The organism is Algoriphagus lacus, assembly GCF_003583985.1.
GTDB classification, from domain to species: Bacteria; Bacteroidota; Bacteroidia; order Cytophagales; family Cyclobacteriaceae; genus Algoriphagus; species Algoriphagus lacus.
Map to the genome: position 1 here is coordinate 1 of NZ_QXML01000006.1, position 230,686 is coordinate 230,686.

Consider the following 230,686-nt stretch of genomic DNA (forward strand, 5'->3'; position numbering starts at 1 on the left):
ACAAGCTGTTATTCAACCTAGCCTTTTTGAAGGTTGGAGTACGGTTATAGAAGATGCTAAATCCTTAAATGTTCAAGTAATTTGTTCAAATTTACCTGTTCATATTGAGCAATTGAGTTTAAATGGGATTTATTTTAATCCATATAATGAAATGGAATTAGCTTTGATTATTAAAGGTTTCATGAAGTCCTCAGACTATTTAATTTATGAGGATTATGATGAAAGAGTTAGGAGATTTGCTTTGAATTTTTTATCAATTTTTTCCTCCTAAATAGGGGATAGTTATTACTTTACCTTATATTCTTTTGAAAGTTAGCATCATTACCGTTACTTTTAATTCATCAGAAACCCTACAGGATACTATCAATAGTATTTCCTTTCAGGATTATCCTGATTTGGAATATATAATAGTAGATGGAAAGTCTAAAGATGGGACGGTTGATATCATAAAAAATAATTTGGATGTGGTATCCAAGTGGATTTCTGAACCGGATAAAGGACTTTACGATGCCATGAATAAGGGTATCCGAATGGCTACGGGTGATATCGTGGGAATTATCAATTCTGATGATTTTTACCATCGCCCGGATGCCATTTCTCAACTTGTGAATACCTTTCAGGAATTTGGTGCTCAGTGTGTCTATGCGGACGTGCGTTTTGTAAAACCTGAAAATTTGGAGAAGACGGTTCGTTACTATCATTCGAGCCGCTTTGCACCACACAAGTTTAAACGGGGATTAATGCCTGCCCACCCTACTTTTTTCACTTATCGGAAGAACTTTGAAAAGTTTGGATATTATAAAACAGACTATAAAATCGCTGCCGATTTTGAATTGCTGGTCCGTTTCCTGCATAAGCACAAGTTGAGCTACCAATACCTTCCTTTGGATTTGATGAAAATGCGTACCGGAGGACTCAGTACCAAATCCTGGAAGAGCAATATCATCATCAATCAGGAAGATCTTCGTGCTTGCCGTGAAAATGGATTGGAAACCAATTATTTTTGGCTGTATTCCCGCTATTTTAAGAAAGCATTGGAAGTTTTACCCCATCTGTTTTGAGAAACTGTTTATTTCTTTTTCTTTTTTTTCTCATTCATCAGCTTCCCGCCCAGGTCATCCCGGCGGGATTTCCTGTTTTAGAGGAATTGATGCGAAGAAATCAGATTTTGAACCCTGATTCTATTTCCAATTCGTTCTTTTTGAAACCCAGTTTATCGGATCCCCAACAATACGGATTTACCCAGTACATTCAAGTGCCTGTGGATTCTTTGAAAATTGGAATCCTTCCGCTGTTAAACACCACTCGAATTACCACCAAGCGCCCCTATGGTTGGGGAGACTATGGGCTGATTCCCAATCCTGGACTTCAGGCCTATTTTTCAGGAGGAATTCAAGCCAGTTATAAATTCATCAATTTTACTTTTCGTCCCGAACTGGTCGTAGCTCAAAACAAGGGGTTTGAAACCAATTTGAATGAAATGAGCCCCGGACAAATTCGCAGTAAATTCTTTTTTTGGAACTATGGGGATTTTCCGGAACGTTTTGGCAATGGAATTTATGCGGATTTAGGATGGGGGCAATCCAAGCTTACTTTTCAGTATGGAGCCTTTGAACTCGGCGGAAGTACACAAAATATTTGGTGGGGACCAGGGCAGTTTAATGCATTGACTTTTTCAAGCAATGCCGAAGGATTTCCTCATTTTACCCTGAATACCACTAAACCTGCAAGGACATTTCTGGGAAATTTTGAAACCCAGTTGATCGTTGGACGGCTTCAGAATTCAGGATTGGATCCTTCCCAGGATCAGGAATTAAACGAAGTGTATTTTGTTCCCTTTTCAGGGGATTGGAGGTATTTGAATGCCTTGATGGTTTCCTATAATCCCAAATGGATTCCTGGCTTGTTTTTAGGGTTTACCCGAACTTTTCATCAATACAGTGAATCAATGGAATCTGGTTTCTTGGCCTATTTTCCGGTTTTTGAACCCGTCACAAAATCGAATTATGGTTTTGACCGGGATGGAAACGGGCAGTCCCAGCAAATCTCAATTTTTGGAAGATGGTTATTTCCAAAAGTTCAGAATGAAATTTATTTCGAATATGGCAGGAGAGACCATTCCGTTAACTGGAGGGAGTTTGCTTTGAATCCTGAGCATGCTCGAGCATATATTTTGGGTTTTATTCAGCTTTTTGATTTACCACTTAACAATAAAAAGATTCAGGTTAGAGGAGAATTGACCCATCAACAGGAATCCGTAAACCGATACATCAGGTATTCAGGTCTAACCGGTGGATTAACTTGGCATACACATACCCCTGCTCGTGGTTTTGTACAAAATGGTCAGCCATTGGGTGTGGGGCTGGGTGTTGGTTCAAATGTCCAGACTCTTGAAGTGGCTAGGGTGGATGGGATTTCAAAAGTTGGGATCTTTTTCGAACGGCTGGCCAATAATCAGGATTTTTATTACAAAGCTTTACTTCAAAACACCGAGCGCAAACCCTGGATTGACCTGTCCCTAGGTTTTTTGTATGACAAGCAATGGAATAACCTCCTTCTGAGTTCTAAGCTTCAGCTGATCCATGCCCGCAATTACCAATGGCAACTGGACCCGGCAAGCACTCCGGAATTCCCGAAAGGGGAGAACTTGACAAGTATGATGGGGCAGGTGTCCCTGGTTTATTTTTGGGAGAAAAAGTAGTTTCCTCGCTTGGGTTTGAAAAACTTTTTGAAGAAAAGCAATGATTTTGATTTACTTCATGTAGCGGTTTATAAGATTCCCTCGTATTAGGTGTTGAGTTTCTTGCTGAAACCGCCAGTTCCCGTGATATTTAAAAATTTCTTAAACTCCCAAAAACGTACTTCAAACTTTGAAATGCACGCTTCAAACTCAAATTGACTCGATTTTGTATTTTTCAAATAGAGTGGGGGTAAATTATTTATTCATTAAAAACTAGGTACGATAATTGTTGAATTGTAACTTAGTGATTGTAATTACGGCTTTTTAAACCAACCAGTTATGTATTTTCTTTTAGCTTTCCTGACCTCTTTTTCCGTAGGTTTTTTGGTTACTCCAATTGTGATTTCGGTTCTCCGAAAGGCAAACATCGGTGACGTCCCCGGAGGACGTAAAATCCACAAGAAATTCACTCCATCAATGGGAGGAATTGGCTTTGTGTTGGCCACATTTGTAGCCCTTGGTATTTGGGGCTGGCAGTTTCCTCTGCCCGATATTCGCTACATGTTAGGCGCAATTGCCTTGATGTTTTTTGTGGGATTACGGGATGATATGGTGGAACTCAAGGCCAATCATAAGCTATTGGGCCAATTGGTGGCTGTTCTTTTGGTAGTCGTGGCTGGTGATATCCGGATTAAGGATTTCCATGGATTTCTTGGAGTTGAAGAATTACCACTTTTGGTTAGTTATGCTTTCAGTTCCTTTGTACTCTTGGCCCTGACCAATGCTTTTAACCTGATTGATGGGTTGGACGGTTTGGCGGGCACAGTGGCTTCCATTTCCTTATCCTTTTTAGGTGTATGGTTTTATGTACAGGGTTTGGAGAGTTTGGCGGTATTGAGTCTAACCTTGCTTGGTGGAGTATTGGCTTTTATGATTTTCAACTGGCATCCTGCGAAAATTTTCATGGGGGATACGGGTTCCCTGACTTTGGGATTTGCTTTGGGAAGCTTGGTAGTGGCATTTATGGGTTATAATTCAGCCTTGCCACAGGGCGCATTCCTCAGACTGGAGCCAGCTTTTACCGCCGGAATTGTGTTGATGATTTACCCGCTATACGACATGGCTAGGGTTTTTGCGAAGCGGATTTCACAGGGCAAACACCCTATGACAGCCGATAAAAGCCATGTGCATCATTTTCTGATGAGAATGGGTATGAAGCACAACGAAGTTGCAGTTACATTGGGTCTTTTACAGTTATGCTTGATATTACTGGTATTCATATTAAGTGATTATTCGGATAACATCATTTTGCCGGTACTTTCAGCGATTGTACTTACACTTGGAATTTCCATGGATTCGATAACTGTTAGATTTGTCAAGAAGAAAGTCCGAAAAGCTCCTAAGATATTGGAATTGAGAGATTTGACAATTAGCCAGAAGATTAAAATCAAACTGGATAAGCAGACTGTAAATTCCGGTAATATGAATTTAAATTGATCCGGATTTAGGATAAGCCATTTTAAAAGCCCTTTCAGGGCTTTTTTTATTTCATCGCTTTAAAGTTTGGTTGGCTTTTTGTGATAAATCGATTAAGTTTAGAAGGATATTATTCTCACCAAAGATTCAATGTCATACTTGCTACCTCTTTCTTTTCCGGTGTTTGATGGAAATGAAAGTTTGTATGTTCAGCAGGCAATTGGTGCCGGTCAACTGGCTACCAATGGGGCTTTTATCTCCAAGTTTGAATATAAACTCACTAAACGAATAAGAACACATCAGGCTGTTGCACTCAATTCAGGGACTTCAGCTTTGCATTTAGCGCTGATTTTATTGGGTGTGGGCGCCGGTGATGAAGTAATCTGTCAGTCTTTTACTTTTTGTGCTTCTGCCAATCCTATCGTATATCTTGGTGCGCATCCGATTTTTGTAGACAGTGAGGAAGATACGTGGAATATTTCCCCGGAATTGTTGGAAGATGCCATCCTGAGTAGGATCGCCCTCGGAAAAAAGCCCAAGGCGATCATTGTTGTTCATCTTTTTGGCATGCCGGCGAAAATGAAGGAAATCATGGAGATTTCCACAAAATATCGGATACCGGTTTTGGAAGATGCTGCTGAAGCGGTGGGAAGTTATTATGAAGGTAAGGCTTGTGGGACTTTTGGGAAGGCCGGAATCTATTCATTCAACGGGAATAAAATCATTACAACAGGAGGCGGCGGGGCTGTTATCTCGGATGATGCCTCCTTAATTGAAAAAGCTAAATACCTTTCCACTCAGGCCAGGGAGGATTTGCCATATTATCAGCACCTGGAAATCGGATTCAATTACCGAATGAACAATATGGCTGCTGCCGTGGGTCTGGCCCAATTGGAAAAACTTGAACTTTGGGTGTCCAAGAGAAGGCAGATAAATGAGCAGTATCGGAATCTGTTTGAAGATTTTCCTGGAATCAGTTTTCAGACCGAATCAGATGAATCCATGTCCAATTATTGGTTGACTACGATTCTGATCGATGAGGAACTCACAGGATTTTCCAATGACAGACTTAGGATATTACTTTTTAAAAATGGAATTGAATCGCGCTTCCTTTGGAAGCCTTTGCATCTCCAACCTGTTTACAAAGGGCTGCCTTTCTATGGTGGGGATTGTTCTGAAAACCTGTTTTTAAAAGGCTTATGTCTCCCTAGTTCCGTTACGCTGACTTTGGAAGACCAAAAGAAAATTGCTGGAATCATTGAGAAAGAACTGAGTAAAATTTCCTAAGGTGAATTACAGAGAATTCGGAAAAAGAGTTTTGGATCTGATACTAGCCTCTTTGATGTTTCTGATTCTTTTGCCGGTTTTTCTGATTCTCTTTTTTTTGTTGCTGATTCATTTTAAGGGATCTCCGTTTTTTTATCAGGATCGACCGGGTAAAAACTCGAAAATTTTCAGGATTGTAAAATTCAAAACCATGAGGGACCTGACAAACTCCAAAGGTGAATTGCTTTCTGATGACCAAAGACTCACGCGGGTAGGCAAGATCATCCGAAAAAGCTCTCTCGATGAAATCCCTCAATTGATCAATGTGTTAAAAGGGGATATGAGTTTGGTTGGGCCTCGCCCGCTTCTTGTGGAGTATCTTGAATTGTATGATGCAGATCAGGCCAGGAGACATGAGGAAAGGCCAGGAGTAACCGGATGGGCTCAAATCAACGGGAGAAATACCATCAGCTGGCAGCAGAAATTCGAATATGATATTTGGTATGTGGAAAACCTTTCTTTAGCGCTTGATCTAAAAATATTGTTTCGGACTCTTTGGAATGTGATCAGAGGAAAGGGAATCAGTCAGCAAGGGCATGTTACTGTAGGGAAATTTACCGGAAATCAAGGTGAAAGAATGGGGGCAGAAAGGTCAACAATGGAGGGTGTTTTGGAAAAATAAAAGTCAGACAATTTTTTTAATCAAATAGGATTGAAAAAAAAATACCATTTTGTGTTTTTCAAATACTTAATATGAATGTTCCTTTTTAATCAGGCCATAATAACAGTTTAAGGCTTTAAATATTAAAAAAAATGAAAAATTTGGTTTACTTTGCCGAAAGTTTGTGAATAAATAGTTGGTTTACTTTACCTTTTAACTATTTGAAAATAACTCTACTATGAATTTTTTATCAAGGCTAAAAATCCTTCCTAGATGGATAATTGCCAGCTTGGATTCCTTTATACTTTTCTACTGTGCCTTATTTGGCTACCTGGTTAGATTCAACTTCGAACTGGAGGTCATCGAGCAATATGATGCCTTTGCAGGTAGCTTTACTTTTATGGTTGGTGGGCTGTTGGTGATGCAGAATACCCGAAGCTATGAGGGGATCGTAAGGCACACCGGATTCAGAGACGGATCCAATATTTTCAAAACGGTTCTCATCAATTTTATTCTGTTCCTTTTTCTGAATTTTTTCCATGGGAATTTTCTGAATGACCGATTTCTTCTTCCAACCTCCGTATTGATCATCGCCAGCTTATCGGCTTTATTCATGCTGATTTTTTACAGGCTTTTGGTTAAGGAGCTTTTCGTATATCTGAAAAACGGGATTGCAGAAAAAGACCTCCGGAACGGGGTGATTTTTGGAGCCGGTGAAGCAGGAATTATTGCACAGGAGGCCATAAAGCGAGACAGTATCACCAAGATGAACATCGTGGCATTTTTGGATGATGATTCCAAAAAGGACGGGAAAAACATTGACGGAAAGCGGATTTACCGAGGATTGGAAGATTTGGAGAAGCTTGTTAATCAATACGCTGTTACGGATTTGATCATCGCTGTTAGAGACCTTTCGGTTCAACGGAAAAATGAAATTATCGATGAATGCCTGAGGTTGAATGTGTCTGTATCTATGGTTCCACCGGTGGATCAATGGATAAACGGAGGACTAACAGCAGGTGCGATTCGTGAAATAAAGATTGAAGATCTCTTGAGTCGGGAACAGATTCTTTTGGATAATCCGAGGATAGAAGAGGACCTGAAGGGGAAAATTGTGTTGGTTACTGGGGCAGCAGGTTCCATTGGATCCGAGCTTTGTCGGCAGATTAACCACTATCATCCGAAGCTTATTGTCATGTTGGATATCGCAGAGTCTCCTTTGTATGACATTGAACAGGAATTCAAAGAATACTATCCCGGTTGTCCGATAAAAATAATTCTCGGGGACGTCAGGAACAAAAAGAAGATGAAGGAAGTCTTCAAGGAATTCAAACCTCAGGTGGTGTTCCATGCTGCTGCATACAAGCATGTCCCCATGATGGAGAACTATCCGGAAGAAGCCATTCATGCGAATGTCATTGGTACCAAGATTTTGGCTGATTTGGCAGTATTGGCTCAGGTGGAAAAGTTTGTGTTTGTTTCCACCGATAAAGCTGTAAATCCAACCAACGTGATGGGTGCCAGCAAACGTGCAGCAGAAATGTATGTACAAGCGCTTAATGAATACCTGGATACAAACCATAAAAAATATCACACCAAGTTTATTACCACGAGATTTGGAAATGTACTTGGATCCAACGGCTCTGTGATTCCGCTGTTCAAAAAACAAATAATGAATGGAGGCCCCCTTACCGTTACCCATCCGGAAATCACCCGTTACTTTATGACGATTCCGGAAGCATGTCAGTTGGTGTTGGAAGCTGGTATCATGGGCGAAGGCGGAGAAATTTATGTTTTCGATATGGGTGAACCTGTCAAAATCCTGGATTTGGCTAAGAAGATGATTCAACTCTCCGGAAAAAAGGTGGACACCGATATTAAAATTCAGTTTACGGGATTAAGGGAGGGTGAGAAGCTTTTTGAAGAATTGTTAAACGATTTTGAAACAGTCAAAATTACCCACCATCCAAAAATCAAAATCGCTCAGGTGCAACCATCGTCTTACCATAGAATTGACGGACAGATTGAGTTTTTCCAGGAACTGATCGGGAAAAACAACGAGACAGATTTGGTGAGGCATTTGAAATCACTTGTACCGGAATACATTTCCAATTCTTCCCGTTTTGAGGTGTTGGACAGGATGAATTAAATCAAAGAACCTAGTCCTAAGAACCAAAAGACAAAATACCCAAAGCCGCTTTCAATGAGCGGCTTTTTCTTTGTGTTCAGATCTTGGTTCTTTTCAGTCGATACTTCCATCCCGATACTAAAATCTTACTTCCCCTTCCTACCTTTGTCCTGATTTAAGGATAAATACCTTACGATGAACAAGACATTTTCTCTCCAACTGAGCCCGGAAGAGGCTTATGATCCTGAAGTTTTTCAGCAGACTGTTTTAAAAAAAGCAGGACTTAGTCCGGAAACTCCTCAAGCTTTTGCCCGACAAACCCGCAGATCAATAGACGCAAGGGGTAGAAAAATAATTGTCAATGTTGAAGCTGAACTTTTTGTAAATGAAAATCCGGGTTCACTTCTTGACCATTTTCCGGAATATCAGAATGTTAGAAATTCTGAACCCATTCTGATTGTGGGAGCCGGACCGGCAGGGCTGTTTGGGGCATTGAGAGCCATTGAGTTGGGGGTAAAACCGATTGTCATCGAGCGAGGTAAGGATGTCCGGGCCCGCCGACGTGATCTGGCAGCGATCAACAAAGAGGGAATCGTCAATCCTGACTCGAATTATTGCTTTGGAGAAGGAGGCGCCGGAACTTATTCGGATGGCAAACTATACACACGCTCCAAAAAACGGGGAGATATCCGTAGGATCATGGAGATTTTGGTGGCCCATGGTGCTACGGAAGAAATCCTTGTAGACGCTCATCCCCATATCGGAACCAACAAATTGCCCGTTTTGGTAGCCAAACTTCGGGAGAGTATTCTTGAATCAGGAGGCGAGATTCATTTCGAAACGAGGGTGGAGGACTTGATTTTGGATGAGAATGAGATCAAAGGAATAATCACCAATCATGGAGAAAAAATCAAAGGTTTGGGAGTAATCCTAGCTACAGGCCATTCTGCACGCGATATTTTTCAGTTGTTAGACCGTCGAAAAGTCCTGATTGAAGCCAAACCTTTTGCCTTGGGAGTTCGGATAGAACACAGCCAAAACCTGATCGACCGGATTCAGTATCACTGCGAAGTGGATCGAGGACCTTACTTGCCGGCCTCTGCTTATTCCTTGGTTCAGCAAACCGAATACCGGGGAAAGCAGCGTGGTGTATTCAGCTTTTGCATGTGTCCGGGAGGATTTATCGTCCCTGCTGCCACGGCTCCGGGAGAATTGGTGGTCAATGGGATGAGCCCTAGCCGAAGGGACAGTAAATTTGCCAATTCCGGTATGGTGGTTTCCGTGGAATTGGAAGATCTTCCGGAGTACCAAAAATACGGAGCATTAGCGGCCATGCATTTTCAGGCTGAAGTGGAAAAGCGAGCGTGGGAATTTGGTGGCAAAACACAAGTTGCTCCGGCCCAGCGGATGATGGATTTTGTGAATCGAAAGGTGAGTTCGACCCTGCTGGACACTTCCTATCAGCCAGGTCTTGAATCGGTGGAAATGCGTGAGGTGCTGCCGGAATTTATTTCCGCAAGAATGGCAATGGCTTTCAAGGCTTTTGGTCAGAAAATGAAAGGTTACCTGACCAATGATGCCCAAATTATAGGGGTGGAAAGCCGAACTTCCTCTCCAGTTCGGATTCCTAGGGACAAGGAATCCTTTGAACACCCTCAGATTAAGCGACTGTATCCTTGCGGTGAAGGTGCCGGATATGCCGGGGGAATCGTGTCAGCAGCGATGGATGGCGAGCGCTGTGCGGAAAAGCTGATTGCCATGTATGTTAACAGGTAGTTTTTAGTTCAAAGTTCTCTGTTCACCATTGAACCCCGAACATCGAACTAGTAATATAGAACCCGCCAACTGTTGTCAAAATCCACCATTGTACGTCCAAAGACTTTACCTTTAGCCGATGGAGTTTGCCATAGTCGATATTGAAACCACGGGTGGAGCACCTTCCGGGGGAGGAATCACCGAGATTGCTGTCCTCATTCACGATGGGGAGCAAATTGTTCGGGAATTTCAGACTTTGATCAATCCCCAACAGGGAATTCCAAGCTACATCACCGGACTTACCGGCATCGACAACAGCATGGTGCGTGATGCACCTACTTTCCCCGAGATTGCTGAGGAACTGTGGGATTTGTTGGAAAACCGAATTTTTGTGGCCCATTCAGTCAATTTCGATTTTGGGTTTATCCGGGAAGCTTTTTTGAGAACTGGAAGGGAACTTAATGCACAAAAACTTTGCACTGTACGCCTATCACGAAAGGTTTTTCCAGGGCTGGGTTCCTACAGTTTGGGTAGGCTTTGTGAAAGCCAAAAAATCCCGATTCTGGCTAGACACCGAGCTATGGGCGATGCCCGGGCCACCGCCTTGCTTTTTGACCGGATGATCAAGGAAAGGCAGGATGTGATTCTAGGCTCGTTGAAGAAGAACTCCGGGGAGGCATTTCTTCCGCCTAATTTTCCTTTGTCAAAGTTTCGGCAGATTCCCGAATCCTGTGGGGTGTACTACATGCTTAACAGCAAAGGAAAAGTGATCTACGTGGGCAAAGCCCTGAATATTCGGGAGCGGTTCAAGGGGCATTTTTCCGGTCAGGTTTTGCCACAACTGAAACAGCACCTGAAAGCTGAAGTAGTGGATCTTCAGTGGCAGTTGACCGGTTCGGAGTTGATGGCTTTGCTGCTCGAGACCTTGGAAATCAAGCGACTGTGGCCACCTTATAACTCAGCCTTGAAAATGCCCAAGACGCTTTGGGGCTTGTTTCACTACCAGGATGGCTCGGGTTATCATCGGTTTCAGATTGCCAAAGTAACCAAAAACCTGAGGCCTTTGGAGACCTTCTTTTCGTCCGAAGAAGCCAATCAATTTTTGAAACAGGGAATTGAGACCTATCAGCTTTGTCAGAAGCTCAGCGGCCTTAGAAAGGTTATCTGCGAGGTAGTTCAGGACCAAAGCTGTCTTGGAGCATGCAAATCAGCAGAGCTTCCAGTTGATTACAATGAGCGAGTGGAAGAATTCGTCCGCGTGATTCGGGAATCAAAAAAGGATTTGATGCTGGCTTTACCCGGTAGGGAAACGGAGGAAAAGGCATATTGCTATTTTGAGGCAGGGATGTTCAGTCGCTATGCTTTTTTGAAAGAGGAAGAATGGCCAGAGCCGGAAAAGCTGGAACCAGTGATTAAAGTTCCGGAGACTTTTTACCTGTTAAGGCAATTTATCCATCAGCTGGAAGCCAATCAAATCCGGGTTTTTTCTGTCAGCTGAAAAATCGGGATTTTTGGTTCTCTGGATATCCATCTTTTCTAAAATGGCTAATTTTCCTTCAAGTGCTGTGGTCTGTCGACCGTCGACCGTTGACTAAGAATTAATCACTTTTTCCACTCTCCCTCAAGCACACTGTAATATATCGTATCTCGCCTTCTACCTTTCGTCATCAGGGTATGACTTCTCAAAACACCTTCCTCCACGGCTCCAAATTTCAACAATGCCTTGCGTGCAGGCAGGTTAAGGACATCTGTTTTGATCTCCACCCGCTTGAGTTTTAACTCTGAAAAGCAATAATCCAGCATCAGTTTTTTCATCTGTTGGTTGATGCCTGTTCCTTGAAAGTCCTTACCTAGCCAAGTCCAGCCGATTTCCAGGCGCTGATCTCTGGGGGAAAAACTCCCAAAGGCCGTCGCCCCGGCCAAGGTTCTTTTTTCCTTGTCAAAAACTGCAAACTGCAATCGTTCTCCTGCAAAATGTGGGGCGGCCCAAAGCTCAAACTCCTCAGGAATACTCAGGTCATGGGTGAAATAGATCCACATGGAGGGATCCGAAGACAATGTTTGCAACAAAGGAAAGTCCTGCCGAGTCATAGGTCTCAGCAGGACTTTTTCATTTTCAAGAATCAGATTCCGATCGACCATCAGCCCAGGACTTCCTTGATGGCCTGATTGAATAGCGCAACTTCCTCCAAGGTTCCGGTCGAAATTCTGCACCAATCATTCAAAGGAGGGAAAGGCCGGCCGATGATAATCCCTTTTTGAGCCATAGTTTTGCCAAGTTCGGTAATGTCTCTTCCCGCTTGGAAAAAGACAAAGTTGGCGTGGGACTCCAAATAGGGCAACTTCAGTTCATTCAGGGTGTCAATAATCATAGCCTTAGCTTCCTTATTTTTCTGAAGCGAAAAGCGGTAGAAATCTTTGTCAGCCAAAGCTGCCTTTCCGGCCTCAATAGCCATGATATTGGTATTGGCGACCACCCGGTCAGACAGTTTTTTTGCCAATTCGGGTTTGGCTACCAAATATCCCATTCGTATTCCGGCCAGACCGTACACTTTTGAAAGCGTTCGTGAGACGACTACGTCATGCCCTTTTTTTACCAGTTCGACCATGGAAGGGTAGTTGGGTTCGGTGATGTAATCGTAATAAGCCTCATCGCTAAACACGACGGTTCGCTTGCTTACCGTTTCGCAGAAGTCCATGACCCGATCCGCAGGAAGCAGCTTCCCTGTTGGGTTATTCGGATTGCAAAGGAACACGAGCCGTGTTTCGTGAGTTACGCGTTTCTCAATTTCATCCAGGTCAAAATCCAGGTCTTTGGTCAATGGAACCCAGTTGATCTCCGTTCCCCAGAGTTCGGCATATTCCATCATGGAAAGAAAGGTTGGCGCGCAGGTGATGATTTCTCCTCCTTTTCCGAAGGTAATCCCAGCTACTTTCAGTCCTTCCGTAGAGCCTGCCACCAATACGATATGATCCTCGGTCACGCCTTCTTTTTCGGCAATCATTTTGACCAAAGAGGCATTGGAACCCCAAGGATATCGGCACCCGATGTCGAAGGCTGCAGTCATGGCCTTTCTCATGGATTCGGATGGACCATAAGGATTTTCATTGGATCCCAGACGGATCGGACCGGCCATGGGTCGTGGATTGTATTTTCTGATTTCTTCAGCGCTAAGCGAAGGCACAATCCCTGCACCTCCCAATAGGGCCAAACCACTTCCCAGGGAGGTAGTTTTTAGCCAGTCTCTTCTTGATAGTCCCTTCATTGGATTTCTGTTTTGATTGTTAAAATACTAAGGTTTTGCCAAGTGTGTTAGAAAAATTGCATTTTTGACAACAGTTTATTTAAAAGAATATTTATATACAAAATATGACAATAAAAATTTTTTATTCTGAAAATTGATTTTTTACAGAATATATTTTTAAATTATTCCAAGTGCAATTTACCCTAAACCCAAGATTCTATGAAAAAGCTTTTAATGCTCTTGATTTGTGGGTTGTTATGGGCAGGCGTTCTTAATGCCCAGCAAACTCAGTACATGGTATTCGAGTTCATCAAGGTGGAAAAAGACCATCTTTTTGATTACATCGAGTTTAAAGACCTCATGGAAAAAGTCTATCGTCAGGCCTTAAATGATAAGATTATTAACGGTTGGGATATTTGGAGACTGCAAAACGGTGCAGATCAGGGGAATTTCCAGTATGTTATGGTTACTTATTTCAATGATCCGGTTAAAATGATGAATGGAATGGAGGACGAGACGATGATAGAGTATACAAAAATCGCCTATCCTCATCTTTCAGATTCACAGGTAAGAACTTTATTTCAGCAAGCCTTGGCCTTAAAAGATGCTCCCATGAGACTATACATGAGACAATTGGCTTCGACAAACGATAATTTTCAATTCAGGCCAGGCGTTTTGGCGTCGTTTGATTTGATGAAGGCAGTGGAAGGGAAATTCGGTGATTACGAAAAGGCGGAAATCGAAGTCTTTATGCCTATCCACCAAAACCGAATCAACCAAGGGATGATGGGCCATTGGAGTTTTTTGAGAGCAGCTTTGCCTCAGGGATCAGAAGCGAAATCCACGCACTTGACTGTAAACCTTTTTAAGGATTACATGCAGTTTTTCAATGCTCAGGCTTATGAGGACATGAATCAGACGGCAGAACAACGCGAAGCAGTTAACGCCGGATTGAATTCAAGAGACCAAAAATGGGTATATTTGGCAACCTTAGAAAACGTAGTTAGATAGTAGTCCGGTTTGACTATTACGTAGAGAGGCTCTCGAAAGAGGCCTCTTTTTTTATTTCCGGATAGGTGCTTTTTGAAAAAGCGACAGGGAATCGGATGCTAAGTTGAGATTGGATTCAAATCAGGAACGGAAAAATCGATACATCAACAATCCGGAAATCGGTCCAAGCACCAACAATCCCAAGTATAAGCTTGGTGCAAGCATTCCGGATAAATAGTTGGCTAGCTGGATACTCAGGATCGTCAGGCCAAAACCGATACAATTGACCAAAGTCAATGCAGTGCCCCGATGCTCAGGAAGAATACTTTGAGCTACCAAGGTGGAAAACTGGGGCGAATCTGCCACTACCAAGATTCCCCAAACCATCAAAAATGCAAACAATGCCCAAGCCGGCATCTCAGGCGAGATAAGCAAAACCAAACAACAGATTCCTGAACCAAACAAACTCACCAAGGCTACTTTTTCGCTTCCTTTTTTCAATGAAATCAAGCCTCCCAGTGCACAGGAAACGGCTCCGGCTGAAATAATCAGAAATGTCCATAGTGAATTTGTTGAATCAATAGCCGATTCATTTTTCAGACTTTGGATTAAAAAAGGCAAAAATGCCCAAAATGTGTAGAGCTCCCACATGTGCCCGAAATATCCGGCAGCAGCTCCTTTTAAGGGATTATTTCGGGCCAAAGCAGGAATGATTCCTGGATCGAATTTGGGACTGGCCTTGCGAAATGGACCGTCCGGCACTCCAAATCCGATTAGCATTCCTCCCAGGATGGCAAAGGCCGAAGTGCTCCAGAAGATCAGTTTCCAGGAAATACTGATTTCAAGTGCTTTCAAAAGAAAGGGTGAGGCTGTGCCAAGTACCAAGGCACCTACCAGAAAACCCAAAGCAGAGCCCAGGCCTTTTTCGAAATAATCGGAGGCAATTTTCATCCCGACGGGATAGATTCCTGCTAAAAAAAATCCAACAAGAAATCTCAGGATCAGGATGGTTGAGAGGGAAGTAGGCAGGATTGTAATTGAAAAATTGCATACGGAAGCCAGGACAGCGCTTACAAAAAACACCCGGGATGGAGAAAAGCGGTCTGGAATCGATAAAAATGCAAAAAACAAAGTCCCAGTGATGAAGCCTAACTGAACCGCTGAGGTGATGATCGACACCAAGCCCGTTTGGCCCAAAAGTGCTTCCAAAGCGGGAGCTGCTGCATTGCCTGCAAACCAAAGCGAAGTGCCCAGAAATTGAGCAATGACGATCAAAATCAGGGCACTTCGTGAGGGAATTGTTTTTGGCATCAGGCCCTCAGAATAGTTTTTATCTGGGTGATCTCCTCCGAACTGAAGGCAGAGTTCTTTACAGAAGCCACATTGTCATCCAATTGTTCTGGTCTGGAAACCCCAATCAGTACAGAGGTGATTCTTGGATCTTTCAGGAGCCAGGCAATGGCCATCTGAGCTAATGTCTGACCGCGTTTCAAGGCAATTTCATTCAATTTCCCGATCATTTCGAGTTTCTCCGGCGCTAGTTGCTCGGGCTTAAGGTAGCGTCCGTCTTTTGCAGCACGGGAATCAGCAGGGATTCCTTTCAGGTATTTGTCAGTGAGCATTCCCTGCTCGAGGGGAGAAAATGCGATACTTCCAATTCCTTTTTCACCCAGCACGTCCATGAGTCCATTTTCCACCCAACGGTCGATCATGCTGTATCGAGGCTGATGGATGAGGAGAGGAGTTCCTAAAGATTTCAGGATTTCATAGGCTCTGGCTGTATCCTCGGCGCTGTATTGGGAGATTCCAACGTAGAGGGTTTTTCCTTGACGGACCAATTGATCTAAAGCGCCCATCGTTTCTTCCAGAGGGGTATTGGGATCAGGTCGGTGGTGGTAGAAAATGTCCACATAATCCAAACCCATTCGCTTAAGGCTTTGGTCGCAGCTGGCGATCAGGTATTTTCTGGAGCCAAAATTTCCATAAGGTCCCGGCCACATATCCCAGCCAGCCTTGGAAGAGATCAGCAATTCATCCCGATAAGGAAGAAAATCTTTGTTCAGGATTCTCCCGAAGTTTTCTTCTGCTGAACCAAAAGGAGGCCCATAGTTATTAGCCAGGTCAAAATGACAAATGCCCAAATCAAAAGCCCTCCTGAGGATTTTTCTTCCCAAAGTCAGGTCAGCATTATGGCCGAAGTTGTGCCAAAGGCCAAGGCTGATTTCGGGAAGTTGAAGTCCGTTTTTTCCGCAGTACCGGTACTTCATCCGATCGTATCGATCGGCTGCCGGAACATAAGGGAGTAGGGGATTGTGATCGTTGATATGCATAGTTAGGAAGGTTGAGATTTTTTAAGCAAACCAAAGTAAGGCAAGAATGGAAGATATCAAACCGATTCCCAGCAGGAGGAGCCAGCTTTTCCAGATGTAGCGAATCCAGTCATTGTAGGCAATGCCTGCAGCGGCGATGACAGCCATCATTCCTCCGTTGTTTGGGATGATCAAATCCATCAATCCTGCCGGATACTGATAAGTCAAAACAGCGATTTGTCGGGAAATCCCCATAAGATCTACCAAAGGACTGGCCAGCGGGATGGTCAAAACTGCCTGCCCTGAGGTACTGGGAACGACCCCATGGATAATTCCCTGGCTAAAAAATATCCCGATGGTAGCAAGAGTGGTTGGTAGTGCCTCCAAAGGCTGAAACATGGCTTGTATCAGGGTGTCTATGATCTGGGATTTTTCCAGAATCAAATACACGCTGCGCGCTAAGCCCACGAGGACTCCTGCAAAAATCATTTCACTGAACCCCTGAGAAAATGCTCTTGCCGTTCCGTTTAGTCCCATTTTTCCGATCAGCCCACAGCTTAATCCGATCACAAAAAACAAGGCGGACATTTCGTTATACCCCCATTCCTGCTGAATAATTCCCCAAGGCATCAGGATCATTCCGGCTAGAGTAAGGGTAAGGATGATGGCATGGGTGCCGGAGATTTTTGCAGGCTTAAAGTCTACTTTGTCAAGCTGAATCAGCTTGGATTTGCCCCAACGAACATGAAATCCTGTCCAAATCACGAAGACCAGTGCAGTGAAAATCAGACGGTAAAAAAGGCCTTCTGCAAAATCAACCTCGGCGATTTTCTGGGCCAATAAAGACCCAAACGGATTAATCGGAGAAAAAGAAGCTCCTGCTAATGCTGAACCCAAGGATAAAGCAACAGTGGCACGTACATCGTAATTGATTTTTTTTGCCAACAAAACAAGGATTGGACCCATGGCAATGATCTCTTCCTGCATGCCAAAACTTGCCCCACCCAGGAAGAAAAACAGGCTTAATATCACCAAAAGCAAGTATTGGGTATTGCGAAAGCGATATACCAAGGCCTCCATTCCGACCTGAAGAGCTCCGGTTTTTTCAATCACATAAAATGCTCCGCCAATCAGCAAAATCAAAACCAGGATATCTGCGCCCAGAATAATCCCTTCTGGAATCGCCAACCCTGTATCAAATATGGAAGCGTTTTTGTCCTCGGTGAGTTGGTAGCTGCCCGGAACCACTATTTCCCTTCCGGTTTCCTCATCCAGCACCCGGTCATAGCTTCCTGATGGAACTATGAGAGTGGCTAAGGCCGCCAGAATGATAAAAACCAGGAGGATGATCAATGGATGTGGAAAAGAAAGCTTCATGAAAAAAAGAGTTAGGGGTTCAAAATTTTTAAAATTTCAATGGAAATCCGGTTTCTAAAATCGTCCTGATCTCGTCCATTTGAAATTATAAAAAAGGCAATGTCCAAGTCTGGGGAATAGGCGAGCACTGAGCTAAATCCGCCCTGCGCTCCAAGGTGTCCGATAAATTTGGATTGGTTGAATGTAATTTCATGGAAACCGGCAGGGGTTTCAGATCCGTTTTTTAGCCAAGCCAGTTCGTCCGAAAATGTTCCCATTTCACCCCGGCTTAAATGCAGCAAGGCTTTGGAGAGATCTTCCGCTGTCACGAAAAGTCCTGAAGAGGGGGAAGGGAGATGCTGAAAATTCATTTTTCTGGGTTCAAGCCTTTTCCATAGAAAGGTCCTTTGGTAGCCAACCGGGAAATTTTCCTTTGGCCATTCGGTGACGAAAAAACTTTTTTTCATGCCTCCTTGGGTAAGGATTCTTTCTTGGGAGTTCATTTCAAATGGAATCCCTGAAGCACTTTCCAGCAGATACCCAATCAAATCAAAATTGATGTCGGCGTAGTGAAACTCTTTTTTCCTTTGGTCAGGAGTTTTCAGGGATTCGGGCAATAGCTCCAAAGGTTTGTTTCTTCCACTGGGTAAAAGATGGTTTATATCCAATCCTACTTTTAGACCAGAGGTGTGTCGGAGCAGGTCCAGGAGCGTAATTTGAGAAAATTCTGAGCCAAGTTTCCGCTCATCTGGAAGTAGGGAATTGACTGATTGATCAATGGAGATCTGTTTTTCCAAGGCATAATTGGCCAGGTTTAAAGCCGTGAAAATCTTGGATACGGAAGCCACAGGAATCCTGCTTTTCAGGGTAAGCGAATCCTTGGTCTCCAGATTTTCAAAACCGAAAGCTTTCAGGTAGGTAACTCTTTCCTCCTCAATTATTCCAACCGCCAATCCTGGTATCAAAAACTGATTGAGGCTTTGGACAAGTAGCGAATCGATTTTTTCCTCTGGAGTTTCAGGAAAGGAAAGAGGCATAATCCTGACTCTCGGATGGCTTTTCCACCATTCCCAACCCAGGAACATCAAGAACCAAAAAACAAGTCCCAGGAGGAGATATTTGATTTTTTGGTTCATGTTTAATCAGCTCGAAACGGTCTCAGGAAGAGGCTTTCGTACAGGATTTTTAGAGAGGTAATTTTTCGGAAGTTCCTTTTTCAGGGCTTTTACAAACAAATGAAAATCCACAGTGATGGTATGTCTTGGCGTGTTGACCTGCTTGTAATGCGGATGGGTTACTTCACGTTCGCAAAGCTCCTTGATGTTGGATGGTCTTTTCCAGTTGCCTACCAGTTCCTGCGCCATGAGTTTACTTTGCAGTTCGGCGCCTGGCCAGATGCAGCCCAAGGGCTGAAACATCCCAATAAAGTATAGATTGCTGTACTCGGGATGGAACATTTTGAGGTAAAGTGGTACCTGCCCGCTAGAGTAGTCGATGAAGTTTTTATCAAAGAAAGGATGGCTCAGCCAGTAGCCTGTACAGGCGATCACGGTATCGTACTCTTCCGTTTTTCCATCCTCGAAAACCACCTTTTTTCCCTCAAACCGCTTGATGTCCAGCCTTGGCTTTACTTTTCCGTGCCTGATTTTATGAAGCAATTCGTCGTTGATGGTGGGATGTGTGGAGCCAAAGGGCTCGGTCACAGGTCTAAGTCCATAGGCTTTGTTGTCCCCAAGCATCACTTTGAGTAAGAGTTGATTTAAGAAGCCCCGGACTTTTACAGGAAGCCACTTGGTCTGTTCGGCAACTTTATCCGAAGGTTTTCCAAAAAAGAACTTGGGAACGATCCGATAGCCCCTTCTCCAACTGATGGCAGTCATGGCCGATACCCGACTGGTTTCTACCGCAACATCACAGGCAGAATTTCCCCCGCCGATAACCAAAACCCGCTTTCCAGCGAATGGAGCAGCTTTTTTGAAATGGTGGGAATGGATATACTCACCCTCGAAAGTGCCAGGATATTCCGGATATCGCGGCTTCCAGTGGTGACCGTTGGATACTACCAAATGGGTGAAAGTTTCGGTGACCTCAATTCCGTCTTTTTCAGTTGTAATATGCCAGGTGTGCTGATCCACCCACTCACAATGCTTGACCAGTGTACCAAATCGGATATGAGGATACAATTCAAACTTGGCCGCATATGCCTGAAAGTACCTTCTTAGTTCGTCATGGGAAGGATAATCAGCTGCCTCCGGATCAAAATCATCGAAAGTGAAATCCTCGTATTGGGAAAGGGTCTTGGAGGAAATGATGTGGGTGGTCTCAAAAACACTGGAATGGCTCTCCTTTTCAGAGTAGATCCAGTTTCCTCCGACTTCCGTATTTCGGTCAAAGGCTACGGCATCCAATCCCTGATCCAATAAATTTTTTAAAGCAGTAATTCCGGAAGGGCCGACTCCTATGACTGCAATCTTATAGTTCATGAGGTTATTTTAGCTTTTGGGTTTATCGAGATCGGGTAAGTTTTAAACCTGCCTAATCAATTTCTTAAGGTAAAATAAAAATTGATTATCCGCTACTTTGTCGGGAGGGCTAAAAATTGGAAAAAGCAGTAAACATCGGATTATTACCTAACCCACATCTCAACAGATTTGAATTTCCGGGATTTGAATTCTTTCTTCCGGGATTAGTTTAAATCCTTTAGAAGGATTTCCTCCAGAATTTTCATGCCCACCGTTGCTTTTTCCTGAATCAGGTTGACATCCTTGGGTAGTGGTGAATCGGGGATTTTAGGGTCGATCAGGTATTTTTTGGCTTGGCGCGGAGCGTAGTCAATCAGGCCGGCAGCTGGATAGACTTTAAGGGAAGTCCCCAAAACCAGAAAGATATCTGCTGTCCTGGCAAGGTTAATCGCGGGAACCATCATTGGCACTGCCTCTCCAAACCACACAATGAAAGGCCGAAGCTGACTTCCTTTTTCGCATTTGTCCCCTTCCTTGATTTCCCAATGATCCAAAGTATAGATCAACTTGGGATCCAGCGTGCTTTGAGCTTTGGAAAGTTCTCCGTGAAGGTGAAGGACCTGCGAAGACCCAGCCCGTTCATGAAGGTCGTCGACGTTTTGGGTGATGATTTGGACATCAAAGTACACTTCCAGACGTGCGAGGGTAAGGTGAGCCTCATTGGGCACACATTCCCTAGCTTGTTTTCTTCGTTGATTATAGAAATCAAGTACCAAAGCCAGGTTTTCCCTCCAGCCTTCCGGTGAGGCAACGTCCCGGATATCATGGTTTTCCCAAAGTCCGTTGCTGTCCCGAAAAGTGCTGATACCGCTTTCGGCAGATACACCGGCTCCCGTGAGGACGATTAATTTCTTTCTTGTCATGAAATGAACCGATTTTCTTACTGTTCTTCGATGGAGATATGAATACTATCGAATAAGGTTTTTATAAATTATTCCGTTCTTCATTACCAGAACCATTTTTTCCGGCTCGGAGATTAATTCGAGATTTTGAATCAAATTGCCATCCATCAGGATCAAATCCGCCAAGGCCCCTTCCTCTATCACCCCGACTTTTCCGGTATATGGGCTCTTTTTTCCTGATAGAGCCAGGAGTTCTCCGTTATTTCCGGTAACCATTTTTAGGATTTCGACATTAGAAAACCATCGCTTCATTTTCAGTAGCTGCAGGTCAGGACGGGAAGCTTTTTGTGCATCAAACAGGACATCAGTCCCGTAGGCAATTTTCATCTTGTATTTTTTGGCAAGTTCAAATGCTGTGTCAGTTCCTTGGTACATTTCCAGCTGTTTGGCACGGCTTTCTGGACTGAGCACCCCTTTGTCCCCTTCGTCGACAAATGGTTGAAGGCTCCAAAAGACATTTCTTTCCACCATTAGCTTGACAGTTTCCTCATCGATCAACTGACCGTGATCAATGCATTTGACTCCTGCACGGATTGCCTGCTGAATTGCCCGAGGTGTGTAAGCATGAACCGTTACATAGGTTCCCCAATTTTCGGCTGCTTCAACTGCTGCCCTAATTTCCTGTTCGGTGTACTGAGTCACATCCAGTGGATCATAAATGGATGAAACACCACCTCCAGCCATTAACTTGATCTGACTTGCCCCGAGCATGAGTTGTTCCCTGGCTTTGAGTCGCACTGCATCCGGGCTGTCCGCAATAGCGGCAGCATTAATCCGTTCGGCATAGCTCAGTCCATTTGAGGCATCAGAGGGGATGTCATTTGGCAGGCGAAAATCTCCATGTCCTCCAGTTTGGGAAATGAATGAGCCGGATGGCCATATCCGGGGCCCGGCTACCACACCTGCATCGATGGCTTGCTTCAATCCAAAAACCGGCCCTCCCAAATCCCGTAGGCTGGTATAGCCTTTTTGCAGGAGCGCTTCTGCATTTTTTCCGGCGACCAGGTTAACAAATCCCAGATTACTGGTCAGCAAAGCAATCTGAGAAAGGTTGGCAAACATCGAATGGTAGTGTGCATCGATCAGTCCAGGCATCAGGAATCGCCCTTTTCCGTCGATAATCTCCACATTGGCGCTTTTGTTGGTCGGAATGGGACTGGTTGAAATTTTGGAAATCTTGTTCCCAGTGATTAGCACATTGCCTTGGATGGTCTGATCATCTTTACCATTGAAAATTTCAACATTGGAGATCAAAATGATTTTTTCCTGGGAGTAAACTGGTCTTGATAGAAAATGACTAAATAAAATAAGTCCTAAAAAGAGTGGTCTAAAAGTTTGCATTGAGTTGAAAATTGATTTGAGAAGAAATTTACCCGAAAACACGGAATGATTTAATCCTATAACAGAAAAAAACCGACCCTGATGGATCGGTTTGGTTTTACTTTTTCTTCGCCGGGAACCTTCCTTTTTTCTTGGCAGCATCCGGCTGGGCTTCTATAATCTCAATGGTTTCTGCGTAGGTAAGTTGTTCCGCTTCTTTTCCCTTTGGAATTTTGAAGTTGTTTTTGCCAAACTTGATGTAAGGCCCCCAGCGTCCATTGAGGATCTGGATTTCCGTATTTTCATCAAATGACTTGATATGCTTGTTGGCGTCTGCTTCCCGCTTGGCTTGGATCAGTTGGATGGCTTCTTCTTCGGTGATGAACAGGGGATCCTGATCTTTTTGAAGCGAGTAAAATGCGTTGTCATGGCGGATGTATGGCCCAAACCGACCCACAGCAGCGGTCATCTTTTTATCCTCAAAGTAGCCGACCTCACGGGGTAGTTTGAACAGTTCCATTGCATCATCCATGGTCACGTTTTCGATAAACTGACCTTTTTTCATGCTTGCGTACTGCTTGTCCTCGTCTTCATTTTCTCCGATCTGTACCAGTGGTCCAAATCTTCCCAAACGGGCATAGACATTCTTACCTGACACAGGATGCTGTCCAATGAGTCGGCTGGAATTGATGTCCTGTCGGGATACTTGCTCGGTTTCTTCCACACTGTGGTGGAATTTGCCGTAGAATCCATCGATCATATCCTGCCAATCCTGTCCTCCTGCGGCAATTTCATCGAATTCCTTTTCCACTTTGGCCGTAAAATGAAAGTCGATGACATTGGGGAAATGCTCTACCAGAAAGTCATTGACCACCATCGCAATATTGGTCGGGAAGAGTTTGTTTTTCTCTGCCCCGGTATTTTCGGTTTTGGTGGCATCTGAAAACTTGCCTTTGGCAATTTTCATTTCAACATAGCTTCGTGGAGTTCCCTCTCTGGATTCTTTGACCACATATTCCCGCTTCTGAATCGTAGAGATCGTAGGAGCGTAGGTAGAGGGTCGGCCAATTCCGAGTTCTTCCAGTTTTTTAACCAATGAAGCTTCAGTGTATCGAGGTGCAGGTCTGCTGAATGTTTCCCGGCCTTTCATTTCCTGAAGATTCAGATTTTGTCCGACAGACATTGGAGGCAAAAGTGACTTGTTGCCATCTTCATCCTCTTCGGGTTCGTCGTCGGTATCTTCGAGGTATACTTTCAAAAAGCCGTCAAACTTGATCACCTCTCCGGTGGCTACCAGATTTTGGGTCGAGTTGGAAATGGCAATGGTTATTGTGGTTTTCTCCAGTTCGGCATCAGCCATCTGAGACGCAATGGCTCTCTTCCAGATGAGTTCATAAAGGCGCTGCTCGTTACGCTCCCCGGAAACTTGGCTTTGAGAAAAATCAGTTGGGCGGATAGCCTCGTGAGCTTCCTGTGCGCTTTCCGATTTGGTTGTAAACTGTCTTGATTTATGGTACTGGGAACCAAATGAATTTTCAATGGCACTTTTTGCGGCACTCATGGCATCCTGGGATAGGTTGGTGCTGTCAGTACGCATGTAGGTGATTTTACCTGCTTCGTAAAGTTTCTGTGCCACAGACATGGTTTGTGCTACAGAAAAGTAAAGCTTTCGCGAAGCTTCCTGCTGGAGGGTTGATGTGGTAAATGGTGCTGCTGGAGTCTTTTTGGTTGGCTTTTTCTCCAGATTGGCTACAGAAAAAGAAGCCTCCATACATTTCTTGAGAAACTCCTCGGCCTCGGATTTGGAGTCAAACTTCTTAGGAAGTTCGGCTTGGAAGGTTTTGCCACCCACTTCAAAAATGGCCGTTATCCGATATGAAGACTTGGATTTGTGGGCTTCGATTTCGCGCTCCCGCTCTACAATCAGGCGAACTGCAACTGACTGAACCCTACCTGCTGAGAGACCGGTTTTGATTTTTTTCCAAAGAATCGGAGAAAGCTCAAAACCTACCAATCGATCGAGGATTCTTCGGGCTTGCTGTGCATTGACCAAGTCATAATCAATTCCACGTGGGTTTTCGATGGCTTTGGTAATGGCGTTTTTGGTGATTTCCCGGAATACTATCCGCTTGGTATGGCTGTCATCCAGTTTAAGAACTTCCTTTAAATGCCAGGAAATAGCCTCTCCCTCTCGGTCATCGTCACTTGCCAGGTAAACCATATCAGCGTCTTTGGCTAAAGCCTTGAGATTTTTGATGACTTCCTTTTTATCAGCAGTGACTTCGTAAGTGGGCTTGAAGCGATTTTTGATATCTATAGCTTTATCGCCTTTGGGCAGGTCCCGCACGTGACCGTAGCTGGAAACTACTTTATAATCCTTACCAAGGTAGCCTTCGATAGTCTTGGCTTTGGCTGGGGATTCGACGATTACTAGATTTTTTGACATATTAAAAGAGAAAATTCCTGACCGACCGGTCATTTTTTAAAAGCTAAAAATAGAGGGCATAGTTTTCTCCTCCAAATAATAAAAAAACGAGGCCGTTGCTTTTGGATGGATTTTTGAGGCATTTCCAGTTGGATTCGCGGCAAAAATGATTATTAAATGAAGCAATTGATTCTTTTAAGGCACGGGGAGGCAGGGTTTTCGGATGGAGTGGATTTTCAGCGGCAACTCACACCAAGGGGAAAAGAAAACCTAAACCGACTTGGTGAAACCCTTATCAAGTCGGGTCTAAAGGTGGATTTTTTACATTGCTCATCGGCCACCCGTACCCGGGAGACTTCAGAAATCATCAAAAAATATATTAAGGTGGAGGAGGAGCAGCTGACCCGTGACATTTATCAGGGAAATTTGGAAACGCTACTGAAAATACTGGAGAATACGCCTAAATCAGCCGAAACCTGTCTTTTAATAGGGCATAATCCGACCATCAGCCTGCTGCTTTCCCATATTACCCACGGGAATTACATCGGTTTGCAACCCGGAATGATGGCTGTCATTGATCTGGAAATCAATGAATGGTATATGATTGGATTGGGAATGGGGATTTTGAAGGAAGTTATTCAGTGATCAGTGACCAGTAAACAGTAGGCAGTAGGCAGTAGGCAGTCATCAGTTTACAGCCCTGCCAACTGGAAACTGATTACTGTAAACTGCCAACTGATCACTGAATTCTATGAATATCCGATTCAGTGTATTTCGGGGTTCCTCCTTTTTGAGTAGCCACAAACGCTCCAATTTTGCAGGCAAAATCCAAAATTTCCTCTGGTGACTTTTCATCCAGATAAGTTTTGATAAAACCGCTCAGAAACGCATCTCCAGCACCAATGGAATCCTGAACCTGCACTTTGTACCCTGGATGTTGGGTGATTTTCCCTTTTTGGTAGATGATTGCACCTTTGGATCCCCGGGTTATACAAATGATTTCCATAGGAAAATGCTGATCCAAATGGAAGCAAAGCCCCTCGATAGTGGGTTCGGTTTTGAAGTAATCCGCAAAGATTTCCAATTCGTCTTCATTGATCTTGAGTACATCAGCAAATCCAAGAAGAGTTTCGATCACTTCAAAATCATAAAACGGAGGCCGGAGATTGGCATCGAATATCCTCAGCGTTGGGTGGCGAAGGAGTTTGATCAGGGTTTTGAGACTTTCTGTATTGCGCACACCGAGGGTACCAAAGACGAAAGCATCTGCTTCCTCGACGACTTGATCCAGCGTTTCATTCCATTCGATAAAATCCCAGGCAACCGGAGAGACAATGCTGTACTTGATGTTTTCCGGATCGGTGGTGTCCACTAAAACTCTGGAAGTTTCATGCTCCGGGTTGATTTGGATCAGATCAAGGGGAAGGTCAAATTCCCTGAGGAAACTCAGCAATTTGAATCCGTCTTCATCCTTACCCACAGCTGAAATCAGGCGGGAATTCAACCCTAATTGGTGAAGATTGAGAGCGACATTCATGGGAGCGCCACCGGCCACCGGTCCGGTTGGCAAGCAATCCCAAAGCATTTCTCCAAATATTACGACGTTATCCCGCATTGCTTTTTTGTAAGTCTTGTTGAATTTCCTCCAGTGATCTTCCTCTGGTTTCCGGCATTTTAAACATCACCCAAAGCAGTTGACAGATCATCATGGCGCAAAAGAAGGCGAAGATATACCCCGGTCCAAAACTGTTGGCAAAGAAAGGAAAAACGTTTGCGATCACGGCTGCAAGAATCCAATGGGTAAAGGATCCCAAGGATTGCCCATAGGCCCGAAGTTCATTGGGGAACATTTCGGAAATAAACACCCAAATTACGGCGCCTTGTCCCACGGCGTGAGAGGCAATGAATCCGAAGACAAAAATCGGCAGCCAAAATGGAGAAATCCCCGGACCAAGAAAATTGTAAGCCATCAGGGTCAGGGAAATGATGTATCCAAAAGAACCGATGTACATGAGTTTTTTCCTCCCCAATCGGTCAATCAGATAGAGTCCAAGAAAGGTGGCGACCAAGTTTACCAAGCCGATTCCGATAGTGGAAATCAGGGCATTTTCAGTGGATATGCCTGCCATTTCGAATATTCTCGGAGCAAAATAAATGATTGCATTGATGCCTGACACCTGATTGAAAAAGGCGATCAGGATCGCAAGCAAGGTGCTGGAGAAGAATCTCGGGCTAAACAGGACTCCGAATCCTGCTTTTTGTTTGATGCTTTTTTCTTCTTCGATCGCCATTCGGATGGCTTCATCCACTCCGTCAGGATCGGTTCGAGTCAATATCTCACGTGCTTTGACGTGATCCTTGAATTTGGCTATCAGCCATCTTGGACTTTCCGGGATGCTGAAAATCATCACACTGTATATCAAGGCCGGGACTCCTTCCACGCCCAGCATCCATCTCCAGTCTTCCGGTATTTCAGCTGTTCCGATGATATAGTTGGAGACGTAGGCCATCACGATTCCAAAGACAATGTTGAATTGGTATAAGGCAACCAATAAACCTCTGTTTTTAGCGGGTGCAATTTCAGAAATGTACATCGGGGCTACCACAGATGAAGCTCCTACACCCAATCCTCCCAAAAATCTAAAAAACGTGAAGGAGGTGAAATCCCAGGCTATTCCCGAACCTATCGCTGAAACAAAGTAGAAAACCCCTATCCAAAGCAAGCTTTTCTTTCTACCCCATCGGTCGGCAGGAATTCCTCCCAACAGCGCTCCAATTACTGTTCCGTAAAGTGCTGAGGCAATGGCCAGTCCATGCATCCAGTCACTGAGTTGCCAAACTTCCTGAATTGCTCGCTCTGCACCGGAAATTACGGCAGTATCAAAGCCAAATAAAAAGCCGCCCAAAGCGGCCGTGAGGGAGACAAAAAAGGCGTATCGGTTGGTTGCCATGAACTATTTAGGGTCGATTGATTCACTAAACTAAGGAGAAGGATCACAATTCAAAACCCTGCAAGGGTTAATTTTCTTATATTCGCGGGCACAAAAAACCAGGCTTTACCTGCCTAATTTTTGTTTAAACTGAACCTACTAAGAAAATATAAACCCAAAAGTCATGACTACCACGACTGAGATTTACAAACCAAAAAACCACATCCGAATCGTCACGGCGGCTTCGCTGTTTGACGGACATGATGCGGCGATCAACATCATGCGACGGATCATACAGTCGACCGGATGTGAGGTGATTCACTTGGGCCACAACCGATCGGTTCAGGAAATTGTGGACTGCGCCATTCAGGAAGATGTTCAGGCCATCGCAATTACTTCTTATCAGGGAGGACACGTCGAGTTTTTTAAATACATGCATGATTTGCTTCGCGAAAGGGGAGCAGGTCACATTAAAATTTTCGGAGGGGGAGGAGGAACTATCCTTCCTGAGGAAATCAAGGAACTTCATGGCTACGGCATCACCAGAATTTATGCCCCGGATGATGGACGCGCCATGGGCCTTCAAGGCATGATCAATGATTTGGTGAGGAAGTGTGATTTTCCGATCGGAGATGAATTGCCCGAGGGTTTTGCTTTGTCAAAAGAAAACAATGAACATGTCGCCCGAGCCATTTCGGCGTTTGAGAATTTCCCCGAAAAGTCTACGGCTTTGTTGGAGACGGTAAGAAAGCAAAGCAAATCTTCCCAAACTCCCGTCCTTGGGATAACCGGAACGGGCGGGGCAGGAAAGTCTTCCTTGGTCGACGAATTGGTGCGAAGATTCATTATTGATTTTGAAGATAAAACACTGGCAATCATATCCGTAGATCCTTCCAAGCGTAAAACAGGTGGAGCTCTTTTGGGCGACCGAATCCGAATGAATGCCATCCATCATCCACGGGTTTTCATGCGCTCCTTGGCTACACGACAGTCCAATTTGGCACTTTCCAAATACGTTCAGGATGCTGTGGACACCGTAAAAGCAGCTGGATTTGATCTGGTGATCCTTGAAACCTCCGGTATTGGACAGTCCGACACGGAGATCATTGAGCATTCCGATTTATCGCTTTACGTGATGACTCCGGAGTATGGAGCAGCTTCCCAGTTGGAGAAAATCGACATGCTGGACTTTGCGGATGTGATTGCCCTCAACAAATTTGACAAGCGGGGTGCACTCGATGCCATCCGTGATGTGAAAAAACAATACAAGCGCAATCACAACCTGTGGGATATCGAGGACGAGCAAATTCCGGTTTTTGGAACCATCGCTTCCCAGTTTAATGATCCCGGAATGAATCAGCTTTACCGGGCGATCATTGCCAAAGTAAATGAGAAATTCAACGGTTGGGAAAGCAGTTTTGAGCTGACCGCAGGGACTTCCGAAAAGATTTACATCATTCCTCCCGCCCGTACGCGCTACCTAAGCGAAATCACAGAAAACAACCGAAACTACGACCGTTGGGTAGAGGAGCAGAAGGAGATCGCTCAGCAACTCTACAGCATTCAAAAATCCATGGAAGCGGTCAAAGCAACGAAAGTGGCCGACCAAGATCGACTGATCAAAGAACTACAGGAGGTTTATGCTCAGGTTGAACTCAATCTTGATCCCAAAAACAAAAAATGGCTGGAAGAATGGCCCACAGAAGCTGCCAAATACGGAGATGATTTCTATGTGTTCAAAGTCAGAGACAAGGAAATCAAAATCCAAACCTATACTGCCTCACTTTCCAATTCCAGAATTCCAAAAGTAGCCCTTCCTAAATATGAGGCCTGGGGCGAGCTGTTGAAGTGGGGCTTGAGAGAAAATGTCCCCGGTCAATTCCCTTACACTGCCGGGGTGTTTCCGTTCAAACGGGAAGGGGAAGATCCTACCCGAATGTTTGCAGGGGAAGGAGGACCGGAGCGTACCAACAAACGATTCCACTACGTGTCCAAGGATATGCCGGCAAAGCGACTATCCACTGCATTTGACTCGGTGACTTTATACGGTGAGGACCCCGATTACCGTCCGGATATTTATGGAAAAATCGGAAACTCAGGTGTAAACGTCTGCTGTCTGGATGATGCCAAAAAGCTGTATTCAGGTTTTAACTTGGTTGATCCGATGACTTCGGTATCCATGACGATCAATGGTCCTGCTGCGACGATGACGGCATTTTTTATGAATGCTGCGATTGATCAGCAGTGTGAGGTTTACATTAAAGCAAACGGTCTCGAGGCTGAAGTTCAAGCAAGAATTGAAGCAATCTATAAGCAAAAAGGCCTTCCTAGACCAACTTATAACGGTGTCATTCCTGACGGAAACGATGGCTTGGGCTTAATGCTATTGGGTGTCACAGGAGATCAGGTTCTGCCAAAAGAGATCTATGAAAAAATAAAAGCCGATACGCTTTCCAAAGTTCGGGGTACAGTACAGGCAGATATCCTGAAAGAAGATCAGGCACAGAATACCTGTATTTTCTCCACTGAATTTTCCCTTCGACTGATGGGAGATGTTCAGCAGTATTTTATTGATCAGAAAGTCCGCAATTTCTATTCGGTTTCCATTTCGGGTTACCACATCGCCGAGGCAGGTGCCAATCCGATCACTCAACTGGCATTGACCCTTTCCAATGGATTTACCTACGTGGAGTATTACGTTTCCAGAGGGATGAATGTCAACGATTTTGCACCCAACCTTTCATTCTTTTTTTCCAACGGAATTGATCCGGAGTATGCGGTTATCGGCCGCGTAGCCAGAAGGATTTGGGCCAAAGCCATGAAACTGAAGTATGGTGCCAATGAGCGCTCCCAGATGCTGAAGTACCACATCCAGACTTCCGGTCGATCCCTTCACGCACAGGAAATCGACTTCAATGACATCCGAACTACGTTACAAGCTTTGTATGCGATCTATGACAATTGCAACTCCCTGCATACCAATGCCTACGATGAAGCGATCACCACTCCAACTGAAGCATCGGTTCGTCGGGCGATGGCTATTCAGTTGATTATCAATAAGGAATTGGGTTTGGCTAAAAACGAAAATCCACTACAGGGAGCGTTCATCATCGAGGAATTGACCGACTTGGTGGAGGAGGCTGTTTATACTGAGTTTGATCGAATCACGGAAAGAGGCGGGGTACTTGGGGCGATGGAAACCATGTATCAACGTGGGAAAATCCAGGAAGAGAGTCTTCACTATGAGATGCTTAAGCATACCGGGGAATATCCAATCATCGGAGTAAACACCTTCCTTTCTTCTGACGGTTCGCCTACGATCACACCGGGTGAGGTAATTCGCGCTACTCAGGAGGAAAAAGAAGCTCAGATTCAAACATTGAGGAACTTACACCGAACTTATGAAGGTTTGGAGAACGAGCAACTGATGACTTTGAGAAAAGCAGCGGTGAACAATGAGAACGTTTTTGCCCGATTGATGGAAGCCGCGAAGTATTGTTCTTTGGGACAGATTACCCATGCACTTTATGAGGTTGGCGGTCAGTATCGAAGGAATATGTGATCAAGATGGGAAGAGTCCGATTTTGGATTTTGATTTAAATATCAAAGTGATTGGATATAATGTGATGGTTTAAAATAAGCCGCATGGACTTGTTTAAGCATCGCTATAAATAAAAACATAATTAGAAAATGGCAAATAAGCGAAACGTCACGGTCCGCATGAAGGCGGATTTGGAATATGAGGCCCGGAATGCCCAGGGCAATCTCGTCAATATCGATATGTATGATCCTGAGCACAAGCATGCTCAATCTCCCATGGATTTGCTCCTATCTGCATTGGGTGGTTGTGCTTCGGTCGATGCAGTTTTGATGATGAAGAAAAAGCGACGGGATATCGTGGACTTCTTTTTGGAGGTGGAAGGGACCCGAAACGATGGAGTTCCGGCATTCTACACAGATATCGAGCTGAAGTTTATTTTGGTATCTCCCAATGCAACGGAGGAGGAATTTGCGAAAGTAGTGGCCCTTTCCGTGGAGAAATATTGCTCGGTGGCGTCTTCGTTAAAGTCAACTATTACCTTCAAATCAGAGGTGAGAAAACCCGAATGAGAGTCGTAAAAGAATTGATCCGGGAGGAAGTACGCATCAGTATTTTCTCCTGGAACAATAAATATATCATCAAATTTGAGCTTGGGCCGATGGAGCAGACTTTCAAGCTTAGCGAGACCGACGTTTTGGAAGAATCGGATTTGGATTCCTTTTTGGACGGTGAATTTTTTGAAAAAGTGAAAGGTCGCTTTGAGGAAATGGGGAAAACTTTTCGTTCACAGCTGGAAAATCTTTAATTTCCCTGAAACCAAGATTACGCATGAATCTTTTTAGGGTCACGACCATTGTTTTTTTAGCCATGTTGATTACTGTCGGCTGCACTACTCAACAGGAAAAAAGTCCGGAGGAGAAGCTTCAAAAAATTAAATCTTTGATTCAGGAAATGGAATTGGAGGGCCAAGAGATGAGCAATAGATTGGATTCTGTAGCCCATTTTTATCAAGATCTCCTGGCAAAAAAGGATTCCTTGTTAAAAAATCCGGCTCCCAATCCGTACAATTTTGAAGGACCTTTTTCTACTAATTTACCCGGTCAGGATTCTTCACTCAGCTCGATCATCATTCTTAATACCACTCCGGATCGGCAAAAGGCCATGCAAGAGGTGCAGATGACTAATTCACTTGATAGTGTTTTTAGGGATTTTATTCAGAAAAATCCCATTGCAGTTCAGATTTACTCCAATTCATCGATGCAGGTCAGCCGGGTTTATCCCTCTTATGACGCCAAAAATATTGTTGACCCAAACATTGATGTGAAGGAATTCAACTTTTATTATGAGGCTGACCTTGCCCATAATCCTGGAAAGGGAGTCGTATGGATTCCGGATGCTTACATAGATCCAGCCGGAAAAGGATGGATTTTATCTTTGGTTCATCCTGTTTATGACGGGCAAAACCTTTTTGCGGTAGTAGGTGTGGATTTTACCGTAAGCGATATCATCCAAAACTACCTCGAGTCCATGGAGGGAGAGTTTATTTTGGTCAATGAAAAAGGGGATATTGTTGCAGGAAAGGCTAATGCGATTGAGGCGTTTAGTATGCCGCCACTGAAAAACCATGTGTACCGGGAAACTGTGCAATCGGATAATTTTAGAATCTCTGACTTTAATATTTTCAACAGTAAGAGCAGAGAGGTGAGAAAAATGGCTCAGTCCTTTCTTTTGGACAAAAGAAATCATTTTGATTTCATTGAGGAACCCAATCTGAATGAAGCTGTTTGTATGCGGTTTTCTCAAATCGGATGGTTTTTGATTGAACTATTCCCCAATATCTGATGGTGCCCAATTTCATAGACCGATCCAATTTCTGGCTGACCACAGTGGTCGGATCAGTTTTGGTGGTGTTGGTGATTGCTTTGGGGTTTAGTTTTTTCAAGGCAATATTCAACGCGCAAATAGATTCGAGAAAAGAGTTTTTAACCAAACAAACCGAATTGGCTGCCAGAGGACTGGAAACCGAACTTAATCGATTTGAAGAGGAATCCCGGTTTTTATTGATCTATCTGGAGGAACCCGGGTTGGACGAGGAGGATTATCGGGATGAGTTCACCATCGCCACGAGACGGACATTTACTAATTTTCCCCAATTGATTGATACCATTTGGGTGGATTTAAAAGATTCCGTCTTGGTTTTCACGCTGACAGATCGAAATGATTTTTTAAGGATGAGATCGGTTTCCGGATTTCCTTCTGATTTGAAAGAAAATCGGGTTTTGGTTGAGGGTAATTCAGGTTTTAGAGTCTTGTATTCCACTGATTTTCAAAATTTTTCCAGGGAATATGTGGCAAATTTTTATCTCAATCCAGGAGGTGAAAAATTCCTGTTTTACAACTCTGAATTATTGAGCCTGAATCCCCGTGAAAACAGACCATTGATCCAATTGGCGGAAGCAGACCTAAAGGAAATTAATAATGACATTGGGCTTGGGTTAAAAGGTTTTTATGAAGTAAGCTGGAAAGAAGGCGATAAGGAGGTAAGTGGGATATTGGCCCAGTATCCGTTTTCTTACGGCGATTCCAGCTTCCCCACTTCGCTGGTTTTTATGTTCCCTGTTGAGGGGCTCACTACGGGAATTTACAGTGCTTATTTGTTTTTATTCTTGGGAATTGCCGTTCTAATGGTTGGTACGGTGACTTTCTTTATCATTTCACTAAAAGGAAACCTGGATTCAGTTAAAATCCAAGAGGAAAACCTGAAGGAGATTTCACGGCTTTTTGAGCAACAGAATCTGTTGCTCAAGGAATTGAGAGGCTTTGTTTTTTTCCATGATTTCAGAGGAGAAATTACTAAAGTCAGTGATGAAGTGGAGGTTGTGCTGGGACATTCCAAAACGGATTTTATTAATGCCTTTAAAGCCGAATCAACCCATTCCGATGCCAACAAAGTCAAGGAACAAACCATTCAAGCCCTCATGGGGAAAAAGGAGTTCGTTGATTTTGAACATGATTTTACCAAGCCCAATGGTGAAAAGATCAGGGTTCGAATTTTTGAAAAATTGATTTTTGATGAGAACGGTAGATTTTCAGGCGGGATGGGGATATGCACAGACATTACCGATCAATACCTTTCCCGGCAGGAAACGATACAAAGCGAAAACCGGCTAAGGACACTGATCAACAATATTCCGGACACCATTTTCATTTATGACAACGAGGGAAGAGTCCTTGATTTTCATGTTCAGGACAAGAAGAACCTCCTTGAGCCTGCTAAAAACACGTTGGGAAAATCCCTCAAAGAATTTGTTCCCCATGGCCAGACTGATGAAGTAGTTCGGGTCTTCCAGCTTGCCAGAAACACCAAGAAAATCCAGACAACTGACGTGGTCTGGCATAGCCCGATAGGAGAAAAGCACTTTGAGATGCGGTTTTTTCCCTTGGATGAAAATAAGGTCATGTCCATTTCTAAAGACATTACCAGCCAAAAAATCTGGGAAAGGGGTTTGGTAGAAGCAATGAATGCCTCCGACCAAGCAAGCAGGGCAAAGTCGGAATTCCTTGCCAATATGAGTCATGAAATCAGGACTCCAATGAACGGATTATTGGGGATTATTGACTTGTTGGAAAGTACCAACCTCAACAAGATTCAAAAGCAGTATGTGGATATTATTAAGAATTCAGGCAATTCGCTGCTAAATATTATTCGGGATATTCTAGACTATTCAAAAATAGAATCCGGGAAAATTGAAATTCAGACTTCCGTTTTCGATCCGATTAGTGAACTGAAAAATCAGATTGAGATTCTGTCTGGGATTGCAAAAAAGAAGGAGATTAAGTTGGAGGTGGACTATGGGGGAGTTGAAAGGATAAATCTGGAAGCGGATAAGGGGAAGATCAATCAGGTACTACTTAACCTGATTGGAAATGCGGTAAAATTCACCCCGGAAAAAGGATCCGTAAAGGTGGAAATGGAGTTAAATCTGGTGGATGAGCACTTTTATTTTCTATCCTACACGATATCGGATACCGGAATTGGGATTCCAAAAGAGCATCTCGACCACCTAACAGATCCTTTCTATCAGGTGGAAAGCTCCAATACACGAACCTATCAGGGTACTGGACTGGGATTGGCAATTGCCAAAAAGATTATTGAATTGCTTGGCGGAGAATTGGAAATCAGCAGTGAGGCTGGAAAAGGATCTGTTTTTAGCTTTTCGGTATTGGTAAGAAAGGCAGAGCAATCAAACCAAACTCAGGAGAAAGAGGAGTTGACTTGGAGGGACATTAAAGAAATGGGGACTGTTTTCCCTTTGAGAATATTATTGGCAGAGGACAATGATTTGAACCTCCAGCTTATGACCTTGATGTTTCAGCAGCTTGGATTCCAGTTTGAGGTTGCGAAAAATGGAGCAGAAGTGTTGGATAAGATTAAAAGCCAGGATTTTGATGTGGTACTGATGGATGTTCAGATGCCAATTATGAATGGGCTGGAGGCTACCCGGGCGATCCGTTCGATGGAAGGGAAGGACCATGTTATCATTATTGGTCTTTCGGCAAATGTTTTCGAAGAGGACCAGAAGAAAGCATTGGATTCAGGAATGAATGATTACCTCACCAAACCTATCCGGCTCGCGGCATTGGCTGATAAGCTTGAATTTTATTATCGAAAAGTGAGGGAACGGGAGGGATAGAAATTAAAATGGCTCCGAATTTTCGGAGCCATTTGCATTTAGAGTGTGGTGTGAAGGTCAAATTCTTCCAGATAATCAGCCACTCTTCGGACAAACATTCCACCTAGTGCTCCATCCACAACTCTGTGATCGTAAGAGTGAGAAAGGAACATTTTGTGTCTGATGGCAATCACATCACCGGTTGGTGTTTCCACCACAGCTGGTTTTTTCACAATGGCACCTACTGCCATTATCGCAACCTGTGGTTGGGGTATGATTGGAGTACCCATCACGTTGCCAAAGGAGCCGACATTGGATACGGTGTAAGTTCCGCCAGCCAAATCATCCGCAGTGAGTTTGTTGTTTCGAGCCCGATTAGCCAGATCATTTACCTTTTTGGAAATGCCAACCAGATTCAGTTGGTCTGCATTTCGGATCACCGGAACAATCAGATTACCGGAGGGTAGAGCCACCGCCATTCCAACGTTGATGTCTTTTTTCCTGATGATTCGTTCTCCATCTACCGAAATATTGATCATCGGAAAGTCTCGGATTGCCCTGGCAATTGCTTCGATGAAAAATGGGGTATACGTGATTCCTTCTCCGTATTTTGCCCGGTAGGCATCCTTATTTTTCTCTCTCCACAACACGATATTAGTCATGTCAGCCTCTACAAATGAGGTAACGTGAGCAGAGATCCGCTTAGATTCCACCATTCGCTGAGCAATCATTTTTCTCATGCGGTCCATCTCGATGATCTCATCGGCACCGGAAACACTGATTGGTGCTTTTGGTTCGGGAAGAGATGGTTTGACTGGAGAAGTTGGAGCCTGGCTTTTGGTTTTGATGTAAAGCAACATGTCTTCTTTAGTGACACGACCTTCTTTTCCTGAGCCAGGTATTTTGGAAAGTTCAGCTGCCGAAATCCCTTCCTCCTTTGCTATGCTTTTCACCAACGGAGAGTAAAACCGACCGTCTTCAGATGGAGTTTCACTGCTTAGTTCTGGTTGGGCAAGGATAGCAGCGGTATTTGCGGGTGCTGCAGCTACCAATTCCTCTTTTGCAGGTTCGGCCTCTTTTTTAGGAGTAGCAGGAGCCACTCCATTTTCAGATGCAGTTTCGATTATCGCGATTGGCGAACCCACAGCTACCACGTCTCCTTCTTTGGCCAGAATCTTTTTCAGAATTCCACCGTGGGTTGCAGGCACTTCGGTGTCCACTTTGTCTGTGGCTACTTCGAGAACAGATTCATCCTGCTCAATGGAATCTCCTTCTTTCTTCAGCCAGGTGAGGATGGTGCCTTCTATGATACTTTCACCCATTTTGGGCATCAGCATTTCTACACTTGCCATAGCGATTGAGGTAATTAAATTGGGTTTAAATTCAAGTTTTAAAATTAAATTTTCTGGAACTCCTACCCAAACCTTACGGATAAAATTTTATTTGTTATTCTGATTGATGCAAATTCTTAACAAATTCAAAACGGCAACCCCTGTTAATTGAATATTTAGCATTCGATCCTGGGTTAATTGAAGTTTTTTGGCTTCAGTAAATCCCTCTCCCGAACAGGAAATCCAAACAGTTCCCACCGGTTTTTCGGCTGATCCCCCGTCTGGGCCGGCAATTCCGCTGCTCGAAAGTCCAAAATCTGCACCAAAGAGTTTTCGCACTCCTTCTGCCATTTCCTTCACAGTTTCCTCACTCACAGCCCCGTGTGAATTTAACGTTTCAGCTTTTACTCCCAGGAGATTTTGCTTGAACTGATTGTGATAGGGTACCACGGATCCGTTGAAGTAATTCGAACTTCCTGGGATGCTTGTGACTAAATGCGAAATGTAGCCTCCCGAGCAGCTTTCGGCCAAAGCTAAAGTTTTCCCTGCGCTCTTCAAAAGCTTTCCAATTGCTGACTCCAGGGTTTCCTCATCATACCCGTAGACATAGTTGTTAATCAGGGGCATCACCAATTCGATTTGTTGGGCGACTTGCTGCTCCAATTCCGATCTATCAGTTCCAAAGGCAGTCAGCCTCAGCTTGACATGACCGGGAGAGGGCAGATAGGCCAGACGGATATGCTCCGGAAGGGCATTTTCCCAGTCTTTGATCAGATCGGCCAGCCAGCTTTCGCCGATTCCTACTGTTTTGATCACCTTATGGTAAATCACCGGAAGCTGGAAAATGTGAGGAAGCTTGGGGAGGACGAAGTCCTTCATCAGCTTTTTCATCTCATAAGGAACTCCAGGCATGGACATCCAATAGGCCCCGTACTGTTCAAACCACATTCCAGGTGCCGTTCCGACTTCATTGGGAACGTAAGTACAGCAAGTCGGAAGATGACCTTGAAGGATGTTTAGCGGGGTGATTTCCCGTCCCCTTCGTCTGAAAAAATCGGTCACAGCCTCGACAGCTTCCGGTACTTCCCGGATTTCGCATCCGAAATATTCTGCCAGAAGGGGCTTGGTTAGGTCGTCTTGGGTTGGTCCAAGTCCACCCGTGATCAGAATCAGCTTGGCACGTTTTTCTGCCTCGGCAAAGGCCGTTAATATATCAGTCCGATTGTCTCCGACGGTGGTTTTTCGTACCACTTTGACACCGACCAGATCGAGTTCCTGACTGATCCAGTGGGAGTTGGTGTCCATGATTTGTCCATAGAGTAGTTCGTCTCCAATGGCTATGATTTCTGCTTTTACGAGTTGCATTCGTTGATTTGGGTTTATCTAACTTTTGCTTTGGTGAGCAATTTGGCAAACAAGTCAGGGAAAAGGCGCTTCACCAAAACGTAGTATTTTTCTTTTCCACCAATGTAGACTTCCAGTTTTTTCCGGGTGATGGCATCGTAAATGTCTTCAGCACATCGTTCCGGACTCATCCCATGAGCCTGTGCCTGGTCCATTTCTCCCAATACCGAACCGTCACCTGTCAAGGCGTTTACAGAAACTTGGGTTCGAATGAACCCTGGACAGATCATGGTTACGGCTATATTTTCCTTGAAGTGCTCAGCCCTTAATGTCTCAAAAAAGCCGTGCAACGCATGCTTGGAGGCAGAATAGGAGGATCGAAAAGGTGTTCCAAACTTGCCTACCAAGGACGTGACAACCGCAAACTGCCCTGACTTTTTCTTAAGAAAGTGAGGAAGAAGCGCTTTGGTCAAGGCAACTGTTCCAAAGAAATTCACCTCCATCAGTTTCCGATCAACTTCCAAACTGGTTTCCTTAATCAGGGATCGTTGACTGATTCCTCCATTGTGCAACATGACGTCCACCTGGCCAAAAAATCCCAAGGCAGTTTTTACTTTCTCCTCAAAGGTGTCAATCGCAACCAAATCCAGGGGTAGAATCCTGCAATCCTCAGGTGATGCGCATTCGCCTTGTACCCGGCTGAGTTCATTTTCCTTTCGGGCTGAAAGGATGACCCGATATCCTTCTTTGGAAAACTTCTTGGCTGCGGCTTCCCCAATTCCTGATGAGGCCCCTGTGATCCAAATTACTGATTTTGACATGGTTAGATTTTTTTGTAAGTCACGAAGGAATACGGATACTCATTTTTTTCATCAGCAGGAAAGCTTTCTCTTTCGGTTTCTTTCCAAACTTTAGGGTTGATTTCGGGGAAAAACGTATCGCCATCCGGTTCACACTCCACTTCGGTAATTTCCAGCACGTCGCAGAGGTCGATGGACTCCTGGTAGATCTGCCCGCCACCGATGATGAAAAGTTCATCTACCCCCATTTTGTTGCAAAAAATGAAGGCATTTACCAATGAGGTGAAAGAAAAGTGCCCGTCAGGTGCCTGAAAATCCGGATTTCTGGTGATAATCAGGTGGGTACGATTGGGTAGTGGTTTACCCAAGGATTCGAAAGTGTTTCGCCCCATCAGGATGTGGTGGCCGGTTGTCAGGTTTTTAAATCTCCTAAGGTCGGCAGAGAGCTTCCAGATCAATTGGTTGTCTTTGCCAATGACATTGTTTTTCGCTTTCGCGACGATGAGCGTGATTTTCAAGTGCCTTTAATGTTTGGCCTGAAGTTACCAGTCTTTGGAAAGTAAAAAATAAAAAGGAGCAGGTTTTCTGCTCCTTTTGACGTTTGTTTTTTTATTGCTTCATCAAATTGGGGTAATCTGCCATGGAGAAATTGCGTGGTTGATTTGTGTTCAGTTCAACGACTTTCATGTCAGTTACATTTCCTTCTTTATCCGAAAAGATCATTTCCATGAAGCTGCCTTTTGGAGCATTTGAAAACAGTTCGGAGTAGCGTTCCATGGTTTTGTTGGAAACCATCGGATTGCTCTGGGGAGAAAAGACAGACAAACCATCGATTGGTTTTTCAGTAACCCAGTACCGGCCTTCACCATCTTCGGTTGTCACCAAATATTCCTCGCAGGAATAGCCTAAGATGTCCTTTTTGTTTCCGGTCTTTTCAAGTTTATAGTTCGGATTGCTCAATTGTTCCTGAGATTCTTTGTCAACTTCCTCCTGTATTTTATTGTAATCGGCCTTGATCGCCATGCTGGACTTGTCTTTTCCATCATCAATAAGAATGACCATCGCGGAGTTTTTGGAATCCATGATTGTGGTTGTCACAGCGGTGGAATTTTCCGGATCTTCATAGGCCATACCCATGAATTCAGGTGTCTTGGACAAGAGGTATTGCATTTTCACTGGCTTCTCGGTTTTTCCTTTTTTGTCAGTGGTTACAATTTCCATGACCATGTATCCGGAAAATGAATAGGAGGATTCGGTGGGTGCCGGTTCCATCATATTTCCAAGCATCCCTTCCATGGCCTCATTTCCCGCTTTGTTGGCCTCCTGGTTGGCTTTTTGATTTGCTGCGTTTTGGACGCCCTGAGCCGCTGCATTCTGGATTTTTTTCAAAAGCTGAGCCTCGGCCTGAAAACTTAAGATTGCTCCTGCAAAAATCAGGAGGCTTAAAACAGATTTTTTCATAGTAGTAGAGTTAAAAATTTTATTCAATTTCCTAAAAATGAGAGACTTGAAAAAGTTTTAACCAACAAAAAGGGGCTTAAAGTTTAAGCCCCCGGAGTAGTTCGTCAATTTTCATCCGTTTTTTCCCTTCCAGTTGGAGTTCCAAAAGTTCGAGGGAACCCGATCCGGTCTGGAATTTCAGGTAGTTTTTTCCATCTGATTCCCACTGTCCCGGTTGTTTACCCGGAAGGTTTTTTTCAGAAAAGGCAGTCTTGTAAACTTTGCAGGTTTTGTCCTGAAACTCGGTCCAAGCCGCTGGGTAAGGAGAAAGTCCACGAACCAGATTGTGAATGGATTCAGCAGATTGGTTCCAATCGATTTTGCAGGTTTCCTTGAAAATCTTCGGTGCGTGGTGTAGGGCTTTGGATTCATCCTGGACTGTAGGATGGACATTCTGTGTGGCGATTGCTTCCACCGTTTTCAAAACCAGTTCAGATCCGATGGTCATCAATTTTTCATAAACCGCTCCCAAGTCATCTTCAGGAAGGATGGGGACTTTTTCCTGGAAAATAATGCTTCCCGTATCGATCTCATGCTTGAGAAAAAATGTAGTCACACCGGTTTCTTTTTCTCCGTTGATAATAGCCCAGTTGATCGGAGCAGCGCCACGGTAGTCAGGCAGGAGAGAAGCGTGAAGGTTAAATGTGCCCAATGTTGGCATATTCCAAACTGCCTCAGGAAGCATGCGGAAAGCCACTACGATTTGAAGGTCTGCCTTGAGGCTTTTTAATTCCTGCTGAAATTCCGGGTTTTTGAGATTGGTTGGTTGGAGGATGTGAAGCCCGAGTCGCTCTGCAGCCTGCTTGACAGGTGAACCCTCAAGTTTTTGGCCACGGCCCTGTGGCTTGTCCGGAGCAGTGATGACCCCGACTACATTCCAGCCGGCTTTGACCAGTTTTTCCAATGCAGGCACAGCAAACTCCGGCGTGCCCATGTAGATGATTCGGAGATTCTTTGTTGGTACTTCGTTATTCGACATTCGTTATTTGAAGCTCTATATTAATTCGTAATTCGAAATTTGATTTTACGTCAAATCAAATCTCGAATATCAAATTTCAAATCATTTGTAAATGAGATACTTCTCTCTTTTCATTTTGTAATCCTCCAGTCCGGCTTTCCAGCTTTCCCGAATTTCCCCCTCGGTTTTTCCAGCAAGAATCTGCTTTTTCAATTCATCTGTGCCTACTAAAGTGTTGAAGTAGTTGTTGAAAAATTTCTCTTTCATTCCGGATTTGTTGTAGGCTTCAAGCAGGTATTCCAAGGTGAAATGATGGTCCATCGATTCTCCTCTGAGGTCTCTGCCATAACAAAGTTTGTCCTGATGGGGAGGCGTTTTGGACATGCCGTCTATACTGACAGGAGTAAATTGAAACTCCCCAAATTTTGGATCGGGATAGCCATAGACCTGAAAAGGAAAATAAGTTCCCCTACCAAGCGAAACGACCGTTCCTTCGAAAAGACAAGTGCTTGGATAAAGTTTGATTGCGAGGTCAGTCGGAAGGTTGGGTGAGGGTTTTACCGGAAGGCTATAAGCCATCTGATGGTTCCAGTTGGCGACAGGAATCACTTCCAAATCAACCTTCAGTCCGCCTTTCAGCCACTTTTCCCCATTGATCATCTTCGCCAATTCTCCAACTGTCAAACCATGAACGATTGGGATATTATGCATTCCGACAAAAGACTCGAAGCCGGGTTTGAGCATTGGGCCGTCGATGTAGCTCGCGTTTGGATTGGGCCGATCGAAAATAATGACCTTTTTACCCTGCTCCGCACAGGCTTCCATCACATAATGCATCGTGCTGATGTAGGTAAAAAATCGGGTGCCTACATCCTGCAAATCAAAAATGACAATATCCAAATCAGCAATCTGAGAAGCGGTTGGCTTTTTGTTGTTTCCGTAAAGCGAAATGATCGGAAGTCCGGTTTTTTGATCAACCGTGTTGTCTACTTTTTCACCAGCATCTGCGGTGCCCCGAAATCCATGTTCGGGAACAAATACTTTTTTCACCTGCACCCCCTTTTCCAGGAGGAAATCCACCACATGCTTGTTGGCAGATTGAGGCATGATGCTGGTCTGATTTCCCACAAATCCTACTTTTTTCCCCTGCAGCAGAGGAAGGTAAAGTTCGGATCTCTCGGCTCCAGTCAAGATGCGCTCCTGCCCAAAAACCGGTTGAGTCAGGTAATGGCTGAGAGAAAAAGCCAAAAAGAAAACCAGAAATGAAAATTTCGTTTGCTTCATGCTATTTTGCGGTGAATTCAGGACAAATTAAACCAAGCCCTTGAACCTTTCCTATTTCATTGCCAAAAGAATCAGTTTCAAGCAGGCCGGAGGATTTTCGGGGACAATTCACCGCATTGCGGTGGGAAGTCTGGCCTTAGGCCTTGGAGTTTCCATCCTGGCGTTTATGGTACTGGGGGGATTTCAGAGTACCGTTTCGGAGCGTGTTTATGGGTTTACTGGCCATTTTCAGGTTCAGCGATTTCAGATGAGCAATGCCTTTGAGGAGGCGCCTTTTTCGCTTAATGCAGACTTTGTCAAAAACTCAAAAAGTCTCCTTTTTCTGAATCGAATACAGTCTTTCGCCCATAAAGCAGCCCTGATCAAAGGAGATCAGGAAGTCGAGGGTATTCTCATGAAAGGTGTGGGAAGGGATTTTGACACCCTTTCTTTTGCTAAATACCTGACGGATGGGCGGATGCTTCACTTGCCTGATTCGGGAGTAAGTAATGAAATCCTGCTCAGCAAGTTTGTGGCAAACAAACTTTTGCTTAAAGTCGGCGATAAGGTTACGCTCTATTTTGTGCAGGATCCTCCACGGTTTAGACGAGTGGAAGTGGTCGGGATTTTCGAAACCTATCTGGAAAATTTCGATGAAAAAATCGTCATCGGCGAACTTCAGACCATCCGAAATCTCAATGGCTGGACAGCAGATCAGGTGGGAGGATTGGAGGTTTTTGTGGATGATCCCAAAAAGGCCAGCACCTATTTTCCTCTGATCGAAGAAGTGATGGATTTGGATTTGAAACTGATCGACAGTCGGGACCGGTTTCTGGAGATTTTTGACTGGTTGACTTTGTTGGATACCAATGTGGTGGTGTTTATCTCCCTGATCGGCTTTGTGGCGATCTTCAACATGGGAGCGATCCTGTTTATTCTGATTATGGAGCGAACCCAAATGATCGGATTACTCAAAGCACTTGGGGCCAGAAACACTCAAATCCGGAGAATTTTCTTTTGGAACGGTATGAAGATTTTGGGTAGGGGACTTCTTATCGGTAACCTGATCGGATTGGGAATCGGATTTCTGCAGGATCAGTTTCGCCTCATTCCCTTGGATTCGGCCAGCTATTACATGAGTTATGTTCCAATCGAATGGAATTGGCCGATATTCATTTGGCTTAATGTTGGGATTACCATTCTGACTGCCTTGGTACTTTGGATACCTGTGCTGGTCATCTCCAGAATCGATCCGATCAAATCGATCCGATTCGATTGAGTTTGTAAGGGGAAAAAATACTTTTGATCTTCATCCAGATTACCCCCAAAACAGCCTCTTTGAATATTTTTGGACTCATCTTGGAAGTTCCTTTGGTACGGTCGGTAAATATGATCGGAACCTCAATCAGCTTAAAGCCAAGTTTCCAGGCCGTGAATTTCATTTCAATCTGGAACGCATAGCCGATGAATTGAATTTCGTCAAGTTTGATGCCCTCCAGCACACTTCGGTGATAGCATTTGAACCCTGCTGTGGCATCTTTTATGGGTAATCCGGTGATAAATTTTACATAAACGCTGGCGAAATAAGACATCAGTACCCTTCCTATCGGCCAGTTGACCACATTTACTCCGGTGATATAGCGGGACCCTATCGCCAGGTCAAATTCCCGGTCTTTTACGGCATTGTAAAGTCGGATCAAGTCCTTTGGATCATGCGAAAAGTCACAGTCCATTTCAAAAATGAAATCATAGGTTCGCTCCAAAGCCCATTTAAAACCGGCGATGTAGGCTGTTCCCAACCCGAGTTTACCACTTCGCTCCATCAGGTGAAGTCGGTCTGGAAAAGCAATTTGAAGTGATTTGACGACTGCTCCTGTACCGTCGGGCGACCCATCATCGATGATCAAAAGGTCGAAGTTTCCACCCAATCCCATAACCGTATGTATCATGTCGCTGATGTTCTCCAGCTCATTGTAGGTCGGGATGATGACGAGTTTTCGGTGGGTCATAGTGCTTTCAAAGGTCAAAAGTAAGATATCGTTGGGATTTTTGAAGAGTGGTCTCGGTGAAAAAAGCTTAAACCCTAGTTTTGCGCAGAAATTATCCCCTATGCCCATGCATATTGCCATAGTCAGCTACTTCTCCACCGGAGCTTACGATACCAATACCATTGATGAAGATAAGATTCTTTCTGCGATCTTGACCGAACTCGGTATTTCGCACGAAATTCAAGCTTGGTCCGATCCGCAAGTGGACTGGAGCAATTATTCCCATTTGCTGATCAAATCAACCTGGGATTATTTCGATTACTATCCGGAGTTTCTGCAATGGATTGAAAAGATTCAACAGTTGGGTATTCCCGTATTGAATGATCTCAAAACGGTTAAGTGGAATTCAAGTAAGAACTACCTGTTGGAAATTGAGGAGAAGGGATACCCGGTCATTGCCGGAATGATTCTCCCAAAAGGTATTCGGCCCAATCTTGAACTGATCAAGCAAAAAGTAACTTCTGAAATTTTTGTCGTGAAGCCCTTAGTCAGCGGGGGAGCCAAAAACACCTTGAAAATCCCGGTGAAGGATTGGGCGGAATACGAAGAGAAAGTATTTCAGCTGGTTCAAAATGAAGATTTTCTTGTTCAGCCTTTTGTTTCAGAAGTGGCAGAAGTAGGGGAGTATTCCATGATTTTCTTCAACCGGACCTTTTCCCATGGTGTCCTGAAAACTCCCGCCAAATCCGATTTCCGGGTTCAACACTACTTTGGAGGTACAATCCAGGAAATACATCCGAGTGCTACCATGCTGGAATCCGGGCAAAAACTGATCGATACATTTGGAGCCGATACCTTGTACAGCAGAGTGGATGGAGTGGAGATTGACGGGGTTTTCCACTTGATGGAGCTTGAACTGATCGAGCCGTATTTGTTTTTAGGTCTGTCTGAGAAAGCTATTCCAAACTATCGGGATGCATTGAAAAAGCGGCTTCTTGGGTAGAAGTTTTGGGAATAGGGAAATTGTAAGGCTATTCTGATAAAATAGGCGTGAACCAGTGTGTTGCCCTGAGCATCCTGACTGAGTAAGGTCAGGATGCTCAGGGGATTCAAAGACAAAACTCTTCCATTTTGCTCAAGGCATAATCGCTTCCTTTGTTTGCGGCTTCCTGGATAAGTTGACAGCCTTCCGGATTGCCCATTTTCGCCAAGCAGATTCCTTTTTTTCCAAGGGCTTCAAAATGATTGGGATTGTTTTTCAGGACGAAATCAAAATCCTCCAAGGCCCATGGCAAATATCCGATTTTGAGCAAGACAAAGCCTCGGTTATACCTTGCCGTTAAGTTGTCAGGTTCTTTTTGAAGGTAACTGTTTAAGGACGCCGCAGCGCCGTAGATGTCTCCGCGACTTGCCCGTGCCATGCCTGTGTAATAGTAAACTGGGGCAAACTCCGGATTCATTTGCTGCACTTGATTCAAAAAAATCTCAGCCCGTTCCCAATTTTTTACCATCAGTTGCACCCTGCCTGCCAAAAAGAGGATTTCAAAATCATCAGGTTCCAAACTTGCAGCCTTCAAAATCGGAAGTTCTGCCTGTCGGTAATACTCTTTTTCAAAAAGGATTTTCCCAATTCCTGCATGGGCATGGGCGTAATTGGGGTCATAATGGATGATCTCTTCGTAATCTTTTATGGCTTCATCCGTTTTTCCCAATTCTTCATAACACCTTGCCCGGATGTGGAGCATTTTGAGTTCTCCAACATGAAAAAACATCCGCCGATTGATGGCAGAGATGGCTTGCTCATAGTTGCCTGCCTGATAAAGCGCTTCGATTTCCTCAGGAGCTGCTGCACAGGAAATTAATAAATAAATCGATGAAATAATCGTAATAATATGAATAAATCGTATCATAACGAAAAAGTAAAAATAAATCCAAAAAGGAAAAAGTACCTAGGCCAGAATTTTAATTTTTTTTCCAGCTATAAAAAAAGCTGCCTCTTAAGAAGCAGCTTTAGGATCTTAAATCCGGTCTAAATGAAATTGGGTAAGGTTGCTTTCTGCGTCTCCGGTATTCAAGGTGGAAGAGGGCTCAAACAACATCACCCAAACTTCTTCCTCAGCAACGGGCCGGTGTTCTGTCCCTTTTGGAACGATTAAGAATTCACCTTGATTGATAAAAACCGTTTTGTCCCGGAATTCCATCTGAAGTATTCCTTTTACGACAAAAAAGAGTTCGTCCTCCTCATCATGCTTGTGCCAAACAAATTCGCCTTTAAGTTTGGCAAGCTTTACCTGTTGACCGTTGAGTTCTCCGGCAATTTTTGGTGTCCAGTATTCGTTGAAAAGACCGAATTTCTCAGAAAGGTTTACTTTTTCCATTATCCATTAATAAATGCTTAAGAATATCGTCTTTATCAATTCACACCAATAGGTTAGCCAAGTTGTCGACTGGTAAAGGAGGTCTGTTGATAATTTTAAAGCACCCCTTTAGTGCTGGGAAGTTGGTTGATATTTCTGGGATCACGCATCACGGCCATTTTGATAGCTCGGGCAAGCCCTTTGAAAGTTGCCTCGATTTTGTGGTGCTCGTTTTCACCTTTCACCTTGATGTTGAGGTTGCACTTGGCGGTGTCTGAGAAGGATTTGAAGAAATGGTAGAACATTTCGGTAGGCATATCGCCAACCTTTTCACGGGTGAATTTGGCATCCCAAACCAACCAAGGTCGCCCACCAAAATCGATGGCAACCTGCGCCAGAGCATCGTCCATGGCCAACAGGAATCCATAGCGGTAGATGCCCTTCTTGTCGCCCAAGGCTTTGAGATAGGCTTCGCCCAAGGCCAAGGCCGTATCCTCGATGGTGTGATGCTCATCGATGTGAAGATCTCCCTTTACCTGGATTTCCAGATCGGTGCTGCCGTGCTTACCCAACTGCTCCAGCATGTGGTCAAAGAAATGCAATCCGGTGGAAATCTTGCACTGCCCGGTTCCGTCCAGATTCAGTTTGATGTAGATGTCTGTCTCGGAGGTTTTTCGGTGTATCTCTGCAGCGCGGGGAGGCATCTTCAGGAAGTTGTAGATTTCATCCCAATCCTTGGTGGAAAGCGCTGCATCCGGATTTGGATCTCCGAGGAAAATGGCCTTTGAACCAAGATTTTTTGCCAACTGAACATCCGTGAACCGATCTCCGATTACATAGGAATTTCCCAGGTCGTACTCTTCGGAGAAATATTGGGTCAATAGACCGGTTCTTGGTTTGCGAGTAGGTGCATTTTCATGTTCAAAAGTCTTATCCACGTGAATGGCCTTAAAAAAGACATTCTCCTGTTCCAGGGTTTTGAGCATTTTGTATTGAGCCGGCCAAAAGTCCTTTTCCGGAAAAGAATCCGTACCAAGTCCATCCTGATTGGTTACCAAGACTAGCTCATAATCTGTTTCCTCTGCGATTTTGCGAAGGTTGGAAATGGCTTTGGGTACAAATTCCAACTTTTCAAGGCTGTCAACCTGAAAATCTGTAGGTGGTTCTTTGATGATCGTGCCGTCTCGATCTATGAAGAGTACTTTTTTCATTTACGATTTAAGAATTACGTTTGACGGCCTAGTCTTAAAAAACAGGCCTCTTTCTTATTGTTTTAAATTTATCACAGGTAAAAGAATGAACTTTTAATTTTTCCATCTTTCAATTTTCCAATCTTTCAATTCAGGAACACACCTTATTCAATGCCTTCAACAATGCTTCATTTTCTTCTCGGGTTCCAACAGTAATTCTCAGGCAATCTTCACAAAGCAGGACTTTGGCCCGGTTTCTTACGATTACCTTCTCTGCGATCAGATCGTCATAAACCTGGTTGGCATGTGGGACTTTGACCAACAGAAAATTGGCGTGTGAAGGATGAATTTTTTGCACAAAGGGAAATTTTTTCAGTTCGCTGAGCAAAAATTCCCGCTCTTCCAGAATCTCCCGGATCATGGTTTCCACCTTGGGTTTATTGGCAATTGCTGCCAAAACAGTCTCTTGCGTCAAGCCGGATATGTTGTAGGGAGGCTTGATTTTGTTGAGGATCCGGATGATTTCTTCCGATGCAAAAGCCATCCCCAAACGTAAGGAAGCCAATCCCCAAGCTTTGGAGAAGGTCTGCATGACCAGCAGGTTTGGAAAATTGTCCAACTCGGTAGTAAAGCTTGGCTCATCACTGAAGTCTATGTAAGCTTCATCCACTACGACCAATCCTTTGAAATTTTTTAGCAGGAAAAGCACATCCTCACGCTTGACTTTATTGGCCGAAGGGTTATTGGGAGAGCAGATGAACAAAATCTTGGAGTTGGAGTCTGCCGCAGCCAAAATCTTTTCAGGTTGAAGTTGGAAGTCCGATGTCAGCGACACTTTGCGAATCTCCACATCATTGATATTGGCACTCACCTCGTACATTCCGTAAGTCGGAGGCAGCAAAATCACGTTGTCTTTTCCAGGATTGCAGAAGGCCCGATACAACAAATCGATGGCTTCATCGGAACCATTTCCCATGAAAATCTGTGACGGACGAACGCCCTTAATTTTGGAAATTTCCCCTTTTAATTCACTTTGGTATGGATCAGGATAGCGGTTGAAATCCTGCTCGGTGATTGAACCAAACGGGTTTTCATTGGCGTCCAAAAAGACTCCTTCTTTGCCGGTATACTCGTCACGAGCTGAGGTGTAGGGTTGAAGTTTTGCGATGTGAGGACGCAAAAGTGAGTTTAGATCAAAGCTCATTTCTTTTTGCCTTTCAGGTAGTTAAGACGAATCGTTACTGCGTTTTTGTGGGCTTCCAAAAGCTCATTGGCTGCCATTTCCTCGACCACAGGCCCGAGTTTTTTCAAACCCTCGGGAGAGATTTTCTGATAGGTGATTTTTTTCACAAAGCTATCGAGCGATACCCCACTGTAATTTCTGGCGTATCCATAAGTAGGCAGGGTGTGGTTGGTGCCTGAAGCATAATCGCCTGCTGACTCGGGGGTATAGTTTCCGATAAAAATCGATCCCGCATTGTAAATGGCATCAACAGCTTCTTCTTCATTTTCCACTGCGATGATGAGGTGCTCCGGTGCATACTGATTGATCAGTTCCAAGGCTTTTTCGGAATCCTCAATCACCACAGCGGTGGAGTTTTGGAGCGCTTTGGATGCGATGTCTTTTCGGGGAAGTTTTTCGAGTTGTTCGGTGATTTCCTTCAGGACTTTTTTGGCGAATTTTTCCGAAGGAGTCACTAAAACCACCTGTGAATCCACCCCGTGCTCTGCTTGTGAAAGAAGATCAGAAGCCACAAAAGCGGGAATGGCTGTTTCATCCGCATACACCAAAACCTCCGAAGGACCGGCAGGCATATCGATGGCTACCCCGTATTTGGTGGCCAACTGTTTGGCAGCAGTCACGTATTGGTTACCCGGACCGAAAATTTTATCCACTTGAGGCACCGTTTCGGTTCCAAATGTCAAGGCAGCTACAGCTTGTGCGCCGCCAACTTTGATGATTTTGGAAATTCCAATCAGATTGGCAGTGTAAAGAATCGCAGGATGGATTTTCCCTTCCCGATTGGGAGGTGTGCAAAGAACTATTTCTTTACATCCAGCCAGTTTAGCAGGAATACCCAGCATCAGGACTGTGCTGAAAAGTGGTGCAGTTCCTCCGGGAATGTATAATCCAACTCGCTGAATGGGAACGCTTTTTCTCCTGCAGACCACTCCCGGCATGACTTCTTCAATGAGTTCGGGGGAAGCCTGTGCAGCATGGAACCGCTCAATGTTGGCCTTGGCTACTGCTATGGCTTTTTTCAGATCCTTGCTTACCAGATCGATGGCTTCGTTTATTTCCTCCGGAGAAACCAACAAACCGTCCAAGTGCACATGGTCGTATTCCTGAGCGAATTTCTTCAGGGCTTTGTCGCCGCTTTTCTGAACTTTCTTCAGAATCGGTTTGACGATTTTGTTGATTTCCTTGGTTTTCTGGACCGGTCGGGCCAGTTGTTTTTTCCACTTTTCAGGAGAAGGATTGACCAGGAGTTGCATAAGTTTTATGTAGAAAAGCTTAAAATCTCATTAAATAACCATTTTTTCAATTGGGACTACCAAAATTCCCTCTGCACCTGCGGCACGGAGTTCTTCGATGTTTTCCCAAAACTGATCCTCACTTAGCACTGAATGAACGGATGACCATCCGGGCTGGGCAAGTGGCAGGATCGTCGGGCTTCTCATTCCCGGTATCAATTCTGTGATGCGTGGAATGGAATCGTTAGGCACATTCATCAGCACATACTTGTTGCTTTTGCCAGTTTGTACCGCATTGATTCTGAAAAGCAATTTGTCCAAAATGGCTTTTTTCCAATCCGCCAGGTTTTTATTTCCGATCAGGACTGCTTCAGATTTGAATACTTCTTCCACTTCTTTCAGACCGTTCATCATAAGGGTGGAACCCGAACTGACGATGTCGAAAATTCCCTCCGCCAATCCTATGCTGGGGGCAATTTCCACGGAACCGCTGATTTCGTGGATTTCAGCCTTAATTCCTTTGGAATTGAGGTAATCACCGAGAATTTTCGGGTAGGAGGTGGCGATGCTTTTTCCATGAAAATAGTCCACACCGGAATATTCCTGACCTTTTGGGATGGCTAGGGAAAGCCGGCATTTTGAAAATCCCAGTTTCTTGAGGGTTAGTACTTCTTTGTCTTTTTCGACGAGTTCGTTTTCTCCCACAATTCCCAAGTCAGCAACCCCATCGGCCACATAGCCTGGGATATCGTCATCGCGTAGGAAAAGAAATTCGACTGGGAAATTGGTTGAAGTGGACTTGAGTTTGCCCGTTCCGTTATAAAATTTGATACCGCACTCTTTGATTAAGCTGAGTGAGTCATCGGAAAGTCTGCCGCTTTTTTGCACGGCAATGCGGATGATTTGTTCCATGGGGACAAGTTACGCTAGGAAAGTTTTGGTTTGGATTAAATTTTGGTGAATGGCCGAATCCCTGTCATCAGCTTCACCGGGTGGGGGTGTATAAAGCTTCCTCTCAAGAGGAATGATGGAAATGATGCAGCATGTGCGCATGCTGAGCAATTGCTAAAAATTCAATATTTCTATTGGTGTTTTCCATTTACGCTGGCAAAGATAGGTACGGAAAGAGAACAAGCAAACTTAAAACTGGTTTCGAAATAGTTAATTTTTGAAGAAAAAGTCGGTTTAATTCCCGACTTGCAACTGATAATGTCGAATGGGTTTTTCTCCCAATAAGTGCTCGATGAAATAATCCCATCGTTTTTTTGTGAAATAATCACCGGCAGCTCTTCCAAAACTATGGTTTCGGCTAGGCCAGATGAACAGGTCGAAGTCCTTGCCGGCTTTGATCAGATTTTCAGCAAACTTGAAGGTAGCCGAAGGATTGACATTTTCATCAATTCCTCCATGGGCTAAAAGTAAGTGGCCTTTCAGATTGGCGGCGTTGGTGATATTGGATTGTTCGTGGTAGTAATCTCCAACCGGATACCCCATGTACATCTCCGGCCACCAGGCTTTTTCCATCCGGAAATCATGGTCACCCGCCGAAGCTACCCCGACTTTATAAAAATCCGGGTGAAGGAGCATGGCTCTCCCGGCATCATATCCTCCTGCCGAATGTCCGAAAATCCCTACTTTGGTGATGTCCAAAAATCGCTCTTTGGTAGCCAATTGTGTGATGGCGAGTACGTGGTCGGTAGTTCCGTCTCCGAGATTTCTATAGGAAAAATCCGAAAAGGCTTTAGACCTACCAAAGCTTCCCAAGCCATCCACGGTCACGACCACAAATCCAAGTTCAGCCATGGGTTGTTGGTGACCCAACAGGCCGCTTTTGAAGGTTTTTGGGACTGTGGAAGTATGCGGTCCCGTGTAGGTGTAATCAATGATGGGGTATTTCTTCTTGCGGTCGAAGGTGGTTGGAACAAAGTAGACTCCATGGATTTCCGTTTTACCATCTTTGGCTATGGCAGTGAAGGGAATTGGTGACTGATAGCCTCGTTTTTTGAGATTGGAAATGTCCGCTTCCGAGATTTTTTTAAGGTGAGTTCCGGTTTTTAGATCCAAAAGTATGGATTGAGTAGGCTGACTTACAGTGGAATAGTTGTCCACTGCGAATTTTCCATCGGGAGAAATGTAAATCTCATGAAAGGCATTTTCCGGAGTCAACAATTCCAGATTTGAACCGTCCAGCTTGACCCGATATAGGTGGTTGAAATAGGGATTTCGATTGGGTTCCTTACCGGAAGCTTCAAAATAGATCACCCCGTTTTCCTCATCCAGATAACTCAGTTTGGATACCACGTATTCACCGGAGGTCACCGGATTGATTTCCTTTCCTGAATTCCAATCGAAAAGGTAAAGCTGGTTCCAGCCCGACTTGTCTGAGCTTATGATGAAATTTCCGTTTTTCAATCTTCTGAAAATAAGATCGCGGTTGATGTGCGTGAAGGAGGATTCAGAATAGATTTTTCGGATTTGGGCATTTTCCGAGTTGACATCAATTAGGTGTAACTCCTTGTATCCACGCGGGAAAAAGAATCCGTTAAGGTTTTTGCTATCTGAGGACCAGCGAAGGTTTATTCCAATGAAATGGGGAGAGGTGAGTTCGGGAAGTTTGGTTTCTTTTTTTGTTTCCAAGTCAAAAATCACCGGGATGTAATTGACCACAGTCGAATCACCCGGAGAGCCACGGTAATAGGACAGTAGCTCCGGCCTAAACTTTTCATCCTTGCTGAAGTCCAACAAATACATTTTTTCAGCGATTCGAAGGTCTACGATTTGAGAGAAAATCTTCTTCGAATCTGGTGACCATTGAACCATGAAATGGGGAGGCCTTTCGCCGTTTTCTCCAGCAATCAAATCACTCCAACCGTAAAAGGAGGCATATTCGAAGTTTTTCTTCCCGTCAAAGCTCAATTGAGTTTCCTCTCCGGTTTCCAGATTTTTCACAAACAGGTTGTAATTCCTGGTAAAAGCTTTCCAGTTTCGATCCGGAGAAAAAGACTCCATTTCGTTTCGTTCTGAAATTGGGAGGGATTCCAAGGAGTCCGTTTCAGTATTCCAGGTCCAATCTTGGCTTCTCCATTGAAAAGCGATCACTTTTTCACTTTTTATGGAAACGGCATTGATTGGCAAATCGGATGGATTGACTTCGGTCCCTGTTTTTTCCCGGATGAGCTTTGCCAAACGGAGGTGATCAAAAGCCTCCAAGGTTTCAAGGCTTTCGGAATTGGTTTTGAAAAAACGCTTTCCAGAAGGAGTGTAGGTGGAGTGGATGAATACTTTGCCCCCATTGGACCAAGTAGGAACTACTTCCAAATGGTAAATCTCCTTTTGTAGGTTGTTTGTCAAAAAATACTCGGCTCTGTGATAGGTTTCCTCTGTAATCTGTGCGCTCAAAGGGCCATAGGAAGTCAAGGTCAAGAGCAGAACCAGGAAAAGACTAAGCCAGTGGCTTTTTGGGGATTTCATGAGTTTGGATTTAAAATCTGTATCAAAATAAGGAAAATGCCAAAAGGCCAACTCAAGTTTGGGATGAGTTGGCCTTATTTCATTTAAAGGGAATGATGTATTTCAGCCAGCAGCTTCATAAGCATTTCTAAGCCAGGAAATGACCTCATCGGTAAGTTCGGATTCGTGGGTAACACTGATCTTGTGGCTGCACATAGCATTGGGTTTGGTGTCCGCCTCAAGGATTCCCTGAGCGGCTTTACCTTTTAAATTGACGCCGATTTCAAACCGGGTTTTGGTCGCAGGTGTGAGCATGGCAAATTGTTTTTTCCGTCTCACGCTGACATAGGAATTTTTTGGTGCAAACTCAATGTCATTTCCAAAACCTTCGATTTCTCCAATCAATTGCAGGTAAATGGGCCAAAAGTGCTCCTTGCCTTGGTATTGTTTTTTGACCAAGTCGTCTTGATTTTCAGCAGAACCAGCATCTGTTTTTAAGGCTTTGTGAGCGACCAGATTGGCAAAACCGTGTGAGAAGCCGTGATTTTCTTTGAGGAATTTGAGGATATCTCCGTGCTTTTGAAGGTTCTCTTTAGCAACAATTCCTATCCAATCCTCCAGCGTTTTTCCGGTGTTTTTGTGGAGGTTATCGATCATGGTTTGGGTACCTGCATCCATCGGTTTTTGGGTTTTAGATTTCTATTTCTGTAAGAATCGGAAAATGGTCGGAGGCCTGGATGAGTTGGTCTTTCAGGCTTTGGATTACTGGATCAGTTTTTTCCAAATAAGGATTCCAAACTTGGCCTTTGATTACATTGATACCCAAACTCACCAGGATGTGATCAATGAGGACGGTAAATTGATCTCCTGTAATCCTGTCCTTAAATCTGCCTGAATATGGTGTCCAGCCGTTGGGGTTGAGTTTGGGTTTTGGAATGACCGATTTCAGAATCCAAGCAGGCTGCCATGCATCGCCAAGTAGGATCTCCACAGCACTTTTGGAAAACCTGTTCTCATAAAAATCAAGCTCAAATCCATCATTGATATCTCCCATCACAATGACTTGCTGGCCTTTGGCAAGGTATTGATCACATCGCTCCCGGATATGCATACACTCACCAAACAATTTTAACCTATCACGCTGGGAAATTTGCTCAAAGCGGGCGTAATCCACTTTGTCAAAGATTCCTTTTGACTTGGTATGGGCGATAATCACCCTGGTCAATAAGGTGTCATCCAAACCCAGAATGCTCAACTCCAAAGGTGGTCGAAAGTGGATGTATTGCTCCTTGATCATCCGGTTGGTCGTATCCATCAGGAAAGGCTGATTGAAGCGCTCCCCGTCCTTTGTCTCTGGGGTAAAGAGTACCTTGATCTTGCTGTAGTCGAAAAGGGCTCCTAATTCCTGCTGGCCGGAGGAGGGATAGCCGTGAACTGCTGAAAATGTGTGACCGGGCATAAATAAATTAGCCCAGGCAATGAGTTGGCCGGAAGTGGTTTTAGACCCATTGACCAGGGTGTCTGGCCCTTCGACAATCCCGAGGAAATCCACCCCCATCGCCTGAATAATGTCCGCCAATTGCCGGCTTCGAAAAGCATCTTTTCCGGTAGTTTTTGGAGATCCATCCGGCTCGAAAAGATCCCGCATCCACTCTACATTGTAAACACCGATTCGTAGTTTCATAAAAAAAGGCCTTTAAAGTAAAACAGTAAAGGAAGTTACCATTTTGCTTTAAAAGCCTGATAATAAGATAGAAAGTATTTTATTAGACCTTGATGTAAATTTTCTTCTTATCCATCCAAAGTCCGATCAACCAGATCAAAAGCATGTATGCGATTGCAAAAAGAAATGAAGCGTTTTTCGGACCGAGCCAGCTGGTAAAGAGATTGCTGTAAATAGCTCCCTGTAAACTGGTTTCTCCGACAGGAATCATGGAGAAAATGGAAATCACCACACCGGAACATACGTAGAGGATCAGAGGATTTCTGCCAAATGCCTGGAAGAAATAGGTCCAGCGGGTCATTTTTTGCACCTCAACCAGGAAAATTAATCCTGCCAATAACACTAAATCCCAACCAACAGTGACTAAGACATACGAGCTTGTCCAGATTTTCTTATTGATCGGGAATCCTAAATCCCAGAGGTAGGCTAATGCAATCAAAACTACTCCGGAAATTACCAGGGTTTGTACAGTACCAGTGGTATTCCCTTTTTTCTGGATGAATTTACCCACGATAAACCCTGCAAGGACATTGACCATCGAGGTGAGAGTGCTCAAAATACCCTCCGGATCGAATGGAATACCTTCTCCCATGTACATTCGTTTTTCACCAATAAGGATCAGATCAAGTTTGATTTGGGCATTGCCGGTCAAACTGTAAGGATCTCCAGCGTCGCCAAAGAAGTACATGATTGGCCAATAGACGAGCAAAGAAGCGATTCCAACAATCCAAGCTCCCCGCTCTCCGGTCCAGTAAACTACCAAAGCCGCCAATAAATAGGCTAAGGCAATCCGCTGCAATACCCCAACCAAACGAACTTCGCTGAGTTTGATGGCTACAATTTCTCCAGCTTCATTGTAGTCAAAGAATGGAAAGGCGTTAAGTAACCAACCGATTACAAAAATTAAAGCGGCTCGTTTGAAAACTTTTTTGTAAAAAGCTGCAGAACTCATTTCATTGAGTTTTTTCAGCGCAAAGCTCATGGCATTTCCCACAACAAAAAGGAAGGTTGGAAACACGAGGTCGGTGGGAGTAAATCCATGCCAGTCCGCATGGGCAAGAGGTGCGTATAAATCACTCCAGCTTCCCGGAGTATTAACAATAATCATAAAAGCAATCGTCATCCCCCGGAGTACATCCAGGGCAAGGTAACGGTTGCTCAGAACTTTGGCTTGGTGGTCAATTGACATAGATAGAAGTTTGGGTGGTAAAGAAATTTCAAGTTAAAATTTTCCTTGAAAAAATCAGGGAGGAAGTAATTTAATAGGTGTGTTGATTCAGGAGAAAAGGATAAGTTGAACGACTGAAAAAAATCCAGTTCAAAACTCTTTCAAAAAATGCTATTCTTTCCCGCTACAGTTCTAACTTAAGAATCGATTGAATTTTTGATTTTCAACCGATTTTGCCCGGATAATTATGAAGTCGCTGTGTATTGCCCTAACCTTGGTTTTATTTGTTTTTTCGTTTTCCAGTGCTCAGGTTTCCGCCTCTTGGCAACTTCTGGAGAATAAATTCACGGAGCCTGCTTATCACAGAGCTGAACTTGTGCTGAAAAACAACTCCGGTCAGGTGCTTGATGCCGGTTGGAAACTGTACTTCAATACGATTTTTATTTCAGTCAATACGGAAGTCAAGAATCCCAATTTGGAGCTAAAACATCTTCAGGGCGATTTTTTTTTGGTTGAAGGCAAGAGTAAAACTCCGGCAATCCCAGCGAGTGGTGAAATTCGGATTGAGTATCAATCCCGTGGGCCTTACCTGAAAAATTCCTATGCTCCAGAGGGTTTGATTCTCTTAAAAGCGGATGGAAGTCATCTTGAAATAAAGGAATACCAAGTTCAGTCCATAAGCTCCGACAAATTGGCGGAAATGGCAGCCGATACCCCATTGCCAATTCCTACTGCAGAGCGGATTTATGCTCGAAATGAAGGGTTGAGCTTACTTCCTGAAAAAGACCTGCCTCCATTTCTTCCCAGTCCCAAATCCTGGAAATACACCGGGGAGAAGCTGAAGATTAAAAATGCAGGTTTAGCAGTTGTTGGTGTTCCGGAATTCGCGGAAGCTTCCAAATTTCTGCTCTCAGCCATCCGAAATGGATACAAGCCCAAGGTAATTCCAGGCGAACCCCCGGTTCAAATCCGGATTGTCAAGGTGGAGGATTTACCGGAGGAAGGATACCGGATCAGTATTTCTGACCGTAAGGTGATGATTTCGGCTGCTTCAACCAGTGGAGCTTTTTATGGTGTCCAGTCATTTTTGGCCATGATGCAAGCTGATTTTTGGGTTGGACCAAGTGAGGAAATAATTTTGCCTCAGGTGGAAATTGAAGATTTCCCCGCCTATGGTTACCGCGGATTTTTCCTGGACGTTGCCCGAAATTTCCAGCCTAAGTCCCAGATTTTGAAGATGCTTGACTTGATGGCTTTTTACAAACTCAATGTCTTTCATTTCAATCTGGCAAATGATGAAGGCTGGAGGCTTGAAATTCCAGGATTGCCCGAATTGACTGATTTTGGAGGTCGTCGGGGATTCTCAACGGATGAAGGGGATTTCCTTTGGCCGTACTACGGATCGGGAGCGGACCCAGTTAAAAGTAATTCTGGCAGCGGATTTTATTCGGTAAAGGATTTTCAGGAAATTCTGGCTTATGCAAAAGTCCGAAATATTGAAGTGATTCCGGAATTGGGAGTACCAGCGCATTCCCGTGCAGCTATCCGGGCCATGGAACTGCGGTATGAAAATCTGTTGAAAGCCGGCAAAAATGCTGAGGCCCTTCAGTACCGGTTGGCCGATCCTGATGACCAAAGCCGATACCTTTCTGCTCAAAATTTCAAAGGGAATACGGTCTGCGTCTGCCAGGAATCCACATATGCTTTTTATGAAAAGTTGGTGACTGAAGTGAAGGCAATGTACCAATCAGCAGGTGTGGAGTTGAAAAACTGGCATACCGGAGGGGATGAAGTGCCTAGGGGAGTTTGGACTGAATCACCGATTTGCAAGGATTTTTTGGCTAAAAATTCGGAACTCAAGTTGGAAGATTTGAATGATTATTTCCGAAGCCGTGCTGCGGCAATTTTGAAGAAAAATGGCCTTGAAATGGGTGGTTGGGAGGAAATTGGTCAGACTCATGAAGGGAATTCAGTAGTGCCCAATCCTAAGTTTGCGGATCAAACCTGGAGATTGTATGCCTGGAATGCCGTGGCAGGCTGGGGAGGAGAGGACATGGCCTACAAACTGGCCAATGCAGGCTACCCGGTGGTGATTTGTTCCAGTGCCAATTTTTACTTTGATCTGGCTTACGATTGGGATCCTGACGAGCGAGGTCATACCTGGAGTGGAGTAACGGATATGTACCAGTCCTGGAAGACGGTACCGGGCAAACTTTACCTTTCCCATGACCAGACCATCGAGGGTAAGAAATGGAATTGGGAAGAAGTCCGAAAGAGCTTCACTGAACTCACAGCGGAAGGTAAAAAGAACATTATTGGGGTTTCGGGACAGATATGGACAGAGACAGTGAAGGGTCCTGATATGCTCGAGTATTACCTTTTTCCCAAAATGTTGGGCTACATCGAGCGAGCTTGGGAAGGTGATCCAGCTTGGTCAACTGCCACTTCCGAATCTGAAATGAAGAGAAAGCGACTCCAGGAGTGGAATCGATTTGCAAATGCGGTGGGGCAAAAAGAAATCCCCCGATTGGAAAAGATGTTCGGGGGATTCAATCACCGGATTCCCAAACCAGGAGTGATAGTCAAAGAAGGATTGATCTATGTGAATGTTCAAACGCCCGGATTAATCATCCGATATACGGTGGATGGCTCAGAGCCTCTGGAAACTTCACCGGTTTACACTGCTCCAATCTCGAAAAAGGGAGGGGAGAGGTTCCGGGTATTTAGTCCATCCGGTTTAGCAGGACCTGTTCTTGAATTGGATTAGAGAATCTTTACCTCGGATTTGTATTTTTTTATCAAGGCCTCATTGTATTGTTCACCTTCATCAGAATTGGAACTGTTGAAAACTTCTGGTTCAATTCCATTTTTCATGCAAATAGCAGCTGCCTCAACCATGATCGCGTTCAATAGTGCTGCACCGACTACTGTGGAGGTTGCCCCGACCTTGGTTCGTAACCCTTCGATTTCAATAGCTGCGTCGCCGATTTCCCCAAAGGTGTCCAGAAAAATATCGGATACCTGGAACAGTTTCAGTCCGGAGGAATGCCGGGATTCCACTTGCTTGGTATGATTATAATTTGTTATTACGATAACTTTTGCACCTTTTTCTTGAGCAAGCTGAGCCATTTCGATGCTGACGGCATTTCGTCCCGAGTTGGAAGAAATGATGAAAACGTCTTTGCTACTCAAATTGTAAGGTTTGAAAAGTTTTTTAGCATAGCCCTCTCTTCGTTCCACTTCAGTACTTCCTGAAGCGTCCTTGTGAAGCATTAAATCAGGATCAAGGATTGGGATGACTCTGGCAAAACCTCCAGCCCGATAAAAAATTTCCTCCGAAAGCATATGGGAGTGACCTGTGCCACTGGTGTAAATCCAACCTTGGTTTGTGATTGTATTGGCAATCCATTTTGCAGCAATACAGATTTCTTTTTCTTGCCGGAAAGCCCGTTGAAGTTTTTCAAACACGGCTTCCCGGTAGCGCTTGTATAGTTCAATGCTCATGTAAAGGTTAGGCTGGGTGGAATTCTAATTTAACACAATTTCGTCCACAAAAATCCAACCCTTGTCCCCAGCTCCCGGATGCCATTTAGGCAGTTTGGAGATAGGTTTCACCCGTATTTTTATCTTTTCAAAAGCTGTTTCAGGCAGTGGATAGGACAAAACTCCAAATCTAACTTCTTCAATTTTAGTGGATTGGGTGGAAGGTGTTTCAGGAAGTTTTTGCCAGCCTTGTTGATTTCCTGTCCAGATTTCAACTGACTCCGGAGGAAATATGTAGGCGCCTTCGTTTAGCAGAATGCTCAGACTAAGCTCTTTTGGTGATGAATTTTTTTCCAAAAAAATCTCGATTTCCATCGGCGAATCTTTAAATCCAAGCCAATCACCCGAAGTATGGTTGGTTTTTCCCTTCACTCCATCAAACAAAGAGGTGGCTCCTTTGGCAGTGTATCGGGTATTTGGATCAAAGGCTAGTTTGTACGATTGAGGTTTCATCCCTTCCCTAAATAACAAGTTTGACGTTGTTGGACTTCCCATCCAGTCTTTGGCAAAAGCCTTTGCCCGGATTTGGGCTGTTTTTTTGATCCAAATGGGGCCGGAATAAACGAGACTGTTTAAACTGTCGGGTTCTGTTCCATCCAGAGAATACCTGATTTCTGCTGTTCGGATCGGGTGGGAGAGCACCAGTTCCATGGAATCTTGGAAGAGCACTTTTTCAAATTCAATCTTGGGCGGATTGAGGGCATAGATGATTCCTTTTCCGTCAAATCCAAAGTCGATTCGTGTGGTTGGCAATGCTTTTCGAAGACTTTCTTTGGAGGCATCTTCCAGTCCTGAATTCCATAGGAATAGCTTTTTGAGTTGCTTTAGGCCTGAAAGCGCAGTGACGGATTCCGATCCCAATTCATTACCTGCCAAGGCAAGATTTCGGAGATTTTTGAGTCCTTCTAAATTGGAAATCTGAGTGGCTGTAATTCCGGTAAAGTTCATTTGCAGTTCCTCCAGATTGGGGAAATCACCAAGGAAACTTAAATCCACTGAGGATAGAGGCATTCGGTTTAGGTTGATTTTGACAACCTGCTCACTTACTTTTTTGAGATCCTTGAGGGAAAAAGGATCAAAAGCTGAGGTTCCGTAGTAAGCAATTTCCAAAGCCGGAGAACCTGGATATACCGGATTCACTTTTCTGAAAAAATTGTTCAACCCTTTGATGTCTGAATCTGATGCAGGGTCGAAAGTGTAGTTTTTTTGGTTCGAAAACTTATTTGACGCAAGTTGAAAAAGCGGTTCATCACTTTTCAATTCGGCTACTTTCTGATCAAAAGAACTCCCGGATGCTACCCAAAGCTGAAGGATTTCCAGTTCTTCCTCTGTCAATTGCGCCTTGTTTTTGGGAGGCATATGTTCTTTTGCTTCAAGAGGAAGATTGATCCTCTGAATAAGGAGAGACTTTTCCAGGTCGCCAGGAATTACAAATGGGCCGTTTTTTCCACCTTTTTGCAGCCCCGCCAAATGATCCATGCGAAGCTCACCTTTCACTTTTCCTTCTTTGTGGCAAGCGATGCATTTTGCCTCCAAAATCGGCTGAACCAAATGCTGGAAAACTTCCGCATCTTCCAAAGCCACCACTTCGACTTGAGTTTCCTGAACTGGGGCCAATAGAAAGTTTTCCCCATGAGTCAGATTCGCTCCAAAATGCCCTGTCAAAATAATGGCTAGTGCCAGTCCAGAGGTGGAAATACGGAGGAATCCTGCTGATTTTTCTCGATAGAAATAAATCAGCACAGCCAAACCTAAAGACGCCACACCGAGCCATTGGTGCCAAATCAAAGCGTCTCCTTCATAATCCTCCCTAGCCAAAATCAGCCCAGCAACTACGGTTATACCTGTCAGATGGGCTCCAAAAAGCAAAAGTTGGGCTCCGGCACTTTGAAGTTTTTTGTCAGCAACCCAAAGTAATCCCACTGCCATCAGCAGCAGGACAATAGGGAAATGGAGAAAAAGAGGATGAGTTCTTCCCACCACCTGAATAAGGGATGGAATCTCCAAACGATCACCAGCGAGACTTAGCACCAATGCCAGTCCCAACCAGAAAAACAGGGAATTTTCAAGGATCGGAATAATCCGGGATACTTTGGGCATACGAGGGAATTAAGCGATCAGGTCTTTTACTACTTTACCATGCACATCGGTGAGGCGATACCTTCGCCCAAGGTGTTTGTAGGTAAGTTTTTCGTGGTCAATTCCCATAAGATGCATTACCGTAGCCTGGAAATCGTGCACATGGACTGGATTCTCAGTGATGTTGTATCCAAAATCATCCGTTTCGCCATAGACCATACCTGATTTCACCCCACCTCCGGCCATGAAAATTGAAAAGGCTCTTGGATGGTGATCCCTTCCGTAATTATCCGGTAAAATTTTCCCCTGGCAATAATTAGTTCGGCCAAATTCCCCTCCCCAAATGATCAGAGTCTCATCTAATAAACCCCTTTGCTTCAAGTCAGTGATCAATCCAGCCGTAGCCTGATCTACATCCTTTGCTTGCCCGATCATTTGATTAGGGAGATCTCCATGTGCATCCCAACCTTGATGGTAAAGTTGAACGAATCGTACTCCGTTTTCGGAAAGTTTTCGAGCCAGCAAACAGTTCGCGGCGTAGGTTCCCGGAACCAGGCAATCCGGACCGTAGAGTTTGACCACACTGTCAGGTTCTTTGGACGTGTCTGTGATTTCCGGAACTGCCGTTTGCATCCGATATGCCATTTCGTATTGCTGCACTTTTGCGGTAATCTGAGGATCATTGAATTCCTGATAATTCAATTCATTCATCGCTGCGATTTGATCGATCATTTTGCGACGCTGTTCCCTGCTCATTCCATTCGGGTCGGACAAGTAAAGCACCGGATCTTCCGAATTGGAAAACTGTACTCCCTGGTGGGTGGCATCAAGGAATCCATTGCTCCAAAGTTTGGAATAAACACCTTGCCCGTTTCCTTTTCCACGACTTAACAGTACGCAGAAGGCGGGTAGATTGGCATTTTCACTGCCCAGACCATAACTAAGCCAAGAGCCCATGCTGGGTCGGTTGCCGACCTGTGCACCAGTCTGGAAAAAGGTTAAGGCCGGATCATGGTTGATGGCCTCCGTATGCATGGATTTGACGATCAACAGATCATCCACCACGCTGGAAATGTGTGGGAAAAGAGAGGATATCCAGGCACGGCTTTCGCCATACTGATTGAAGGGAAAATACGAACCAACCAAGGGAAAGGAGCTCTGTCCCGCTGTCATACCAGTCAGTCTCTGACCTGCCCGAATGGAATCGGGAAGTTCCTGTCCAAAGTTTTTATTCAAAAGGGGTTTGTAATCAAAGGTTTCCAATTGGGAAGGTGCCCCATTTTGGAAGAGGTAGATGATCCGTTTTGCTTTGGGCGCAAAATGGGGCAACGCCCGCATCAATCCGTCTTCAGCTTCCTGCTTTCCGGTGAAAAGGTCAGGAATCAAGAGTGATCCGAGGGCAACGCTTCCAATTCCAAGGCTAAGCCGTGAAAGAAATTTCCTTCTGTTGTGGTTAAGTCCCTGTTCTAAAATTTCCTTTTCCATCTCAGCTTTTGGTTATTGTTTCTTCCAGGTTATACAAACTCACAATCACCTGCATCAAAGCTGCCGTGGCCGGAGTGATTGCTTTTTCATTCATGGGGTATTCGCCTACATCCAAGGCTTTTTTGGCATTTTCAGGATTTGACTTGAACTCCTCCAATTGTGCTTGGTAATAGTCCAGCAGAAGGTCCTTTTCTTCCGGTTTCATTTCCCTGCAGACTATTCGCTTGAACGCTTCGTCGATAGCTTCCTCTTCATTGGGATGACTTTCTGAAAGCTTGGTAGCCAAAACTCTAGAAGCTTCCAATACCAACGGATCATTCATCATCACCAAAGCCTGAAGAGGAGTGTTGGTGCGGTTGCGTCCGATTTCGCATCGGTCCCGATTGCTCGAGTCAAAAATGATCGCCTTGGGAGGAGGTACTGTCAGTTTGATGAAATTGTAAATTCCCCTTCGATAAAGTTTATTTCCTGAATCCTGAACATAAGTCGCCAAAGTTCCTCTACCGGAAGTAGCTGCTTCCCAAAGTCCGGATGGCTGATAAGGCTTCACGCTCGGGCCACCAATTTCGCCATGAAGGAGACCGCTACTGGCAAGCACCAAATCCTGAATGTGCTCGGCCGGAAGCCTCAGCCGTGGTGCCCGCGCCAAGTACTGATTGTCCGGATCAATGGCCAAGTGGTCTTTTGTGATTGCTGCGGATTGACGATAGGTTGCCGACAGCATAATCTGCTTGATCAGTCGCTTAATGTCCCAACCATTATCCATGAAATCCGCTGCCAGCCAATTGAGCAGTTCTGGATGGGTTGGTAGATCGCCCTGCATGCCAAAATCACCTGCCGATTTGACAATCCCTTTTCCAAAGATTTCCTGCCAGATCAGGTTAACAAAAACTCGGCTGGTCAGTGGATTATTCCTGTCAGTGGCCCATTTGGCCAAACCAAGCCTGTTTTTCTCGGTATTTTCAGGAAACTCCAATATGGATTTAGGTGTAGATGCATCCACAGGTACAGTAGGGGCATCGTACACGCCACGGTCCAGGATATAAGTTGTTCTTTTCTCGTCATTTTCTCCCATCACCGAAACGCTGAGTTTGGTCGTATCAGGGTGATTGATAAAGCTCATAATTCCATCCAGATCATTTCTCTCGATCCACAGGATGGGTGTTTTTGCCGGTTTAGACTGACTTACATCACCTTCAAAACCTTTTTCCTTTGAGTTGTTGAAAAAGGCGAAAAGCTCATAGTATTCTTTTTGGGAAAACGGATCATACTTGTGGTCGTGGCATTGTGCACATTCCATGGTGATACCCAAAATACCTTTGCTGAATGTGTTCGTTTTATCCAAAACATATTCAATTCGGTATTCCTCTTCGATGATTCCTCCTTCTTCAGTGTATTTATGGTTTCGGTTAAAAGCAGTAGCTAGAATTTGCTCCTTGGTAGCATTGGGAAGCAAATCCCCGGCAAGTTGCCAAGTGAGAAACTGGTCGTATGGTAGATTTTTATTAAACGCATGAATTACCCAATCCCGATAGGGCCATTGAGAACGGTATTCGTCATCCTGATAGCCGTAGCTATCGGCATAGCGTGAAATGTCAAGCCAAAGAACAGCCAGCTTTTCACCGAAAGACGGTTGGGTTAGTAATTCGTCCAGAAGTTTTTCATAGGTGTTTTCTCCTGAAAAACCTCTGTATTTGTCCAGGATTTCAGGTGACGGAGGAAGTCCAGTCAAGTCGAGGCTTGCCCTCTTGATCAACTCGTGAGATTTGGCTTCCGGATTGGGCTCCAAGTTTTTGGAAACCATTTTCCGGTAGGTAAACGCATCGATTTCGTTTATACCCCAGTCGGAGTTGGGGACAGCCGGTTTTTCCACTTTCAAGAAAGCCCAATGCGGTTCGTACTTAGCTCCTTGTTCGATCCAACGTTTGATCAATTCAATTTCATCCGGTGTCAAAGCCAGATTGGACTCCGGAGGAGGCATTTGTTCTGCTGGGTCGGTGGAAAGAATCCTATGATAGACTTCAGATTGTTCTGGCTTCCCTGCCACCAAAGCAAACTTTCCGGGACTTTCTTTCAGAGCTTTAAAGGCTCCCTCCTCTGTATCCAAACGCAAATCTGCTTCACGTTTATTGGCGTCAGGTCCATGACAGGCAAAGCATTTGTCAGAAAGGATAGGACGGATATGGAAATTGTAGCTGATTTGGTCTGTTCCTTCCAGTTCAAGCGAATTATCACTTTTTTGGGAGCAATTCCAACTGAAAACCGCAGGAATCAGAATCCATAATAGGCGAAAGGATTTTAATTGAGTCATTTGGGCAGGAAGAAATTAATGTTCATAAGTTATAAGAAAATTTTAGAAAAGATGTCCTGACTTTTTATTAAAAAAGCAAAATCTAAACTTTCTAGAATAGGATCATACTACTAATCACGGCCCTTTCCCTAGGAAATAGAATTACAGGTGAGATCAAAATGAAACAGACGTTTTTTCACGAATCAAAAAGGATCTTTTGACTTAGAAAAATGAAAAACTGAGTCGTTCTATTTTGTCAGGTATTGAAATTGGAAGGTATTTTTAGTATTTTCAGAGGGTTCCTGAAATTGATAGAAGTATGAAAATCAGCTTTTATTTGAGTTCGCTTTTCTTTCTAGGGGTACTTTTTCTGATCTGTTGTAAGACCTATCAAAACTTGGAAGATGTAAAACCTCGATATTCTGGTGAAGCCAATTATGGAGAATTGGCGATCAGTGATTTTTCCAAGCTTAACCCAGGAGATGAACTAATTATTCAGACCAAAAAAGGGGATCAATACTTCATGGATTTCAGGCAAATGAAGGATGGGCCAATTTTAGTGGGAGAAGCTTGGAGTTTTAACCTGAAAGAAATCGACTCACCGGTTATTGTAGAAATTCCCATTTCAGAAATAGCGAATGTTGAAGTTAAAAGAATAAATACTCCCCTAACGATTTTCTTGCCTGTACTAGTTGGGGGTGCCCTATTTTTAGTGATTTTGGGCGCTTCTTTGTCAAATGCTTTATGAGAATTGGGATTGTTAAAAGGTTTTATACCATTTAAAATGAAATAAACTTTATTATCAATAAATGAATAAGGGTTGTAATTTTCTCCTTGCGAAATTATTCTTCGTGGTCTCTATTATGCTTATTTTTAGTGGGTGTAAATCCTATAGAAACCTTGAGAACATTCAACCAAAAACTGTCCGAGAAGCGGGGGAATCATTTAAGCAAAGCACGCTAGAAAAGCTAGTGGAAGGCGACAAAATCCGGATAGTCTCAACAAATGGAGTCAGTTATCATTTGCAGTTTACCAAAGTTGAGGAAGGGAAAATCACAGGAGTGTTGTCTGAATCAGGGGAGAAGAAACTTGAAACTCCGGAACCCTTTGATATTGAAATTAGCAGCATTGAAAAACTGGAAGTCTATCGAAAAAGTCCAGCCTTAACCGCAGTGGCTATTTACATTCCCGTGGCCACAATCCTTGCAATCATCCTTTTGAGTGGCGGAGCTGGAATGACTTTTTAGGTTCCGCTCTTTTTTAACTAGAGCCCTTCAATGGATTAATGCCTATTCTATTAAGAATTATTGGATTGACACGTTGTGTTTACCAAAAAAAAGCCACCCTTGCGAGTGGCTTTTTTGTTATGACTTAATTTTCTGATTACCCTTTAATCACGGAAAAACCATTTTCCCGGTTCGACAAGTTGGAGTTTTGCACTAAAAACGCCTTTGTTTTTTCAGTAATTGATTCCTGCCAAAATAATTTAAAGGATTGGCAAAGTTCCGTAAAACCGATTTCCCATTTCTTTTCCATCACGAAGGGAAGAAACTAGCTTTCTGGAAAAGAAAAGATTATGAAAATTGAAGCTGTTAGGATGGTTTTAATCATGGTTTTGCTTTCCCTTGGATTTTCCTGTAAGGTTTACAGGGATGTAGAGAATCTTAGTCCAAAAGTCTCAAGAGAAGCCAAAGCTGGACCTTTTGATGAAAGTTCTTTGGGTAAACTGATCGAGGGAGATTTGGTGATTGTCAAAACCCTAACTGGCAAAGAGTTCAAACTTACTTTTACCGAAATTGTAGGAGGCAGTTTAAGCGGAATTGCATCAAAGATTGATGACAAGATTTTAATTCCTAAGGAGAAAGTTGAGATTCCTATTTCTGATATAGAAAATCTTAATGTAAGGCGAGTCAGCCCGGCGGCTACGGTTCCTATTGTAATATTTGGTGCCTTGGGAATAATTATTGGGATTTATGCCGCTACCGCAGAGGCATATTGGTAAAATCAAAAAAGCCACCCTTGCGAGTGGCTTTTTTGGTATGATTTAATCTTCTGACTACCCTTTGATCACTGAAAAATCGAAGGTTTCCAAAAACTTCGTAGTGAAGTTTCCTTCTCTGAACTGTTCGTTCTCCAATAAGGCGATGTGGAAAGGAATGGTGGTTTTAATGCCATCAATCACAAATTCTTCCAGGGCCCTCTTCATTCTAACAATAACTTCCTCTCTGGATTGACCGCTGACAATCAGCTTGGCAATCATGGAGTCATAGTTTGGAGGAATGACATAGCCTGCATAAACGTGAGAATCCACTCTGACTCCGCGACCTCCTGGAATATGAAGATTCAGGATTTTTCCTGGGCTTGGACGGAATCCATTAGCCGGGTCTTCGGCATTGATACGGCATTCCATAGCATAAAGCTTAGGGAAGTAATTTCTCCCTGAAATGGTCTCACCGGCGGCTACTTTAATTTGTTCCTTGATCAAGTCAAAGTCGGTCACTTCTTCTGTAATCGGATGCTCCACCTGAATTCGTGTGTTCATCTCCATGAAGTAGAAGTTTCGGTTTTTATCCACCAAAAATTCAATTGTACCAGCTCCTTCATAAGCGATGGCTTCGGCTCCTTTGATGGCTGCCTTGCCCATTGCTTCACGGAGTTCTTCAGTAATAAATGGTGAAGGAGTTTCTTCTACCAGTTTCTGATGTCTTCGTTGGATGGAGCAATCCCGTTCGGAAAGGTGGCAAGCTTTGCCTGTCTTGTCTCCAACGATTTGGATTTCGATATGGCGAGGCTCTTCCACGAATTTTTCAAGGTAAAGACCGTCATTTCCAAAAGCTGCACCGGATTCCATTTTGGCATCATCCCATGCTTTTTTGAAGTCTTTGTCTTCCTTCACAATTCGCATTCCCCGACCACCACCACCGGCAGTAGCTTTAAGGATTACCGGATAGCCCATTTCATTGGCGATTTTGAGTCCCTGCTCAATAGAGTCAAGTAGGCCCTCTGATCCAGGAATGGTAGGAACTCCAGCAGCTTTCATGGTTGCTTTCGCAGTAGCTTTGTCACCCATTTTGGCGATCATATCCGGAGAAGCACCGATGAATTTAATACCATATTCTTCACAGATTCTGGAAAACTCAGCGTTTTCTGAAAGAAATCCATAACCTGGATGAATCGCATCTGCATTTGTAATTTCCGCAGCGGCAATAATCCGTGGGATGTTCAGGTAAGATTCCCGGCTTGGTGCCGGACCTATGCAAACTGCCTCATCGGCAAATCGTACGTGCAAACTGTCTTTGTCCGCGGTTGAATACACTGCCACTGTTTTGATCCCCATCTCTTTGCAGGTTCGGATCACGCGCAGCGCAATTTCTCCACGGTTTGCAATTAATATTTTTTTAAACACGGTCTGTTTTGGTTTAGTGAAAAAATCAACCTGCTGGATCTACCAGGAACAACGGCTGATCGTATTCTACCGGAGAAGCGTTGGAAACCAGGATTTTCACGATTTTACCGGAAATTTCTGATTCGATTTCGTTGAAAAGCTTCATGGCTTCAATGATGCAAACGGTCTGACCGGCCTTTACTGAAGAACCCTCGCTTACGAAAGCAGGAGATTCAGGGTTGGGAGTCAGGTAGAAGGTTCCGATCATTGGAGACTTTATTTCGACCAAATTAGAAGGTGTGGCTGCAGGCGCGGGAGCTGGGGCAGGAGCGGCAACAGGTGCTGCAGCTACAGGCGCAGGTGCAGGGGCGGCCATGGCTACAGGAGCATGAACTATCTGTGGAGCCTCAGCATATTTCTTGATGGAAAGTTCGAATTCCTCCGTCTTGATTTTTACTTCTGCCAGGCCGGAATTGGAAATGTAGTCGATCAATTCCTGGATCTCTTTAGCTTTCATAGGGTTCTTTTTTTGTACAATGTCTTTAGACATTTTGATTGGGTTTAAAAACAGAAAAGCTGCATAATTTAATCAAATCATGCAGCTATTAATAGTTATTTCACTCTTTCTGAATACGATCCGTCACGGGTATCAACCTTGATCATCGTATCCTGATCCACAAAGAGTGGAACCATTACAATTGCGCCGGTTTCAACAGTAGCCGGTTTCAATGCATTTGTTGCAGTGTCACCTTTAATACCTGGCTCTGTGTAAGTAATCATCAATTCTACAAATGGAGGTAATTCCACGGAAAGGGGAGTTTCAGTTTCGGCATGAACTAAAATATCCACGTTTTGACCGTCTTTCAACAGTTTTGGTCTTTCGATCAGCCTTTCTTCCAAAGAAATCTGCTCAAATGTCTCTGTATCCATAAAGTTGTATCCCATGTCATCCGCATAAAGGAACTGGTGGGGTCTTTTTTCCACTCGTGCAGTGGTCACTTTTTCACCAGCGTTGAAAGTCTTGTCAAGGGTTTTCCCTGATCTGAGGCTTTTCAGTTTTGTGCGAACGAATGCTGCTCCTTTTCCTGGTTTTACGTGCTGGAACTCGACAATCGAATAGATATCGTTGTTCATTTCCAGACAAAGTCCATTCTTGAAATCTGCAGTACTTGCCATAATTTAGTTTATATTCTGTTTGATTATTTCGGATCGTATGCCCACTTCAAATAAATAGCACCCCATGTGAATCCTCCTCCAAAAGCAGCAAGAATCAAGTTGTCGCCTTTTTTTAATTGGCTTTCATATTCCCAAAGGCAAAGTGGAATGGTGGCCGCGGTGGTATTCCCATACCGCTCGATGTTCATCATGACCTTATCGGAACCAATTCCCATCCGGTTTGCTGTGGCATCGATGATTCGTTTATTGGCCTGATGAGGCACCAACCAAGCCACGTCCTCTCCGGACAATCCATTCTTCTCCATCACTTCTGCACTCACATCGGCCATGTTGGTCACAGCAAATTTGAAAACTGTTGACCCCTCTTGGTAAGCAAAATGCTCCCGTGCAGCTACGGTTTCTTCGGTTGCTGGTCTGCGGCTTCCTCCTGCCTTCATGTGAAGGTATGGGGCTCCAGCTCCATCAGATTTTAGAATGGCATCCATGATGCCCACTTCCTCCGTCGTGGCTTCAAGCAACACAGCTCCGGCCCCATCTCCAAATAATATACAGGTGGTCCTGTCCTGATAGTCCACGATGGCAGACATTTTATCAGCTCCGACTACAATTACTTTCTTATGGGTACCTGCCTGAATGAATTGGGCGCCCATCTGCAGTGCAAACAGGAATCCGGAGCATGCAGCTCCAACATCAAAACTGAAGGATTTTTTTGCACCTACCTGGTCAGCAATAATATTGGCTGTGGCAGGGAATGGCATATCAGGAGTTACTGTAGCGCAGATGATCAGCTCAATATCGAGTGGGTCGGTGCCGGTTTTTTCCAAAAGCCCCTTTACCGCTGCGGCACCCATGACAGAAGTGCCTTGATTTTCACCTTTCAGGATTCTTCTTTCTTTGATTCCTGTTCTGGACATGATCCATTCGTCGTTGGTCTCTACGAGTGTTTCAAGTTCCTTGTTTGTCAGCCGATATTCAGGAACGTATCCTTGAATCCCGGTGATCATGGCTCTGATTTTGTCCATTTTGCTAGGTTTAAGAGAGAGAAATTCCGTTGAAATTTCTCGGGCTGGGTTGTTCTTTTTTCAGGAATTTCCTGGGCAGGGCCAAAAATAGCACAATGCCTTCTGACCACCAAAACCAAACCGTCTCTTATGATTCAAGTAGCTGCAATTCAGCCGTTTTCAGTTTGATGAAATAAAAAATCCATTCCTATTGGGGAATGGATTTGATGGGGGTAATTCAGAAAGCAATTAAGCTCTAACTTCTTTTTCGATGATTACTTGTCCTTTGTAGTACAATTTACCATCAAGCCAGAAAGCTCTGTGAGGCAAATGCATTTCGCCGGTAGTTGGGCATTTCGCCATTCCCGGAGCCTCCAGTTTATAATGAGTTCTTCTTTTATCTCTTCTGGTTTTCGAAATTTTGCGTTTAGGATGTGCCATTTTATGCGTGGTTTATGATTGTTCTTTGTTTTTTAACTTCATTAATTGTTCCCATCGCGGGTCGACAGGCTTTACTTCTGTTTCAGATTCGGGACTTTCTTCCTCAGGTTCGTTTTCCAGTTCATCATCGATATACACGTAGCCACCATCTGCCTCAAACTCCTCATCATCCAGTTCATTTCTGTAGTCCGGATGAATCTTTTTAGCAGGTAGTGCTAAAAGGATGTATTCATAGATCAGTTGAGCCACGTTGATCGAAGGGGTGTCCCTTGTGATCATGTAGACATTTTCATCTATTTCCTGCTCCTCCGAACCGTATTTATAAATCATCTTTTCGCTGATTTCCAACGGATGATCAAATACTTCCAAGCTTCGGTCACAGGTCAGTTGAACAGTACCCTTGATTAGAAAAGTGAGCTCAATTACGTTGGCTCCCTTGTCCATAATGACCCGTGTGGTCAAACGGCCTTTTTGGACGATTTCATTGTCTTCGAAGTTTTGGAAAAATGAATCTCCTATTTCGAAGTCAATTTCGTGTCTTCCTTCTTTGAACTTAATTATTTCAATATCAAAGGCTTTCCAGAATTTCACGATTCGTCCTCCCGATTTAAGACCGCAAATGTAGGTAATAATTTAAAATAGCTAAAACAGAACGAGAAATAAAATTTGGTTCTGGTAGTGTTTTTTGAAGAAAATTAGGTTAAGCTTCGATTTCTTCAGTCTGATGCTGGGCGATGATATCCGATGCTAAATGCAATGCAGCCCTCATCGATCCTTCGTCAGCGATGTTTTTTCCGGCAATATTATAGGCTGTGCCATGGTCGGGGGAGGTTCTGATCACAGGTAGGCCAGCCGTGAAATTCACTCCCGAACTAAAAGCAAGTGATTTAAACGGGATAAGTCCTTGATCGTGGTACATGGCCAGCACTCCGTCAAATTTCTGCTGATGCATCATTCCAAAAAATCCATCTGCCGGATAAGGGCCAAATACATATTTGTTTTGATCCTTTAATTCCCGGATTGCAGGTTTGATCACTTTTTCTTCTTCTTCACCGAGAAGTCCATCTTCACCTGCATGAGGATTTAATCCGAGAATGGCAATTTTTGGTTTGTTGATTCCAAAATCCTCCTGAAGGCTTTTTAAGAAAATGTTCGCTTTCTGCTGAATCCGCTCCTTTGTGATGGTTTGAGATACTTTCGCCAATGGCAAATGTCCGGTAACCAATCCAACGCGCAGTGTTTCATCCACCATCATCATCAGACTGTCTTTAGCGCCGACGGCTTCGGTAATGAATTCAGTATGGCCTACGAAGTGGAATTCGGCAGAATTGAGGTTGTTTTTATTAAGTGGCGCAGTGACTAAGCCCTGTATTTTTCCCTCTTTTAAGTCATTGACAGCAGCCTTTAGTGCCTCCAAAGCCATTTTTCCAGCTTCTTGGGTCTCTACACCTGGAATCACTTCCGGGCATTCTTCCATCAGGTTGATCACGTTTATTTTCCGATGCTGGATTTCATCCAGGGAGCGAATCTGTGTAAAATTGAAATCCTCCAGACTCATCAGCTTTCGGTAAAAAGTCAAGACCTTACCGTGTCCATAGATCAATGGGGTGAACGATTTATAAACGCGGTTGTCGGAGAGGGCTCTCAGCGTAACCTCTACACCGATTCCATTGATGTCTCCAATGCTGATTCCTATGATGGGTCTTTGTTTTTTCGCGTTCATGATTTAATCTCCTGAAATGGTGAGTCAGGACAAATTTCCCCGACCTTTTGGAATATTCCCTTATTTTTAGGCCTGCAATTTATAAAAATTTATCAGAGCCGGAGGATGGAAAAAGTCAAACCAAAAAAGCACCTAGGCCAGCATTTCCTGACCGATTTGAGCATCGCTGAGCGTATCGCTCAGGCTGTCAAAGGTCATGGTGGTGTATCTAAGGTGCTCGAAATCGGCCCAGGCATGGGTGTTTTGACTGATTTCCTGCTCAAAAATCCTCAAGAGCTTTACCTGATCGAAATCGATCGGGAAAGTATCGCTTACCTGCATAAAAAGTATCCTCAACTCGGGGATCGGATTATTGAAGGAGACTATTTGAAGTATGATGCAGCAAGAGTTCTTCCTGACAAATACGCGATTGCAGGAAATTTCCCCTACAATATTTCTTCCCAGATATTCTTTAAAGTCTTGGAGGAAAAAAACCGGGTGACGGAAGTGGTCTGTATGCTGCAAAAAGAAGTAGCGCAGCGGATTGCCTCTCCCAAAGGAAACAAGGATTACGGGATTCTTTCCGTTTTACTTCAGGCTTGGTACGATATTGAATACCTATTTACCGTGCCTCCAGGAGTTTTTAATCCTCCTCCAAAAGTCCATTCGGGAGTAATTCGGCTTACCCGCAATTCTACCGAAAAACTGGACTGTGATGAAAAGCTTTTCTTTAAAGTGGTCAAAGGAGGGTTTGGAAATCGAAGGAAAACCCTTCGAAATTCACTGAAATCTTTTCAGCTTTCGGAGGAATTCAAGGCGCATCCGATACTCGACAAGCGCGCCGAACAATTGGATGTGGCGGATTTTGTGTTTTTGACCCAACAAATCGAAAAAGGTCGTGGAGCCGATTAAGCAGTTTGAACTATCGAAGGAATACCTGGAAAGTCTCCAGTTGGGGATCGAGCTGGAAAATGTCGACTTTATCCGAGAGTCTCTGGATGGAGTCAATGTGGCGGATATTGCCGCAATTCTCGATGAGCTCACTATGCAGGAGTCCGTCTACGTACTTCGATTGTTGGAAAAGCAACTCGCAGCAGATATCCTGATTGAGCTGGATGAAACTACTCTTTCAAAGGTTCTAAGAGAATTTGAAAATACAGAAATAGCCGTTTGGATTGAGTTGATGGACTCCGATGACGGTGCGGATATTCTCAATCTTCTCTCTGAAAAAGACAGGGAAGAAGTTATCTCTGAATTCCAAGACCGGATCAAATCCGAACAAATCCTCGAACTCCTACGCTATGAGGAAGATACCGCGGGAGGGATCATGGCCAAGGAATTTATCCGGGCCAACAAAAACTGGAATGTCATCCAGACCATCAATGAAATCCGTCGCCAGGCCGAAAACGTCGAAAAGATCTATTCGATCTATGTGGTCAACAACAAGCAGCAATTGCTTGGTAGGGTTTCTCTGAAAAAAATCATTTTGGCGGCATCCGAGACTCGAATTGAGGATATCTATGACGAGGATGTGGTATCTGTCCCTGTTCATCTGGATCAGGAGGAAGTGGCGACGGTGATGAGAAAGTATGACTTGGAATCTGTTCCGGTCGTCAATGCCAAAAACAAACTGGTGGGAAGGATCACGGTCGATGATATTTTGGACGTAGTGCAGGAAGAAGCTGACGAGGATATCCAGGCGATGTCCGGTATATCGGATACCGTGGATGAATACGATAGCGTGATCAAACTGACCAGAGCGAGGCTTCCCTGGCTTCTGATAGGAATCGTCGGTGGACTATTGGGGGCTGGATTTATCGGTTTTTTTGAAGAAGGACTGAGCAAAGTGACAGCATTGGCTTTTTTTATTCCGCTGATTACTGCTACAGGCGGGAATGTTGGCATCCAGTCTTCTACTCTGGTTGTACAGTCCCTGGCCAATAAATCTGCCTTTGACAACAGTCTTTCCCAACGTTTTATCAAAGGACTTCTGGTCGCACTTCTCAACGGACTGGTGCTTTCCGTTTTCGTGTTTGGTATGATTGTGTTGCTATATGGGAATGAAGTAAAATTTGCCTTGGTGGTCTCCATTGCCCTGTTTTCAGTTGTGCTTTTGGCTTCATTTATGGGAACTTTTACTCCGCTTGTTTTAGATAAATTCGGAATCAATCCTGCCCTCGCTTCAGGTCCTTTTATTACGACTGCGAATGATTTGTTAGGCCTGGCTGTCTATTTTTTGGTGGCGATGTCTTTGTTAAGTATCTAAGAAAATGAAGATTCTGATTATTGATGAGATGCACCTCAGCATGGTGGAAATGCTGGAGAAAGACGGGCATCAGGTGACTTATTCTCCCAAAATCACCCGATCTGAAATCCTTGAGCAGGTGGGTAATTTTGAAGGTCTAATCATCCGGTCCAAAACTCCAATGGACAGGGAACTGCTGGAAAAAGCGGTTAATCTCAAGTTTATCGGCAGGGCAGGAGCGGGTCTGGATCAGATCGATCTGGATTATCTGGTAGAGCGAGGGGTAAAGCTTTTTCATGCTGCCAAAGGAAACCGAGACGCCGTGGCTGAACATGCGATTGGAGGATTGCTTGCCCTGTTTAACCACCTCATCAAGGCAGATTCTGAAGTGAGAAAAGGTGTATGGGACAGGGAAGGTAACAGAGGTCATGAACTGATGGGTAAAACTGTCGGTATTATGGGTTATGGCAACATGGGAAAATCATTTGCCAAGCGCCTGAGGGGATTTGGAGTCAGCGTTTTGGCTTACGATAAGTACAAATTGGACTTTGGAAATGAACTGGTAGAGGAAGTGAATTGGGAAAAGCTAAAATCCGAGGCCGATATTCTGAGCATTCATGTGCCTCTCACTTCGGAAACCCGCAATTTCTTTACACTTGAAGAATTAAAAAGTTTCTCCAAGCCATTTTGGCTGATCAATACTGCAAGGGGAGAGGTGATCAGTTTTGCATCTTTGAATGCTGCTTTGGATCAGGGAATCCTTCGTGGGGCAGTGTTGGATGTGTTGGAAAATGAGAAGTTTCAGAAGTTTACCCCTGAACAAAAATCAGAATTTGAGAAATTGGCAGTCCGTGAAAACGTGGTGTTTTCTCCCCATGTAGCCGGCTGGACTTTTGAGTCCTATGAGAAAATCAATCAGGTTTTGTTGAAAAAAATCAGAAAGGCTTTTGGCCGGTAAATCCTCTTTTTTTACACCTAGACACAATTTTTTGAGACTTGCTTTGTCAAAAAGCTTTCCTATCTTTGTGCACCACATAAAGGCAAATGCAAAGTAACGGTCTCCACCACGTGACCGTTACTTTGTTTTTTGTGCCTTTCGAAAAGTGAAAAAACTATGTCAAAAGTACAGTATTACACCGAAGAAGGACTGAAGAGATTGAAAGATGAACTTCAGGAATTGAAGACAAAAGGAAGAACCGATATTGCTCGTCAAATCGCAGAAGCGCGTGATAAAGGCGACCTGAGCGAGAATGCTGAGTATGACGCTGCCAAAGATGCTCAGGGTCTTCTCGAACTTAAAATCGCCAAACTGGAAGCAGTGGTAGGTAATGCCAGAGTTTTGGACAATTCTCAAATGGACATTTCCAAAGTGGGAATTCTTAGCACAGTGAAAATCAAAAATGTGAAAAACGGAATGACCGTCAGCTACAAATTGGTTTCTGAAGAAGAAGCAGATTTGAAGGCAGGGAAAATTTCATTGGCATCACCTTTTGGCAAGGGTCTGGTAGGCAAGTCAATCGGAGATATTGCTGAGATCAACGCTCCAGCTGGAACACTTCAATTTGAAATCTTAGATATTACTTATTAAAAACCTGTCCCGGATTTATCCGGGATTTTTTTTGGAAAAAATTATGGCAAGCATCTTCACTAAAATCATCAACAGAGAAATCCCTGCCCATATTGTTGCCGAGGACGAAAATTACCTGGCATTTCTGGACATCATGCCTCTGGTCAAAGGCCATGTTTTGGTTGTTCCAAAGCAGGAAGTGGATTACATTTTTGATCTGGCGCCCGATGCCTTGGCAGGATTACATCTTTTTGCCCAAAAAGTGGCCAAAGCCATGGATAAAACCATCAAATGTACCCGAATCGGTGTGGCTGTAATTGGTTTGGAAGTACCTCATGTGCACATTCACTTGGTACCACTTCGTACTATGGATGACATTAATTTTACTCGTCCAAAATTGAAATTGTCCTCTGAAGAATTAGCGGAGATTGCGGAGATGATTAAAAAAGGTTTTTAAGAATTTCCTAAAAGAAAAAACCCGACAAAAACATGTCGGGTTTTTTCTTTCCTAATTTTTAAATCTTGCAATATTTCAAAAACTCACTTTACCGGCTTAATCCAAATATTTCGATACAGTACTTCATGGCCTTCGGCCTGAAGCTTCAAGCCACCAGGAGTATCAGTGATGCCTTTTCCTCCGTCATTTCCTCCGTCGATCCCTGAGTTGGGACCGCCCCAAACCTGCTTAATCTCAACATTATCGTGGATTTTTACTCCGTTGAAAAAAACGGTTACCCTTGCTTTCTCGGTCAATTTTCCATTCTCAAAGCGGGCTGCGCGAAACTGAATGTCATAAGCATTCCATTTTCCAACGCCGTTGTATTGCTGAGAGGTAGGAAGATGTTCATTGATTACTGCACCCATTCCATGCAATCCATAGTCTCCGTCCAATACCTGAATTTCATAGCGATTTTGAAGATAAACCCCACTGTTTCCTCCAGGATTTTTGATCAAAAACTCCACGTGGGCTTCAAAATCCCGGAATTCATCGATAGTCACGATATCGGCGGCGCCGTATTTTCCTCCGGCACCGGCAGGATCATTGGAAGAGATAGCCTTACCTCCATCCACCGGGTCGGTCACTTCCGGCCATTTGATCGGCATCTCTGAAGAAAAGCGGGGACCTTCCCAGTATTTCCAATTTTTATGAAGGGATTTTGCAGTGCCGTCAAGGTAGACTTTGGCTCCTTTTGGAGCTTTGGTACCCAAGTAGGAAGTCTCCTGAGCATGGGATGTAATTGAGAAAAGCAAGGCAAGAGAAAGCGAACTTGCCAGAATTTTGAAGTTCATAGGTTTAGGGTTTTGAAGTATATTTTCCAAAATGGACATGATGCCATATCATGCTGATTCAATTTGGTTAAATTTAGAATAAATCAATTTTTTAATTGAATGAAATCGAGCAGGACCAAACAACATTTAGATGGATGGTTGAAAAACAAGGCGAGATTCTCCCGATTCAAGTTCGGGGCAGGCTATTTGGCTCTTGAAAAATAAATAATAAGCATATGAAATGGCAAGGCAGAAGACAAAGTGCAAATATCGATGACAGGCGTGGACAGGGCGGTTCGGGAATGGGGGGAGGAGGTTTCAATCCCATGTTGCTAGGTGCCTTGTTTAAGCTTCTCTTTTCCAAAGCCGGATTAATTATAGCCGGTGTTTTTATTGTCGGTTCGATGGTCTTGGGCTATAATCCTCTCAGCCTATTGAGTGGCCTGATAGGAGGTGGCCAGGGGATAGCGACGGAGACCACCTATACGCCGACTGCTGAGGAGGATGAGATGGCTGCTTTTTCGGCAACGATTCTTGCCGATACGGAGGATGTTTGGAATCAGCTGCTGGAAAATTACAGGGAGCCCACATTGGTCTTGTTTTCAGGATCTGTGGCTTCGGCCTGCGGTTCTGCAAGTAGTTCCACCGGTCCATTTTACTGTCCGGCAGATGAAAAACTCTACGTCGATTTGACCTTTTTTCAGGATATGGAAAGTCAACTTAAAGCAGGAGGAGACTTCGCATATGCTTATGTCATTGCGCATGAAGTTGGACATCACATCCAAAAGATTATGGGAATTACTGATGAGGTTCATAGCCTTAGAGGCAAGGTCAGTGAAAAAGAATACAATCAGAACTCTGTCAGATTGGAACTTCAAGCCGATTTTTTAGCCGGAGTTTGGGCTCACCACAGTCAGAAAACTGCTGCCATGATGGAAGCCGGAGACTTGGAAGAAGCCCTAAATGCTGCTCATGCGATCGGGGATGACCGACTTCAAAAGCAGGCAACTGGGAGAGTGGTACCGGATTCGTTTACGCATGGCACCTCAGCGCAACGGATGAAATGGTTCAAAAAGGGATTTGAAACCGGTGACTTGAGCCAGGGTGATACGTTTAATGCTCCGGATCTTTGAGCTTAGATTCAAAACCAACCGAAAACTGTCCCCACACTTTTGACACCCAATACCAATGTGATCAGCCAAATGAAAATGGCGATTCCTGTTGCCAGAGGAGTATTTTTATACTTGCCTAATACTCCATGCTGTGCAGCTATCCAGATGATCCAGCCGCTGATCAGGGGAAGCAAGATTCCGTTGGCCAATTGGGCCAAGGTAATCAGCTGAACCGGTTTGATCCCCAATGAGGAAAAGAAAAGCCCTAAGCCTACAATCACTGCCATTGTGATGCGCATCGGAGTGGATTTGATCTCCTGATCCCAACCCATGATTCCGCAAACTACAAATCCGGCAGCTAATGGAGCCGTCAATGCGGATGTCAATCCTGCGGCTAACAAGCCAAAGCCCATCATGTAGCCGGCAAAACTTCCAAAAACAGATTCCAAACCTTTGGACACATCAATTGCAGATGTAATCTCAGAACTGGTGTTGGAAGCGCCTACAATTACTATGGCCATGGATACCACTCCTCCCAATATCACCGAGATGGAGATATCTCTGCGCATGGAAGGAAGATCCGAAGGGCTTTTCCACTGCTTATTTACAAGCGAAGCATAGAGAAAAAGATTGTAAGGAACGACCGTCGTTCCGATCAGGGCGACCAAAGTGGGCATTTCTTCCTCATTCCAACTTGGGATAAACCCGGAAAGCAAGCTGGACAGATCGGGTTTGGTCAAGGCTGCAGTGATCATGAATGCCAAGGACATTAAAATCACCAGGGCCACCAAAATCCGCTCAAGGGTTTTAAAGCTTCCTGTCCATAGGAGTAAGAAAGAGAAAATTCCGAGTAGGAAATTCCCTGATTGGAGTTCATGATTGCTAATCTGAAGCGTGGGGGCTTCCCAGTAAAAAGCCAGGCCAAGATTAGCACCGGATATGTTTCCGGATTCGTAGGCAGCATTTCCCAGGACAATTGCCATTAGCACCAAAATCATGGAGAAGATCCTGAAAACAGGCCTTTCGGTTTGATTTCTAAGCAAGGCACTCAGGTCAGAACCTGTGATAATTCCGATTCTGCCGGAAATTTCCTGCAAAATCACGGTGGCAACAATGGAAAGAACCATCGCCCAAATCAAAGAAAAACCAAAGTTTGCTCCTGCAAGGGTGCAGACAGTAACAGTGCCGGGACCAATAAAAGCAGCAGCTACGAGCGGACCAGGACCTAGATTTCGGAGAATGTTTTTGAGGTTCAAGCGGGAATTTTTCGGAAAATAGAGATTTGAGAAGAATTTTTGTAGGTTTTGGTGTTCACAGAAAATAATTATCCAAAATCCTAGGCATGATTTGGCTCAAACGAATAGGTAAACTACTGGCCGGTTTATTTTTATCTTTTATTTTCCTTCTGCTTTTATTTTACAGGAGTGACATTCCTGCAGAGGAAATTGCCGCAAAATACAGTACTCCGGAATCCCAATTTATCGATGTGGATGGTGTTAATGTACACGTTCGCTTTATGGGTGAGGGTGAGCCTATTTTTTTACTTCACGGCAGTTTTTCTTCATTGCATACTTGGGAGGTTTGGCAAAAGGAATTGAGTCCTTATTACATGACCGTTGCACTTGATTTTCCCGGTCATGGACTTACAGGTCCGGATCCACTCAAACGCTATAGTATTCAGGATTACAGTGAGTTAGTTCTTGATTTGGCAGAAAAGCTTAATCTGGAAAAGTTTCATTTGGCTGGTAATTCCATGGGAGGAGCAGTGGCCTTGCAGGTGGCATCCACCCGTCCGGACAAGATTCTTACCCTTAATTTGATCGATGCTTCCGGTGCCCCGGCAGTCAAAACAAGGACTTTGGATTCGACCAAAACTTCCTCACGAGGCGGTGGTGCATGGGTGTTCAAACTTCTCGAAAATCCGGTGTTTTCCAAGGTTTTTCTGAAATGCACCCCAAGATTTCTATTTGCCATGAACATGAAAGAAGTCTATGGGGACGAATCTAAAATTGGGTTGGAAACCACTGACAGGTATTTTGAACTGATGCTCCGGGATGGGAACCGGCAGGCTACCTTGGACCGTCTCAGTTCACCGAGAAATTCAAATATTCAGTTTGACCAGTTGACCATGCCGACCTTGATTCTTTGGGGAGCCAAGGATTCCTGGATCCCGGTTTCCCAGGGGTATGCCTTGGAAAAGGCAATTCCAGGCTCCAATCTGATTGTTTTTGATCAAGCCGGACATGTACCGATGGAAGAAATCCCGACGGAGTCTGTCGCAGAATACCTGTCTTTTTTGGGAGTGGAGGTGAGAAAAAACTACCTTGAACCTCCTAAACAAATCGTCTATGCCGATTGAAATGCTGTTGTTTCTGGTCCTTGGAGTCCAGATTTTGGTTTTGGTTCTTATTTTTTTTCGGAGAAAAGATGATCGGGAAAAGCTGTTTCTCCAGTCCGAACTGGCCAGAATGAGCAAGGAACTTGCCTTGGCTTTGAGCGAGGCCCGAAAGGAATCCAATGACAACCTTACCCAACAATTCAGGCTGGTATTTGATAATCAGCGGGCAGGTTCCAAAGACCAAAATGAAGCTTTGCGGGCTTTTGGCGAAGTGGTTCGAAACACAATGCAGGACTTGAATAATCTGCAGCGGGAGAAGTTTTCTGAGCTCAGCAGGAGGCAGGATGAATTGGTCAAAAACACGGAAATGCGCCTTGAGAAAATCCGGGAAACAGTCGATGAAAAGCTACAAAAAACACTGGAAGCAAGACTTGGACAGTCCTTTGAACTGGTGAGCAATCAACTTCAGGCAGTGCAAAAAGGCCTTGGGGAAATGCAATCCCTGGCCAACGGGGTGGGGGATCTTAAGCGGGTGCTCACCAATGTCAAAAGTCGAGGCGTGCTGGGTGAATATCAATTGCAGGCGCTACTCGAAAATATGCTGGCACCGGATCAGTACATCCTGAATGCTTCAGTCAGCGGAAGTCGGGAGCGTGTGGAATTTGCCGTGAAAATGCCTGGTCAGGAGGAGCAGGTGCTGTTGCCTATCGACTCTAAATTCCCTCAGGAATCCTATTTGAGATTGGTGGATGCGTATGAATTGGGAGATAAGCCAGCCATTGATTTTTGTCGACTGGAATTGATCAAGGCAGTCAAAAAATCCGCGTTGGAGATCCAAAGTAAATACATCCATCCTCCGGGTACTACGGATTTTGCCATCCTTTTTCTTCCTGTAGAAAGTCTTTATGCGGAGATTCTTCGTGAGCCTGGGCTCGCTCAGCAGATTCAGCAGGATTTCAAAGTGATCGTAACAGGGCCTACCACGCTTTCCGCGATTTTAAATTCCCTCCAAATGGGTTTTAGAACTCTGGCCATTCAAAAGAGAAGCTCAGAGGTCTGGCAAGTACTTGGCGCTATCAAAACTGAGTTTGGCAAGTTTGGAGAATTGCTCGAAAAGACTCAGCGGAAACTTCATGAGGCAAATTCGGAATTGGATAAATTGGTGGGCGTTCGCACGAGGGTTATCCAGCGAAAACTGAAGGAAGTCCAGGAGCTTCCCGAGGTGGAAAGCAAGACCTTGTTGGAGGATTAATTTTGGGCTGGGAGCAGAAAAACCAACACCAGAAAGGTAAAGTGCATGGCTATTATTAATCCATTTGATCGGTTGGTAAAAGAAAATCGTTTAAGTCCTGAAAACCATTCGGAAAGGTTATATTTTTGCCACCTTTTCTGATCACTCAAACAACCGCTATGGGGATGCACATTGTAATTGCAGGAGCAGGAGATATGGGATACCACCTGGCCGAGCAGTTGAGTTATGACAACAAGGATATTATCCTTATCGATACCGAGCGTGATGTGCTTGATTATGTAGCATCCAAGCTGGATGTGATGATTGTGGAAGGTGATGCTACCTCCATCGATGTGCTTCGAATGGCCAACGTGGAAAAGGCAAGCATGGTATTGGCAGTAACTACCTCCGAAAAAACCAATATTGTGACGGCTGTATTGGCAAAACAACTTGGAGCCAAACGGGTAATGGCTCGTGTGAGAAATCACTCGTACCTGAATGAAGGCAATATTCCATTTTTCAATAATCTGGGGATCGATAACCTCATTTCTCCGACCATGCTTTGTTCCCGGGAGATTTTCAAGATGATTGAAAACTCCAGTTTTACGGAAGTTTTTGACTTTGGAGGAGGAAAACTCAACATCGTTGGGATCACGCTTGACCAATATAGTCCCTTGGTCAATCAAAGAATCCTCGACACCAAAGAAGACCCGACTTACGATGACATTCGGATTATTGCGATTGTAAGAGATCAAAAGACCCTCATTCCACGAGGAAGTACCATTATCCGAAATAACGATCACGTGTTTTTTATTTCGAGTAAGAAAAACACAGAGACCATTCAGGAAGTCTTGGGTCAAAAGAAAGTCAAGATCAAGAATGTAATGATCATCGGGGGTGATGACATGGCAGTCACAACAGCTCTGAAGCTTCAGGATAAATACCGCGTCACATTGGTTAATAAGGATAAAGAGCGTTGCAAATGGTTGGCGGAGCATTTACCGGAGACCTTGGTCATCAATGGGGATTACAAGAATATAGAAATGCTTGTTGAAGAAGGGTTGGAGCAAATGGATGCATTTTTGGCACTCACCGAATCTTCCGAGACCAATATCATTACCAGCCTTTCCGCTAAAAACCACGGAGTATATAAAACCATCGCTCACGTAGACACACGGGAGTACATTCATATTTCCCACAGTATTGGCGTTGACTCCCTGATCAACAAGAAGCTGGTAGCTGCAAATGAAATTTCCAGGTACCTGAAAAAGGGTTCCGTTGAAGCCGTATCCGGTATTTATGGTGTGGATGCGGAATTTATCCAATACAGTGTCAGTAAAAATAACCGACTGACCAAGCATCCGCTGAAAGAACTGCATTTTCCCGAAACAGCCATTGTAGCCGGTGTGATCCGTGGAGAGGAAGTCTTTATTCCAGATGGGGATTTTACACTTCACGTAAACGACCAGGCTATTGTCCTGGCTCTTCCTCAAGCAAAGTTGGCTTTGGAAAAACTCTTCCATTAAAATATGCTCCATTTCAAAGCCATAGGTAAAATCATGGGCGCCCTACTTTTTTTGTTGGGCTCATTGATGCTTCCAGCAGCTGCCATTTCTTGGATTTATGGAGAAGATTCCAGCCCGATTCTTATCTCAGCGGCGATTTCACTTCTGATTGGTCTTATTCTTTTCTTTTCATTTTCCAAGCAGGATCAATTGATCCGGAAAAGGGAAGGGTATTTGATCGTAGCCTTGAGTTGGATATTGATGACGGGTTTTGGGATGATTCCGTTCATCATTTCGGAGGAGGTGACTACTACAGCCGACGCATTGTTTGAGACCGTCTCAGGGCTTACTACTACCGGAGCGACTATCCTGACAGACATCGAAGCCATGCCCAAGGGACTGCTCTTTTGGAGGAGTATGACCCACTGGATTGGAGGATTGGGGATTATCGTACTGACTGTTGCGATTTTTCCTCTTTTGGGAATTGGCGGGATTGAGCTTTTTGTGGCAGAGTCTCCAGGTCCTACCTCAGATAAAGTGCACCCGCGAATTTCTGAGACAGCCAAGCGTCTTTGGTATATTTATGTGGGCCTGACGGTGATTTGTACCTTGTTGTTTTGGGCAGGAGGAATGACTTTTTTTGATGCAATCAACCATTCTTTCGCGACCATGGCCACGGGAGGATTTTCTACCAAAAACTCCAGTTTGGCTTTTTATGATTCTGCATACATTGAGTATGTAGCAGTGATCTTTATGTTTTTGGCAGGAACCAACTTTACGCTTTTGTATTTCGGAGCCGTTGGAAAATTTAATCGGATATTCAAAAATGACGAGTTCAAGACCTACTCCATAGGCTTATTGGTTATTTCGATTTTGATTGCGGTACCGATTTACATGCATTCGGACATAGGTGTAGAGTTGGCCTTTCGGAAATCATTATTTCAGGTAGTTTCGGTTGTGACTACCACCGGATTTATCACCGATGATTATACCCAATATGGTTCAGGTGTGACCTTTGTTTTTTTCATGCTGTTGTTTTTGGGAGGATGTGCAGGTTCCACTTCAGGTGGTATAAAATTTATCAGGCACACTGTTTTTTTGAAAAATTCCTGGCTGGAGTTTAAGCGGATTGTTCATCCCAGAGCGATTGTTCCCCTGATCATCAACGGGGAGCGTGTCACGGGTCGAATCATCAATAACATCATGAACTTCCTTCTGATCTATCTGATGACCTTTGTTGTGGGGTCCTTGATTATTTCCATGTTGGGGTACGATTTGGCGACGTCACTAGGGGCAGTAGCGACTTGCTTGGACAATGCCGGACCTGCAATTGGAAAAGTTGGGCCTGTTGATAATTTTGCCTTTTTTTCCTCCGAAGCAAAGGTGGTACTTTCCTTCATCATGCTGTTGGGTAGATTGGAGTTGTTTACGATTCTGATCCTCTTTACCCCGTTTTTCTGGAGAGCGAATTAATCCTGAATCTCCATTTGAGCCAAAATCTTTGCGACTTTATCCTCGATCGTTTCGGAAGAAATGGAGGTTCGGCTCAACCTGTCCACCATCAGCGGGAATGAAAATGGTGTAAACTGAACTGGATACTTGATAACAATTTTCAGTTCGTTGATTTTCTTCATCGCTCGGACAAACTTTTCCTGTTCCATTTGCTGGTTTAAGGCTTCCAAGTGGGCTTGCTTCAGCAGAAGATTATCCGGATCGTATTGCTCAAACACTTGGAACAACAAACTCGAATTGGCTTGGATATGCTTGAACGTAGTGGGTTTGCCAGGATAGCCTTTGAAAACCAATCCCGCGATGCTGGCGATTTCCCTGAATTTTCTTCGGGACATTTCGCTTTCGTTGACACAATACAGGATGTCCTGATCAATATTTTTTAACGAGAAAACGTCTTCTTCCATGATTTCCTCCGGTGAAATGTACACGTCCGAAAGCAGTTCAAATCCATAGTCATTCATGGCCATATTGAGCGATACTGGATAGCTTTGGGAAATCCGATAAGCAATCAAAGCGCTCATCAGTTCGTGGATCATTCGGCCTTCAAAAGGATAGAAAAACAGGTGATACCCTTCGCTGCTTCGATGGGATTCAATCAGAAAGGTATTTCGGTCGGGAACTACGGAAAGCCTATCCTGTAAGTCCAAAAGCGGCAAAACTCTTCTAACTTCTTCGGATCGAATTATTCCCGAATTGTAGTCTTGATAAATCTCCCGGATTTTATCCGCAAGCTTGGAGGAAAGTGACATTCGGGCACCCATCCAACTGACTACATTGTTTGTTTTCTTTTCAGAAACCTTCACGATCGCACTCAAGTCTTTGACTTGGAGCAATTCCAGATTTCTCCCTGAGAAAAAGAACCGGTCTCCGATTTTCATTTTTGCAATGAAATATTCTTCGACTGTACCGAGAAAGGTTCCGTTTTTGAACTTGACTTTCAGCATGGGGTCGGAAACAATCGTTCCCATGGAAAGTCTGTGTTTCATGGCTATCCGCTTGTTTTTGACCCGGAAAAGTCCGTCTTCCTCCTCGCTGACTTTTAAAAAATCCTCGTAGCTGCCGAGCGAATTTCCACCTTTGGTGATGAAATCCATTGCCCAAGTCATTTCGTCCGGACTCAAATTTCGGAAAGAAAGGGTTCGCTTTACAATCTGGAAAATGAAGTCCCGATTGAAGCCCTTGCCAACTGCCAGAGTCACCAAAAACTGGATTAGGACATCGTAGGGCAGTTCGGGAGGAAATTGGGATTCGGCTTCCTCCTTTTCAATGGCATCCCGAAGTGCTGCCGCCTCGATCAGCTCCAATGCATTTGTAGGTACAAAATAGATCTCGGAGGGAAGCCCCGGCTGATGTCCGGCCCGGCCTGCTCGCTGAACAAATCGGGAAACTCCCTTGGGACTTCCCACCTGAATCACCCGATCCACAGGTCTGAAATCCACTCCCAAGTCCAAACTGGAAGTGCAAACGACCAATTTGAGCTTTCCTTCATGGAGTGCGTTTTCCACCCAGGTTCTGACTGAATTGTCCAATGAGCCGTGATGCATGGCAATCCACCCCGCCCAGTCGGGCCGTGCTTCCAGGATTTTCTGATACCAGATTTCAGTTTGGGACCGGGTATTGGTGAAGAGCAAGACTGATTTTGCCTGCTCGATGATCGGGATAATCTGGTCCATCAGTCGGATTCCCAAGTGTCCAGACCAGGGGTATTTTTCTATTTCCTCCGGAAAAACCGACTGCAGAATGATCTCCTTGTTGATCTTGGCCTTGATGATGTGGATAGGAAGATTTTCTCCCAAAAGCGCCTTGGCCGCCTCTTCCAAGTTGCCAATCGTGGCCGATACCGCCCAGCGCCGAAAGGTCACAGGACAGATTGCTTGGATGTACTCGAGCGCCAACTGGACCTGAACGCCTCGCTTGTTTCCTACCAATTCATGCCACTCGTCAACCACAATGGCCTTGACTGATTGGAAAAGGTCAGGATGATCCTGCTGGGAGAGGAGCACATGAAGTGTTTCCGGGGTTGTGATCAGGCATTCGGGAGGCCTGCGTTTCATCGCTGCTCGGGTTTTGGCGTCGGTGTCACCGTTCCGAACGGCGACTTGCCATGGCAAACCGATTACCTTGCAGACTTCCTGCATGGCTTTTTGGATATCTTGTGCCAATGCCCGCAGTGGAGTTACCCATATCAGCTGAATTCCGTTGTTTTGAGGTTTTTGCCAGGAATCAGGATTGGCTTGAATGTATTCGAGAAGTACTGGAAACCAAAGTGCAAAAGTCTTCCCAGAACCTGTAGGCGCATTGAGCAGCCCGGACTTTCCGTCCAAAAAATCCTTCCAGGTCTGAATCTGAAAGGGAAACGGTTCCCAATTCTTTTTCCGGAAATACTCCAGACCAACCGCTAAGCGCTTATCCTCCATAGGTTTTCAACAGGGCCTTCAAGTCATCCAAAGTATTGGCCTCTTCTTTGGGTTTGTCCTTTCTCCAGCGCAATATTCGTGGAAATCGGAGTGCTATTCCACTTTTATGACGGGGACTGTCCTGAATTCCTTCAAAGGCGATCTCAAAAACCAATTCGGCCTTCACCGTCCTGACCGGACCGAAACGTTCACGAGTATTCTTTTTCACGAATGCATCCACCTCCCGCATTTCAGCGTCAGTCAGCCCGGAGTATGCTTTGGCAAAAGGAACCAGATTTTCCCCATCCCAAACTGCAAATGTATAATCGCTGTATAGATCAGCTCGGCGGCCGTGTCCCTTTTGAGCGTAAATCATCACTCCATCGATCGTCAGGGGTTCGATTTTCCATTTCCACCAGCTTCCCCGTTTTCGGCCACTTTCATAGGGGGAGTCCAGCTTTTTGAGCATCAGCCCTTCTGCCAAGTGGTCTCTGGAGAGACTTCGAATCCGGGTAAGTTCTTCCCAAGACCCTGATTGGATTAATTGAGAAATATGAAAGTTGGAATGAGAGACATTCAGATGCAGGTTTTCCAGATGCTTTCTTCGGACGGAGATTTCCAAATTTCGGATATCAGCTCCTGCAAACTCCAAGAGGTCATACGCTACTAAACTCACCGGAGCTTCCTGAAGCTGTTTTTTGCTGACGTTTTTTCGTCCAATCCGGGTTTGGAGCAAAGCAAAGGGGAGTGGCTGACCTTCCCGAAAGGCCAGAATCTCTCCATCGATGACTGTTCCGTCGGGCAGCTTTTCAGCCAAGTCCAGCAATTCAGGAAATTTTTCATTGACCAGTTCTTCACCCCGACTCCAGATAAATGTCTCACCCTTTCTTCGGATCAATTGACCGCGGATGCCGTCCCATTTCCATTCTGCCTGCCATTCTGATACTTGGCCGAGCTCGTCTGGTAGTTTTTCCAAAGGATGGGCGAGGAAAAAAGGATAGGGTTTTGAAATGTCCATCAAACCATCCTTTTGATCAAAAAGTCCGGAAAAGCTGACTTCCTGAGGATTCCAATTTCCCATTAAAGCATGGGCAACTTGAGCGTTTTCAAGTTTAAGGACTTTTGCCAGTGCCTGACTCATGAGGTTTTGGCTGACACCGATTCGGAATCCTCCTGTGATTATTTTGTTGAAAACGAACCGCTCGGTTCGGTCAAGTGAGTCCCAAGCCGTTTGAATGTGTTCCTTTTTTTCAAGATCGTCCAGCTTTTCCAAAGCTCGAAGAAAGTGGATCCATTGGCCTAAATTTTTATTGTGGGTCTGGGTTGGTGGGGGGAGAAGTAAGGCGATAGTTTCGGCCAGATCTCCTACGGAATGGTAGCTTTCTTCAAAAAGCCAATCCGGAATTTTTGCCAGTTCTATTGCCCATTCTCTCAGTTGTCGGGTTGCCACCTGGCGCTTGGGTCTTCGGTGGGAGAAAATCGCCACCGCCCAGACTTTTTCTTCATCCGGGGCCTTTTCAAAAAAGTCCACCAAAGCATCCAATTTGTCTCCGGTTTTATTGGACTGGTCCAGACGGCTGATCAACTCAGCAAAATGCTTCATGGGTTTATTGGAAAGGAATTGTTTGCTTGTAGGATTTCAATCACCTTTTTTGAAACTGAAATTGATAATTTTTAACGGTAAACGAACAGTCTTTAAAAGCATTCCGTTATTTGATTAGAAAACCCATCTATTCATGAAAAAGTTACTTCTGGCAGCGATAGTTTCTCTTGGAATGGCTTCTTGCACAGATCAGGAACCGGATTTATACACCGGAAATAAGCTGGAATTTGAATTATTCCAATCCAGTACTTATGACTTCAAGGGCAATTTGGAGGTAAAAGAATTAACAAATGGAAGCTTGGAGTTTACGCTGAGGATGGATGGGGCAAAAGCTTACACTGATTATTCATACCCTGCCCACCTGCATTTTGGAAGTTATGATCAAGCAGATGCACCAATTGCACAGTTGTTGAATCCCGTTTCGGCGAACAAATTGGAGTCGGTCACCGTCCTTGGCAAATTGTCCGACGGTTCAATATTGACTTTTGAGCAAATGAAAACCTTTGACGGCCACGTTAAAATCCATTTGGCCAATGATGGCCCCGATTATGGAGTGATCTTGGTTGCTGGAAATGTCGGAGGAAATTTTGATCCGGAAATTGGTTTTGATCCTTCCAAGATTGCGGTTTGCGGTAAGAGTTTTTGAACTAAACTATTGGTAAAAACGGAAAAGGCAGCCCAACGAGGCTGCCTTTTCTACTTAAAACTGGTTTCGATTAATTGTTGATGACTACCGGGAAAGTGATGTCGAGGTCAGTTTCACCACCTGCCTGCTCAAAATTCTGGAAGTTTGGATTTGTCGCTCCCGGGAAATTTTTGTCCAAATCGTGGCGAAGTACTACTCTCATTTGGGCATTGTTTGTTCCAGGCGAGGAAGAAACAGCAAGCCTGTTTTGGAGTCCAATCAATTTTCCGCTTGGATCATTGTAAGCAATAGTCATGATGTTTCCGGTAAATGCAGTTCCAAGGAAAAAGAACTGATGCTCGTCGGCTTCCTCAAGAATCTCTGCACTGATATCCTCTCCTTCAATGCTGTTGGTGACAGCGATAGTCATTCTGTAGTTTTTTCCTTTTTTCAAGTTGATTGTTTGGATGGTTGGAGTAGCTCCTACCTCGATCCCTTCAGGATCAATTGCACTAAAGCTGACAGGTGTTCCCACAGGATTGTTGGAAGCATCCAACTCTTGGAAATTCAATACTACATTGGTGATTACTTCTCCTTCATTTTCAGGTGTTGGATCGTCGCTTTCGCAGGAAACAATTCCAAGAGTGAAGGCTGCAACTAGGTAAACGGGTAGTTTTCTGAAGTTTTGCATAATGGAAATAGTTTAAATAAGAGTAATAGTTAGAATTGGTAATTGAGTTTAAGTAAAATGTTTCTTCCCATGTCCGCGGTGAAATAGCGGAAGCGGTTCATGTATTCCCGGTATTCGGTATTGAAAATGTTGTTGATCTGAAACCCTACATTGAATTGATTTTTAGCCAGTTGAAATTTTTTCTGATAGCCAATGTTAAACAGGGCATAAGCAGGTGGAGCGGGAGCGAGATCAAAATCAGGCTCTCTTTTTTGTTGCGCCACCAGCACATTACTGAAGGTGATTCGGTCTGATTCCGGATTGCTGCTTTTGCCAAAAGCATAAGACACACCCCAGTCCATTCTGTCTGAAGGAATGAAGGGGAAGTAATTGTCCGCCTCGGTATTTTTTGCCCTGATGATCGACCCTTTCAGGTAGCCGTTTAAGCGATCCGAAAAGGTATAGCTTCCCGACAGGTCAAATCCATAAAAAAATGCGTCGGCCTGAAGGTATTCGTAGACGTTGAAAGTACCCCTCAGGGAAACGAAAGTCTCTCCGGTTGGATTGAGGTAGATGTAATTCTTGATTTGGTTGGCGTAAACGGTGAATTCCACCAAGGCTTTTTCGCTTTCGTATTCCAGTCCGTTTACCCATTTCAGAGAGTTTTCAGAGACGAGATCAGGGTCACCGATTTCCACTGCTGCAGCGCCATGATGGAGGCCTTGGCTGAATAGTTCATTCACATTTGGTGGTCTCCAAGCTGTTCCCAGGTTGCTGGTAAATGCAAAATATGGACTCAATTGGTAAAGCCCCCCCACGAATGCGGAGAAGTTTTGGTAATCCAGATCGGCTGTCTGGAGTTCATTACCCACATAGCGGGCAGCGCTGACTTGTCTGTAATCATATCGAACTCCACCTTCAAGTTCCAGTGGGCCTTTGAGGTATTTTTCCATGGCGAAAATTCCCCCGTTGAACATTTCGTAGTTTGGGATCAATGGAGTGACCCCAGTACCTGGAATGTTGCTGTTTGCTTGCTGGATCACATTGAGTCCAATAGACCCGCTCCAGTTAGTTTTGATTGTATGGTCAACAAACAGATCCAAGGTATTGGTGATCAACTCCAAATCCAGACTTGGTCTGCTGTTTAATTCGCCTCTTCTCCGGTCAAATTCCTGTCGGTTGTTGAGTTGGAATCCATATTGGAGGTTAAGTTTCCACTCCGGATTGAGGTGGTAATGGGATTTAATTTTGGCCAAATGATGGGACACCACCTGCTTGGGGTTGTTGATTTCGTAGGTGAAATCCGCTTTGGTAAACGGTTCTCCGTTTTCGATAATATTGATCAAATCAGACAGGTTACCGGTATGGGAATCTCTTAAAATTCCCAATTCGGTATTGAAGAAACTGTAATAGGCTTCTGCCCCCAAGCGGTCCGAGCTGTACCCAAGCGAACTGGAAAAATTATATTCAGACATCCCCGTATTGGCTTGGTAGTAGTTCGGTGATTTGACATTTCCGGCTCTCTTCACGGATCCTTGAACTCGATAACCCAATCCTTTTATTTTGTCGGAACCACCCAAATGTGAGGCGGACAAATTCCCCATGTAGCCGTTGCTTGCCCCAAGCAGGTGAATTTCTGTCAGGTGCTTTTTTGATGTAGGTAGGGCAGGAGGATTGACTAGAATTACTCCTCCCATTGCTTCCGGTCCAAATCGGACAGTCTCAGCGCCTTTGATCACTGTGATTTCGTCAGCCAAAAAAGGATCGATTTCAGGAGCATGTTCTGCTCCCCATTGTTGGCCCTCCAGCCGGATACCATTGTTCAAAATCATGATCCGATTACTATGCAGGCCATGTATAACAGGCTTGGAAATGGTATTTCCTGTGGAAAAAGTAGTCACTCCGGCGACTCGTTTAAGGCTTTCTCCGAGACTTTCGCCTCGTGCCTGAAGCATGGCCTCTCCATAAAGCGAGGTTACTGCTGTTGTTGTCTGCACCGCTTCCCTGTGACCATGAACCTCCACACCTGTGAGGTCAAGTGACTCTTCTTCCATTCTGAAAGTCTGTGCCGTTGAACTTCCTGTTAGGTTTACAGATTGGCGGATTTCCTTATGTCCAAGGAATTGAACTGTGATCGTGTAGGTGCCTGGACAAAGTCCACGGATGACAAAGTTTCCATTTTGATCCGAAACAGCCCCGGTACGTGTTTCCAAAATCCAGACATAAGCAGCCTCGATAGGATCGTCGTTTTCCTGGTGCAGTATTTTACCCCGCAAAATCAAGTCGCACTTTTGTCCAAAGCTCATCTGAGCGGACAAAAGCATCAACAGAACTGCGACGGGTGTAAATATTTTCGAATTCACAGATCAAAAATAGAATCAGTTGCAGTATTAAACCAAGCTTTTTGAAACAAAGTTGCAAAAAGTGTTGAGGGGTAAAAAAACAGGATGTTTATTACCTGAAATTCAGGCAAAAAAAATCCGGCACTGTGCCGGATTCAGGATTTAGAGGGTAGTACTTGATTTTAATTTAACCAGGCAGACCAAGGAATTCTGCTTAGGATTAACACCAATCCGACAGCATACATCATGTAAATGCTGCGAAATTTTGCGCGTGAGACTTCCAGCTTTTTTGCACGGATATAGCCAACGGAGATGACAACGATCGCCAAAATATTGATGAGTGGATGCTCCAAAGCGGTCAATCTTGCGGCTGAATCTGCCATCGTGCCTTCAGCAGTCAGGAGAGAAAATCCCAGAGGGCTAACAAAATAGAGAATAAGTCCTATCAGCAATTGGGTATGGCTTAGGATAAAGGCAATCATGGCGATTTTCCGGTCTTTTTCAGTGAATTCTCTGCCGGAAAGTGTTCCAATTAGTCCATAGATAATTACAAAAATCAGGGAAAGAAGCGCCAAATAGGCCAATCCTGAGTGTAAATGTTGAAGTCCAGTGTACATGTGTTCTTGTTTTGTGTGGTGAAAATAGTAGAAATGTAAATGCCAAACGATCTAAAATGTTTGAAACTTACTCCACATAGAGGACGAGTCCTTTGAGGTATTCAGTTTCAGGGTGAAAGATGTTGATCGGATGGTCAGCAGGCTGGGAGAGTTGGTGAAGGATTTTCACTTTTCGGCCGCTTTCCATCGCAGCTGCTGTAATTGTATGGGAGAAAAGGCTTTTGTCCACGACCTGACTGCAGGAGAAGGTAAACAGGATTCCTCCCGGCTTGATTTTGCGAAGTGCTTCTGCATTCAATCGCTTGTAAGCCTGCACAGCATTGTGTCGGGCCTTGATGTTTTTTGCAAATGCCGGCGGGTCGAGCACAATCAGGTCAAAATCATCTCCGATTTCACGGATGTATTTGACGACATCTGCCACGATAGACTGGTGCTTACCTGAAAAGCCGGGATTCAAGGCTACGTTTTGCTCTGTCAATTCGATGGCTTTGGAAGAGATGTCGACGGAATGAACTTCCGATGCACCTTCATTTAAAGCCAATACCGAAAACCCTCCTGAATAGCAAAATGTATTCAGGACTTTTTTGCCTTTGGAGTAGGTCGAAACCAGCTTTCTGTTTTCCCGCTGATCTATGAAAAAGCCTGTTTTTTGACCTTTTTCCCAGTCAATTCTGTAGGTGGCCCCGTATTCTTTGACCAAATCGGTTTCGGCTTTTCCCCAGACCCATTCGTTGGATTCGATATCCAGATTTTTCGGAAGGGTCTCGGCACTTTTATCATACACCCCTTTAAGCTTTTCTCCTAAAACTGAGCGGAGTGCCTCTGCGATTTCTTTCACATGTCGGTGCATTCCAATGTGATGTGCCTGAATCACCGCGGTGCCATGGTAATAATCGATGATCAATCCCGGAAGCAAATCCCCTTCACCATGAACCAATCGGAAGACGTTAGTTTTTTGATTTTCAGTCAGACCAAGGTTTTTTCGTAAGGCATAGGCTGAAGAAATCCGTTCCTTCCAAAACGCCTGATCAATAGGCCGCTCTTCAAATGAAATGATCCGAACCATAATAGATCCCTGAGCAAAATGACCTGTTCCAAGGAATTCATTTCTTGCCGAGAACACAGAAACCAAGTCCCCGTTTTCAATTCCAGGATCTGACTTGGCAATCGCTCCGGAAAAAACCCAGTGGTGTCTTCTAAGCAAGGAAATCTCTTTGCCTTTCTGAAGGATGATTTTAGGATAGTTCATTTGCGGTTTTGTGTTTTTCCGGAAAGCTCAAGCTGCCGAAAATCATGGATAATATACTAGTTCCCAAGCCAATAAGGTGTGCATGGTCCTCCAAGCCGACATTGGATGCCGCCAAATAGCCAATCATTCCAAAAACCATGGACATCAAAGCACCCATATGGGAAGCTTTTTTCCAATAGAGTCCAGCTGTGAGAGGCACAAAAAGAGATACCAACATTAGAATGGAAGCTCCGGCGACCAGTTCATAGATATTGGATTCCAAAGAGGCCATTACTGTGGCAATCAATGCCACAATGATAATGTTGATTCTAAGGATCCAAAGAAAGTGCTTGTCGTTCAGTTTCTTATGGAAGTAAGGTTTGATTAGGTTTTCCGAAATAATGGCAGCTGGCGCCAATAATCCCGAACTGGTAGTACTCATGATCGCGGAGATCAAGGCTCCAAAAAAGACGATCTGAATCGGAAGTCCACCATGCTGCAGCACCATGGAAGGAAGAAGCATTTGCTTGTTTTCAAGGTAGAGCTCAGGGTAAAGCACTTTTGAACCTAAAGCGATGAAAAGGGGAAGGAGGCCAAAAGTGAGGTAAAAAATGCCGGCCAGGTAAGTGGACTGGACTGCAACTTTTTCTGATTTGGAGGACATTACCCTCTGGTAAATGTCCTGACTTGGGATACTCCCCAATCCGAGAATTATCCATGCGCCAAAGTAATTGGTCCAGCCGTTCAGGGTGTTTTCAGGGAAAAACTGAAAACTCTCCGGAGGGGCTTGGTCAATAATATTCCCGATACCACCCGCCTCATTGGCAACCATAATGGCCACCCAAACCAAACCAACCACAATCATGGTGGTCTGGATAAAATCGGTGATTGAAATGGCCCACATGCCTCCGAGGAAGGTGTAAAACACAACAATCCCAGCAGAAACAAGGATTCCCTGTACCATGGTCAGGTCTGTGACTGCCCCCAACACCAGACTCAAGGCAACCAATTGAGCCGCCACATAGCCGAAGTAGGCTGGGATCATAAAGACTGATGCGAAGAATTCAATCCGCTTGCCAAAGATCTTTTTGAACACGTCTCCGATAGTCAGCACATTCATGCTGTACATGGGGCGTAGATAGAACATTCCAAACAGAATCAGACACAGCGCTCCACCAAAAGGATCCTCAATCACTCCCAGCAAGCCTTCCTCCAGATAAACGGATGAAGCTCCAAAGATCGTTTCGGATCCAAACCAAGTAGCAAATAGGGCAGAAGCGGAAAGGAAAAGTGGTAGGGATCGGCCTGCCAGCACGAAATCATTGGAGTTTTTGACCAACCTGGAAGACCAGGCACCAACGGCCACGGTCAGGGCCAGGTAGATGATGATCGCAGTGAGCAGCAATTTCGATCAGCTTAGCTTTTGCCGTAAAGTTTTTCCCTTATTGATTTGATTTCCTCGTTGGCCAAGTAGTCATCGTAAGGCATTCTTCGATCGATAGTTCCTTTTGGTGTAAACTCGATAATTCGGTTGGCGGTAGACTGAACGAAGGCATGGTCATAGGAACTCATCAAAACTGTGCCGTTGAAATCAATGATCGCATTGTTGAAGGCGGTGATTGATTCCAAATCGAGGTGGTTAGTTGGTTCGTCCATGACCAATAGGTTTGGGTTCTGCAACATCATCTTGGATATCATGCAGCGAACTTTTTCCCCTCCGGAAAGGACTGTACATTTTTTGAACGACTCTTCCCCTGTGAAAAGCATTCTTCCAAGGAAGGTTCGTACGTAAGCTTCCTCCTGATTGGAGGAGTATTGTCTGAGCCAATCAATCAAATTGAGGTCAGTTTGGAAATATTTGGAGTTGTCGTTTGGAAGGTATGCCTTGTTGATGGTGACTCCCCACTTAAATGTCCCTTTGGAGGCTGGGATTTCTTCCATAATCGTTTGAAAGAATTTGTTGACAGCCTGCTTGGTTTTGGAGATGAAAGCAATTTTGTCGCCTTTGTCTACCATGAGGTTGACATCCGTGAAATATGTCACACCATCAGCTTTGAGTTCGAGATTTTCGGTCATGAAAATCTGATCGCCAGCTTCCCTTTCCGGTTTGAAAATGATTCCCGGATATTTTCTGCTCGATGGCTCAATTTCATCGACATTTAGCTTTTCGAGCATTTTCTTTCTGGCTGTTGCCTGCCGTGACTTGGCCACGTTGGCAGAGAATCTGTCGATAAACGCCTGAAGTTCTTTTCGCTTTTCTTCAGACTTCTTATTGGAATCTGAGCGTTGTTTTAGCGCAAGCTGGGAAGATTCATACCAGAAGGTATAGTTACCTGAATAGATTTTGATTTTTCCAAAGTCGATGTCTACAATGTGGGTAGACACGGTGTCGAGGAAGTGACGGTCGTGAGATACCACGATCACGAGGTTTTTGAAGTCAATCAGGAAATCCTCCAACCAGATAATAGTCTCAGCATCCAGGTCGTTGGTAGGTTCGTCAAGGATCAAGATGTCAGGATTACCAAAAAGAGCCTGTGCCAAGAGCACCCGGACCTTTTGATTACCAGCCAATTCTTTCATCGGCAGGTAGTGAATGTCTTCAGAAATTCCAAGTCCGGATAGGAGGGCTGCCGCATCTGACTCAGCATTCCAGCCGTCCATTTCTGCAAATTCTGATTCAAGCTCAGAAGCTCTCAATCCATCTGCTTCGGTAAAATCCTCCTTCAGGTAGATGGCATCCTTTTCCTGCATGATTTCATAGAGTTTCTTATGACCCATCAATACAGTCCTAAGCACCTCGACCTCATCGAATTCAAAGTGGTTTTGCTTCAAAACAGCCATTCGCTGGCCCGGAGTGATGTTGACCGAACCGCTTGTGGAGTCGATTTCACCCGAAAGGATTTTTAAGAAAGTGGATTTTCCTGCACCGTTTGCACCAATTACCCCATAGCAATTGCCGGGTGTGAACTTGAGGCTTACCTCATCGAAAAGGGTACGCTTACCAAACTTTAAGGAAAGATTATCTACTGAAATCATGGAGGTTTTCTTCTTTTAGAGGCGCAAAGATAGGGAATTAAATTTTTTCAGACTTAGCCAATCCTGCGGCTAATCCCTTTCAAAGTGGAGTTTAACACATTTTCCAAAAGAATATTTTCCCTTTAACTATATTGAAATTCCCAAAAAGGGCCCCGAGTTGAATATGAGGTTTCGCATTGTTGGATTGGTTCTCATTTTTACCCTTTTGTCAGGCAGTTTTTCTGCTTTTGGCCAAAGTTCCACTGTGGGGCGGGAGTTTTGGGTGGGATTCATGGAAAACAACCGAGTTTTTGGAAGCGGCAATAATCCAGGGGCTCCAGATTTTGCTGTATTGGTTATCACAGCCAATGAAAACACCACCGGAGCGATCGAGTACTTGAATAATTCTGCAGCTTTTACACTTTCGGCTGGCCAACAATACACGCTAAGGGTTCCTTCACCTGACTTGGATTTGCTGCACAGGAATTCCGGTGTTATCGAGAAAAAAGGAATCCACATTACTTCCACAGGAAAAATTGCAGTTCACGCGTTCAATGAACGATTCAGAAGTGCTGACGGCACGGTTGTTTTGCCTGTAGGTGCCTTGGGCAAAGACTATTATATCACCTCCCACTTTGAGGTTCTAACTGCCAATGTGAATTTCAACGGAAACATAAATAATGAAAGTACTTTGTTGGTGGTAGCCACTGAAGATGATACCAACATTGAAATCACTACCAGTGTCAACTCCCTAAGCGGAAATGTGGCCAATACCCCTTCGATAATTACGCTTGACCGTGGTCAAAGCTATCAGATCAAAGCAAGGGGAGATCTTACCGGTTCCCGCGTTCGCGTAATCGGTGACAATGCTGATGAATGTAAAAAAATCGCTGTTTTTGGAGGAAATAAATGGACTTCGGTTGGGAACTGCGGCGAAGCCAACGACCATCTTTTTCAGCAGGCCTATCCTGTCAATTCCTGGGGAACCAGCTTTGTCCACGTTGCCCTGGAAGGAAGATCTTCGGGAGAACTGGTCAAAGTACTCGCTGCCGAAGATGGGACTCAGGTTCGGGTAAATGGCCAATTGAGAGGGACCATTGACAGGGGAAAATGGCTGGCATTGGAATTTGCCGAGGATGTCTCCGGAAAAATCGAAACTTCCAAACCCTCTTCAGTGACCGTGTTTTCCAAAAGCATGGATTGTAATCGACCCAACTCACCTGAGGAGCGAAACGGTGATCCGTTTATGATTACCTACAGTCCTGTGGAGCAAAAACTCAAGGAAATCACCTTTAATGCCATGGCTCTGCCCTCGATCACCAACCACTATGTAAATGTGGTGGTGAAACGGGGTACAGAGAATCAGACATTCCTGGATGGGCAGAATGTCGGAAGTAGTTTTTCTCCATTGGCAGGCGATGCAGAGTATTCTATTGCCCGGATCGGAATTTTTCAGGGAGCGCATAAGATTTCCAATGCAGAAGGATTCACGGCCTATGTGTATGGATTCGGCGAGATTGAGTCCTATGGCTATGCCGCTGGAGCGGCTTTGGACAATCTGAATTTTGAAACAGAGGCTGAATATAATTTTGAGGTCGAGGGAGAAAAAGTAGCCTGTCTTAACCAGGAAGGTCTCTGGGCAGTCAATTCCCAAAATCCTGAATTTACGTATTTCGTCTGGGACTTTGGAGACGGATCCAATCCTGAAGTGGGGCAGGAAGTCCCGCATACCTTTACCAAACCGGGAATTTTTGAGGTTAAAGTTCTTGCTTCCCTGAGTGCCAATACTTGTGATGAACAGGAGGAAATCAACTTTGAGGTGGAGGTCTTTGAGACGAAAGCCGAGCTGATTGGGGAGATTTCGGTCTGCCCTGAGGTGGAGCAGGTGATGTATAGATTCAAGGAGTTAACCAATATTTCAACCGGAACTTTTGAGGTTGAGGGGGGTGAGATTGTGGAGGATTATGGGGATTCTGTCTTGGTAAATTGGGGTCCCGCTAATCCTAATGCCAAGCTTCGATTAATTCCTTATTCCGAAAACGGCTGTCCCGGTACTCCGGTGGAATTACCTGTTGTGATCAATCGAAGAATCGAAGTGTCTGAGGCTACCGGAGAGTTGCAGGTTTGTTTTGACCCGACTCTACCGCATCCTTATGCAGCTCCAAATCCTTCGGAGGGGAGAGGATATGAATGGGTGGTCACCGGAGGACGAATTGTTTCAGGTCAGGGAAAACCTGAAATCGAAGTCGTTTGGGATCAACCGGGAATAATCGGTACAGTAGAGTACACTGCTTATAGTTTGGTGGATACGGATTGTGAGGGGAAATCAAAGGCCATTTCTGTAAGTGTTGCAGAGGAGTTTCGGGTTGATCTTGGATCTGTTTCACCAGTTTCTTGCACGGGTGAGAGTTCAGGGATGATCGAATTGAATGTTCAAGGTGGTGTCACTCCATTAATCTATGAATGGGCCCATGATCCGGGTTTAAATTCCCCCAAAGCAATCAACCTGAAAGCGGGGACTTATTCTGTTAAAATTAAAGATCAGTTGGGATGTGAGCGGTTTTTGGAAAACATTGAAGTCCTTGAGCCTGAACCTTTGACTTTAGCTTCGATTACTCCAATGGGGGTTTCCTGCTATGGCAAACCTGATGGAGAAGTCACTTTGATTGTTTCCGGTGGAGTGGCTCCCTATACTTTTGAATATGAAGGATCTAAAACTTTTTCAGGCTCTATATCTCTACAGGATTTACCTCAGGGATTTTATGATTGGGAGGTAGAGGATGCCAATGGATGCACAGTAGCTGCGAATTTTGAAATTACTTCCCCAGCTGCTCTGGAAGTGGATGTCCGATTGGAAAAACCTGCCTGTCCCGGAGGATCAAACGGGGAATTGTTTGCAATTCCAAGAGGGGGAGGAAGTCCGTTCATTTACCTTTGGAAGGACGCTAGTTTTAACGGTAGCTTACTGACTGGATTAAGTGCAGGGACCTATGACCTGGAAGTGACAGACGCCTCCGGGTGCGTGAGTATCGGAAAAGGAACAGTGAAAGAAGCAGCACCTGAAATCCGAATGCCTACTGGATTTGATCCTCGACAAAAACCCGCTTTATATCAGGGAGTTTCAAACTGTGAGACCGATTTTCAGTTATGGATATATAATCGCTGGGGACAACTCATTTATTTTGGGGAATCGGGCTGGGATGGCACGATTTCTGGGAATGATGCTCCGACCGGAACTTACTCTTATACTGTAAATTATATGTATGTTTTGGAAGGGAAGTCTGAAGTGATTAATATCAAAGGATCTTTCACCCTGATCAGATAATTAACCCCAATCTTAACCAAATTGAAAAAGCCTTACTATTGAAATGAAGCACAAAAAGAGATTAAAGATCTTTTTGTTGTGCCTTTCATTTTTCATAAGCATCGGAGCACAAGCTCAGCTTAGCACACTAGGTAGAGAATTTTATGTCGGATTTATGGAGAACAACAAAACCTCCGCATTTCCCGACCAGGCCCTGATCTCTATCACGGCCAATGAAGACGCCTCCGGAAGTCTGACTTACGGTGGTACTGTTATTCCATTTTCTCTCACCAAGGGTAAGGTTTTTACACACACAGTTAATTCCAATACGTATGATTTGCTTCACCGGGATTCGGAAGTCATCGAGTCCAAGTCGGTAAAAATCACCTCAAGTGGAGATATAGCGGTTCATGCTTTTAACTTGCGAACAAACAGTTCCGACGGTACGGTTGTCCTTCCATCCAATTCTCTCGGAAAAGACTACTTCGTTACCGCCCACTACAATCCTCCTACAAGTACAACTTCGGATTTTGAGAGTACCGTTCTGGTGGTTGCCGTGGAAGACAACACTCAAGTTGAAATCACTCCAAGTGCAGCGACTGTCAAAGGCAAAAGCCCGGGGAGTTCGTTTTTGGTCACCTTAAATTCAGGCCAGACTTATCAGGTAAAAGGCAATGGGGACTTGACAGGTACTCGTGTGAGAGTGGTCAATGGCACTGACGGAGACTGTAAAAACATCGCGGTTTTCGGTGGAAACAAAATGACTTACGGAGGATCATGCGGCTTTAGTGGGGACCACCTTTTTCAGCAAGCCTTCCCGGTTTTCACCTGGGGTAAAACATTCACCCATATTCCACTATCAGGTAGAACTTCCGGGGAAATTGTAAAAATTCTTGCTTCTGAAAACGGAACCGAAGTTTTTGTCAATGGTCAGTCCAAGGGAATTATCAATGAGGGGAAATTTCTCGAAGTGGAATTCGCCAAAGATGAAGTAGCCATTATCGAAACGTCCAAGCCTTCCGCAGTTTCGATGATAGCGAAAAGTATGGATTGCAATGAGAGTTCCAATGACCTTTTTGGAGACCCCTTTCTTTTAACATACAATCCGGATAATCAAAAAATTGAAGAAGCGATTTTCAACTCGCTAAGTGGTGGTGGCTTCACCAATCACTACGTGAATATCCTTCTTGAAACCGCCTCAATCAGTAAAACTATTTTGAATAACAAGGCGATCGATTCTGAATTCAAGCCGGTTCCCGGAAATCCGCAATTATCCTATGCTCGAATTAAAGTGGCATCAGGACCAAATTCCCTGTCTAACCCGGATGGGTTTATTGCCTATGCTTATGGCGCTGGATTGCGGTCTTCTTACGGTTTTTCTGCAGGGGCAAATTTGGAAAGTACCAAGTTTGAAGCAAAAAGCTCCTATGGTTTTGAAGTAATCGGTGATCGGATTGCCTGTTTAAATCAGGAAGGAACCTGGTTAATACACCCTGAAAATGAAGCCTACACAGTCTTTTCCTGGGATTTTGGTGATGGTTCACCCGTAGTGGAAGGTCAGGAAGTTGGGCATACCTTCAAGACAGAGGGGAAGTACCAAATCAAGGTTTTAGCGTCTACAGGAAAAGGAAGCTGCGGTATCGAGCGGGAGTTTACCTTCGAAGTGGAGGTAAAGAAAGTGACTGTTGAACTCGTGGGGCCCGAAAGTACCTGTTCAGCCGAGGAGTTGACCTATACTCTGGCTAATCCAACCAATTTTGATCGGATCATATGGGAAGAAGTTGTAGGGGGTGAGATCGTTGCCAAAACAGAAGAATCCATCACCATCCGTTGGTTGGATCAGTTTGAAGAGGGGAAAATCAGTGCCATTCCAGTTGGAGAAAACGGATGTCTCGGGGATAGGATTGAAAAGACAGTGAAAATTGGTGCAGCCCAAACTGAGATCACACCGGTTGGTCCGGACAAACTCTGCGGACCGATTGTCGAAGTGGTGACATATGAGGTTCCTAATCCTACAGCAGGCAAAACGTTTGAGTGGGTGGTAATCGGGGGTGAGATTAAGTCCGGACAAAATACTTCGAAAGTTGAAGTGCTTTGGAATATCAATGCCACGGATGCAGGAATTTATTTCCTCGAAAAATCATCCCAAAACTCTCCCGGCATATGTCCAAAGATTTCCAAGACTCTAAAAATCTCCAAAATTGACCCTGTAAAGATAGATTCAATTGCTTTGGTCGCCCCAAGTTGCCCGGGTGAAGCAGGTGGATCAATCGTGCTAAAGGTTTCCGGGGGATCCGGAACTCATGACATCAGCTGGTCTCATCAGCCGGATTTGAATTCCGGAACTGCGCAAAACCTAAAAGCCGGTATTTACAAAGTGATCATCACAGATCGTTCGGGTTGTGGGGTATTGATTCAGGAAATTGAACTCAAAGACCCTGAAAGCATGAAACTGAACGGCGAACTGGAGTATTTGCCTATCACTTGCGCAGGAGGAAATGACGGGGGCTTCAAAGCAAAAGTAATCGGTGGAACGGCTCCTTATACTGTTGAGGGAGTTTCATCCACTTGGGACGGTACTAACCTGACCGTGACCGGTATGTCAGAAGGTAAATTTTCCTTGTTTATCTTGGATTCCAAAGGATGTAGCCTTCCCATTGCAGGAGAAATTAAGGGATCAAAACCGCTTACCGCAAGTTTTCTTCAGGAAAGTCCCGGCTGTCCGGGAGGTGCCAACGGGGCGCTTTCCGTCGTGGTTTCCGGAGGAGTTCCTCCTTACAAGTATTCATGGAGTGACGGAGGTGTTTTTGTAGCAGCCTCTGCTACCTCCAAAGCCATTCTTTCCAGTGGTTCATCGATCAGCAGCATGCCTTCAGGTCAATATGAAGTAACAATTACCGACGCAAAGGGTTGTAGTGTTACCGCATTCGGAACAATTGAAGAATCCAAACCACAGGTAAGAATGCCAACCGGCTTTATGCCAAAAGACGGAATCTATGCCCCGGTTTCCAATTGCTACCTGGATTTCCAAATGCAGATTTTGAATCGATGGGGACAGGTAGTCTATTCGGGAAAAGAAGGTTGGGATGGGCTATTCAGAGGGGAAGAAGCACCGATTGGAAATTATTCCTATGTGGTCACGTATCAGTATCCCAAAGAGGGAATAAATCAGGTTGAAGAAATTCAAGGTGTTTTCACACTCATCAGGTAAATTGGAGAAGATTGTGGGGCGGATGAATTATGAACACAAAATGGCTGGTAAATAGGTATTTGCTGCTGCTGTTTCTCATTTTGGGAAACAGTTTTTTTGCATTGGCCCAGCTTAATTCCGTTGGCAGGGAATTCTACATCGGTTATTTGGAAAATGGAAGAAGCCTGGATACCGTCAATGTCCAGCCAGAAAAGGCGGTGGTTATCATCACTGCCAATGAAAAAGCCTCCGGCACCATCGAGACTCCCCGTCAGAAAATTTCCTTCAGTCTTGAAAAAGGGCAACAGCTAATCCGGGAATTTGACGGATTGGCAGAAGAACTGATTCACTCCGTTTCCGGTTTTGTGATGCCCCGATACATGCGAGTAGTTTCCACCGGAAACATTGCAGTCCATGCACTCAATGGTAGGGCATACAGCACCGGAAGTACGGTAGTATTGCCGGTGGAAGCTTTGGGACTGGATTATATGGTCATGGCCCATCACGAGAAAGACCAGGTCGGAGGGTCACCCTACAATCACACCACCATGGAAAGCTCCATGGTCATCGTGGGTACGGAGGAAAATACCGAAGTGGAGATCATTCCGTCAGTGCGGACTAGCAGTGGAAATTCGGCTAATTTTCCATTTAAGATTGTGTTGGATGCAGGGGAATCCTATCAGCTGAAATCGGACGAGGACCTTTCAGGAACCAGGGTTCGGGTACTCAATGACAACAATACCAACTGCAAAAAAGTAGCTGTTTTTGCAGGGAACCGAATGTCGAGCTCGGGGGAATGCGGCACAACCGGAGACCATCTTTTTCAGCAGGCTTATCCCACCAATACCTGGGGAAATTCCTATATCCATGTTCCGATGAAAGACCGGACATCCGGAGAGTTTGTGAAAGTACTGGCTCTTGAGAACGGCACCGATGTCTTTGTCAATGGGCAATTGAAGACGAGACTCAATTCTGGAAAATACATCCGTCTGGAATTCGGGAAAAATGAAGTTGCACGGATTGAAACTTCCAAGCCAAGTTCGGTAGCGGTCTTGTCCAAAAGCGGTTTCTGCAATGAGTTTTTCGCCGCTTCACTTGGTGACCCCAATTTTTTCTCCTACTCACCAAATAAGCAGCTGATCAAGGAAATCCAGTTTTCAACCGGTAAGCTCTACGGGAGATTTAACCTGAGCATCAATCACTTTTTGAATGTGATCGTACCCAAAGGATCGGCTGGAAAAACCATCCTTAACGGGCAGAATGTAGGCGGTCAGTTTAAGACTGTTCCAGGAAACCAATTTGAATATGCCCAAATCCTGATTCCTGAGGGAGTCAATCAGTTGAAAAATCCGGAAGGGTTCATTGCTTATGTCTATGGTTCTGGTCAAATCGAATCCTATGGATTTGCTGTTGGTACGGGCGTGGCGAGTATCCAATACGAGGCGGATTCCAAGTATGCGTTTGAAGTGGAAGGGGAAAAAGTAGCCTGCCTGGGAGAGCAGGGGGCCTGGAAAATTCTTCCTGAAGACCAATCTTTCACCGAGTTTACCTGGACTTTCGGAGACAATACTCCAGTGATGAAAGGTCAGGAAGTCTCCCATATTTTTCAAAAGCCAGGGAAGTATTTCGTCAGTGTATTGGCGGCTACAGGTTCGGGAAAATGTGATGAACAGGAGACATTTCGCTTCGAGGTTGAAGTGAAATCTGTGGAAGCCAAATTAACCGGGCCAGAATCCGTCTGTCCCTTGATCGATGAATTCACCTATATGCTGGAGGATACGCTCAATTTAAAGCGGGTCGATTGGGAAATTTCCGGTGGAACCATCCTGGAGGAATCCCTTACCTCAGTCAAAGTAAAATGGGGGGCGCCCAATCCCAATGCAAAACTCAGAGCCATTCCCTTCAATGCAGAAGGCTGTCCTGGTGAGCGGATGGAACTCGCTGTGTCTGTGACCGAAACGATTGAGCCAAGCCTCCCAGTGGGTGATTCGGGTATTTGTGGAGCGGGAAATTCTCTGACTTACAAGGTGCCCTACCAAACTGCTGGAAGATCTTACACCTGGATGGTGACAGGTGGAACACTGATTTCCGGTCAAAACACCCCTCAAGCCGAGATTCGCTGGGATCTCAATGCCCCGGTCAAAACTGTTTTCTACGAGGAATCCAGCACGATCAATGGAGCTTGTGCTGGCATTTCAGAAGTGTTGGAAGTCAAAGTTTATCCCGAATTCAAGATAAATACGGCTGAGTTGGTCAAGCCAGCCTGTCCGGGAGAAAGCAATGGAAGTATCCGCATCAATCCAAGTGGAGGTTCCGGGACCTATGAATACAAGTGGTCCCATAATCCCAGCCTCAAAACCGGATTTGCAGAAGGATTGTCCAGCGGAATGTATGAAGTGACCGTCTCGGATGCTACCGGCTGCGCGGTGGAATCATTGAAGTTTGAACTCACCGAGCCGGAGGAATTGAGGGTAATTGATCCTGTGGTTGCGGTTTCAAATTCCTGTTTTGGAGTCGAAGATGGAGCGTTTATACTGAAACCCCTGGGAGGAAATCCACCTTTTACTGTCTTGGGATTTGAATCCATCTGGGACGGAAAAGAGCTGAAAATCATGGGGATAGCTCCAGGGGATTATAAGTTGCTGGTCTTTGACAGCAGAGGATGCAGCATCGAAGTGCCCGCAGTGTTGGAAGGTCCGGATCAACTTACTGTTTTGGCCAAGGTGGGAAATCCAGGCTGCGAGGGAAGTTTGGATGGGGAATTGGAGTTGGAGATTTCCGGCGGGATCGGCCCATACCAAGTGCAATGGGCAACTGGTCAGACAGGCGCCCGGATTTCAGAGCTACCGTATGGAGAGTTTTCGTATACCGTGACAGATTCCAGGGGTTGTGTTTTGACCGGCATCGCAGTGGTCAATCAGGCCAGACCGGAAGTCCGCATGCCCACCGGATTTGATCCGAGGGAAGGGGTGTTCCAGCCGGTCTCCAACTGCAGCATTTCATATCAGCTGACCATTTATGACCGATGGGGAGGGATAATCTATTCCGGATCGGAGGGGTGGAATGGACTGATCCAAGGTATTGAAGCCCCAGTGAACTCCTATTCTTACTTCATCCGCTATGCTTACCTGCTGGAAGGAAAGGAAACCAACTCCGAGAAAAAAGGAAATTTTACGCTGATTCGTTAAGCTTTTACCTCCCCAAATTGGAGGATTTGGATACTTTTGTCCCGGCTATATTTTTAATTAAGAAATGAAGAAGATTTTAATTACCGGCGGTGCCGGCTACATCGGGTCCCATACTGCAGTCGAATTATGGAATGCCGGAATGGAACCGATTATCCTGGATGACTTGTCCAATTCGGATGAAAAAGTGCTGGATCGACTGGAAGAAATTACCGGGAAGCGATTCGCTTTTTTCAAAGGGGATTGCAACGACAAGTCCCTGTTGGAACGCATTGCAACCGAGCATCAGCTCGCCGGAGTGATCCATTTTGCCGCTTTCAAAGCAGTGGGAGAAAGTACTTCTCAACCGCTCAAATACTATAAAAACAACGTCGGTTCCCTGATCGTTCTGCTCGAGTTTATGCAGGAACAGGGCATTCAGGATCTGGTTTTTTCGTCTTCCTGCACTGTGTATGGACAGCCGGAAGTATTGCCTGTAACAGAGTCTACCCCACGACAGGAGGCAGAAAGCCCCTATGGCAACACGAAGAAAATCTGCGAGGATATTTTGATGGACTACGTCAAAAGCAAACCAGGAGTTCGCGTCATTTCTCTTCGCTATTTCAATCCGGTAGGAGCGCATCCCAGTGCCAAAATCGGGGAATTGCCCATCGGTACTCCGCAAAATCTCGTGCCCTACATCACTCAAACCGCAGCGGGGATCAGGGAAAAATTGACCGTCTTTGGCAACGACTACGATACCTCCGACGGGAGCTGCGTGCGGGATTACATTCATGTAGTGGATGTGGCAGACGCACATGTGAAAGCTTTGTCCTACCTCAGTGGTCAGGAGGACAATTTCTATGAGGTATTCAACGTCGGCACTGGAAAAGGAAATACCGTACTGGAAGTAATTCATGCCTTTGAAAAAGTAAGCGGCCAAAAACTCAACTATGTGATCGGTCCACGCCGACCCGGTGATGTGGTAAAAACATGGGCCGACACCACCAAAATCAACCAAGTGCTCGGTTGGTATCCGAAGTATTCATTGGAAGACTCCATGCGGGATAGCTGGAATTGGCAGAAGCGTCTATGAAATCAAAAGAGCCTTTTAATTTGATTTAAAAGGCTCTTTTGATTTTAATACCCCGCTGCCTGTCCGTCTTTTCTGGATTCTGAGGCGCCGACATAGACTTTGTTGACCTTGTCGTAGAAGATAGCTTGGTATCCTCCATAGGGTCCGATGCTAAACTCGATTCGGTGGCCCATCTCTTCCAATTTGCGGATGACTTCATAGGAGAAGCCGCTTTCCAGATTCAGCGACCCTCCATTGGTCATCTTAGAGCCTGTGGGTTCGGACGAACCGTTGTGCCGCATACGCGGTGCGTCGCCTGCTTCTTGCAAATTCATGCCGAAATCGATCAAGTTGACCACAATTTGGGTATGCCCCTGTGGCTGTACTGAACCACCCATCAGGCCGAAACTGATGTAAGGCTCCCCGTTTTTGGTGATAAAGGCAGGGATGATCGTGTGAAATGGACGCTTTCCTTTAGCCAATGAATTCCAATGGTTAGGGTCTTGGACATTGAACTGTTGTCCGCGATTTTGTAGGACAAAACCCAACCCATCCGGAACCATGCCCGACCCAAACTCATCGTAAATGCTTTGGATAAAGGAAACCATATTACCTTCCTTGTCTGCTACGGTGAGGTAGGTGGTGTTGCCTTTTTCGATTTCCCCGGCAGGGTAGGCCATGGCTGCTTTGTTAGGATCGATCAGTTTTCTGCGCTCTGTAGCGTATTCTTTGGAAATCAATTTTTCCACAGGGATTTGATTGAAAGCCGGATCAGCATAGAATTTTGCCCGGTCTTCAAATGCCAATTTCTTGGCTTCGGTCAGCAGGTGCAGGTATTCTGCACTTCCAAAGCCCATCGATTTGATGTCGTATCCTTCGAGGATATTCAGCATTTGCAGGACGGCGATTCCCTGTCCGTTGGGCGGAAGTTCCCACACGTCGTATCCTCGGTAATTGGTGCTGACGGGTTCCACCCATTCGGAGGTGTGTTTTTTCAGATCTTCATAGCGCAGATAGCCCCCATTTTCCTTCATAAAACGATCGATGGTCCTGGCTATTTCACCTTCATAAAAAGCCGAACGGCCTTCTTTGGCGATCAGAGAGTAGGTTTTGGCCAAGTCCGGATTTTTGAAGACTTCGCCTTTTCTCGGGGTGTTTTTGCCATTAGGCATGTAAGTCTTTCGGAAACCGGGAATGTCTTGCATCTCCGGCCACATGTGATCCATCTGCCAGGCGATCACCTCTGTGACCGGAAAGCCGTTGTTTGCATAGTCGATGGAAGGCTGAAGAATTTCCTGCATGGAGAGCTTTCCAAATCGCTTGTGCATTTCAAACCAGCCATCCACACAACCCGGAACCGAGACTGGTAGTGGGCCAAGTAAGGGTACGGTAGTCAATCCCTTTTCCTTGAAAACATCCATCGTCAACAGCTCAGGAGCACGGCCGCTGCCATTGAATCCGTAGAGCTTTTTGGTTTTGGCGTCCCAAATGATGGCAAAAACATCTCCTCCGATTCCGCAGCCATTCGGCTCGACCAAGCCCAGCATCGCATTGGCAGCGATTGCGGCATCCATAGCCGAACCGCCCTTTTTCAAAATATCCAAGGCCACTTGGGTGGCAAGGGGTTGGGCGGTGGCGGCCATACCGTTTTGGGCGATGACTTCAGATCGGGTGGTAAAGGATTTTCCGGATACCCGATCCTGGGAAAAGGTCAGAAAAGACACCAGCATTCCGGCCAACAGTGAGAATAGGAATTTTATTTTGCTCATGGGATTGGGGAAAAAGAAGAACTCTAAACTAGCTCCAAAGAGAGAATAATTTGATACTAGAGTTGTAAAAGGTAAAGATCCGCTTTAATGCAACCCAACATGGCCTATTGGTATGTTTTAAATGATTGGATTTCTTATCCCTTTATTCCAAAGCCCTCACTAGCAGTCGTTCGGATACTTTTTCGCTGAGGGTTTCATTCATATGACCTTCGTAGCTGACAACCACACTGGAGTCATAGGCCTCCCTGGAGAGGATGCGCAGTTCAGTTCCCAATGCCAGTTTTCTGCTGTTCAGGAATTCCAGAAATTCTGTGGAAGAATTGGTCAACGCGGTGAGTTGTACCAGTTGGCCGGGTTTACAGGAGGAAAGTGGCGTGTAATGGATTTCCTGGATTCGCCCCAGTTTGTCCGGAATAGGCGAACCATGCGGGTCAATGGTCGGAAATCCCATCATTTCATCCATCCGCTGGAAAAACTTCGGGGCGTGAATGTGCTCCACCTGCTCTGCGATTTCGTGGACTTCCTCCCATCCGAATCCCATTTTTTTCACCAAAAACATCTCAGTAAGGCGGTGCTTACGGATGATCAGGGCGGCTTCCTTTTGCCCTGCCGGGGTAAGCAGGAGCGGTTTGTATTTCTCATAATTCACCCACCCACTTTTTTGAAGGCTTTTCACCATGCTGTTGGCAGTCGGCAAACTCACCTGCAGACTGTGAGCCAATTCGGAAAGATTTACCTCTCCTTGGGAATTGGAGAGATTGAATAGGGCTTTGAGGTAATTCTCTTCTGTGGTGGAAGCCATAAATGGAGGTCGAGTCTAATCATTCAAAGGTACTATAGGTTTTATAAGAAAAACAAATTTGTTAGAATGATCTAACTTGTTACTTTTGTAAATCTAATTATTGAGTATTATGTCAAAAGTCGGTTTGTTTTTACTGGGTTCGTTGCTTTTGGGGACGGAAGTTTTTGCCCAAAACATCCTGAAAGGACAGGTTTTGGCCAACTCAATTCCGGTCGAATTTGCCAATGTGGTGCTCAAGGGAACTTCCAAAGGAGCGATCACAGACAGCCTCGGTTTTTTTCAACTTCTGGAGGTTCCTTCCGGGTCTTATCAGATTCAGGTTTCCAGAATTGGGTTCCTCACCGAAAATATTTCCGTACTCGTTCCCTCCAAGGAGGCCAGCCAGATCAAAGTGGAATTACGGGAATTAGATTCCAGTCTTGATGAGGTGGTGGTCAGTGGGACCCTCCAGGAGGTGTCCAAGTTGGATAGCCCAGTACCGGTAGAAGTGTATAAGGCTGGGTTTTTTAAAGCAAATCCAACGCCTTCCCTGTTTGAATCCCTCCAAAATGTGAACGGAGTCCGACCTCAGATCAACTGCAATGTTTGCAACACCGGCGATATCCACATCAACGGATTGGAAGGTCCTTACACCATGATCCTGATTGACGGAATGCCGATTGTCAGTGGTTTGGCTACGGTTTACGGGTTGACGGGAATTCCACAATCCCTTATCGATCGGATCGAAGTGGTCAAAGGACCGGCATCCACCTTGTATGGTTCGGAGGCAGTTGGTGGATTGATCAATGTGATTACAAAGAGGACGGAGATTGCTCCTGCCTTGGCGGCGGATGCATTTGTTACGGGTTGGGGGGAAATCAATGCCGACTTGGGCGTAAAAAGTAGCTGGGGAAAATCCATTCAATCCCTTACCGGCGCCAATGTATTTTGGTACGACAATCCCATCGATAATAACGAGGACGGATTTACGGACCTGACTTTGCAAAAGCGGTTTTCCCTGTTTCAGAAATTCCAGATCAAGCGAAAAGCGGGAAGGGAATTTTCCCTTGCCGGGCGGTATGTAACCGAAGACCGATGGGGCGGACAGATGGATTGGACGGAAGCCTATCGGGGAGGAGATCAAATCTATGGGGAAAGCATCAAAACGCGTCGTTGGGAAGCTTTTGGAACCTATCGACTTCCGATCGAGGAACTGGTAAATTTTCAGTTTTCGGTCAATGGACACCATCAGGACTCGTATTACGGAACCACTTTTTACCTCGCCGATCAGCAGATTGCCTTTGGGCAGTTGACCTGGATGAAAGAGGCCGGAAAAAACAACCTGCTGCTGGGAACTGCCTATCGCTACACTTTTTACGATGACAACACGCCGGCCACTCAGCAAAATGGAGAAAGGAATTACCCTTCGCAGATCCATTTGCCCGGAGTTTTCTTTCAAAACGAATTTAAGATTTCAGAAAAGCAGAGTTTGTTGGGCGGAATTCGATACGATTACAACAGCGTGCATGGAAGTATTATCTCTCCCCGTCTGAATTACAAATTGGTTTCTGCGGACAAGAGCACCGTTTTCAGGTTTTCAGCAGGAAACGGTTTCCGGGTTGCAAATGTCTTCACGGAAGATCACGCTGCCCTGACTGGGGCAAGAGAAGTGGTGTTTGCAGAAGAGCTAGCCCCCGAGCGGAGCTGGAATACCAACCTAAATCTGGTTAAGAAGATCTACTCTGACCGAGGAAATTACTTCGGATTGGACGGATCGGTTTTTTACACCCATTTCACCAACCGAATCGTGCCGGATTACGAAACGAATCCCAACCAGATTATCTACGCCAATCTTGACGGAAATGCGGTGTCCAAGGGGGTTTCATTGAATTTGGATGCCGTTTGGAATTCAGGATTTAAGGTGATGGCCGGAGCAACATTAATGGATGTGAGTTTGGAAGAAGAGGGACAGAAGGTGCGTCAGTTGCTCACGGAGCGGTTTTCAGGCGTTTGGACAATTGGGTATCAGTTTCAAAAAATAAAGCTTTCCCTCGATTACACCGGCAATGTGTACAGTCCGATGCGTTTGCCACTGTTGGGCGAACTGGATGAGCGTCCGGAATATTCTCCATGGTGGAGCATTCAGAATATCCAGTTGACCAAGGCTTTTGGAACTCGTGGGGAAATCTACGGAGGGGTGAAAAATCTCCTGAATTACACCCCACCTGCCAACAGTATTGCCCGGGCCTTTGACCCATTTGATCGGGGAGTGGAGTTTGGTCCCAACGGTCAGGTAATTCCCACACCCGAGAATCCCCAGGCATTGACCTTTGATCCAACTTACGTGTTTGCTCCCAATCAGGGGATTCGAGGATTTTTTGGAGTGAGGTTTACATTGGAATAATAACAAGGCCTCGACATCTCACCGATTCTGTTCCTGTCTTAACTCATAGCACTTATGGATAAAGCCACTCATGTTGGCCAGATCTTTCAAAGCTGTGAATCGACTAATCTAGGCGAGCTATTTGAATAGGAACCTTAAAGAGGTTAGCAAAAAAAAATCCCCGCTTTTGGCGGGGATTGTGAATTAATCTTCTTTGGCTTCTTCCGGTTTTTTGGCTTCGGCTTTTTTGACTTTGTCGCCTTCTTTCAGCTCTTTACTTACAATGAAGTATGGGCCTGAGATAACCTCATCGCCTTCTTTCAAACCTTCCAGAATTTCGATGTTTTCATAATCTGAAATCCCGGTTTTTACTTTTCTGATTTTGGCTACTCCGTCTTCACTCACGAAAACCAATTCCCGTGATTTGGTTGTGCCACCTGCCAGGGTATCCAGCTGATCTTCTCTTGTTGTCACTGAAGAAAGTGGGATGGCCAATGCACCGGCTTTGGAAGTAGTCAGAATTTCAACAGAAGCAGTCATACCTGGACGGAAAGGATATTTGTTGCCCGCTTTTACCAAGTCCTCATAGGAACTGTTAAGAATTCGGATTTTTACTTTGAATTCGGTTACCGCATCGGCAGAAGTCTTGGTATTTGCTGTGTTCGCAATGCTGGTTACGATCCCTTTGAATTTTTTACCAGTAGCAGCATAGGAATCCACATCAATAAGTGTGGTGTCACCCAAACTTAGACGAACGATGTCATTTTCGTTGACGTCCACTCTTACTTCCATTTTGGAAAGGTCCGCAATGGTCATCATTTGGGTACCGGCCATCTGCTGCGTACCTACTACACGTTCACCCTGCTCAACCAGCAAACTGGAAACGATTCCAGAAACCGGGGAATTTACATTGGTAAGCCGTAGATTTTCGGAAGCTTCGTTTACGGAAGCCTGAGAGCTTTTTACGATAAATTCGGATGCGACCACATTCTGTTTTGCAGCCTCCAGATCTTTCTGTGCGGAGATGTAATTGGCACGAGCAGTCTCAAAGTCAGCATCTGAAATCGCTTTTTCGTCGTAAAGCTTCTTTTGTCTGTTGAAGTTAAGTTCGGCTTGGGTGAATTGAGCCTCTGAACGCTGCAGAGCCGCTTTGGCCTGAGCCAAATTTGCCATTTGCTGATTGAGGTTAGCTCGGGTTCTTTCCAACGCAGATACGAAGTTGTCAGGACGGATTTTCACCAAAAGCTTTCCCATTTCCACGGAGTCACCTTCTGCCACATTGAGTTCGATGATCTCACCTGCCACATCCGGGGAAAGTTTCACTTCGACTTCAGGCTGGATTTCTCCGGAAGCACTTACTTTTTCAACGATCGTTGTTTTTTTGGCAGTTGAAAATTCCACCTCTGTTTCTTTGGCCCCACCAATCCAACCTGCAGATCGGCCGATTACGGCAATAACGATGATAAGTCCTACTGCTCCCAGCAGGTAATACAAGAGTTTGTTTGACTTTTTAGCAGCCATGGTTTAGTTTAAGTTAATGGGGTTACCGAGATAAAAATCAAGCACTTTTACTCTGAAGATATAAGTGTATTTGGCATTGAGCAAATCTGCCTGGGCATTGAATAGGTTAGCTTGAGCAACCTGAAAATCTACCGAGTTGATTGCGCCCAAGTCAAAACGTTGCTGGGCCACACGGAAAGATTCTTCCAGACTTTTCACCCGGGTCACTGAGGCAGCATAAGAAAGTTCGGCTGAAAGCGCACTGTTATAGGCAGTTTCGATGTCCTGTCTAAGCTGGTTTTTTGCTTCCATCGCGGTGACTTCAGAGATCGCTTTTTGAGCTCTGGCTCTCTGTAGGTTGGATCTGTTGTTGAAGTTGGTGAAAATCGGAATGCTCAACTGGAGGTTGGCAGCCTGAGAAAGGTTGGATTCAAACTGCTGGCTGAAGGATGGTCTATCTTGTCCGAAAACCTGATCCACGTAGTTGGTGAAGATATTTGCTCCCAATCCCAATGAAGGATAGAATGCACCTTTTGCGATTTTCTCCTCGAGTTCGGCACTTCTGACATTTGCTTCGGCAGCCTTGATTTCAGGCATGATATCTACTGCGGTTTCGAAGATTTTATCGGGAGTTTCGCTTGCCATCAAACCACCATCCATCTCAAAATCGGGTTCGACCACTTCAAAATCCTCTGTAAATGGAATTTGCATTGCCTGGGCCAAATTAAGCTTGGCAATTCGGAAGTTGTTTTTAGCATTAATCACTTCCAATTCATTGGAGGCATTTTGGGATTGGAGATCCAGCAAATCGGAGAGTGGCAGAGATCCTGCATCGACCAGTTTCTTGGTTCTTCCCAGTTGTTCAGTGGTGGTTTTTAGCTGGTTTTCAGCAATTTTAACCTGTTCGCGGTTGAAGACCACATTTATGAACAAGTTGATTACGTTCAGAGTAATCTCATTTTTTGTTGCCTCTACATTATAAACACCTGCTTCCAAGTCAGTTTTTGCCTGAGCCACTGAATTGTTTATTCTCATGCCCTGAAAAATCGGGACATTGGAACTCGCTGAGAAATTGACGTTGCCAATTCGGTTGTTTTCAAATAGGTTGGTTACCGGGTTGATGGATCGACCCCATCTTACGCCATAGCTGGAACCTGTAGTCAGAGAAGGATAGCGCTGCCCACGGCTCTGCATTAGCGTCGCCTCAGTGATTTCCTGATTCAAAAGTGTCCTTTTGAGGGTCAGGTTATTTTCCAATGCGACATTCACACAGGTTTGAAGGTCAAATGGTCCTTGGGGAACTTCCACTTGTGAAATAGCGGAAGTCTGTAGTCCAAGAATCATAATAACTCCCAGAAAAAATTTTCTCATAGTCAGTTGGTTTTGTTTGTGGTTTATCAAAAGAAATCAAAGGTCAATGTGCGGAATGTAAATCAACTGTTTAATCCAGGGTAAGGATTTTAGGTACTGAGTGGTAATTTCCCTGATTCCGGAGTCCATTTCGATTACATGGCAGGCTATATCGTTTTTTCCTTTTCTGGAAACCGACATGGTTGCAATATTCGTCTTTTCCTGAGCAATTACACTGGAAATAAAAGCAATAGCTCCAGAAATATCGTCTGCTTTTATTATTAAGGTGTGGTTTTGAGCTGAAAAGTTTGCCACAAACCCATCTACTTCGGAAATGTTGATTACTCCGCCTCCCAAACTTTCACCGACTACTTCAATCTGACTATCTCCCTTTCGAAGATTGAGTTTGATTGTATTGGGATGATGCACGGAGGAATTTCCAATGGATTTAAACTTGTAAATAAGGCCTCTTTCGGTTGCGATTTCCAATGCATTTTTGATTTTGGGATCGTCCGTATTGAAGTCCATCAGTCCACCCAAAATGGCCCGATCACTTCCGTGACCTTCATAAGTTCTGGCGAAGGAATTGTAAAAAGTAACGGTTGCTTCATCAGGAATTCCACCCAGGACTCGGATTGCTGCTCTGGCTATTCTAACCACGCCAGCAGTATGAGAGGATGACGGGCCGATCATGACGGGTCCAATCATATCAAAAACACTGCTTTTGTTTGCCATGGGGACTTTTTATCCAATTTTGATGCTAACACTTTTCAGGGTTCAAGATTAAGTTATTTTTTGATGTCTTTCGGCATTTGGGAGGTTTAATCGTGGTTTTGTTTATTACTTTTAACAACCTCCGCAGGGAACAAAATTTATTTATGATCGAATACGTACACTTTCATGAGCGAAACTGATACAGTTTTTGTTTTCTCACCCACCGAATCCACTTGGAAAAGCTCTAACCAATTTCCGATTCCCAATCGGGGGATGAATTTTGGAGATGGACTCTTTGAGACAATGGTTTTTGATGGCGAGCAAATCAGATTTTTCGAATTTCATCTGGATCGATTAAGGATGGGAATCCGGATTTTAGGGATCACGGCTCCCGAAGTTTATTCTTCCGATCTGGAGAAATGGGTCAAAAACCGTTATGCGGGTCAAAAACTCAGGATTCGCTGGAATTTATTCCGGGCTGGTTCCGGAAAATATACCCCGGAACTCAATCACGCATGTCAAACCTTGCATATTCAGGAATTTACACCGGCTCCGATGGTAAAAAAGAAAGCCGCTTTTTCCGAAAAGGTTACCCTTTTTTCCAGTCCTTGGAGTCGATGCAAAACGTTGAGTGCATTACCGTATGTTATGGCAGCTCAGGAAAGGGTTGCGGGGAAGCTGGATGAACTGATCCTGTTGGACTACCGGGGAAAGGTTGCAGAAGCCAGTTCCTCGAATATTTTTTGGAGGAGGGGAAAAAAAGTTTTTACGCCATCACTTTCCTGTGGAGCAATTGAAGGAGTTGGAAGGCGGGCAATAATTGAAAAATTAGGAAGGTTGATAGAGCAGGGGGAATTTACCTCCAACGAGCTATTGAGAGCCGATCAGGTTTGGGTTTCCAACGTGACTGGTGTTAGTTATTTGGAGAAAATCGATTCCATGGAATTTTCTACTGAGGCATTGCCGTATCTCTTCGAAATTTTTGATTAAGGCTTATCTTCACTGACTTTTTGTGCAGACGTTTGCATCAAACCCTTATATTTATCGACCTTAAATTGTAAAATTAAAACTACAAGCACTTATCATTACCCAAAACCTCCAATCAACCCTACTCTATGCTTTTAGAACCCTTAGATCTATTGATCTTCTTTGGCTATTGCTTCCTGATTATCGGCATGGGACTTTTCGTGTCCCGAGAGAAAGAAGGTCACGTTAAAAACTCCTCTGATTATTTCCTTGCATCCAAAGCCCTTCCTTGGTGGGCTGTAGGAGCTTCCTTAATTGCCTCCAACATTTCGGCGGAGCAATTTATCGGGATGTCCGGTTCCGGCTTTGCGCTGGGTCTTGCCATCTCTACGTATGAATGGATGGCCGCCGCCACACTGTTGGTTGTTGCTATCTTTTTTCTACCCGTCTACATGAAGAAAGGCATTTATACCATGCCGGGCTTTTTGTTGGACAGATACGATACCCGTGTTCGTACGACCATGGCGGTGTTCTGGCTATTACTTTATGTATTTGTTAACCTGACCTCGGTACTTTACCTAGGGGCTTTGAGTTTGAACACCATTCTAAATATTCCACTTTCTTACGGAATTCTCGGCTTGGCTCTTTTTGCCATGATTTATTCCATTTACGGGGGGTTGAAGGCTGTAGCCTGGACCGACGTAATCCAGGTGGTTTTCCTTATCGCCGGTGGATTGGCTACCACTTTCATCGCCTTGCAAATGGTCGGTGGCGGTGACGCCTGGGCCGGTTTAAGTGTATTGCGTAGCGAGGTTCCCGGACATTTCTCCATGATCCTCAGCCAAGGCGAAATGATGATTCCTGACGGAAAAGGAGGCACCCGCGACGCATATTTGGATCTCCCTGGACTTTCGGTTTTGGTCGGTGGGATGTGGATTACCAATTTGAGTTATTGGGGATTCAACCAATACATCACTCAGCGAGCACTTGCTGCCAAGAGCTTGGATGAGGCCCAAAAAGGGATGATTTTCGCAGGTTTCCTAAAGCTTCTGATGCCTTTGATCGTGGTAATTCCCGGAATTGCTGCTTTGGTAATTGTCAATAACGGGCTGGATGCAGGGTTTATTGAATCCATGAAAGATCCGGCTACGGGCTTGATTAAGTCTGACCGCGCTTATCCAACTTTGCTTCAGGTTTTACCTACCGGCTTGAAGGGACTTGCTTTTGCAGCACTGACCGCCGCGATTGTTTCTTCTTTGGCGTCCATGGCAAACAGTACCTCCACCATCTTCACGATGGATATCTACAACAAGTATTTTGGTAAAGAGAAATCCGAGGCTCACCAAGTGAAAGTGGGACGAATTACTGCAATCGTGGCGTTTCTCATTGCTGCTATAGTTGCACCTGCATTGGGTCAGTTGGATCAGGCATTTCAGTTCATTCAGGAATACACAGGCTTTATCAGTCCGGGTGTTTTTGCCATTTTCTTCTTTGGGGTTTTCTGGAAGAAAACCACTTCCAATGCCGCTTTAGTCGGAGCCGCTTTGAGTATTCCTTTGTCAGTTGTGTTGAAAATCATGCTGCCAAACCTGCCATTCATCGACCGAATGGGATGGGTGTTTTTGATTTTGGCGACCTTGATGATTGTCATCAGCTTGGCTGAAGGCAAAGGAAAAGATCATCCAAAGAGCATCGAGATCAATGCGGAACTGTTCAAAACCAGTACTGGATTTAAGATCGGTGCAATTTTGATTGCTGGAATTATTGCAGGTCTCTATACTATTTTCTGGTAAGCGATTATGAGAAAATTACTTCTTGGACTCGATATAGGAAGCTCATCGGTGAAAGCATCCTTGCTCGATGCCGAAACAGGAAAATCAATCGCATCCAAGGCTTTTCCCGAAGAGGAAATGCCAATCAATTCCCCCGAAACGGGCTGGGCCGAGCAGGATCCGGAAATGTGGTGGAAATATGTCAAACAGACCATAGCGTTTGTTCAGCAAAAAGCAGATGTCAAAAAAGGCGAGCTAAAAGCGATTGGAATAGCTTACCAGATGCACGGCTTGGTCTGTGTTGATAAAGATCAGAAAGTCCTGAGGCCTTCGATCATCTGGTGTGACAGCCGGGCAGTGGGAATTGGGGATAAGGCTTTCAAAGGTCTCGGAGCAGAGTATTGCCTTCCGCATTTGCTCAATTCCCCCGGGAATTTCACAGCATCCAAGCTCAGATGGGTGATGGAAAATGAACCTCATACTGCCGCAAAAATCCACAAGATCATGCTTCCGGGTGATTACATTGCCATGAAGCTTAGTGGTGAAATTCTTACCTCTGAGACAGGTCTTTCTGAGGGGATTTTCTGGGATTTTCAGGAAAATGGCTTGAGTAAAAAACTGCTCAAGCAAATGGAAATCCCTAAAGAATGGATTCCCGAGGCGGTACCATCCTTTTCTGTTCAGGGAAAAGTGACTAATGCTGCGGCAAATGAAACCGGGCTGGAAGCTGGAGTACCGATTTCGTATCGGGCAGGAGACCAACCCAATAATGCATTTTCGCTTCAAGTATTGAAACCAGGAGAATTGGCCACTACGGCCGGCACCTCTGGAACGGTCTATGGTGTCTGTGATACACCACTTTATGATCCACAGTCCCGGGTCAATACCTTTGTTCATGTTAACCATTCAAAGAAAAAGCCTTCCTATGGCGTTTTACTTTGTGTAAATGGCACTGGAATTCTAAACTCCTGGCTGAAAAAAGTCATGGGTGGAAATCGAATTTCGTATGAGGAAATGAACAGTTTGGGAGGTTCGGCTATGATCGGTTCGGAAGGTTTGGTGTTTATTCCTTTTGGAAACGGAGTGGAGCGGATTATGCAAAATAAACCAGTGGGCGCTCACTTGCTTGGTTTGGATTTGCTCAAACATGATAAAAGGCATGTGGTCAGGGCCGCTCAGGAAGGTATCGTTTCAGCCTTGACTTATGGTTTCCGAATCATGAAGGACATGGGGATGAATCTCCAGACAGTCAAGGCAGGTCATGCGAATATGTTTTTAAGTCCTTTGTTTCGGAAGACCTTTGTCCATATGAACCGTGTAAATCTTGAGCTTTATGACACCGATGGTGCACAGGGAGCAGCGAGAGGTGCAGGGATTGGTTCAGGGGTGTTTGGTTCGGAGGAGGAAGCGTTTAAAGGACTCCAGTTGTTGGAAACATTGGAGCCAAACAGGAATTTCTACGAACCCTATGAAGAGGCCTATTCCAACTGGGAAACAAAACTCAATCAATTAATTAACTCGGGGCTCTGATCCCCATCCTGAAATAACCTATTTACCTAAATAACCACGATAATTATGGCTAAAACCTATTTTCCATCCATCAGCAAAATTCCTTTTGAAGGAAAAGGAAGTGACAATCCGATGGCTTTTCGCTTTTACGATGAGCACCGTGTTGTAGCGGGAAAGACCATGAAGGAACACTTCAAATTTGCTATTGCCTATTGGCATTCCTTCTGCGGAACCGGCGGAGATCCGTTTGGACCGGGCACGATTTTACACCCCTGGGATGCAAGCCCGGATCCGATTCAGCGCGCAAAGGATAAAATGGATGCAGCTTTTGAATTCATTTCAAAAATCGGAGTAGACTACTATTGCTTCCATGATATTGATTTGATCGAGGAAGGTTCCAGCTTGGCTGAATATGAGAAGCGTATGCAGATCATCACAGATTATGCACTGGAGCATCAGAAGGCTTCGGGGATCAAGCTGCTTTGGGGAACTGCGAACGTCTTCAGTAATCCACGCTATATGAATGGGGCTTCCACCAATCCTAACTTTGACGTGTTGGCTTTTGCCGGGACTCAGGTAAAAAATGCGCTGGATGCCACCATCAAATTGAGCGGTGAAAATTACGTGTTCTGGGGTGGACGTGAAGGTTACATGTCATTGCTCAATACCGACATGAAGCGTGAAAAGGAACACCTTGCCCGCTTCCTGACCATGGCCAGAGACTATGCGAGAAAGAATGGATTCAAGGGTACGTTCTTCATCGAACCCAAGCCAATGGAGCCGACAAAACATCAATATGACTACGATTCGGAGACGGTAATCGGTTTCCTTCGTCATTTTGGTCTGGATAAGGATTTCAAACTCAACATCGAAGTGAACCATGCGACTTTGGCTGGCCATACCTTCCAGCATGAGCTGCAAGTGGCTGCTGATACGGGAATGTTGGGATCAATTGACGCTAACCGTGGAGACTATCAAAATGGTTGGGATACGGACCAGTTTGCCCTTAACCTGCAGGAACTTGCTGAGTCAATGTTGGTAATCCTGGCAGCAGGTGGTCTTCAAGGTGGCGGTGTAAACTTTGACGCGAAAGTCAGAAGAAACTCAACCGATCCTGAAGATTTGTTCCTTGCGCATATCGGAAGTATGGATGCATTTGCCAGAGGGCTCTTGATCGCAGCAGATATCATGGAAAAGTCAGATTATCTCGAGCGAAGAAAGAACCGCTACGCGAGTTTTGATTCCGGCAAAGGAAAGGCCTTTGAAGATGGTAAGCTGACTTTGGAAGATCTTAGAGCGTATGCCTTTGAAGTAGGAGAACCAAAGCAAATCAGCGGAAAACAGGAATACTTTGAAAATTTGATCAATCGGTTTATTTAATCGAACTTAAAGGAGACTTCGGTCTCCTTTTTTATTCCAATTCACCCTTCTATGAAAAAGCTGCTTTTCATCCTGCTTGCTTTCCCTTGGTTTGTGGCATGTGAGTTTTCCAAGCCGGACTCTGAGGTTAAGTTCCCGAAACTAATCTCGGACGGAATGGTCGTCCAGCGTGATATTCCCATCAAAATCTGGGGAAGAGGAATTCCCAAAGAAAAGGTACGGGCAAGTATGGCTGGTGCCATCGGAAGCACTCAGGTTTTGGAAGACAGTACCTGGTTGGTTCAACTCCCTCCTTTACCCGCTGGGGGGCCTTATGAGCTTCAGGTAAACCTTCAGACCATAAAGGATGTCTACATTGGAGATGTTTGGTTGGCGGGAGGACAGTCCAATATGGAATGGCCGCTGAAATCCGGAGTGATTGGTGCAGAAGAGGAATTTGCCAATCCGGATTTTTCACAAATCCGATTTTTCAAAGTGGCAAATGATTACAGTGCCGAGGAGAAAAGTGATGTTTCCGGTGGAGAGTGGAAAGTAGCCAATGGAGAAAACCTGCCTGAATTTTCCGCGGTAGCTTGGTTTTTTGCCAAGCGAAATCACCAGGAAAAAAATGTACCTGTGGGAATCATTGAGTCCAACTGGGGAGGAACGCCTGCTGAAGGCTGGACTGAGACAAAAATCCTGGCTGAAATCGAAGGAAGAAGCTATACCGCCGAATCAAAGGAAATAGTAGAAAATCCTGCCAAGTGGAGGGAAATCCTCAGTGAAAATGAGAAGAGAAGGGAAATGAGAGACCTTCTGGTCAAAAGACCTGACTCCTTGGCGGCCGGTGAAGTTTCATCGGTGGGATACAATGACGGAGATTGGAAGTCGATCAACCTTCCGGCAGGAAATCCCTTGGAGCACATTGCCTGGGTAAGAAAGAAGTTTAACCTGAGTTCAACCGGAGAGGCAATTTTGACCTTGTCGCCAATTAATCAAATGGCTTATATCTATGTCAATGGGGTGCAGGTACATTACAAAGATTGGAGTGAGACGATGTCGGAATTGAAGATTCCTGCCGAGATCCTGAAAAAAGGCCAGAATGTCCTGACTGTCCGCGCCATTAATACTTGGAACAACAAGCCGGAAATTGGAAGAAAATGGGAAATGTATTTGACTCAAAATGGCCGGAAAATCAATCTGGAAGGAGCATGGACATATTCCAATGATAAAGTGGAACCCCAACTTCCCGTCGTGGAATATCACAATTGGAGACCGGGATTTATGTTCAATGCAATGATTGCCCCGTTGACCAATTATGCCATCAAGGGTGCCATCTGGTACCAAGGAGAAAGCAATGCAGGCCGCCATGCGGAATACCGAGAGCTATTTGGGACGATGATCACCAATTGGAGAACTCGATGGGAAATAGGCGATTTTCCATTTCTTTTCGTTCAGCTGGCCAATTACATGGAACGAAAAGAACTCCAGCCGGACAGTGACTGGGCACATTTGAGAGAGGCACAGACTCAAACTTTGGAATTGCCAAACACCGGAATGGCGACTATTATAGACATTGGAGAGGAAGGCGATATTCATCCAAGAAACAAAAAGGATGTAGGGGAGAGGCTTTGGCTTCAGGCTAAAAAAGTGGCTTTTGGCGAAGACCTACTAGCCTCGGGTCCAGTATTTAAAGAAGCGAAACGTGAAGGTAATGAACTGATATTGACCTTTTCTGACTTTGGAGAAGGGTTAAAATTATCACAGGGAGAGGAACTGAAAGGGTTTGTCGTTGAAGACGCAGAAGGTCAGTTTGAAGTGGCAAAGGGGATGATATCCGGACCCAATCAGGTGAACCTTACAATTCCAGAAGGATTTGTTCCGGTAGGAATTCGATACGCATGGGCTGATAATCCAGAAGTGAATCTGGTGAATAACTTGAACCTTCCAGCCAGACCGTTTAAAGCTGGATTGTAAGTAAAAGAGCTCGGCACCAAGCCGAGCTCTTTTTTTCTTCATTTCTTCAAGCGTACAGTATTTTTAGGTACTGCTGATTTGATAGTTTTCAGTTTATTTTATCCATTAATTCTTTGGCTTTAGTCATTTCATCCATTTGTTGCTGAAATTCCGGCTTTGCTGGAACCTTCGCTACATTTTCCAGAAAATCAATGGTACTAAAAAGAACTCCCTGCCAATCCTCGGAGGTGATGGAAGAGGCGATTACGTGATCGCCCGCTTTTGGAAAAGCCATTTCTTTTTTCAATTCAGCAGGGGTTCCCAATTGGCCAAACATCTCCAGCATCCTGGGAACAGATACCACAAAATCCTGTTCCTGTTCACTTTTATAGTAATATCCCAAGAAAAGCGGCTGTTTGATTTTTGAAAAGGTTTCCGCATTCATTTCACTGTAAATCAGCGTGGCCAGACTTTGATAGCCGTTGATGTGATAATCTTCAGACCAATAGGCTTTCTTTTCCCCTTCTCGGTCTTGATGAATTACACTGTTTTCCATCATGGTTTTTTCCATCAGGAATTTTGTCCAAGGCTTGAAGAATCCTTCAAGGCGTTCTCCTCCGTCTCGAATGGCAGGGGAATATACGACCACCGCTTTTATTTCAGGTTGCTGGCTGGCCATTAGCAAAGTCAATGCTCCTCCCATGGAAGTTCCCACTACGATCACTGAGTCTCCAAGACTTTTTCCGATCTGATAGGCTTCTCCGACTGCATCCGCAAGCTTTTGCGCAGTCATGTATTCCATCCCGTTTTCCCGTTTGATTCCATGCTCGGGGAGTCGGGTCACAAAAAGATTGGCTCCAAAATGGGTGGCCAGGAAGCGATGTACAGGGTCACCTTCCATTGGACTGGCACCAAAGCCATGGATGTAAACAATGGAATAGGGAGTTTTGGTTTTGTTGGCGCTGTCAGCCCATTGAATGTATGCTTCATTTCCGGGCTTGAGGCCAATTACAGTGTCTTCACGCTGTCTGACATACGATTCCAACTCATTCAAACTGGTGGGTACTGCCGGAAAATTGATGACCAGATCCTGTCGGTCCACTTTTGGGCCCAACATATATACGATCACTAAAACCATGGCTGTGGCAAAGAGACCCAGGAAAATTTTACGAAGCATTTTGGCTAGTTGGTTTTAAGAAAAGGTGAGGTGGAGTCCATCACTTTCTGAGTTCCGTTTCTCAAAAAGAGGAAAGTTCTGGTTTTCAGTTGTGAGTAATTGGAAGGAGTGATGTTCAATTTTGACCCGAAATAAACAGAGACATTTTGGAAATCCCGCAATTCGGAGATTTTTTCCCCTTCAGGAGTGATTAAAAGGTAAGATATGTCGGTTCCGGTAGGCAAACCGGCGAAGGGTGCAAGGAGGATTACCGAAATGTTGGAGATATTTCGAAGGTTGTAAGTTTGGATACAGCTGAGCGCAAAGGCTTGACCGGGAAGGGATCCCGAATTCATTGCCTCCTTTTCCTTGATTTCCAGTTCAAAGTTGAACCTAAACTCCGAAAAAGCCACGGTGTCTGCGGATGAGGCAAATCGTTGATTTTTGTAGGGACTGAAAAATACCTGTTTGATCGAAACTGCATCAGCTTCTTTTGGTGCAGGACAACCCTCATTGAACTCCGGCTCTTCGATGCAGGATACCAAAACCAGGACAGAAAGGTAAGCCAAGCAAAGGCTGACCGTAGCCCAAGCCTTTTTGTAATCCCAGCTTTTAAATTTGTGGATCCAAACCATACCTTAAATTTAAAAATAACCTTATTATCTAGTACTTAGGATAGCAGTAGGATTTTGGATGGTTTTATTGTCTTGAGCAATGTCACTTTTATTGCTTTTTTGAAAGACTGACGGTTCCTGGATTAATCAATTTTTCCCACGGATTTGATTTTTATCAAAACACTGTGTCCTTTCGGACAAAACCTGTACGCTGCCGTACAGGTTTTTTGATTCCAAATAATTTGTTTTCAGTGACTTATAAAAAGTTGAAAATTAAATTTCCTTAACATGGAAGCAATTGATGCAACCTTTGATTTTAGCATTTTATGCAAAATCTGTCCGCTTCTGCGACAGAAAAAGCCCAAAATCCCAAATCCGATCGAAGTTTGATGATTAAAATATGACCAAATCGAAATAATCTTCTCCTGTTAAGTGTGAAAAAATTCAAATAAGGGCCTCTGAAGTTTGGCTGTTTGGACTGTGCCAAACTGAGTTGGTATGTGCTTCGCATGAAGGATATCACAACACTAAACCAACATATTTATGAAAACCTTATTCACTTTCGCACTTGCAGGCGCCTTATCTTTTAGCAGCCTAGCAGCCAACGCAGCCGACGATTTGATGGCACTTTCAGACGTTAAGGCAAAATTTAAAAAAGTTAACGTACTCCTAAGAGGTGGAGTTGGGGAGGCCAAAATCTCCTTGTTTGACCACACTGGTAGAAAGCTTCACCAACGAAAAGTCACTGTCGGTGAGCTGGACTTGATCCTGCCCTACAACTTGAACGAATTGCCTACCGGAGAGTATCAGGTGAAAATCAGCACCGATGAGGAACAGGTAGTTTACAAAGTCGAGACTTTTGAACAGCCCATTGCTACTTCCGAATTGCCTTTGGCAGCTTATGGGAAAGTTGTGGATGATCAGACCATTAACATTGCCGTGATGGGCTTGGACGAACCTGGTGTCGATGTGGAAATTCGATCTTCAGAGGATAATAAGGTTATCTTCGAAGAAGAAATCAACCAATCGGAAGGGTTCAGAAAGAACTATAAACTAAAAGGTGTTTCACCGGAAGATGTTTACATCCAGGTGACGGACTCCAAAGGTAGATCCAAAACTCTTCACTTCTAATAACAAACCAGCCTGTTGTAGAGAAGCTTCAGATCGAAAGATTTGAGGCTTTTTTGTTTTTAATTGCTTTTGAGTGCAGTCAATCCAGTTGAACTGGATTTACCTTTTTCATGGATTTGCCTAAATGAGAATTCATTTCGACTGGAATGAATAATAGAGCAAAATAATCCGGCTTTTGGAGGAGTGATCACCAAATTCTATCCGCTCAAAATGCCTAATTTTGAACAGAAACTTAAAAACCCAAATATGTTCGGACTTCACAGATCCCTTTTTTCAGAAGAGCATGAGCTTTTCAGGCAAAGTGTCAGAGCTTTTATCGCTAAAGAAATTATTCCTCAAAATGCAGAATGGGAAAAACAAAAAATGGTTTCCCGTGACTCTTGGCTGAAGTTAGGGGAAAATGGGTTTTTGGGAATTCAGGCACCGGAGTGTTATGGTGGTCTGAATATTCAGGATTTCCGATACAATGCGGTTTTGATTGAAGAACTTGGACTAAGCGGATGTTCCGGACCGGCCATCGGCTATCCGCTCCATTCAGACATTGTGATGCCTTATATTTTGCATTATGCCACCGAGGCTGCCAAAAAGAAGTACGTTCCCAAAATGGTCACAGGTGAATTTATTGGTGCAGTTGCCATGACTGAACCGGGTGCCGGCTCAGATTTGCAGGGGATGCGCACAAGTGCTGTGGACAAGGGCGACCATTACGTCGTCAATGGGTCCAAAACCTTTATAACCAACGGTTTCCTTGCGGATGTGGTCGTAGTAGCAGTAAAAACTGACCCGAATAAAGGTGCAAAAGGAATCAGTTTGCTATTAATCGACAAGGATATGCCTGGTTTTTCCAAAGGTGTTCCTTTCGAAAAAGTTGGTTTACATGCTCAGGATACCTGCGAATTGTTTTTTGAGGATGTGAAAGTTCCAAAAGAAAATCTGCTTGGAAAGCCTGGAGATGGTTTTAAATACCTAATGACCGAGTTGGCGCAAGAGCGCTTAGTTGTGGCTTTGGCGGCTGTGGCCTTGGCTGAATTTGCCCTTAAAGCTACCATTGATTACGTAAAGCAGCGAAAAGCTTTCGGGAAGACTATTTCCGAGTTTCAAAACACACGATTCAAACTGGCAGAAATGGCCGCAGCCTTGGAGCAAGGCAGAATCTATTGCGACTATCTGGTCCAGTTGCACAATGAAGGCAAGCTTGATCCGGCGATGGCATCTGCAGCTAAATACAATATGACTGAGCTTCAGTGTAAAGTGGCAGATGAATGTGTCCAACTCCATGGGGGTTACGGATACATGTGGGAATATGGAGTAGCCAGGGCTTGGGCTGATGCCCGGGTCCAGCGTATCTATGCCGGAACCAACGAGATCATGAAGGAATTGATCGCCCGAAAAATTTTGGGATGATATATAAACCTTTCACGATATAGCGTATTTTTAAATAATTGGAAAAGCAGAAAATCACCCAAAAAAACCAACGATATGACCAATTTTCCCTGGCTAAAATTTTATCCCGCTTCGGTGGATAAAGAGGTAAACTGTACAGCCTATTCCAGCATCAATGACCTTTTTGACGAAAGCGTCAGGAAGTTTGGACCGGCCGTGGCTTTTGAATGTATGGGCAAAACAATCTCCTACAGCGAGTTGGATAAACTCAGTGCCCAGTTTGCAAATTATCTAACGCAGGTATTGAAGTTGGAAAAAGGATCACGCGTAGCGATCCAAATGCCGAATATTCTCCAATATCCTGTGGCGATGTTCGGAGCACTCCGTGCCGGAATGGTAGTTGTCAATACCAATCCCCTTTACACGCCATCCGAAATGAAGCATCAGTTTAATGACTCGGGAGCTGAGGTTATTGTCATTGTGGAGAATTTTGCTTCCAATCTGGAAAAAATCAGAAATGAAATCCAAGCCAAACACATCATCACGACTGAATTGGGAGATATGTTGGGCGGACTCAAAGGGATGATCGTGAACATGGTGGTGAAGCATGTGAAGAAAATGGTTCCTCCCTTTTCCCTTCCGGGATCGGTCTCTTTCAAATCCGCGATTTCCAAAGGGGCGGGATTTACTTTCCGACCAGTGAAAACCACTTTGGATGAGCCTGCTTTCCTGCAATATACCGGAGGAACGACTGGAGTATCCAAAGGAGCTGAACTGACCCATGGAAACATCGTGGCAAACATGCAGCAGATTTCTGCTTGGATGAAACCTAAGTTGCGCGAGCGGGAGGAAATTGTGATTACAGCACTGCCGCTTTACCACATTTTTGCGCTGACAGTTAACTGTCTTGCGATGTTCAAGATTGGAGCACACAATGTCCTGATTACCAACCCAAGAGATATGAAAGCTTTCATTGGTGAGTTAGCCAAGAAAAAGTTCACTGTCATGACTGGGGTAAATACGCTGTTCAATGGACTGCTAAATCAGGAAGCCTTCAAGACGCTTGATTTCTCCGGACTGAAAATCGCAGTGGGAGGAGGGATGGCTGTTCAAAAAGCTACTGCGGAAAAATGGCATGCCGTGACGGGTGTTCCTTTGGCTGAAGGATATGGTCTAACTGAGACAGCACCAGTAGCATCCTGTAACCCAATTGACGGTACGGAACGAATCGGCACCATTGGATTGCCGCTTCCCAATACCGAAATCATGATTGCTGATGATGCTGGCAATCCAGTACCAATCGGAGAACGGGGAGAAATTCTTATTAAAGGTCCTCAGGTAATGCGGGGCTACTGGAATCGACCTGAAGAAACCGCCAATGTGATGCATGGCGATTGGTTTAAGTCAGGGGATATTGGTGTTATGGATGACGATGGGTTTGTGAAGATCGTAGATCGAAAGAAAGAAATGATCCTAGTCTCCGGCTTTAACGTCTATCCTAACGAGGTGGAAGATGCCATTGCTTCCTGCCCTGGCGTGATTGAAGTTGGGGTAATCGGAATGCCTGATCCAAAATCCACTGAGAAAGTAGTTGCTTACGTAGTGAAAAAAGATCAGAATTTAACTGCCGAGAAAGTAATTGAACATTGCAAAGGTTACCTGACCAATTACAAAGTTCCAAAAGAGGTTTTTTTCACCGATGAACTTCCAAAATCCAATGTGGGTAAAATCCTTCGCCGGAAAATCAAAGAAGCCCATATCGAAAAAATTGGAGCATAAGTCATGGAATAAAAAGAAAACAGCAATTCAATAACCTTGAAAAAACCGCGAATTAGCGGTTTTTTCGTTTTTTTGCAAACCTGAATCAAAGTCCAACTTTCAGCTTTGACTTTCTTCAAGTTAAATTTTCCATCATTCAACTTTAGAATTTTTCAATTCCCGATGACTTGGCAATTAATCAAAGACGCAATTCTGGGCAAGGAGCAGGATTTCACAAGCCTTCCACTAAGAACCGCAATTGTGGTTTTGGCGATTCCCATGATTTTGGAGATGATGATGGAGTCGGCTTTTGCAGTGGTCGATATCTTTTTCGTGGCGAAACTTGGTGAATATGCCATTGCCACTGTTGGGCTTACCGAGTCGGTCATCGTTTTGACCTATGCGATTGGATTTGGAATCAGTATGGCGGGAACGGCTTTGATTTCCAGAAGATTTGGTGAGAAAGAGTATCACGAAGCAGGAACCGCCACATTTCAACTACTTATTGTTGGAGGTGTGATATCCATTTTTCTGGGAGTGGGAGGCTGGATATTCGCTGCTGATTTGCTCCGAATTATGGGCGCAGAGGAAAGTGTGGTGCTATCAGGAACCAACTATGCGCGAATCGTTTTTGCCGGAAATACAGCCATTATGTTACTTTTCCTGATCAATGGTGCCTTTCGTGGTGCCGGTCAGGCTCACCTTGCCATGCGCTCGCTTTGGATTGCCAATGGCCTGAATATCGTCTTGGATCCCCTCTTGATTTTTGGAATTGGTTCATGGGATGGATTTGGACTGGATGGGGCTGCCATAGCTACAACATTTGGTAGGAGCATTGGAGTGATTTATCAATTTTACCACCTGTTCAACGGGAAGCATAAGCTGAAAATCCTGAAGGAAAATCTTCATGTCAAGTGGGAAACAATCCGTAAAATCATAGACCTCTCCTTGGGTGGAATGGGTCAGTTTCTAATTGATTCCGTGTCTTGGGTGGCTTTGACCCGTATGAATGCAGAGTTTGGGTCGGCAGCATTAGCTGGCTACACTATTGCCTTCCGGGTATTGATATTCACTATTTTACCAGCTTGGGGGCTGTCCGGAGCAGCAGCAACTTTGGTTGGTCAAAATTTGGGAGCTAAGGAACCCGGTAGGGCAGAAGAGGCTGTTTGGCTAACTACCCGGTACAATGTAATTTTCATGGCATCTGTCACCGGGATTTACCTCTTGTTTAATCAACAACTGGCAGGCTTTTTCACGGACATTCCGGAAGTAAGGGACGTTGCCGCACAGGGACTTTGGGTGATAGTTCTGGGGTATATCTTTTTTGCGGTTGGGATGGTATTGACTCAGGCCTTCAACGGTGCTGGAGATACTAGGACTCCGGCCTGGATTAACATCGGGGTTTTACTCGGGATGGAAGTGCCTTTGGCTTACCTTCTGGCTTTTACCTTTGATATGAAATACCTGGGTATTTTCATCGCCATTGCAATTTGTCACTCCTTTCACGCCTTGGTTTCCCTTTATTTTTTCCGGAAGGGAAAATGGAAAACCATGAAAGTATAAATCACATTTATTTATCTATTCGGGTCACCAGCAATTTATCTATTCGTTGCCCGTCTTTGTCTACCACTTCCAACTGGAGATTTTCTACGATGACTTTATCGCCAACTTCAGGAATACTGGCGCTTTTATGAATCATCAAGCCAGCTACGGTGGTGAAACCTTTGGTCTTCAGCAGGGTGTTTAACCCGAAGTATTTGATGAAATCAATGACGGCATACTGTCCGTCGACCAACCAGCTCGTTTCATCCCTCTGAGTGATTTGGTACTCTTCCTGGTCGATTTCCGTGGATTCTCCTACCAATGCATCCATTACATCATCCATGGACACGATTCCCATGGTACTCCCGTATTCGTCAATTACAATTCCATAATGCATCCTTTCCTTTTTAAAAAGGTCCATCACCTGATAAGCGAAGGAATTTTCATTGATGAAAAGGGGTTTTCTGGCGATTTCCTTGATTGAAAAATTTTCTTCCAAGCCTGGTCTGAAAAGATCCTTGACCATCACCATCCCAATGATACTATCCAGGTCATCATTATCACAAACCGGGTATGCGGAGTGCTTTTCGGAGTTTATTTTTTCACGCACTTCCTCCCAGGAATCGCTGGCATTGAAATAGACCAAATCCGTGCGGTGAGTAAACAAAGTATTTATTCTTCTATCTCCAAGTTCAAAAACCCGCTCCACGATGTCCTGCTCTATATCCATGATTTCTCCGCCTTCAGCGCTTTCTTTGATGATCGCCTTGATTTCTTCCTCCGAAACCTTGGATTCAGAGGTAGTTTTGATTCCAAAGAGCTTAACCAGAAAATTATTGGAAACAGATAATAGCCAGACAAAAGGTGAGGTGATATTGGACAGGATGTTCATCGGCCTGGCAACAAACATGGCGATGGGCTCGGGAAAAGTCATTCCCAAACGCTTTGGAAACAACTCACCCAGAACAATGGAGAGGTAAGTGATCAGAAGTACGATAAGTCCGGTGGATATCGTGTGGGAATAGGGAGCCAAAAATTCAATCCGTTGGATTTGAGCAGTAAGATCCGTTGTTAGATTTTCACCAGAGTACACCCCAAGTAAAATCCCGATCAAGGTGATTCCGATTTGTACAGTGGAAAGGAATTTGGTAGGGTTTTCAGCCAGTTCCAATGCGATTTTGGCATTTGAATTTCCCCGGCGCTTGGCATTTTCAAGTTTAAACTTTCGGGAAGAAACCAAGGAAAGCTCAGACATGGCAAAGACTCCATTGAACAGGACTAATAGTAAGATGATAAGGAACTCCACTGTATATCGAGGGAAATAGGTTCAGATCAATTTTTTTTAAAAATAAGGATTTCCAAAATCGAAAAGACAGGATCAAAAAGTATTAAAAGGAAAAAGGACAGCTTTTCGACTGTCCTTTGGGTATGAAGAAGGCCGGTTGAATTATCCGGATCAGGTTAATCCCGATTTTTACTTTCTTTCTTTGCGGCTTTGGCAGCACGCTTTTCTTTTAACGTCTTGGTTGGCTTTGACTTATCGTCTTTCTTTTTGCCTTCGGGTTGTTTTGCCATGATTGTGATAATTTTTTGAGTTAAAGGGAACTGGTCAACTATAAGTAAGATACTGATTTATGGTTTTGAAACTCCGCAGAAAGTCAAATTAATTTTCATCCAAAACCCGAACACTTAAAATCCTCACTTGCGAAAGTGGTCGGTCCTGTTGGTTAGTTTCTACTGCAGCTATTGCATCCACTACCTCTATCCCTTCCAGGACCTCCCCGAAAACTGTATAATTCTGATCCAGGTGGGGACTGCCTCCGATCGATTGGTATACTTGCCGATGGACTTCGGGAATACGATATCGCTCAAAATTGGAATATCCTGCCACCATGTCATTTATCCGCTTGTCGAGCCGGTTAATTTCCAATGAGTCCTTGTTTGTGCGGGCAAGTTCCAATGAATCCAAAAGAGGCTTGTTAGCCGGATCATTGATGGCGTAATGCCTTGCCAAAAATTGGTTGATCCGGTTTTCGTTGTGCGTCAGCAAACTGTCGTTTTGAATTTTTCCTTGGACAATGTAAAACTGTGTACTGCTTGATGCCCGCTGAGGGTTATTGGTTCGTGCTGCCCCAAGTGCGCCCTTCTTGTGGTAAAGTGTGGGTACGATTTCCGCTGGAATCTGATACGGGAGATCCGAACTTCCCAATCGGGACAGAGAGTCGGCGTTTTTGCTTTGGATATCTCCTGCCTGGATCATGAAATCCTTGATCACGCGATGGAAAAGTAAGCTGTCGTAGGTTTTGTTTTCTATAAGTTTGAGGAAATTGTCCCGATGGAGTGGCGTCTCATCGTAAAGCAGGAGGACTATTCTGCCGTAATTGGTGACCATTTCAATCCGGACGGGCTGACCTTCGACTCTTTCCATTGATTTGGAAAGACCGTTTTTTTCTCCCGGCAGAAAAGAAGTCAAAAGCGGAATAAAGAGAAATAGGATGGATTTTAATGACATGGATGAAGTATTTCTAAAATTGAAATAACGAACAAAAATTGAAAACACACGACGATACTCAAGGAGGTAAGGATTTACTTTTTCTCAATGGAAAGGACAAAAGCTGCCATGGCTTTTGCGTCCTCCGGGTTAAGTTTGGGATGGGCACTCATAACCGGATAGCCCCAAGTGCCCGAGCCTCCGCTGATGATTTTTCTGGCCAAAAGATCTAAATAGACCTCTTGAACCGGATACCTTTTGGCAATATCAGAGAATGATGGCCCCTTGGCTTTACTTTCTTCTTTGTGGCACTGGTAGCAATCCGAATAAGCAACGAGGACTTCTCCTTTTTTGACTAAGCTGGAATCGACCGCTTCATCTCCTCCTGGAACAATGAAAAATTCCTTTTTCGCTTCTGTTCCCGACACATTCACCATTTCCTTTGGATCTTTTTGAGCGCAAAAAGAATAAAGAAAGATGCAAGTAAGAATTGCCAGGATTGATCCGGGTTTCATGGGTTTGGAACTGAGTCGTAAAGTAAGATAGAAAAGAAACGACGATGCATGTAATTTCTTTTTCCAAATCGAGATGCTTAAAAAGTCAGCTTTATCCCATTAATTGATCCAAAAATGCCTTCCAGGCTGCATTTTCCATTAATATCAAGGTAAAGGCAATCCCGAGTAGGATCAGCCCTGTCCCAATTTTGGTTGCGGGATGAATTTTCTTTTGAGCTTGGAAATCATGGACTCCCATCACTAAAACCAGCACAACCCAAAGCGGAACGGATAGGTATTGGTTGAGATTTAATCCCAGAATTATCCGACCAAGGGCAGGAAAGACAGCTGATAGACTCACGAATGTCATGTAGCGTTTGTGGTATTCAGCCCGGAAGCGATTCGTCCAGGCTAGGTAAAAAAGGATGATGAAGTTGATCAGGATAAAGGTGTTGATCGTGGAAAACACAAACCCATCCGGCCTGCTGTAATGGACCACACTCATCCAGATTCCGCTGACCACAATCCCCAAAGCCAAGAGTAGGCTGCTTTTCCCGAGGGTTTTATGAAGGGAGATGTTTCCCGATCTGATCAGATTGGATTGAATGACGATCAGGATGTACCACAGAAACATGATCAATCCGTGGAGGTACACAATTCCGGAAGTAGGAGGCAGTTTATCGGGATGAACCAGGGCATTCAATCCAAATCCTCCAAAAACCAAGACAAGAATGATCAGATGGAAATAAAAGTAAGAAGCAGGTCTGGATGAGGATAAAGTCTTCATAGGCAGGTGTTTGATTGCTGAATTTAAAAATTATCTGAGATCTTAACAGCAAGGCTAGAATCGAAATAGAAACGGGTGGGATTTGTCAACAGTGAACTGTGAGCAACAGGAAAAATCGGAAGCCTATCCCTCTATAAAGAGGTGCAATCAGCTAATTGATAAATGGAAAAGCAAATAGCCGGAGGAGATTAACTCCACCGGCTATTAACAGACGAATAATTATGATTAATCTATCCTGAAAATCCGATTTCCGATATCAGAAATCCAACATCAATTTACTTCTGTTGCTCCAGGAAGGACACCAAGGACGCCAACTCTTCGAATGAAAGTGCATTGGCCAGGCCGGAAGGCATCATTGAGTTTTCCAGTTCCTTTCGTTCTTTGATGTTTTTCTTTTCAAGTTTGGTGGCATTTCCGGCGATATCCCGAACGGTGAGTTCCTGAGCCGATTCACCGGTCACAAATCCCATGAATGTTCTTCCGTCGTTGGTTGTGACTTGTACAGAAGCAAAACCCTGAGAAATCGAAGCATTCGGTTTGAGGATGGATTCCACTATCTGGTCGCGATTCATGATCGAACCGATTTGACCCATGAAAGGACCTTTCATAACCTGACCTTTTTCGATGCTGTGGCAGGCAATACATCCCTGACTGGTGAAGAGCGCTTTTCCTTTTACTGCATCTCCTTTAATGGAGGCCATGGCCAGAACCACGTCTTCGATGGAGGATTCACCTACCTGACCTTTTTTGTTCTTGATGGATTCCAGATCTACCGCTGCTTCCTCTACCACTGGAGCTTCAGATTCAGTTCCCAATTCTACAATTCCCAATCTCATTCGATCATTCAGTGCCGCAAAAAAGGCTTTTTTGGATTCTCCACCTGCGGTGAATTCACCCATCAGGAAGGATTTGATTTTTTCGGAAGCTTCCCAATCGATCGCTTTGTAGTATGGGCCATGGGTATCTGGCCTGGTTCCCCACCACCAGCTGCCATCATAGGGAGCCTCTATTTGATAAATTCTGGATAGGGTAGTCAAAATTTCGTCCTTTTTCGCCTGCTCATCCGTGTCCTGATAGGAAGCAATTAACCCGTCGACGGCTCTTGTGTCATGCATGTAACGCAATGCCCAAAGGGCCAATTTGTATTGATCGGAATCAAGAGCATCCACACAGGCTTCGACTGCATGGAGTTCCACCAATGCCTTTACGGCCAGATGGGGAAGTACAATTGCTGAATTTGGAGTGGCATGTGGACCTTCGGTTCCTTTTTCAGGGGTTTTGGCCGATTCCGGAACCGCAACTTCCAAAAGCACATCAGCTGCTTCAGGATTTCCGATTCTTCCCAAGCCTACAATTGCCGCAGCTTGAACTCTTGGATTTGCATCCTTTACTGAGGAAGTATATAAGTCCACTGGGACTGCCTGAAGGCAGGTTTTGCGGTCTGCCATTGCCCGTAGGGCAAATTCACGGATTTTGTCTTCTTCACTCAGTTTGATGAGTTCTTCAACACCGGAGGCACAGGCTGCCTGGGCATAAGTGAAAATTCCGGCTACCCGAGCAGCGAGTGGAAGAGATTTGTCCTGTGCAATTTTCAAGGCTTCCACTGCAACTTCTTCCTTGGATCGGGTGAGCATTTCCTGTTGGGCATGCAAGCGGGTGACGGAATTGGTAGCTTTTAGCAATTGGGCCAACTCGCTGACTGAAGCAGCTTTTAGATCTGGGAAGGCCTCGTATTTCCAGTCTTTTGGAACCACCCTAACCACGTAGCCTTTTTCAGGACTTCCCCGGTATCCAGCTCCATCCCAAGCAGAAAGGAACATCCGCCCGGAACCGTCCACATCCACATCCGATATTTGGGACAGCTTAATGAATTCCTCATCTTTCTGGGTAAAACTCGGTCCATCCATGGTCACGCGGTGAATGTACAATTGACTTTTCCCCCAGTCTGCCATCATCGGAACCTGATTGTATTTCTGGGGCCAACGACTGTCGTCCATGAAATAGGAACCGGTGCCGGAGCCACCACCCAAATCTGCAAGAGCTGGAAGAATTTCGTCCGTAAAGTTTTTAAACAGGCTTGGATACCCATATTCTGCGCTTTGGATGTGATGGATAAATCTGATGTTCCAGCCGCCACCGTCATTGGTATTGCCTCTGGTGTAGATATTCATAAATGGATCAATGGCTACATCATAGATGTTTCTTGTGCCATGGGTATACACTTCCATTTCGGTTCCGTCGGGTCTCACGCGAACAATTCCACCCCCGAGCATGGTCAATTTCTTTCCAGTCCGGTCCTCTGCATCATGAAATCCAAAATCTCCTACTGCTATGTAAATCCATCCATCGATCCCCATTCGGATCCCGTTGGTAGAGTGATCAGTTCCACGGTCGCGGAGGTGTTTTGGTGAGCTTATACTTTTGATCAAAGGGTTACCCGGACCATCTGCGACACCGTCTTTGTTTTTATCCTCAAAGACAACCAAATCCATCCCGGAGGCCAGGCTGTCGGTGCCAAAGGTGGTGTGGAGAACAAAGACCTGGTCACCCAAAGCGATGATTCCTCTCGGATTGTCCACTTTTACAAATTCGGTATGTGAATCAAGGGTGCCGTCATGGTTACTGTCCACCAGTTTCACAATGCTGCCTTTTCCGGGTGTTTTACCCAGCGAACCGATCATATCGACCCCAACAAAAACTTCTCCCGTAGGTGCTACGGCAAGGCAGGATGGACTGGGCACTAAATCAGGCCCTGCAAAATTGGTAATCACAAGATCAGTGCTGTCCCGTTGGATGTTGTTTGGGTCGAGTCCCGGAGGAGAGAAGTACTCGGAGAGTTCACCAAGATCAGCTGTTTCGGATGGCTTGTATTTGGAACATCCAGCTAAAACAGAAATTGCCAACAGGCTCAATAGGGGAAGATGATTTTTATACATCGCAAAAATCCAGTTAGGTTATTTCAGGTTGGAATTTGGTGATTCCAGCCATGAATATATGGGATTCCCCGGGTGGAGTTTTCCTGTTTTCCATCAAACCATGAGTGTAATCGGTCAAATTTTGATGAATGGCTGATTTGGAGCGGCATTGCCATTGGTTTCGTTTACCTGTCGTTCCTTATTCCTATGGGGCCGTTTGTCATCGAAGTAAATTTGAGGGTGAGAAATTTTTCGATTCTTCGAAAGGTGAAGTTGTAGGATAAATCGCCGAGAAACATTAGCAGTGAAATCGGGAGATTTAAAAGGGGGAAAAAAATTGGCAAAAAAAACGCGGGGAATGCCCGCGTTGAATTTGTGAATTATGGAATTTACTGGTTTACCACCACGTAGATACTTTGATTGTTGTGCTTTGCCAGCAATTCTGCCTGTTGGAACGTTTTTTCAAACTGATGCTTTACTTCAGATGGATTGCCGTAAAATTCGGCCACGATGCGTAGGTTTTTGTCCACCAAAGTGATGGTAGGAAGTTCTTTCAATTCTGAAATTTCGATTTGGTAGTTCATTTCTTCCAATTTCTGAGTTTCAGATGAAGTGGCTAATGCAAAGGGAAGTGTCCCCAGAAACAGTGCGGTAGATAACAGGATTGCCTTTGTGGAGATGCTGTTTTCTTTCAAGTTGGTTTTCATAGTAGTTTAAATAAGTTGTATTGCTCATCATAACGGATCCGCTTGGGGTAGGTTGTGATTTTTTCAAAAAAAACAGAAATATATTTTAAATACTCCCTTAAAAAATGACGATTGTTCTGAAAATGAATTTTATGATCATCCAAACCATGATTTATTCTGATTTGGTTTCAGGCTAAATACGGCCCGTAGATTAAAATCGCAATAGCAAATGCTGTTAATGCTGCGAAAGTGACTGCCCCGGAGGCCACGTCTTTAATGAAGCCGATTTTGGTGTGATACTCAGGATGAATAAAATCACAGATTTTTTCCACGGCAGTGTTTAGACTTTCGATGGAGAGGACTAGCCCAATTGCCAAAAATTGCAAAGCCCAATCCACTCGGCTGAGATCAAAGTAAATTCCCAAGCCTGTAAAAATCAGTCCAATAAAAACCTGGGAAATGATGGCATTTTCGGTGGTCAGGAGCAGGAAAAAACCTTTTATCGCATACTTGATGCTTTTGATTCGACCAATGATAAATCCGGACATGACAGTTGAATTTTGTTTTGAAAGAAAAATAGGGAAAAGCTCTAGGTTCTACTAGATTCCTGAAGGATGTTGCGAAAAATAAAAATCCCGGATTTTACCGGGATTTAGGTTGGTTTCTTTTGATTCTTCGGGTTTTGGTAAGCAGAGAGGGCCAAGAAAAATTCATTCAAACAGGTAAAGCGTCTCTTTTTCCACGTCTTTGCTCATCATGTATTCCAGTCTCATTTTGCAACGCTGGAGGCTTTCAAAGGATTCCAGGTCGATCCCGGGATGGCTCGAATTGGTAAATCGTACCGCTGTGCCTGCCATGCAAACCATGAGCATGCCCTTACCTCCTCCGACTTCCGAATAGTCAATATCGGTACCGAGGATCGCATGTGCTCCCATCAGGAGGGCTTTGGTTCTTAGGATGGTCATGCAGTTTTCTTCACCTTTTTTGATTTTGGAGTTGAATACATTGGATTCTTTTCCAAAAAAGTCAGTCCAGCTGGAGGCGATTTCGGAGATCATTCCGGTACCAATCACTGACTGGGAAGTGACTATTCCAAGCGTATTGTATTCCCAGTTGGAAGGGGAGTGGACGGTGACAATTGGAATGTTTTGAAGCTCGGTTTCCAATCTTTCCTTCAGATGCTTCAATTCTTCATGAAAGTTGGACTTAGCCAACTTCAGCATGTCATTAAGGCATTGGCTGCAATAGGATTCCGAGGTGTTTTCGGTAAAATCATGGATGAAAGCGACCTGCTTTTCATTGGCCAGCCGATTTTCTTTCAGAAACCCTGATTTGATTTCTGCATTGCAATTTGGGCAGTGTGTCATTGATTGTAAAAGGTGGATTGGTGATAAGGAGTTTGGTAATAATATAGGAAAATAAAAAAATGGAAGGCTAAAATTCAATCAACCTGATTTTAATCAGGTTGATTGAAAAGGATGGCGAGCTGTATGCTTTTTGGGGAGGTAATTGGGCTTCGCAAACCTTTGATTCAATCTAGTTTTGATTACCCAGGTTTTACCGCATTCTTCCTCCGCCTGCTCGTCCACCGCCACCTCGGTAGGCTCCGCCCATGTTTCCTCCACGGTTTGACTGCTGGAAGCTTTGGTTTTGAGTAGCACTTCGTTGTCGGTTTTGGTAATCCCTGTTCATTTGGGAAGACTGGTTTGTTCCCTGCCATTGATTCCCTTGGCGCTGACTCCAGTTGCCGTTACTGTCACGGTTGTATACGTTTCCGGCTTTGTCAGAATAGACGTCCCGACTTCCGGCACCGGCCATGGCTCCACGATTGGAAGGCTGCTGAGCGGTGGATGGAGTTCGGTCGCTTGGAGTTTTTGATCTGTCGGCAGTGGACACGCCTGGTTGAGTGCTTGGTCTTTGTGTTCTGCTTGGCTGTTGAGAAGCGGAAGCACCGCCTCTGTCACCTCTGGGGATATCTTTGGTGGTGGCGCCGTTTCGTTTGTTGTAAATATTATTGGATCGGTCGATGTTGATGTCCCCGTTGTTTATAAAGACATTGTTCCCATATCCTCCTCCATAATAAGGCGGTCTGTATGCACCCGGTCCCCAATATCCCCCACCTCCATACACGCTGAAGGTGAAAAACCCATAACTCATGTGGAATCCCATGCTCCATCCTGTCCATGGATTGTAATGCATGCTGAATCCATAGGTCACCGGACGTGGATAATAATAGGGTCCATACCATGGATTGTAATAATAACCAGTTCCATACACCACAGTTGGTCCATAGACATAGCTACCCATGTATCCTGGAGTATACCCTACATAGACCACTTCAGGGGTACTCTCATAGACATAAACATATTTGACATTGTATGCAGGAGAAGTTGCGGGGATTTCTTCCACGTCTTTTGGACGCTTATCGCTGACTTCCCAAGGACCCTTGGCACTGGAAGAAACAAACCACACCCCGTTGTCCACGGCATAAAACTCCTTTCCAGACTTCAGCACGGTGCTTTTGGTATTCATAGCCAACTCAAGGGAGGTGCCTTCGATCGGTTCAAATTTAGGCTCTCCATCGTAGGTGACTTCGCAAGTAGCCTTATCCCGGTCCACTTTGGCAGTCTGAGGAACTTGTGCATCGTGGATGGCATCCAAACTTGACTGGGTACCAGGAACACTTACTAATACTTGGCCTTTGGGTGAATCCTCCGGTATTTTCGCAAAGTCAGCAGGTAGCTCCTCGGCCGGAATGTATTCCCATGGTCCTTCCAGTTTGCCTGAGGCATACCACCTTCCGGATAGAAGCAAGTAATACTTTTGGTTGTCCAGATACCTGAAAATATTATCCTCTGTGTTGGATAGGTAGAGTAGGTTGGTCCCTTGAATACTTGCAAAATCCGCCTTGCCGTCAGATTGGATGATCTCTGCAGGCTTGGTGCTTGAAATCACCTTTTTGGGTGCTTTCGCATTGGGGTTTGGTTTTTCGGTCTGTTGTTTTTTGATCTGCTCATCCACCGATTTGATGGATTTGGGAAGGGAGGATGTGAGCGAATAGCCTTCTTTGATTGCCTGAGACACATACCAGCCTTGGCCTGCATAGAGGTAGTACTTTTTGTCTTCTGTGGCTTTAAGGATCAAATAGGGGGTGTTGATCACCCGATCCATTTTTAGGTCTTTGTCCTGTTCCACTTTTGGTTCCCCGTCAAAAAGAACCAGCAAAGTCGGTTCTTCCGCATAGAATATTTGAGGCGGCTCGTTATTCAGTCTCTCGCTGACTACCGCTTGATCCATTTCGATTGTGGCATTGACCTCATCGATGGTAGATTCTATTCCCCATAGCGGGATTTCAGCCTCCAGAAGTTGTTTCAACTTGGTGATTTTGCTTTGATCTTCCACTCCTGGAAGTTTGACATCAGTGATTTTGATACTTTCCAGTGTCAAGGTCCGGTCATCCCGGTCGGTCATCATGGTAGCCGAATACCAAAACACCCCAAAGACCAACTCGGATCCAGGGGTTTCTTCCGCGGAAAAGGCAGCTCTTCCTTTGATAATGTTCCCGTTAAGGGTTTCAGGCTGGGGCTGATAGACGGTGATTCGGGCACCGCCTTTTGCAAAGATGTCTTTCGGCCAGTTTATTTGTGCATAGGAAGTTGACTGGATAAGTAAGAGAAAGACCAAGCACAAAACCGCTTTAGTTCTATTGGTGTTCATACTACCGTTTTCAATTTGTGTGAATTCTAAATTTCAATCAGATCACCAATGGCTGGTAAAATCGGCTTGAGGTTAAATTTTGACTCAATCAACTCCGATAGGACTGCTCTGGCTTTATCTTCACCGTGAACAAGGACTACTTTGGGTTTTGAGGGAGCGAGGTAGGAAAACCACTCCAGAAGTTCCGACTGCCCTGCATGCGCACTGAAGCCACTCAAACTGTGGATTTGGGCTTTTACCTCGATTTCTTCTTTGAAAATCCGAACGGAATCGGCCTTTTCAACCAACCTTCTTCCCAAAGAGCCCTGAGACTGAAACCCAACGATGATGACATGGGTATTTGGATGGCTTAGATTATGGCGGAGGTGGTGGAGAATGCGACCTCCGTTGCACATACCGGCTCCGGCCAGGATCATACAGGGACCTTCAACTTCATTCAAGGCCTTGGAGGTTTCCCCGCTTGGGCTAGGAATAAAGTATTGAGGATCAACCGGAAAAGCCCCTTTTTGCTTTAAGGCCTGGAAGTCCTCATCCAAAATCTCCTGGTGGTTTCTGTAGACCTCAGTGGCCTGCAGGGCCATGGGACTGTCCAGATACACCGGAAAGGGTTTGATTTTACCGTTATTGAAAAGCTCAGCCATGTGGTAAATGATCTGCTGTGCTCTTCCGATGGCAAAAGTCGGGATCAATATTTTACCGTTCGTTTCACTTGTTTCTTTTACAATCCGTTCAAATTCGGCAACTGTTTCTTCGTAAGGCTTGTGATTTTTATCTCCGTAGGTAGATTCCATAAACACCAAGTCTGCCTTGACAAAGTGATCGAAAGGTCGAAGCAAGGGGAGATTTAATGGTCCCAAATCTCCTGAAAATGCGATTACTTTGGTTTTTCCGTCTTCCTGAACCGTGAGTTCAATACTTCCGGAACCGAGCATGTGCCCGGATTCTATCCAGCGCGCTGTAATGTCTTCTGAAATCCGCACCTGTTCGCCCAATTGCACAGGCTTAACCAAATCGCGCATTTTCTCGACATGCTCAGGGCTGTAAAGTGGCTCAAACAAGGGCTGTCCGGGTTCCCAGTATTTTCGATTGTTTCGCTCCGCATCGGCTTCCTGCATCCTGCCAGAGTCCTGAAGGATGATGCTGGAAAGTTCAAGCGTTTGGGCGGTACTGTAGATCGGCCCCACAAACCCGTGCTTTATTAGCATGGGGACCCGACCAGTGTGATCCAAATGGCCATGGGTCAGTAGTACGGCTTGGACCTGATCTGGCTTGGCACCTTCCGGAAGGAGGTTTTTGGCTTCCGAATCTTTTCCACCCTGGAACATCCCGCAGTCGATCAAAATGGCCGATTTTTCAGTTTTTACTAAGTAGCATGAGCCGGTCACTTCACCTCCTGCAGCACCAAAAAGCTTGATTTTCATTTAATTCGAGTAAAATGGATAGGGTTATTTCTTTGATTTTTTGGGAGTTCTCGGCTTCAGCTTGGTTTTTTCCTTTTCCAGGATTTTTTGAAGATCCTTTGGAATGCTTTTCAGGACCAATTCCACAGCCTCTTCCGGAGTATCCACGATTTTGGAAAATCCGATTTCCTCGGGGGAAAATACGCCTTGATCTGCCATGAAACCCACGAAATCCCGCAGCCCTTTCCAGAATTCCTTTCCAACCAAAATGAGTGGAAATGGGCCGATTTTCTTGCATTGGATCAAAGTGGCCGCTTCAAACAATTCGTCCAGAGTTCCCAAGCCACCCGGCATGACGATGTAGGCGCAGGAATACTTTACCAGCATGGTTTTGCGTACAAAAAAGTGATTGAATTCTATGGTTCCGTCGACGTATGGGTTGGGTTCCTGCTCGTGAGGAAGGATGATGTTGAGTCCGTAAGTTTTTCCTCCCACTTCAAAAGCTCCCTTGTTGGCGGCTTCCATAGCACCCGGTCCACCACCTGTCAGGACAGAAAATCCAGCTTTGGCAAACCCTTCCCCTGTCTTTCGGGATAGCTCGTAGTAGTCGTCACCGGGGCGAAATCTCGCAGATCCAAAAATGGTGACAGCCGGCCCGATTTTATTCATTTTCTTCATGGCCATTTCAAACTCCTTCGTGACTTTCTCCAGGCGTTTTTTGTCTTTTTCGGGACTTCTGATCTGGGAAAGAAACTCCCGCTCATCCTTTAGCTTTTTGCTGAGGTTGGGAGGCAATTCGTAATTCATTTGGGAATTTTTCCAATGCTCTTGCCAGGATTTTTCCCATTCCTCAGTACTAATGGGTTTGATATCTTTTGCACTTGTGCTCATACAAAAAGGGATTTTTTAAAAGAAAAGAATAGATGTAGGATGCAATCTATCCAATTGCACCTCCAAAATTCATGACTTTTATCAGTGACCGATTAAATGAACGCCAAGGTACTGCGCCAAAAAAATGCCTTTGATTTTAACCTGAGACGGCATGGAATCAAGTGCGACCAATGCCACAATTAAAGGTTTGATTTTTAATCAGGTGAGATTTTTTCCAAGCTATCGGAAATGGAGGGGTATTGAAAAACAATTTCCTATTTAACCCCAACTAAGCGGAAAGGAAGCATAAAAAGGTTTCTGACCAAGTCAAAGCTCAAGTCAATCGCAAATCCCAAAAGTCTGAAAGGCAGAAGAAGGAGCCAAACGAAAGGGTAAAGAATCAATGCAGCCAAAGCAATCGGCCAGCAGATGATAAACAGGATAAGCCAAAGGATAAAGGTCAGCATAGTGGATTGTTTTTCTATTTTGTTCAAAATGCATTCCAAGCCGAAAAACAGGGCTTGAGTATATGTGAAGGCTGTCTTGAAATAATTGTTGATTTATTATCGGACAGTTTCTTGCGGACACTTTTTTGTTGAAAGCAACGAAGATGCTTAGGCTCAAAGATATTTCTTTCGCTCATGTAAAAAGCACAAAAACACCGCTTTGATGAGTGTAATTAGTTTATATTCGAGCGTTAAGTAATTAATTACAACCCCTGTTTTTTCATGCGCCTGGTTCTTTTGCTTTTGTTTTTTTTGGGCTATGGATTCAGTTTTTCCCAAACCATCACCGGAACCGTACGGGAAAAAGGCTCGGGTTTGCCTCTTCCTTTTTCCAATGTGTTTATCAACAATACCACCATCGGATCGGCTACCGATCCAGAAGGTCGGTTTCGGATAAGCGGAGATTTTGCCTCAGAGATTGAGTTGGTTGCTTCCTTTGTGGGCTATGTGACGGAGGTGAAGACGATTTCCTTTCGGAACAGAAACGAAGTACAGGTCGACTTTGTCTTGGCGTTCAACGAGTCCAATCTTTCCGAGATCGAGCTCAAAGCCAAGCGGGACAAGTCCTGGGAAAGGGAGTTTCGCCGTTTTGAGGAAGTCTTTTTGGCTTTGCCGGACGACCCCTACAAATCCCAGATTGAGATAACGAACCCCTGGGTGGTGGAATTTGAAAAAGTCAAACCCGATAAAGGTCCAAACTACCTCCGGGCCACAGCCCAACAGCCTTTGAAAATTACCAATACGGCTTTGGGGTATGAGATTGACTATTACCTCCAGGATTTCCGAGTGCTTCGCAACGGATCAAGATTTTACGGACAGGTTTTTTATGAGCCGATTAATTCCTCAGACGAACAAGAACTCGAGCAATGGGAAAGCGCCAGGGAAGTCAATTTTCACAGCTCCCTCCGCCATCTCAACGAGTCTATTCTGCTCAGCTCTTCTGACTCTCTCTTTTTCAGACTGTATCATGCTTTGCCTGAACAAATGGACCGCCGGCGAACGAATGATTTTACCCAGGAATTGAATGAATCGATCGTGTTGGTTTCCAAAGACTCGATTTTGAGAAGGCCCCTGGGTGATGGCAATTTTCGGATTTTTTTGCCTGGCAGGATGGAAGTTCACCACTTGGACAAGCCTTGGCGAAACGACTATTACACCAACATTTACCATGCGATCAGTTGGATTCAGGCGCCGGATGGCTACTATGATGTGGATCGAAAGGGCGTTCTGCTCAATCCCACGCAACTCGTCCTTTCCGGCTACATGGGTCGGCAGCGGATGGCCAGAATTCTTCCGCTCGATTTTGAGCCGGACAGGAAGTTTGTCACGGAGCAAACCCAGCAGGAGGTAATCACGAGTCCGGCGATCCGCTTCAACCGACTCCGGGAAAAGGTCTGGCTGACGACGAACAAACCTTATTTCTATCCCGGCGAAACGGCCTGGATCGGCGGACGCATGCTGTATCAGGATCAGACTTTGGCCGATTCCCTCAGCCGGGTAGTGTACGTGGACTTGATCAATTACAAATCGGAAGTCATTCAGTCGGCGACATTTCCGATTGAGCAGGGGAAAATTTCCGGAGGATTGGCTTTGTCAGCGGATTTAGCTCCGGGAGATTATGCGCTGCGAGGATACACTCATTGGAATCAGAATTTTGGGGAGCTCGATCAGTTTGTAGCTCCGTTTCTGGTGATGGAATCAGGGTTTCAGCCCAAAGTAGAAGCTGTCGAATCGGAATTCGTACAGGGAGAGATCACCGTAAAGCCTGAGTTTTCGGTGAGCGACTCGCTGAGTTACCGGGTGATGGATCTGAAGCTGGAGATTTTGGATGAGTTTCAAAATCCGATTGACGGAGAATTTATCCTTTCCCTGACCGATGGGGAAACGGTGGTGGAACTTGAGCAAGCCAATTCCCTGGAAGAGGGGATGAACTGGTTGGATGGTAAGCTTCCGGATGACTTCGACTCACCGCTTTCCTATCCGGTCGAGTACGGGATTTCGGTTCAGGGGAAGTTTACGGCGGACAACAAACGTCGACCGGCGATCAATCCGATCACGGTGGTGAGGGGAGATTTGGAGGATTTTGGTCAGGTGATGACGGATTCACTGGGTAATTTTTGGGCGACTGGATTGTATTTTAAGGATACTGCCCAGATTGCTGTTGCCGCGATGGATGACAAATTGCGGCCATTCGGATCGGTCGAACTTCTACCGCTCACTCGACCCAGGCTGTCTTCCATCCTTCCGAAGTATTCTTATACCAAAGAACCCATCCGGGAGGAAAACAAAACCCTGGATGTATCGGGAGATTACATTTTGTTGGAGGAGTTTGTGAAAGAAGATGTCAAGGAGCGGGAAACCATGGCTGAGCGGAATTATGGATACGGTGAGCCTACTCAGCAGGTGAGTGGAGATGTTCTCGAAAAAGAAAGCATTGGGGAGATTTTGGGTCGTTTGGGTTTTAATATGAGTACCCTTAAATTCAGAAATTACACCTATGGAGAAAGGACAGGTACACCCTTGCTAATCATTGATGGGTCTTCCATGCCCTACATGGACCCAAATGAGTTTAGGATAACCGTGCTTGGTTTTGAGCCTTCCCAACTTGAATCCATCAAAGTGTATTCTGATAATATCAGCAAATCCATTTTCGGCATGGCAGGATATGCAGGAGTGATTATGATTGAGACCAAAAAAGGTTTAAGAACAGGTCCTGAATCATCCTCGAAGTTCAATTCTGAAGGTTTCCAAATCTTTCCAGTACCGGGATTTACAGATTTCGCAGAATTCCCCAAAAATCCTGCTTCAGACCAATACCTCAGAAAAAAGCCTACGATTTATTGGGAGCCTGAAGCAATTTCGGAAGCAGGCTTATTCCGGACTCAAGTCAAGGTGCCTTATGGAGTGAAATCGATAAATATCCGGGTGGAAGGTAGGACAGTGGACGGGGAGGCTTTTTCAAAAATGCTCAAGGTGGAGTTTTAAGGTCAGGAGACTTTGGATCGACAAGCGCACTACACGAAACATCGCTCACAAAGAAAACCCGCGGCTATTGAGCGGTTTGACCCTTTCAGGTTTTTTTAGCTATTTGAATTTCAAGTTTTGGGAGAAAAAAACCGCCAAGTTCTCACTTGGCGGCTTCGGGTTTATCGGATTTTTTTAGGTTCCAAAAGCTTGGTCAGCTTGTCGATCTTTTTGCTCAAATCCAAAATGGCCTTGGCGTATCGGGTGTCCCATTCTTCCAGTCTTGCGGTGTTTTTGATGGCCACCTCATACTGGATTCCCGGAAGAATCCAGGAAGCATACCCGGAGAAAGGGTCATTACAGACGTACAGCGATTTGTACCACTCGCCATAATACATTCCTTTGGGATCAATCCAGCTTTTTTCCAATCCGATCAATCCGGTATTGATTTTTTTCAAATGGCTGGAATGGATGGTTTCTTCGGAAAGGGACCGGTGAAGATTCTTGTAGTAGGCAGTTGAGCTAGCTTCCAGTTTGGCCAAAGCACTCTCTACCTGATCAAAGCCCGCAAAATTTGGATCAATGGTTTTTACATTTTTCACAGCTTGCTCAAAGTGTCCTTTGAGGTCCTTGGAATAACGCGGCACATCGTAAGGAATCACGGCTGCATTCGCCTGACGGATAGCGACCAATCCAAACAGTTGAGCTACTGCTCCGCCCATTTTGAAACTTGGGTCAGAAAACTTCGAGTAGTAGTGGAAATTGTCATAGTTGGAATGGTAGGCAGTCGGCCCGCCTGATCCTCCACTTAAGGAAGGAATCCCCACGTGCATGTAGAAGGCGATGTGATCCGATCCTCCACCGAGGTTTCCGATTCCTGGTTCTGGATTTTTTCCTGCCCAAACTTCAAAAACTGTCTTGGCTGAATCCGGGTAAGCCACTTCCTTGGAGGCATCAATGATGAGTTTTTTCAAGGTAGGGGCGGCAGCAGCTCCAAAATTTCTTCCGGATACGCCACCGTCAAAGTTCATGTAGGAAACGGTCTTGGCTCCGAGTTCTTTCTTCAGATGTTCGACCCATTCCGTAGAACCAATCACGCCTTGCTCTTCCGCATCCCAATGTCCGATCAAAATGGATCGGGATGGCTTCTGACCTTTTTTATAAAGTTCTCCCAAAGCTTCCGCAAAAGTCAACAACATGGCAGTGCCGGAATTTGGATCCGTGGCGCCAAAGGACCAGGCATCGTAGTGGCTACCCAAAATGATCCATTCGTCCGGATGCTCGCTTCCTTCGAAAGTACCGATCACGTTGTTGGCTCGGATAAAGTCAGGCTTTTGATCTACCATCACGCGTACTTTCAAGGCTTCGCCACCGGTGATCCGGTATTTGAAAGGCAAGCCTCCCTGCCAGGCCTCGGGGGCTTCCGAACCAGTCATTCGACTCAGAATTTCCTTAGCTGCACCGTATCCGATTGGGGTCACCGGGATGGTATGAAAATCCACATCGGCTGGATCATCCCGCTTTATTTTTTTGGCTCCATCCAAAGGCAAAGCAGGTCGGTTGGGAGTCAAAGGATCTCCGGTGAAATCCAAAGTCAACATGGATCCCCGCTGGATGGTGGTTTCGTTGAAGAAAGGTCCTTTTGGATATACTTCCCCACGGGTAAATCCGGAGTCTTTTGGATCGGTGTATACGACCAAGCCGACCATGCCGTATTGCTCGGCGTATTTGGCTTTGTAGCCCCGAAAGTTACCACCATAGCGTGCAATGGCTACTTTTCCAGCCAGCGGAACGCCCATTTCGGCCAGTTTCATGAAGTCTTCCCGGGTACCGTAATTCACGTACACCACCTCAGCCGTCACATCTCCACTTCCTGAAAAAGCATTGAATCCCAAATGAAGCCTCGGATCATCCGAAAAGGGATCCTCAGGCAGCGCTCCTTCTTTTTGGGAAAGTGTCATCTGAACAGGGGAGATGATCTGAAGTTCGGATTTGCCGGGATGGTTGGGAAGATACACGTCATAGGGCCACACTTTCACATTCATGCCGGCGGCAGACATGATATTGACCATGTAATCTTTTACCAGTTCGTTTTCCGGAGTTCCTGCGATGTGCGGGTTTTTGGTGAGTTCGGAAAGGTGGACTTTGAATCGATCTGATTTGACAGCATTCAGGAAGTCCAATTCAAATTTTTTCTGCTCAGCAAACTGGGAAGGAAGGAATCCGTCCTGCTGGGCAAACGAGCTGAAAGAAAGGAGGGAAGCGGCGGTGAGAGCGAGTAGTTTTAGTTTCATTTTTTAGAATTGGAAGATTGCAAAATTTGAAAATTGAAAAATTTGGAAAAGGAGCCAAAGGCCATAATCTTCCAATTTTCCAATATTTCAATTTTTCAATTAGAAAACAAAAAAAGGCCACAGAATCAATTCCATGGCCTTTTTTGAATTAATTAGCTTTCAAGCCTGGAGATCTTTCCAGAAATTCCTGATACAATCGGATGTGTCTGTTGGACATCGGAACTCGGTATCCGTCAATGAAGACGTGAATAATCTGAGTTCTGGTTTCTAATGGATCACCGGTGGACACGATCAAATTTGCGCGCTTGCCGGCTTCCACAGATCCATATTGATCCGCTACTCCGAAGATTTCAGCAGGATTGATGGTTACCGCTTTCAGCGCTTCTTCTTTGCCCAGGCCATAGGCTGCTGCAAATGCGGCGTGAAACGGAAGGTTACGCACATTTTCCTCCTCATCTGTTCGAAGGGCCACTTTTACACCTGCTTTGGCCATTTTACCGGCGTTGGCATACGGTGTATCATAGCGGTCAGACTGTCGGGTTGGAAGTTCCTGTACGGGACCGGTGATGACAGGAATGCCTGCTTTAGCGATTTCGTCAGCCACTCTCCATCCTTCGGCAACTCCGGAGAAAACCACCTTGATGTTCTTTCCTTCCACCCACTTGATGGCGTTCTGAATGTCAGAAGCCGCATCCACTACGATCAAGAGAGGAAGTTCACCGGAGATTACCTTGGACAGTTGATCCATTTCAGGATAGTACTGAAGCTCGGCTCCGGATTTTTTCAGAGCCAGGTAGTTCTTGGCGTTTTCCCAAATTTCATTGGCTTCTTTCATGGCTTTTTCAGCCTCTTTCTTGATGTCTTCATCTGATCTGCGGTCAAATCTGCCACGTCGTCCTGAGCTTGGGAAGTTCATCACCACAGCCTTGTAGCCTCCGTACATCTGATCGGGAGTGTATCCGTTTAGGTTGATCAAAGCAGCAGTACCGGAGAAAAGACCACCTGTCGGAACGGTCAGAACAGTAGTCACACCGGATACCCGGGTGACACCGATTGCTTCCGAGTTTGGATTGACGGTAGTCAAAGCCTGCATGTTTGGAGTTACATTTCCTACTTCCTCGTAGTCTACTGTTTCCGGAACAGAACTTACCTCAACCAATCCCAGTCGGGTTCCACTGTCGATCATTCCCGGATAAATGAACATTCCGGTGCAGTCAATGACTTCAGCGCCTGCTGAGCTGATGCCAGTTCCGACTTGAGCGATTTTTCCGTTTTCAATCAAAACAGAAGTATTTGTCAACGTGCCTTTGGTGACAGTCACCACGGTGGCATTTTGAAGCAGGAATTTTCCTGAGCGAGGTTTTACAAATTCCCCGTCTATCTGGGCCATAGCTTCCACCGGAAGGAGGGCTAGCAAGGAGGCACAAAAGGTTTTTAAAATTCGGTTCATGATATTCTTGAATTTTCGGGGTGATTAATGTTTATGTTCAAAGAAAGCTCCCTGAAATGCTTCGAAATAAGCATCCACATCCTGAAGACACTGGTGATTTTCTTCTCCATGAAGGAAAATCGGCTCCACCATCTCGCTAGCTGATACATACTGACGCTGATCGTCTTTGTCGGTCTTGATGTCGAAATATTTCACACCATCTACAAAAGTCATCTGCGGAACAGCATAGGAAGACAGCGGATGTCCTTCGAAAATCACCAAATCCGCTTGCTTGCCTACTTCGATGGATCCTACTTTGTCGTCGATTCCCAGTTGTTTGGCAGGATTGAGGGTAATCATGGCCAAGGCTTCATCATCAGTCAAGCCGCCATAACGCTGTGTTTTGGCAGCCTCGTGATAAAGGTGACGGATTAGCTCAGCTGAGTCAGAATTGATCGAAGTGATCGCGCCGTTTCGCTGAAGGATTGCCGCATTGTAAGCGGTGGAGTAGTACACTTCCATTTTGTAAGCCCACCAATCCGCAAATACGGATGCACCCATGGTGTATTCCGCGATTTCCGGAGCTACTTTGAATCCTTCGTTGGTGTGCTGGAAAACGAGTTTTTTGATACCGAAATCCTTTGCCACATTGATCAACATGTAGATTTCGTCGGCACGATAGGAGTGACAATGCACGATGATCTTTCCGTCCAGGATATCCGCCAGCGTCTGAAGGCGCTCGCTGTAAACCGGAGGCGTCACCGTATTTCCTTTTTGTGTTTTTGCAGTGTTGTAAGTCTCCCAAGCTTTCTTGTACTGAAGTGCTTCATTAAAACCGTTTCTCAGCACTGCTTCCACACCCATACGGGTTCTTGGTTGGATCCCATTTCCACGTCCATGAACCCGGGTTGGGTTTTCACCCAAAGCAAACTTGATTGTCCGTGGTGCATCCTGCATGATGATTTCTGCAGGATCTTTTGCTCCCCAGCGGTGCTTCAGGGTGGCATTTTGTCCTCCGATTACGTTGGCGGATCCATGCATGGCATGTGAAATAGTCACACCGCCGGCGAGTGCCCGGTAGATTCCGATTTCAAAAGGATTGACCACATCCTTCATTCGCACTTCGGAGGTAATGGGGGCAGAGGCCTCGTTTATTACGTCCAAAGCGACGTGAGAGTGGGCATCGATGATTCCCGGCATTACATATTTTCCAGTCGCATCAATCGTCTGAACTCCGGATGGCGCGGTCAAGTTTTGACCGACTTGTTTGATGATACCATCCTGAACCAACACGTCTGCGTTTTGAAGATTTCCTTTAGTAACAGTCAGGACGGTTGCATTTTTGATTAAAACACTGCCTTTCGGTGTTTGAGCATAGGAATAATTCAACCCCAGACCCAACAAAGCAGCAAATAGAATATTTAGCTTTTTCATTTTTTCAGAGAGTTAGGCTAGGTGAGGAGAGTTTTGCAGTAAGGGGAAAAGAGCCAAACTGAGCTACAGACATGGTTCCTTCCATGCTTGAACCGCTGATTTCCCCGGAAATAGAAACAGTCAGGTTCATGCCACCTGCTGCCACATCAAATTCGAAAGTCAGAGTCTTTCCGCTTACAACTGCATTTTTGATTGGAGCAGTTACTTTTCCGCTTCCTGATGGATCATCGTAGCTGATAGTTCCTGAATAGCCCGTTCCTTCTTTTTTAATGCTGATTTCACCTCCCGAGGATCCGGCAGGGGTCTCGGAAGTATATTCCCAAATTCCTTCAACGGAAACAGCTGCTGATCCATTTTCGGTTTTTTCAGCTTCTTTAGCCGCTTTCTTCTTCAATTCATAATTGAAGACATAGCCATCTGCCACCACATGCTTGATTTGAGCATCTTCTTTGAAAATCGAGTCGGTACTGATCACAAAGTTGGCCATCTTTCCTTTTTCGATGGTTCCGGCAACTCGGTTGATCCCAAGAATAGATGCAGGGTTGGTAGTAAGAGCCGCTAAAGCCGCTTTTTCGCTCAGCCCGTTTTTAATTAAAGTTTGAACGGCCTTCATGGCATCACCCGGCTTGGTGTCCACCGTAGAGAATCCAAATGGGATTCCTGCTTTTTCCAGAAGGGAAGCTTGCTTGAGGGCTTTGTCATAGGCTTCTTTTACCCGCTCATATTGAGCTTTTGTATCCTCAGTTATGCCTTCAGATTTTTGACTTTTGATTGCCTTGTCATCCGGAACCTGAAGCTTGATCAACACAGGAGTTCCAGAAGTTTTGATTAGGTCAATTACCGATTCGTAATTTTCAAGTCCAGTCAGAATTAGCTTGAAACCCAATTCTTTTTGTAAAGCAATGGCTCTTCTGACTTCCAAATCGGAAGATGCAGTGAAAATGACAGGGATTTGTTTTTGAACAACCGATGCCATACCCATTTGTGTTGGAGTCAATTCCGGTCTTTTCACCCCTGCTGTGGAAGCATACATTTTGGAATGGTCCAGTGCGAGCGTGGTGTTTTGATACACATCACGAAACTTTGCCATTACGCCGGCTAGTGTGGCAGGGTACATTCCTCTTGATCCTCTGAAATTTGCCGCAAGAGCTGCATTTTCCTGAAGCACATTCACGGAACCGGAATTACCCAAAACCATAATGGAGGATTTACCCGGAAGCATTCCACCGTCAGGAAGTACTTGGGTGACGGTAAATCCAGTTTTTCTCCAGTCATCCACTTGATTTCCGGTAATGGAAAATTGCTCAGTTGCTGATCTCCAGGGAGTAATACCGGCAATTTCATCAGGCGGATTGGAGGTAATCAGGTCCTTTGGTCTTTCCAAGTCTTTTGGTTTGGTGATGCCCATGTTGCCGGCACCATCGATAAATCCCGGATAGATAAAAAGGGAATCGCCTGGAATAACCTGAGCATCTTTCGGTAACGAGAGGTTGGATCCCATACCCAAAATCACTCCATCCCGGAAAAGAACTGTGCCCTTGGTCCCTTGCTGACCGGGAGCAGCAAAAATTGTAGCATTGGTAATTGCATAAGTGCTGGTTACCCTGCGCTTGCCTGTGGGATCACTTTGTGCCCAAGCAGTGTGCGACAGAAACCCCGCAATCAGCAATCCCAGCATTCCTGCTTTCAGAAATTGTTTTTTCATTCGATTGATGGTTTTTCTTCAATCAGCAAGCTAACAAAAGGGATTTCACTATCCTTTTGGATTTATTTTTGAAAACTTTTTTTTTGATCAGTGGTATTCAGGGCTACTCAAAATGCGAATAAGTGCATTTCATTTACAAGGCCCGGAGAAAGTGCTTATTTGAACGGTTCGAATGGCTTGGATTTTATCCTTTGATGCTATATTTAAGTTTGGATCACCCCCAATTATGAAGAAAATCCTGATCATCGAGGACGATTTGCTTATTTCAAGTTTGGTGCAATTCAGGCTTAAAAAAGACGGGTATGACACCCATCTGGTCAGTGATGGCAATGAAGGTATGAAAGCAATTGACTCCTATGGTCCTGACCTGATTATCACGGATGTTATGATGCCTTTCCGCAGTGGAATCGAAATCATCCACCACGCCAGACAATGCAGACCGGATACACCAATAATTGTCTTGAGTTCCCTCGGAGAAGAGGAGCAGGTCGTTTTGGAAGCATTTAATTTGGGCGTAGCGGATTTTATCCCCAAACCTTTCAATCCCAATGAATTGGCCATCCGAGTCAAGCGTGTACTCAAATAGTACTCTATGAGGAAATTTTTACAACGAACACTGATCTGTATTTTGATGATGTCTTGCAGTTTTGCATGGGCTCAGGATCAAATCATACCCGAGGATTCTACAGAGTTTCGTGATTTTTTGATTTTACAAAAAGAGGTTCAAGGCCTTAGCTATCGTTTTTATTTACTTGAAAAAAGCATTAGCGATTCCCTTGCCGCTGATTCGGTGTATTTGTTCTCAAAAACCGACTCGGGATTTATTTCCAACTCCTTCAGTGATTTTGGTATGATCCAAGATTTGGAGAAACCTCTGGTAGAAGACAGTCTCAATTTTAGGTTGGACTTTGTGGTTTTTTCCCAATCTGTAGACCAAACTGCTGTGCGGGAATATCTGGCTAACCTGGTCCGCAACGGAGATTACCAAGTCAAATTCGAGGAAATCAAGTCCTCTGAAGACTTGGTTTCATTGGCCTCCAGATCCCCATATTCGCCCTTTTTGAAGTATAAACTGAAATTTGTTGCTGATTACAAGCTGTTTGGGGTTACTGTTGTTATTGTGTTCTTCTTTGTGGTGGCTTTGACCATGATCGTCTACATGTTGATCATGAAAGCGCGAAAAACAAAAAGGGAAAACCTTCAAAAAGAGTACGATCAATTGATAGTTGATCCCTTGACTTCGCTTCTTTTTGAAAAAGAACTTGATGAAATCCATGATATGGAAATGCAGGAAATCTACCAGTATTTCCCCCAATCCTATCTTGGAAAACCCCTTTACAGGGATGTGTTGATCGATCGGATCATCGGCCTTAACAAGAAGATGAAGGGGGAATTCAAAGACAAACTCAAAGTCTTGTATAAGCGCTTGGGTCTGGATAAGATTTCTGCAGAATCACTGAAGAATAAAAATTGGGACAGGGTAACCGAGGGGCTGGTTCAAATCAACGAAATGGATTTGGTGGAAGCTCTTCCTGAGGTTAAAAAGCATGCTAATTCATCCAATTTCCATATTAGATCACAGGCTGTCGCCACTTTACTCAACCTTTCTGAAAAAGTCGATTTGGCATTTTTAAGGGACCAAACTTTCCCCCTTTCCACCTGGCAGCAGATGAGCTACCTGCGAATCATCAAATTTGTAGGCCAACAAAAAGACCTCAAACTGGAAATTCTCTTTGATTCGGCGAATAAATCCATCCGGATTTTTGGATATAAACTGGTAAGGATGCTGGGGAGAATTGACCTGATCGAAGTGCTTTCAAAAAAGGCCATGCATGTGGAAGAGGATGAGAAAATCGAGATTTTGGAAACGTATTCAGTACTTGGAGCGCACATGGAGGCGGAATTTGTTAATCAATGCCTCAATTCGGGAAGTCCAAATTTGGTAATTGCCGCAGCGAAAGCAGCCGGTGTCATCGGTAACGAAGAATCAGCCTCGATTTTAATGGGTCTCCTAAGAAAGGAAGTTTCTTTTTCTGAAAAACTCATCTACTTAAGAAGTTTGAATGAACTGGATAAAGCTGAATTTGAAGCATTTACCCAGTTAAACCCTGATGCTCAAATCCTTGAGATCAGGGCACACCTTTTAGACCCCTTGCTGCAGCATGTATAGTTTTTTATTCTATCTGATCCTCGAAATTCTCGGGGTGTTGTTTCTGATCTTGAGCTTCTCGGTTATAGCCATATACCTTATTCTGATGGTCTTGAGTGCCTTGGAAATGAGGGACTATCTCCGTAAAAACCGCTTTGCAGACTATGGAGATATCATTACTTCACCGATAGCACCGGGGGTTTCCATTCTTGCCCCGGCGTTCAATGAAGGAAAAAACATTGTGCAAAATGTTCAAAGTCTCCTTTCCCTGCATTACGGCAAGTTCGAGGTAATCGTAATCAACGACGGTTCGAAAGATGATACACTCCAAAAGCTCATTGAATCTTTTGAGTTGGAAAAGACCAATTACGCCTACAATCCGGAGATTGAAGCAAAACCTGTCAGAGGAATTTATAAGTCCCGGAATTTGTCTTATCGACGGCTGATCGTAATTGACAAGGAAAATGGGGGCAAAGCGGATGCCTTGAATACCGGAATCAATATCGCAGGAATGGAAATTTTAGCCTGTATTGATGTGGATTGTATTCTTTCCAGCGAGTCAATTTCCCGGATGGTGAGGCCATTTATGGAAGAGACCAACCGAAAGGTAATTGCAGTAGGGGGCGTGATCGGAATAGCCAACAACTGTGATGTTCAGGATGGAACAGTGACAACCTATCGAGTACCGGAATCTACTTTGGGTAAATTCCAGGTGATTGAATATTTCAGGGCGTTTTTGATGGGCCGAATGGCATGGGCTAGAATCAACGGCCTTATGTTGATTTCAGGTGCTTTTGGTTTTTTCAAGAGAGACTTGGTTAGGGCTGTTGGTGGCTATTTTCCAAAGACGGTTGGAGAAGACATGGAATTGGTAGTCCGAATGAGGCGGTATATGGAGGAGCAGCAGATTCCATATAAAGTTGGATTTGTGCCTGATCCTTTATGCTGGACAGAAGTTCCTGAAAGTGAAGAGGTTCTTTCCCGTCAGCGAAATCGTTGGATGAGAGGGACAATCGAAACTTTGCAGCTTCATCAGGCTATGCGACTCAATCCGAAATACCGGGTATTGGGTATGATTTCATATCCTTTCTGGTCCATTTTCGAAAAGTCGGCTCCTATTTTGGAGACGGTGGGTCTGCTCTATACATTGACACTATTGGTTTTAGGAGACTTCAGTGCTATTTACTTTTTCGCATTGTTAGCATTGATGTACCTGCTTTCACTCTTGGTTTCCTCCTTCAGTGTGCTTTATGAGCAGATTGCTTTTAACCATTATAAGGATAAGAAAGACCTTAGGAAATTGATCTGGATGATTATTACCGAGCCTTTTTTGGTTCATCCTAAGGTGATTTTATGGGGGCTAAGAGGTCATCTGGATTTTATCAAAGGCAAAGGTGGATGGGGATCGATGATCCGCACTGGATTTAAAAAGGCTGAAGACAAGAAGAATTTTAAACCTGAATCTGCTTCTTAATGAAAAAGAGACTGATCACTTTGATAGCATTTATTGCGGTGGTGTTTTCGGCCAAGTCCCAAGACACGTTTGATCCGGATGAACTATTGGCTCAGGCCAGAACCCTCATTCTCGATGGAAAATACACCGAAGGCAGGAAGATTGCCTTTCGGGCCTTGGATAAATATCCCAACTATGCAGACATCCTGATTTTGGTAGGAAGAAGTTACAGCTGGGAGGGGAAAAACGATTCAGCAAGTATTTTTCTGGACAGGGCAATCATTGCCTCTCCTACATATACCGATGGCTATTCCGCATATTTGGACAATTTGACTTGGGCTGAGCAATACGATAAAGCAAAAGATATTTTGGCCAAAGCCAAATCCAATCTTGGCTCACCGATCCCGGATGAAATTACTTACAGGGAATCACGACTTTATTACTACCAAGAGCAATACGAAGAGGCCTTTGCACTGGCTGAACCACTTTTTGACAAAGGATTCGCACAGGAAGGTATGCTGGGTTACATGCAAAATCTCCAGCGGTTAAGGAGAACCAACGCCATTGGCGCCACATACGACTATGACACTTTTCAGGATGAAATTTCTCCTTGGCATACCTGGTCAGTTTATGGACGAACGCGTACCAATCTAACCGGGGCATTGATCGCCCGGGTGACTCAATCCGCAAGATTTGATGATTTTGGAACGCTTTACGAACTTGACGCTTATCCTTCCATCGGTAAAAATGGCTATGCCTATTTGAATGTGGGCGGGTCCAGGGCATCCTTTTTTCCCAAATTCCGGTTTGGAGCGTCCTATTACCACAATCTACCAAAGGCTTGGGAAATTGAAGGAGGCTACCGATACCTTGGATTCACTGAAGTGACGAACATTATTACGGGGTCTTTGGGAAAATATGCCGGGAATTGGTGGATTAATCTCCGACTGAATGTCATTCCTGACGGTTCAAGTACAGGAACATCCAGCCAGTTGACTGCCCGCTATTACTTCAAGACCTCGGAGGACTTTTTCAGTTTGCAGTTAGGAACCGGGGTTTCACCTGATGAAGAAACCCGTGATCAAACCCAATTGCTGAATTCCTATCGCGCAAGATTGGGTTACCAGCAATTGATTTCACCCAAATTCATGATTTACGGATATACCGGATACAGCCGGGATGAGTTGAGTACAGACAATTTCAGAAACAACATCAACATTTCACTGGGAATGGAATACCGGTTCTAAGCTGAAAATCTCCATGAAAGAAGAATTAAAAGTCTTTATTTTCCGGCTTTGGCCAATTTTCCTTCTACTGCTCGGGTTTCCCTTGTTGAGTTTTGGGATTTGGTATTTTACTCCAGGGAAATCATTTGAAATCCTGGTTATTGATAAGACAGTCCGAGACAAAACTTATCAGGAACACCGTAGTATTTTCTGGATCCTTGACCACTCTAAATACAAGAATTCAGGAGGAGAGTTTTATCAATCCGACCGTGATTATTTGGGTTTTTTCCCGAATGAAAAACCGGATTACGGGACAAGTAAGGACCTTGTTGGTAAATCAGAAGAAGAAATCCGTGAATTGGTGTCCAAGACAGATTTGGTTTACCTCGCTGATTCTTATGGGGTTTATGAGAGCGATTTTTCTGTAGAAAAGCAGGATGAACTAAGCAAAAAAGTCTATGGAGGCTTGGATTATTCGGACATTCAACTCCTTCGGATGGCCAAAGAAGAGGGAAAAGTGATCGTGGCTGAATACAATTCCATTGCATCTCCAACTCCAAAAGCAATTCGGACCGAGTTTGAAAACCTAATGGGTGTAAAATGGACCGGATGGATCGGAAGGTATTTCGATGAGTTGGATACCCTTGCAAACGGAGATATTCCTACCTGGATGGTCCGCCAGTTTCAAGCCCAACATGGAGCCTGGAACCTTGCTGGTCCGGGACTAATTTTCATCAAAGAAACAGGTGAAATTGAAGCTTTTCTCTATCAAACTGACTTCCAAAATAAAACCCCACTGATCCGTACCCAAAAAGTCAACAAACATGGATATAGCCTTCCTGAGGTTGTTCCCTATCCGGATTGGTTTGATGTGGTATTGATTGAGAGAGAATATCAGGTAATTTCCTATTATGACATCAATCCCACCTCTGAAGGATTGCAGCGATTGCGCGCTATGGGGCTGCCCAGGTTTTTCCCGGCAGCAGTGGTAAGAAAACTCGAAAAAGGAAGTCAATACTACTTTGCAGGTGATTTTTCAGACATGCGGGGCGAATTGGGTTCACCAAAATTTGCAGGAGTGCCTGCCTTGTGGAGAGGGCTTTACGTGGTAGCGGATTATACTGATCGCCAAAGCTTTTTCTGGAATTATTATTACCCGCTTCTCAATCAGGTTTTTGAAAATTCCCGACCTGAAAAAGATTGATTACTTGTTGGCGGTCAGGGGAGGAGGAAGCAGTTTTCTGGTTTGCACCATGTAACTGTTTTTGTTTTTAAACTCTTCAAATTCTCCGGTCAGTCTGTTCAACGCATCAGGATCTTCGATTGGATCAATATTCAATCCGTCAGTTACCAAAAAGACCTGTCCATCTGAAAGGAAAAATTCTCCATGGATATAGTCTACCAATTGGTTTTTGTTTCGCATCAATGGCATTGCGATGAGAGATTGAAAAGTACGGGCGGTATCCAAGACCTGCCCTTGCCAGATGACTTCCTCAGGAAGGCTGATTCCGTTCTGTTTTTCCAGAAGTGCCAGTAGCGAAGGGGTAATTTCGTAGTGACTGGAGACTCCTTTGAAGTAGTCCCGCCGCTTCAAAAGTGGTGAATAAATCATCAAAGGAACATGAAACCTGTCTAGCCTGGAGGCCATCGGTACCTCCGGCAAACGGTGATCCCCTGTGATTACAAAGATGGTGTTTGCAAACTCAGGGCGCTTTTTATATTCTTCAAAAAACAGCTTGATGGCATCATCAGCATACAAGACCGTCATGTAAATGTCCTCATAGGCCAGATATTCGGTAATCTGATCGGCATTTAATCCTAGGGTATTGGAAAGGTGGGACCGTAGTTTTTGCTGATAAAAATCCCGCTCAGGAACAATGTATGGGTCGTGCGAGGTCTGGGTTTGGAAGATTCTGACCTGAGGAGCTTCTCGATCTGTTGGTAGTTTTTGAATTCCGTTGATGAAAAGTTCTTTATCGGAATAGCCCCAGGAAAATCCGTTTTTGGATGGGGCTTTTTGAAATCCTGGTAAAAAAGTGGACTCATCTTCCAGTTGGACGGGTTTCTGGTACTCCAGGAAATCGGCCACATGATCGAATTTTCTGTCTGCCCCAATGAAATAACGAACTTCATACCCATTGTCCCGAAGCACGCTGAGTAGGGAATTATGGTAAGGAAACTCATCATAAAGCTCCAAAAATCCCTTTTCACCAAAGGGAAGGCCTCCAAAAACCCCCGGTAATAATCCGAAAGTCCGGCCTGTAGACGAAAGTGCATTGGTCCACACTAAGCTGTGCTGCTCCAGAGAATCTAGAAAAGGGGTAAAACTTCCCAAGTAGGCGTCTTTTCCAGAATAGGCTTTCCCCAAACTTTCCACGAAAATAAAGACGATGTCCGGAGCTTGTTCGAGTGTATCGAAAAAAGGGCTTAAGACATCCGGGTACTCATTTTTGTGAAGGAAAGGAAATTCATCATTGGTGAATTCTTTTTTGACAATCAAATCGTCGTTGGTTCCACGCAGATAGAAATCGAAGTAAAATTCTCCCCCATACATCCAATAGTCAAACGCTTCCTCGGTTAGGAAACGGGATTTGTTCAGCTCCACATTTCGTCGGGTTTCGCTAGCTCCGGTACTGATCATTTGAGGGAATAATGTAATTCCCAGTACTCCTGCGTAAAGGATTCCTGTCAGAATCAAGTAGGTGTTCATCCCAAACTTGAACAATCGGGTTCCCAGGTAAAGTAGACCCAGAATAAAGGCCGAGAAAAGACCTCCCAGGATCAGGTTTACCGCATTCAGTTGCCCAGAGGCAGAAACCGTCAGAATCAGGTCATTCCAACTGTAAGCAAATAGATCTTTTCCAAGTGGCAGGAGAGTTTTCAAAAAATAGAAAATCAAAGCCAGATGAACAATCAGGACTATTGTCAGGGTAATCTGAAGGAGGACCTTGGAAATTTTGGTCGAGACCAAACTGATCGTCACATGAAGAATAAAAAGCAGGCCAAGTAAGTAAAGATTCCATCCCAAATCCTGGAACATACCGAACCCGATCACTTCGCTGGGAGTAAAATCAAGAACATGCGTTTGAAATACCAGGAAGATTTCAGCAATCCTAAACAAGGTCATCAACAGGATATAAATCAGGGCCATACCCCAAAAAATTCTCAAAATTGCCAGGATTCTAGCGGGTAAGGTGGAACGGATTTCAGCCTTTTGGGCCATAAAATGTGATGAAGTTTTTAGAGTGACACGGAAAATATAAGGCAAAATCGGGTATCTTCCACGGTCATTTTCACTTTATGAGTAAATCGGATTTGTTGTTGGAGCTTTACTCCAATCTTAGTACGACAGGAGCCCTTACCTTTAGCTCCAAAGCCTTGGTTAATAAGATGCTTTCCTACACAGACTTAGCTCATTCTGAGCTGGTGGTTGAGTTGGGAGGAGGAGACGGAAGCATCACTCAGGGTATCCTTGATCGACTTGCCCCAAGTGCAGAATTATTGGTTTTCGAGATAAACCGATCGTTTTGTGATGCAATGGAAAAGCAATTTCCACAGTCCAATGTTAGGATTATTTGTGATTCTGCAGAGAATTTGGATAAGTACCTATCAGGGAGAAAGGCCGACTATGTATTGTCCTCTTTGCCTTTCAGCTTAATCTCCAAGGAAGCCACTGAGCAGATCCTGATTCATTCCAAAAACTCCCTCACCCCAAAAGGAAAATTCATTCAGATCTGCTACTCCTATCTTCTCAAAAAACTGTTTAAGAAGTACTTCAATCAGGTAGAGGCTAAGTTTACCATTCGAAATATTCCTCCTGCTTTTGTGATGATTTGCCATTAAAATCGGTCGGATGGAGGTACTCCGCACAGCTATCTTGGATTTTTGCAGAAGGAGAAAGGGCAAAGCGTTCAGCCCCTCTGATGTAGTGAAACAACTTTTTCCGGAAGACTGGGAGATGTTCATTCCGGAAGTGACTGAAGTCATGATGGAATTGTATCGGGAAGGAGTGATCGAAGTGACCCAAAATGGAGTTCCGATTGACCCTCAAAGTTCCCCAACAGAGTATGTCCAGATTCAGGGTATTTCCAAACCAAAGTGATAAACCTGATGTTCCCTTTCTAAAATTTGGCTATGAGCGATAAATTGAATCTTCCAAAAACCAGTCTTGAAGTGCCGGCAGGTTTGGAGTTGATCACCCTTGGCGGGGGGTGTTTTTGGTGCACGGAGGCTGTATTTCAGCGATTGGAGGGGGTGGAAAAAGTCGTTTCAGGTTATGCTGGCGGCATTGTCGAAAACCCTACTTACAGACAGATCTGTACCGGTACGACTGGTCATGCAGAAGTGATCGAGGTGTACTTCGATCCCAAAAAGATCAGTCTGGAAAGCATTTTGGAGGTTTTTTGGGCAACCCATGATCCCACCACACTAAACAGGCAAGGTGCAGACGTCGGACCACAGTACCGCTCCGCTATTTTTTTCAATGATGAAAAACAGGAAACTGTTGCCACAAGGATGAAAAAAGAACTGGATGAATCCGGAGTTTTTGACAAATCCATCGTAACGGAAATCACCCCATTTTCCAATTTCTATCCTGCGGAAAATTACCATCAGGACTACTTCAACCTGAACGGGATGCAGCCCTATTGTCAGTTTGTGGTTAAACCAAAAGTGGATAAGCTAAAGAAGTATTTTGCTGATAAGCTGAAGATAAAAACAAATTAAGAATGGTTTTGAGTCTTCGAAGCAAGGCCTCCAGCTTATTCCACTTGGAATTACTGGGTCTATTTCAGCCGAAAAATCCTATTTTTGTTGAATTTAACCTTTTTGAAAGACGATGAAAAGAACCAGAGCACAAGAGTCCAGAGCCGCGATCGAGCGATTGTATATCACCATGCGCCACCTGTTTAACCGGGGAAGCTACAAACCGATGGGGATTTCCGGCGAAGGATTGGTCAATGCCCTGATGGTCTTGAGCCCGGAGATCTATGGTTCGGTGACTGACCCAGAGAAGATCGAACTGGACGGTCTGCTCTATGTCATGGAGCGGTTGCCCAGGGGAATCGAAGAATGCCGCTATGTTCGCCTGATCAGCAGGGAAGGCTACGAAACTTCGCATTTGCAGGCTATTGTTCCAGCCAAACGGAAGCGAAATTGCTACCGCCTGGATGATCAGATCATGTACGTGGAAATGACCCGGGGCCGCTCGGACATTTATGACATCCTGACTCACCTCACGTTCCTCTACATCGAATCCCGAAAAATCCTTCGAAACAGTACTGATCCAAAAGGTAAAATCTCTCCTAACTGGACTATGTTGGAAGAGTTTGTCAGAAAAGAACAGATCGGGGAGGAATTCGATAAGGAATGTGCAAGTGCCTACCTAAGTCATCTCATCGGCAGGACCTTTGAAGAAACGGTCAAAGCTGTGGATAAATTTGCCAAGAGCTCCAATTCCAACAGTCTGTTTTCGATCATTTATCACATGGGAAAACTGGCCTTGGATGAATCCACACAAAGCCTGGATAGGGAAATCAGCTTTTCGGCCACTTTGCGGGAACGAATCGGTCACCATGTTTATGGCGAACTCTGGGCTGATCGGATCAAGGAAACCTTGCTCAACCTAAACCTGATCCGACGTCCGATCCATATAATTTCTGCCAACCTCCATAGCGTTCTCAATACGATTTACGCCCATCAGGTTTTGAATTCCAAAACCTACGAGGAAATCGAGGAGATTGCGATGGATATTTCGGTAAAAGCCAAAAATAACCAAGGCAAAAAGATCCGGGAATATGCCGAAAAACATGGTTTTATCGACTTGCCGGATGAATCTGGAACAAATATCGGAGCACAGATTATCGATACCGCCTGGCTGGAAAAGTCAACCTTGCTTCCTGGTATCGAGTTGCCGGACGAAAAAGATAAAAGGCCGGTTTTTGTGGTGATGGATTATGCCTTTGGTGAGCAAGCCTACGAGTGTTTTGACGAGCTGCTGAAGCCTTATTCCAAAGACGGGAAAAAGTATCCTCTCAATGTGATATCCACTTCCATCATGGGCAAGGCTGGAATTCTTCACGGAGGAAAGGGAGACCTGATGGTTCCCAATGCGCACGTTTTTGAGGGAACTGCCGATAATTATCCTTTCCGAAATGAGCTGAAAAAGGCTGACTTCGAAGGCTATGGATTGGGAGTTTACGAAGGATCTATGATTACAGTGCTGGGAACTTCCCTTCAAAACAGGGACATTCTCACTTACTTCATGGAATCTTCCTGGAAGGCCGTAGGTCTTGAAATGGAAGGTGCACATTACCAAAAAGCAATTCAAAGTGCCTCCAAAATCCGTGGCAGCATCCGATCCAATGTCAAAGTCTTGTATGCCTACTACGCATCAGACAATCCTTTGGAAACCGGTAGCACACTGGCATCCGGAGCCTTGGGCATGGAAGGGGTGAGGCCAACCTACCTGATTACGTACAAGATTCTGGAGAAACTATTCAAATAATCCGATTGGGTTGAAATCAAAAAAAGGAAGCTATCAGGCTTCCTTTTTTGATTCTAAGAAATACGAGATATAAGGTGCGAGGCGAAGCATAATATTAATCGGTCTTCCTAACCTCCTTACTTCCTGACTTCCAAACCTCCAAATGGGCTTTTCGAGGAATCCCGCATCAGTCACCCCAAACTATGCGTCAATATCAGCCTTAGCCTCCCCAAGTTCGCCTTCCCACTTTGATACCACTGTCGTAGCAAGTCCGTTACCAAGTACGTTGGTGGCACTTCTGAACATGTCGCAGAAGTGGTCTATCGGCAGAATCAGTGCAATGCCTTCTACCGGAATATCAAACATGCCGCAGGTGGCTGCCACCACTACCAAACTCGCTCGCGGTACTCCAGCCACGCCTTTGGAGCTGAGCATCAATACCAACAGCATAGTCAATTGCGTCCCTAGATCCAGTTCAATGCCATAAACCTGCGCGATGAAAATACTCGCAAAGGTCATGTACATCATGCTGCCGTCGAGGTTGAAGGAATAGCCAAGGGGAAGAATGAAGGAAACGATTTTGTCTTTGCATCCAAATTTCTCCAGTTCCTCGGTGATTTTAGGGAAAACGGCTTCCGAACTGGTTGTACTGAAGGCAATGACCATCGGAGAGGCCAGGCGCTTCAGCAAATCAAACAAGCGGTTCCCAAGCAGGATGTATCCAACCAATAGAAGAATCACCCAAAGCACTGCAATACCCACCAAAAATGCTCCGAAATACTTGGCGTAGGTCACCAGAATATCCAATCCTCGGGTGGCAATCACAGCGGAGATCGCCCCGAAAACCCCAAGAGGAGCGGTTAGCATGACATAGCCAACCATTTTCAATACGACATGGGCAATGGTATCCAATGCTTTGGTCAATCCCTGTCCTTTTTCTCCCAACCCGGCCAAGCCTATTCCAAAAAAGATCGAGAAAATTACCAGCTGGAGGATTTCATTGGTGGCCATCGCCTCGATTACACTCTTAGGGACGATATGCTCCACGAAGTTCTGCAGCGAAAATCCTTTTGTCTTTCCTGCCACATCTTCCACTCCGGAGGTATCGGTAATTGTCAGGTTCATGCCTACTCCAGGCTCAAAGAAATTGACCATGACTAAACCAATCAGCAGTGAAATTAGGGATGCGGTAAAGAACCAAAGCAGGGCTTTTCCACCCACACGACCCACTGCACCGAGATCTCCGAGTTTTGCAATTCCGACTACCAAGGTACTGAAGACCAGCGGCGCAATGATCATCTGCACCAAGCGGATGAAGATTGTAGCCAAAAGTTTGATATTCGTACTGTAGGACTCAATCAGGCCGGTATTGCCACTTTTGTTGATAAAAATACCCACTACGATACCGAGCACCATTGCCCCGATAATGTAGATCGTTAGCTTATTATTTTTCATAAAGGTATAATTGGGTAATCAGGGTAATCGCTGTCTGTGGCGCAAAGTAAAAGAAATGTGGGGAATCGCCTAGATTTTGGGAGCGATACGGTGATTCTTTCGGTCAGCGGTCAATTCCAAGGAAGGGGATGCCTACTTTTTGTCCACCCGGGTGGAGTGAAGCATGTCCAGTCTCCAGCCTTTATCGGTTCGGATGGCAGTGGCGCTTTCCAGCCAGTAGAGTTCTCTAACTACCTGTCCGTTTTGGGTGATGGTCGCATAGTTGTGATAAGCTACCCAAGCCCTGTTGCCCTCGATGACAGTTTGGATAAACTCAAAGCGGTTGGTGCGGGTAGGTCGATTTTGGTTTTGTTTTGCCCGACTGAGATATCCTCGGATGAATTCCATATCCCAGAGTTCGCCGTGTTCGAGCAGGATAAAATCGGAAGTGTAGAAATCGCCCAACTGATTGGCATCAAATTCAGAGAAGATGGCATCAAAGGAATTCTGAATCAAGTCCTGAACTGCTTTTTCGTCAGATGAAACTGAATTTTGGGCAAAAGCAGCGAATTGAATCAGGATTAGGCAAAGGGTAAGGCGAATGGATTTCATATGTTGGATGAAAATTGGGTATGGAATGATTCGAAAATAACCAGGTATTAATTAAGATCCTCCTTTTTCAGGGTTGGTTTCTGTGAATGATTTTCCGGATCAGGTGGCCATGAAAACTATAAGCAAACAGCCCAGAGTCCAAAAGGCGATTCGAGTAAAAACGTAAAAGGAATCGTAAATCTGAATTTCCATGTTCCTCTTCAGCTATTCTAGCAATTACGTACATCGTTGTCCGGGATTTCGGGAGGCATACCAAGCAACCAAATAGTCCAAACTCTGGCAAATCGTGCCAAGTCGGAATGCTTTCTAAGATAATTCAGGGAATTGTAATCGTAAATGGAATAGGAAGGGAGGATTCCCAATCCTTTGGGGAGATTTTTCATCGAAAAGATCATTCGGGTACTTTCTGCCCAGTCCAGTGTTTTGTTGATCGTGATTTCTGCCAAATCCATCCAAGGGTGAGATGCTTCATCCCAAGCCCGGCAGCAGTTAAAGACCTCGGGATCATCGTCATCGGATGCCTCATGAAGCTGTATTTGCAGTTTGTAGCGGACAGGTGCCTCTCGAACCCGTTCTTCATATTCCTCTTTAAGATAATTTCTACTTCTGGTTTCTCCGGGCAAAATCCGTTGATTTTCGCTGGGTAAGATCAAGTCATACTCATCCAGTAGTCCTGTTTCGGGTATAGGTTCGGCAGGAACGGACCGATACTTGGCATAGCGCAAGACTTGATCTTCGGCTTTGTAAAGCAGGGGTGTCTGGGAATAATACTTCAGATTCGAAAAAGAGGTGGGATTTCGCCGCATGCCTACTTTTGCACCTTGTACACCGGCAGGATAGCGGCGGTAATACTCCTCATACTGTACCCCAAACCGGGTTTTCTTGTATTTCGCAAATCTGAAAAAACTGGCAATTGACCAGAAAAGGGCCGTTTCTCCTGTATTCATTTCGAGATCCATAGGACTTTTGAAGCGACTGTCAGCCATCTTGACAGCCATGCTACGTACCACACGCATTGCATCATCCATGAAGGAGGCTGCACCGTGACGTATCCGGCAGGGCATGGTTTTACCGGGAACAAAAAACGGATGGAGGGGGAACTCAGGATTGTCCACAAATCGGATCGATCCAGTGGCAGCAATGCCATTGTTATGAGACATTTTTTTGCGATACAGGATACTTCCAAAAATGGTAAGTAACAGAGTAAAAAACTTCGTAGCTAACCATACTGAGATCCGACCAAAAAACCTTCGGATGGCAGTTTGAAGCAGCTTAAGGATCGGAATCCGGTTGGATCTCATGGTTGGGTAAGGTTAAATAGTTATTCGGGATTGAATGATGTCGATGTCGAGACCTAGCTCCTCAAATTGACTTCGATGCGATTCAAGGCGATTTTGCAGGTCTGGAGGCACATCTCCGTCTTCATTGGCTATGATAAATCCATAGCCCGTACGGGAAAGTAAGTTGCTCCACCACATCATTTGGGTGGATCGGGTGAGATCCGGAGCAATGGAATAATCCGTCTCGGGTCCCAGGACTCCATCGGGTCCATTCCCAAAACGCAACCCCAAACTACAGTAGAGTACCTCTCCGATGTCATCATACTGCTTGGAGTTGGACCAAGTGTGTCCAAATGTGGCCTGATAAATCATGTAGGTGCAGGCTTGCTTGAGGAGGTCTATGTCGGATTCTGTCACGGCATGCCCATCCTGCTTAGTCGTGATCCGTGACACTGCCTTGGGAATCCCATCCACCATAGGCCTTTCTCCTGTCAAGTCCATCCGGTGCCCGCGCTGATACCAGTCTGTATTTTCCTTCAGTTTTCCATTTCCCTCGAGAAGTGCATGCTGGAGGTAATTGCAGAGAAAAGCCGGAACGCTCTTGTTGACCAGATCCTCCGAAAAACAGTACAGCTCAAACCAATGCTCCAGAATGGCAGCACGGTTGTCAGGTTGATCGATGTAACCTTCTACAAAATCCCACACAATCTTCCAGAATAAATTTCCAGCTTTGGCAGCCGTGTGGGCTTCACTGATAGGTTGCATGGGCTTGAATCCCCTCCAGTCCAAGGTTCCCATTACTTTGTAGATCAGCTGATTGATTCCTTTGGGGGTCAGGGCACAGGCTGAAGTGATGTATCCATTGCCGACCAAAATCCGGTCTGCAGTATGGTTTAGCAGTACAACAGAACGCAAAAAGGATTTGAGCAACCCCGAGATCGGATTGAGTCGGAGGTTTCGGAAGCAGGCAATCGCATACTGCTCAATATTCAGGTGCGTACCTGAAAAGTGGTGCGCCAACTCTGCGTGCAGTGCTGCACTGACGCGACAAATCCGTTTAGCTGCCAACCATTTTTCTCCATCCTCAGGGGTAAATGTCCGCTTTTGTTTGGGATCACTTTCATTCTTGGTCAAGGGGCCGGTAAGGGTGATTTTCACAGGAAGGGGCAAACCATCCTCCTTCAGAGTAAACCACATGTCCACATCTGGCATGGCGTAGTGATGGAGTGTTTTATCGTAGGAACTCCAATGATGATGGACCCAATAGAGCTGGGGATTTCGGGGATCCCGGTCAAAATCACAGGCATACATCCCGTTCATCATTCTTCGCCCAAACCAATCGTCGCTCCGCGTGATGCCTGGAACGACTTTTTCCATGCATACGGTCAAGTTTTCTGGATAGTCCTCGACGATACGCTGTTGGGTCAACCCCTGATTCAGCCGAATCATGGCGATATGACGGAGCTTGACCAATTCAATGGGAACAAACTGCTTTTCGATCGCCTCGTTGTATCCCGGTGTGTAGGAGTCTGGGGCATGTCTGTCGTGATGACGAATGACCACCCTTGGAATTGGAGTATCCTGGCGGTATTCCCAATAGGATAGCTGAATTTGCTTACAAGAGTACTCAATGCCGACCAAATCTCCCTTTGAAATTTTGATGCGTTTGAATTCTTTGTATTCCGGACTGTGCTGTCCATTGGAATGAAAGTGTTCGTGTCCGGTCTGATAGACGGCAAGCCAGACTTTGGCGATGTAAAGCCGCTGGACGTAAAACAAGTCGTAGGGGATGCGGAATGCCCCATTTCGGTCAGACTTTGCTTCGTTTAGCTTGCGGTAAGCTCCCCAGTAGGTTCGGGCCCACAGCTCGATATGCATGTTGAAAACCGGGGAATCCGCTTCCTTTTTTCGAGTGCCAAAAGTCAGGTACCCCGTAATCACATGGTGTGGATTGGGTTTCCCGTATATCTTGTCGCGACGGGGAAAGACCAGACGGTTTAGGATATGGTAACGGCGTCCGGTGGCTTCATACAGTTCGATACAAAAGAGGGCAATCTGCTGAAAAAAGCCCCCGTGGGTTCTGGACCGGTGGACTTCAACCCGGTTGAAGTTTTTTAAACGGGGATGGAAGAAACTCCGCTTGGGACGGTGAGAAATCTTGGTTTTTTCCGTGCATTCGGCACAAAGCTGCGTAAGCTGAAATTGGGTTTCCCTTTTTTTTTCAGTGGTATTCATGGACCTAAATTTGAAACTCGCTATCCCATGGATGGATAGTCCTTTTAAAAATCTAATCTGATACGCGGACTCGGACTGGTTTTCGTCTTTTGGTTTCTGTATCAGTGCAGTGGCCCTGCAAAGTTTACCTAAAGTCTGATCTTTAAAAATCTGGTTAAATTCTGTCAAATCAAAATCGGTCAGAGCACTATGTCCAAGGAGCAGGGATGAAAGGGTGAGACTTAAAAAGTGCGATGTCTCTATTCTCGGAAATGGAAATTACTGGAAATAAAAAAAGCGTAGAGGCAATCTACTCGACGACGACCATTCGCCTTTGGATAAATTCGTTGGCATATCTTTTTCCCATTACCCGCTGCCCTTCCGAGTCAAAGTGAATAAAGTCGCCTTTATGGTTCAAATCCTTGGTCTTGATCAGATGGGCATAAGGATCCGTTTTTTGGTAGGCCTCCATTTTGGAATTAATCGCTTGCCAGGATTCGTCAGTCTTGGAATAGGAACCTAATCGACCCATGAAAATGGGCAGGTTGGGATTCCCGACTTCAGTTCTAAACTTCCCGAATAAGACAGCCAGTTGTTGATCGTAGATTTCGATGGTCTCCGGTGCAGCTGAATCACTTTCTCCCTGATGCCATAGGATGGCCTTGACGATTCCATGCTGTTTCCCGATCGCGGTTTTTTCCTTGAAATTGGAGAATAGAGGAACATTGCGATAGGTTTCATCGCTGATCCATTGATTGATGGCACTTCCCCCAACTGCCGTAGGAATCAGCAAAATGGAAACGCTATCAGGAATGTGCTTAAGTAATTCTTTGCCAAATGAAAGCCCGCAATCCAATCCGGTCAGGGTGGGTTCGTAGAAGTGAAGGGGTTCTTTGGCCAAGATCAACTCTCCGGTTTTGTTGATAGTCAAAATCCTAGGATCGGGAATTGTGTCCATAGGCTCGACTTTTCCCCGTCCTGCCATATTGGATTGACCGGCAAGGATAAACACCCAAAGGTTTTCTTTGGCAGGAATTACCTCCGGCTTCTCTTCCAACTTTGGGAAAAATTTGGTTCGTGGATCCTTCTGAGTGGTAGCCAGCCCAAGGAAAACAAAGAGGAGTAGGAGGTAGAGGGGGGGGGTCGTTTTCATGGTGGGGTATTTTTTGTCCAATCTCAAGATTAGCTCTTAGCTGCTACCAATTAGCGAAAAGTCCAAAATTATTAATTCAAAGCTGAAATCAATGGCTTTGGATTGAATTACAAATTCAAAAAATATAAAGGTGTAGATACAATCTACAAAAACCCTAGTCAAACGTCAAACTACACTCAGGAGGGGATTATTTGTCCTTCATTAACAACGCTAATAATTTTGATTAGAGTTCTTTCTATCATTATTAATTTTTCTGTCTGTTTCGAGTCGTCCGCCATTGCAGCTAACGGTTTGGCTATGCGCAGTGTCCATAAGGGCATTGCGTATAGGTTTTGTTGGTAGGCTTTTTATTACTTATTAATATACATATTCAATACTTATTAAAGTATTCTTGAATTTTAGTAATATCTGTTGTTCTAGTGAGAGATAACATCAGTAATATCCTTGACTTGTTTGACGGTAAATCATTGGCGATAATGATTGGTGTACCTTCTGGATTGGACCCCATTATTCTACCCTCTTTGATGCTAGAAGAAATTACAATTGGTTTGTGAGTTGCAGGCAAATTGACTATCTCGCTAATAATACCATTGCTTAGTCGTCCTCCAGCAAACGAGCTTATTACCAATCCTTGGTTTGATCGATTCATGAAAAAAGTAAGAATTTCTGAATCCAATCCAGCAAAATCCTGAACTATGTCAACTTTAGGCAAACTATCCAAGTCATAAACATTAAATTCACTTTCAAAAGTGTGAAGTTTGATAGGAGATCGATAAAAAGTTACTTTTTCTGGATCACAAAATCCAATGAACCCTAGCTCGGTAGAAGGAAATGCATCGACTCTTCTATTATTCATCTTCAATAAATCTCTCCCAGCACTGATGTTGTCATTCATAACTACCATAACTCCCATGCCAATTGCTTCCGGAGATATGCCTACTCGGACTGCATTTATTAAATTAGCTGGTCCATCAGCTGAGATTTCATTTGATGATCTCATTGATCCAACTAAAATAATCGGTATTTTGCTTTTATGTGTAAGGTTCAGAAAGAATGCTGTTTCCTCCATTGTGTCTGTACCATGTGTAATAATTACAGACTTAATTTCAGGGTTAGAATTTAGTGCATTTCTAATATGCTTCACGAGTTGGAGCCAAATTAACGGGGTCATCTTTGAAGATCCAATATTTACAAATTCATCAACTACAACAGTTGCATAATTACTAAGTTCAGGCACTGCTTGTATAAGATTATTACCTTCAATTAAAGGACCATTAGTTTTGCTTGCTATTGTGCCCCCAGTAGTTATAATTAGAACTTGAGGTTTTGTAGTGTCTTGTGAGTAAGTGGTTGACGAACAAAAAAGTAGAATGATTAGAATTGTAATTTTATTCATAAGTTAAGTATTATAAAATATTGGAAATGACTGCCAAGTTTTGTGTTTACGCAACTACTGCGTAAGACATGCCTATTTGGATGCCTTACACAATAGTTGCGGGTATTTCTGAATTGTCTGCCTCTAATCAATACCCAGCCTTAAATGGCGGAGGGCTGTCGGGGATGATTCCCTTGTAGACGTAATTGTCTTTTTTCTGCTTGAATTCGGCTTTGATTTCATTTCTCAGGGTTTCGTTTTGATACAGATCCACCATGGTCAGCAATATGTTCTCCTTTAAATTCGTGGTAGAGCCAACAATTTAGAAAATAAATATTTGTTCACGTTAAAAAATCTAACTTAGTTAAGTGCTATTCCCACTACAAATCCCACCCAAGGTTTGTTATTGTATATCCAAATATTTCTATCTTGACTAAGAAGATAATCATAGCCTAAAGCGACTCCAAAACTAGCCATACTTAGTTCGATAAAACCAGCAATTCCACCCTGAATTATCATTCCATTATATTCATCGGGTCTATTATTTCGAGTAGTAAAAGGACTAATCAACGTTGTTCCCGGACCAGCAAAAATGCCAAAATCATATCCCCGATTATTAATTTTATAATAACTCTTTCCTAAAGGGCTTAATTTACTTTTTACTTCATAGGAGTCATGCCTCCAACCAGTATATAAAGCAATGTTTAAGTCTGTAGTTAGTTGTTCAGGTAACCCATAAACAGATGGACGATATTTAAAAATAATTGAAGTAAGGTCAAAGTCCAGACTTTGCTTTTTAAATATCATCTGGTCAAAAATTAGGCTGTCAGTTGTTTTTAATGGGATGTTCAAAAATTGTTTTTGATCTACAAGTCCTTTTTTTTCTTGATAAACATTAATCTGGTCATCTGTAACATCTAAATAAACATTCTCAATATTTTTATTTTCAGATTTTAGTTTATAATATCCACTAATGAATCCATGAGTGGAAGCTTTTTCTAATGTATTACAAGAGGAGAAAAGTCCAATAACGGAAATTGAAATAATTATGTGTCTATAATTTATCTTCATAAATAATTTGAATTAATTCAAAGTAATTTATCTTTTTTATATTCTAAAATTATAATTAATTCATTTCCATAATTATTTGGAATTGCTTAATGCCTTAACGTTTTTGCTTATGCAACTACTGCTTATGGCAGCCTATTTGGATGCTTTGTGCAGTAGTTGCGACTTGTCCAGCTCAAATCAATATCCAGCCTTCAATGGCGGAGGGCCGTCCGGGATAATTCCCTTGTAGACGTAATTGCCTTTTTTCTGCTTGAATTCGGCTTTGATCTCGTTTCTCAGCGTTTCGTTTTGATACAGATCCACCATAGTCATTGCCAAGGCCTTGGCTGCATAGCCCATTCCTTTGTGTCCGATTGACATGCCGGCTGAAGCTACTACGGCCCAGGAATGCCAAGGAGTTCCGTTTGGCGCGACAGTGGCGCCCATGCGGATGGTTGGCACTACCCAGCTTACATCGCCCACATCGGTACTTCCGCCTAGGCTGTGTTCCTGAGTTTCTTCCATCGGTTTGATTTCTGAAACGATACCGATTTGAGGTTTGCCGTTTGCTTCCTGGATCTTTTTGGCGAAGTCCTGCTCTTCTTGGGTATAGGTGATCGGTCCCAAAGCTTCCAGGTTTTTCTGCATTACTGCCGAGCCGGTTCGGTTGACCAGAATCTCATGTACTCCGGAGACGAGTTTGACTTCATGGGAGACATTGGCCATGATGGCGGCTCCTTCAGCCATTTTTTCCACCTGCTTCCAGACGGGTATGAGTCCTTCGCGGCTGGTGTCACGCACTCTGACCCAGAGTCGGCTGTAATCCGGTACTACGTTGACTACTTGTCCACCGTCCTGAATGTGGTAGTGGATGCGCACGGTCGGCTTGATGTGTTCGCGGTAATAGTTGATACCCGTAGTGTAGAGTTCCAAGGCGTCGGAAGCAGAGCGTCCGTTCCAGGGATCAGCAGAAGCATGTGCGGCTTGGCCTTTGAATTCGACAATAAAGTCGACCAAGGCCAGTCCTTTTTGTACTTCAGTCTTGGTTTCGTCAGCAGGGTGCCAGTCCATCATGATATCCACATCATCCATAAGTCCGGCTCGGATCATCCAAAGTTTTCCGAAATATTTTTCCTCCGCAGGTGTACCGTAGAACCGGATGGTACCTTTCAGTTTGCCGGCAGCGATTAGGTCCTTGATGGCTGAAGCAGCTCCGAGGGAAGCGACGCCAAACAGGTTGTGACCGCAGCCATGACCCGGAGCGCCGGCATTTAGGGGGCTTTTGAATGGAACTTTGTTTTGGGAGAGGCCCGGTAGGCCGTCAAACTCGCCCATGATGCCAATGATCGGACTTCCTGAACCATACTCTGCGACAAAGGCCGTGGGGATTTCACCTACGCCTCGGGTGACTTTGAATCCGAGTTGCTCAGCATAGGCCGAAAGCGCTGCGGAGGATTGGGTCTCCTGAAAGGCAATTTCTTCAAATGCCCAAATCTTGTCACTGAGTGCTGAAAGGTCATCAAATCGGGAGTCAACGGTCTGCTGAACCGACTGCTTGAGGGGATCGGGTTTAGGGGTGGCTTTTTTCTGAGCCAAAAGGGGAGAAGCAGACAGAATCACTGCGGCTGCCAATCCCAGGTAATGTTTTTTCATATAGATTTCAGTTGGTGTTGTTGGTGATATTTGATGGGATAAGATAAGCAGGGATTTGGAAAGTGGGAATGGTTTCTAGTTGAGTATTTTCTTTATTCGGGAAATGATTGATCGTCGCTCGGAGGATTTGGTATTTTTGCCTGACTTCCCTGCTGAAAACATGGAATCTACCCATATCACCAAATCCAGAAGCTGATCATCCGAACCATGAACTTCCACTACCACCCTGACTTTGAATCCATGAGCCGAAAGGGCTTCGAACTCGTTAAGATGGATATTGACCTTAAGCCAAACCTGCTGTTTTGCGTAGCAAGCGGGGGATCTCCGTCTGGACTTTATGCCGAAATGGTTCGGGAAAAGGCAAAGAAACAAGCGTTTGGGTCAGAACTCCGAGTTATCAAACTCGATGAATGGGGTGGTTTGGAACCTGGGTCAACGTTTACCTCTGAGCATGATGTGCAAACAAAGTTTATTCAGCCGATGGGGATTTCAGATGAGCGATATTGGACTATTGATCCGTTTACCTCAGATCCGGCCGCAGCTTGCCAAAAAATGGAAGAAGAAATCCGGCGGGAAGGGCCGATTGATATTTGCATTTTGGGGATTGGGGTAAATGGACATATCGCGCTCAATGAGCCCGGAGAGGTTGCCAGGCCTGAATTTCATGTTTGCCAACTGGCAGAATCCACGCTGAACAATGGCATGATCAAATCACTGAAGCAGCCGCCGACATTTGGGATGACAATGGGGGTGGGGAATATTCTCCAGTCCAAAAGGATTTTGCTCTTTATTGCCGGATCGGGGAAGAAAGAAGCGTTTGAGCGGCTTTTAAAACCGGAAGTAAGCACCCAATTTCCAGCTTCATTGCTTTGGTTGCATCCTAATGTGGATGTGTTGGTGGATGAACGGGCGGTATAATAATTGCCATAAAGGCATGCCAATGCGGTTATTTTTTAGGCTTTGATCCTTTTCGTCTTCGTGGCTAAAAATCATTCTGCCTTTTTTGGTCTGGTATAAGGGAGCTTACAGATGCCTCATTGAAAACAGATTTTTTTGCCTGAAAGCATCACTTATTTATAACCAAGATCCAATCATTATTGAATTAGTGCCTTCTTGTCTTTGAAGCCTAAAAACAAAAAAGTCCCAAATTTCTTTGGGACTTTAATGCGGAATGGACGGGACTCGAACCCGCGACCTCCTGCGTGACAGGCAGGCATTCTAACCAGCTGAACTACCACTCCTAATGGTCAAGCTATTTACTAAATTTTTATGCGGAATGGACGGGACTCGAACCCGCGACCTCCTGCGTGACAGGCAGGCATTCTAACCAGCTGAACTACCACTCCGTTTACCTTCACTTTTGAAGTGGTGCAAAGGTAGGTAAATGATCGTTTTTAGCAATAGTACTGGAAAACAATTTTTGCAGAAGAATCTATCTGATTCTATTTCAGCAGAATAATTTCCATACTTCAACCTTCCTTGGATTATAAGACTGAGGTTTGTCGGTATGGGATATTCACTATCTTTGCCATTCCCAAAAATCACCAAAATGGTATTAGAATTCGAAAAACCCATTGCTGATTTAGAGCAAAAACTTCAAGAGATGAAAGACCTTGCCAAGGGTCGAAATATTGACCTGAGCAGTGATATTGATTCTTTGGAAGATAAAATCCTTGCTTTGAAAAAAGAGACGTTTGAAAACCTCACCCGCTGGCAGCGAGTGCAGCTTTCCAGACATGCGGATCGTCCGTATGCCCTGGATTACATCTACGAAATCACCAATGACTTCATTGAGATTCACGGCGACAGAAGTGTGAAAGATGATAAAGCCATGGTAGGCGGACTGGGAGACATCGATGGGCGTACCGTGATGTTTATCGGTCAGCAAAAAGGAAGAAACACTAAACAACGGCAGGAACGCAACTTCGGTATGGCAAATCCGGAAGGATACCGCAAAGCCCTCCGATTGATGAAAATGGCTGAGAAATTCGGCAAACCTATCGTGACTTTGATTGACACTCCGGGAGCATTTCCGGGTTTGGAAGCCGAGGAAAGAGGTCAGGGAGAAGCCATTGCCAGAAACCTGAAAGAAATGTTTATGCTGAAAGTTCCGGTCATTTGCATTATTATCGGTGAAGGTGCCTCAGGCGGAGCTTTGGGTATTGCGATCGGTGATCGCGTTTTCATGCTGGAAAACACCTGGTATTCCGTTATTTCTCCTGAATCCTGTTCTTCCATTCTCTGGAGATCATGGGATTACAAAGAGCAAGCTGCTGAAGCCCTAAAGCTGACAGCAAAAGATATGAAAGGCAATGGTCTGGTAGATGATATCATTCCTGAGCCACTCGGAGGTGCTCACAAGGATCTCAAGTGGATGGCAAAAACCATCAAGGAAGCTATTCTTCATTCGCTTAAGGAATTGGATAAAATGAAGCCTGAAAAGCGAATCGAGCAACGCATAGAGAAATTCTGCTCTATGGGCGTCGTGGTGGAGTGATAATTTGAAATTAAAAATTTGAGATTGCGGTAACGCAGTTCCTTTGAATAAACCAAAAAGCAATCTATCCATCCTGGGAAAGGTTGCTTTTGGTTTTTTAATCCAATACAAACCCAAATGGAATTATACACAGTCAATACCGGGTTTTTCAAACTGGATGGTGGAGCGATGTTTGGTGTCGTACCCAAAACCCTATGGTCCCGAACCAATCCAGCCGATGAAAACAACCTCTGCAGCTGGGCGATGCGATGCCTTTTGGCAGTAGATGGAGATCGTGTGGTATTGATAGACAATGGAATAGGAGACAAACAGGATGCTAAGTTTTTCTCCCACTATTACCTAAATGGTGATGCTTCTCTGGGATTAAGTTTGAAAAATCTTGGTGTTCATCCGACGGATATTACTGATATGTTTTTGACCCATCTTCACTTTGATCATTGTGGTGGTGGCATTCGATACGGTTCGCACGGGCAGTACGAACTTACTTTTCCAAGAGCAACTTATTGGTCAAACGAAGAACATTGGGAATGGGCCACCAAACCCAACCCACGGGAAAAGGCATCATTCCTGGAGGAAAACATCCTTCCGATGCAGGATCACGGTGTGTTGAAATTTGTTGATCTGGAGAAAAAGTCTCTTTTCCCCGGATTTGAGTTTATCACAGTGGATGGTCATACAGACAAGCAGATGCTCCCAAAAATGGCTTATAAAGGACATACAGTTGTATTTATGGCGGATCTGCTTCCTTCTGTTGGTCATATACCACTTCCCTATGTGATGGGATATGATACCCGACCTTTGATTACTATGAGTGAAAAGCAGGCTTTTTTGGAAGAGGCTGCCCGTGAACAATACGTTCTTTTTTTGGAGCATGATCCAATTAACGAGTGCTGCACGGTGAAGATGACTGAAAAAGGCGTTCGACTGGACAAAACTTTCCGACTCGATGAAATCTAAATTGAAAATCGGAATCGCCCTTTCCGGAGGAGGAGTTCGGGGGATCTCTCATTTAGGAGCTTTGAAAGCATTGAATGAAGTTGGTATTTTCCCGACTAAGCTATCGGGAACTTCTGCAGGAGCCATTGCAGGAGCCATGTACTGTCAAGGTTATCGTCCGGAGGAAGTGCTCAAAATCATCGTGGAAACGAATTATTTTAAGTTTTTGCGTCCTGCGATTTCCTGGAAAGGAATTCTGAAAATTGAAAGTATCGGAGACTTATTCAAGCTTTATCTTCCTCATGATGATTTTGCTCAGCTCAAAGTTCCGCTGGCTGTAGCTGCTACTGATATCCGAAAGGGGAAAGTGGTTTATTTTGATGAAGGAGAATTGATCCGGCCCATTATGGCTTCGTCTTGTATTCCGGGAATGTTTGAGCCGATACTTATTGACAAAAAATACTTTGTGGATGGAGGAGTGCTTAATAACCTTCCCGTGGAGCCCCTCGATGGGATTTGTGATGTGGTCATTGGCATCAACTGCAACCATCTTCCTGAGGAAAGTAACATCCGAAACATGAAGAATCTGATCGAGCGTGCAGTGATCATGTCCATGAATTACAATGTCTATAGCCGAAAGGCAAAATGCGATTACTTTATTGAGGCCCATGGTCTGGGGAAATATGGAGTCTTTGATATCAAAAAGGCTTCCGCATTATTTCAGGCGGGTTATGATGAGACAATGAAAGTCATTGAAGAAAATCCATCCATGTTAGAATTAGCAAACCCAAATGCCAAACACCTAAGCGTATGATGAAGCTCCTTTCCAGATTCGTGTTTTGGATTTCAGGTTGGTCCTTGAATGCCAACTGGCCAAAAGGCGTCAAAAAGGCGGTCTTGATCGCCATTCCCCATACCTCTAATTGGGATATTCTCTATGCTCGGGCGGCATTTTTCCTGATGGATATCCCTGTAAGGTTTACCATCAAAAAAGAAGTGATGGTAGGTCCTTTAGGTTGGTTGCTCAGTGGATTGGGAGCCATTGCAATCGACCGAAAAAGAATCCCAGGGGGAAGAAAACAGACCTATACAGAGGCCATGATCAATATGCTAAACGAACGGGAAGAGCTCGTGGTAATGGTTACTCCCGAAGGAACTCGAAGTGCTGTAAAGAAATGGAAAACAGGATTTTACCACATTGCTCTTGGAGCAAACGTTCCGATTGTGGTGGGGTATCTGGATTACAAAAAGAAAGAGGCTGGAATAGGCCCATGCATCTATCCAAACGGAGACATGGACGGACAAATCGAGGAGATGAAAGCGTTTGGTAAGACCGTCACCGGTAAGCACCCTGAAAAAGGAATCATCTGAAATACGAAGGACGAGGTAAGAAATACTTAGGGCTGAAACTGGAAGAGTTTTATTCCAATTTCAGCCCTTATTTCTTTTGCGTTTTATTCCTGTTTTTTGAAATCCATGCTTACTGAATTGATGCAGTAGCGGATGCCTCCCTGATCTTTGGGGCCATCCGGGAAGCGGTGCCCCAAGTGACCGCCACATTTGCCGCAAAGGATTTCCTCCCGGATCATAAAATGGCTGTAATCCATTTGAACATCAATGGCATCCGGACGGATGGGTTCTGTAAAACTTGGCCATCCGCATCCACTGTCATATTTCTTGGAAGAATGGAAAATCTCGTTTCCGCAAGCTTTGCACTCGTAGATTCCCGTGTCTTTGTTTAGGTAATATTGACCCGTAAAGGGGCGCTCAGTTCCTTTTTTTCTAAGCACCTGATAGGAATTGGGATCCAGCAATTCTTCCCATTCTGTTTCAGGTTTTTCGATTTCGTATTGCTTTTGTTTTTTCATGGCCATCCAAGATTCAGTGATAAAACCCAATTTTCAGGCCTAAAGTTTATTCTCCCATTTTCCCCGATAGACCCAATCCGGAGCTTCAATTCCACTTTGTCTTAGCATCCTATTCAGCTGCCCGACGTGATGCTGTACATGCCTTAGGTTATATAACAGAATCTCGATTAGTGAAAAATCCATCGTTTTGGACTCGTTGATCCAGCGGCTTTGAGCCAAATCTTCTGTAAAATTGGATAAAAGGTTACCCAACTTTGTCTTGCAGGATTGGAGATAGTTCAGGATTTCAGGTTTTGGAAAGATTTCATGTGGTGGATTATCCTCAAATTCAGAATGCTGAAAAGGGGCAGGAGCAGCAAATCCAATCGGCTGTAGTGTGAGGTAATAATCCAGGAAAAACAAGGTGTGGTAAGTCAAATTGGAAAAGGCCTTTTCTTTTTCCCAAAGTGAATCCGGACAAGTTTGTACCGCATTTTCCAACATGTCGATGCTTGCTCCAAACTGATCCCGGATTGACTTTTTTAGAATTTCCAAAAGCTGATGTTCCATGTTAGTCTTCTGCCGGAACTAGGAGTAATTTTCCCTTGGACTTGTCTTTGATTTCCGCCTCATTCATCAACTGAGGGCGATATTTACCTTTTGCATATAGATTTTTTTGATCGGCATAGTGCCCGCTGAAACGGTTTCCACTGTTTCCTGTAGGCAACACGGAAACAGATCCTTCCACATCAGCAAAATCCAGAATAATCCTCATAGCAGGACCTGAGGTGACTTTGTAAACTCCCTCACCATTGAGTTTAAAGGCCAGCTTGTTTACCGCTTCTTCATTGGCTTCAACGGCATCTGTTTTTACGTTGAAGATTTTGTCCAATGGTTTTTGACTACCCAAAGGATGAGGATGCTCCACGCTCACTGCTTTTTCCCATTCCCAGTCATCCGAATCTTTTCCAAATTGTGCGTTAAGCTCATCCAATGAAATTTTCAATGCTTCGGTAATAATCTGTTCGCGCGTCTCTTTGGTATCTGTCCCTTTCGTATCCCACCAGCGATTGTCCTCATGGGTAAGGAAATGTCGGGTACTTCGTATCATCATGAATGTCTCCAAATAGGCCTTAAGACCATCTTCCCCAAGCTCATCCAGCATAGCTAGGCGGAGCGTGTGGTACAGCCATTTGTAATAAACCGTAGGGGCTTCGGAATTCAAATCGTGTACGCCGTCCCAATTTTGAACTGCATCCAAGGCATCGGAATAATCCGAGAAATCCTCCTGCTTAATGTGACTTAGGAGGAACTGACCGTTTTTGGGAGCGACTTCATTAAGTGTCTCCAGTTGAAGTTTCTGAATGGATTCCTGATCCCAATCATCACGTGAAGTGATGGTTTTGGCAATTCTGTTCCATCGCTCCCCGGGATAATAATAGCCTGGAAAAAATACCCCGTTTCGCATGGAATCCGGCTGATTGTTGGCTGAGGCTACAAACCCGATTTCAGGATTGATGCTTTGCGGGTTATCAGTGAATGGATACCAACCTTTGGGTTGGGCTGCGGGATCTGAACCATCAGCGAAGATTTTGGAATGGACTTTTTCACCCCGAATAGGGAGTTTGGCGGCGGCCCACCAGGCTATATTTCCAATGCTGTCACCGTACATGATGTTGAGTCCCGGGGCATGAATCAATCCAGCTGCATCAGCTACTTCTTGAATGGAATTGGCATGGTTCATTTTGAAAATTGCCTCCAATGCTTTGGTTGGTTCCAAAATATACACCCACCAGGAAGCCACTGGGTTGGAAGTGAGATCAGCGATTTCCTTAACCACCGGATTCATGATCGGGCCGTGGATAGTTTCCCGAATTTCAAATTCTATGGGTTCCTGTCCTTTCACCTTAATCAGTTCTTTTCTGGAACTGATCGGGAAAATGGAATCACCAACCAATATTTCATTCGGATTGGAGGGATTGAGTTTTTCTTCGAAAAAGTCCTGATCGTCATTTTCAAACATGGTCAAGCCAATGCTGTGGTGGCGCGTATGACCTACTAGACCAAACGGAACTCCCGCAAGGTGATTTCCATAAAAGCTAAAGCCGGGATATTCGATATGCGCTTCAAACCAAACCGAAGGCGATGCAAAACCAATGTGTGTGTCGTTATTGAAAAGTACTTTACCGGATTTGGTTCGGCTACCTGAGATTACCCAAGCATTGCTTCCTTCCAAAAGAGGAGCTGGAAGTTTTTCCAACAATGCGGTCAAGTTTTGGCGAATCGTAGCGGAATCTTTTTGAAGCGAATCAGGATAATTCACCGGGATTACGTGATGCTCGGATAGAGTCTGAACTGACAATGAATTCATGTAATCAGGTCCAAGTTCACGAGCCATTTTGGTCACCAAAGGATCTGTTTTCAACCCCATTGCAAACGTAAAACTCATGTATCCCACGATGGAATGCATGTCTTCAAACGTGTAGGGCCTTGGTTTTTCTCCCAAAAGGGTGTATTCCACAGGTAGTTTGCCATTTTCTATAAACTCATTAACTCCGGCGATGTACGCCTCAGCGGCTTTTTTCCAGGGAGTCTCTCCTTGAGCTAAAAATGCCGCAGAACTTTTCTTGGCATGTTTTGGAATACCCAGCGTGTGAAAAAACTGATCGACCTCCAACAGGTCTTTTCCCAAAAACTCAGCAAGTGTACCCGAACCCACTCTCCGCATCATCTCCAGTTGGAAAAGTCGCTCCTGTGCATGGATATACCCCATTGCTCGATAGGCATCAGTTTCGTTTTCGGCATAAATGTGCGGGATGCCGTACTTGTCAAAATGAACCTCCACCTGATCCCCGAGACCCTTAAGTTTCATTTCACCATCATATTGAGGACTATGTAGAAAAATGAAAATGAGTAGGCCGGCAAAAAGCAAAAGAATAAATGCTCCGAGTATGGTCAGGATTTTTTTCATCTGTTTTTAATTTATTTTTTTTGGTCAGATGGAATCTCGCATGATAAAAATCATCCTTCAAAAGGACGATAATGCCATACTCGATTTCATAATTGGAAATTTGGAGAAAAGATAATGGAAAGGGAGTAAGACCGAAGGCGGATGACCGAGAAATTCAATTTTTGCTCAACTTTTTCCTGTATGATTTTAAGCTTCCTCAATCGCTTTTAAAATCACAGCGCAAGCCTCACGGATTTGATCCTCGGTAATGATTAATGGGGGAGCGATCCGCATTGAGTCATCGCAGAACAAAAACCAATCAGTGATCACGCCCAACTCAATCGCACGATCAATGATGGGTTTGAGGACTTCAAATGATTCAAACTCCACCGCCATCATCAGGCCTTTGTTTCGGATTGCCTTGATTTTGGGATGGACAAGAAGACTTTTGAATAGATTGGCTTTGGACTCGACTTGTTCGATGAGCTGTTCTTCCTGGAGAATTTGAACCGTAGCCAAAGAGGCCGCTGCGCTTACCGGATGACCTCCGAAAGTGGTGATATGGCCCAAAAGCGGATTGTTCTTGAATACACCCATTACGGCTTTGTTGGCAATGAAAGCTCCGATTGGCATTCCTCCGCCCATTCCTTTTGCGCAAACCAGAATATCAGGAACGATGTCAAAATACTCAAATGCCCAGAATTTGCCAGTTCGTCCAAATCCAGCCTGGATTTCATCCAAAATCAGGAGTGTCCCGGTTTCATTACAACGCGTTCTCAGTGCCTGAAAATATTCCCTGCAAGCCACCCGGATTCCTGCCTCGCCCTGAATGGTTTCAATGACAACTGCGGCCGTTTCGGTTGTGATCTTTTCCAAATCTGAAAAGCTTCCGTAAAAAATATGACTGATTCCAGGGAGTAGGGGGCGATAGGCCCGCTTGAATACTTCATTCCCGCCCACGCTGAGGGAACCGTGACTTGAGCCATGATAGGCGTTGACACAGGAAATCAATTCCCGACGGTTGGTGTAGCGTTTTGCCAGTTTTAGCGCACCTTCAATTGCCTCCGAACCGCTGTTGACGAGATAGACATTATCCAAATGATCCGGAAGTGTGTCGCAAAGGGCTTTTGCCAAAAGAGTCTGTGGGGTTTGGACATACTCTCCATAGACCATTAGGTGCAAATATTTATCCAATTGACCCTGAATTGCAGCGATGACTTTGGAATGACGATGGCCTACATTACTGACTCCGATTCCGGAAATCAAGTCCATGTATCGTTCTCCATTTGGCCCATGAAGATAAATTCCCTCTGCTTTTTCCACCTCAATCAGGAGTGGAAAGTCGGTAGTTTGGGCCAAATGGGAAAGAAAAAGCTGGCGGTTATTCATGTTTTAAATTCAGGTCAAAAACTGGAGAAGCGGAAGAAAATGCCCAAAGGAAGCTTTTTACCTTGTTTTTCCTGAAGATAGAGTTCACCGTGCTCTGCATTTTTTACCTGGCCAAAGTTGGATTGGACCAAATTGGCCGCAATAATGGAGGAGAAGCTGAGGGAGTACATGTTGAGCAAAAGGAAATGATCCGATGGATCCAGAATTTCGGCACAGGTCTTCAGCATGTCGTTGATTTGCTCTTCAAGGATCCACTTTTCCCCTTCAGGACCACGGCCATAGGCAGGAGGATCCAGAATTATTCCGTGGTATTTATTTCCACGGCGTGCTTCCCGCTTAATAAATTTCATTGCATCGTCCACGATCCAACGGATTCCATCCAATCCTGAGGATTCCATGTTATGCTTGGACCAGGAGACAACTTGCTTAACAGAGTCGAGGTGGGTGACATCTGCTCCAGCAGCCCTGCAGGCCACACTGGCAGCCCCTGTGTAAGCAAAAAGGTTCAGGACTTTCGGCTTTGTGCTCGGGAAAGATTTGATTTTTCGGTAGAGGTAATCCCAATTGACCGCCTGTTCTGGGAAAAGGCCGATGTGCTTGAAGGAGGTTTGGGCAAGGTTGAGAATCATTTTTAGCCCATCCGTATTTTCATACCCGATGGACCAGTTGTGCGGCATGAGTTTGATTTGCTGCCATTGCCCTTTTTCCGGATTGTTTTTTTCTTTGGCAAAGTGTGCGTGTGCCAGTCTTCTCCATTCGGATTCAGGAAGGGTCTTGTCCCAGATTGCCTGTGGTTCCGGGCGGCTTAGTATAAACTTCCCAAACCGCTCCAGTTTTTCAAATCCTCCGGTATCGATCAGTTCATAATCATTCCAGGGACCAGGGCAGAGGGATAATATGGTTTCTTTCATTCGAGCAAAAATAAGGAATTAGCCCGGCACTGGAAGAAATCCCAGTGCTTATCCTAAAAACATCATCAAGGATTGTCAGCAATCAATATCCTAAGGATTTCAAAATCTCTTCGCTGTAAGTCCATAGGCCTGCTGAAATTTTCGGATTTCGAGCGACACTACTTGGAGTTTTGACTTTTTTCCGGACGTAGTAAGCCCCGTTAACCAATTTGTCTTTTGGAGAAATCGCCAGAAAAATGGTGGTTTGAGCACCGGCTTTGGGACTGATGAAAAACAGTTGGGTAGCCCGGATTATGGCCTTGGTGATTCCTGAAGTTTCAGATCCAAAAGCAGTCCGAACAGCTCCCGGATGAAGGGAGAAAGAGCTTATTCCTATGCTTTCAAATCTTGTTTTCAATTCATTGGTAAACAGTATATTAAAAAGTTTTGCTCTACCGTAGGCAGAGGTGGTGTTTGATGATTTTTTGAGGCTAAAATCTCTGCTTGGATCACTTGCTATCCAATGGGCCTCTGAGCTTACATTGATGATTTTGGCTTTTCCTTTTTTCAGGGCAGAAAGCAATTCCCGAGTTAGAAGGAAGTGTCCGAGATGGTTGGTGGCAAAGGTCAAATCCAACCCTTCTTCGGTTTGCTTTCCAGCAGGAAACATGCCTCCGGCATTGTTGATCAGCACATCGATGGAGTCGGTCAATTTTAGGATTTCCGCACATCCTTTCTTCACGCTTGCCATCACGCTAAGATCCATTTCCACCAAGTGGATTTTGTCTTTTTCGGGAAGTTTGGAGATCATTTTTTCAGCTTTCCCCAGATTTCGCACGGGAAGAATAACCAATTCGGTATTTGGTAAAAGAGCTTTTAGGGTTTCCCAACCGATTCCGGAGGTGCTTCCGGTCAATACTAGTGTCATGTTCATTGATTTTCATAGGTATACAAAAAACACAGCCTGTTGGTTTTCAGAGAACTGGCTTACTGAGCTTGAACTACGGAAAGTTCGCCTCATTTTTTTTGTACTTTTGAAATAGTCCTTTGAGTAAAATTGAATTATCTCACGGATTTTCAACCTCATTCCCCGTTTTTTTGACCCTTATGTCAGAGAAATTTATCGATATCGAGAAAGCCATTCATTCCAAGAATCCGAAGCTTCTGAAGTGGTTGCCTGGGTTTGTTTTGAATTATATCAAGCGAGTGACCCATGAAGACTGGCTAAATTCGGTATTGAACAAGCACTTGCAATTGAAAGGACTCGATTTTGCAGATGCATTGATTCGGGAATTTGAGATGGACGTGCAGCTTATTGGTGGAGAAAACATTCCAAAAACTGGAGGAGTAATTCTCGCTTCCAATCACCCGCTGGGGGGAATGGATGGAATCGCCTTTATGCATGCCGTAGGGAAGATCCGGCCTGATGTCCGATTTCTGGTCAATGACCTGCTGATGAGCTTCAATAATTTTGACCCCATTTTTGTACCTGTCAACAAGCATGGAAAAAATTCAAAGGATGCCAATGAACGTATAGAAGATGCTTATGCCCAAGGACATGCGGTTTTGATTTTTCCAGCGGGTTTGGTTTCCAGAAAACAGGATGGGGTAGTTAAAGATTTGGAATGGAAAAAAAGCTTCATTTCAAAGGCTAAAAAGTATCAGTTGGACGTCGTTCCATGCCATATTGAAGGCAGGAATTCTGAGTTTTTTTACAATCTTGCCAACTGGCGAAAGAAAATCGGAGTGAAAGCAAATATTGAGATGTTTTGGCTAGTCGATGAAATGTACCGTCAGCGGGGAAAAAAAGTAGAAATCAGAGTGGGAAATCCCGTTTCCTACCAATATTTTGATTCTACCAAAAGTGATGTCTACTGGGCGAATTATATGAAACAACTGGTCTATAAACTTGCAGATGCATGAAAAAGGAGGAAGCTATCATAGCACCTGTTGATCGAAGCCTTCTTTTAAAGGAACTGACCCCGGAACGTTTTCTTCGCTACTCCAATAATGGTGATAATCTCATCTATTTGGTCAATTACCATAATGCCCCCAATGTTGTTCGTGAAATTGGACGCTTAAGGGAACTTACATTTCGGGCAGCTGGGGGAGGAACCGGCTTGGAATTGGACTTGGATGATAATGATACCTGCGAAAAGTGCTATGATCAATTGATCACTTGGAGTCCTGAGGATAATGAAATTGTCGCTGGCTATCGATTGATCATGTGCAAAAATGCCATCGAACCAGACGGATCAATCAACCTTTCGACCACTCATTTATTTGATTTTTCTGAAAAATTCATCGAAGAGTACATCCCATATACCTTAGAATTAGGGAGGTCTTTTGTTCAGCCGCAGTATCAACCCAGCCTGGACAACCGCAAGGGGATTTTTAGTTTGGATAACCTTTGGGACGGATTGGGTGCCGTAGTTTTACTCAATCCGGACGTCAAATATCTATTTGGTAAAGTCACAATGTACCCGCATTTCAACCGTGAAGGAAGAGATCTTTTGCTCTTTTTTATGAATCATTATTTTCCTGATCATGAGGGACTTGTGAAGCCTAAGGAAAATTTAAAGTTAAGCTACGAAACAGATATTGCCACACAGCCCAATCCCTTTGAAGGATTGGATTATAAGGAAGGTTATAAATACCTGAATGGAAGAATCAGGGCTTTGGGAGAGAATATTCCTCCGTTGATTAATACGTACATGAACCTTTCTCCAACCATGCGGACTTTTGGTACAGCTCTCAATGATGAGTTTGGAGAGGTGGAAGAAACTGGGATCATGATTACTCTATCGGACATTTACGAAAGTAAAAAGCACCGACACATGGATACCTTTGAGCGGGATCGGCATTATGGAAGTCGTCAAAGCTGAACCCAAGAAAACGCTTATTGTCGGCGCCACTGATAATCCTTCCCGATATGCCTATATGGCTGCAAGCATGTTTGCAGAAAGAGGTATGGAGTTTATCCCAATTGGTATCAAAAAAGGTGAAGTTTTTGGAAGGGAAATTGTTGATCTACGATTAAAACCTGACTTGAAGGACATTCATACCGTTACGCTTTACATAGGCCCGGCAAATCAGGAAGAATGGATGGACTACCTGATCGGACTGAGACCAAAGCGGATCATTTTTAATCCTGGAACAGAAAATCCTGTGTTTTTCAAGAAAGCTTTAGATGCTGGAATTGAGGTTTTGCCAGCCTGTAATTTAGTAATGTTAAGTACGGGTCAGTTTTGATTTTTCTCTTTTAAGAATTTGTCCATGTAGAGGATATGAGGGAAAGAAATCAAAGAGATGATTACAAAAAACATCAAAATCAGCTCCTGACCGGTCAAGAATCTTGTCCCAACGGAAAGTAATATTCCCATACCGATCACACTGATTACTGAAAATGGCAGTAATTGAAGGCTGAATTTTCCTAAGCTATTGCAGAAGGGCAAATTTTTTAAATAGGAGTATTCCACAAGCATGCTGGGAAGGGAATGCCAAAATCCAAAGTAGACGACGAATCCCACCAATAACGGGCTGAAATACAGCGTAGGTCCCAAAACAAGTAATTCAAGTGCCTGAATGGCAGTAAACTTTGGCCCAAAAACCAATTGGCTAATCCCTGAGATAAAACCAAATCCAGCAACAAGGAGCAGTCTGGAAACAGGAGACAGTTCGAATTCCAAAATAGGCGCCAATATTTCTTGTGTTGCTTCAAGGTCACCACAGAGGATAGCGGCCAAAAAGTAACCACCGCGAAGTCCATAAACCGCCCAGGCAGTATGGTTGGGTTGATTTTGGGCTAGAAAATGAGATTGGCCAAAATGATAAGCAGACATCAAAAGAAATGCAGCTAAGGCCGGAATTGGTGCCATATACCAAAGTATGGAGTAAACGGCGATTAGAAGTAGGTAGTGGATCAAGAAACGGGTAAAGCTTCTTCGCTCCAATTGGGGATTGGTAAGAAGATGGTCAATGGCTCCATGAGGAATGCCAACTGTCAAAAGAATAACCGCAACCAAAGTCCACTCCACCATCAAGTGAATTTCCGGTTTTGAAATAAATAACAGACAGATTACCGCCCCTAGAATTTTGAAAAAGAATTCAATGCGATTCATAGCGCAGTAAGCTCTTTATGAAAATCCCAAAATTGAGTTTGGAAAGAATTTTAAGCTCTTCGGTGAATGACGTTTCTTCGCTTAGAAACTTCAGAACCTGCTCTGCCGATGAGGTTTCAAATAAGTTGAGAAAGAGGCTTTGGAGTTTGTTGGGCCATCGATGGGCGATGTTGAGTAGAATATTGTCATAGAAATCAAAGCGGGCCGATCTTGGGATTTGAAATTCCGTTGTTGCCCCAGATTCTAAATAGGGAACTAGTTTTTGACAATTTTTTTGAATGTTTTGAAAGGTGTAGCCAGTCGAAGCTTTAGTCCAACCTCCGGCCGTTCCAATTGGAATTATTCTAGGGTGAATTTTTTTTGGTTTGAGTTGAGTAGTCATCGGAATTACTCCCGATTCCCGAAAGGTGATTTCATAGTTCATTGGTCCAAATTTTTGGTTCAGGTAGGCTTCTAGTTTAGACCGTAAAGAACCTTCCGACTGGATTTCCCTAGAATATAGGGTGTATTCAATTAATGCCTCTGTTTCTGAAAAAGGAAGAAGGTAGAAGAACTCAAAGTTTTTGGACTCGGACGTAAAGTCCATCAAGACCACCTGTGAGGGATCAAATTCAGACTTCGATGTTTTAATTCGCCATCCGACGAATATTTGTTTTAAGGAACTGTCTAGTGAAGAATCCAATGGTCGAGAATCGAAAACCCTGGAAGTTTTAATCGTTTTACCACCTTTGGTTATTACCTCCACCTCAGTTTCTGAAGGGGTGAGCTTCAAAACTTCATCTTGGATAATTGTAATTGTGGAAATATCCTTGATTGTAGCTAGGATATTATTGAAAAAATCATGAGAGTTTAAATGAAAATACTTCAAAGCTCCTATAGCCTTTGGTAATGAATATGGCCCGGATTTAAGTGTAAGTGATTCCCAGAAGTGAATCGATGAAAGTGGGTGAATTGCTAGTGGCTTTTCATTCCAGTAACACCAAGTCTTGTTCGGGATTTGGATACCCAATGGATCGATGAGCAGGATTTTTGAGTTTTTGAGCGAACTATTCAAAAGATAATTCACCAAACTCAAACCGGCACATCCAGCTCCCGCAAATACAAAATCGTAGGTTTCCATAGTAAATCAGGCTGCCGGAGGTTATTCCGACAGCCTTTTTTGGATTATGCCGCTACTTTGGACTTAGTGGATTCAGCGATGGCAACTGAATAAATTACCAATCCAAATCCGATTTTGTTGATTGCATCAGCCAAGTTGTAGAATAGGTCGATTGAGCTTACCTCAAATGCACCTGACAACAAGTTTCCTGGCAATACCATGTATCCGATTGGATATATAGACCAGCCAAGGGTGATGAAGATTTTCAATAGAAACATCGCATTTCCCAGAGCAGGGCTGTTGGAACCATGAGCCAACTTGGCCACGTCACCAGCAAATACTTCATACACAATGTAGAGGTAGCCTAAAGTGGAAATGATACCCCACATGATATTGCTGTCTATCCCGGAAGTCTCTCCGATGTAACCTGTAACTAGCATGACCAAGGATGCCACAATGAGTTTGAATAAAGTACCACCTTTTGCACCGAAAGGTTTGGTCAACAAATAAAACTCCACGCACATCAATGGCACAGTCAGAGTCCAGTCAACATAGCGAAAGGCTGTTGGGCTGGAACCAGTCTGCAGGTAAAAATCACGCATGTAGTAATAATGTACTGCTGCGATACCGGTGATTAGAGCGGATACCAGAAGTGAAAGTTTCCATTTTCCATCTACTGATCCTCTTTCCACAAAGAAAAACACAGAAGATGCAAACATGGCCATGTATCCGATAAAGAAGGTAATTGCTACCGGATCGCTGTTGATGATGCGGTCTAGTCCCACTAGTTCCGCGGCTAAGGTAAAATTCATAAAGGTTGATTTTGAGTGTGATAGTTTGATTGATATTCTGCACTTATAATATTTTCAAAATAAAATTTGTTTAATCTATTCTTTCATAAATTAAACAAAACACAATCATCTGCTGAAAATCAAGTGTATGGGGTAGGATTTCCGAAATGAAAAACGAAAAAAATATTTTCAAAAATGAAAAAATCAGAATATTATTTGGGTGAAAAGGAAGATGCTCTTGCTTTTTTACTGTTCGACAGGGAGTAAAAATGAATGCGAGTACAGGCTGAAAATCGAGTTTTTTTACCTAGATTGCGTCATCTAATTTTGAAACAAAATCACCATTTTAAGCCCGTTTTGAGGCTTTTCTCCAAAATATATGAGTGAAGAAAAAGCGATTAATCCAGAAGAATATGGCGCTAGTAATATCCAGGTATTAGAAGGCCTGGAGGCAGTTCGAAAAAGACCTGCAATGTACATTGGAGACGTAGGAATAAAAGGCCTTCATCACCTCATTTGGGAAGTTGTCGACAATTCGATTGATGAGGCTTTAGCCGGGCATTGTGACACAATTAAAGTCACAATTCACGAAGACAATTCCATAACAGTGGAAGATAACGGTCGGGGTATTCCTACCGACATGCACCCGAAGGAAAAAAAATCCGCATTGGAAGTAGTGCTTACCGTACTTCACGCCGGTGGTAAATTTGATAAGGATACTTATAAGGTTTCGGGTGGTCTACACGGTGTTGGTGTATCCTGTGTGAATGCGCTTTCCACTGATTTAAAAGCCACGGTGCATCGTAATGGGGTTATTTTCGAGCAGGAATTTAAAATCGGTGTTCCCCAATATCCCGCTAGAGAAATAGGCAAAACTGACAAAAGAGGCACGATCATTCACTTTAAGCCTGATTCCTCCATATTTGCCATCACCGAGTTTAAATACGAAACCATCGCCAACCGCCTTAGAGAAATGTCCTTCCTGAATGCAGGGATTAGGATTTATCTCAAAGACTTAAGAGAACTTGAAGATGATGGAAGTCCCAAATCCGATGAGTTCTACTCAGAGGGAGGGCTGGTCGAGTTTGTGAAGTACTTGGATGAGACCCGAGAAAAAATTATCGAAGAGCCGATTTACATCGAGGCTTTAAATCAGGAAGTTCCTGTTCAGGTAGCGATGAATTACAATAGTTCCTATGCCGAGAATGTTGTTTCGTACGTCAATACCATCAATACTTATGAGGGTGGATCACATGTTACGGGATTCAGGAGAGCATTGACCCGTACGCTGAAATCCTACGCCGATAAGTCAGGCATGTTGGAAAAGCTAAAGATTGAAGTTTCCGGCGATGACTTCCGAGAGGGTTTAACTGCGGTAATTTCCGTGAAGGTAGCCGAGCCTCAATTTGAAGGTCAGACCAAGACCAAACTTGGAAACTCTGATGTAGTGGGAGCAGTAGATTCTGCGGTATCTGAGGTACTTCAGATTTGGCTGGAGGAGCATCCAAGAGAAGCAAAAATCATTGTCGGAAAAGTAATTCTTGCCGCTCAAGCCCGTCATGCAGCCCGAAAGGCCCGTGAAATGGTGCAGCGGAAAAATGTGCTTGGAGGCGGAGGTCTTCCGGGTAAGCTTGCCGATTGTGCCAATTCAGATCCAACCGTATGTGAATTGTACCTTGTCGAAGGAGACTCAGCGGGTGGTTCCGCCAAGCAAGGTCGGGACCGCGATTTTCAGGCGATCTTGCCACTAAAAGGTAAAATCCTGAACGTGGAAAAAGCCCACGAGCACAAGATCTACGACAACGAGGAAATCAAAAACATCCTAACGGCTCTTGGAGTGAAATTTGGGACTGCACAGGACGACAAAGAACTGGACATGTCAGGTCTTCGCTATCATAAAATTATTATTATGACGGATGCTGATATTGACGGTTCGCACATCCGGACCCTTATTTTGACGTTGTTTTTCCGATACATGAGACCTTTGATCGAAAGAGGATACGTGTATATCGCATTGCCGCCACTTTACCTTTTGAAAAGGGGAAAAGACGAGCGTTATTGCTGGACTGAAGAAGAACGAAAGCTTCTTACTGCAGAAATGGCAAAAGATGGTCGTGAGGACAGCGTAGGAGTACAGCGATATAAAGGTTTGGGTGAAATGAACCCTGAGCAACTTTGGACAACCACGATGGATCCCAATGTGAGAACGATCAAACAGGTGAATATAGATTCGGCCGCAGAGGCAGATCACCTGTTTAGCATGTTGATGGGAGATGAGGTGGCTCCTAGAAGAGATTTTATAGAGCGAAACGCGAAGTACGCGAAGATCGATACCTGATAAAAGGGGGCTTTTCAGGCCCCTTTTTTTGAGTTTAAGTATAATCACCCAAATTGATTGGTCAGAGTTTTAATTTGCTTTTTACCTGAAAATTGAACGTTATGAAATTGGCAGTTGGAGATAAATATGAATCCATAATCCAAAAAAGTGATCTCGTCAGCCGGGATTTGAGTTGGGTTAAATTCAACGAGCGTGTGCTGGATCAGTCCAAAAAAGCACACCGGACGATTTTCGAAAAATTGAAATTTTTGGCAATCACTGCTTCCAATTTGGATGAATTTTTCATGATCAGGGTGGGCTCATTGTATAATTACCTGGATTATGACAAAGAGCGGGTTGATTACTCAGGTTTGAGAGAAGAGCCTTTCAAGGAAAAACTGATGAAAGACTGTCAGCGATTCCATTTGGATCAACACGAGCATTTTACTCAAGTGATTTTACCTGAATTGCACCAAGAGGGAATTTCCTTGGTCAATGTTTCAAAATTGACTGTTGAAGAGCAGGAGAAAGTACGTCAATATTTTCTCAAAGCCATCTATCCCATGCTGACTCCTATGGTTTATGATGGGTATAGAACTTTTCCGATATTGATGAATAAGTTACTCGTTTTTGGAGTGGTAACGACAAGTCCGGGTGAGCGAAAGGATATGCGCAAAATGAGTTTTGTGCAAATACCAGCCAATATTCCACGATTTTTTGAAATTGAACGGGATAATTCATTGACATTGATTCCAATCGAAGAAGTGATCCGTGAGAACCTGATTTCGCTATTCAGAAATGTTGAAATTGAATCAGTTAGCCTTTTTCGAATTACCCGAAACGGTGATTTCAGTTTGGAGGAAAATGAAGACATGGACGCAAACTTCCTTGAAGAAGTGAAGCGTAAGCTCATGGAGCGGAAGACAGGTAGAGTGGTTAGGATTGAAATAGAAGAAGGGTATTCCAAGTGGATGCTGAACTCGCTTCTGGAACGTTGGAACCTAAAACCGGATTCCGTTTACCTTGTCAAACGGGCCAGTATGATTGATTTCACGGGCCTTTGGCAAATTGTTGGAAATAAAAGATTCCGGGAAAGGCTACCCCAGATACCGGAACCTGTGAAGCCGCTTTCCTATCCCGAAGAAGGAAGGGCGGATATTTTTGATATTCTGAAGGAAAAAGACATCCTCCTTCATCACCCTTATAATAACATCGATTCGATTCTTGACCTTATTGAAAAGGCTGCAGAAGATCCGGATGTAATGGCCATCAAAATGACGATTTATCGTTTGGCCAAGGAAAGCAGGATCACCAGAGCTTTGCTTAGAGCTGCCGAAAACGGGAAGCACGTTTCTGTCCTTTTTGAGGTGAAAGCCCGATTTGATGAAGAGAACAATATCCGGGAGGCGAAAAAACTTCAGAAAGCAGGTTGTTTTGTGATTTATGGAATTTCTAACCTTAAGACACATACCAAACTGCTTTTGATTGTGAAAAAGGATGATTCCGAAATTACCCGTTATGTTCATTTGGGCTCGGGTAATTATAATGAGGATACCGCGAGACTTTATACAGACATCGGATTGCTGACTACCAATGAGACATTGGCAAATGATGTTTCCGAGTTTTTCAATGTAATCACGGGACACTCTGTGCCAAGCACTTATCGAAATTTGATCACAGCTCCTCGGGATATGCGTAATCAGTTGATTGAGTTTATCGAGCAGGAAGCTCAAAATGCCCGAAATGGTCTCCCAGCAGGAATTTTCATCAAAGTAAATTCCCTGGAAGATTCAGAAATCATCTATTCGCTTTACCGTGCCTCTCAGTCTGGGGTTACGATCAAATTGATTGTTCGAGGTATTTGTTGTCTAAGACCTGGAAGACCAGGTTTGAGTGAGAACATCGAAGTGGTTTCATTGGTGGGAGATTTCCTTGAGCATAGCAGAATCTACCATTTCCATAATAATGGTGAAACCCGCACCTACTCGGGAAGTGCCGATATGATGGTGAGAAGTTTTGATAAAAGACTTGAATCATTATTCAAGGTTGAATCAACCTTGCTTGAGCGACAATTGATGAACATTATCGCCTTCAATCTGAAGGATAACGTGAATGCCTATGTGATGCAGGAAGATGGAACCTACCTTGCAAAACACCCTAAAGAAGGAGAGGAGGAGTTCAATGTTCACAAGGCTTTTTTCCATGTTGAGGCCGATGAGGTTATGAAAGTGAAATTGGTTGAATAATCGAAGCCCCAAACCAGGGGCTTTTTCATTTTGTAAATTATCTTCAAGTGAATCCTGACAATTGTCACTATTGAATGAATATTGGCCAACCGGATTTTTGGTTTTCTTAATAAATTTAATCTTTGAGGATAGAAATTTTGGAAATAATATAATTTGAGTTTTGAGCATTACTAACCCTATCTCTTTATGAAAAGACTGTTTTTTATTTTGTTTGCGCTTACATTTTCGGGAGCCACTTATTCTCAAACTGATACTATTCCGGTGAAAAAGGATACTAGTTATTGGTTGAAATCAATTGAAGGTACTTTTGCCTTGAACCAAGCATCTTTCAGTGGAAACTGGACAGGTGGAGGTGTTAATTCCATGGCATTTAGCACAGGGTTATTAGCCAGGGCGAATTATGCAAAGGGCAGATGGTCTTGGGACAACAATCTGGATTTGCTTTATGGTGTTGTTAAGAATCAGGGAGAGGATGAAAGAAAATCCAATGACCGAATTTTTCTGGATTCCAAAGTTGGCCTAAAGGCAAGTGACAAGTGGAATTACTTTTTGTCGGTGAATTTCTTATCTCAATTTGCTCCTGGATATAATTTCACAGATACGGACAAAACTTTGATTTCCAAATTTGCAAATCCTGCCTATTTGACCACTGCTTTGGGTATGGAATACAAGCCCAATGAGGAATTTAGCCTAAGGATTTCTCCTTTTTCTCCCCGTTTTACCTTTGTTACGGACAAGGAACTTTATTTAAATGAACCAAAAAATTACGGGGTACCCATAGGTCAAACGGTTCGTACAGAATGGCTGGCTTTTAGTTTGTTGGCCGATTGGAATAAGCAACTTTCTAAAAACATCAATCTAAAGGTGCGGTATCAAATGTACGCCAATTATGAAACGTTGGACTTCGATGCAATTGATCATCGCCTGGATGTGGCACTTGCTGCAAAAGTTTCAAATTTGATAAGTGTAACCTTAACTGCGCTTACTATTTATGATCTTGATCAAGACGAAAAAATACAATTTAGCCAAGGACTTGGGATTGGATTAGTATTTAAGCGAGGCAATTTCCCTGAGGAAAAATAAAAAAATACAATTTTTTCTTTGGGATTTTGATTTAATCAGATTTGTATTATTTTTGAATTCATTGTGGTAGTTAAATAATAGTTGGTTTAGTTTTCAAATAAAGGGCAGGGGATTTTCTCCTGCTTTTTTATTTTCTATTCTTTGTATAATGCTATTTCTCAAAATAGTCCCTACTTGGATTCAAGAGAATATAGGTATATAAGAATCAGGGAAAATTGTTTATTTCCTTATCAAATCAAACCCAGTTCCTGATTACGATTCATTTTGTCCATAAACAAAAAAAGCCCAGACTTGCGTCTGAGCTTTTGTACACTCGGAAGGATTCGAACCCTCAACCCTCGGAGCCGAAATCCGATATTCTATCCAGTTGAACTACGAGTGCGTACTATTTTTAGCCTTGAAGTACAGCCTGTACTTTTTCGGCAGCTTCTTTCAATGTAATTGCGGAGGCAACTTTCAATCCTGATTCGTCAATGATTTTGGCACCTTCTTCAGCATTGGTTCCCTGAAGTCTGACGATAATCGGAATACGAATATCACCAATAGATTTGTATGCCTCTACAACTCCGTTTGCAATTCTATCACAACGAACGATACCACCGAACACGTTGATCAAAATTGCTTTAACATTTGGGTCCTGAAGGATGATTCTGAATCCAGCTTCTACCGTGGTTGCATTTGCTCCTCCTCCTACGTCAAGGAAGTTGGCAGGCTCTCCACCGGAAAGTTTGATCATGTCCATGGTAGCCATTGCAAGGCCAGCACCGTTCACCATGCATCCCACGTTACCGTCTAGTTTCACGTAGTTTAGACCTGATTTGCCGGCTTCCACTTCCAAAGGATCCTCTTCTGCGATATCTCTGAGTTCAGCAAGCTTTGGCTGACGGTAAAGTGCATTGTCATCCACGTTTACCTTCGCATCAACTGCCAGAATTTTATCATCGGAAGTTTTTAGAACAGGATTGATTTCAAATTGAGAAGAATCGGTTCCAACGTAAGCATTGTAAAGAGAGGTGATGAATTTCACCATTTCTTTGAAGGCATTTCCTGAAAGGCCCAGTTTGAACGCAACTTTTCTAGCTTGGAATGCTTGAAGTCCAACTTTGGGATCAATCCACTCCTTGATAATTTTCTCAGGATGCTTTTCAGCTACTTCCTCGATGTCCATACCTCCTTCTGTAGAGGCCATGATCACATTGGATCCAGTTGCTCTGTCCAAAAGGATGGACATGTAATATTCTTTCGGTTCGGAAGCTCCAGGATAGTAAACATCCTCAGCGATTAAAACCTTATTTACTTTTTTACCTTCGGCTCCTGTCTGAATAGTAACAAGAGTACCTCCTAGAATGGCGGCTGCTTTTTCTTTTACATCCTCCAATTTCTTGGCTAATACTACACCTCTGGAACCGGTTTCTTTTACCTCACCTTTTCCACGTCCACCTGCATGAATCTGAGCCTTGATCACATACCAGGAAGTACCGGTTTGAGCATTAAGCTTAACTGCGGCTTCGTGAGCAGCTTCCGGAGAATCAGCAACGATTCCTTCCTGAATTCTGACTCCGTAACCTTTTAATACTTCTTTAGCCTGATATTCGTGAATATTCATCCTCTGGAAATTTTTGCCCGAAGATAAGCGGATGGAGTGGATAAATCAAACCTCCTTTTTTCAATTTTTGCCAAAAAAAGCCGGTAATTCCTGTATTTGAGGGATTTGTTTTACTTTTAAAAACTCAAAAATCATTACCATGCTGATTGCCAAAGGGATTCATAAATCCTACGGAAGCTTACACGTGCTAAAAGGTGTTGACCTTGAAATTTCGAATTCGGAAATAGTTTCTATCGTTGGTTCCTCAGGGGCAGGCAAAAGTACCCTGCTTCACATTTTAGGTACGCTGGATCAACCCGACCAAGGCACAATTTCAATGAATGGAAAAAACCTTCAGGGGTTGAAAGGCGACAGCCTTGCACAGTTTCGCAATGAGCAAATTGGATTCATTTTTCAGTTTCACAATCTCCTTCCTGAATTTACAGCTCAGGAAAACATCCAGATCCCTGGCTTTATCAAAGGCGTATCCGATTCGGAATTGAATAAAAAATCAGGGGAGCTTGCCGAAATTCTCGGAATAAGTCATCGGTTGGACCATAAGCCTTCAGCCCTTTCAGGAGGTGAACAACAGCGTGTCGCTGTTGCCAGAGCGCTGATTAATAGCCCTGCAGTAGTTTTTGCAGACGAACCTAGCGGAAACTTGGACACTGCCAACGCCCGCGGACTGCATGAATTGTTCTTTAAACTAAGAGATGAACTCCGTCAGGCCTTTGTCATCGTAACCCACAACGAGGAACTCGCAGAAATGGCAGACAGAAAGGTTGTCATGAAAGACGGTTTGATTATTTCAGTTTAGCGGATTCAAGCTTTTTTAGCATAGTGTTGATGTGGCCTTTGAATTCGAACATGTCTGAAAAAACAGCTGCAATTTTGTGATCTGAATCCAATAAATAAGTCACCCGCTTTGGCATTTTGATTAAGGGAATTAAGGCATCGTACTCCTTGCATACCTTCCCGGATCCGTCTGAAAGCAATTCAAAGGGAAATTTGTATTCCTTTTTGAAGCGTTCGTGCGTAGCAATGTCGTCCCGGCTAATTCCAAAAACCGGAATTTCTAGACCTCTGAATTCGCTGAAATTGTCCCTGAATTCACATGCCTCTGCGGTACAGCCCCTTGTGAAATCCTTTGGGTAAAAAAACAGAATGATTGATTTGCCTTTTAGATCTTTAGAGAGATGCAATTTGAGTCCTGAGGTGCCTGGAAGAATAAAATCAGGAGCTTTTGAGCCAATTTCGAGGGCCATTGTTTTAGGTTTTCATCTTAACAAGATTGAAAACCCAAAGGTTTCGGCCGAACAAAAATCCAGAGGCTTGAACTTATCCACGACTGATTAGCTTTGCAAAAAAAGCCACCAAAGAATATTACCTTAAATTGAAAATTAGCAGCGTTCAGTCCATGCTTTTGGCTGGGATATTTTTTGCCATGATGAATGTCTCTGTGAAGTTCATTCCTCATATTCCCGCCATTGAAATTGTCTGGTTTAGGTCTGTTTTCAGCTTGATTTTCACCTTTTTAGTTCTTCGAAACAAGGCTATTCCTGTTTTTGGGAATAATAAAATGAACCTGATTACACGTGGAATAGTGGGCTCGATCAGTTTGATTCTATTCTTTTATACCCTTCAGCGAATACCCCTGGCCAGTGCGGTGACGATGCAGTACATGTCTCCAATTTTAACGACGCTTCTTGGGATTTTCATTCTTAAGGAAAAAGTAAGACCAATCCAGTTTTTGTATTTCGCCATGGCTTTTGGGGGAGTTTTGATCATTCAAGGATTTGATCCCAGAGTAGATTCGCTGAGTGCTGTAATGGGGTTTATTTCTGCCCTCTCTGCAGGGATCGCTTACAATATGATCCGCAAACTCAAAACATCCGAGCATCCTTTGGTCATTGTATTTTATTTCCCCTTGGTCACAATGCCTGTTGCTTCGATTATCATGTATTTTGATTGGGTGATGCCAATAGGTTGGGATTGGCTGATTTTGCTTTGGATTGGAATATGTACCCAGAGTGCCCAGTATTTTATGACTGTAGCTTACCAAACAGGAAATCTTTCCCGTGTGTCAAGTTTAAGTTATATGGGAGTTCTTTATGCGTTGTTTTTTGGGTTTGTTTTGTTTGGAGAGACTTTCCCTATACCGTCTTACTTTGGAATGGCTTTGGTCTTAGTTGGGATTTTGTTGAACTTAAGAGTAAAATAATCCTGTCATGCGGTTACATTTTTTATCCCGGTTTCGACAAAAGACAAAAGAGAATTCTATGTCCAATTCTTATCGGCTTTTATCCATTCTGGGATTTTTGTTTCTCGGGACTTTTCTTGTCTCCTGTTTTGAAGATGATGATGATCTGGAGGGATTGGAGATTGACTGTGCAGAGCTCGCTTATGCCGATACCATTTTTTACATCAGGCCGGGACAGAATTATATTGAGAGTCCGTTGAAAAGTTTTCAGGGAACTTTTACCGTGGTTCCGGATGGCTTGGCAATCGATTCCTCAACCGGAGCAATAGATGTCAATTCAAGCGAGACAGGATTGAAATATAAGATTTCATTTACTCCAGAAGGCACGGAACAGGTTTGTGAAACTTACATTACCATCGGTGGGGTGAATTACCTGGACGGAGTTTACATTCTAAGTCAAAATCAGCTTACTGTGGCACCGGTTTACAATGGTGTGCCAGGTTTGGCTTTGCCCTGTCCTGAAGATGATGACGATGATGACGATGATGACGATTCGAGTTGTAAGTTTGACGGGGATGACATCCTGAAAGATCTTGGATTTGAGATTTCCAGCAAAGGAGAATTTGACCTGAAGAAAACCGTGGAAAATGGAACTTTTGGTGTTGTGCCCATCAACGGTACCATTCTCGACGTAGATCTTTTTTATCAGCTTCCTGATTTGAGCGCGTTGGCTATAAATAAAATCCCGTTGCGCTTTTTCTATTACAATAAGCTTTCTGACGTTCCCAAAGAAGTTTTGGCTGACATCGAGGAAAAAAGAAAACTGATCAATGAATCCGGCGTGGATAAATACTCTAATTTTAGAATCCAGGAAACCGTCCGTCCGGCAGGAAAACCAAGACCTCCCTATGTAGTTATTGTAGCGAGTCTTGAATAAAATGGGCCGGTTTCAGGCCCAAAAATGAACAAACATAATTACCCGGTTTTTTTCATTTGTCTGATTCTGATTTTTGTCGGAACAATTTCCATTTCACAGGAAACCAACCCAAAACTCAGGAAAGCAACAGACCTCTATTTCCTACCCAATCCAACCGAAAAAGAGGATCTTGACGCCATTCGTCTGTTTGAAGAGGCATTAAATCACACTCCCGATCAGGAAGAATCCAAGGAATTTGTAATTGCCTCTGAGCATCTGGGGAATTTGTTGCTGTCCTACGGTCAAGTCTCAAAAGCGGTTGAGCGATACCGACAGGGAATTACTTGGGCAAGAGCCTATCGTCAGCCGGATACCTTGGTGTATAACCATCACTTGTTTCTTGGAGAGGCACTTTTTTCTATTAGTCAATTGGACAGTTCGTTGGTGCATTTGCAGGTGGCTGAGCGACTGCAGAATCAACTTAAAGGCAGGGGAGAGCCTGAGCGCCTTTATAATGCTCTTGGAGTATATTTCTTTGAAACAGGAAATTATATCCGAAGCATCTCCTACTTTGACAAAGCTCAGTCTTACCTGACGGGTGATCAGCCCGAACTCGAAGTTTATGCCCGGTATAGTTTCCAAAGCAACAAAGCTTCTGCGCTCTATCATTTAGGTGAATATGACTCTGCGCAACGGATCTATACACAACTGTTGGACTTCAACATCAATCAGGATCAGATACGAATCAATTTAGCCAATACTTTTCTTCAGGAAGGAGAATCGGAACAGGCTTTAGCAGTGTTAAACCAGATTTCACCGGACTATAAGGCAAAATCCCTTTCCTTTTTTAACCTGAAGGCAAAATCACATTTGTTGTCAGGAAATGCCGTTGATGCAAAAGAATCCCTTGACCAAGCTGAGAAGCTGATTTTGCAGGATTCAAGTAGTGAAAGAAGTTTTCAAAAAGGAGTCTGGATGGAGGTGAAGGGGGATTATTTCAGAAAGATTGGCAAAAATGCCTTGGCCTTGGTCGAATATCAAAAAGCCATCGTGGAGCTTTTACCCGGATTTGAAGACTTGAAAATCACGTCCAATCCGGTAGAATTCTCACTCGGAATGTCATCTTTGACCCTTTTTGAGGTTTTGACAAAAAAAGCCGAAACCGCTTGGGAAATTCATCGATCTACAGGTGAAGAATCTTTCTTTGAACTTGGCTTGGGTGCATGGCAAAGCGCTTTTGGATTGTCCCAGTTTATCTCCGTCAATTTTGACAATGATAAAGCCCGAGTTTTTTTAAGTGAAAAAGCGCTCATAGCCTTTGAGTCCGGGATTGAGCAATTGATGGCTTTTTCGGAATTGAAAAAAAAGGAAGAGTTGGTTTGGAAGGCTTTTCAATGGGTGGAGCAAAGCAAGGCTGGTGGACTCCGGATTGGTGCAATGCAAGAAAAGCTTAAGCGGAAATCACAACTTCCGGAAGAGTTGATCCAAGAAGAGCGAAATTTGCTTTTTGCCATATTCAGAAACTCACAAAAACAATTTGCTGACCCGGCACCTGAGGTTAAAGCAGCTTTGGCAAAAGAAGCAGTTGATCTGGAAGTTCAGCTTTCAAGGCTTAGAGAAAAGTTTAAGGACTTTCCCGGATTTGGGAAAGACCTGTTGGAGCCATTTGATTTGAAGGTTTTCCAGCAATCGATTCCAGAAAAGTCTTTCGTTCTTTCTTTTTTTATGGGAGACTCAACCTTGTTTGTTTTTGGGATAGGCAGAGAAAAATTTTCTTGGAAAAATATCCCCTTGACTGAAGTTCCTTTTTCTGAATTGAACCGTTGGATCGGAGGGCTGGTGAAGGAGCCATCCGGAAGCAGGTACGACCTGAATCAGGAGATCGCAAGGTTTGGAGCTTCTGTTTTGGGTCCGTTTGAACAGGAGATTGTGCATGCAAAAGAACTTGTCCTGATCCCTCAGGGAGTACTGAATTCGGTTCCTTTCGAACTTTTGCCTGATGCAGAAGGAAAGTTTTTGTATCAGCGCATTCCGGTGATTTACCAATTTTCCGCCCAGTTTATCCAGCATATCCAAGGTCACCAGGATCTGAATAGCGGATTGGGTTTGGCTCCTTTTTCCGATCCGGAAAATTCAAGTGGATTTTCACCTCTACCTCAATCTTCGTTAGAATTGGATGCAATTTCAGGAGAAAAATTTGTTGGAAAGGAAGCACTCAAATCCGTTTTTTTGGAAAAATCGGAAAATGCTGATTTCATCCATTTGGCAACACATGCGGTAGCTTCCTCAGTCGACCCAAATCAGGCATTTATTGCTTTTTATCCTGAAGGAGAAGATTTTAGACTTTTTGCACCCGAACTGGCTTTTCAATCTTTGGAAAAGGCCAAGTTGGTTTTCCTGAGCGCCTGCGAAACCGGGGCTGGTCAATTAAGTAAAAGCGAAGGTTTGATCAGTTTGGCGAGGAGCCTAGCCTTTGCAGGGGCAGAACAGATGATCATTACCCAGTGGGTGAGTGAAGACCGGGTAGCTGCTTACATTTCAGGTAGATTTTACCGGCATGTTGCTGATGGGATGACTTTTGCATCCGCGCTTTATCAGGCTAAATTAGACCTTTTGGATGATCCGGAAATGGCTCAATATCACCATCCCTTTTATTGGGCAAATTTTAGACTGATCGGCCAACCCAATGATATTGCGTTCCCTCAAGGATGGATGATCTGGGTTGGATTTTTGATTATTTTACTCCCGGCTGGATTTTGGATAGGGGTAAAATTTTGGAATCAACGGGCTCCATAGTCTTGATTTTTTCTTTTTTCCGGATCAGATGTTCGATTTTCCGTAGTGAAAGAAGTCCCTTTTGAATCAAGCTGGGAGCTTTTATCACATTTCTCAAGGCTGGAGTCATCGCCCCCATGATCAATAGAAAAGTCAGCAACTCCCCGGGAGAACTCTGATTTGGTATTAGCCAGATCATTCCCAAAATAAAAAATATCAAAGCTGGTCCTGTACTATTGACCAAAGCGTGTCTGAGAGATTCCCATTTTTGAAACGAATCCACAGCTGCCATGACCTCACGGTTTCTTCTTCTGAACCCCCTGAGATTCCGTTCCACCTGGTTTTTTTCCAGGATTTTTTGGTGGTTTGAAAAACTCGTAGTGACGAAATTCAGCAGTTCGTTTTTACTGTTTTGTTTTGCCGTGATTGAGCTCAGTTGCTTTCTATCCAAGTAAATGAATACCGGTAGAATAAGTAAAGACCCCAGGACAACCACTAAAGTCCATTGGTAATTGACCCAAAACAGAAGGGCAATTCCGCAAATCAAAAACAAACCATCTCGGATTCCACGATGTATCCCATTGACCAGCATTCCCCGGATTGAAGACATATCACCGCTGTATCTCAGTAGGTATTTTCCAAATGGCCTTTCTGAGAAAAGCTCCTCACTCCAACTCATTTGTTTACCGTACAATCTGCCGGTGATTCGATGAATCAAAGTTTCTGCTGCCTGATTGATTCCTTTTCTTTCGATCAACTGTAGCGTAAACTTCGCAAAGATCACTATGGCCATAATCATAAAGAAGACCGAAAAATTATCAACCTGAAATCCCAGTTTTTCAAGCAGGGCGGATTTGTTGATGCTTTCGCTGTAATGCAGGTCAAAAAACCAACCCACCATCAAACTGAGAAAGAAGGTGCTAATACTGGCAAACCAGCCCAGAATCAGGAAAATCCAAACCTTTGGATTATTCCTGATCCATTTTTTTTGAAGTGTTCTGTTTTTGATCCAATCCATCGAGGAGCTGATTTTTAGAGGGCTTAAATTTCAATTTTTAGGCCTGAAGCAAATGGAAATTTACTTTGTTGATGGGCCATTTCCCTAAGGTTAGATCCTCCAAGGTCAAGATCGGTAATGTAGGCAAATCCTGTCTTTCGGACAGATATTCACGAACTTCCTTAATCAGGAGTGGACTTGCTGTGAACAATCCCGATAATGCCGCTGGCATAATTCCCCAATTATTCAGTGTATGGACGCCCTGAACTGCCGCCAAACTGTCTCCAGAAGAAAATACAACCTGATGGACTGTATTCATAAAAACCGGGTTTTGAAGCAGCATTTTTGTTTCTCTTTGAAACAAACCATCTGCTATTTCCACGACCACATACTCTGGATCAATGGAAAACACATCTTCCAGGAGAGTTTCGTAGAGATTTAGCAGCTCAATTTCACTTCTCAAATAGGTTGATGGAAATCCATAATTTACAAAATCAATAGCGATGCCTGCGCCCATGTCATAAGCAAGATTTCGGTCTTTTGGGTAGGCAGTTCCTGTCAGTTTGATATAAGCAGATTTGATTCCCTGCTTCGCAAAGCCATGACACAGGAAAGCAGCCGTGGTAGTTTTTCCACTGTCCATAGAAGAACCTAGGGACAAAATCACTTTTGTTTTGGCAGCATTTGATCCATCAAACCGCTTGAGTTTGGGTGATTCCTGACTGATGCTGTTGATGATTTGTCCGGATTGGTCGGCAGCAAAGCCAACCATTTTCAATCGGGTAGGGCCTTCCTTTTCAAGTTTACTGTGAGCACTTTCCAGGATTCCGATGATCCCCCCACCTCCAAGCATATGGTATTCCTCTTGAGGATGTTCAGGCACATATCCCTCAAACTGGTTGGTCGCATAGCGGGCACCAAAAGCTCCCATGATCAAGTCACCGATAGCTAAGGTCATGTTTCTGCCTGCAGTTTGGATTTGAGTGTGCTTTCCTATTTCGGTAACTTCAAACAGGGCAATATCTCCAGCTTGTATTGCGTGGTTTGGCGATAGCTCTGTTTGAGGAATAAGGTGATTTGGTTTGATTTGATCACAAAGGATTCCTTTTTTTATCCGATTTTCCATGGTAGTGATGGGTTATTTTTCTTTAGAAGTTGATGGGTAAAAAGCCTTCTCCATTGAGGCCTTTGAACTGATAGGAAAGTGCGATTCCTATGATGTGTTGGTTGTTGAAGGGGCGCTGAATTCTTCCGGTATTTGGATTTGGAACATTGATTTTGTTGGTCTCAGAAAATACCAGATTGAACTCGTGCTGATTCGTATAGTAGAGTGATAGTCTGATTGGGTCAGAGATTTTGAAATTGAAGTTGGCGGTGATTCTTCCTCGGTGAAATCCATTAGCCGCCTCCCTGGCAAACTCTTCTCCCTGCTCATTAAAATATCGGACTGGTGCTCCGCCAATGTTATAGAACAAGCTGTAGGTCAGGGAAGGAGCTACGTTAAGAAAATCGAGTCTTTTTCGTAATCCAATCCGTGAAGAAAGAATAAAGCGGTAATCAAATCTCGGTTCCTGATTGTTGTGAGCTTCAAACTGAAGGCTATTTCTAAGGACAAACTTTTTGTCAAGTTTCAGACGGTGTGTTCCTTCAACAAAGATTCGGTTAGTGGTACGATTTGCACTGGGAACAGTCATCCAAGCTGTACCCAAATCCAAAGCCCAATCTTTGTTGATTTGATAACCCAACTTCAAGGCATACCAGTTGAATGCGGTTTCGATTTCTTGTCCTGTGGGGTCAATTGACTTTAAGAAGGATCCTTTAATATCCAGATTTTCAGTAAGTGGTGCTCCAATACTGTAACTGTTCCAGATTCTGGTTTCGTATTGTGCTGAGGCGATTTTCGGGCTCAGACAAAGTCCGAGAGCCAAAAGGAAAAATGGGGTTATAAAATTTCTCATGTGTTTTTAATTGTTTTTCAACTGCCACATAGCCTGTCCCGAACTTGTTTCGGGAGAATCAAGCCTGGTGTAATCATCTCCTTGTGGGTAGTCTGATTCACGCTTGATTTCATCCGCTTTTGTTTATTCATCTCTAGGTCGAAGCGGAGCGGTGCGATGTAATCACCGGAGAGAAAAAATTTTTGTTTTTTTAGGAAAAAAAAAGACACCGCATTGCGGTGCCCTTTTCAAATATATTGTGGTAGTGTTATTACTTAATTCATTTTGAGTTCCACATCACTAGAATCTTTGATGCGGGTCTCAACTTTTCTATAAATCGATTTATTGACGTCATTGTTTATTAAAAGTATTCCATTTGTGAGTTCCGCACTTTCCAACTCAGAGGTGCTCACACCACTGAACCATCCCTGAGCATCAATTTGGAATAAGGCAAGCGGATTGTTAACCCCGTCCAGAAAGAAAAGATCATCATCTTCGTCTCCTTCCAGCTCCACTTCAAAGTCAAAATCATCGTCGTCATTTCCATAAACTTCAAATTTCATGGGTACTGATCTTCCGTCTTGGTAGGTGTAGGTTCCTTCGAGTTGGATGCTAGGTTGATTTCGATTATCGATCAGATCAATGTCAAACTCAATCTCTTCATAGTTTCCTGAAGGGATATTGATGAAAAAATCCACTCCCGCGTCAAACTCATTGAAGTCGATTTTTTTGATCTCCTTGAATTTCAGTTCGAATTCACGCTCAAATAAGTTGCCGTTTTCATCCTGCCCTTCAGTTTCGAGTTCGATTTTTTTGATTTGAAGAAATCCGCTTTGAACGTCAATTTCTGCATTCAGTATTCGAGCGCCTGGATTTCCTGAGGAACTGAGTTTTACTCCCATTCCGATTCGTACGTCACCCTCTCCGATCACATCCGGATCTGAATCCTCAGAGCATGAAAATAGACCTAAGCCAAGCAGGCCAAAAGATAGTGCATAAAGTTTGTGTGTAGTGTTCATTGGGTTTTTGGTTGTTTTCAGTTAGTTGAAATAACGACCAACTTTGTAATCATTGTCTATAAAAAAAATAAAAAAATCCTCCTATTGAGGAGGATTTTAATGATTATCAGTGAATTGTTTTCAGTTTTTAATTTTTAAAATTTGGACTTTGAGCAGATCCAGTTGGCCAAAATTGTCGTGATAGGTATGGTTTTGGTCTTTGGTAATTTTGACAATTCGCTCTTCTGCTTCGGTAATTTTTCCCTGAATCAAGTACGCATTTACCAGATAATAGTCCACCTGATCTGCAAAATCCTTGCTTGAACTTGTTTGATTTTCGGATTCAATTCGAGTCAAAAATTCTTCCGCAGCCTGGCCGTTTTTTAGTTCAAGGTTTGCCAATCCAATTAAAAGATATGTCTTGGCTTCATAACTGTTGATTCCTTTTGCCAACTCCAACACCTGTTCGTATTCGCCATTCAGGTAGGCTTGTTCCAAGGCAGCCAGTTCCCCGGTAGATGATCTCAATACTGGAAGTGAATATCCGATTTGGCTTTCGGTGATGCTTTCAGGGCTGGTGCTGAAAAACAAAACAGCCAGAGTCCCCACCAATAATAAAGTCAATGAAGCGGCGATTCTTCCCAGCCAAACTCTGATTCCAATTTGGATAGGTTTATTTAGTGTTTCTTCTCTCTCTTCCAGAAATTCTTTTTGGGATTGAGCGATGACCGATTTCCAGCCAGCTAATTCAACAGCTGCACGGCTAATCTGTAAAGCCGCCAGTTCTTCCTGAAGGGCCAGATCGGTTTTGATGTTTTCCTCCAGTTGGCTTTTCCGTTCTTCCGAAAGCTCTCCATAGAGGTAGGCTTCCAGTTCTTCAAGGGAGTAATTTTCATTCATGTCGTAGTGCTTTTTGGAGATTTTTGGAAAGGGCAGGAGATGATTTAACCTGATCAGTTAGGCTTTGAAGGCATTTGTACTTTTTGTTTCTAAGGACTTGCTCTGAGCTGAACTCCAGCTTTTCGCCTATTTCCTTCATCGGGAGTTCTTCAAAATAGAAAAGCATCAACAGTTGCTTGCATTTCTCTCCCAGTTTATCAAACAGGTCCATGACAAACTTCAGGTTTTCGTTTTTACTGATTTGTGCGCTGATGTCACTTTCCAGTTGATCTTTTTCTCCTTCATATCGCTCATGTCTTGCTTCGGTGCTTTTCCTTCTTCGAAGCTCCGTGATCCAGAGATTTTTGCATATGCTGTACAGAAAAGATTTGACGGAGGCCTCTCCGCGGTATTTTTCTTCTGAAACGAGTTTGACAAAAACGAGCATGGCTTCCTGGATCAAATCGGCAGCATCATCGGCAGAACCTGAATTTTGAATGATGTAATGTTCCAACATGCCATAATGCTGTGAATACAATTGACTTATGGCCTGGTTTGGATCTGATTTGGATTTGATTTTTTCCAAAATCTCCTGATCGGTCAAATTCCGGTTTAGCTTCATCGGCTAATTCTATACTTTGTCGTAATGGATGAGAAAAATGTAACCAAATATCTAAAAATTTATCAGAGCTTTTCCTAAGCCCCTTTTTCTTGGACAGCAAAGCAGTTCGGCTTACCTTTAGTATGCTTTTTTACCCTTCTTATGAAAATCACCAAGGATCTCTATCAAAGCTCACTGGCTCTTTTGACCGATTTTTACCAACTCACGATGGCCTATGGCTATTGGAAATCCGGCAAAGCAGACCAGGAAGCTGTCTTCAATTTGTTTTTCAGAAAGCATCCTTTTCAGGGTGGTTTTACAATGGCAGCGGGGCTGGAATATCTGATCGATTACTGCGAAAATTTCAATTTTGAGGACGAAGATCTTGCCTATCTCGCCAGTATGAAGCGCAAGGATGGCAGTCCCATGTTTGAGCCGGATTTTTTGAAATACCTCTCTGAAATGAAATTCACCTGTGACATTGATGCGGTAGAGGAAGGGACGGTTGTATTTCCCAATACGCCTTTGGTGCGGGTAAGAGGACCGTTGTTTCAGTGTCAGCTGTTGGAAACCCCGCTTCTAAATATCATCAATTTTCAAACGCTTATCGCTACCAAAGCAGCGAGGATCAATTTGGCAACTCTTGGTGAACCTATTATGGAGTTTGGTTTGCGAAGGGCTCAGGGGATTGACGGAGCGCTGGCTGCCTCCCGTGCCGCTTACATTGGGGGCTGTACCTCCACGAGCAATGTCCTTGCGGGAAAGTTATTTGGGATTCCGGTTTCCGGTACTCATGCCCACAGCTGGATTATGTCGTTTGAGACGGAGTTGGAGGCTTTTGAAGCCTATGCGGAGGCTTTTCCAGACAACTGCATCTTTTTGGTAGATACCTACGATACGCTCAACGGGGTGAAAAATGCGATCAAAGTTGGTCAGATTTTGCGCAGCAAGGGAAAAGAAATGCTAGGCATTCGGATTGATTCAGGCGATTTGGCCTATTTCAGCAATAAGGCAAGGGAAATGCTCGATGAAGCAGGATTTCCCGATGCGAAAATTGTTGGTTCCAATGATCTGGACGAGCACATCATCAGTTCGCTGAAAAGTCAGGAAGCTTCCATTAATGTTTGGGGTGTAGGGACTAAACTCGTCACAGCATTTGATCAACCAGCCTTGGGAGCAGTGTACAAGCTTTCTGCAATAAAGTCAGAAACGGGAACTTGGGAACCCAAAATCAAACTTTCCCAGCAATCCATAAAAATCAACATCCCCGGAATTCATAATGTGAAGCGATACTACTCCAATGGCAAAGCTGTTGCGGATATGATCTATCTGGAAAATCAGGTAATTGATTCCAAAAGCACGATGATTATTGACCCTATGGATCCTACGCATAGAAAGCGCTTGATGCCGGCATTTTACAAGGAGGAGATATTGCTAAAAACCATTTTCAAGGCAGGAAAGAACGTGTACCAAATACCGACCTTGGATCAAATCAGAGATCGGGGAATCGCACAACTGGAGTCTTTTGATAAAACCCATAAGCGATTGGTAAACCCCCATATTTATCCAGTCGGCTTAGAGGAAAATCTTCACCACTTGCGAATGGACCTGGTTTTGAAAGCAAAGAAATTGGACAATGGACTGGAATAAGGAAAATACGGCCCTGATTATCGTTGATGTACAAAACGACTTTATTCCCGGAGGGTCTTTGGCAGTCCATGAAGGCGATCAGGTGGTCCCTGTGATCAATGTTTTGCAACAAAAATTCAAGTACATCATCGCTACCCAGGATTTTCATCCGGCTGATCACGGCAGTTTTGCCGCAAATCATTCAGGGAAAAAACCGGGTGAATTCATCGAATTGGCAGGCTTGACCCAGATTTTGTGGCCGGTTCATTGTGTGCAAGGAAGCAAGGGTGCAGAATTTCATCCGGATTTGGATCAGAGTCAATGGATCGCTGTCTTTCAAAAAGGGAAAAACCCGGAGGTGGATTCGTATTCCGGATTCTTTGACAATGCCAGAAGGGGCGACACCGGGCTCGGAGATTATCTCAAATCCAAGGGAATCAAGCAGGTTTTTGTTTGTGGTCTGGCTTTGGATTACTGTGTGAAGTTCACTGCTTTGGACGCAAAAAGTTTGGGCTTTGAAACTGCCTTGATTGTGGATGCCACCCGTGCGGTAAACCTTAATCCAAAAGACGGAAATTCTGCCATTGATGAAATGGAAAAAGCGGGAATTACGATTTTAACCAGTAAAGAAGTTTAAGCCATGTTTGAATATAATCCGGATAAGCATTATCCGACCGAAACCGAAAGCAGAGTGGTAATCCGTTTTCAGGATTGTGATCCGCTGCGACACCTAAACAACGCGAAGTATTTTGACTATTTCTTCAATGCGAGAGAAGATCAAGTGCCCAAGTTGTATGGTTTGGAGATCATTGATCTGATCAAAACCTACAAAGCTGCCTGGGTGGTGTACAACCACAACATCAGCTATGTAAAACCGGCCATGGTCGGGGAGTGGGTTCGGATCATGAGCCGAATTCTCTGGCACAATCACAACACCATCGTGGTGGAATATTACATGACGGATGATTCCAAAACCCAATTGAAAACAGTATTGTGGTCGACCATGCGATATGTAACTCTGGCGGAAGGGAAATCTACAGACCACTCGGGGGCTGTCGAGGATTTTCTAAAAGCAACTTCGGGGAATCTGGATATTTCGCAGATGAGTATCAAGGATCGGGTCAAAGAATTGAAAGAACATATTGAAAAGGGGAAGTGATTCCCCTTTATTTTTCAAACCCATAATCCCGCTCCACGAGGGCTATCCGAGTTTTGTAGGCAGAATACCATTTTTCTCTTCCGAATTTCTGTGCGATAAGGTGATCGGTATGAGCCTTCCAGTTTTTGATTGCCTCCAGACTTTCCCAATACGAAATGGTGATTCCAAGTCCGTCCCGCACGCTTTCATGTCCAAGGTAGCCGGGTTGAAGTTCTGCCAGTCGAACCATTTCTTCAGCCATTTCTCCATAACCCTCGTCAAGGTCTGTTCTTAAATTGGAAAAAATCACTGCATAATAGGGTGGAGGAGGGGTCCTGGCGATCATGTGGCACGGAGATAAGGTGTGTATTCCATGTAGGTAGCGGTAGAGTGGGCAAGATCCGCTCCGAAAGTTTTTTCCAACAGATGCAGGGCAAGATCGATTCCTGCTGATATTCCTGCTGCAGTCCAGATTTTTTCATCGCTTTGTACAAACCGCAAGTCGGGTCGTGGAAATCCGCTGGGCACGATTTCTTTCATGCTGTCAAAAGTTTCATGGTGTGTGCAGTAAGGCTTTGTATCCAGAAAACCCATCTTTCCCAAAATCCTCGATCCGGAGCATACGCTCATGGTCCATTGAGATTGAACCGTCAGAGAGTGAATAAATGAAAGTGCTGCAGGGTTTTGGATGATTTTTTTACTGCCTTCTCCTCCGGGAATCACCAAGAAATCGAAGTTAGGAACTTCGTCAAATCCCAAATCGGGTTTTACCTGAAGACCGTTTCTTGCTCGGATGAGCTGGGAAGATTCACTGAACGTATGCACCTGAAGGTGGTCATAACCGGATAATTGCGAAGCGACCGAAAAAACTTCAAAAGGGCCTGCAAAATCCAGGACTTCCACGTCATCAAAAATTAAAATCCCTAACTGCAGCATACACTCTGATTGGTTGCTTTAAAGGTAATTTTTCTACTGACTGAAATATGAGTATGGCTTTAAAAAAAAATCAAGTCTTTGATTTTTATCAACAAAATGTAATCAATCAGCAAGAGCTGTAGCGAAGGTCTGAAAATTGCGTCTTAATCAACAGATAATCCAACCCGGTTATTTGAAAACTCAACCAACTATGAAAAAAACATTAAACTCCAGGTCAAGTGTATATCTCGGCCTTTTACTTTCAGGAGCCTTTCTTTTCAGCTCCTGCGAAAGTGAACTTGAAGTGGTTCAGACGATTGATGAAGAATTTTCAGGAGTCCAGCGGATAGAAATCGAATCCGGATTTTTGGAAGTAAACTACGAAGGAAAAGCTGGTCAAACCGGTGTTACGTTGGATGGCCTTTTAGAGTCTTCTCGTTCAGGCAATTACCAAATTGATTACAGTTTAGAAGGAAATACCCTTTTTATCGAATTGGATCAGCAGGGGATGTTTGGTGGAGGAAATCACCGTGGAGTCCTTAATCTCAGTGGTCCAAAAAACATGGAATTGAATGTGTCCGCCGGTTCGGGAAAAACACAAGTTTCCGGGATCGAATATCCAAATTTAGATATCACTTCAGGGTCGGGAAGTATTCGGCTTTATACCATAAAAGCTCCCACTATCCGTCTTCAGGCTGGTTCAGGAGCCATAGAGGGCTATAACCTAACTGGAAACGTGGATTTGGAAGCTTCTTCGGGAAAAATAATATTCGATCAATTGGCTGGGAATCTTAAAATTTTCTCCTCAAGTGGCAATGTGGAGGTAAAAAGATTGTCAGGGAAATTGAATTGTGAATTGAGTGCCGGTAATCTGGAAATGGGCGATGTAGCGGAAGTCGAAGGTCTGAAGATCAGTTCTGGAAATATCATAGGAGCTGGAGTGGGTTTGGGAGCTAAAACAAATCTGGTCAGTTCCTCTGGCAAAATTTCTATTCAGACTTTTTCCAACTTAAAGGCATTCAATTACGACTTTCAGGCGGGAAGCGGAAAAGTGACAGTTGGGCAGAGTTCCTCATCAGGTTCTTTGAAGATTGATAACGGTGCTGCACAGACCATCCGTGGATCAGTGTCCAGCGGGATAATTGAAATTAAGAATTAATTTTTTTTTGCTCAAAAGGAAGCCCTGGCCGTAAGGTCAGGGCTTATTGTTTTCATGAAATGCCAATTGTTTACTAGCGGGTTCAATTGATATCATTTTTATAAATTTTAGAAAAAAGGGTTAAACCTTTACCCCAGTTCCAGAAAAAGTTCTGGTTTGACTTAGGTCAATTAATTCTGATAGATTGATAATGAACCAACTAGCCTTCTTAATTTTGTATGCATGACGAGTAATTCAAATTTTATTTTAGAATTTAATTTGGAGTTTAACTTCGGAAAGCAGCATCCATTTCAAGTCTTTAAGCTGGCTAAAGTTTGGTTTTAGAATTAGTCTTCGAATTGGATTGATGTCTTTTAAATTATTTCAATACTGTCTTCCTTTCTGTGTCGAATCCCAAATCCGAATGGGTATTAAAAAGGATTAGTGGAAAGTTGTTCCAATCACCTACACCCCGGCCTTTGGGCCGGGGTATTGTTTTGAGTAAAAATTGAGTTTAGATGAATTAAAGAATCTCTTGAAATTGGATAAAATTTTCAGTCTGAATTGGAACTTATCTAATAATGATTCAATTTATTTATCGATTCCATAAAAATTTTCAATTGCTATTGAATTATATTAAATAGCGGTAGATTTCGAAGTCTTACCAACACAAATGATTTCTATTCTAGGTCTGATTACTCTCTTTTTGCGACTTTCCTTGGCGATCCAAGGACAGGTGGTGGAGTTGTCGGATTTAGCCATTACCGAGAATAAAATCCAATGCGCTGAGCATTCTCCATCACAGGAAATTATTTACTCCGAGTCAAACTGGCTTTCTGGAAATATCAGTTTAGCCCGAAAACTTGAAAAAGAGGAGCGTGTAGAAATAGAAGGAGAGAGTTTTCTTGGATATTTAGACTTAGTATCATTCAGTTTTCCTGAGAAAGTTTCCATTCTGATTTCCAATTCTGTCTTTGGAAATAAAGCTATTCGAGGAAGCCTTCCCCCACTTTACGATTTTTTCCATTCCTGGAAGATTCATCTGAGCTAATTTTTTTGCCTTTAGGGCTATGATTTTCCGGCATCAAGCCGGTTAAATGGGCTTTGCAGCCATTTTAAAATCATTCACTCAGAACTTATCAAAATGAAACATCACACAAAGCGTCATGCTTTTGGTGTGGAGGAAACGCTTCATGAATTAAAGCATTTCCTTCCTGCCCAAGCACCGCTCAAGGACTTTGTCCATCATAATACTTTGCATGCATTTCAGAATTTGCCTTTTCATCAGGCACTGAAGCAGGCCAAAACTCAAGTAGGATATAAAGGCTATTTGCCATTGGAATCCTACCGAAACCTCTACCGGGATGGTAAGATCAAAGGTGTCATTCTCAAAAACGTACTAGAGGATCACTTTGGAAAAGCAGAAGCAAATCATTGGGTAGTCAAACTCCTCGATCAAAAATACCAGGAAACGCAGGATTCAAAAGTAGGCTCCCTTAGAGCTCATTGGAAGACTGATTATCACTTTAACCTGGATAAAGTTGTTCACCCTTTTCTCTTCAGAATCCTTTCGGCATACCTCGATCAGGGGATTTCCATCTGGTCATTCCCAGTTGAAGCAACTGGATTTCTTGAGGCGATAAAAGGGCTTCAGGCTCAAAGTTTTTCCTCGATCCTGAAAGGAAAAAGAGCCTTAGATCTTTTGTATAATCCTGCATTAACGCTGGAAATGCTTCTGGAAATCCTGGTCGGAAATCCTGATACCTACGGTTGGTACCTTTTTGATCAGCAGTTTGCACACCCAGGTTGGTCGGGCATGGTTTCAGTTTTGGAATCTCAACCGGAATCGCTTTTGGATTCCAAATCGATCTGCCTGGAAGATGTCATCAAATTTGAATGTCTTCTGGAGATCGATGCGCTTGATCAAAAATTTCAGGAAAACTGGAATCCCATAGGTCATAGATTCCCTTACAAAACAGATGAATTGTTTGAAAACAGTCCATTTGAAGAACTGGATTTGGTGCTTCAATGCTGGCAGGAAGCCTACGAATGGAGCTATTACGATGAGGTTTTGGCTGGGATTTCATCAGTTGGAGGTATTCCAAAATCCCCGGATGCCCCAAGTTTCCAGGCCCTGTTTTGTATTGATGACCGGGAATGTTCCACACGGAGACACTTGGAATATATCGATCCGGAATGTGCCACTTTTGGCACTCCCGGATTCTTCAATGTGGAATTTTATTTTCAGCCCGAATTTGGAAAGTTCCATACCAAATCCTGCCCTGCACCCGTCACTCCGAAGTATCTAATCAAGGAGTCAGCTAACCATAAGAAACTGGCCAAGGATGCACATTTCCACCAAAATAGCCATTCGCTGCTGAGAGGTTGGGTTAGCGCTCAGACCTTGGGTTTCTGGTCGGCTGTCAAGCTGGTAGGAAATATCCTGAAGCCTTCCAGTTCTGCTTTGGAGGTGTCTTCCTTCAAACACATGGACCCAAAAGGTACACTTACCATTGAGTACCAAGGACTGGAAGAAGGTGGCCTTCAGGTGGGATTCAAAGTGGAGGAAATGGCCGATCGGGTAGAGGGTTTGCTTAGAAGTATCGGATTGTTGGAGAAGTTTTCTCCTTTGGTTTACCTTATCGGGCATGGTGCATCCAGTATCAACAATACGCATTATGCGGGATACGATTGTGGCGCATGCTGCGGTCGTCCGGGTTCTGTAAATGCCCGTGTGGCAGCAGCTATGGCCAATCATCCAAAAGTCCGTGAAATCTTGGGACTTCGTGGGATCGAAATTCCTGAATTCACCCAGTTTCTCGGGGGATTGCATGACACTACTAAAGATGAGATCGAATACTACGATGTGGATCTTCTGTCTCCAGAAAACCTTGCACTCCATCTGGAAAATAAGCCAAAGTTTAGCCAGGCACTTGACTTCAATGCGCTGGAGCGATCCAGAAGATTTGATACGCTGAAAAAGAACAAGCCGCTAAGAGGAATCCATGAAGCGGTGAAAAAGAGAGCTTTCTCCCTTTTTGAACCCCGTCCGGAATACAATCATGCTACCAATGCCCTTTGTATTGTCTCCAGAAAGTCCACCATCAAGGGCTTGTTCTTTGACCGTAGGGCATTTTTGAATTCTTATGATTATCGTAAAGATCCGGAGGGAAAGGCTTTGGCCAAGATCCTTGGAGCTGCAGCGCCAGTCTGTGGGGGGATCAATCTGGAATACTATTTCTCCAGAATGGACCCTGACAAACTCGGAGCTGGTACCAAATTGCCTCACAATGTAATGGGATTGATTGGGGTGGCTAATGGGGCTGACGGGGACTTGAGAACCGGTCTGCCTTACCAAATGGTTGAAATTCACGATCCCATCCGGCTTCTTATGATCGTGGAACAATATCCGGAAGTGGTCATGAATGTAATCCGAGCCAATCCTGCCACCTACGAATGGATCAAGAATTATTGGGTTCATTTTGTGGTGATTGATCCGTCGACCAAAACCTTTCTGAGATTTAAGGACGAAGGCTTCGTGAATTACATACCAGAATCTCACATTGAGCACTTGGATCACCTCAAGGATAAGCTCATGAGCACCAAAGAAAACCTTCCTGTTTACTTAATCGACTCACTTTAATGGAACTCTCAGCATGGATTCAACTGATGATTGGGATACCTCTTGTCGGTTTTATTGTAAGTATTCTGGTTCCTGAAAATCAGGAAAAAATCCTTTCCAGAGTGGCCTTTTACACTGCTGGACTGAATTTGCTCAGCGTCTTGGTGTTCTTGGTGTTTTGGGCATTGGCGGGATTTGAAGCTTTGAATCTCAAGGAATTTGTTCTTTACAAAACGGAACACTTTGAGTTTTTGGTGGATTTCTTCTTTGATCGGGTAGGAGCTGTGTTTGTGGTGATCGGTGCGATGCTTACCTTCCTCATTACCTTTTACAGCAGATATTACCTGCATCGTGAAAGTGGCTACAAGCGGTTTTTCAACACGGTCTTGTTTTTCTACCTCGGCTTTAACATCACCGTTTTGGCCGGAAATTTCGAGACGCTTTTCATAGGCTGGGAAATCTTGGGCTTGTCCTCATTCCTATTGGTGGCCTTCTATCGGGAGAATTACCTACCGACCCGAAATGCGATCAAGGTCTTTTCGATCTATCGGATTGGGGACGTGGGATTGATTCTGGCTATGTGGGCGAGTCATCACCTTTGGCACGAAAACATTACTTTCCTGAAGTTGAACAATGCCGAATTGGTATCTGAGCATTTGGCGGGTCATTCGGGAATAGGAATGTTTATTGCCTTGATGTTGCTCCTTGCCGCTGCTGCCAAATCCGCACAGTTTCCTTTCTCTTCGTGGTTGCCTCGGGCAATGGAAGGTCCCACTCCATCCTCTGCCATTTTCTACGGCTCACTTTCGGTTCACCTGGGCGTGTTTCTCCTGATGAGAACTTTTCCTTTCTGGGAAAACCAGCTTTTCGTTCGAATTCTTATTGGTTTGATGGGCTTGGTTACTGCAATTGTATCCACCATGATCGCAAGGGTTCAGACTTCTGTCAAAACTCAAATCGGATATGCCTCGCTGACCCAGATTGGGATCATGTTTATTGAAGTTGCTGCAGGATTGGAAGCACTTGCCTTAATACACTTTGCAGGGAATGCTTTCCTGAGAACATACCAGTTGCTGGTATCTCCTTCGGTGGTAAGCTATTTGATTCGAGAGCAGTTTTACGGATTTGTGCCTAAATCCAAAGTCCAAAAGTCTGGATTCATAAATCGATTGACTACCTCATTCTACGTCTGGAGTTTAAAGGAGTGGAACCTGGACCGATTCATCAATCAGGTAGTGTTCCGACCATTGAAGACACTTGGACACAAAATGGATTTTCTGACCTATAAGTCAGTTCTTCTGTATTTCGTGCCAAGTTACCTGATAGGTTTGACCTTGCTCCTGATCGGATACAATCTTCCTCCGCAGATCCATTCCTGGTTGCCATTGGTGTTTGCCTTTATCGCATTGTTGATGGTTTTGAAGTCCTTTACAGAGCGGAAATCAGCCCGACTCAGCTGGACTATGCTATTGATGAACCATTTCTGGATGGTCTTGGCAATTGCTGAAAATGAGAATTTCTCCGGGGAAGAAATTGCCATGTATCTCAGCGGGGTGATTTTCTTCGGAATCTCAGGATTGGTGGTGATTTCTTGGATGAAAAACAACATCGGTCAATCGGGTCTCTTTGAGTATCATGGCTACATCCGCCGATTCCCTTTTCTTGGATTTCTATTTCTCCTGAGCACCTTGGGCTTGATGGGTTTTCCACTTTCCCCAACATTCATCGGAGAAGATTTGCTCTTCAGTCATATCCATGAAGATCAATATGTGCTGGCATTCTTTGCTGCTTTGGCCTTTGTAATGGAAGGGATCGCAGCAGTAAGGATTTTCTCCAGATTATTCCTTGGGAATAAACGTCAGGAACCGGAAGTAACGCTCGGTGATTCCCTTTCCGCCCGATTCAACCTAAACGGAACCTATTCCGAGGTTTTCAAAAAATCAACTTTCAAAAATTCCATTTGATCTATCAAGGGGGTAATTCCTCAAAAAAATTATAATCATGAAAAAAGAAACAAAACTTCAACCACCTAGTGACGGCTGGAAAGGCCTGATTGAGAATTTCGGTTCTGATGCGAGTGCTGGGTTTGTGGTATTTCTGTTGGCCTTGCCCCTGAGTTTGGGAATTGCCAAAGCATCTGATTTCCCTCCCATTATGGGTTTGGTTACTGCCATTATTGGAGGTATTCTAGTCAGTTTGATTTCAGGTTCAAGGTTGACGATCAAGGGACCTGCTGCGGGTTTGATCGTAGTGGTCGCCGGATCCGTAGCAGACTTTGGAGGTGGGGAGACCGGATGGAAACTTGCCTTGGGCGCCATGGTGGTCGCAGGCTTGGTACAGGTTCTATTTGGGGTACTTAAGCTGGGTAAATTGGCTGATATTTTCCCACTTTCAGCTATCCATGGGATGCTGGCAGCCATCGGGATTATCATCATTGCCAAACAGATTCCTGTTTTGTTGGATGTAAATCCTGAAATGTACAAGGGGATGAGTATAGTGGGAATGATTACTTCAATTCCTGATTTTATTGCCAATTTCGATCCGCGTGCCACACTCATAGGGGTATATAGCTTGGCCATTATGTTGGGTTGGCCGTATTTGAAGGATTTTAAATTGGGTAAAATCCCAGCTCCATTGATGGTCCTAATCGTAGCGATTCCTTCTGAACTGGCAATGGATTTTGAGCATACAGAGCCTCCCTATGCTTTACTACATATCGGAAACTTGGTGGAAAATGTGAAGTATAACGCAGATTTCTCAGGGATAGCCATGACTGGAATCTTCATAAAATATGTGATCATGTTTGCCTTGGTGGGTACTTTGGAGTCATTACTGACCGTAAAGGCGATCGATATGGCTGATCCCTTCAAACGTAAATCAAACAATGACAAAGACTTGATCGCAGTGGGTGTTGGTAATACCGTAAGTGCGCTCTTAGGTGGTTTGCCGATGATTTCTGAGGTAGCTCGTAGTTCAGCAAACGTTAATAATGGTGCTAAAACCAGATGGGCCAACTTCTTTCATGGATTTTTCATCCTTGCGTTTGTTTTGGTAGCAACGCCAGTGATTGAAATGATTCCAAACTCGGCTTTAGCTGCTATGCTGATCACCGTAGGGATCAAACTTGCCCATCCAAAGGAATTTGTCAACACCTTCAAAATTGGAAAAGAACAGTTGGCTATCTTCCTGGTGACTATTGTTTTTACCATTTTCGAGGATTTGTTGATTGGTATTGCTGCAGGAATTATCCTGAAAATGATTCTTCATGTGATTCATGGTACGCCGATCAGTTCATTCTTCAAGGCTCCAACTGTGGTGTCTTTTGACAAAAATGAATACCTCGTGGAAATCGACAAGGCGGCCATTTTCTCCAACTTTTTGGGAATCAAACGCAAACTGGAAGAAATTCCTGCAGGATTCAATGTGACCATTGATTTGAAAAACACCAAACTGGTCGATCACTCGGTAATGGAAAATCTGCACCATTTTCAGCATGAGTATGAGGAAAATGGGGGACACGTCCGAATCATAGGCTTGGAAAACCATAAGCCGGTTTCCGATCATAAGCTGGCTGCTCGAAAACTGGCCCAATCCTGATCCAATCAGATGGATAGATTTCGGAAAAGACTGAACAACAACTTCGCGAAATCAGCACTCAATCCCCCGCTTTTAAGAAAGTGGGGGCCATACTGCCCTGCTTTTCCAATCTCCTAATTAAACCTCAAACCTGGTTTAACCCGACTTCGGGTACCGTATTCACGGTACCCAGGAGTCTTATTTTCAACTTTAATCAAGATACCGTGAAAAAAATAATCCAAATACTTCTGTTAGCGGGTTTACTGATCATGGCAATTATCATCACTGCCAAAGCCCAGACGGACAAGGAAGTCAAATTATTTCTGAATTCAGAACAGACCCATTGGGTCAAAGGAACCGGATTAGGTCAAATCTGGGTAAGATATACAGATATGAACCCCGGATCTACCATTTATGGGACTGCCAAAGACAATGCGTTTGATGTGGGACTCCGCCGGGTGCGCTATCAGGTGATGGGGCAGATTACCGACCAGGTTTTTATATACACCCAATTTGGGATTAATAGCTTTGGGTCCCTTTCAGGCCGTAAACCCGGACTTTTCCTGCATGACGTGACCGCAGAATATGCGGTGGTCAAGTCCAAACTCAGTTTGGGTGCCGGCTTGCATGGATGGAATGGTACAGTCCGCTACTCTTCCTCTTCGGTAGGAACCATCCTGGGATTGGATTTGCCTTACATCGAAGAAGCTACCAATGATATCACCGATCAGTTTGTTCGAAAACTGGGCGTCTATGCAAAAGGTCAGCTAGGTTCTTTGGATTATCGGGTTTCGGTGTCGAATCCTTTCCCGATTCAAACTGCCCTAAACGCCGTTCCGACCTTGCCTGAAAATGTTTCCAATATTGCCTATTACAGCACAGCAGCACCCGCCATCAATTATCAAGGGTATTTCTTCTGGCAGTTTTTGGACAAGGAGGCCAATCAAATCCCCTACATGATCGGGACTTATCTGGGCAAGAAGAGGGTCTTCAATATTGGAGGAGGATTTTCCACCCAAGACCATGCGATGGAGTATCGGGAATCGGAGGGAGGTCAGGTAATTCAGCAAGCCAGTAAGCAGTTTGGGGTGGATGTCTTTTACGATGCACCACTGAACAAAGAAAAAGGAACTGCCATCACAGCTTATGCTGCCCTAATCGATTACGATTTTGGGCCCAACTACCTGAGAAATGCCGGAGCTATGAATCCTGCCAATGGAGTAAACGCACAAGGATCGTTCAACGGTCCTGGAAACAATGCTCCCCTCATCGGCACTGGACAGGTTTACTACACCCAAGTGGGATATCTGATGAAAAAGGACCTCTTGGGCAAATTAGGCACCCTTCAACCCTATGGGCAGCTCATCGTGTCGGATTATGATCGGATTGAAAAACCGATTACCATTTACGACATCGGGGTCAATTGGCTGCAGGCTGGTCACCGATCAAAGCTTTCTTTGGATTACCAAAGCCGTCCGGTTTTGGCTAAGGGTGATACTGAAAAGTTGGTCAAAAATGAACCAGATCCACGAAAAGGAATGCTGGTTCTGCAATACCAATTTTCATTTTGATTAAGGTTTTATTGATAAGTTTTGGGATAGCCCCGGGGGATTCTTCCGGGGGTATTTTTTTGAATTTATCTATAGATAGCAGCTTAAAAGTCCTGAAGTCAGGCAAGTGTTATTTTCAAAAAAAGAATAAACAAATTCAACTTTTTCGATTACAAAAGTCCCGATAGATGAGACTAACGGCTAGGAAGGATTCCATTCTGTTTTCTTTAAGCCAATCTTAAGAATACCCTAAGAAAGCCTGAAGGAATGTACCGCTAAATTTACTTAACACCCTAAAAGTCAAGTTTATGAATGAGAAAATGAACCGCATGGAGTTCCTGAAATCCCTTGGTTTGAAGGGAGCTTCACTCTTTGCAGTGTATTGTGCTGCTTCCGGGTTGAGCAGCTGTGTCAATGAAAGCATGGATCCAACTTTGCCTCCTCCTACCTCAGGAGGAACCAACCCTCCGGCGAATACCAACGAAATAGTCCTTGATCTTACAAGTCCCACCTATTCCAAGTTGAATACGGTGGGCAATTATGTGATCGTAAACAGCATTGTTGTCGCCAGAGTGTCCACTTCTGCATTTGCAGCAGTGACCCAAGTTTGTTCCCATGAGGGAAAAAAGAAAGTTTATTACCGGACTAACGAGTTTTATTGCCCGGAACACGGGGCAAGATTTGATACGGCTGGGAAAGGGCTAAACTCCACTGGATCCAAAGGGCTGAAAACTTATCGTACTCAATTCAGCGGAACCACCTTGACTGTTTTCTTATAATCATGAATTCCTTCCTACAAAAGGTTTTAATTGCCTTGGCACTTTCAGCCTTGATTGCGATGTGTTGGGTACCGGAAGCAAAGGCCCAGGATGACTTGCTTAAAATGCTGGAAGATGAACAGTCCAAGGAGACGACCTACACGCTTGCAACCTTTAAAGCTTCCCGGCTCATCAATGGGCAGACCATCGAAACCGTTTCCAAAAACCACCTCAACTTTTGGATTTCCCACCGATTTGGGGCAGTCAACAGTGGATTTATTGCCAATTTCTTTGGATTGGATGAAGCAAAAATCCGACTGGGCTTGGAATATGGTCTGACGGACAATTGGTTGATTGGAGCAGGTCGAAGTTCATTGGAAAAGACCTATGACCTATACACCAAGTACAAGGTGCTCAGGCAGTCCAATAAATTTCCGGTCACCGTTACCGGTCTTGCTGGTTGGGCGATCAATACCATGGAGACCGGCTATGTGATGGAATCCGGTGCCGAAATGCGCTTCAATGATAACCTGGAGCGCTATTCCTACTGGGGACAGGCATTAATTGCACGCAAATTCAATGAGAAACTTTCCCTCCAGGTCATGCCGACTTTCCTCCATTACAACAAGGTTGAGCATCCGTCCATTCCCAATGACCTTTGGGCGTTAGGGTTTGGTGGTAGGTATAAACTGACCAAGCGATTTACACTTTCAGGAGAATATTACCATGCTTTTTCAGATCCTGGAGCCTATGAGGCAAGTACCGGAAAAGCCTATCCCTACCACGATGCCATCTCAATAGGAGTGGATATCGAAACCGGTGGTCACGTCTTTCAGCTGCACTTTACCAATTCCCGAGGAATGATCGAAAAGCATTTCATCGGGCAAACGGTAGGTTCCTGGGAGGATGGAGACATTTACTACGGATTCAACATTGCCAGGACATTCAGCTTTGACAAAGGCGCCAAACACAAAGACAAATGACAGCCAACTTAAAATTAATCGCCCTTCTGTTCCTTGTACAAATTGGTTATTCCCAAGGACAAACGCTGT

The 230,686-nt window shown here is 44.3% G+C and carries 187 protein-coding genes and 3 tRNA genes (1 of these 190 cut by a window edge); 84 read left to right on the plus strand and 106 right to left on the minus strand.

All coding sequences use genetic code 11. The features are described 5' to 3' along the window. The 9 genes from D0X99_RS20405 to D0X99_RS12485 all read left to right on the plus strand — a co-directional run. Positions 1 to 271: hypothetical protein (locus tag D0X99_RS20405; RefSeq protein ID WP_199708083.1), on the plus strand; the 271-nt coding region annotated here is incomplete at its 5' end. A gap of 34 nt (positions 272 to 305) precedes the next feature. Continuing rightward, positions 306 to 1,061 carry a glycosyltransferase family 2 protein gene (locus D0X99_RS12450; protein ID WP_119478171.1) on the plus strand — a complete coding sequence of 252 codons (756 nt, stop codon included), beginning with the start codon at positions 306 to 308 and terminating at the stop codon, positions 1,059 to 1,061. A gap of 140 nt (positions 1,062 to 1,201) precedes the next feature. Further along, positions 1,202 to 2,701, plus strand: a complete 1,500-nt coding sequence (locus D0X99_RS12455) for a capsule assembly Wzi family protein (RefSeq protein WP_233553709.1) — start codon at positions 1,202 to 1,204, stop codon at positions 2,699 to 2,701. A gap of 318 nt (positions 2,702 to 3,019) precedes the next feature. Beyond that, entirely contained in the window at positions 3,020 to 4,177 is a 1,158-nt protein-coding gene (locus tag D0X99_RS12460) for a glycosyltransferase family 4 protein (RefSeq protein WP_119478172.1), read from the plus strand. Between the two features lie 129 nt (positions 4,178 to 4,306). Further along, positions 4,307 to 5,443 (plus strand): DegT/DnrJ/EryC1/StrS family aminotransferase, encoded by a 1,137-nt coding sequence (locus D0X99_RS12465; protein WP_119478173.1) that lies wholly within the window; start codon positions 4,307 to 4,309, stop codon positions 5,441 to 5,443. 1 nt (position 5,444) lies between these two features. Then, the gene (locus D0X99_RS12470) at positions 5,445 to 6,104 is read left to right on the plus strand and encodes a sugar transferase (protein WP_119478174.1); all 660 of its coding nucleotides are present in this window, start codon (positions 5,445 to 5,447) and stop codon (positions 6,102 to 6,104) included. A 217-nt stretch (positions 6,105 to 6,321) separates the two neighbouring features. Next, positions 6,322 to 8,232 (plus strand): polysaccharide biosynthesis protein, encoded by a 1,911-nt coding sequence (locus D0X99_RS12475; protein ID WP_119478175.1) that lies wholly within the window; start codon positions 6,322 to 6,324, stop codon positions 8,230 to 8,232. 174 nt (positions 8,233 to 8,406) lie between these two features. Further along, a complete protein-coding gene (locus tag D0X99_RS12480) occupies positions 8,407 to 9,987 on the plus strand; it encodes an NAD(P)/FAD-dependent oxidoreductase (protein ID WP_119478176.1) in 1,581 nt (526 codons plus the stop codon). Between the two features lie 118 nt (positions 9,988 to 10,105). Beyond that, on the plus strand, positions 10,106 to 11,464 hold the full coding sequence (locus D0X99_RS12485) for an exonuclease domain-containing protein (RefSeq protein WP_119478177.1): 1,359 nt from the start codon (positions 10,106 to 10,108) through the stop codon (positions 11,462 to 11,464). Positions 11,465 to 11,568: 104 nt separating this feature from the next. On the opposite strand, the gene D0X99_RS12490 is transcribed toward D0X99_RS12485, so the two are convergent. Further along, positions 11,569 to 12,108 (minus strand): GNAT family N-acetyltransferase, encoded by a 540-nt coding sequence (locus D0X99_RS12490; RefSeq protein WP_119478178.1) that lies wholly within the window; start codon positions 12,106 to 12,108, stop codon positions 11,569 to 11,571. Then, positions 12,108 to 13,232 carry a pyridoxal phosphate-dependent aminotransferase gene (locus D0X99_RS12495; RefSeq protein ID WP_119478179.1) on the minus strand — a complete coding sequence of 375 codons (1,125 nt, stop codon included), beginning with the start codon at positions 13,230 to 13,232 and terminating at the stop codon, positions 12,108 to 12,110. The genes D0X99_RS12490 and D0X99_RS12495 overlap by 1 nt, the downstream gene beginning before the upstream one ends. Before the next feature lie 198 nt (positions 13,233 to 13,430). Here D0X99_RS12495 and D0X99_RS12500 point away from each other — a divergent pair, with 198 nt between their 5' ends. Next, positions 13,431 to 14,222, plus strand: a complete 792-nt coding sequence (locus D0X99_RS12500) for a hypothetical protein (RefSeq protein WP_119478180.1) — start codon at positions 13,431 to 13,433, stop codon at positions 14,220 to 14,222. A gap of 120 nt (positions 14,223 to 14,342) precedes the next feature. Here D0X99_RS12500 and D0X99_RS12505 read toward each other — a convergent pair whose 3' ends face one another. The 8 genes from D0X99_RS12505 to topA form a co-directional block, all read right to left on the minus strand. Continuing rightward, positions 14,343 to 15,512, minus strand: coding sequence for an MFS transporter (locus D0X99_RS12505; protein WP_119478181.1), 1,170 nt, complete (start codon positions 15,510 to 15,512; stop codon positions 14,343 to 14,345). Further along, positions 15,512 to 16,531 carry an L-glyceraldehyde 3-phosphate reductase gene (gene mgrA / locus D0X99_RS12510; RefSeq protein ID WP_119478182.1) on the minus strand — a complete coding sequence of 340 codons (1,020 nt, stop codon included), beginning with the start codon at positions 16,529 to 16,531 and terminating at the stop codon, positions 15,512 to 15,514. The genes D0X99_RS12505 and mgrA overlap by 1 nt, the downstream gene beginning before the upstream one ends. A 21-nt stretch (positions 16,532 to 16,552) precedes the next feature. Further along, the gene (locus tag D0X99_RS12515) at positions 16,553 to 17,887 is read right to left on the minus strand and encodes a YfcC family protein (RefSeq protein WP_119478183.1); all 1,335 of its coding nucleotides are present in this window, start codon (positions 17,885 to 17,887) and stop codon (positions 16,553 to 16,555) included. 11 nt (positions 17,888 to 17,898) lie between these two features. Beyond that, positions 17,899 to 19,002 (minus strand): serine hydrolase domain-containing protein, encoded by a 1,104-nt coding sequence (locus tag D0X99_RS12520; protein WP_119478184.1) that lies wholly within the window; start codon positions 19,000 to 19,002, stop codon positions 17,899 to 17,901. Positions 19,003 to 19,008: 6 nt separating this feature from the next. Further along, positions 19,009 to 20,349, minus strand: a complete 1,341-nt coding sequence (locus D0X99_RS12525; RefSeq protein WP_119478185.1) for a flavin-containing monooxygenase — start codon at positions 20,347 to 20,349, stop codon at positions 19,009 to 19,011. A gap of 203 nt (positions 20,350 to 20,552) precedes the next feature. Next, positions 20,553 to 21,251, minus strand: a complete 699-nt coding sequence (locus tag D0X99_RS12530) for an SIR2 family NAD-dependent protein deacylase (RefSeq protein ID WP_119478186.1) — start codon at positions 21,249 to 21,251, stop codon at positions 20,553 to 20,555. A 45-nt stretch (positions 21,252 to 21,296) separates the two neighbouring features. Then, positions 21,297 to 22,631 (minus strand): metal-dependent hydrolase family protein, encoded by a 1,335-nt coding sequence (locus tag D0X99_RS12535; protein ID WP_119478433.1) that lies wholly within the window; start codon positions 22,629 to 22,631, stop codon positions 21,297 to 21,299. A 97-nt stretch (positions 22,632 to 22,728) separates the two neighbouring features. After that, positions 22,729 to 25,056, minus strand: coding sequence for a type I DNA topoisomerase (gene topA, locus D0X99_RS12540; RefSeq protein ID WP_119478187.1), 2,328 nt, complete (start codon positions 25,054 to 25,056; stop codon positions 22,729 to 22,731). Positions 25,057 to 25,212: 156 nt separating this feature from the next. Between topA and D0X99_RS12545 the strand changes: the two genes are divergently transcribed. Next, a complete protein-coding gene (locus D0X99_RS12545; protein ID WP_119478188.1) occupies positions 25,213 to 25,680 on the plus strand; it encodes a SixA phosphatase family protein in 468 nt (155 codons plus the stop codon). Between the two features lie 94 nt (positions 25,681 to 25,774). Here the strand turns inward: D0X99_RS12545 and D0X99_RS12550 are convergent, their stop codons facing one another. Together D0X99_RS12550 and D0X99_RS12555 are read right to left on the minus strand one after the other, a co-directional pair. Continuing rightward, the gene (locus D0X99_RS12550; protein WP_119478189.1) at positions 25,775 to 26,650 is read right to left on the minus strand and encodes a carbohydrate kinase family protein; all 876 of its coding nucleotides are present in this window, start codon (positions 26,648 to 26,650) and stop codon (positions 25,775 to 25,777) included. Next, positions 26,640 to 27,986 carry a sugar porter family MFS transporter gene (locus D0X99_RS12555; RefSeq protein ID WP_119478190.1) on the minus strand — a complete coding sequence of 449 codons (1,347 nt, stop codon included), beginning with the start codon at positions 27,984 to 27,986 and terminating at the stop codon, positions 26,640 to 26,642. Before D0X99_RS12555 ends, D0X99_RS12550 begins: the two co-directional genes overlap by 11 nt. A 163-nt stretch (positions 27,987 to 28,149) precedes the next feature. Between D0X99_RS12555 and D0X99_RS12560 the strand changes: the two genes are divergently transcribed. The 5 genes from D0X99_RS12560 (at position 28,150) to D0X99_RS12580 (ending at position 36,200) form a co-directional block, all read left to right on the plus strand. After that, positions 28,150 to 31,527, plus strand: coding sequence for a methylmalonyl-CoA mutase family protein (locus D0X99_RS12560; protein ID WP_119478191.1), 3,378 nt, complete (start codon positions 28,150 to 28,152; stop codon positions 31,525 to 31,527). Positions 31,528 to 31,655: 128 nt separating this feature from the next. Continuing rightward, positions 31,656 to 32,075 carry an OsmC family protein gene (locus tag D0X99_RS12565; RefSeq protein ID WP_233553710.1) on the plus strand — a complete coding sequence of 140 codons (420 nt, stop codon included), beginning with the start codon at positions 31,656 to 31,658 and terminating at the stop codon, positions 32,073 to 32,075. Next, a complete protein-coding gene (locus D0X99_RS12570; RefSeq protein ID WP_119478193.1) occupies positions 32,072 to 32,311 on the plus strand; it encodes a hypothetical protein in 240 nt (79 codons plus the stop codon). The genes D0X99_RS12565 and D0X99_RS12570 overlap by 4 nt, the downstream gene beginning before the upstream one ends. 23 nt (positions 32,312 to 32,334) lie before the next feature. Continuing rightward, complete coding sequence (locus D0X99_RS12575) at positions 32,335 to 33,348, plus strand: PDC sensor domain-containing protein (RefSeq protein WP_119478194.1); 1,014 nt, start codon at positions 32,335 to 32,337, stop codon at positions 33,346 to 33,348. Then, positions 33,348 to 36,200, plus strand: coding sequence for a PAS domain-containing hybrid sensor histidine kinase/response regulator (locus D0X99_RS12580; RefSeq protein WP_119478195.1), 2,853 nt, complete (start codon positions 33,348 to 33,350; stop codon positions 36,198 to 36,200). The genes D0X99_RS12575 and D0X99_RS12580 overlap by 1 nt, the downstream gene beginning before the upstream one ends. Positions 36,201 to 36,238: 38 nt before the next feature. Here D0X99_RS12580 and D0X99_RS12585 read toward each other — a convergent pair whose 3' ends face one another. The 7 genes from D0X99_RS12585 to D0X99_RS12615 all read right to left on the minus strand — a co-directional run bounded on the left by D0X99_RS12585 (position 36,239) and on the right by D0X99_RS12615 (position 43,396). After that, positions 36,239 to 37,531: a dihydrolipoamide acetyltransferase family protein gene (locus D0X99_RS12585; protein ID WP_119478196.1), complete on the minus strand. Its 1,293-nt coding sequence runs from the start codon at positions 37,529 to 37,531 to the stop codon at positions 36,239 to 36,241. Between the two features lie 87 nt (positions 37,532 to 37,618). Then, positions 37,619 to 38,875: a competence/damage-inducible protein A gene (locus D0X99_RS12590; RefSeq protein WP_119478197.1), complete on the minus strand. Its 1,257-nt coding sequence runs from the start codon at positions 38,873 to 38,875 to the stop codon at positions 37,619 to 37,621. 14 nt (positions 38,876 to 38,889) lie between these two features. Then, positions 38,890 to 39,675 (minus strand): SDR family oxidoreductase, encoded by a 786-nt coding sequence (locus D0X99_RS12595; protein ID WP_119478198.1) that lies wholly within the window; start codon positions 39,673 to 39,675, stop codon positions 38,890 to 38,892. Between the two features lie 2 nt (positions 39,676 to 39,677). Beyond that, entirely contained in the window at positions 39,678 to 40,172 is a 495-nt protein-coding gene (locus D0X99_RS12600; protein ID WP_119478199.1) for a dihydrofolate reductase, read from the minus strand. A 91-nt stretch (positions 40,173 to 40,263) separates the two neighbouring features. Further along, positions 40,264 to 41,115: a DUF4412 domain-containing protein gene (locus tag D0X99_RS12605; protein ID WP_119478200.1), complete on the minus strand. Its 852-nt coding sequence runs from the start codon at positions 41,113 to 41,115 to the stop codon at positions 40,264 to 40,266. A 76-nt stretch (positions 41,116 to 41,191) separates the two neighbouring features. After that, positions 41,192 to 42,133: a methionyl-tRNA formyltransferase gene (gene fmt / locus D0X99_RS12610; protein WP_199708086.1), complete on the minus strand. Its 942-nt coding sequence runs from the start codon at positions 42,131 to 42,133 to the stop codon at positions 41,192 to 41,194. Positions 42,134 to 42,214: 81 nt separating this feature from the next. Continuing rightward, positions 42,215 to 43,396 (minus strand): exo-beta-N-acetylmuramidase NamZ family protein, encoded by a 1,182-nt coding sequence (locus tag D0X99_RS12615; RefSeq protein WP_119478201.1) that lies wholly within the window; start codon positions 43,394 to 43,396, stop codon positions 42,215 to 42,217. A 40-nt stretch (positions 43,397 to 43,436) separates the two neighbouring features. Between D0X99_RS12615 and D0X99_RS12620 the strand changes: the two genes are divergently transcribed. Beyond that, positions 43,437 to 44,654, plus strand: coding sequence for an ABC transporter permease (locus tag D0X99_RS12620; RefSeq protein WP_119478202.1), 1,218 nt, complete (start codon positions 43,437 to 43,439; stop codon positions 44,652 to 44,654). On the opposite strand, the gene D0X99_RS12625 is transcribed toward D0X99_RS12620, so the two are convergent. Then, complete coding sequence (locus D0X99_RS12625; RefSeq protein WP_119478203.1) at positions 44,632 to 45,384, minus strand: polyprenol monophosphomannose synthase; 753 nt, start codon at positions 45,382 to 45,384, stop codon at positions 44,632 to 44,634. The two genes, D0X99_RS12620 and D0X99_RS12625, sit on opposite strands and share 23 nt — an antisense overlap. A 100-nt stretch (positions 45,385 to 45,484) precedes the next feature. Between D0X99_RS12625 and D0X99_RS12630 the strand changes: the two genes are divergently transcribed. Further along, positions 45,485 to 46,366 carry an ATP-grasp domain-containing protein gene (locus D0X99_RS12630; RefSeq protein WP_233553711.1) on the plus strand — a complete coding sequence of 294 codons (882 nt, stop codon included), beginning with the start codon at positions 45,485 to 45,487 and terminating at the stop codon, positions 46,364 to 46,366. Between the two features lie 106 nt (positions 46,367 to 46,472). Here the strand turns inward: D0X99_RS12630 and D0X99_RS12635 are convergent, their stop codons facing one another. From D0X99_RS12635 to D0X99_RS12685, 10 genes are all read right to left on the minus strand, one after another. After that, positions 46,473 to 47,273, minus strand: a complete 801-nt coding sequence (locus D0X99_RS12635; protein WP_119478205.1) for a tetratricopeptide repeat protein — start codon at positions 47,271 to 47,273, stop codon at positions 46,473 to 46,475. A 108-nt stretch (positions 47,274 to 47,381) separates the two neighbouring features. Further along, on the minus strand, positions 47,382 to 47,741 hold the full coding sequence (locus tag D0X99_RS12640; RefSeq protein WP_119478206.1) for a cupin domain-containing protein: 360 nt from the start codon (positions 47,739 to 47,741) through the stop codon (positions 47,382 to 47,384). Positions 47,742 to 47,836: 95 nt separating this feature from the next. Beyond that, positions 47,837 to 48,931, minus strand: a complete 1,095-nt coding sequence (hisB, locus tag D0X99_RS12645) for a bifunctional histidinol-phosphatase/imidazoleglycerol-phosphate dehydratase HisB (protein WP_119478207.1) — start codon at positions 48,929 to 48,931, stop codon at positions 47,837 to 47,839. 130 nt (positions 48,932 to 49,061) lie between these two features. Continuing rightward, on the minus strand, positions 49,062 to 50,114 hold the full coding sequence (hisC, locus tag D0X99_RS12650) for a histidinol-phosphate transaminase (protein ID WP_119478208.1): 1,053 nt from the start codon (positions 50,112 to 50,114) through the stop codon (positions 49,062 to 49,064). After that, positions 50,111 to 51,406 carry a histidinol dehydrogenase gene (hisD, locus tag D0X99_RS12655; RefSeq protein ID WP_119478209.1) on the minus strand — a complete coding sequence of 432 codons (1,296 nt, stop codon included), beginning with the start codon at positions 51,404 to 51,406 and terminating at the stop codon, positions 50,111 to 50,113. The genes hisC and hisD overlap by 4 nt, the downstream gene beginning before the upstream one ends. A gap of 30 nt (positions 51,407 to 51,436) precedes the next feature. Then, entirely contained in the window at positions 51,437 to 52,297 is an 861-nt protein-coding gene (gene hisG / locus D0X99_RS12660) for an ATP phosphoribosyltransferase (RefSeq protein ID WP_119478210.1), read from the minus strand. 273 nt (positions 52,298 to 52,570) lie between these two features. Continuing rightward, positions 52,571 to 54,856: a S9 family peptidase gene (locus D0X99_RS12670; protein WP_119478435.1), complete on the minus strand. Its 2,286-nt coding sequence runs from the start codon at positions 54,854 to 54,856 to the stop codon at positions 52,571 to 52,573. 102 nt (positions 54,857 to 54,958) lie between these two features. Beyond that, positions 54,959 to 55,492, minus strand: coding sequence for a DUF5655 domain-containing protein (locus D0X99_RS12675; RefSeq protein ID WP_317133430.1), 534 nt, complete (start codon positions 55,490 to 55,492; stop codon positions 54,959 to 54,961). A gap of 34 nt (positions 55,493 to 55,526) precedes the next feature. Continuing rightward, a complete protein-coding gene (locus tag D0X99_RS12680; protein WP_119478213.1) occupies positions 55,527 to 56,519 on the minus strand; it encodes an endonuclease/exonuclease/phosphatase family protein in 993 nt (330 codons plus the stop codon). Positions 56,520 to 56,601: 82 nt separating this feature from the next. After that, positions 56,602 to 57,747, minus strand: coding sequence for an acyltransferase family protein (locus D0X99_RS12685; RefSeq protein WP_119478214.1), 1,146 nt, complete (start codon positions 57,745 to 57,747; stop codon positions 56,602 to 56,604). Between the two features lie 226 nt (positions 57,748 to 57,973). Here D0X99_RS12685 and D0X99_RS12690 point away from each other — a divergent pair, with 226 nt between their 5' ends. After that, positions 57,974 to 60,493 (plus strand): family 20 glycosylhydrolase, encoded by a 2,520-nt coding sequence (locus tag D0X99_RS12690; RefSeq protein WP_119478215.1) that lies wholly within the window; start codon positions 57,974 to 57,976, stop codon positions 60,491 to 60,493. Here the strand turns inward: D0X99_RS12690 and D0X99_RS12695 are convergent. The 4 genes from D0X99_RS12695 to D0X99_RS12710 are packed head-to-tail and all read right to left on the minus strand — an operon-like array spanning position 60,490 to position 67,144. Continuing rightward, positions 60,490 to 61,230 carry a sugar isomerase domain-containing protein gene (locus D0X99_RS12695; RefSeq protein ID WP_233553712.1) on the minus strand — a complete coding sequence of 247 codons (741 nt, stop codon included), beginning with the start codon at positions 61,228 to 61,230 and terminating at the stop codon, positions 60,490 to 60,492. The genes D0X99_RS12690 and D0X99_RS12695 overlap by 4 nt on opposite strands. Before the next feature lie 24 nt (positions 61,231 to 61,254). Continuing rightward, positions 61,255 to 63,369: a c-type cytochrome domain-containing protein gene (locus D0X99_RS12700; protein WP_119478216.1), complete on the minus strand. Its 2,115-nt coding sequence runs from the start codon at positions 63,367 to 63,369 to the stop codon at positions 61,255 to 61,257. Positions 63,370 to 63,378: 9 nt separating this feature from the next. Continuing rightward, on the minus strand, positions 63,379 to 64,833 hold the full coding sequence (locus D0X99_RS12705; RefSeq protein WP_119478217.1) for a DUF1501 domain-containing protein: 1,455 nt from the start codon (positions 64,831 to 64,833) through the stop codon (positions 63,379 to 63,381). A 1-nt stretch (position 64,834) separates the two neighbouring features. Continuing rightward, a complete protein-coding gene (locus D0X99_RS12710) occupies positions 64,835 to 67,144 on the minus strand; it encodes a PSD1 and planctomycete cytochrome C domain-containing protein (RefSeq protein WP_119478218.1) in 2,310 nt (769 codons plus the stop codon). Positions 67,145 to 67,520: 376 nt separating this feature from the next. On the opposite strand from D0X99_RS12710, the gene D0X99_RS12715 reads away from it, so the two are divergent. From D0X99_RS12715 to D0X99_RS12725, 3 genes are all read left to right on the plus strand, one after another. Next, complete coding sequence (locus tag D0X99_RS12715; protein WP_147392227.1) at positions 67,521 to 67,871, plus strand: hypothetical protein; 351 nt, start codon at positions 67,521 to 67,523, stop codon at positions 67,869 to 67,871. Between the two features lie 115 nt (positions 67,872 to 67,986). Next, entirely contained in the window at positions 67,987 to 68,370 is a 384-nt protein-coding gene (locus tag D0X99_RS12720; protein WP_119478220.1) for a hypothetical protein, read from the plus strand. A gap of 329 nt (positions 68,371 to 68,699) precedes the next feature. Next, the gene (locus tag D0X99_RS12725) at positions 68,700 to 69,125 is read left to right on the plus strand and encodes a hypothetical protein (RefSeq protein ID WP_119478221.1); all 426 of its coding nucleotides are present in this window, start codon (positions 68,700 to 68,702) and stop codon (positions 69,123 to 69,125) included. 54 nt (positions 69,126 to 69,179) lie between these two features. On the opposite strand, the gene accC is transcribed toward D0X99_RS12725, so the two are convergent. The 7 genes from accC to pdxA all read right to left on the minus strand — a co-directional run bounded on the left by accC (position 69,180) and on the right by pdxA (position 74,849). After that, positions 69,180 to 70,529 (minus strand): acetyl-CoA carboxylase biotin carboxylase subunit, encoded by a 1,350-nt coding sequence (gene accC, locus D0X99_RS12730; protein ID WP_119478222.1) that lies wholly within the window; start codon positions 70,527 to 70,529, stop codon positions 69,180 to 69,182. A gap of 25 nt (positions 70,530 to 70,554) precedes the next feature. Beyond that, positions 70,555 to 71,025 carry an acetyl-CoA carboxylase biotin carboxyl carrier protein gene (gene accB, locus D0X99_RS12735; RefSeq protein WP_119478437.1) on the minus strand — a complete coding sequence of 157 codons (471 nt, stop codon included), beginning with the start codon at positions 71,023 to 71,025 and terminating at the stop codon, positions 70,555 to 70,557. A 95-nt stretch (positions 71,026 to 71,120) separates the two neighbouring features. Continuing rightward, positions 71,121 to 71,684: an elongation factor P gene (gene efp / locus D0X99_RS12740; RefSeq protein WP_119478223.1), complete on the minus strand. Its 564-nt coding sequence runs from the start codon at positions 71,682 to 71,684 to the stop codon at positions 71,121 to 71,123. A 23-nt stretch (positions 71,685 to 71,707) separates the two neighbouring features. Beyond that, a complete protein-coding gene (locus tag D0X99_RS12745) occupies positions 71,708 to 72,706 on the minus strand; it encodes a beta-ketoacyl-ACP synthase III (RefSeq protein ID WP_119478224.1) in 999 nt (332 codons plus the stop codon). Positions 72,707 to 72,934: 228 nt separating this feature from the next. Continuing rightward, the gene (rpmF, locus tag D0X99_RS12750; RefSeq protein WP_119478225.1) at positions 72,935 to 73,126 is read right to left on the minus strand and encodes a 50S ribosomal protein L32; all 192 of its coding nucleotides are present in this window, start codon (positions 73,124 to 73,126) and stop codon (positions 72,935 to 72,937) included. A 12-nt stretch (positions 73,127 to 73,138) separates the two neighbouring features. After that, entirely contained in the window at positions 73,139 to 73,717 is a 579-nt protein-coding gene (locus tag D0X99_RS12755; protein WP_119478226.1) for a YceD family protein, read from the minus strand. 109 nt (positions 73,718 to 73,826) lie between these two features. After that, positions 73,827 to 74,849 (minus strand): 4-hydroxythreonine-4-phosphate dehydrogenase PdxA, encoded by a 1,023-nt coding sequence (gene pdxA, locus D0X99_RS12760; RefSeq protein WP_119478227.1) that lies wholly within the window; start codon positions 74,847 to 74,849, stop codon positions 73,827 to 73,829. A gap of 105 nt (positions 74,850 to 74,954) precedes the next feature. On the opposite strand from pdxA, the gene rsmA reads away from it, so the two are divergent. From rsmA to D0X99_RS12785, 5 genes are all read left to right on the plus strand, one after another. After that, a complete protein-coding gene (gene rsmA, locus D0X99_RS12765) occupies positions 74,955 to 75,740 on the plus strand; it encodes a 16S rRNA (adenine(1518)-N(6)/adenine(1519)-N(6))-dimethyltransferase RsmA (protein WP_119478228.1) in 786 nt (261 codons plus the stop codon). Further along, the gene (mgtE, locus tag D0X99_RS12770) at positions 75,727 to 77,094 is read left to right on the plus strand and encodes a magnesium transporter (protein ID WP_119478229.1); all 1,368 of its coding nucleotides are present in this window, start codon (positions 75,727 to 75,729) and stop codon (positions 77,092 to 77,094) included. The genes rsmA and mgtE overlap by 14 nt, the downstream gene beginning before the upstream one ends. Before the next feature lie 4 nt (positions 77,095 to 77,098). Then, positions 77,099 to 78,031 (plus strand): 2-hydroxyacid dehydrogenase, encoded by a 933-nt coding sequence (locus D0X99_RS12775; RefSeq protein ID WP_119478230.1) that lies wholly within the window; start codon positions 77,099 to 77,101, stop codon positions 78,029 to 78,031. 156 nt (positions 78,032 to 78,187) lie between these two features. Then, positions 78,188 to 78,661 carry a transcription elongation factor GreA gene (gene greA, locus D0X99_RS12780; RefSeq protein WP_119478231.1) on the plus strand — a complete coding sequence of 158 codons (474 nt, stop codon included), beginning with the start codon at positions 78,188 to 78,190 and terminating at the stop codon, positions 78,659 to 78,661. Positions 78,662 to 78,704: 43 nt separating this feature from the next. After that, positions 78,705 to 79,097 carry an HIT family protein gene (locus D0X99_RS12785; protein ID WP_119478232.1) on the plus strand — a complete coding sequence of 131 codons (393 nt, stop codon included), beginning with the start codon at positions 78,705 to 78,707 and terminating at the stop codon, positions 79,095 to 79,097. A gap of 83 nt (positions 79,098 to 79,180) precedes the next feature. Here D0X99_RS12785 and D0X99_RS12790 read toward each other — a convergent pair whose 3' ends face one another. Continuing rightward, entirely contained in the window at positions 79,181 to 79,930 is a 750-nt protein-coding gene (locus D0X99_RS12790; protein ID WP_119478438.1) for a 3-keto-disaccharide hydrolase, read from the minus strand. Between the two features lie 215 nt (positions 79,931 to 80,145). Between D0X99_RS12790 and ypfJ the strand changes: the two genes are divergently transcribed. Continuing rightward, on the plus strand, positions 80,146 to 81,042 hold the full coding sequence (gene ypfJ, locus D0X99_RS12795) for a KPN_02809 family neutral zinc metallopeptidase (protein ID WP_119478233.1): 897 nt from the start codon (positions 80,146 to 80,148) through the stop codon (positions 81,040 to 81,042). A gap of 8 nt (positions 81,043 to 81,050) precedes the next feature. On the opposite strand, the gene D0X99_RS12800 is transcribed toward ypfJ, so the two are convergent. Next, the gene (locus D0X99_RS12800) at positions 81,051 to 82,277 is read right to left on the minus strand and encodes an Nramp family divalent metal transporter (protein ID WP_119478234.1); all 1,227 of its coding nucleotides are present in this window, start codon (positions 82,275 to 82,277) and stop codon (positions 81,051 to 81,053) included. Between the two features lie 86 nt (positions 82,278 to 82,363). On the opposite strand from D0X99_RS12800, the gene D0X99_RS12805 reads away from it, so the two are divergent. From D0X99_RS12805 to D0X99_RS12820, 4 genes are all read left to right on the plus strand, one after another. Then, positions 82,364 to 83,380, plus strand: coding sequence for an alpha/beta fold hydrolase (locus D0X99_RS12805; RefSeq protein WP_119478235.1), 1,017 nt, complete (start codon positions 82,364 to 82,366; stop codon positions 83,378 to 83,380). Then, positions 83,370 to 84,611, plus strand: coding sequence for a DNA recombination protein RmuC (locus D0X99_RS12810; protein ID WP_119478236.1), 1,242 nt, complete (start codon positions 83,370 to 83,372; stop codon positions 84,609 to 84,611). Before D0X99_RS12805 ends, D0X99_RS12810 begins: the two co-directional genes overlap by 11 nt. Positions 84,612 to 84,769: 158 nt before the next feature. Then, positions 84,770 to 86,116, plus strand: coding sequence for a Trk system potassium transporter TrkA (gene trkA / locus D0X99_RS12815; RefSeq protein ID WP_119478237.1), 1,347 nt, complete (start codon positions 84,770 to 84,772; stop codon positions 86,114 to 86,116). Between the two features lie 3 nt (positions 86,117 to 86,119). Then, positions 86,120 to 87,568, plus strand: coding sequence for a TrkH family potassium uptake protein (locus D0X99_RS12820; RefSeq protein ID WP_119478238.1), 1,449 nt, complete (start codon positions 86,120 to 86,122; stop codon positions 87,566 to 87,568). Here the strand turns inward: D0X99_RS12820 and D0X99_RS12825 are convergent. Further along, positions 87,565 to 90,024, minus strand: a complete 2,460-nt coding sequence (locus tag D0X99_RS12825; protein ID WP_119478239.1) for a ligase-associated DNA damage response DEXH box helicase — start codon at positions 90,022 to 90,024, stop codon at positions 87,565 to 87,567. The genes D0X99_RS12820 and D0X99_RS12825 overlap by 4 nt on opposite strands. Further along, positions 90,014 to 91,606, minus strand: a complete 1,593-nt coding sequence (locus D0X99_RS12830; protein ID WP_119478240.1) for an ATP-dependent DNA ligase — start codon at positions 91,604 to 91,606, stop codon at positions 90,014 to 90,016. The genes D0X99_RS12825 and D0X99_RS12830 overlap by 11 nt, the downstream gene beginning before the upstream one ends. Positions 91,607 to 91,739: 133 nt before the next feature. Between D0X99_RS12830 and D0X99_RS12835 the strand changes: the two genes are divergently transcribed. Next, positions 91,740 to 92,252, plus strand: a complete 513-nt coding sequence (locus D0X99_RS12835) for a hypothetical protein (protein WP_233553713.1) — start codon at positions 91,740 to 91,742, stop codon at positions 92,250 to 92,252. A gap of 70 nt (positions 92,253 to 92,322) precedes the next feature. On the opposite strand, the gene D0X99_RS12840 is transcribed toward D0X99_RS12835, so the two are convergent. The 6 genes from D0X99_RS12840 to D0X99_RS12865 all read right to left on the minus strand — a co-directional run bounded on the left by D0X99_RS12840 (position 92,323) and on the right by D0X99_RS12865 (position 100,124). After that, complete coding sequence (locus tag D0X99_RS12840) at positions 92,323 to 92,922, minus strand: hypothetical protein (RefSeq protein ID WP_119478241.1); 600 nt, start codon at positions 92,920 to 92,922, stop codon at positions 92,323 to 92,325. A gap of 29 nt (positions 92,923 to 92,951) precedes the next feature. After that, on the minus strand, positions 92,952 to 95,264 hold the full coding sequence (locus D0X99_RS12845; RefSeq protein WP_233553714.1) for a TonB-dependent receptor: 2,313 nt from the start codon (positions 95,262 to 95,264) through the stop codon (positions 92,952 to 92,954). A gap of 161 nt (positions 95,265 to 95,425) precedes the next feature. Next, entirely contained in the window at positions 95,426 to 95,860 is a 435-nt protein-coding gene (locus tag D0X99_RS12850; protein ID WP_119478243.1) for a hypothetical protein, read from the minus strand. 67 nt (positions 95,861 to 95,927) lie between these two features. Next, positions 95,928 to 97,109, minus strand: coding sequence for a class I SAM-dependent rRNA methyltransferase (locus tag D0X99_RS12855; RefSeq protein ID WP_119478244.1), 1,182 nt, complete (start codon positions 97,107 to 97,109; stop codon positions 95,928 to 95,930). Beyond that, positions 97,096 to 98,493 (minus strand): sodium:solute symporter family protein, encoded by a 1,398-nt coding sequence (locus tag D0X99_RS12860; protein WP_119478245.1) that lies wholly within the window; start codon positions 98,491 to 98,493, stop codon positions 97,096 to 97,098. Before D0X99_RS12860 ends, D0X99_RS12855 begins: the two co-directional genes overlap by 14 nt. A gap of 11 nt (positions 98,494 to 98,504) precedes the next feature. Continuing rightward, entirely contained in the window at positions 98,505 to 100,124 is a 1,620-nt protein-coding gene (locus D0X99_RS12865) for an ABC-F family ATP-binding cassette domain-containing protein (protein WP_119478246.1), read from the minus strand. Positions 100,125 to 100,395: 271 nt separating this feature from the next. On the opposite strand from D0X99_RS12865, the gene D0X99_RS12870 reads away from it, so the two are divergent. From D0X99_RS12870 to galE, 4 genes are all read left to right on the plus strand, one after another. Then, positions 100,396 to 103,428, plus strand: coding sequence for a PKD domain-containing protein (locus D0X99_RS12870; RefSeq protein ID WP_199708089.1), 3,033 nt, complete (start codon positions 100,396 to 100,398; stop codon positions 103,426 to 103,428). Between the two features lie 43 nt (positions 103,429 to 103,471). Next, positions 103,472 to 106,618, plus strand: a complete 3,147-nt coding sequence (locus tag D0X99_RS12875) for a PKD domain-containing protein (RefSeq protein WP_119478248.1) — start codon at positions 103,472 to 103,474, stop codon at positions 106,616 to 106,618. A gap of 29 nt (positions 106,619 to 106,647) precedes the next feature. Next, on the plus strand, positions 106,648 to 109,785 hold the full coding sequence (locus tag D0X99_RS12880; RefSeq protein ID WP_119478249.1) for a PKD domain-containing protein: 3,138 nt from the start codon (positions 106,648 to 106,650) through the stop codon (positions 109,783 to 109,785). Positions 109,786 to 109,849: 64 nt separating this feature from the next. After that, on the plus strand, positions 109,850 to 110,857 hold the full coding sequence (gene galE, locus D0X99_RS12885) for a UDP-glucose 4-epimerase GalE (protein ID WP_119478250.1): 1,008 nt from the start codon (positions 109,850 to 109,852) through the stop codon (positions 110,855 to 110,857). Between the two features lie 44 nt (positions 110,858 to 110,901). Here galE and ggt read toward each other — a convergent pair whose 3' ends face one another. Both ggt and D0X99_RS12895 read right to left on the minus strand, forming a co-directional pair. After that, positions 110,902 to 112,605, minus strand: a complete 1,704-nt coding sequence (ggt, locus tag D0X99_RS12890; protein WP_233553715.1) for a gamma-glutamyltransferase — start codon at positions 112,603 to 112,605, stop codon at positions 110,902 to 110,904. 142 nt (positions 112,606 to 112,747) lie between these two features. Next, the gene (locus D0X99_RS12895) at positions 112,748 to 113,407 is read right to left on the minus strand and encodes a metal-dependent transcriptional regulator (RefSeq protein ID WP_119478251.1); all 660 of its coding nucleotides are present in this window, start codon (positions 113,405 to 113,407) and stop codon (positions 112,748 to 112,750) included. Positions 113,408 to 113,516: 109 nt separating this feature from the next. On the opposite strand from D0X99_RS12895, the gene D0X99_RS12900 reads away from it, so the two are divergent. Continuing rightward, positions 113,517 to 115,790 (plus strand): TonB-dependent receptor, encoded by a 2,274-nt coding sequence (locus D0X99_RS12900; RefSeq protein WP_119478252.1) that lies wholly within the window; start codon positions 113,517 to 113,519, stop codon positions 115,788 to 115,790. A 183-nt stretch (positions 115,791 to 115,973) separates the two neighbouring features. On the opposite strand, the gene D0X99_RS12905 is transcribed toward D0X99_RS12900, so the two are convergent. The 3 genes from D0X99_RS12905 to sdaAB are packed head-to-tail and all read right to left on the minus strand — an operon-like array spanning position 115,974 to position 119,354. Next, a complete protein-coding gene (locus D0X99_RS12905; protein ID WP_119478253.1) occupies positions 115,974 to 117,290 on the minus strand; it encodes an efflux RND transporter periplasmic adaptor subunit in 1,317 nt (438 codons plus the stop codon). A 3-nt stretch (positions 117,291 to 117,293) separates the two neighbouring features. Continuing rightward, a complete protein-coding gene (locus D0X99_RS12910) occupies positions 117,294 to 118,640 on the minus strand; it encodes a TolC family protein (protein ID WP_119478254.1) in 1,347 nt (448 codons plus the stop codon). 36 nt (positions 118,641 to 118,676) lie between these two features. After that, entirely contained in the window at positions 118,677 to 119,354 is a 678-nt protein-coding gene (gene sdaAB / locus D0X99_RS12915; protein WP_119478255.1) for an L-serine ammonia-lyase, iron-sulfur-dependent subunit beta, read from the minus strand. A 165-nt stretch (positions 119,355 to 119,519) separates the two neighbouring features. Here sdaAB and D0X99_RS12920 point away from each other — a divergent pair, with 165 nt between their 5' ends. The 5 genes from D0X99_RS12920 (at position 119,520) to D0X99_RS12940 (ending at position 126,916) form a co-directional block, all read left to right on the plus strand. Beyond that, on the plus strand, positions 119,520 to 120,323 hold the full coding sequence (locus D0X99_RS12920) for an aminotransferase class IV (RefSeq protein WP_119478256.1): 804 nt from the start codon (positions 119,520 to 119,522) through the stop codon (positions 120,321 to 120,323). Between the two features lie 125 nt (positions 120,324 to 120,448). Further along, on the plus strand, positions 120,449 to 122,092 hold the full coding sequence (locus D0X99_RS12925; RefSeq protein WP_119478257.1) for a sodium/sugar symporter: 1,644 nt from the start codon (positions 120,449 to 120,451) through the stop codon (positions 122,090 to 122,092). Between the two features lie 6 nt (positions 122,093 to 122,098). Then, the gene (locus tag D0X99_RS12930; RefSeq protein ID WP_119478258.1) at positions 122,099 to 123,601 is read left to right on the plus strand and encodes a xylulokinase; all 1,503 of its coding nucleotides are present in this window, start codon (positions 122,099 to 122,101) and stop codon (positions 123,599 to 123,601) included. A 45-nt stretch (positions 123,602 to 123,646) separates the two neighbouring features. Beyond that, positions 123,647 to 124,960, plus strand: coding sequence for a xylose isomerase (gene xylA, locus D0X99_RS12935; RefSeq protein WP_119478259.1), 1,314 nt, complete (start codon positions 123,647 to 123,649; stop codon positions 124,958 to 124,960). Positions 124,961 to 125,011: 51 nt separating this feature from the next. Next, positions 125,012 to 126,916 carry a sialate O-acetylesterase gene (locus D0X99_RS12940; protein ID WP_119478260.1) on the plus strand — a complete coding sequence of 635 codons (1,905 nt, stop codon included), beginning with the start codon at positions 125,012 to 125,014 and terminating at the stop codon, positions 126,914 to 126,916. 88 nt (positions 126,917 to 127,004) lie between these two features. On the opposite strand, the gene D0X99_RS12945 is transcribed toward D0X99_RS12940, so the two are convergent. Further along, complete coding sequence (locus tag D0X99_RS12945; protein WP_119478261.1) at positions 127,005 to 128,072, minus strand: alpha/beta hydrolase; 1,068 nt, start codon at positions 128,070 to 128,072, stop codon at positions 127,005 to 127,007. A gap of 5 nt (positions 128,073 to 128,077) precedes the next feature. Further along, positions 128,078 to 128,686, minus strand: a complete 609-nt coding sequence (locus D0X99_RS12950) for a hypothetical protein (protein WP_119478262.1) — start codon at positions 128,684 to 128,686, stop codon at positions 128,078 to 128,080. 522 nt (positions 128,687 to 129,208) lie between these two features. Between D0X99_RS12950 and D0X99_RS12955 the strand changes: the two genes are divergently transcribed. The 4 genes from D0X99_RS12955 (at position 129,209) to D0X99_RS12970 (ending at position 134,500) form a co-directional block, all read left to right on the plus strand. Next, positions 129,209 to 129,796 carry a T9SS type A sorting domain-containing protein gene (locus tag D0X99_RS12955; protein ID WP_119478263.1) on the plus strand — a complete coding sequence of 196 codons (588 nt, stop codon included), beginning with the start codon at positions 129,209 to 129,211 and terminating at the stop codon, positions 129,794 to 129,796. A gap of 246 nt (positions 129,797 to 130,042) precedes the next feature. Next, positions 130,043 to 131,200 carry an acyl-CoA dehydrogenase family protein gene (locus D0X99_RS12960; protein ID WP_119478441.1) on the plus strand — a complete coding sequence of 386 codons (1,158 nt, stop codon included), beginning with the start codon at positions 130,043 to 130,045 and terminating at the stop codon, positions 131,198 to 131,200. A 75-nt stretch (positions 131,201 to 131,275) separates the two neighbouring features. Then, the gene (locus D0X99_RS12965; RefSeq protein ID WP_119478264.1) at positions 131,276 to 132,958 is read left to right on the plus strand and encodes an AMP-binding protein; all 1,683 of its coding nucleotides are present in this window, start codon (positions 131,276 to 131,278) and stop codon (positions 132,956 to 132,958) included. Between the two features lie 162 nt (positions 132,959 to 133,120). Beyond that, complete coding sequence (locus D0X99_RS12970) at positions 133,121 to 134,500, plus strand: MATE family efflux transporter (protein WP_119478265.1); 1,380 nt, start codon at positions 133,121 to 133,123, stop codon at positions 134,498 to 134,500. Positions 134,501 to 134,507: 7 nt separating this feature from the next. Here the strand turns inward: D0X99_RS12970 and D0X99_RS12975 are convergent, their stop codons facing one another. From D0X99_RS12975 to D0X99_RS13030, 12 genes are all read right to left on the minus strand, one after another. Beyond that, complete coding sequence (locus tag D0X99_RS12975; RefSeq protein ID WP_119478266.1) at positions 134,508 to 135,785, minus strand: hemolysin family protein; 1,278 nt, start codon at positions 135,783 to 135,785, stop codon at positions 134,508 to 134,510. Positions 135,786 to 136,142: 357 nt separating this feature from the next. Further along, positions 136,143 to 136,991 (minus strand): peptidylprolyl isomerase, encoded by an 849-nt coding sequence (locus tag D0X99_RS12980; protein WP_119478267.1) that lies wholly within the window; start codon positions 136,989 to 136,991, stop codon positions 136,143 to 136,145. 74 nt (positions 136,992 to 137,065) lie between these two features. After that, entirely contained in the window at positions 137,066 to 137,485 is a 420-nt protein-coding gene (locus D0X99_RS12985) for a c-type cytochrome (protein ID WP_233553717.1), read from the minus strand. A 91-nt stretch (positions 137,486 to 137,576) separates the two neighbouring features. Next, complete coding sequence (locus D0X99_RS12990; protein WP_119478268.1) at positions 137,577 to 138,251, minus strand: hypothetical protein; 675 nt, start codon at positions 138,249 to 138,251, stop codon at positions 137,577 to 137,579. A gap of 275 nt (positions 138,252 to 138,526) precedes the next feature. Then, positions 138,527 to 141,187, minus strand: coding sequence for a DUF7133 domain-containing protein (locus D0X99_RS12995; RefSeq protein ID WP_119478269.1), 2,661 nt, complete (start codon positions 141,185 to 141,187; stop codon positions 138,527 to 138,529). A 368-nt stretch (positions 141,188 to 141,555) separates the two neighbouring features. Further along, a complete protein-coding gene (locus D0X99_RS13000; protein WP_119478270.1) occupies positions 141,556 to 141,873 on the minus strand; it encodes a hypothetical protein in 318 nt (105 codons plus the stop codon). Between the two features lie 167 nt (positions 141,874 to 142,040). After that, entirely contained in the window at positions 142,041 to 142,400 is a 360-nt protein-coding gene (locus tag D0X99_RS13005; protein ID WP_119478271.1) for a diacylglycerol kinase, read from the minus strand. 162 nt (positions 142,401 to 142,562) lie between these two features. Beyond that, on the minus strand, positions 142,563 to 143,219 hold the full coding sequence (locus D0X99_RS13010) for a YbjQ family protein (protein WP_119478272.1): 657 nt from the start codon (positions 143,217 to 143,219) through the stop codon (positions 142,563 to 142,565). A gap of 190 nt (positions 143,220 to 143,409) precedes the next feature. Beyond that, the gene (locus tag D0X99_RS13015) at positions 143,410 to 145,569 is read right to left on the minus strand and encodes a hypothetical protein (RefSeq protein WP_119478273.1); all 2,160 of its coding nucleotides are present in this window, start codon (positions 145,567 to 145,569) and stop codon (positions 143,410 to 143,412) included. Between the two features lie 26 nt (positions 145,570 to 145,595). Beyond that, positions 145,596 to 146,990, minus strand: a complete 1,395-nt coding sequence (locus tag D0X99_RS13020; protein ID WP_119478274.1) for an MBL fold metallo-hydrolase — start codon at positions 146,988 to 146,990, stop codon at positions 145,596 to 145,598. A gap of 24 nt (positions 146,991 to 147,014) precedes the next feature. Then, positions 147,015 to 147,860 carry an LOG family protein gene (locus D0X99_RS13025; protein WP_119478275.1) on the minus strand — a complete coding sequence of 282 codons (846 nt, stop codon included), beginning with the start codon at positions 147,858 to 147,860 and terminating at the stop codon, positions 147,015 to 147,017. Positions 147,861 to 148,114: 254 nt separating this feature from the next. Continuing rightward, positions 148,115 to 148,306, minus strand: coding sequence for a hypothetical protein (locus tag D0X99_RS13030; protein WP_119478276.1), 192 nt, complete (start codon positions 148,304 to 148,306; stop codon positions 148,115 to 148,117). 261 nt (positions 148,307 to 148,567) lie between these two features. Here D0X99_RS13030 and D0X99_RS13035 point away from each other — a divergent pair, with 261 nt between their 5' ends. Continuing rightward, positions 148,568 to 151,330 (plus strand): carboxypeptidase-like regulatory domain-containing protein, encoded by a 2,763-nt coding sequence (locus D0X99_RS13035; protein ID WP_119478277.1) that lies wholly within the window; start codon positions 148,568 to 148,570, stop codon positions 151,328 to 151,330. 161 nt (positions 151,331 to 151,491) lie between these two features. Here the strand turns inward: D0X99_RS13035 and D0X99_RS13040 are convergent, their stop codons facing one another. The 4 genes from D0X99_RS13040 to D0X99_RS13055 form a co-directional block, all read right to left on the minus strand. After that, entirely contained in the window at positions 151,492 to 153,603 is a 2,112-nt protein-coding gene (locus D0X99_RS13040) for a M28 family peptidase (protein ID WP_119478278.1), read from the minus strand. A 148-nt stretch (positions 153,604 to 153,751) separates the two neighbouring features. Next, positions 153,752 to 155,053, minus strand: coding sequence for an amidohydrolase family protein (locus D0X99_RS13045; protein ID WP_119478279.1), 1,302 nt, complete (start codon positions 155,051 to 155,053; stop codon positions 153,752 to 153,754). A gap of 24 nt (positions 155,054 to 155,077) precedes the next feature. Next, positions 155,078 to 156,466 carry an amidohydrolase gene (locus D0X99_RS13050; RefSeq protein WP_119478280.1) on the minus strand — a complete coding sequence of 463 codons (1,389 nt, stop codon included), beginning with the start codon at positions 156,464 to 156,466 and terminating at the stop codon, positions 155,078 to 155,080. A gap of 4 nt (positions 156,467 to 156,470) precedes the next feature. Beyond that, positions 156,471 to 158,171: an amidohydrolase family protein gene (locus D0X99_RS13055; RefSeq protein ID WP_119478281.1), complete on the minus strand. Its 1,701-nt coding sequence runs from the start codon at positions 158,169 to 158,171 to the stop codon at positions 156,471 to 156,473. A gap of 226 nt (positions 158,172 to 158,397) precedes the next feature. Here D0X99_RS13055 and D0X99_RS13060 point away from each other — a divergent pair, with 226 nt between their 5' ends. The 5 genes from D0X99_RS13060 to D0X99_RS13080 are packed head-to-tail and all read left to right on the plus strand — an operon-like array spanning position 158,398 to position 164,203. Next, positions 158,398 to 158,757 (plus strand): response regulator transcription factor, encoded by a 360-nt coding sequence (locus D0X99_RS13060; RefSeq protein WP_119478282.1) that lies wholly within the window; start codon positions 158,398 to 158,400, stop codon positions 158,755 to 158,757. Between the two features lie 6 nt (positions 158,758 to 158,763). Then, on the plus strand, positions 158,764 to 160,341 hold the full coding sequence (locus tag D0X99_RS13065; RefSeq protein WP_147392228.1) for a hypothetical protein: 1,578 nt from the start codon (positions 158,764 to 158,766) through the stop codon (positions 160,339 to 160,341). Further along, positions 160,334 to 161,794, plus strand: a complete 1,461-nt coding sequence (locus tag D0X99_RS13070; protein ID WP_119478284.1) for a glycosyltransferase family 2 protein — start codon at positions 160,334 to 160,336, stop codon at positions 161,792 to 161,794. Before D0X99_RS13065 ends, D0X99_RS13070 begins: the two co-directional genes overlap by 8 nt. Next, entirely contained in the window at positions 161,794 to 163,020 is a 1,227-nt protein-coding gene (locus D0X99_RS13075; protein ID WP_119478285.1) for a YaiO family outer membrane beta-barrel protein, read from the plus strand. Before D0X99_RS13070 ends, D0X99_RS13075 begins: the two co-directional genes overlap by 1 nt. A gap of 13 nt (positions 163,021 to 163,033) precedes the next feature. Beyond that, on the plus strand, positions 163,034 to 164,203 hold the full coding sequence (locus D0X99_RS13080; RefSeq protein WP_119478286.1) for a hypothetical protein: 1,170 nt from the start codon (positions 163,034 to 163,036) through the stop codon (positions 164,201 to 164,203). Here the strand turns inward: D0X99_RS13080 and D0X99_RS13085 are convergent, their stop codons facing one another. After that, positions 164,204 to 166,222, minus strand: coding sequence for an LTA synthase family protein (locus D0X99_RS13085; RefSeq protein WP_119478287.1), 2,019 nt, complete (start codon positions 166,220 to 166,222; stop codon positions 164,204 to 164,206). It lies immediately after the preceding gene. Positions 166,223 to 166,299: 77 nt separating this feature from the next. Between D0X99_RS13085 and D0X99_RS13090 the strand changes: the two genes are divergently transcribed. The 4 genes from D0X99_RS13090 to D0X99_RS13105 all read left to right on the plus strand — a co-directional run bounded on the left by D0X99_RS13090 (position 166,300) and on the right by D0X99_RS13105 (position 169,504). Then, positions 166,300 to 166,842, plus strand: coding sequence for a class I SAM-dependent methyltransferase (locus D0X99_RS13090; protein ID WP_119478288.1), 543 nt, complete (start codon positions 166,300 to 166,302; stop codon positions 166,840 to 166,842). Positions 166,843 to 166,852: 10 nt separating this feature from the next. Then, positions 166,853 to 167,101, plus strand: coding sequence for a DUF3253 domain-containing protein (locus tag D0X99_RS13095; RefSeq protein WP_119478289.1), 249 nt, complete (start codon positions 166,853 to 166,855; stop codon positions 167,099 to 167,101). A gap of 32 nt (positions 167,102 to 167,133) precedes the next feature. Next, positions 167,134 to 167,724, plus strand: a complete 591-nt coding sequence (msrA, locus tag D0X99_RS13100; protein WP_119478290.1) for a peptide-methionine (S)-S-oxide reductase MsrA — start codon at positions 167,134 to 167,136, stop codon at positions 167,722 to 167,724. 112 nt (positions 167,725 to 167,836) lie between these two features. Then, positions 167,837 to 169,504 (plus strand): DUF6909 family protein, encoded by a 1,668-nt coding sequence (locus D0X99_RS13105; protein ID WP_119478291.1) that lies wholly within the window; start codon positions 167,837 to 167,839, stop codon positions 169,502 to 169,504. A gap of 180 nt (positions 169,505 to 169,684) precedes the next feature. On the opposite strand, the gene D0X99_RS13110 is transcribed toward D0X99_RS13105, so the two are convergent. The 9 genes from D0X99_RS13110 to D0X99_RS13145 form a co-directional block, all read right to left on the minus strand. After that, positions 169,685 to 170,938: a dicarboxylate/amino acid:cation symporter gene (locus tag D0X99_RS13110; protein WP_119478292.1), complete on the minus strand. Its 1,254-nt coding sequence runs from the start codon at positions 170,936 to 170,938 to the stop codon at positions 169,685 to 169,687. Positions 170,939 to 171,070: 132 nt separating this feature from the next. After that, entirely contained in the window at positions 171,071 to 171,529 is a 459-nt protein-coding gene (locus D0X99_RS13115) for a DUF4440 domain-containing protein (RefSeq protein WP_233553718.1), read from the minus strand. 209 nt (positions 171,530 to 171,738) lie between these two features. Continuing rightward, complete coding sequence (locus D0X99_RS13120; RefSeq protein WP_119478294.1) at positions 171,739 to 172,830, minus strand: catalase family protein; 1,092 nt, start codon at positions 172,828 to 172,830, stop codon at positions 171,739 to 171,741. A 12-nt stretch (positions 172,831 to 172,842) separates the two neighbouring features. Next, positions 172,843 to 175,044, minus strand: a complete 2,202-nt coding sequence (locus tag D0X99_RS13125) for a lipoxygenase family protein (protein ID WP_147392229.1) — start codon at positions 175,042 to 175,044, stop codon at positions 172,843 to 172,845. 289 nt (positions 175,045 to 175,333) lie between these two features. Next, positions 175,334 to 176,176, minus strand: coding sequence for a sialate O-acetylesterase (locus tag D0X99_RS13130; RefSeq protein WP_119478443.1), 843 nt, complete (start codon positions 176,174 to 176,176; stop codon positions 175,334 to 175,336). A gap of 370 nt (positions 176,177 to 176,546) precedes the next feature. Beyond that, positions 176,547 to 177,572: an asparaginase gene (locus D0X99_RS13135; protein WP_119478296.1), complete on the minus strand. Its 1,026-nt coding sequence runs from the start codon at positions 177,570 to 177,572 to the stop codon at positions 176,547 to 176,549. 127 nt (positions 177,573 to 177,699) lie between these two features. After that, complete coding sequence (locus D0X99_RS20695) at positions 177,700 to 177,828, minus strand: hypothetical protein (RefSeq protein WP_262696724.1); 129 nt, start codon at positions 177,826 to 177,828, stop codon at positions 177,700 to 177,702. A gap of 83 nt (positions 177,829 to 177,911) precedes the next feature. Beyond that, complete coding sequence (locus D0X99_RS13140) at positions 177,912 to 178,622, minus strand: hypothetical protein (protein ID WP_119478297.1); 711 nt, start codon at positions 178,620 to 178,622, stop codon at positions 177,912 to 177,914. 177 nt (positions 178,623 to 178,799) lie between these two features. Next, positions 178,800 to 180,254, minus strand: a complete 1,455-nt coding sequence (locus D0X99_RS13145; protein ID WP_119478298.1) for an amidohydrolase — start codon at positions 180,252 to 180,254, stop codon at positions 178,800 to 178,802. A 207-nt stretch (positions 180,255 to 180,461) separates the two neighbouring features. Between D0X99_RS13145 and D0X99_RS13150 the strand changes: the two genes are divergently transcribed. Further along, positions 180,462 to 181,172, plus strand: a complete 711-nt coding sequence (locus D0X99_RS13150) for a 6-phosphogluconolactonase (protein ID WP_119478299.1) — start codon at positions 180,462 to 180,464, stop codon at positions 181,170 to 181,172. Positions 181,173 to 181,421: 249 nt separating this feature from the next. Here D0X99_RS13150 and D0X99_RS13155 read toward each other — a convergent pair. Both D0X99_RS13155 and D0X99_RS13160 read right to left on the minus strand, forming a co-directional pair. Then, positions 181,422 to 181,495 (minus strand) — tRNA-Asp (locus D0X99_RS13155). Between the two features lie 31 nt (positions 181,496 to 181,526). Next, positions 181,527 to 181,600 (minus strand) — tRNA-Asp (locus D0X99_RS13160). A gap of 203 nt (positions 181,601 to 181,803) precedes the next feature. On the opposite strand from D0X99_RS13160, the gene D0X99_RS13165 reads away from it, so the two are divergent. From D0X99_RS13165 to D0X99_RS13180, 4 genes are all read left to right on the plus strand, one after another. Then, complete coding sequence (locus tag D0X99_RS13165; protein WP_119478444.1) at positions 181,804 to 182,751, plus strand: acetyl-CoA carboxylase carboxyltransferase subunit alpha; 948 nt, start codon at positions 181,804 to 181,806, stop codon at positions 182,749 to 182,751. A 117-nt stretch (positions 182,752 to 182,868) separates the two neighbouring features. Next, positions 182,869 to 183,708: an MBL fold metallo-hydrolase gene (locus D0X99_RS13170; RefSeq protein ID WP_119478300.1), complete on the plus strand. Its 840-nt coding sequence runs from the start codon at positions 182,869 to 182,871 to the stop codon at positions 183,706 to 183,708. Beyond that, positions 183,698 to 184,501 (plus strand): patatin-like phospholipase family protein, encoded by an 804-nt coding sequence (locus D0X99_RS13175; protein ID WP_119478301.1) that lies wholly within the window; start codon positions 183,698 to 183,700, stop codon positions 184,499 to 184,501. Before D0X99_RS13170 ends, D0X99_RS13175 begins: the two co-directional genes overlap by 11 nt. Then, positions 184,498 to 185,058, plus strand: coding sequence for a 1-acyl-sn-glycerol-3-phosphate acyltransferase (locus tag D0X99_RS13180; RefSeq protein WP_119478302.1), 561 nt, complete (start codon positions 184,498 to 184,500; stop codon positions 185,056 to 185,058). Before D0X99_RS13175 ends, D0X99_RS13180 begins: the two co-directional genes overlap by 4 nt. Before the next feature lie 83 nt (positions 185,059 to 185,141). Here the strand turns inward: D0X99_RS13180 and msrB are convergent, their stop codons facing one another. The 6 genes from msrB to D0X99_RS13210 all read right to left on the minus strand — a co-directional run bounded on the left by msrB (position 185,142) and on the right by D0X99_RS13210 (position 191,697). Continuing rightward, complete coding sequence (msrB, locus tag D0X99_RS13185) at positions 185,142 to 185,561, minus strand: peptide-methionine (R)-S-oxide reductase MsrB (protein ID WP_119478303.1); 420 nt, start codon at positions 185,559 to 185,561, stop codon at positions 185,142 to 185,144. Positions 185,562 to 185,594: 33 nt separating this feature from the next. After that, positions 185,595 to 186,104, minus strand: coding sequence for a DinB family protein (locus D0X99_RS13190; RefSeq protein ID WP_119478304.1), 510 nt, complete (start codon positions 186,102 to 186,104; stop codon positions 185,595 to 185,597). A 1-nt stretch (position 186,105) separates the two neighbouring features. Beyond that, positions 186,106 to 188,505, minus strand: coding sequence for a penicillin acylase family protein (locus tag D0X99_RS13195; protein ID WP_119478305.1), 2,400 nt, complete (start codon positions 188,503 to 188,505; stop codon positions 186,106 to 186,108). 186 nt (positions 188,506 to 188,691) lie between these two features. Further along, positions 188,692 to 189,873: an aspartate aminotransferase family protein gene (locus D0X99_RS13200; protein ID WP_119478306.1), complete on the minus strand. Its 1,182-nt coding sequence runs from the start codon at positions 189,871 to 189,873 to the stop codon at positions 188,692 to 188,694. A 14-nt stretch (positions 189,874 to 189,887) separates the two neighbouring features. Then, positions 189,888 to 190,784, minus strand: a complete 897-nt coding sequence (locus D0X99_RS13205) for a class I SAM-dependent methyltransferase (protein ID WP_119478307.1) — start codon at positions 190,782 to 190,784, stop codon at positions 189,888 to 189,890. Between the two features lie 82 nt (positions 190,785 to 190,866). Next, a complete protein-coding gene (locus D0X99_RS13210; protein ID WP_119478308.1) occupies positions 190,867 to 191,697 on the minus strand; it encodes an SDR family NAD(P)-dependent oxidoreductase in 831 nt (276 codons plus the stop codon). A gap of 173 nt (positions 191,698 to 191,870) precedes the next feature. Here D0X99_RS13210 and D0X99_RS13215 point away from each other — a divergent pair, with 173 nt between their 5' ends. Genes D0X99_RS13215 through D0X99_RS13225 form a run of 3 tightly spaced genes read left to right on the plus strand, consistent with a single transcriptional unit; the run spans position 191,871 to position 194,015 of the window. Further along, positions 191,871 to 192,686, plus strand: coding sequence for a 1-acyl-sn-glycerol-3-phosphate acyltransferase (locus D0X99_RS13215; RefSeq protein WP_119478309.1), 816 nt, complete (start codon positions 191,871 to 191,873; stop codon positions 192,684 to 192,686). Further along, positions 192,683 to 193,648, plus strand: coding sequence for a GNAT family N-acetyltransferase (locus D0X99_RS13220; RefSeq protein ID WP_119478310.1), 966 nt, complete (start codon positions 192,683 to 192,685; stop codon positions 193,646 to 193,648). Before D0X99_RS13215 ends, D0X99_RS13220 begins: the two co-directional genes overlap by 4 nt. Continuing rightward, entirely contained in the window at positions 193,629 to 194,015 is a 387-nt protein-coding gene (locus tag D0X99_RS13225; protein ID WP_119478311.1) for a CoA-binding protein, read from the plus strand. Before D0X99_RS13220 ends, D0X99_RS13225 begins: the two co-directional genes overlap by 20 nt. Here D0X99_RS13225 and D0X99_RS13230 read toward each other — a convergent pair. Genes D0X99_RS13230 through D0X99_RS13240 form a run of 3 tightly spaced genes read right to left on the minus strand, consistent with a single transcriptional unit; the run spans position 194,006 to position 196,795 of the window. Beyond that, the gene (locus D0X99_RS13230) at positions 194,006 to 194,884 is read right to left on the minus strand and encodes a Brp/Blh family beta-carotene 15,15'-dioxygenase (RefSeq protein ID WP_119478312.1); all 879 of its coding nucleotides are present in this window, start codon (positions 194,882 to 194,884) and stop codon (positions 194,006 to 194,008) included. The two genes, D0X99_RS13225 and D0X99_RS13230, sit on opposite strands and share 10 nt — an antisense overlap. Beyond that, positions 194,871 to 196,004: a lycopene cyclase family protein gene (locus D0X99_RS13235; protein WP_119478313.1), complete on the minus strand. Its 1,134-nt coding sequence runs from the start codon at positions 196,002 to 196,004 to the stop codon at positions 194,871 to 194,873. Before D0X99_RS13235 ends, D0X99_RS13230 begins: the two co-directional genes overlap by 14 nt. Before the next feature lie 44 nt (positions 196,005 to 196,048). Continuing rightward, positions 196,049 to 196,795 carry a bacteriorhodopsin gene (locus D0X99_RS13240; RefSeq protein ID WP_119478314.1) on the minus strand — a complete coding sequence of 249 codons (747 nt, stop codon included), beginning with the start codon at positions 196,793 to 196,795 and terminating at the stop codon, positions 196,049 to 196,051. 358 nt (positions 196,796 to 197,153) lie between these two features. Between D0X99_RS13240 and gyrB the strand changes: the two genes are divergently transcribed. The 3 genes from gyrB (at position 197,154) to D0X99_RS13255 (ending at position 202,420) form a co-directional block, all read left to right on the plus strand. Next, the gene (gene gyrB, locus D0X99_RS13245; protein WP_119478315.1) at positions 197,154 to 199,112 is read left to right on the plus strand and encodes a DNA topoisomerase (ATP-hydrolyzing) subunit B; all 1,959 of its coding nucleotides are present in this window, start codon (positions 197,154 to 197,156) and stop codon (positions 199,110 to 199,112) included. A gap of 101 nt (positions 199,113 to 199,213) precedes the next feature. Then, positions 199,214 to 201,337, plus strand: a complete 2,124-nt coding sequence (gene ppk1 / locus D0X99_RS13250) for a polyphosphate kinase 1 (protein WP_119478316.1) — start codon at positions 199,214 to 199,216, stop codon at positions 201,335 to 201,337. 186 nt (positions 201,338 to 201,523) lie between these two features. Then, complete coding sequence (locus tag D0X99_RS13255; RefSeq protein WP_119478317.1) at positions 201,524 to 202,420, plus strand: DUF3078 domain-containing protein; 897 nt, start codon at positions 201,524 to 201,526, stop codon at positions 202,418 to 202,420. Between the two features lie 308 nt (positions 202,421 to 202,728). Here the strand turns inward: D0X99_RS13255 and D0X99_RS13260 are convergent. Further along, positions 202,729 to 202,802: transfer RNA gene (locus tag D0X99_RS13260), tRNA-Arg, on the minus strand. 9 nt (positions 202,803 to 202,811) lie between these two features. Then, positions 202,812 to 204,026 (minus strand): ADP-forming succinate--CoA ligase subunit beta, encoded by a 1,215-nt coding sequence (gene sucC, locus D0X99_RS13265; protein ID WP_119478318.1) that lies wholly within the window; start codon positions 204,024 to 204,026, stop codon positions 202,812 to 202,814. Between the two features lie 139 nt (positions 204,027 to 204,165). Here sucC and D0X99_RS13270 point away from each other — a divergent pair, with 139 nt between their 5' ends. Continuing rightward, positions 204,166 to 204,822: an ABC transporter ATP-binding protein gene (locus tag D0X99_RS13270; protein WP_119478319.1), complete on the plus strand. Its 657-nt coding sequence runs from the start codon at positions 204,166 to 204,168 to the stop codon at positions 204,820 to 204,822. Here the strand turns inward: D0X99_RS13270 and D0X99_RS13275 are convergent. Next, the gene (locus D0X99_RS13275) at positions 204,809 to 205,270 is read right to left on the minus strand and encodes a peroxiredoxin (RefSeq protein ID WP_119478320.1); all 462 of its coding nucleotides are present in this window, start codon (positions 205,268 to 205,270) and stop codon (positions 204,809 to 204,811) included. The two genes, D0X99_RS13270 and D0X99_RS13275, sit on opposite strands and share 14 nt — an antisense overlap. Positions 205,271 to 205,422: 152 nt before the next feature. On the opposite strand from D0X99_RS13275, the gene D0X99_RS13280 reads away from it, so the two are divergent. The 3 genes from D0X99_RS13280 to D0X99_RS13290 are packed head-to-tail and all read left to right on the plus strand — an operon-like array spanning position 205,423 to position 209,917. Then, positions 205,423 to 206,226 (plus strand): DMT family transporter, encoded by an 804-nt coding sequence (locus tag D0X99_RS13280; RefSeq protein WP_119478321.1) that lies wholly within the window; start codon positions 205,423 to 205,425, stop codon positions 206,224 to 206,226. A 58-nt stretch (positions 206,227 to 206,284) separates the two neighbouring features. Further along, a complete protein-coding gene (locus D0X99_RS13285) occupies positions 206,285 to 207,142 on the plus strand; it encodes a hypothetical protein (protein ID WP_119478322.1) in 858 nt (285 codons plus the stop codon). 24 nt (positions 207,143 to 207,166) lie between these two features. Further along, on the plus strand, positions 207,167 to 209,917 hold the full coding sequence (locus tag D0X99_RS13290) for a CHAT domain-containing protein (RefSeq protein WP_119478323.1): 2,751 nt from the start codon (positions 207,167 to 207,169) through the stop codon (positions 209,915 to 209,917). On the opposite strand, the gene D0X99_RS13295 is transcribed toward D0X99_RS13290, so the two are convergent. The 6 genes from D0X99_RS13295 to D0X99_RS13320 all read right to left on the minus strand — a co-directional run bounded on the left by D0X99_RS13295 (position 209,856) and on the right by D0X99_RS13320 (position 215,329). Next, complete coding sequence (locus tag D0X99_RS13295; RefSeq protein WP_119478324.1) at positions 209,856 to 210,914, minus strand: ABC transporter transmembrane domain-containing protein; 1,059 nt, start codon at positions 210,912 to 210,914, stop codon at positions 209,856 to 209,858. The two genes, D0X99_RS13290 and D0X99_RS13295, sit on opposite strands and share 62 nt — an antisense overlap. Before the next feature lie 37 nt (positions 210,915 to 210,951). Then, a complete protein-coding gene (locus D0X99_RS13300; RefSeq protein WP_119478325.1) occupies positions 210,952 to 212,019 on the minus strand; it encodes a P-loop NTPase family protein in 1,068 nt (355 codons plus the stop codon). Between the two features lie 22 nt (positions 212,020 to 212,041). Next, positions 212,042 to 212,851 carry a DUF2490 domain-containing protein gene (locus D0X99_RS13305; protein WP_119478326.1) on the minus strand — a complete coding sequence of 270 codons (810 nt, stop codon included), beginning with the start codon at positions 212,849 to 212,851 and terminating at the stop codon, positions 212,042 to 212,044. A gap of 254 nt (positions 212,852 to 213,105) precedes the next feature. After that, a complete protein-coding gene (locus D0X99_RS13310; RefSeq protein WP_119478327.1) occupies positions 213,106 to 213,849 on the minus strand; it encodes a hypothetical protein in 744 nt (247 codons plus the stop codon). A gap of 120 nt (positions 213,850 to 213,969) precedes the next feature. Then, the gene (locus D0X99_RS13315) at positions 213,970 to 214,728 is read right to left on the minus strand and encodes an anti-sigma factor family protein (RefSeq protein WP_119478328.1); all 759 of its coding nucleotides are present in this window, start codon (positions 214,726 to 214,728) and stop codon (positions 213,970 to 213,972) included. After that, positions 214,721 to 215,329, minus strand: a complete 609-nt coding sequence (locus D0X99_RS13320; RefSeq protein WP_119478329.1) for an RNA polymerase sigma factor — start codon at positions 215,327 to 215,329, stop codon at positions 214,721 to 214,723. Before D0X99_RS13320 ends, D0X99_RS13315 begins: the two co-directional genes overlap by 8 nt. A 141-nt stretch (positions 215,330 to 215,470) precedes the next feature. Between D0X99_RS13320 and D0X99_RS13325 the strand changes: the two genes are divergently transcribed. Genes D0X99_RS13325 through D0X99_RS13335 form a run of 3 tightly spaced genes read left to right on the plus strand, consistent with a single transcriptional unit; the run spans position 215,471 to position 218,096 of the window. Then, positions 215,471 to 216,958, plus strand: coding sequence for a nicotinate phosphoribosyltransferase (locus D0X99_RS13325; RefSeq protein ID WP_119478330.1), 1,488 nt, complete (start codon positions 215,471 to 215,473; stop codon positions 216,956 to 216,958). Next, positions 216,945 to 217,574 (plus strand): bifunctional nicotinamidase/pyrazinamidase, encoded by a 630-nt coding sequence (gene pncA / locus D0X99_RS13330; protein ID WP_119478331.1) that lies wholly within the window; start codon positions 216,945 to 216,947, stop codon positions 217,572 to 217,574. The genes D0X99_RS13325 and pncA overlap by 14 nt, the downstream gene beginning before the upstream one ends. Positions 217,575 to 217,577: 3 nt before the next feature. Next, positions 217,578 to 218,096: an acyl-CoA thioesterase gene (locus D0X99_RS13335; RefSeq protein ID WP_119478332.1), complete on the plus strand. Its 519-nt coding sequence runs from the start codon at positions 217,578 to 217,580 to the stop codon at positions 218,094 to 218,096. A gap of 7 nt (positions 218,097 to 218,103) precedes the next feature. Here the strand turns inward: D0X99_RS13335 and D0X99_RS13340 are convergent, their stop codons facing one another. After that, the gene (locus D0X99_RS13340; protein WP_119478333.1) at positions 218,104 to 218,421 is read right to left on the minus strand and encodes an antibiotic biosynthesis monooxygenase family protein; all 318 of its coding nucleotides are present in this window, start codon (positions 218,419 to 218,421) and stop codon (positions 218,104 to 218,106) included. Further along, positions 218,418 to 219,011, minus strand: coding sequence for a DJ-1/PfpI family protein (locus D0X99_RS13345; RefSeq protein WP_119478334.1), 594 nt, complete (start codon positions 219,009 to 219,011; stop codon positions 218,418 to 218,420). The genes D0X99_RS13340 and D0X99_RS13345 overlap by 4 nt, the downstream gene beginning before the upstream one ends. Positions 219,012 to 219,201: 190 nt before the next feature. Here D0X99_RS13345 and D0X99_RS13350 point away from each other — a divergent pair, with 190 nt between their 5' ends. The 9 genes from D0X99_RS13350 to D0X99_RS13390 all read left to right on the plus strand — a co-directional run. Next, positions 219,202 to 220,149 carry a DUF4097 family beta strand repeat-containing protein gene (locus tag D0X99_RS13350; RefSeq protein WP_119478335.1) on the plus strand — a complete coding sequence of 316 codons (948 nt, stop codon included), beginning with the start codon at positions 219,202 to 219,204 and terminating at the stop codon, positions 220,147 to 220,149. 652 nt (positions 220,150 to 220,801) lie between these two features. After that, positions 220,802 to 221,179, plus strand: coding sequence for a hypothetical protein (locus D0X99_RS13355; RefSeq protein WP_119478336.1), 378 nt, complete (start codon positions 220,802 to 220,804; stop codon positions 221,177 to 221,179). Between the two features lie 93 nt (positions 221,180 to 221,272). Next, positions 221,273 to 223,771 (plus strand): YbcC family protein, encoded by a 2,499-nt coding sequence (locus D0X99_RS13360; protein ID WP_119478337.1) that lies wholly within the window; start codon positions 221,273 to 221,275, stop codon positions 223,769 to 223,771. Then, positions 223,771 to 225,714: a proton-conducting transporter transmembrane domain-containing protein gene (locus D0X99_RS13365; RefSeq protein WP_119478338.1), complete on the plus strand. Its 1,944-nt coding sequence runs from the start codon at positions 223,771 to 223,773 to the stop codon at positions 225,712 to 225,714. Before D0X99_RS13360 ends, D0X99_RS13365 begins: the two co-directional genes overlap by 1 nt. A 37-nt stretch (positions 225,715 to 225,751) precedes the next feature. Then, positions 225,752 to 227,347 carry a SulP family inorganic anion transporter gene (locus D0X99_RS13370; protein WP_119478339.1) on the plus strand — a complete coding sequence of 532 codons (1,596 nt, stop codon included), beginning with the start codon at positions 225,752 to 225,754 and terminating at the stop codon, positions 227,345 to 227,347. A gap of 203 nt (positions 227,348 to 227,550) precedes the next feature. After that, positions 227,551 to 228,897 (plus strand): hypothetical protein, encoded by a 1,347-nt coding sequence (locus D0X99_RS13375; RefSeq protein ID WP_119478340.1) that lies wholly within the window; start codon positions 227,551 to 227,553, stop codon positions 228,895 to 228,897. Between the two features lie 287 nt (positions 228,898 to 229,184). Further along, positions 229,185 to 229,655 (plus strand): Rieske 2Fe-2S domain-containing protein, encoded by a 471-nt coding sequence (locus tag D0X99_RS13380; RefSeq protein ID WP_233553719.1) that lies wholly within the window; start codon positions 229,185 to 229,187, stop codon positions 229,653 to 229,655. A 2-nt stretch (positions 229,656 to 229,657) separates the two neighbouring features. Continuing rightward, on the plus strand, positions 229,658 to 230,617 hold the full coding sequence (locus tag D0X99_RS13385; RefSeq protein WP_233553720.1) for a DUF5777 family beta-barrel protein: 960 nt from the start codon (positions 229,658 to 229,660) through the stop codon (positions 230,615 to 230,617). Further along, positions 230,614 to 230,686: the 5' portion of a YceI family protein gene (locus tag D0X99_RS13390; protein WP_119478341.1), read on the plus strand. 476 nt of this gene lie beyond the right edge of the window; only the first 73 of its 549 coding nucleotides appear in the window; it begins with the start codon at positions 230,614 to 230,616; its stop codon lies beyond the right edge, outside the window. The genes D0X99_RS13385 and D0X99_RS13390 overlap by 4 nt, the downstream gene beginning before the upstream one ends.

Excerpts from the sequence above, each read along its gene's own strand:
- D0X99_RS13070 (WP_119478284.1), top strand. The coding sequence starts at position 160,334 with ATGTATAGTTTTTTATTCTATCTGATCCTCGAAATTCTCGGGGTGTTG.
- D0X99_RS13025 (WP_119478275.1), bottom strand. The coding sequence starts at position 147,860 with ATGAGCACAAGTGCAAAAGATATCAAACCCATTAGTACTGAGGAATGG.
- D0X99_RS12615 (WP_119478201.1), bottom strand. The coding sequence starts at position 43,396 with ATGAAGCAAACGAAATTTTCATTTCTGGTTTTCTTTTTGGCTTTTTCT.
- efp (WP_119478223.1), bottom strand. The coding sequence starts at position 71,684 with ATGGCAAGTACTGCAGATTTCAAGAATGGACTTTGTCTGGAAATGAAC.
- D0X99_RS12545 (WP_119478188.1), top strand. The coding sequence starts at position 25,213 with ATGAAGCAATTGATTCTTTTAAGGCACGGGGAGGCAGGGTTTTCGGAT.
- D0X99_RS13130 (WP_119478443.1), bottom strand. The coding sequence starts at position 176,176 with ATGAAAACGACCCCCCCCCTCTACCTCCTACTCCTCTTTGTTTTCCTT.
- D0X99_RS13275 (WP_119478320.1), bottom strand. The coding sequence starts at position 205,270 with ATGGCCCTCGAAATTGGCTCAAAAGCTCCTGATTTTATTCTTCCAGGC.
- D0X99_RS12700 (WP_119478216.1), bottom strand. The coding sequence starts at position 63,369 with ATGCCCAAAGTATCCCGGATTATTCCGATCCTTGAAAATTCCCTGTTT.
- D0X99_RS13150 (WP_119478299.1), top strand. The coding sequence starts at position 180,462 with ATGAACTTCCACTACCACCCTGACTTTGAATCCATGAGCCGAAAGGGC.
- D0X99_RS12490 (WP_119478178.1), bottom strand. The coding sequence starts at position 12,108 with ATGGTCGATCGGAATCTGATTCTTGAAAATGAAAAAGTCCTGCTGAGA.
- D0X99_RS12725 (WP_119478221.1), top strand. The coding sequence starts at position 68,700 with ATGAAAATTGAAGCTGTTAGGATGGTTTTAATCATGGTTTTGCTTTCC.
- D0X99_RS13040 (WP_119478278.1), bottom strand. The coding sequence starts at position 153,603 with ATGAAACTAAAACTACTCGCTCTCACCGCCGCTTCCCTCCTTTCTTTC.
- D0X99_RS12910 (WP_119478254.1), bottom strand. The coding sequence starts at position 118,640 with ATGAGAAAATTTTTTCTGGGAGTTATTATGATTCTTGGACTACAGACT.
- D0X99_RS12995 (WP_119478269.1), bottom strand. The coding sequence starts at position 141,187 with ATGTATAAAAATCATCTTCCCCTATTGAGCCTGTTGGCAATTTCTGTT.
- D0X99_RS13210 (WP_119478308.1), bottom strand. The coding sequence starts at position 191,697 with ATGAACATGACACTAGTATTGACCGGAAGCACCTCCGGAATCGGTTGG.
- D0X99_RS13285 (WP_119478322.1), top strand. The coding sequence starts at position 206,285 with ATGTCCAATTCTTATCGGCTTTTATCCATTCTGGGATTTTTGTTTCTC.
- D0X99_RS12460 (WP_119478172.1), top strand. The coding sequence starts at position 3,020 with ATGTATTTTCTTTTAGCTTTCCTGACCTCTTTTTCCGTAGGTTTTTTG.
- D0X99_RS12580 (WP_119478195.1), top strand. The coding sequence starts at position 33,348 with ATGGTGCCCAATTTCATAGACCGATCCAATTTCTGGCTGACCACAGTG.
- D0X99_RS12590 (WP_119478197.1), bottom strand. The coding sequence starts at position 38,875 with ATGCAACTCGTAAAAGCAGAAATCATAGCCATTGGAGACGAACTACTC.
- fmt (WP_199708086.1), bottom strand. The coding sequence starts at position 42,133 with ATGTCGAATAACGAAGTACCAACAAAGAATCTCCGAATCATCTACATG.
- D0X99_RS13350 (WP_119478335.1), top strand. The coding sequence starts at position 219,202 with ATGAAAAAAACATTAAACTCCAGGTCAAGTGTATATCTCGGCCTTTTA.
- D0X99_RS13320 (WP_119478329.1), bottom strand. The coding sequence starts at position 215,329 with ATGAAGCTAAACCGGAATTTGACCGATCAGGAGATTTTGGAAAAAATC.
- D0X99_RS12820 (WP_119478238.1), top strand. The coding sequence starts at position 86,120 with ATGCTCCATTTCAAAGCCATAGGTAAAATCATGGGCGCCCTACTTTTT.
- D0X99_RS12870 (WP_199708089.1), top strand. The coding sequence starts at position 100,396 with ATGGAAAACAACCGAGTTTTTGGAAGCGGCAATAATCCAGGGGCTCCA.
- D0X99_RS12830 (WP_119478240.1), bottom strand. The coding sequence starts at position 91,606 with ATGAAGCATTTTGCTGAGTTGATCAGCCGTCTGGACCAGTCCAATAAA.
- D0X99_RS13195 (WP_119478305.1), bottom strand. The coding sequence starts at position 188,505 with ATGAAAAAAATCCTGACCATACTCGGAGCATTTATTCTTTTGCTTTTT.
- D0X99_RS12790 (WP_119478438.1), bottom strand. The coding sequence starts at position 79,930 with ATGAACTTCAAAATTCTGGCAAGTTCGCTTTCTCTTGCCTTGCTTTTC.
- D0X99_RS12680 (WP_119478213.1), bottom strand. The coding sequence starts at position 56,519 with ATGAAACTACGAATCGGTGTTTACAATGTAGAGTGGATGCGGGATCTT.
- D0X99_RS12485 (WP_119478177.1), top strand. The coding sequence starts at position 10,106 with ATGGAGTTTGCCATAGTCGATATTGAAACCACGGGTGGAGCACCTTCC.
- D0X99_RS12640 (WP_119478206.1), bottom strand. The coding sequence starts at position 47,741 with ATGGAAAAAGTAAACCTTTCTGAGAAATTCGGTCTTTTCAACGAATAC.
- msrA (WP_119478290.1), top strand. The coding sequence starts at position 167,134 with ATGAGCGATAAATTGAATCTTCCAAAAACCAGTCTTGAAGTGCCGGCA.
- D0X99_RS13095 (WP_119478289.1), top strand. The coding sequence starts at position 166,853 with ATGGAGGTACTCCGCACAGCTATCTTGGATTTTTGCAGAAGGAGAAAG.
- trkA (WP_119478237.1), top strand. The coding sequence starts at position 84,770 with ATGGGGATGCACATTGTAATTGCAGGAGCAGGAGATATGGGATACCAC.
- D0X99_RS13270 (WP_119478319.1), top strand. The coding sequence starts at position 204,166 with ATGCTGATTGCCAAAGGGATTCATAAATCCTACGGAAGCTTACACGTG.
- accB (WP_119478437.1), bottom strand. The coding sequence starts at position 71,025 with ATGAAAGCTAAAGAGATCCAGGAATTGATCGACTACATTTCCAATTCC.
- hisG (WP_119478210.1), bottom strand. The coding sequence starts at position 52,297 with ATGGAACAAATCATCCGCATTGCCGTGCAAAAAAGCGGCAGACTTTCC.
- D0X99_RS12980 (WP_119478267.1), bottom strand. The coding sequence starts at position 136,991 with ATGTCATTAAAATCCATCCTATTTCTCTTTATTCCGCTTTTGACTTCT.
- topA (WP_119478187.1), bottom strand. The coding sequence starts at position 25,056 with ATGTCAAAAAATCTAGTAATCGTCGAATCCCCAGCCAAAGCCAAGACT.
- D0X99_RS13200 (WP_119478306.1), bottom strand. The coding sequence starts at position 189,873 with ATGAATAACCGCCAGCTTTTTCTTTCCCATTTGGCCCAAACTACCGAC.
- D0X99_RS13135 (WP_119478296.1), bottom strand. The coding sequence starts at position 177,572 with ATGAATAAAATTACAATTCTAATCATTCTACTTTTTTGTTCGTCAACC.
- D0X99_RS13035 (WP_119478277.1), top strand. The coding sequence starts at position 148,568 with ATGCGCCTGGTTCTTTTGCTTTTGTTTTTTTTGGGCTATGGATTCAGT.
- D0X99_RS12465 (WP_119478173.1), top strand. The coding sequence starts at position 4,307 with ATGTCATACTTGCTACCTCTTTCTTTTCCGGTGTTTGATGGAAATGAA.
- D0X99_RS12585 (WP_119478196.1), bottom strand. The coding sequence starts at position 37,531 with ATGGCAAGTGTAGAAATGCTGATGCCCAAAATGGGTGAAAGTATCATA.
- pncA (WP_119478331.1), top strand. The coding sequence starts at position 216,945 with ATGGACTGGAATAAGGAAAATACGGCCCTGATTATCGTTGATGTACAA.
- D0X99_RS12985 (WP_233553717.1), bottom strand. The coding sequence starts at position 137,485 with ATGAAACCCGGATCAATCCTGGCAATTCTTACTTGCATCTTTCTTTAT.
- D0X99_RS13300 (WP_119478325.1), bottom strand. The coding sequence starts at position 212,019 with ATGGAAAATCGGATAAAAAAAGGAATCCTTTGTGATCAAATCAAACCA.
- hisB (WP_119478207.1), bottom strand. The coding sequence starts at position 48,931 with ATGAAAAAAGTACTCTTCATAGATCGAGACGGCACGATCATCAAAGAA.
- D0X99_RS12705 (WP_119478217.1), bottom strand. The coding sequence starts at position 64,833 with ATGGAAAAGGAAATTTTAGAACAGGGACTTAACCACAACAGAAGGAAA.
- D0X99_RS12475 (WP_119478175.1), top strand. The coding sequence starts at position 6,322 with ATGAATTTTTTATCAAGGCTAAAAATCCTTCCTAGATGGATAATTGCC.
- D0X99_RS12875 (WP_119478248.1), top strand. The coding sequence starts at position 103,472 with ATGAAGCACAAAAAGAGATTAAAGATCTTTTTGTTGTGCCTTTCATTT.
- D0X99_RS13360 (WP_119478337.1), top strand. The coding sequence starts at position 221,273 with ATGAAACATCACACAAAGCGTCATGCTTTTGGTGTGGAGGAAACGCTT.
- D0X99_RS12595 (WP_119478198.1), bottom strand. The coding sequence starts at position 39,675 with ATGTCAAAATCAGTAATTTGGATCACAGGGGCCTCATCAGGAATTGGG.
- hisD (WP_119478209.1), bottom strand. The coding sequence starts at position 51,406 with ATGCAACTCCTGGTCAATCCTTCTCCTGAAAAGTGGAAAAAACAACTG.
- D0X99_RS13220 (WP_119478310.1), top strand. The coding sequence starts at position 192,683 with ATGAAAAAGGAGGAAGCTATCATAGCACCTGTTGATCGAAGCCTTCTT.
- D0X99_RS12945 (WP_119478261.1), bottom strand. The coding sequence starts at position 128,072 with ATGCTTCGTAAAATTTTCCTGGGTCTCTTTGCCACAGCCATGGTTTTA.
- D0X99_RS12920 (WP_119478256.1), top strand. The coding sequence starts at position 119,520 with ATGAGCGAAACTGATACAGTTTTTGTTTTCTCACCCACCGAATCCACT.
- D0X99_RS13380 (WP_233553719.1), top strand. The coding sequence starts at position 229,185 with ATGAATGAGAAAATGAACCGCATGGAGTTCCTGAAATCCCTTGGTTTG.
- D0X99_RS12900 (WP_119478252.1), top strand. The coding sequence starts at position 113,517 with ATGTCAAAAGTCGGTTTGTTTTTACTGGGTTCGTTGCTTTTGGGGACG.
- D0X99_RS12710 (WP_119478218.1), bottom strand. The coding sequence starts at position 67,144 with ATGACTCAATTAAAATCCTTTCGCCTATTATGGATTCTGATTCCTGCG.
- D0X99_RS13290 (WP_119478323.1), top strand. The coding sequence starts at position 207,167 with ATGAACAAACATAATTACCCGGTTTTTTTCATTTGTCTGATTCTGATT.
- D0X99_RS12895 (WP_119478251.1), bottom strand. The coding sequence starts at position 113,407 with ATGGCTTCCACCACAGAAGAGAATTACCTCAAAGCCCTATTCAATCTC.
- D0X99_RS13165 (WP_119478444.1), top strand. The coding sequence starts at position 181,804 with ATGGTATTAGAATTCGAAAAACCCATTGCTGATTTAGAGCAAAAACTT.
- D0X99_RS12515 (WP_119478183.1), bottom strand. The coding sequence starts at position 17,887 with ATGAAGCTTTCTTTTCCACATCCATTGATCATCCTCCTGGTTTTTATC.
- D0X99_RS13000 (WP_119478270.1), bottom strand. The coding sequence starts at position 141,873 with ATGAAAACCAACTTGAAAGAAAACAGCATCTCCACAAAGGCAATCCTG.
- D0X99_RS12955 (WP_119478263.1), top strand. The coding sequence starts at position 129,209 with ATGAAAACCTTATTCACTTTCGCACTTGCAGGCGCCTTATCTTTTAGC.
- D0X99_RS12745 (WP_119478224.1), bottom strand. The coding sequence starts at position 72,706 with ATGGACAAAATCAGAGCCATGATCACCGGGATTCAAGGATACGTTCCT.
- D0X99_RS13315 (WP_119478328.1), bottom strand. The coding sequence starts at position 214,728 with ATGAATGAAAATTACTCCCTTGAAGAACTGGAAGCCTACCTCTATGGA.
- D0X99_RS12635 (WP_119478205.1), bottom strand. The coding sequence starts at position 47,273 with ATGATACGATTTATTCATATTATTACGATTATTTCATCGATTTATTTA.
- D0X99_RS12965 (WP_119478264.1), top strand. The coding sequence starts at position 131,276 with ATGACCAATTTTCCCTGGCTAAAATTTTATCCCGCTTCGGTGGATAAA.
- D0X99_RS13060 (WP_119478282.1), top strand. The coding sequence starts at position 158,398 with ATGAAGAAAATCCTGATCATCGAGGACGATTTGCTTATTTCAAGTTTG.
- D0X99_RS12810 (WP_119478236.1), top strand. The coding sequence starts at position 83,370 with ATGCCGATTGAAATGCTGTTGTTTCTGGTCCTTGGAGTCCAGATTTTG.
- D0X99_RS12520 (WP_119478184.1), bottom strand. The coding sequence starts at position 19,002 with ATGAACCAAAAAATCAAATATCTCCTCCTGGGACTTGTTTTTTGGTTC.
- sdaAB (WP_119478255.1), bottom strand. The coding sequence starts at position 119,354 with ATGGCAAACAAAAGCAGTGTTTTTGATATGATTGGACCCGTCATGATC.
- D0X99_RS13110 (WP_119478292.1), bottom strand. The coding sequence starts at position 170,938 with ATGAAAAATAATAAGCTAACGATCTACATTATCGGGGCAATGGTGCTC.
- D0X99_RS12535 (WP_119478433.1), bottom strand. The coding sequence starts at position 22,631 with ATGCAAACTTTTAGACCACTCTTTTTAGGACTTATTTTATTTAGTCAT.
- D0X99_RS12625 (WP_119478203.1), bottom strand. The coding sequence starts at position 45,384 with ATGACCCACCGAAAACTCGTCATCATCCCGACCTACAATGAGCTGGAG.
- D0X99_RS12835 (WP_233553713.1), top strand. The coding sequence starts at position 91,740 with ATGAAAAAGTTACTTCTGGCAGCGATAGTTTCTCTTGGAATGGCTTCT.
- D0X99_RS13045 (WP_119478279.1), bottom strand. The coding sequence starts at position 155,053 with ATGAACCGAATTTTAAAAACCTTTTGTGCCTCCTTGCTAGCCCTCCTT.
- D0X99_RS12850 (WP_119478243.1), bottom strand. The coding sequence starts at position 95,860 with ATGTACACTGGACTTCAACATTTACACTCAGGATTGGCCTATTTGGCG.
- D0X99_RS13225 (WP_119478311.1), top strand. The coding sequence starts at position 193,629 with ATGGAAGTCGTCAAAGCTGAACCCAAGAAAACGCTTATTGTCGGCGCC.
- D0X99_RS13240 (WP_119478314.1), bottom strand. The coding sequence starts at position 196,795 with ATGAATTTTACCTTAGCCGCGGAACTAGTGGGACTAGACCGCATCATC.
- D0X99_RS13005 (WP_119478271.1), bottom strand. The coding sequence starts at position 142,400 with ATGTCCGGATTTATCATTGGTCGAATCAAAAGCATCAAGTATGCGATA.
- D0X99_RS13080 (WP_119478286.1), top strand. The coding sequence starts at position 163,034 with ATGAAAGAAGAATTAAAAGTCTTTATTTTCCGGCTTTGGCCAATTTTC.
- D0X99_RS12495 (WP_119478179.1), bottom strand. The coding sequence starts at position 13,232 with ATGAAGGGACTATCAAGAAGAGACTGGCTAAAAACTACCTCCCTGGGA.
- gyrB (WP_119478315.1), top strand. The coding sequence starts at position 197,154 with ATGAGTGAAGAAAAAGCGATTAATCCAGAAGAATATGGCGCTAGTAAT.
- pdxA (WP_119478227.1), bottom strand. The coding sequence starts at position 74,849 with ATGAACGCGAAAAAACAAAGACCCATCATAGGAATCAGCATTGGAGAC.
- sucC (WP_119478318.1), bottom strand. The coding sequence starts at position 204,026 with ATGAATATTCACGAATATCAGGCTAAAGAAGTATTAAAAGGTTACGGA.
- D0X99_RS13215 (WP_119478309.1), top strand. The coding sequence starts at position 191,871 with ATGTCAGAGAAATTTATCGATATCGAGAAAGCCATTCATTCCAAGAAT.
- D0X99_RS12805 (WP_119478235.1), top strand. The coding sequence starts at position 82,364 with ATGATTTGGCTCAAACGAATAGGTAAACTACTGGCCGGTTTATTTTTA.
- D0X99_RS12950 (WP_119478262.1), bottom strand. The coding sequence starts at position 128,686 with ATGGTTTGGATCCACAAATTTAAAAGCTGGGATTACAAAAAGGCTTGG.
- D0X99_RS13090 (WP_119478288.1), top strand. The coding sequence starts at position 166,300 with ATGAGTAAATCGGATTTGTTGTTGGAGCTTTACTCCAATCTTAGTACG.
- D0X99_RS12930 (WP_119478258.1), top strand. The coding sequence starts at position 122,099 with ATGAGAAAATTACTTCTTGGACTCGATATAGGAAGCTCATCGGTGAAA.
- D0X99_RS12940 (WP_119478260.1), top strand. The coding sequence starts at position 125,012 with ATGAAAAAGCTGCTTTTCATCCTGCTTGCTTTCCCTTGGTTTGTGGCA.
- D0X99_RS13335 (WP_119478332.1), top strand. The coding sequence starts at position 217,578 with ATGTTTGAATATAATCCGGATAAGCATTATCCGACCGAAACCGAAAGC.
- D0X99_RS13355 (WP_119478336.1), top strand. The coding sequence starts at position 220,802 with ATGATTTCTATTCTAGGTCTGATTACTCTCTTTTTGCGACTTTCCTTG.
- D0X99_RS12630 (WP_233553711.1), top strand. The coding sequence starts at position 45,485 with ATGCCCATGCATATTGCCATAGTCAGCTACTTCTCCACCGGAGCTTAC.
- D0X99_RS13365 (WP_119478338.1), top strand. The coding sequence starts at position 223,771 with ATGGAACTCTCAGCATGGATTCAACTGATGATTGGGATACCTCTTGTC.
- D0X99_RS13140 (WP_119478297.1), bottom strand. The coding sequence starts at position 178,622 with ATGAAGATAAATTATAGACACATAATTATTTCAATTTCCGTTATTGGA.
- ggt (WP_233553715.1), bottom strand. The coding sequence starts at position 112,605 with ATGAGCAAAATAAAATTCCTATTCTCACTGTTGGCCGGAATGCTGGTG.
- D0X99_RS13125 (WP_147392229.1), bottom strand. The coding sequence starts at position 175,044 with ATGAATACCACTGAAAAAAAAAGGGAAACCCAATTTCAGCTTACGCAG.
- D0X99_RS13205 (WP_119478307.1), bottom strand. The coding sequence starts at position 190,784 with ATGAAAGAAACCATATTATCCCTCTGCCCTGGTCCCTGGAATGATTAT.
- D0X99_RS13345 (WP_119478334.1), bottom strand. The coding sequence starts at position 219,011 with ATGCTGCAGTTAGGGATTTTAATTTTTGATGACGTGGAAGTCCTGGAT.
- D0X99_RS13305 (WP_119478326.1), bottom strand. The coding sequence starts at position 212,851 with ATGAGAAATTTTATAACCCCATTTTTCCTTTTGGCTCTCGGACTTTGT.
- D0X99_RS12550 (WP_119478189.1), bottom strand. The coding sequence starts at position 26,650 with ATGCGGGATAACGTCGTAATATTTGGAGAAATGCTTTGGGATTGCTTG.
- greA (WP_119478231.1), top strand. The coding sequence starts at position 78,188 with ATGTCAAAAGTACAGTATTACACCGAAGAAGGACTGAAGAGATTGAAA.
- D0X99_RS12480 (WP_119478176.1), top strand. The coding sequence starts at position 8,407 with ATGAACAAGACATTTTCTCTCCAACTGAGCCCGGAAGAGGCTTATGAT.
- D0X99_RS13190 (WP_119478304.1), bottom strand. The coding sequence starts at position 186,104 with ATGGAACATCAGCTTTTGGAAATTCTAAAAAAGTCAATCCGGGATCAG.
- D0X99_RS12825 (WP_119478239.1), bottom strand. The coding sequence starts at position 90,024 with ATGGAGGATAAGCGCTTAGCGGTTGGTCTGGAGTATTTCCGGAAAAAG.
- D0X99_RS12865 (WP_119478246.1), bottom strand. The coding sequence starts at position 100,124 with ATGATTTCAGTAGATAATCTTTCCTTAAAGTTTGGTAAGCGTACCCTT.
- D0X99_RS13385 (WP_233553720.1), top strand. The coding sequence starts at position 229,658 with ATGAATTCCTTCCTACAAAAGGTTTTAATTGCCTTGGCACTTTCAGCC.
- D0X99_RS13175 (WP_119478301.1), top strand. The coding sequence starts at position 183,698 with ATGAAATCTAAATTGAAAATCGGAATCGCCCTTTCCGGAGGAGGAGTT.
- D0X99_RS12670 (WP_119478435.1), bottom strand. The coding sequence starts at position 54,856 with ATGAAATCCCCAAAAAGCCACTGGCTTAGTCTTTTCCTGGTTCTGCTC.
- D0X99_RS12990 (WP_119478268.1), bottom strand. The coding sequence starts at position 138,251 with ATGAAGACTTTATCCTCATCCAGACCTGCTTCTTACTTTTATTTCCAT.
- D0X99_RS13055 (WP_119478281.1), bottom strand. The coding sequence starts at position 158,171 with ATGAAAAAACAATTTCTGAAAGCAGGAATGCTGGGATTGCTGATTGCG.
- mgrA (WP_119478182.1), bottom strand. The coding sequence starts at position 16,531 with ATGCATATCAACGATCACAATCCCCTACTCCCTTATGTTCCGGCAGCC.
- D0X99_RS13230 (WP_119478312.1), bottom strand. The coding sequence starts at position 194,884 with ATGAATCGCATTGAATTCTTTTTCAAAATTCTAGGGGCGGTAATCTGT.
- hisC (WP_119478208.1), bottom strand. The coding sequence starts at position 50,114 with ATGAGCTTTGATCTAAACTCACTTTTGCGTCCTCACATCGCAAAACTT.
- D0X99_RS12675 (WP_317133430.1), bottom strand. The coding sequence starts at position 55,492 with ATGATCGATAACCTCCACAAAAACACCGGAAAAACGCTGGAGGATTGG.
- D0X99_RS12570 (WP_119478193.1), top strand. The coding sequence starts at position 32,072 with ATGAGAGTCGTAAAAGAATTGATCCGGGAGGAAGTACGCATCAGTATT.
- rsmA (WP_119478228.1), top strand. The coding sequence starts at position 74,955 with ATGGAAAAAGTCAAACCAAAAAAGCACCTAGGCCAGCATTTCCTGACC.
- D0X99_RS13180 (WP_119478302.1), top strand. The coding sequence starts at position 184,498 with ATGATGAAGCTCCTTTCCAGATTCGTGTTTTGGATTTCAGGTTGGTCC.
- D0X99_RS12690 (WP_119478215.1), top strand. The coding sequence starts at position 57,974 with ATGAAGTCGCTGTGTATTGCCCTAACCTTGGTTTTATTTGTTTTTTCG.
- ppk1 (WP_119478316.1), top strand. The coding sequence starts at position 199,214 with ATGAAATTGGCAGTTGGAGATAAATATGAATCCATAATCCAAAAAAGT.
- D0X99_RS13235 (WP_119478313.1), bottom strand. The coding sequence starts at position 196,004 with ATGGAAACCTACGATTTTGTATTTGCGGGAGCTGGATGTGCCGGTTTG.
- D0X99_RS12525 (WP_119478185.1), bottom strand. The coding sequence starts at position 20,349 with ATGAACTATAAGATTGCAGTCATAGGAGTCGGCCCTTCCGGAATTACT.
- D0X99_RS13280 (WP_119478321.1), top strand. The coding sequence starts at position 205,423 with ATGCTTTTGGCTGGGATATTTTTTGCCATGATGAATGTCTCTGTGAAG.
- D0X99_RS12720 (WP_119478220.1), top strand. The coding sequence starts at position 67,987 with ATGCTTATTTTTAGTGGGTGTAAATCCTATAGAAACCTTGAGAACATT.
- D0X99_RS13020 (WP_119478274.1), bottom strand. The coding sequence starts at position 146,990 with ATGAAAATCAAGCTTTTTGGTGCTGCAGGAGGTGAAGTGACCGGCTCA.
- D0X99_RS12960 (WP_119478441.1), top strand. The coding sequence starts at position 130,043 with ATGTTCGGACTTCACAGATCCCTTTTTTCAGAAGAGCATGAGCTTTTC.
- xylA (WP_119478259.1), top strand. The coding sequence starts at position 123,647 with ATGGCTAAAACCTATTTTCCATCCATCAGCAAAATTCCTTTTGAAGGA.
- galE (WP_119478250.1), top strand. The coding sequence starts at position 109,850 with ATGAAGAAGATTTTAATTACCGGCGGTGCCGGCTACATCGGGTCCCAT.
- D0X99_RS13115 (WP_233553718.1), bottom strand. The coding sequence starts at position 171,529 with ATGAAATCCATTCGCCTTACCCTTTGCCTAATCCTGATTCAATTCGCT.
- D0X99_RS12685 (WP_119478214.1), bottom strand. The coding sequence starts at position 57,747 with ATGTCAATTGACCACCAAGCCAAAGTTCTGAGCAACCGTTACCTTGCC.
- D0X99_RS13340 (WP_119478333.1), bottom strand. The coding sequence starts at position 218,421 with ATGATCGCCAGGACCCCTCCTCCACCCTATTATGCAGTGATTTTTTCC.
- D0X99_RS13120 (WP_119478294.1), bottom strand. The coding sequence starts at position 172,830 with ATGAGATCCAACCGGATTCCGATCCTTAAGCTGCTTCAAACTGCCATC.
- D0X99_RS12925 (WP_119478257.1), top strand. The coding sequence starts at position 120,449 with ATGCTTTTAGAACCCTTAGATCTATTGATCTTCTTTGGCTATTGCTTC.
- D0X99_RS12880 (WP_119478249.1), top strand. The coding sequence starts at position 106,648 with ATGAACACAAAATGGCTGGTAAATAGGTATTTGCTGCTGCTGTTTCTC.
- D0X99_RS13170 (WP_119478300.1), top strand. The coding sequence starts at position 182,869 with ATGGAATTATACACAGTCAATACCGGGTTTTTCAAACTGGATGGTGGA.
- D0X99_RS12555 (WP_119478190.1), bottom strand. The coding sequence starts at position 27,986 with ATGGCAACCAACCGATACGCCTTTTTTGTCTCCCTCACGGCCGCTTTG.
- D0X99_RS13085 (WP_119478287.1), bottom strand. The coding sequence starts at position 166,222 with ATGGCCCAAAAGGCTGAAATCCGTTCCACCTTACCCGCTAGAATCCTG.
- ypfJ (WP_119478233.1), top strand. The coding sequence starts at position 80,146 with ATGAAATGGCAAGGCAGAAGACAAAGTGCAAATATCGATGACAGGCGT.
- D0X99_RS12785 (WP_119478232.1), top strand. The coding sequence starts at position 78,705 with ATGGCAAGCATCTTCACTAAAATCATCAACAGAGAAATCCCTGCCCAT.
- D0X99_RS13325 (WP_119478330.1), top strand. The coding sequence starts at position 215,471 with ATGAAAATCACCAAGGATCTCTATCAAAGCTCACTGGCTCTTTTGACC.
- D0X99_RS13010 (WP_119478272.1), bottom strand. The coding sequence starts at position 143,219 with ATGACACACTGCCCAAATTGCAATGCAGAAATCAAATCAGGGTTTCTG.
- D0X99_RS13075 (WP_119478285.1), top strand. The coding sequence starts at position 161,794 with ATGAAAAAGAGACTGATCACTTTGATAGCATTTATTGCGGTGGTGTTT.
- D0X99_RS13105 (WP_119478291.1), top strand. The coding sequence starts at position 167,837 with ATGAAAAGAACCAGAGCACAAGAGTCCAGAGCCGCGATCGAGCGATTG.
- rpmF (WP_119478225.1), bottom strand. The coding sequence starts at position 73,126 with ATGGCACATCCTAAACGCAAAATTTCGAAAACCAGAAGAGATAAAAGA.
- D0X99_RS13030 (WP_119478276.1), bottom strand. The coding sequence starts at position 148,306 with ATGCTGACCTTTATCCTTTGGCTTATCCTGTTTATCATCTGCTGGCCG.
- D0X99_RS13065 (WP_147392228.1), top strand. The coding sequence starts at position 158,764 with ATGAGGAAATTTTTACAACGAACACTGATCTGTATTTTGATGATGTCT.
- D0X99_RS13255 (WP_119478317.1), top strand. The coding sequence starts at position 201,524 with ATGAAAAGACTGTTTTTTATTTTGTTTGCGCTTACATTTTCGGGAGCC.
- D0X99_RS12840 (WP_119478241.1), bottom strand. The coding sequence starts at position 92,922 with ATGCAAAACTTCAGAAAACTACCCGTTTACCTAGTTGCAGCCTTCACT.
- msrB (WP_119478303.1), bottom strand. The coding sequence starts at position 185,561 with ATGGCCATGAAAAAACAAAAGCAATACGAAATCGAAAAACCTGAAACA.
- D0X99_RS13310 (WP_119478327.1), bottom strand. The coding sequence starts at position 213,849 with ATGAACACTACACACAAACTTTATGCACTATCTTTTGGCCTGCTTGGC.
- D0X99_RS12775 (WP_119478230.1), top strand. The coding sequence starts at position 77,099 with ATGAAGATTCTGATTATTGATGAGATGCACCTCAGCATGGTGGAAATG.
- D0X99_RS12505 (WP_119478181.1), bottom strand. The coding sequence starts at position 15,512 with ATGCCAAAAACAATTCCCTCACGAAGTGCCCTGATTTTGATCGTCATT.
- D0X99_RS12500 (WP_119478180.1), top strand. The coding sequence starts at position 13,431 with ATGAAAAAGCTTTTAATGCTCTTGATTTGTGGGTTGTTATGGGCAGGC.
- D0X99_RS12560 (WP_119478191.1), top strand. The coding sequence starts at position 28,150 with ATGACTACCACGACTGAGATTTACAAACCAAAAAACCACATCCGAATC.
- D0X99_RS13145 (WP_119478298.1), bottom strand. The coding sequence starts at position 180,254 with ATGAAAAAACATTACCTGGGATTGGCAGCCGCAGTGATTCTGTCTGCT.
- D0X99_RS20695 (WP_262696724.1), bottom strand. The coding sequence starts at position 177,828 with ATGGTGGATCTGTATCAAAACGAAACCCTGAGAAATGAAATCAAAGCC.
- D0X99_RS13015 (WP_119478273.1), bottom strand. The coding sequence starts at position 145,569 with ATGAACACCAATAGAACTAAAGCGGTTTTGTGCTTGGTCTTTCTCTTA.
- D0X99_RS12695 (WP_233553712.1), bottom strand. The coding sequence starts at position 61,230 with ATGAGCATTGAACTATACAAGCGCTACCGGGAAGCCGTGTTTGAAAAA.
- D0X99_RS12605 (WP_119478200.1), bottom strand. The coding sequence starts at position 41,115 with ATGAAAAAATCTGTTTTAAGCCTCCTGATTTTTGCAGGAGCAATCTTA.
- D0X99_RS12575 (WP_119478194.1), top strand. The coding sequence starts at position 32,335 with ATGAATCTTTTTAGGGTCACGACCATTGTTTTTTTAGCCATGTTGATT.
- D0X99_RS13050 (WP_119478280.1), bottom strand. The coding sequence starts at position 156,466 with ATGAAAAAGCTAAATATTCTATTTGCTGCTTTGTTGGGTCTGGGGTTG.
- D0X99_RS13370 (WP_119478339.1), top strand. The coding sequence starts at position 225,752 with ATGAAAAAAGAAACAAAACTTCAACCACCTAGTGACGGCTGGAAAGGC.
- D0X99_RS12970 (WP_119478265.1), top strand. The coding sequence starts at position 133,121 with ATGACTTGGCAATTAATCAAAGACGCAATTCTGGGCAAGGAGCAGGAT.
- D0X99_RS12530 (WP_119478186.1), bottom strand. The coding sequence starts at position 21,251 with ATGACAAGAAAGAAATTAATCGTCCTCACGGGAGCCGGTGTATCTGCC.
- D0X99_RS12565 (WP_233553710.1), top strand. The coding sequence starts at position 31,656 with ATGGCAAATAAGCGAAACGTCACGGTCCGCATGAAGGCGGATTTGGAA.
- D0X99_RS13295 (WP_119478324.1), bottom strand. The coding sequence starts at position 210,914 with ATGGATTGGATCAAAAACAGAACACTTCAAAAAAAATGGATCAGGAAT.
- D0X99_RS12905 (WP_119478253.1), bottom strand. The coding sequence starts at position 117,290 with ATGGCTGCTAAAAAGTCAAACAAACTCTTGTATTACCTGCTGGGAGCA.
- D0X99_RS12855 (WP_119478244.1), bottom strand. The coding sequence starts at position 97,109 with ATGAACTATCCTAAAATCATCCTTCAGAAAGGCAAAGAGATTTCCTTG.